Origin of the sequence: Bacillus sp. EAC (assembly GCF_002156875.1) — a bacterium.
Lineage (GTDB): Bacteria > Bacillota > Bacilli > Bacillales > Bacillaceae_G > Gottfriedia.
The window spans coordinates 346030-576715 of the sequence record NZ_NCSY01000002.1; the positions used below are offsets into that span (position 1 = coordinate 346030).

The 230686-nt window shown below is 33.1% G+C and carries 240 protein-coding genes, 3 tRNA genes, 1 pseudogene and 1 other annotated feature (2 of these 245 running past the window's edge); of the genes and pseudogenes, 43 read left to right on the forward strand and 201 right to left on the reverse strand.

Annotated features, from left to right (window positions below; translation table 11 throughout):
* Positions 1–1697, reverse strand: partial view of a S8 family serine peptidase gene (locus tag B7R65_RS21885; RefSeq protein ID WP_088041598.1) — the 5' portion only. It extends 2401 nt beyond the left edge of the window; 1697 of the gene's 4098 nt are visible here — the first part of the coding sequence; it begins with the start codon at positions 1695–1697; its stop codon lies beyond the left edge, outside the window.
* An 866-nt stretch (positions 1698–2563) separates the two neighbouring features.
* On the opposite strand from B7R65_RS21885, the gene B7R65_RS21230 reads away from it, so the two are divergent.
* The 3 genes from B7R65_RS21230 to B7R65_RS04740 all read left to right on the forward strand — a co-directional run bounded on the left by B7R65_RS21230 (position 2564) and on the right by B7R65_RS04740 (position 5885).
* Positions 2564–2701, forward strand: a complete 138-nt coding sequence (locus B7R65_RS21230) for a hypothetical protein (RefSeq protein WP_179194771.1) — start codon at positions 2564–2566, stop codon at positions 2699–2701.
* A gap of 329 nt (positions 2702–3030) precedes the next feature.
* Positions 3031–5259 carry a right-handed parallel beta-helix repeat-containing protein gene (locus B7R65_RS04735; protein WP_256941186.1) on the forward strand — a complete coding sequence of 743 codons (2229 nt, stop codon included), beginning with the start codon at positions 3031–3033 and terminating at the stop codon, positions 5257–5259.
* Positions 5260–5564: 305 nt separating this feature from the next.
* The gene (locus tag B7R65_RS04740; protein WP_088041600.1) at positions 5565–5885 is read left to right on the forward strand and encodes a helix-turn-helix domain-containing protein; all 321 of its coding nucleotides are present in this window, start codon (positions 5565–5567) and stop codon (positions 5883–5885) included.
* Between the two features lie 123 nt (positions 5886–6008).
* On the opposite strand, the gene B7R65_RS04745 is transcribed toward B7R65_RS04740, so the two are convergent.
* The 29 genes from B7R65_RS04745 to B7R65_RS04880 all read right to left on the reverse strand — a co-directional run bounded on the left by B7R65_RS04745 (position 6009) and on the right by B7R65_RS04880 (position 35176).
* The gene (locus B7R65_RS04745; protein WP_256941156.1) at positions 6009–6920 is read right to left on the reverse strand and encodes an LCP family glycopolymer transferase; all 912 of its coding nucleotides are present in this window, start codon (positions 6918–6920) and stop codon (positions 6009–6011) included.
* A 122-nt stretch (positions 6921–7042) separates the two neighbouring features.
* A complete protein-coding gene (locus tag B7R65_RS04750) occupies positions 7043–7696 on the reverse strand; it encodes an HAD hydrolase-like protein (RefSeq protein ID WP_088041601.1) in 654 nt (217 codons plus the stop codon).
* 25 nt (positions 7697–7721) lie between these two features.
* Positions 7722–9341, reverse strand: a complete 1620-nt coding sequence (locus B7R65_RS04755; RefSeq protein ID WP_179194772.1) for an aldolase catalytic domain-containing protein — start codon at positions 9339–9341, stop codon at positions 7722–7724.
* Positions 9342–9343: 2 nt separating this feature from the next.
* Positions 9344–10084 (reverse strand): 3-deoxy-manno-octulosonate cytidylyltransferase, encoded by a 741-nt coding sequence (locus B7R65_RS04760; RefSeq protein WP_088041603.1) that lies wholly within the window; start codon positions 10082–10084, stop codon positions 9344–9346.
* A 276-nt stretch (positions 10085–10360) separates the two neighbouring features.
* Positions 10361–11227, reverse strand: coding sequence for a 6-hydroxymethylpterin diphosphokinase MptE-like protein (locus B7R65_RS04765; protein WP_088041604.1), 867 nt, complete (start codon positions 11225–11227; stop codon positions 10361–10363).
* 53 nt (positions 11228–11280) lie between these two features.
* Complete coding sequence (locus B7R65_RS04770) at positions 11281–12462, reverse strand: polysaccharide deacetylase family protein (protein ID WP_256941157.1); 1182 nt, start codon at positions 12460–12462, stop codon at positions 11281–11283.
* Between the two features lie 32 nt (positions 12463–12494).
* Positions 12495–14267: an ABC transporter ATP-binding protein gene (locus tag B7R65_RS04775; RefSeq protein WP_088041605.1), complete on the reverse strand. Its 1773-nt coding sequence runs from the start codon at positions 14265–14267 to the stop codon at positions 12495–12497.
* A gap of 48 nt (positions 14268–14315) precedes the next feature.
* The gene (locus B7R65_RS04780; RefSeq protein WP_088041606.1) at positions 14316–14678 is read right to left on the reverse strand and encodes a helix-turn-helix domain-containing protein; all 363 of its coding nucleotides are present in this window, start codon (positions 14676–14678) and stop codon (positions 14316–14318) included.
* 23 nt (positions 14679–14701) lie between these two features.
* Complete coding sequence (locus tag B7R65_RS04785; RefSeq protein WP_088041893.1) at positions 14702–15835, reverse strand: DegT/DnrJ/EryC1/StrS family aminotransferase; 1134 nt, start codon at positions 15833–15835, stop codon at positions 14702–14704.
* Positions 15836–15889: 54 nt separating this feature from the next.
* On the reverse strand, positions 15890–16534 hold the full coding sequence (locus B7R65_RS04790; protein ID WP_088041607.1) for an acetyltransferase: 645 nt from the start codon (positions 16532–16534) through the stop codon (positions 15890–15892).
* A 1-nt stretch (position 16535) separates the two neighbouring features.
* Positions 16536–17135: a sugar transferase gene (locus B7R65_RS04795; protein ID WP_088041608.1), complete on the reverse strand. Its 600-nt coding sequence runs from the start codon at positions 17133–17135 to the stop codon at positions 16536–16538.
* Between the two features lie 24 nt (positions 17136–17159).
* Entirely contained in the window at positions 17160–17318 is a 159-nt protein-coding gene (locus tag B7R65_RS21235; RefSeq protein ID WP_179194773.1) for a YwzD family small protein, read from the reverse strand.
* Positions 17319–17341: 23 nt separating this feature from the next.
* Complete coding sequence (gene galE, locus B7R65_RS04800) at positions 17342–18412, reverse strand: UDP-glucose 4-epimerase GalE (RefSeq protein WP_088041609.1); 1071 nt, start codon at positions 18410–18412, stop codon at positions 17342–17344.
* A 161-nt stretch (positions 18413–18573) separates the two neighbouring features.
* Positions 18574–19155, reverse strand: a complete 582-nt coding sequence (gene rfbC, locus B7R65_RS04805) for a dTDP-4-dehydrorhamnose 3,5-epimerase (RefSeq protein WP_088041610.1) — start codon at positions 19153–19155, stop codon at positions 18574–18576.
* A gap of 4 nt (positions 19156–19159) precedes the next feature.
* Positions 19160–20092, reverse strand: coding sequence for an NAD-dependent epimerase/dehydratase family protein (locus B7R65_RS04810; protein ID WP_088041611.1), 933 nt, complete (start codon positions 20090–20092; stop codon positions 19160–19162).
* A 5-nt stretch (positions 20093–20097) separates the two neighbouring features.
* Positions 20098–21177, reverse strand: coding sequence for a CDP-glucose 4,6-dehydratase (rfbG, locus tag B7R65_RS04815; protein ID WP_218780395.1), 1080 nt, complete (start codon positions 21175–21177; stop codon positions 20098–20100).
* Entirely contained in the window at positions 21155–21955 is an 801-nt protein-coding gene (rfbF, locus tag B7R65_RS04820) for a glucose-1-phosphate cytidylyltransferase (RefSeq protein WP_088041612.1), read from the reverse strand. Before rfbF ends, rfbG begins: the two co-directional genes overlap by 23 nt.
* Before the next feature lie 87 nt (positions 21956–22042).
* On the reverse strand, positions 22043–23074 hold the full coding sequence (locus B7R65_RS04825) for a glycosyltransferase family 2 protein (protein ID WP_088041613.1): 1032 nt from the start codon (positions 23072–23074) through the stop codon (positions 22043–22045).
* Entirely contained in the window at positions 23067–24098 is a 1032-nt protein-coding gene (locus tag B7R65_RS04830; RefSeq protein WP_088041614.1) for a glycosyltransferase family 2 protein, read from the reverse strand. The genes B7R65_RS04825 and B7R65_RS04830 overlap by 8 nt, the downstream gene beginning before the upstream one ends.
* Complete coding sequence (locus tag B7R65_RS04835; RefSeq protein WP_088041615.1) at positions 24098–25105, reverse strand: glycosyltransferase family 2 protein; 1008 nt, start codon at positions 25103–25105, stop codon at positions 24098–24100. Before B7R65_RS04835 ends, B7R65_RS04830 begins: the two co-directional genes overlap by 1 nt.
* 37 nt (positions 25106–25142) lie before the next feature.
* The gene (locus tag B7R65_RS04840) at positions 25143–26252 is read right to left on the reverse strand and encodes a glycosyltransferase (RefSeq protein WP_088041616.1); all 1110 of its coding nucleotides are present in this window, start codon (positions 26250–26252) and stop codon (positions 25143–25145) included.
* A complete protein-coding gene (locus B7R65_RS04845; protein WP_088041617.1) occupies positions 26252–27253 on the reverse strand; it encodes a glycosyltransferase in 1002 nt (333 codons plus the stop codon). The genes B7R65_RS04840 and B7R65_RS04845 overlap by 1 nt, the downstream gene beginning before the upstream one ends.
* The gene (locus tag B7R65_RS04850) at positions 27250–28263 is read right to left on the reverse strand and encodes a glycosyltransferase family 2 protein (RefSeq protein WP_088041618.1); all 1014 of its coding nucleotides are present in this window, start codon (positions 28261–28263) and stop codon (positions 27250–27252) included. Before B7R65_RS04850 ends, B7R65_RS04845 begins: the two co-directional genes overlap by 4 nt.
* A 47-nt stretch (positions 28264–28310) precedes the next feature.
* Positions 28311–29513, reverse strand: coding sequence for an O-antigen ligase family protein (locus tag B7R65_RS04855; protein WP_218780396.1), 1203 nt, complete (start codon positions 29511–29513; stop codon positions 28311–28313).
* Between the two features lie 19 nt (positions 29514–29532).
* Positions 29533–30639, reverse strand: coding sequence for a glycosyltransferase family 4 protein (locus B7R65_RS04860; protein ID WP_088041620.1), 1107 nt, complete (start codon positions 30637–30639; stop codon positions 29533–29535).
* A 24-nt stretch (positions 30640–30663) separates the two neighbouring features.
* The gene (gene galU, locus B7R65_RS04865) at positions 30664–31548 is read right to left on the reverse strand and encodes a UTP--glucose-1-phosphate uridylyltransferase GalU (RefSeq protein ID WP_088041621.1); all 885 of its coding nucleotides are present in this window, start codon (positions 31546–31548) and stop codon (positions 30664–30666) included.
* A 20-nt stretch (positions 31549–31568) separates the two neighbouring features.
* Complete coding sequence (locus tag B7R65_RS04870) at positions 31569–33395, reverse strand: polysaccharide biosynthesis protein (RefSeq protein ID WP_088041622.1); 1827 nt, start codon at positions 33393–33395, stop codon at positions 31569–31571.
* Between the two features lie 424 nt (positions 33396–33819).
* Positions 33820–34479 carry a CpsD/CapB family tyrosine-protein kinase gene (locus B7R65_RS04875; RefSeq protein WP_088041623.1) on the reverse strand — a complete coding sequence of 220 codons (660 nt, stop codon included), beginning with the start codon at positions 34477–34479 and terminating at the stop codon, positions 33820–33822.
* On the reverse strand, positions 34442–35176 hold the full coding sequence (locus B7R65_RS04880) for a YveK family protein (protein WP_306298440.1): 735 nt from the start codon (positions 35174–35176) through the stop codon (positions 34442–34444). The genes B7R65_RS04875 and B7R65_RS04880 overlap by 38 nt, the downstream gene beginning before the upstream one ends.
* A gap of 384 nt (positions 35177–35560) precedes the next feature.
* Between B7R65_RS04880 and B7R65_RS04885 the strand changes: the two genes are divergently transcribed.
* On the forward strand, positions 35561–36739 hold the full coding sequence (locus B7R65_RS04885) for an acyltransferase family protein (RefSeq protein WP_179194775.1): 1179 nt from the start codon (positions 35561–35563) through the stop codon (positions 36737–36739).
* Positions 36740–36927: 188 nt separating this feature from the next.
* Here B7R65_RS04885 and B7R65_RS04890 read toward each other — a convergent pair whose 3' ends face one another.
* From B7R65_RS04890 to B7R65_RS04905, 4 genes are all read right to left on the reverse strand, one after another.
* The gene (locus B7R65_RS04890; protein ID WP_088041626.1) at positions 36928–37440 is read right to left on the reverse strand and encodes a signal peptidase I; all 513 of its coding nucleotides are present in this window, start codon (positions 37438–37440) and stop codon (positions 36928–36930) included.
* A gap of 187 nt (positions 37441–37627) precedes the next feature.
* On the reverse strand, positions 37628–38200 hold the full coding sequence (locus tag B7R65_RS04895; protein WP_088041627.1) for a hypothetical protein: 573 nt from the start codon (positions 38198–38200) through the stop codon (positions 37628–37630).
* Between the two features lie 157 nt (positions 38201–38357).
* Positions 38358–39443 carry a hypothetical protein gene (locus tag B7R65_RS04900; protein ID WP_088041628.1) on the reverse strand — a complete coding sequence of 362 codons (1086 nt, stop codon included), beginning with the start codon at positions 39441–39443 and terminating at the stop codon, positions 38358–38360.
* A gap of 318 nt (positions 39444–39761) precedes the next feature.
* Entirely contained in the window at positions 39762–46013 is a 6252-nt protein-coding gene (locus B7R65_RS04905) for an Ig-like domain-containing protein (RefSeq protein WP_088041629.1), read from the reverse strand.
* Between the two features lie 287 nt (positions 46014–46300).
* Here B7R65_RS04905 and B7R65_RS04910 point away from each other — a divergent pair, with 287 nt between their 5' ends.
* Complete coding sequence (locus tag B7R65_RS04910) at positions 46301–47509, forward strand: HupE/UreJ family protein (protein ID WP_256941160.1); 1209 nt, start codon at positions 46301–46303, stop codon at positions 47507–47509.
* Between the two features lie 141 nt (positions 47510–47650).
* On the opposite strand, the gene B7R65_RS04915 is transcribed toward B7R65_RS04910, so the two are convergent.
* Complete coding sequence (locus B7R65_RS04915; protein ID WP_088041630.1) at positions 47651–48601, reverse strand: alpha/beta hydrolase family protein; 951 nt, start codon at positions 48599–48601, stop codon at positions 47651–47653.
* Positions 48602–48789: 188 nt separating this feature from the next.
* On the opposite strand from B7R65_RS04915, the gene B7R65_RS04920 reads away from it, so the two are divergent.
* Positions 48790–49278, forward strand: coding sequence for a CarD family transcriptional regulator (locus B7R65_RS04920; RefSeq protein WP_373419547.1), 489 nt, complete (start codon positions 48790–48792; stop codon positions 49276–49278).
* 155 nt (positions 49279–49433) lie between these two features.
* Here the strand turns inward: B7R65_RS04920 and cspD are convergent, their stop codons facing one another.
* The 3 genes from cspD to B7R65_RS04940 form a co-directional block, all read right to left on the reverse strand.
* Entirely contained in the window at positions 49434–49634 is a 201-nt protein-coding gene (gene cspD, locus B7R65_RS04925; RefSeq protein ID WP_025568675.1) for a cold-shock protein CspD, read from the reverse strand.
* 229 nt (positions 49635–49863) lie between these two features.
* Entirely contained in the window at positions 49864–51483 is a 1620-nt protein-coding gene (locus B7R65_RS04930) for a M14 family metallopeptidase (RefSeq protein ID WP_088041631.1), read from the reverse strand.
* A 416-nt stretch (positions 51484–51899) separates the two neighbouring features.
* Positions 51900–52352, reverse strand: a complete 453-nt coding sequence (locus tag B7R65_RS04940) for a C40 family peptidase (RefSeq protein WP_088041633.1) — start codon at positions 52350–52352, stop codon at positions 51900–51902.
* Positions 52353–52682: 330 nt separating this feature from the next.
* Here B7R65_RS04940 and B7R65_RS04945 point away from each other — a divergent pair, with 330 nt between their 5' ends.
* The 3 genes from B7R65_RS04945 (at position 52683) to B7R65_RS04955 (ending at position 57680) form a co-directional block, all read left to right on the forward strand.
* On the forward strand, positions 52683–54314 hold the full coding sequence (locus B7R65_RS04945; protein WP_088041634.1) for an SWIM zinc finger family protein: 1632 nt from the start codon (positions 52683–52685) through the stop codon (positions 54312–54314).
* Positions 54292–57048, forward strand: a complete 2757-nt coding sequence (locus B7R65_RS04950; protein WP_088041635.1) for a DEAD/DEAH box helicase — start codon at positions 54292–54294, stop codon at positions 57046–57048. The genes B7R65_RS04945 and B7R65_RS04950 overlap by 23 nt, the downstream gene beginning before the upstream one ends.
* Before the next feature lie 92 nt (positions 57049–57140).
* The gene (locus tag B7R65_RS04955; RefSeq protein WP_088041636.1) at positions 57141–57680 is read left to right on the forward strand and encodes a GrpB family protein; all 540 of its coding nucleotides are present in this window, start codon (positions 57141–57143) and stop codon (positions 57678–57680) included.
* 63 nt (positions 57681–57743) lie between these two features.
* Here the strand turns inward: B7R65_RS04955 and B7R65_RS04960 are convergent, their stop codons facing one another.
* The 5 genes from B7R65_RS04960 to B7R65_RS04980 form a co-directional block, all read right to left on the reverse strand.
* Positions 57744–58133, reverse strand: a complete 390-nt coding sequence (locus B7R65_RS04960; protein WP_088041637.1) for a hypothetical protein — start codon at positions 58131–58133, stop codon at positions 57744–57746.
* A 186-nt stretch (positions 58134–58319) separates the two neighbouring features.
* Positions 58320–58742 carry a 3-hydroxyacyl-ACP dehydratase FabZ gene (gene fabZ / locus B7R65_RS04965; protein ID WP_088041638.1) on the reverse strand — a complete coding sequence of 141 codons (423 nt, stop codon included), beginning with the start codon at positions 58740–58742 and terminating at the stop codon, positions 58320–58322.
* A gap of 113 nt (positions 58743–58855) precedes the next feature.
* The gene (locus B7R65_RS04970; RefSeq protein ID WP_088041639.1) at positions 58856–59677 is read right to left on the reverse strand and encodes a flagellar hook-basal body protein; all 822 of its coding nucleotides are present in this window, start codon (positions 59675–59677) and stop codon (positions 58856–58858) included.
* A 42-nt stretch (positions 59678–59719) separates the two neighbouring features.
* The gene (locus B7R65_RS04975) at positions 59720–60553 is read right to left on the reverse strand and encodes a flagellar hook-basal body protein (protein WP_088041640.1); all 834 of its coding nucleotides are present in this window, start codon (positions 60551–60553) and stop codon (positions 59720–59722) included.
* A gap of 361 nt (positions 60554–60914) precedes the next feature.
* Positions 60915–62186, reverse strand: coding sequence for an MFS transporter (locus tag B7R65_RS04980; protein WP_088041641.1), 1272 nt, complete (start codon positions 62184–62186; stop codon positions 60915–60917).
* A 157-nt stretch (positions 62187–62343) separates the two neighbouring features.
* On the opposite strand from B7R65_RS04980, the gene B7R65_RS04985 reads away from it, so the two are divergent.
* Positions 62344–62610 carry a YczF family membrane protein gene (locus B7R65_RS04985; protein ID WP_088041642.1) on the forward strand — a complete coding sequence of 89 codons (267 nt, stop codon included), beginning with the start codon at positions 62344–62346 and terminating at the stop codon, positions 62608–62610.
* A gap of 31 nt (positions 62611–62641) precedes the next feature.
* On the opposite strand, the gene B7R65_RS04990 is transcribed toward B7R65_RS04985, so the two are convergent.
* The 8 genes from B7R65_RS04990 to spoIIQ form a co-directional block, all read right to left on the reverse strand.
* Positions 62642–63754, reverse strand: a complete 1113-nt coding sequence (locus B7R65_RS04990) for a GerAB/ArcD/ProY family transporter (protein WP_088041643.1) — start codon at positions 63752–63754, stop codon at positions 62642–62644.
* Positions 63755–63770: 16 nt separating this feature from the next.
* Entirely contained in the window at positions 63771–64955 is a 1185-nt protein-coding gene (locus B7R65_RS04995) for a Ger(x)C family spore germination protein (protein WP_179194776.1), read from the reverse strand.
* 3 nt (positions 64956–64958) lie between these two features.
* Positions 64959–66482: a spore germination protein gene (locus tag B7R65_RS05000; RefSeq protein WP_256941165.1), complete on the reverse strand. Its 1524-nt coding sequence runs from the start codon at positions 66480–66482 to the stop codon at positions 64959–64961.
* Positions 66483–66756: 274 nt separating this feature from the next.
* Positions 66757–68085: a UDP-glucose dehydrogenase family protein gene (locus B7R65_RS05005; RefSeq protein ID WP_088041645.1), complete on the reverse strand. Its 1329-nt coding sequence runs from the start codon at positions 68083–68085 to the stop codon at positions 66757–66759.
* A 20-nt stretch (positions 68086–68105) separates the two neighbouring features.
* Positions 68106–69005, reverse strand: a complete 900-nt coding sequence (gene galU / locus B7R65_RS05010; protein WP_088041646.1) for a UTP--glucose-1-phosphate uridylyltransferase GalU — start codon at positions 69003–69005, stop codon at positions 68106–68108.
* A gap of 294 nt (positions 69006–69299) precedes the next feature.
* Entirely contained in the window at positions 69300–70301 is a 1002-nt protein-coding gene (gene mreB / locus B7R65_RS05015; protein WP_088041647.1) for a rod shape-determining protein, read from the reverse strand.
* Positions 70302–70457: 156 nt separating this feature from the next.
* A complete protein-coding gene (gene spoIIID / locus B7R65_RS05020; RefSeq protein ID WP_088041648.1) occupies positions 70458–70727 on the reverse strand; it encodes a sporulation transcriptional regulator SpoIIID in 270 nt (89 codons plus the stop codon).
* Positions 70728–71006: 279 nt separating this feature from the next.
* On the reverse strand, positions 71007–71816 hold the full coding sequence (gene spoIIQ / locus B7R65_RS05025; RefSeq protein ID WP_179194777.1) for a stage II sporulation protein SpoIIQ: 810 nt from the start codon (positions 71814–71816) through the stop codon (positions 71007–71009).
* 357 nt (positions 71817–72173) lie between these two features.
* Positions 72174–72469, forward strand: a binding site (T-box leader).
* Positions 72470–72515: 46 nt separating this feature from the next.
* Between spoIIQ and B7R65_RS05030 the strand changes: the two genes are divergently transcribed.
* On the forward strand, positions 72516–74138 hold the full coding sequence (locus tag B7R65_RS05030) for a peptide ABC transporter substrate-binding protein (RefSeq protein WP_088041650.1): 1623 nt from the start codon (positions 72516–72518) through the stop codon (positions 74136–74138).
* A 61-nt stretch (positions 74139–74199) separates the two neighbouring features.
* Here the strand turns inward: B7R65_RS05030 and spoIID are convergent, their stop codons facing one another.
* From spoIID to B7R65_RS05115, 17 genes are all read right to left on the reverse strand, one after another.
* Complete coding sequence (gene spoIID / locus B7R65_RS05035; RefSeq protein ID WP_088041651.1) at positions 74200–75216, reverse strand: stage II sporulation protein D; 1017 nt, start codon at positions 75214–75216, stop codon at positions 74200–74202.
* Between the two features lie 581 nt (positions 75217–75797).
* Positions 75798–77102 carry a UDP-N-acetylglucosamine 1-carboxyvinyltransferase gene (murA, locus tag B7R65_RS05040; protein ID WP_088041652.1) on the reverse strand — a complete coding sequence of 435 codons (1305 nt, stop codon included), beginning with the start codon at positions 77100–77102 and terminating at the stop codon, positions 75798–75800.
* A gap of 32 nt (positions 77103–77134) precedes the next feature.
* The gene (locus tag B7R65_RS05045; protein WP_088041653.1) at positions 77135–77854 is read right to left on the reverse strand and encodes a YwmB family TATA-box binding protein; all 720 of its coding nucleotides are present in this window, start codon (positions 77852–77854) and stop codon (positions 77135–77137) included.
* 81 nt (positions 77855–77935) lie between these two features.
* The gene (locus B7R65_RS05050) at positions 77936–78172 is read right to left on the reverse strand and encodes a DUF1146 family protein (protein ID WP_088041654.1); all 237 of its coding nucleotides are present in this window, start codon (positions 78170–78172) and stop codon (positions 77936–77938) included.
* A gap of 76 nt (positions 78173–78248) precedes the next feature.
* A complete protein-coding gene (nuoN, locus tag B7R65_RS05055) occupies positions 78249–79745 on the reverse strand; it encodes an NADH-quinone oxidoreductase subunit NuoN (protein ID WP_088041655.1) in 1497 nt (498 codons plus the stop codon).
* 3 nt (positions 79746–79748) lie between these two features.
* A complete protein-coding gene (locus B7R65_RS05060; RefSeq protein ID WP_088041898.1) occupies positions 79749–81254 on the reverse strand; it encodes a complex I subunit 4 family protein in 1506 nt (501 codons plus the stop codon).
* Positions 81254–83110: an NADH-quinone oxidoreductase subunit L gene (gene nuoL / locus B7R65_RS05065; protein WP_088041656.1), complete on the reverse strand. Its 1857-nt coding sequence runs from the start codon at positions 83108–83110 to the stop codon at positions 81254–81256. The genes B7R65_RS05060 and nuoL overlap by 1 nt, the downstream gene beginning before the upstream one ends.
* Positions 83111–83127: 17 nt before the next feature.
* Positions 83128–83442 carry an NADH-quinone oxidoreductase subunit NuoK gene (gene nuoK, locus B7R65_RS05070; protein ID WP_088041657.1) on the reverse strand — a complete coding sequence of 105 codons (315 nt, stop codon included), beginning with the start codon at positions 83440–83442 and terminating at the stop codon, positions 83128–83130.
* The gene (locus B7R65_RS05075) at positions 83439–83957 is read right to left on the reverse strand and encodes an NADH-quinone oxidoreductase subunit J (RefSeq protein WP_088041658.1); all 519 of its coding nucleotides are present in this window, start codon (positions 83955–83957) and stop codon (positions 83439–83441) included. Before B7R65_RS05075 ends, nuoK begins: the two co-directional genes overlap by 4 nt.
* Positions 83954–84373: an NADH-quinone oxidoreductase subunit NuoI gene (nuoI, locus tag B7R65_RS05080; protein WP_025568978.1), complete on the reverse strand. Its 420-nt coding sequence runs from the start codon at positions 84371–84373 to the stop codon at positions 83954–83956. Before nuoI ends, B7R65_RS05075 begins: the two co-directional genes overlap by 4 nt.
* A gap of 31 nt (positions 84374–84404) precedes the next feature.
* Positions 84405–85406, reverse strand: coding sequence for an NADH-quinone oxidoreductase subunit NuoH (gene nuoH / locus B7R65_RS05085; protein WP_088041659.1), 1002 nt, complete (start codon positions 85404–85406; stop codon positions 84405–84407).
* Positions 85406–86506, reverse strand: coding sequence for an NADH-quinone oxidoreductase subunit D (locus tag B7R65_RS05090; protein WP_088041660.1), 1101 nt, complete (start codon positions 86504–86506; stop codon positions 85406–85408). Before B7R65_RS05090 ends, nuoH begins: the two co-directional genes overlap by 1 nt.
* 8 nt (positions 86507–86514) lie before the next feature.
* A complete protein-coding gene (locus B7R65_RS05095) occupies positions 86515–87876 on the reverse strand; it encodes an NADH-quinone oxidoreductase subunit C (protein WP_088041661.1) in 1362 nt (453 codons plus the stop codon).
* On the reverse strand, positions 87873–88391 hold the full coding sequence (locus B7R65_RS05100) for a NuoB/complex I 20 kDa subunit family protein (RefSeq protein WP_088041662.1): 519 nt from the start codon (positions 88389–88391) through the stop codon (positions 87873–87875). The genes B7R65_RS05095 and B7R65_RS05100 overlap by 4 nt, the downstream gene beginning before the upstream one ends.
* Positions 88382–88750: an NADH-quinone oxidoreductase subunit A gene (locus tag B7R65_RS05105; RefSeq protein ID WP_088001374.1), complete on the reverse strand. Its 369-nt coding sequence runs from the start codon at positions 88748–88750 to the stop codon at positions 88382–88384. The genes B7R65_RS05100 and B7R65_RS05105 overlap by 10 nt, the downstream gene beginning before the upstream one ends.
* Before the next feature lie 382 nt (positions 88751–89132).
* Positions 89133–90908, reverse strand: coding sequence for a DHA2 family efflux MFS transporter permease subunit (locus B7R65_RS05110; RefSeq protein ID WP_088041663.1), 1776 nt, complete (start codon positions 90906–90908; stop codon positions 89133–89135).
* A 12-nt stretch (positions 90909–90920) separates the two neighbouring features.
* Positions 90921–91583, reverse strand: coding sequence for an HlyD family secretion protein (locus B7R65_RS05115; protein ID WP_088041664.1), 663 nt, complete (start codon positions 91581–91583; stop codon positions 90921–90923).
* Positions 91584–91792: 209 nt separating this feature from the next.
* Between B7R65_RS05115 and B7R65_RS05120 the strand changes: the two genes are divergently transcribed.
* Positions 91793–92407, forward strand: coding sequence for a TetR/AcrR family transcriptional regulator (locus B7R65_RS05120; RefSeq protein ID WP_088041665.1), 615 nt, complete (start codon positions 91793–91795; stop codon positions 92405–92407).
* A 50-nt stretch (positions 92408–92457) separates the two neighbouring features.
* On the opposite strand, the gene B7R65_RS05125 is transcribed toward B7R65_RS05120, so the two are convergent.
* From B7R65_RS05125 to B7R65_RS05285, 33 genes and pseudogenes are all read right to left on the reverse strand, one after another.
* Complete coding sequence (locus B7R65_RS05125; protein WP_088041666.1) at positions 92458–92859, reverse strand: F0F1 ATP synthase subunit epsilon; 402 nt, start codon at positions 92857–92859, stop codon at positions 92458–92460.
* Positions 92860–92943: 84 nt separating this feature from the next.
* Positions 92944–94356: a F0F1 ATP synthase subunit beta gene (gene atpD, locus B7R65_RS05130; protein ID WP_088041667.1), complete on the reverse strand. Its 1413-nt coding sequence runs from the start codon at positions 94354–94356 to the stop codon at positions 92944–92946.
* Positions 94357–94419: 63 nt separating this feature from the next.
* Positions 94420–95274 carry a F0F1 ATP synthase subunit gamma gene (locus B7R65_RS05135; protein ID WP_088041668.1) on the reverse strand — a complete coding sequence of 285 codons (855 nt, stop codon included), beginning with the start codon at positions 95272–95274 and terminating at the stop codon, positions 94420–94422.
* Positions 95275–95360: 86 nt separating this feature from the next.
* Positions 95361–96869 (reverse strand): F0F1 ATP synthase subunit alpha, encoded by a 1509-nt coding sequence (gene atpA, locus B7R65_RS05140; RefSeq protein WP_088041669.1) that lies wholly within the window; start codon positions 96867–96869, stop codon positions 95361–95363.
* 22 nt (positions 96870–96891) lie between these two features.
* Positions 96892–97431, reverse strand: a complete 540-nt coding sequence (locus B7R65_RS05145; RefSeq protein WP_088041670.1) for a F0F1 ATP synthase subunit delta — start codon at positions 97429–97431, stop codon at positions 96892–96894.
* The gene (gene atpF, locus B7R65_RS05150; protein ID WP_088041671.1) at positions 97428–97952 is read right to left on the reverse strand and encodes a F0F1 ATP synthase subunit B; all 525 of its coding nucleotides are present in this window, start codon (positions 97950–97952) and stop codon (positions 97428–97430) included. Before atpF ends, B7R65_RS05145 begins: the two co-directional genes overlap by 4 nt.
* 175 nt (positions 97953–98127) lie before the next feature.
* Positions 98128–98343, reverse strand: a complete 216-nt coding sequence (atpE, locus tag B7R65_RS05155) for a F0F1 ATP synthase subunit C (protein ID WP_025568599.1) — start codon at positions 98341–98343, stop codon at positions 98128–98130.
* Between the two features lie 78 nt (positions 98344–98421).
* Entirely contained in the window at positions 98422–99156 is a 735-nt protein-coding gene (gene atpB / locus B7R65_RS05160; protein WP_088041672.1) for a F0F1 ATP synthase subunit A, read from the reverse strand.
* Between the two features lies 1 nt (position 99157).
* Positions 99158–99538, reverse strand: coding sequence for an ATP synthase subunit I (locus B7R65_RS05165; protein ID WP_088041673.1), 381 nt, complete (start codon positions 99536–99538; stop codon positions 99158–99160).
* Between the two features lie 2 nt (positions 99539–99540).
* Positions 99541–99765: an AtpZ/AtpI family protein gene (locus tag B7R65_RS05170; RefSeq protein ID WP_088041674.1), complete on the reverse strand. Its 225-nt coding sequence runs from the start codon at positions 99763–99765 to the stop codon at positions 99541–99543.
* Between the two features lie 262 nt (positions 99766–100027).
* Positions 100028–102229 (reverse strand): S8 family serine peptidase, encoded by a 2202-nt coding sequence (locus B7R65_RS05175; RefSeq protein ID WP_088041675.1) that lies wholly within the window; start codon positions 102227–102229, stop codon positions 100028–100030.
* Positions 102230–102399: 170 nt separating this feature from the next.
* Positions 102400–103032, reverse strand: a complete 633-nt coding sequence (locus B7R65_RS05180) for an AmiS/UreI family transporter (protein ID WP_088041676.1) — start codon at positions 103030–103032, stop codon at positions 102400–102402.
* Positions 103033–103166: 134 nt separating this feature from the next.
* The gene (locus B7R65_RS05185; RefSeq protein ID WP_088041677.1) at positions 103167–104348 is read right to left on the reverse strand and encodes a NupC/NupG family nucleoside CNT transporter; all 1182 of its coding nucleotides are present in this window, start codon (positions 104346–104348) and stop codon (positions 103167–103169) included.
* A gap of 119 nt (positions 104349–104467) precedes the next feature.
* Positions 104468–104872 carry a cytidine deaminase gene (locus B7R65_RS05190; protein WP_088041678.1) on the reverse strand — a complete coding sequence of 135 codons (405 nt, stop codon included), beginning with the start codon at positions 104870–104872 and terminating at the stop codon, positions 104468–104470.
* Positions 104873–105010: 138 nt separating this feature from the next.
* Positions 105011–105676, reverse strand: a complete 666-nt coding sequence (gene deoC / locus B7R65_RS05195) for a deoxyribose-phosphate aldolase (RefSeq protein ID WP_088041679.1) — start codon at positions 105674–105676, stop codon at positions 105011–105013.
* Between the two features lie 224 nt (positions 105677–105900).
* Positions 105901–106854 carry a DNA-binding transcriptional repressor DeoR gene (locus B7R65_RS05200; protein WP_088041680.1) on the reverse strand — a complete coding sequence of 318 codons (954 nt, stop codon included), beginning with the start codon at positions 106852–106854 and terminating at the stop codon, positions 105901–105903.
* Between the two features lie 120 nt (positions 106855–106974).
* Positions 106975–107604, reverse strand: a complete 630-nt coding sequence (upp, locus tag B7R65_RS05205; protein WP_088041681.1) for a uracil phosphoribosyltransferase — start codon at positions 107602–107604, stop codon at positions 106975–106977.
* A gap of 525 nt (positions 107605–108129) precedes the next feature.
* A complete protein-coding gene (locus B7R65_RS05210) occupies positions 108130–108648 on the reverse strand; it encodes a DoxX family protein (protein WP_088041682.1) in 519 nt (172 codons plus the stop codon).
* Between the two features lie 180 nt (positions 108649–108828).
* Positions 108829–109377 (reverse strand): annotated as a pseudogene (locus tag B7R65_RS05215) (IS3 family transposase); the annotation flags it as partial.
* 250 nt (positions 109378–109627) lie between these two features.
* Complete coding sequence (locus tag B7R65_RS05220) at positions 109628–110185, reverse strand: SpoIIIAH-like family protein (protein ID WP_088041683.1); 558 nt, start codon at positions 110183–110185, stop codon at positions 109628–109630.
* Positions 110186–110206: 21 nt separating this feature from the next.
* Complete coding sequence (gene spoIIIAG / locus B7R65_RS05225) at positions 110207–110896, reverse strand: stage III sporulation protein AG (protein ID WP_088041684.1); 690 nt, start codon at positions 110894–110896, stop codon at positions 110207–110209.
* Between the two features lie 6 nt (positions 110897–110902).
* Positions 110903–111520 (reverse strand): stage III sporulation protein AF, encoded by a 618-nt coding sequence (gene spoIIIAF / locus B7R65_RS05230; RefSeq protein WP_088041685.1) that lies wholly within the window; start codon positions 111518–111520, stop codon positions 110903–110905.
* Between the two features lie 8 nt (positions 111521–111528).
* Positions 111529–112698, reverse strand: a complete 1170-nt coding sequence (spoIIIAE, locus tag B7R65_RS05235) for a stage III sporulation protein AE (protein ID WP_088041686.1) — start codon at positions 112696–112698, stop codon at positions 111529–111531.
* Between the two features lie 21 nt (positions 112699–112719).
* Positions 112720–113118: a stage III sporulation protein AD gene (gene spoIIIAD, locus B7R65_RS05240; protein WP_179194778.1), complete on the reverse strand. Its 399-nt coding sequence runs from the start codon at positions 113116–113118 to the stop codon at positions 112720–112722.
* An 18-nt stretch (positions 113119–113136) separates the two neighbouring features.
* A complete protein-coding gene (gene spoIIIAC, locus B7R65_RS05245; protein WP_088041687.1) occupies positions 113137–113340 on the reverse strand; it encodes a stage III sporulation protein AC in 204 nt (67 codons plus the stop codon).
* A gap of 11 nt (positions 113341–113351) precedes the next feature.
* Positions 113352–113864: a stage III sporulation protein SpoIIIAB gene (spoIIIAB, locus tag B7R65_RS05250; protein WP_088041688.1), complete on the reverse strand. Its 513-nt coding sequence runs from the start codon at positions 113862–113864 to the stop codon at positions 113352–113354.
* Entirely contained in the window at positions 113864–114787 is a 924-nt protein-coding gene (gene spoIIIAA / locus B7R65_RS05255; protein WP_088041689.1) for a stage III sporulation protein AA, read from the reverse strand. Before spoIIIAA ends, spoIIIAB begins: the two co-directional genes overlap by 1 nt.
* Positions 114788–114803: 16 nt before the next feature.
* Positions 114804–115085 carry a YqhV family protein gene (locus B7R65_RS05260; protein ID WP_256941167.1) on the reverse strand — a complete coding sequence of 94 codons (282 nt, stop codon included), beginning with the start codon at positions 115083–115085 and terminating at the stop codon, positions 114804–114806.
* 151 nt (positions 115086–115236) lie between these two features.
* Positions 115237–115725, reverse strand: a complete 489-nt coding sequence (locus B7R65_RS05265) for a DUF456 domain-containing protein (protein WP_088041690.1) — start codon at positions 115723–115725, stop codon at positions 115237–115239.
* Positions 115726–115819: 94 nt separating this feature from the next.
* Entirely contained in the window at positions 115820–116383 is a 564-nt protein-coding gene (efp, locus tag B7R65_RS05270) for an elongation factor P (RefSeq protein WP_088041691.1), read from the reverse strand.
* Positions 116384–116646: 263 nt separating this feature from the next.
* The gene (locus B7R65_RS05275) at positions 116647–117708 is read right to left on the reverse strand and encodes a M24 family metallopeptidase (RefSeq protein ID WP_088041692.1); all 1062 of its coding nucleotides are present in this window, start codon (positions 117706–117708) and stop codon (positions 116647–116649) included.
* Positions 117695–118153, reverse strand: coding sequence for a type II 3-dehydroquinate dehydratase (aroQ, locus tag B7R65_RS05280; RefSeq protein WP_088041693.1), 459 nt, complete (start codon positions 118151–118153; stop codon positions 117695–117697). Before aroQ ends, B7R65_RS05275 begins: the two co-directional genes overlap by 14 nt.
* Before the next feature lie 87 nt (positions 118154–118240).
* A complete protein-coding gene (locus B7R65_RS05285; RefSeq protein WP_088041694.1) occupies positions 118241–118801 on the reverse strand; it encodes a YqhR family membrane protein in 561 nt (186 codons plus the stop codon).
* Positions 118802–119013: 212 nt separating this feature from the next.
* On the opposite strand from B7R65_RS05285, the gene B7R65_RS05290 reads away from it, so the two are divergent.
* Complete coding sequence (locus B7R65_RS05290; RefSeq protein WP_088041695.1) at positions 119014–119943, forward strand: DUF1385 domain-containing protein; 930 nt, start codon at positions 119014–119016, stop codon at positions 119941–119943.
* A 113-nt stretch (positions 119944–120056) separates the two neighbouring features.
* Positions 120057–120452, forward strand: a complete 396-nt coding sequence (locus B7R65_RS05295) for an SA1362 family protein (protein WP_088041696.1) — start codon at positions 120057–120059, stop codon at positions 120450–120452.
* Positions 120453–120462: 10 nt separating this feature from the next.
* On the opposite strand, the gene mntR is transcribed toward B7R65_RS05295, so the two are convergent.
* From mntR to B7R65_RS05310, 3 genes are all read right to left on the reverse strand, one after another.
* Positions 120463–120894, reverse strand: coding sequence for a transcriptional regulator MntR (mntR, locus tag B7R65_RS05300; RefSeq protein WP_088041697.1), 432 nt, complete (start codon positions 120892–120894; stop codon positions 120463–120465).
* Between the two features lie 215 nt (positions 120895–121109).
* A complete protein-coding gene (gene splB / locus B7R65_RS05305) occupies positions 121110–122135 on the reverse strand; it encodes a spore photoproduct lyase (RefSeq protein WP_088041698.1) in 1026 nt (341 codons plus the stop codon).
* A 173-nt stretch (positions 122136–122308) separates the two neighbouring features.
* Positions 122309–123142 (reverse strand): lipoate--protein ligase family protein, encoded by an 834-nt coding sequence (locus B7R65_RS05310; RefSeq protein WP_088041699.1) that lies wholly within the window; start codon positions 123140–123142, stop codon positions 122309–122311.
* Between the two features lie 175 nt (positions 123143–123317).
* Here B7R65_RS05310 and B7R65_RS05315 point away from each other — a divergent pair, with 175 nt between their 5' ends.
* Positions 123318–123641, forward strand: a complete 324-nt coding sequence (locus B7R65_RS05315; protein ID WP_088041901.1) for a rhodanese-like domain-containing protein — start codon at positions 123318–123320, stop codon at positions 123639–123641.
* A 124-nt stretch (positions 123642–123765) separates the two neighbouring features.
* On the opposite strand, the gene B7R65_RS05320 is transcribed toward B7R65_RS05315, so the two are convergent.
* The 3 genes from B7R65_RS05320 to B7R65_RS05330 all read right to left on the reverse strand — a co-directional run bounded on the left by B7R65_RS05320 (position 123766) and on the right by B7R65_RS05330 (position 127376).
* Positions 123766–124407: a peptidylprolyl isomerase gene (locus B7R65_RS05320; protein WP_088041700.1), complete on the reverse strand. Its 642-nt coding sequence runs from the start codon at positions 124405–124407 to the stop codon at positions 123766–123768.
* A 165-nt stretch (positions 124408–124572) separates the two neighbouring features.
* Entirely contained in the window at positions 124573–126804 is a 2232-nt protein-coding gene (locus B7R65_RS05325; RefSeq protein ID WP_088041701.1) for an MMPL family transporter, read from the reverse strand.
* Between the two features lie 137 nt (positions 126805–126941).
* On the reverse strand, positions 126942–127376 hold the full coding sequence (locus B7R65_RS05330; protein WP_088041702.1) for a divergent PAP2 family protein: 435 nt from the start codon (positions 127374–127376) through the stop codon (positions 126942–126944).
* Between the two features lie 203 nt (positions 127377–127579).
* Here B7R65_RS05330 and B7R65_RS05335 point away from each other — a divergent pair, with 203 nt between their 5' ends.
* The 9 genes from B7R65_RS05335 to B7R65_RS05375 all read left to right on the forward strand — a co-directional run bounded on the left by B7R65_RS05335 (position 127580) and on the right by B7R65_RS05375 (position 134984).
* Positions 127580–128506 carry an alpha/beta hydrolase gene (locus B7R65_RS05335; RefSeq protein ID WP_088041703.1) on the forward strand — a complete coding sequence of 309 codons (927 nt, stop codon included), beginning with the start codon at positions 127580–127582 and terminating at the stop codon, positions 128504–128506.
* Positions 128507–128667: 161 nt separating this feature from the next.
* On the forward strand, positions 128668–128811 hold the full coding sequence (locus B7R65_RS05340; RefSeq protein ID WP_088041704.1) for a YezD family protein: 144 nt from the start codon (positions 128668–128670) through the stop codon (positions 128809–128811).
* Between the two features lie 205 nt (positions 128812–129016).
* Positions 129017–129718 carry a phosphoadenylyl-sulfate reductase gene (locus tag B7R65_RS05345; protein WP_088041705.1) on the forward strand — a complete coding sequence of 234 codons (702 nt, stop codon included), beginning with the start codon at positions 129017–129019 and terminating at the stop codon, positions 129716–129718.
* Positions 129719–129789: 71 nt separating this feature from the next.
* Positions 129790–130932 (forward strand): sulfate adenylyltransferase, encoded by a 1143-nt coding sequence (gene sat, locus B7R65_RS05350; protein ID WP_088041706.1) that lies wholly within the window; start codon positions 129790–129792, stop codon positions 130930–130932.
* Between the two features lie 21 nt (positions 130933–130953).
* Positions 130954–131550, forward strand: coding sequence for an adenylyl-sulfate kinase (gene cysC, locus B7R65_RS05355; RefSeq protein WP_088041707.1), 597 nt, complete (start codon positions 130954–130956; stop codon positions 131548–131550).
* 11 nt (positions 131551–131561) lie between these two features.
* Positions 131562–133184, forward strand: a complete 1623-nt coding sequence (locus B7R65_RS05360; protein WP_088041708.1) for a nitrite/sulfite reductase — start codon at positions 131562–131564, stop codon at positions 133182–133184.
* 16 nt (positions 133185–133200) lie between these two features.
* Positions 133201–133419, forward strand: a complete 219-nt coding sequence (locus tag B7R65_RS05365; RefSeq protein ID WP_088041709.1) for a DUF3906 family protein — start codon at positions 133201–133203, stop codon at positions 133417–133419.
* Positions 133420–133432: 13 nt separating this feature from the next.
* On the forward strand, positions 133433–134218 hold the full coding sequence (gene cobA / locus B7R65_RS05370) for a uroporphyrinogen-III C-methyltransferase (RefSeq protein WP_179194779.1): 786 nt from the start codon (positions 133433–133435) through the stop codon (positions 134216–134218).
* Positions 134219–134234: 16 nt separating this feature from the next.
* Entirely contained in the window at positions 134235–134984 is a 750-nt protein-coding gene (locus B7R65_RS05375) for a sirohydrochlorin chelatase (protein ID WP_088041710.1), read from the forward strand.
* 69 nt (positions 134985–135053) lie between these two features.
* Here the strand turns inward: B7R65_RS05375 and B7R65_RS05380 are convergent, their stop codons facing one another.
* The 3 genes from B7R65_RS05380 to B7R65_RS05390 all read right to left on the reverse strand — a co-directional run bounded on the left by B7R65_RS05380 (position 135054) and on the right by B7R65_RS05390 (position 138191).
* Positions 135054–136256: an aminotransferase gene (locus B7R65_RS05380; RefSeq protein ID WP_088041711.1), complete on the reverse strand. Its 1203-nt coding sequence runs from the start codon at positions 136254–136256 to the stop codon at positions 135054–135056.
* The gene (locus B7R65_RS05385; protein WP_088041712.1) at positions 136253–136747 is read right to left on the reverse strand and encodes an Lrp/AsnC family transcriptional regulator; all 495 of its coding nucleotides are present in this window, start codon (positions 136745–136747) and stop codon (positions 136253–136255) included. Before B7R65_RS05385 ends, B7R65_RS05380 begins: the two co-directional genes overlap by 4 nt.
* Before the next feature lie 79 nt (positions 136748–136826).
* Positions 136827–138191 (reverse strand): aspartate kinase, encoded by a 1365-nt coding sequence (locus B7R65_RS05390; RefSeq protein ID WP_088041713.1) that lies wholly within the window; start codon positions 138189–138191, stop codon positions 136827–136829.
* 267 nt (positions 138192–138458) lie between these two features.
* On the opposite strand from B7R65_RS05390, the gene B7R65_RS05395 reads away from it, so the two are divergent.
* Entirely contained in the window at positions 138459–138944 is a 486-nt protein-coding gene (locus tag B7R65_RS05395) for an immunoglobulin-like domain-containing protein (protein WP_088041714.1), read from the forward strand.
* Positions 138945–138979: 35 nt separating this feature from the next.
* On the opposite strand, the gene gcvPB is transcribed toward B7R65_RS05395, so the two are convergent.
* Genes gcvPB through gcvT form a run of 3 tightly spaced genes read right to left on the reverse strand, consistent with a single transcriptional unit; the run spans position 138980 to position 142924 of the window.
* Complete coding sequence (gene gcvPB / locus B7R65_RS05400; RefSeq protein ID WP_088041715.1) at positions 138980–140437, reverse strand: aminomethyl-transferring glycine dehydrogenase subunit GcvPB; 1458 nt, start codon at positions 140435–140437, stop codon at positions 138980–138982.
* The gene (gcvPA, locus tag B7R65_RS05405) at positions 140409–141794 is read right to left on the reverse strand and encodes an aminomethyl-transferring glycine dehydrogenase subunit GcvPA (protein ID WP_256941168.1); all 1386 of its coding nucleotides are present in this window, start codon (positions 141792–141794) and stop codon (positions 140409–140411) included. Before gcvPA ends, gcvPB begins: the two co-directional genes overlap by 29 nt.
* A gap of 26 nt (positions 141795–141820) precedes the next feature.
* Positions 141821–142924, reverse strand: a complete 1104-nt coding sequence (gcvT, locus tag B7R65_RS05410) for a glycine cleavage system aminomethyltransferase GcvT (protein WP_088041716.1) — start codon at positions 142922–142924, stop codon at positions 141821–141823.
* 357 nt (positions 142925–143281) lie between these two features.
* On the opposite strand from gcvT, the gene B7R65_RS05415 reads away from it, so the two are divergent.
* Positions 143282–144967 (forward strand): DEAD/DEAH box helicase, encoded by a 1686-nt coding sequence (locus B7R65_RS05415; RefSeq protein ID WP_088041717.1) that lies wholly within the window; start codon positions 143282–143284, stop codon positions 144965–144967.
* Positions 144954–145760, forward strand: coding sequence for a YqhG family protein (locus B7R65_RS05420; RefSeq protein ID WP_088041718.1), 807 nt, complete (start codon positions 144954–144956; stop codon positions 145758–145760). The genes B7R65_RS05415 and B7R65_RS05420 overlap by 14 nt, the downstream gene beginning before the upstream one ends.
* A gap of 41 nt (positions 145761–145801) precedes the next feature.
* Here B7R65_RS05420 and B7R65_RS05425 read toward each other — a convergent pair whose 3' ends face one another.
* Genes B7R65_RS05425 through comGA form a run of 9 tightly spaced genes read right to left on the reverse strand, consistent with a single transcriptional unit; the run spans position 145802 to position 150522 of the window.
* A complete protein-coding gene (locus B7R65_RS05425; protein ID WP_088041719.1) occupies positions 145802–146005 on the reverse strand; it encodes a YqzE family protein in 204 nt (67 codons plus the stop codon).
* 16 nt (positions 146006–146021) lie between these two features.
* The gene (locus B7R65_RS05430) at positions 146022–146549 is read right to left on the reverse strand and encodes a shikimate kinase (RefSeq protein ID WP_088041720.1); all 528 of its coding nucleotides are present in this window, start codon (positions 146547–146549) and stop codon (positions 146022–146024) included.
* Positions 146550–146567: 18 nt separating this feature from the next.
* Positions 146568–146972, reverse strand: coding sequence for a hypothetical protein (locus B7R65_RS05435; RefSeq protein WP_088041721.1), 405 nt, complete (start codon positions 146970–146972; stop codon positions 146568–146570).
* Positions 146935–147375 (reverse strand): competence type IV pilus minor pilin ComGF, encoded by a 441-nt coding sequence (gene comGF / locus B7R65_RS05440; protein WP_179194780.1) that lies wholly within the window; start codon positions 147373–147375, stop codon positions 146935–146937. The genes B7R65_RS05435 and comGF overlap by 38 nt, the downstream gene beginning before the upstream one ends.
* The gene (locus B7R65_RS05445; RefSeq protein WP_088041723.1) at positions 147356–147688 is read right to left on the reverse strand and encodes a hypothetical protein; all 333 of its coding nucleotides are present in this window, start codon (positions 147686–147688) and stop codon (positions 147356–147358) included. The genes comGF and B7R65_RS05445 overlap by 20 nt, the downstream gene beginning before the upstream one ends.
* Entirely contained in the window at positions 147675–148148 is a 474-nt protein-coding gene (gene comGD, locus B7R65_RS05450) for a competence type IV pilus minor pilin ComGD (RefSeq protein ID WP_088041724.1), read from the reverse strand. The genes B7R65_RS05445 and comGD overlap by 14 nt, the downstream gene beginning before the upstream one ends.
* Positions 148114–148410 (reverse strand): competence type IV pilus major pilin ComGC, encoded by a 297-nt coding sequence (gene comGC / locus B7R65_RS05455; RefSeq protein WP_088041725.1) that lies wholly within the window; start codon positions 148408–148410, stop codon positions 148114–148116. Before comGC ends, comGD begins: the two co-directional genes overlap by 35 nt.
* Before the next feature lie 11 nt (positions 148411–148421).
* Positions 148422–149465, reverse strand: a complete 1044-nt coding sequence (comGB, locus tag B7R65_RS05460; protein WP_179194781.1) for a competence type IV pilus assembly protein ComGB — start codon at positions 149463–149465, stop codon at positions 148422–148424.
* Entirely contained in the window at positions 149458–150522 is a 1065-nt protein-coding gene (gene comGA / locus B7R65_RS05465; RefSeq protein ID WP_088041727.1) for a competence type IV pilus ATPase ComGA, read from the reverse strand. The genes comGB and comGA overlap by 8 nt, the downstream gene beginning before the upstream one ends.
* A gap of 354 nt (positions 150523–150876) precedes the next feature.
* Here comGA and B7R65_RS05470 point away from each other — a divergent pair, with 354 nt between their 5' ends.
* Positions 150877–151119 carry a DUF2626 domain-containing protein gene (locus B7R65_RS05470; RefSeq protein ID WP_088041728.1) on the forward strand — a complete coding sequence of 81 codons (243 nt, stop codon included), beginning with the start codon at positions 150877–150879 and terminating at the stop codon, positions 151117–151119.
* A gap of 28 nt (positions 151120–151147) precedes the next feature.
* Here the strand turns inward: B7R65_RS05470 and B7R65_RS05475 are convergent, their stop codons facing one another.
* Positions 151148–152278, reverse strand: coding sequence for an SAM-dependent methyltransferase (locus B7R65_RS05475; RefSeq protein ID WP_088041729.1), 1131 nt, complete (start codon positions 152276–152278; stop codon positions 151148–151150).
* A gap of 10 nt (positions 152279–152288) precedes the next feature.
* Positions 152289–152915 carry an MBL fold metallo-hydrolase gene (locus B7R65_RS05480; RefSeq protein ID WP_088041730.1) on the reverse strand — a complete coding sequence of 209 codons (627 nt, stop codon included), beginning with the start codon at positions 152913–152915 and terminating at the stop codon, positions 152289–152291.
* Positions 152916–153074: 159 nt separating this feature from the next.
* Between B7R65_RS05480 and B7R65_RS05485 the strand changes: the two genes are divergently transcribed.
* Complete coding sequence (locus B7R65_RS05485) at positions 153075–153251, forward strand: DUF2759 domain-containing protein (RefSeq protein WP_088041731.1); 177 nt, start codon at positions 153075–153077, stop codon at positions 153249–153251.
* Between the two features lie 93 nt (positions 153252–153344).
* Here B7R65_RS05485 and B7R65_RS05490 read toward each other — a convergent pair whose 3' ends face one another.
* From B7R65_RS05490 to B7R65_RS05570, 17 genes are all read right to left on the reverse strand, one after another.
* Positions 153345–154280, reverse strand: coding sequence for a M14 family metallopeptidase (locus B7R65_RS05490; protein WP_256941169.1), 936 nt, complete (start codon positions 154278–154280; stop codon positions 153345–153347).
* 84 nt (positions 154281–154364) lie between these two features.
* Positions 154365–156257, reverse strand: coding sequence for an LTA synthase family protein (locus B7R65_RS05495; protein ID WP_088041732.1), 1893 nt, complete (start codon positions 156255–156257; stop codon positions 154365–154367).
* Between the two features lie 282 nt (positions 156258–156539).
* Positions 156540–157511: an ROK family glucokinase gene (locus B7R65_RS05500; protein ID WP_088041733.1), complete on the reverse strand. Its 972-nt coding sequence runs from the start codon at positions 157509–157511 to the stop codon at positions 156540–156542.
* Between the two features lie 73 nt (positions 157512–157584).
* Complete coding sequence (locus B7R65_RS05505) at positions 157585–157779, reverse strand: YqgQ family protein (protein ID WP_088041734.1); 195 nt, start codon at positions 157777–157779, stop codon at positions 157585–157587.
* A 113-nt stretch (positions 157780–157892) separates the two neighbouring features.
* The gene (locus B7R65_RS05510; RefSeq protein ID WP_256941170.1) at positions 157893–158579 is read right to left on the reverse strand and encodes a M15 family metallopeptidase; all 687 of its coding nucleotides are present in this window, start codon (positions 158577–158579) and stop codon (positions 157893–157895) included.
* Between the two features lie 207 nt (positions 158580–158786).
* Complete coding sequence (locus B7R65_RS05515) at positions 158787–159734, reverse strand: L-lactate dehydrogenase (protein WP_088041735.1); 948 nt, start codon at positions 159732–159734, stop codon at positions 158787–158789.
* 154 nt (positions 159735–159888) lie between these two features.
* The gene (locus tag B7R65_RS05520; protein WP_179194782.1) at positions 159889–160464 is read right to left on the reverse strand and encodes a 5-formyltetrahydrofolate cyclo-ligase; all 576 of its coding nucleotides are present in this window, start codon (positions 160462–160464) and stop codon (positions 159889–159891) included.
* Positions 160465–160530: 66 nt separating this feature from the next.
* Positions 160531–160680: a 50S ribosomal protein L33 gene (gene rpmG / locus B7R65_RS05525; protein WP_056475024.1), complete on the reverse strand. Its 150-nt coding sequence runs from the start codon at positions 160678–160680 to the stop codon at positions 160531–160533.
* A gap of 85 nt (positions 160681–160765) precedes the next feature.
* Entirely contained in the window at positions 160766–161752 is a 987-nt protein-coding gene (locus B7R65_RS05530) for a nucleotidyltransferase family protein (RefSeq protein WP_088041737.1), read from the reverse strand.
* A gap of 105 nt (positions 161753–161857) precedes the next feature.
* A complete protein-coding gene (gene phoU, locus B7R65_RS05535; RefSeq protein ID WP_142288204.1) occupies positions 161858–162514 on the reverse strand; it encodes a phosphate signaling complex protein PhoU in 657 nt (218 codons plus the stop codon).
* A 21-nt stretch (positions 162515–162535) separates the two neighbouring features.
* Positions 162536–163297: a phosphate ABC transporter ATP-binding protein PstB gene (gene pstB, locus B7R65_RS05540; RefSeq protein WP_218780400.1), complete on the reverse strand. Its 762-nt coding sequence runs from the start codon at positions 163295–163297 to the stop codon at positions 162536–162538.
* Positions 163298–163739: 442 nt separating this feature from the next.
* On the reverse strand, positions 163740–165857 hold the full coding sequence (locus B7R65_RS05545) for a peptidoglycan D,D-transpeptidase FtsI family protein (protein WP_088041740.1): 2118 nt from the start codon (positions 165855–165857) through the stop codon (positions 163740–163742).
* Between the two features lie 102 nt (positions 165858–165959).
* The gene (locus tag B7R65_RS05550; protein ID WP_088041741.1) at positions 165960–167177 is read right to left on the reverse strand and encodes an MFS transporter; all 1218 of its coding nucleotides are present in this window, start codon (positions 167175–167177) and stop codon (positions 165960–165962) included.
* A gap of 114 nt (positions 167178–167291) precedes the next feature.
* A complete protein-coding gene (locus tag B7R65_RS05555; protein ID WP_088041742.1) occupies positions 167292–167900 on the reverse strand; it encodes a superoxide dismutase in 609 nt (202 codons plus the stop codon).
* Between the two features lie 249 nt (positions 167901–168149).
* Positions 168150–168239 (reverse strand) — tRNA-Ser (locus tag B7R65_RS05560).
* A gap of 12 nt (positions 168240–168251) precedes the next feature.
* A tRNA-Met gene (locus tag B7R65_RS05565) sits at positions 168252–168328 on the reverse strand.
* A 16-nt stretch (positions 168329–168344) separates the two neighbouring features.
* Positions 168345–168419, reverse strand: a tRNA-Asn gene (locus B7R65_RS05570).
* Positions 168420–168808: 389 nt separating this feature from the next.
* Between B7R65_RS05570 and B7R65_RS05575 the strand changes: the two genes are divergently transcribed.
* The 3 genes from B7R65_RS05575 (at position 168809) to ispG (ending at position 171252) form a co-directional block, all read left to right on the forward strand.
* Complete coding sequence (locus B7R65_RS05575) at positions 168809–169564, forward strand: DUF1189 domain-containing protein (RefSeq protein WP_088041743.1); 756 nt, start codon at positions 168809–168811, stop codon at positions 169562–169564.
* Between the two features lie 138 nt (positions 169565–169702).
* Positions 169703–170038 (forward strand): hypothetical protein, encoded by a 336-nt coding sequence (locus B7R65_RS05580; RefSeq protein ID WP_088041744.1) that lies wholly within the window; start codon positions 169703–169705, stop codon positions 170036–170038.
* 116 nt (positions 170039–170154) lie between these two features.
* On the forward strand, positions 170155–171252 hold the full coding sequence (gene ispG, locus B7R65_RS05585; RefSeq protein ID WP_088041745.1) for a flavodoxin-dependent (E)-4-hydroxy-3-methylbut-2-enyl-diphosphate synthase: 1098 nt from the start codon (positions 170155–170157) through the stop codon (positions 171250–171252).
* A gap of 75 nt (positions 171253–171327) precedes the next feature.
* Here the strand turns inward: ispG and B7R65_RS05590 are convergent, their stop codons facing one another.
* From B7R65_RS05590 to B7R65_RS05605, 4 genes are all read right to left on the reverse strand, one after another.
* Positions 171328–172401, reverse strand: coding sequence for a sulfate/molybdate ABC transporter ATP-binding protein (locus tag B7R65_RS05590; RefSeq protein ID WP_088041746.1), 1074 nt, complete (start codon positions 172399–172401; stop codon positions 171328–171330).
* Positions 172402–172415: 14 nt separating this feature from the next.
* Entirely contained in the window at positions 172416–173276 is an 861-nt protein-coding gene (gene cysW / locus B7R65_RS05595) for a sulfate ABC transporter permease subunit CysW (RefSeq protein ID WP_142288205.1), read from the reverse strand.
* A 13-nt stretch (positions 173277–173289) separates the two neighbouring features.
* Positions 173290–174129 carry a sulfate ABC transporter permease subunit CysT gene (gene cysT / locus B7R65_RS05600; RefSeq protein WP_256941171.1) on the reverse strand — a complete coding sequence of 280 codons (840 nt, stop codon included), beginning with the start codon at positions 174127–174129 and terminating at the stop codon, positions 173290–173292.
* A gap of 142 nt (positions 174130–174271) precedes the next feature.
* Positions 174272–175264 carry a sulfate ABC transporter substrate-binding protein gene (locus B7R65_RS05605; RefSeq protein WP_256941189.1) on the reverse strand — a complete coding sequence of 331 codons (993 nt, stop codon included), beginning with the start codon at positions 175262–175264 and terminating at the stop codon, positions 174272–174274.
* Positions 175265–175636: 372 nt separating this feature from the next.
* On the opposite strand from B7R65_RS05605, the gene B7R65_RS05610 reads away from it, so the two are divergent.
* Complete coding sequence (locus B7R65_RS05610; protein WP_179194783.1) at positions 175637–176401, forward strand: arylamine N-acetyltransferase family protein; 765 nt, start codon at positions 175637–175639, stop codon at positions 176399–176401.
* A gap of 240 nt (positions 176402–176641) precedes the next feature.
* The gene (locus B7R65_RS21660; RefSeq protein WP_256941172.1) at positions 176642–176773 is read left to right on the forward strand and encodes a hypothetical protein; all 132 of its coding nucleotides are present in this window, start codon (positions 176642–176644) and stop codon (positions 176771–176773) included.
* 49 nt (positions 176774–176822) lie between these two features.
* Here B7R65_RS21660 and B7R65_RS05615 read toward each other — a convergent pair whose 3' ends face one another.
* Both B7R65_RS05615 and B7R65_RS05620 read right to left on the reverse strand, forming a co-directional pair.
* A complete protein-coding gene (locus tag B7R65_RS05615; RefSeq protein WP_088041751.1) occupies positions 176823–178430 on the reverse strand; it encodes a M20/M25/M40 family metallo-hydrolase in 1608 nt (535 codons plus the stop codon).
* Positions 178431–178711: 281 nt separating this feature from the next.
* Positions 178712–180121: a SpoVR family protein gene (locus B7R65_RS05620; RefSeq protein WP_088041752.1), complete on the reverse strand. Its 1410-nt coding sequence runs from the start codon at positions 180119–180121 to the stop codon at positions 178712–178714.
* Between the two features lie 168 nt (positions 180122–180289).
* Here B7R65_RS05620 and B7R65_RS05625 point away from each other — a divergent pair, with 168 nt between their 5' ends.
* Complete coding sequence (locus B7R65_RS05625; RefSeq protein WP_088041753.1) at positions 180290–180502, forward strand: hypothetical protein; 213 nt, start codon at positions 180290–180292, stop codon at positions 180500–180502.
* 95 nt (positions 180503–180597) lie between these two features.
* Here B7R65_RS05625 and B7R65_RS05630 read toward each other — a convergent pair whose 3' ends face one another.
* From B7R65_RS05630 to B7R65_RS05640, 3 genes are all read right to left on the reverse strand, one after another.
* On the reverse strand, positions 180598–180981 hold the full coding sequence (locus tag B7R65_RS05630; RefSeq protein ID WP_088041754.1) for a hypothetical protein: 384 nt from the start codon (positions 180979–180981) through the stop codon (positions 180598–180600).
* A 263-nt stretch (positions 180982–181244) separates the two neighbouring features.
* Positions 181245–181712, reverse strand: a complete 468-nt coding sequence (locus B7R65_RS05635) for a CarD family transcriptional regulator (protein WP_088041755.1) — start codon at positions 181710–181712, stop codon at positions 181245–181247.
* Positions 181713–182083: 371 nt separating this feature from the next.
* The gene (locus tag B7R65_RS05640) at positions 182084–182542 is read right to left on the reverse strand and encodes a hypothetical protein (RefSeq protein ID WP_088041756.1); all 459 of its coding nucleotides are present in this window, start codon (positions 182540–182542) and stop codon (positions 182084–182086) included.
* A gap of 293 nt (positions 182543–182835) precedes the next feature.
* On the opposite strand from B7R65_RS05640, the gene B7R65_RS05645 reads away from it, so the two are divergent.
* Positions 182836–183261, forward strand: a complete 426-nt coding sequence (locus B7R65_RS05645) for a VOC family protein (protein ID WP_088041757.1) — start codon at positions 182836–182838, stop codon at positions 183259–183261.
* A gap of 175 nt (positions 183262–183436) precedes the next feature.
* Here the strand turns inward: B7R65_RS05645 and B7R65_RS05650 are convergent, their stop codons facing one another.
* From B7R65_RS05650 to B7R65_RS05665, 6 genes are all read right to left on the reverse strand, one after another.
* A complete protein-coding gene (locus B7R65_RS05650; protein ID WP_088041758.1) occupies positions 183437–184219 on the reverse strand; it encodes an SDR family NAD(P)-dependent oxidoreductase in 783 nt (260 codons plus the stop codon).
* Between the two features lie 357 nt (positions 184220–184576).
* Entirely contained in the window at positions 184577–184744 is a 168-nt protein-coding gene (locus B7R65_RS21240; RefSeq protein ID WP_179194784.1) for a hypothetical protein, read from the reverse strand.
* 18 nt (positions 184745–184762) lie between these two features.
* Positions 184763–184897 (reverse strand): hypothetical protein, encoded by a 135-nt coding sequence (locus B7R65_RS21665; RefSeq protein WP_256941173.1) that lies wholly within the window; start codon positions 184895–184897, stop codon positions 184763–184765.
* A gap of 180 nt (positions 184898–185077) precedes the next feature.
* Positions 185078–185488, reverse strand: a complete 411-nt coding sequence (locus B7R65_RS05655) for a Fur family transcriptional regulator (protein ID WP_088041759.1) — start codon at positions 185486–185488, stop codon at positions 185078–185080.
* A 13-nt stretch (positions 185489–185501) separates the two neighbouring features.
* Entirely contained in the window at positions 185502–186332 is an 831-nt protein-coding gene (locus tag B7R65_RS05660) for a metal ABC transporter permease (RefSeq protein ID WP_088041760.1), read from the reverse strand.
* Positions 186329–187111, reverse strand: coding sequence for a metal ABC transporter ATP-binding protein (locus B7R65_RS05665; RefSeq protein ID WP_088041761.1), 783 nt, complete (start codon positions 187109–187111; stop codon positions 186329–186331). Before B7R65_RS05665 ends, B7R65_RS05660 begins: the two co-directional genes overlap by 4 nt.
* A 310-nt stretch (positions 187112–187421) precedes the next feature.
* Between B7R65_RS05665 and B7R65_RS05670 the strand changes: the two genes are divergently transcribed.
* The 3 genes from B7R65_RS05670 to B7R65_RS05680 all read left to right on the forward strand — a co-directional run bounded on the left by B7R65_RS05670 (position 187422) and on the right by B7R65_RS05680 (position 189570).
* A complete protein-coding gene (locus B7R65_RS05670; RefSeq protein WP_256941174.1) occupies positions 187422–188291 on the forward strand; it encodes a YitT family protein in 870 nt (289 codons plus the stop codon).
* A gap of 605 nt (positions 188292–188896) precedes the next feature.
* A complete protein-coding gene (locus tag B7R65_RS05675; RefSeq protein ID WP_088041762.1) occupies positions 188897–189148 on the forward strand; it encodes a DUF2624 family protein in 252 nt (83 codons plus the stop codon).
* Positions 189149–189270: 122 nt separating this feature from the next.
* Positions 189271–189570, forward strand: coding sequence for a hypothetical protein (locus B7R65_RS05680; RefSeq protein ID WP_088041763.1), 300 nt, complete (start codon positions 189271–189273; stop codon positions 189568–189570).
* 67 nt (positions 189571–189637) lie between these two features.
* Here the strand turns inward: B7R65_RS05680 and B7R65_RS05685 are convergent, their stop codons facing one another.
* Both B7R65_RS05685 and B7R65_RS05695 read right to left on the reverse strand, forming a co-directional pair.
* Positions 189638–190531: a deoxyribonuclease IV gene (locus B7R65_RS05685; RefSeq protein WP_088041764.1), complete on the reverse strand. Its 894-nt coding sequence runs from the start codon at positions 190529–190531 to the stop codon at positions 189638–189640.
* Positions 190532–190754: 223 nt separating this feature from the next.
* Positions 190755–192062: a DEAD/DEAH box helicase gene (locus B7R65_RS05695; RefSeq protein WP_088041766.1), complete on the reverse strand. Its 1308-nt coding sequence runs from the start codon at positions 192060–192062 to the stop codon at positions 190755–190757.
* A 230-nt stretch (positions 192063–192292) separates the two neighbouring features.
* On the opposite strand from B7R65_RS05695, the gene vrrA reads away from it, so the two are divergent.
* On the forward strand, positions 192293–193057 hold the full coding sequence (vrrA, locus tag B7R65_RS05700; protein ID WP_088041767.1) for a VrrA/YqfQ family protein: 765 nt from the start codon (positions 192293–192295) through the stop codon (positions 193055–193057).
* A gap of 81 nt (positions 193058–193138) precedes the next feature.
* Positions 193139–194083 carry a 4-hydroxy-3-methylbut-2-enyl diphosphate reductase gene (locus B7R65_RS05705; RefSeq protein ID WP_088041768.1) on the forward strand — a complete coding sequence of 315 codons (945 nt, stop codon included), beginning with the start codon at positions 193139–193141 and terminating at the stop codon, positions 194081–194083.
* 145 nt (positions 194084–194228) lie between these two features.
* Here B7R65_RS05705 and B7R65_RS05710 read toward each other — a convergent pair whose 3' ends face one another.
* The 23 genes from B7R65_RS05710 to B7R65_RS05825 all read right to left on the reverse strand — a co-directional run bounded on the left by B7R65_RS05710 (position 194229) and on the right by B7R65_RS05825 (position 214819).
* Complete coding sequence (locus tag B7R65_RS05710; protein WP_088041769.1) at positions 194229–195347, reverse strand: Nif3-like dinuclear metal center hexameric protein; 1119 nt, start codon at positions 195345–195347, stop codon at positions 194229–194231.
* Positions 195344–196051: a tRNA (adenine(22)-N(1))-methyltransferase gene (locus tag B7R65_RS05715; protein ID WP_088041770.1), complete on the reverse strand. Its 708-nt coding sequence runs from the start codon at positions 196049–196051 to the stop codon at positions 195344–195346. Before B7R65_RS05715 ends, B7R65_RS05710 begins: the two co-directional genes overlap by 4 nt.
* Positions 196052–196167: 116 nt before the next feature.
* On the reverse strand, positions 196168–196524 hold the full coding sequence (gene cccA, locus B7R65_RS05720) for a cytochrome c550 (protein WP_088041771.1): 357 nt from the start codon (positions 196522–196524) through the stop codon (positions 196168–196170).
* A 156-nt stretch (positions 196525–196680) separates the two neighbouring features.
* Positions 196681–197217 (reverse strand): hypothetical protein, encoded by a 537-nt coding sequence (locus B7R65_RS05725; RefSeq protein ID WP_088041772.1) that lies wholly within the window; start codon positions 197215–197217, stop codon positions 196681–196683.
* Between the two features lie 203 nt (positions 197218–197420).
* On the reverse strand, positions 197421–198539 hold the full coding sequence (rpoD, locus tag B7R65_RS05730) for an RNA polymerase sigma factor RpoD (RefSeq protein WP_088041773.1): 1119 nt from the start codon (positions 198537–198539) through the stop codon (positions 197421–197423).
* A 29-nt stretch (positions 198540–198568) separates the two neighbouring features.
* Entirely contained in the window at positions 198569–200377 is a 1809-nt protein-coding gene (dnaG, locus tag B7R65_RS05735; protein ID WP_088041907.1) for a DNA primase, read from the reverse strand.
* Positions 200378–200861: 484 nt separating this feature from the next.
* The gene (locus B7R65_RS05740) at positions 200862–201674 is read right to left on the reverse strand and encodes a pyruvate, water dikinase regulatory protein (protein WP_088041774.1); all 813 of its coding nucleotides are present in this window, start codon (positions 201672–201674) and stop codon (positions 200862–200864) included.
* A gap of 20 nt (positions 201675–201694) precedes the next feature.
* Entirely contained in the window at positions 201695–202324 is a 630-nt protein-coding gene (gene ccpN, locus B7R65_RS05745; RefSeq protein ID WP_088041775.1) for a transcriptional regulator CcpN, read from the reverse strand.
* 108 nt (positions 202325–202432) lie between these two features.
* A complete protein-coding gene (gene recO, locus B7R65_RS05750; protein ID WP_088041776.1) occupies positions 202433–203218 on the reverse strand; it encodes a DNA repair protein RecO in 786 nt (261 codons plus the stop codon).
* A 28-nt stretch (positions 203219–203246) separates the two neighbouring features.
* Positions 203247–203390: a YqzL family protein gene (locus B7R65_RS05755; protein ID WP_088041777.1), complete on the reverse strand. Its 144-nt coding sequence runs from the start codon at positions 203388–203390 to the stop codon at positions 203247–203249.
* Between the two features lie 316 nt (positions 203391–203706).
* Positions 203707–204615 (reverse strand): GTPase Era, encoded by a 909-nt coding sequence (gene era, locus B7R65_RS05760; RefSeq protein WP_088041778.1) that lies wholly within the window; start codon positions 204613–204615, stop codon positions 203707–203709.
* Entirely contained in the window at positions 204608–205006 is a 399-nt protein-coding gene (locus tag B7R65_RS05765; protein ID WP_088041779.1) for a cytidine deaminase, read from the reverse strand. The genes era and B7R65_RS05765 overlap by 8 nt, the downstream gene beginning before the upstream one ends.
* Positions 205007–205052: 46 nt before the next feature.
* Positions 205053–205430: a diacylglycerol kinase family protein gene (locus tag B7R65_RS05770; RefSeq protein ID WP_088041780.1), complete on the reverse strand. Its 378-nt coding sequence runs from the start codon at positions 205428–205430 to the stop codon at positions 205053–205055.
* Positions 205411–205884: an rRNA maturation RNase YbeY gene (ybeY, locus tag B7R65_RS05775; RefSeq protein ID WP_088041908.1), complete on the reverse strand. Its 474-nt coding sequence runs from the start codon at positions 205882–205884 to the stop codon at positions 205411–205413. Before ybeY ends, B7R65_RS05770 begins: the two co-directional genes overlap by 20 nt.
* 12 nt (positions 205885–205896) lie before the next feature.
* Positions 205897–208002: an HD family phosphohydrolase gene (locus B7R65_RS05780; RefSeq protein ID WP_088041781.1), complete on the reverse strand. Its 2106-nt coding sequence runs from the start codon at positions 208000–208002 to the stop codon at positions 205897–205899.
* Between the two features lie 78 nt (positions 208003–208080).
* Entirely contained in the window at positions 208081–209043 is a 963-nt protein-coding gene (locus B7R65_RS05785) for a PhoH family protein (protein ID WP_088041782.1), read from the reverse strand.
* Positions 209044–209046: 3 nt separating this feature from the next.
* A complete protein-coding gene (gene yqfD / locus B7R65_RS05790) occupies positions 209047–210234 on the reverse strand; it encodes a sporulation protein YqfD (protein ID WP_088041783.1) in 1188 nt (395 codons plus the stop codon).
* Between the two features lie 49 nt (positions 210235–210283).
* Positions 210284–210565: a sporulation protein YqfC gene (gene yqfC / locus B7R65_RS05795; RefSeq protein ID WP_179194785.1), complete on the reverse strand. Its 282-nt coding sequence runs from the start codon at positions 210563–210565 to the stop codon at positions 210284–210286.
* Positions 210566–210840: 275 nt separating this feature from the next.
* Complete coding sequence (locus B7R65_RS05800; protein WP_088041785.1) at positions 210841–211290, reverse strand: GatB/YqeY domain-containing protein; 450 nt, start codon at positions 211288–211290, stop codon at positions 210841–210843.
* 14 nt (positions 211291–211304) lie between these two features.
* Entirely contained in the window at positions 211305–211478 is a 174-nt protein-coding gene (gene rpsU, locus B7R65_RS05805; protein ID WP_003152957.1) for a 30S ribosomal protein S21, read from the reverse strand.
* Positions 211479–211641: 163 nt separating this feature from the next.
* Positions 211642–212313 (reverse strand): deoxyribose-phosphate aldolase, encoded by a 672-nt coding sequence (gene deoC, locus B7R65_RS05810; protein ID WP_088041786.1) that lies wholly within the window; start codon positions 212311–212313, stop codon positions 211642–211644.
* A gap of 180 nt (positions 212314–212493) precedes the next feature.
* Complete coding sequence (locus B7R65_RS05815; protein ID WP_256941175.1) at positions 212494–213747, reverse strand: SLC45 family MFS transporter; 1254 nt, start codon at positions 213745–213747, stop codon at positions 212494–212496.
* 460 nt (positions 213748–214207) lie between these two features.
* On the reverse strand, positions 214208–214819 hold the full coding sequence (locus B7R65_RS05825; RefSeq protein WP_088041789.1) for a sterol desaturase family protein: 612 nt from the start codon (positions 214817–214819) through the stop codon (positions 214208–214210).
* A gap of 191 nt (positions 214820–215010) precedes the next feature.
* Here B7R65_RS05825 and B7R65_RS05830 point away from each other — a divergent pair, with 191 nt between their 5' ends.
* On the forward strand, positions 215011–215322 hold the full coding sequence (locus tag B7R65_RS05830; protein WP_088041790.1) for a hypothetical protein: 312 nt from the start codon (positions 215011–215013) through the stop codon (positions 215320–215322).
* 68 nt (positions 215323–215390) lie between these two features.
* Here the strand turns inward: B7R65_RS05830 and B7R65_RS05835 are convergent, their stop codons facing one another.
* From B7R65_RS05835 to B7R65_RS05910, 16 genes are all read right to left on the reverse strand, one after another.
* Complete coding sequence (locus B7R65_RS05835; RefSeq protein ID WP_088041791.1) at positions 215391–215852, reverse strand: RDD family protein; 462 nt, start codon at positions 215850–215852, stop codon at positions 215391–215393.
* Positions 215853–216268: 416 nt separating this feature from the next.
* Positions 216269–217099 carry an energy-coupling factor transporter transmembrane component T family protein gene (locus tag B7R65_RS05840; protein WP_088041792.1) on the reverse strand — a complete coding sequence of 277 codons (831 nt, stop codon included), beginning with the start codon at positions 217097–217099 and terminating at the stop codon, positions 216269–216271.
* On the reverse strand, positions 217099–218802 hold the full coding sequence (locus B7R65_RS05845; RefSeq protein WP_218780401.1) for an ABC transporter ATP-binding protein: 1704 nt from the start codon (positions 218800–218802) through the stop codon (positions 217099–217101). The genes B7R65_RS05840 and B7R65_RS05845 overlap by 1 nt, the downstream gene beginning before the upstream one ends.
* 82 nt (positions 218803–218884) lie before the next feature.
* A complete protein-coding gene (locus B7R65_RS05850; protein WP_088041794.1) occupies positions 218885–219442 on the reverse strand; it encodes an ECF-type riboflavin transporter substrate-binding protein in 558 nt (185 codons plus the stop codon).
* Positions 219443–219470: 28 nt separating this feature from the next.
* Positions 219471–220322, reverse strand: coding sequence for an SAM hydrolase/SAM-dependent halogenase family protein (locus B7R65_RS05855; protein ID WP_088041795.1), 852 nt, complete (start codon positions 220320–220322; stop codon positions 219471–219473).
* Between the two features lie 204 nt (positions 220323–220526).
* Complete coding sequence (locus B7R65_RS05860) at positions 220527–220706, reverse strand: hypothetical protein (RefSeq protein ID WP_088041796.1); 180 nt, start codon at positions 220704–220706, stop codon at positions 220527–220529.
* A gap of 5 nt (positions 220707–220711) precedes the next feature.
* The gene (locus B7R65_RS05865; RefSeq protein ID WP_088041797.1) at positions 220712–221005 is read right to left on the reverse strand and encodes a ferredoxin family protein; all 294 of its coding nucleotides are present in this window, start codon (positions 221003–221005) and stop codon (positions 220712–220714) included.
* Positions 221006–222301 (reverse strand): FAD-dependent oxidoreductase, encoded by a 1296-nt coding sequence (locus B7R65_RS05870; RefSeq protein ID WP_088041798.1) that lies wholly within the window; start codon positions 222299–222301, stop codon positions 221006–221008.
* Positions 222285–223325 carry an electron transfer flavoprotein subunit alpha/FixB family protein gene (locus tag B7R65_RS05875; protein ID WP_088041799.1) on the reverse strand — a complete coding sequence of 347 codons (1041 nt, stop codon included), beginning with the start codon at positions 223323–223325 and terminating at the stop codon, positions 222285–222287. The genes B7R65_RS05870 and B7R65_RS05875 overlap by 17 nt, the downstream gene beginning before the upstream one ends.
* Positions 223326–224153, reverse strand: a complete 828-nt coding sequence (locus tag B7R65_RS05880; RefSeq protein ID WP_088041800.1) for an electron transfer flavoprotein subunit beta/FixA family protein — start codon at positions 224151–224153, stop codon at positions 223326–223328. It lies immediately after the preceding gene.
* A 315-nt stretch (positions 224154–224468) separates the two neighbouring features.
* Complete coding sequence (locus B7R65_RS05885) at positions 224469–225323, reverse strand: VOC family protein (protein WP_088041801.1); 855 nt, start codon at positions 225321–225323, stop codon at positions 224469–224471.
* Positions 225320–225679, reverse strand: coding sequence for a DoxX family protein (locus tag B7R65_RS05890; protein WP_088041802.1), 360 nt, complete (start codon positions 225677–225679; stop codon positions 225320–225322). The genes B7R65_RS05885 and B7R65_RS05890 overlap by 4 nt, the downstream gene beginning before the upstream one ends.
* A 335-nt stretch (positions 225680–226014) precedes the next feature.
* Entirely contained in the window at positions 226015–226473 is a 459-nt protein-coding gene (locus B7R65_RS05895; protein ID WP_088041803.1) for an RrF2 family transcriptional regulator, read from the reverse strand.
* A gap of 323 nt (positions 226474–226796) precedes the next feature.
* Positions 226797–227069: a hypothetical protein gene (locus B7R65_RS05900; protein WP_088041804.1), complete on the reverse strand. Its 273-nt coding sequence runs from the start codon at positions 227067–227069 to the stop codon at positions 226797–226799.
* 229 nt (positions 227070–227298) lie between these two features.
* On the reverse strand, positions 227299–227502 hold the full coding sequence (locus B7R65_RS05905; RefSeq protein ID WP_306298450.1) for an alpha/beta-type small acid-soluble spore protein: 204 nt from the start codon (positions 227500–227502) through the stop codon (positions 227299–227301).
* A gap of 277 nt (positions 227503–227779) precedes the next feature.
* Positions 227780–227983: an alpha/beta-type small acid-soluble spore protein gene (locus tag B7R65_RS05910; protein ID WP_088041806.1), complete on the reverse strand. Its 204-nt coding sequence runs from the start codon at positions 227981–227983 to the stop codon at positions 227780–227782.
* A 421-nt stretch (positions 227984–228404) separates the two neighbouring features.
* Between B7R65_RS05910 and B7R65_RS05915 the strand changes: the two genes are divergently transcribed.
* Entirely contained in the window at positions 228405–229442 is a 1038-nt protein-coding gene (locus B7R65_RS05915; RefSeq protein WP_088041807.1) for an LLM class flavin-dependent oxidoreductase, read from the forward strand.
* 46 nt (positions 229443–229488) lie between these two features.
* Here B7R65_RS05915 and B7R65_RS05920 read toward each other — a convergent pair whose 3' ends face one another.
* The 4 genes from B7R65_RS05920 to B7R65_RS05930 form a co-directional block, all read right to left on the reverse strand.
* Positions 229489–229941: an SRPBCC family protein gene (locus B7R65_RS05920; RefSeq protein ID WP_088041808.1), complete on the reverse strand. Its 453-nt coding sequence runs from the start codon at positions 229939–229941 to the stop codon at positions 229489–229491.
* Entirely contained in the window at positions 229938–230222 is a 285-nt protein-coding gene (locus B7R65_RS05925) for a MerR family transcriptional regulator (protein WP_256941176.1), read from the reverse strand. The genes B7R65_RS05920 and B7R65_RS05925 overlap by 4 nt, the downstream gene beginning before the upstream one ends.
* Complete coding sequence (locus B7R65_RS21955; protein ID WP_373419552.1) at positions 230200–230283, reverse strand: MerR family DNA-binding transcriptional regulator; 84 nt, start codon at positions 230281–230283, stop codon at positions 230200–230202. Before B7R65_RS21955 ends, B7R65_RS05925 begins: the two co-directional genes overlap by 23 nt.
* Before the next feature lie 261 nt (positions 230284–230544).
* Positions 230545–230686 carry the 3' portion of a DUF4395 domain-containing protein gene (locus tag B7R65_RS05930; protein ID WP_088041809.1) on the reverse strand. The gene runs 287 nt beyond the window's last position, so the window shows 142 of its 429 coding nt (coding positions 288–429); its start codon lies beyond the right edge, outside the window; its stop codon occupies positions 230545–230547.

The window sequence follows — 230686 nt, forward strand, 5'->3', positions numbered from 1 at the left end:
CGAGACGGACCTCGAGAACTAAAATCTGTAATTGTATTACCTTTTGTTTCTTTAACAGCTAAACCACTTAGCGTAACTTGTGTGCTTCCTGCATCTAATTTTGCTTTCATTGCCATACCGTTTTCGTATGAAGTTGTAAACGTTGGAAGGAAATCAATCCCCTCACCTACAGAAAGGTTAATATCGCCTTTACCTGCATTTGCAGCACTATTATGAATCAAAACAACTGCAGCACCAGCATCATAAGCATTTTTAATTTTATCTACGAATGCATATACTCCGCGTGAAATTAAAACGGCTTTCCCTTTTACATCTTTTCCAACAAAATCTCCAGGTGCTCCTAAGCCTGCATAAACTACCTCATAAGACTTACCTTCTAAGTCCGTTAGATTATCCTTAATTCCTTTTGCCATTTGTGACCAGCCATTAAGGGTATAAGGATCACCGTTACCTTCTAATTTTGTATTAATACTATATCGAGTAGATGGAAGAGAAGACGCACCAACCGTTAATGCAAGTGCAGCTGTACCAGGTGAACCTAGCGTATACATATTTGGTCCACTATTACCAGCAGATACAACAGCCGTAACACCAGCTAATACTGCATTGTTAATGGCGATACTCTCAGGAATTAATGGATCATTTACAGCTGATCCTAATGAAAGGTTCATAACGTCCATACCTTCTTGTACAGCACGATCGATACCTGCAATTACATTTTCAGACGATCCACTACCATATGGTCCAAGAACACGGTAAACATAAATGTCTGCATCAGGAGCCATACCAACTGTGCGATAAGCACTATCATTTTTTCCACGACCCGCAATGATACCTGACACGTGTGATCCATGTTCAGTATAATAAGCACTTCCTCTTTCATTTAATTCAGGCTCACCTGAATTCTTCCAATCTTCATATGTAGTTTCCATTGGGTCACTATCATTATCTACAAAATCGTATCCGCCTTTATATGCATCTCTTAAATCTGGGTGATTATAATCAATACCAGTATCGATTACAGCTACTTTAATTCCTTTTCCTGTAATCTTTTCTTCATGTAGCTTATCAATGTTGATTGATGGAATTTGATTACTAGTCGATTGATTTGCTCCAGCCATCTCTTTAATATCTTGCTTATCCTGCTTAATTACAGGCTCACCGTATACCTTAACACTGCTATAAATTGCTTTAACAGCTTTTGATTTTAATAAAGTCTCAATTTGATTTGCTGGTAGTTTCATAGAAACACCATTTAAAGCATTTTTATACGTATTATTAATTTGGTAATTTACTTTATTACTTAATAATGACTGTACATCCTTTTTAAACTCTTGATGACTTGCGTCAACCTTTGCTTGTGCCTCATTTAGAGACAAATTACCACCTTCAAGCTTTGACTCGAGTTGTGCAACAACAGCTGGCTTCTGATTAAACTCAACAATAATTGAAGTTTGAGCAGAACTATTTAAATTAACATCAGGTGATAACTGAAGACCAGATACATCTGATGCTTGTAATGTTTTTAATGCTGTACGTTGTGCAGAAGTTAAAGATGCTAAATAATCTTCTACTTTGCTATAACTCTTTCCCGTTGCAGCGTATGTTGCTTGATTAAATGATGGCAATAGCATTGTAGTTGACATAGCTACTGCGATCGTCCCCCTTAATAACTGCTTTTTCTTTTTCTTATTCATGTTTCTCCTCCTAAAAATAATTAAACTGTTTGATGTACATACAAAGACGTACAAACTCAATTCTATGTAAGAATTCTTTTTAAAGGACAATATTCCTATTAGAACTATCCGACAGAAAATTTACAAATCTAAAAATAATAAGGAATTTTGCAAAAAAGAAACAAATTAGTTTCTAATTTGTTTTCTTTGACACCTTATAAATACTCGATTTATGGCTGTTTAAACCTCATTTTAAGCTTTATTTATACTAGTAGTTTACTAGGGTATATTGTCGAACGAATGTTCATTATTGAGAACTTATTTTCAATTAAAGAAAAAATTATTTAAAATTCAAACAATAAAACAAAGCATTTATTATCTTAATTCTTGAGTTGTAGAAATATAATTCTTATCTCAACATTTAAGAGTAAGACACAAACTGAAGATCATTATTATTTCTTACGCTAGATTAATAATCTACTCTTTGTCGAAAGATTGATCCTACTAAAATATACTAAAAAAACACAAAGTGTATAATTCCCGTTAGCCTATCACCTTTTTGGGCTTTTTTATTATGTTACAATAGTTGAAAAAAATTTATAAATTACAATTTATAACAATACTTTCTTAAGTGAATATGTATAATGTGAAATACAATAAAGTAATTTAAAAATAAATTTTTAAACTAGTAAATAAACTGAATAACGTCATCCTATCTTTCTCACAAATTATGGACAATAATTTTACTTGATACTACATTTTTTAAGCATAAAATGAAATAATTTATCGTAATTTTAAATAAGGTATATTCTTGTACCATTTCATTACTTTAGTAGTACCGTGCAAAATACCTAGTCTTATAACCGGATTTTAGGAGGGAATTATTCATGCAAGAAAGTTTATTGGACAACATTAAGGAATTAAGTTGGTTGGATCTTCTATTAGAATGTATTGAAGTTGGAATGTCGCCATCTGAAGTCCAACAATTCATAAAAGAATCAGCATCTAGAGCAAAACAGGTCTAGGTTTCTATTTCCAATAAAACTTGACGAACTTGCTAGCATTGCATAATCCTATATTAGTACAATAGAACAACTACAACAAAGTAATCTATTTAAGTCCATGATAAAATTGATAGTATAAAAAATAATTAATTTGTTAAGAATAATAAAACTTTAAATAAAAACCCTATCAACTGTTTCCTTTAAAGGAAACAGTTGATAGGGTTTTTATACTTTTATTACCTCTATATTTAATTTTGTAAATTTCCACTAATCTACTATCACGGCGATAGATTAGCTCCATACTATAATATATAAATAAATAAATTGGAGATGTTAACTATTTGAAAAAAATGCTTCTACTTTTCATAAGCGCCTTATTACTATTAGCTATTGTAGTAGTACAAGTTGTCGCAATTAAAAACCCACAAAGTTACTCACCTGGAATCTCTAAATTAGCCATAACTAAAGGGAATACAGTAAAATCTCTCTCACTAAATTTACCCACCTATTCTTTCACCAATATCAACCAAACTGCCCAAGTAAAAGTTACAGCTACTTATACTAATCTGACAAAAAAAGATGTCACAAATACTGCAAAATATTCTATCTTGAACCAAACAATTGCAACGATTAGTAATACTGGTCTCATTACATCAAAAAGTAATGGATCAACCACATTAACTGTTAGTTTAGATGGTGTGAAAACAACTAGTACTATTAAGGTAAACAGCACTTTACCCGTCAAAACACTCGTTTCCTTAAGTGTTGTTCCTAATTCTCTTGATTTAACTATCAATGAATCCAAAACACTTGCTGTTCAAGCAAATTATTCCGATCAATCAGTAGCAAATGTAACTTCTCAAAGCCAATTTTCTTCCTCTAATCCAAGCGTTGCAACAATTAATTCTATAGGAGCTGTTACAGCTATCAATCCTGGTACTACTACGCTCTCTGTTACTTACGGAAATATAACACAATCAGTAGTGGTAACAGTATCAGCTTCGGTAAATCAAGTAAATGTTAAAAATTATGGTGCGATTGGTAATGGTACAAAAGATGATACGGCTGCCTTTCAATCCGCAATCGATTATTTAGGATCCAGAGGCGGTGGTAATGTATATATTCCTGCGGGAACCTACAGTTTGAATCCAATTTTTCTTAAACCATTTGTCAATTTAGTCGGTGAAAATCGTGATACAGTTACTTTAAAATTATCTGACACTAGTGGATCTGGTTATTACCGTGTTATTACTATGGCAAATGATACAAAAATACAAAACATCACATGTGATGGGAATGCTCAAAAACATCCAGATGGGATCGAGCACATGCATTGTATCTTTGCATACGATGCGGATCGTATTGTTATTGACAACAATCTTTTAAAAAATGCAGTAGCAGATGGTATCTCAATTTCGGGTTCAACAGATGCTAGCAATAATGTCATTATTTCAAACAATATTTTAGAAAATAATGGACGCTCTAATATTGTCATTGAGCAAGTGAATCATTTAAAAATCTTCAATAATATTAGTACAAATACGTTAGGACGCCCGGCTTTACACTTCGAACCATGGGAAGAAATGAATTTTGATGATGCGAAAATATACAATAATACCTTTACTTCAAATGCATCTAACGGAGATTACTGTATTCAACTTGAAGGTGGAAAAAGTGATAATAATTATTTTAACCACGTCGAGTTCAATAACAATACAGTTAACTGTCCAAATGGTGGGTTCCTAGTGATGGAGACAAATGGAGCGAAAATTTTTGATAATACTCTAAACGTTAATCAAATTTTCGTTTGGATAAAAAATAAAGATCTTGAAATCTACCATAATACTATCAACTCTGTAGCGGGTTTTAAAATCGAGGGTACTTGGGGAATAAATTCAATTAATACTCAAATTTACGATAACATTGTAACGACAAAAGACGATGCGGTTTCTATTATTGCCGGATCAGAAGATACAAAATTCTCGAGAAACACTTTCACCGGTAATGGTCAGGGTGCTGCCGTTTATACTTTCGCTACTGTAACAGACATCAAAAATACGTCATTCATTGATAATACCTTTACAAATTTTGATGTTGGAATCATTACAGATTATAACTATTATGACGTTTTAAAAATAGATGGTTTACTAGTTCGGGGCAATACGTTTAAGAATTTTAATTATTTTGCTCTTTATGTCAAAGGAACGACGAAAAATGTAACAGTTGATCAAAACACCTTCACTAATGCTTCCGCTGTTTCAATTACAGTTCAAGATGGGCCAATGACAAACATCTCAATTACAAATAATACAATTTCAGGGGGCTTCAATGGAATTGTTCAAAGTCAAAATGGGAAAACAGGCTCCTTAGACGGTTTCTTGATTTCGGGAAATCGCATTTCAAACACAACTGATCCAGGTGACGCATGGCATACTGGTGCAGCGATTGAATTAATCAAAGGAGCAAAAACTCCAACAAATGTGTCTATAATAAATAATACGTTAACTGGAAATGCCGTGAATAAAATTACTGTACCAACTGCATTGCTTCCTTATGTTAAAAATAATATTTTTAATTAAGGAACATTTTAGACAAGCCTATCATCTTCACTTTATATAAATGAACAAGCGAATCCTATATGGAATCGCTTGTTTACTTTATATTTAGTTCATGATGTATTAAGGTAAAGATTTTCTCTTTAAGAATCCTATTATTCAAATTGGTTGGAAACTTAATTGATTGACTGAAATTTGAATGTCACTTCCACTTATTGATTCTATGAATTACTTTCCAATTGTACAAAAGATTCATTTCTAAACTAGGAGAACACTAAACTAATATGATATACTTTTTAAAATAGTCAAAAAGATGTGGGGTAACATGTATGATCGGAGAACGCATTAAAAAACTACGTTTACAACATGGAATATCTTTAACGGAGCTTGCCGAACGTGCAGGTGTTGCAAAATCTTATATTAGTTCAATTGAACGCCAACTTCAAAGCAATCCTTCTATTCAGGTACTAGATAAAATAGCAGATGTCTTTAATACAACAGCTGAATATCTACTTAAGGAAGATAATGACGTAACGAATCAAATAGATTCTGAGTGGATGAAAATATTACAGGAAGCTATAGAATCAGGAATTCCAAAAGAGGAATTAATTAAATTTATTGAATTCAACAAGTTTAAAAAAGGTATATGATAAATTAAATTAAGTTTTTAGTATTAAAATAGTCCATAAAAAACCTACTATCCGTTTATAGTAGGCTTTTTATGGACTATTTAGTTTAAGAAGTTTTTAAACTTTAAAATATTATTTGTATTACTATTTTGATTCTAATTGAAGTTGATTACGTAACTCATTTGAAAGTGATAAACGGTTTTTTTCTGGAACAAGATAATAATAAATTCCTTTGATTAGCTCTCCACTTCCTTGCAATTGTTCTTGTTCAATATTTCCGCTTGCTTCACGATATTCCTTTTGAATATTATAGATTTCTTGTATTGTAAAGTTTGTTACTAAATTTTTCTTAATCGATTTTAATATATCACCATAACCTATTAAATTTTCGATTTTGGATCCTTGATTAATTACGGCTTCAATGATTTGTCGTTGCCTTGCTTCTCTTCCAAAGTCACCATTCGGATCATCGTGGCGCATACGCGTAAAACTAAGTGCATCGCTACCGTTAAGAAAGAGAGTTCCTTTTTTAAAATGAACATCGTCATTTGTAAAATCTAACGTATTATTAACCTTTACACCGCCAATTGCATCAACAACATCTTTAAATCCTTCCATATTAACTTCCATATAGTAATCTATAGGTATATTTAGAAATTTTTCAACTGTATTAACAGTCATTTGTACTCCACCAAACGCATACGCGTGATTAATTTTATCTATACGATTTTTACCAACGATTAACGTTCTAGTATCACGTGGAATACTAATTATCTTAGTGGTGTTATTATTTGGATTGACCGTTAATAACATTAAAGAATCAGAGCGTCCTCTATCTCCTTCTCGTTTATCAACCCCTAAAAGTAATACAGAAAATGGATCCTTTTCAACTACATTTATGGGTTCAATTCGTCTATCTGACTTCTTAATTGGCTGGTAAACTACTTTTGATGTACTCACAACTTCATGATATACAAATAGACCAACTACCCCAACCAATAATGCTAAGCTTATTAAAACTATAGCTGCTTTTAACATGATCTTTTTCCACTTCACGATCACATTCCCCTTTGTCACTTAAAATTAAATGAAAATAACCACTTTACTATTTTAGAAGTGGCATTGTCATTAAAACATATTCTTTATTAAGAACCTTAGTATAAGAGACTTCTTTTTGCTTATAGATTTAAGTATTTTATAATCTCTTCAACGCTATCTGCGATAAAAACATTATTAGTTGTATTGACCTCTTCTTTATTTTTAAACCCATATCCATACGTTACAGCAATGAAGTCAATTCCAACTTGTTCAGCACCTAGGGCATCATGAACACTATCACCTATTAAGACTACTTTTGATAGATCCTTTTCTTGCAAATCATTTAGACACATTAAGATAATGTCAGATTTGCTAAGTGTATCCATCTCATCAATTCCATTTATTGAGTCAAAGTACAACGATAATTCGAAATTCCCTAGAATTTCTTTCGCCAAATCATCTCTTTTTAGAGTTGCTACTGCCGTCTTATATTCTTTTTCCTTTAAGGAACCTAATAAATCTTGTATAAACTCATAATGTTTCGCCTCATAGAGACCTTTTTCTTTATAACGTTGTCTATAAATTTCAACTGCTTCCCTTGCCTTACTTTCTGTAAAACCACATTCCCTCATAAAAGAGTGATATGGTGATGGACCGATAAAACTCTTTTGTTGTTCACTTGTTAGTTCTGGTACACCCATTTTACTTGCCGTATAATTAGCACCTACCATAATGCCCTCGGATGTATCTAATAATGTTCCATCTAAATCAAAAATCACAGTGGAATATTTCATTTTGCCTCCAATTTTTTATTAAAAATTAAGTTCTACTAACTAAATCCAAGTCATTATAAATCGTTGTCGTTACGAAATGTATTTTCATGGATTTTTCAACGTAAGCTAAATGCTTTCTTATATCTTCATTTTTCTTCACAAGTTCATCCATTTCAATATTATTAATCAATTCAGTTGAAAAATAATTTACATTTTTATCTAAACTAAAACCATCAAAGCCTGCAAGATAAACCTTACTTATTGATAATCGGTTCAATAGATTTAATAACATTAAGCCAGCATTATCAGATATTGTTGGATTGTTTAGAAGTAAATCAGAATAGTTTACAACTAAAGAATTATATTCAATTGATTTAGTAATATTTGAGGTTGTTATCAGTGTTGTATTATTTGTAATTTCACTAATGACGTCCGACATATTATCAAATCTTTTTAAATTACTAATAAATACAGCATCACTCTTATAAGTTTCTGGGATAAAATTCACACAAAAAACAAAAGGATCGTATTCATTTATAAAATTTTTAATTCTCTCTACTTGTGTTTCAATAGATTTGCCAGGTGCAATTATAAGTACTTTTTTATGACTAATTAGATGCTTTAACGCTTCAAGTTCATCTGAATCATCAACTAAATGGATTTGGTGATTGATATATAAATCTTCAATATATAACTCATCATAAATATCCCTTTTCTTCACTGGAAGCTGCTTTAAAATTGTATTAATGGATTTTACCGATATCGTTTGTTTATTCATTAAAAATGAGGCATAATTCGGATGGCAGTTATTTATTGCTGCAATATAATACGGAACTGAATATCCCCATTGCGCGTCAGATGAAAATTTACTTAAATGCTCATCAACGATTTCTAATAATGGCACTACATTATATTTTTCTTCTATATTTTCATTGATATATTGAGTTACAAGTTCTGTACATAGATTGCCTGCTCCTCTTCCCATTCCAAATACGGAAGAATCGATAATAATATTCCTCTTAGTATGTAGCCTTAATAATTCCTGAGCATTTGAAAAAGATAATTGGAGATTATTATGTGAATGAAATCCTATACAAATTGCATCATCGAGGTTATGGTCGATTAGATGATACATTCTTAAAAGATCATTTTTATACATGATTCCAAGTGTATCAACTAGATAAAAAGCGTATGGCTTTAGTTTGTTAACTTTATTAATAAGTGCAAGGAGGCTTGCATCCGAATAGCTTGCAGTCCCGACAGGTTGAATAAAAACTTTGTACCCTTTTTCCATTAATATTTTGCCATAAGCTAACGCTTCTTCAATTTCTTTTTCATTTTCATGAAACGTTAGGCGAAATCCATCAATTGAAGAACCATCATAATCTTTTATTCTATCAATTGAAATATATGGTTGATCGATCATACCAACATAAGTAATATTTCTATTCTTTGGGTTAATAAATCCCTTAATTTTCTCTACGTCATTAAAAATCGACTGATTGTTATTAAACTCAACATCTCGAACAAATCCACATTCAATAATATCAATATTCGAAATAGCTAACTTTTCAACAATTTTTTTAATGCTTCTTTGTCCAAAATTCCAATTATTTATATAACCACCATCACGTAAAGTACAATCGAGCAATCTAATATTATTCATGCTTACACCACGCATTCAAGTCGATTTTTTATGATCATTTTAACTTTTTCAAGATCTTTTGGAGTATCAACAGATAAGGTAGTAACGTTAGTTTCAATAAATTTAATTTTTTGACCGTTCTCCAGAAATCTAAATTCATCGATATCTTCTGCTTCCTCAATCGGACCCCTTTTCGCACTATGGCAAAAATCTAGTGCACTTTTAGTAAAGCATTGCACACCAACAAATTTTTTGTAGGTAAATTCATAAGTGCCCTTTGGATAAGGTATTGGACTTCTAGCCATATATAATCCATATCCATTTACATCAGTCGTAATTTTTATCTTTGAATAATCTACTGCTTCTAACGGATTCTTTAACTCTGTCATAAGATTCGATATATAGATGGAATTTGGATCAACGTCTTTTGGTAATATTTTTAAAATTGCTTCGGATTCAATTAATGGTTCATCTCCATTAACGTTTACATAAAAGTCTGCATTTACCTTTGTAGAAACCTCATATAGTCGATCCAAATGTGTCTTATGACTATCAAGTGTCATTATCGTTTTAATTCCATATTCTTCACAGACATTTTTAATTCTGAAATCATCTGTTGCTACATAAACCTCAGAAAGCTCATTAACCAGTTTCAATTGTTGATGCACCCACCAGACCATAGGTTTTCCACATATATCTGCTAACGGTTTCCCTTTAAATCTAGAAGAATTAAACCTAGCTGGAATAACTCCAACAATTTTCATAACTTCTCCTCCTACTTTACTGAATATTTGTTTCTTATAACGAACAGAAACATAAAAAAAACAGGCTTTTATTCATTCTTAACACTAATATCAATCACTATTTCAAGAGTATAATTATCCGAAAACTAATCTCTTTTGTTCGCAATAAAGAACATTTGTAAAATAAAATTAACACTTATTTAAGAGCATGTCAATTAAATAAGTTTGAATTTTCTAACTTTATTTTCTACTACTATTAATAGTTCTGCCTCAGTTGAACATATTTGAAAAGATTCACTAAATCGTTTTTTTACTTGCTAGATCTAATCCTTTACTCTCATCACATAATACGTCATCTAGATTTATTCGTTCAAATACTTCAAGCATGCCACCTCTTGTTGCATTATAGATTTTGATTTGATTACGATCTGCAAATTTCTTTGCCTCAGTATAAGCACTAGTCATTCTTTTGACAGCTAACGATGACTTTTCTATGAATCCGTAATCTTTAAAATGTTGTGCACTATTAGTTGAATAATTACAGTCAACACCTACTAAATAAATTTCAGTAAATCCCATATAAACTGCTAATTGAATCATTGAATAAGTAATTGAATATCCATCGTAAACTACCTTAAATGCATCATCACTAAATTTCGTTCCATATTTTTCATGAAAAACCATATGGTTCAGTAGATTTAATGGAAAAACTAGATAGCCTTCTGATATATCATTTTGTTTTGAAATTGAACTACTTATGAACTTATATTGCATATCAGAACTTTCGATCGATTGTTGTAGCAGATTAAAAACGCCTACGTCTTGAACACCGTAATATGTAGGTCTCCAGTCAGTTTCATCAAATGCTAAACAAATCGAATTCATACTTAATGTTACTTCGTTTTTTAATTTTTCCAGGTCTTCATTCGTTAAACTTGGACCAGTGGCTACAATAAAGCATCTCTCGCCTTTATGTTTATTTTTAAGTAATTTCAATTTTTCATATGGGCTTTTTTTATCTAAGCGTATTACTCGAGCCAATTTTTTTAAGTTAAAATTAATTCTAGGTATTACATGATCAAGGATATTAGTTTTCGTTTTACTTATATGATAAATAAAAAAATATGTAACCTTATTTTGGATTAAAGTAGTTTTAAGCGTCATTATTAATCACCTCTTTTTTTTAGTCATTCTTTTAATCTAGTTAAACCCAATTATCATTCGGCAATTTTTTTCGAATAATATTCGTTATCTTTATGTGCGTTATTTCTACAATCTACATTACTTAATTTTGTTAGTTTATCTAATAGTCTAAAGTCTGAGATATTATTATCACTAAGATTAAGTTTTTCTAGATTCAAAAAATATTGTATGCCATCTAAATTAGAAATGTTTTTTCCACTTAAATCTAGTTCTGTTATCTTGCTTAATTCTACGATAGAAATCCATTGTTCAAATGGATCTGATATTAATTCTCTTATTGCTCTTTCCATGTTTGGATCTATAAAGGTAGCTACCCCAGCGATTTCAGATGTAGTATAAAATTCTAAATCCATTTTTTTTGCTTCCTCAATAATCGATTGCATTGTTTTTGGTGAAACTCTCCATTTACCACTTTCCTCAGACTGTTTTTCCCAACCAAAATCATTCCAATCTATTTCATCAGGTAATATCGAATGACACATAAAAATTACATTCTTGCCTGATTCTTTTACAATTTTTAAGATCTCTTTTACGAATTTAGGATCATCTAATTTAACTTTATCTATACAAATAGAAGGTGCGAATCCTGAATGATCAAATGACACTAGATTATTGTTAGTTAATTCTCCTCTCACAGTCTTAAAATATTTAGGAGCTATTTCTGAAACAAGACTGTCAGTATAACCTGTGTATGGAAAAGCAAATGTTACTGGTTTTTTTAATTTTTCACCCGTTTTAGAGTGAATTTGATTATCTATCCAGCTAAATAAAGGTTTTATTTCATTTTCTATCCACGGATTTACCCCATATTCATTAGTATAATTCGCAGCATTTTCGTGGTTGTAGCCGTGGTGTGCCATTTCATGTCCATTTGACTGTAGCTCAATCAACATATCAATTTCTTCTTGCGTATGTTCTCTTTGCCCTTCGTAATGATGAAAAGTATTAATATTAAAAGTAGCCTTTACATCATAATATCCAAACAAATCTTTTCCGTATTTGTACCAATCATTTATTCTAAAGCTATCATCGAATGAGAATGCTATACCTGGTTTATTAATAAATGGAATGGATTGATCTCCATTTTGTATTTTAGGGTTTTTAATTTTAATATCTTTAATTAATCTTTTCCAAAACTTTCTTTTGTAATATTTTGATATAAGTTCACTTAGATTTTGTACAATTATTTTTCTCATTTGATACCCCACTTTTCTCTTTATTTAACTCCCTAAATTGCCGGCATCCCTAACTTATTCTCAACTGATACTAATCTACCTTTATTAATTTTAAAAACCATATCGCAATTTTTAATTGTACTTAATCTGTGCGCTATAATAATTAAGGTCTTCTCTCCTTTTAACCCATCAATTGCTCTCATTATGTCCTTTTCAGTCTCATTATCTAAGGCCGAAGTTGCCTCATCCATAAAAATAATTTCGGGATTATGATATAAAGCTCTAGCAATCCCAATTCGTTGACGTTGTCCTCCGGAAAGTCTGATTCCACGTTCTCCAACAGTTGTATCTAGTAGATTTGGTTGGCCCTCAATAAAGTCTTTCAACTGAGCTTGCTCTAATGCTCTCCACACTGCATGATCATCAATTTGATCACTAGGAACTCCAAATGCAACGTTCTCTCGAATAGAATCATCTGTTAAAAAAATAGATTGCGGGATATAACCTATCTTCTGCTGCCATAGAGATTTAAGATTAAATATATTTTCATTGTCTATTAAAATGCTACCTTTTTCTGGTTGAAATAATCCAAGAATCATATCAACTAGTGTCGTCTTACCAGCACCCGACTCACCAATAAATGCTACTGAATTACCAATTGGAATCGTTAACGAAATATCTTTTAATGAATATTCGTGTTGATTTGGATAGCGAAATGATACTTCATTTAATTTAATGGAATCAGTAAATTGTCTAATATTATGACTATTTGTGCCTGATTCGATGGTCATTTCAGTTGAATTCGTCTCATTATTTGTAAATAAATCCTCATAAACAACTGTTAAAGCTGGTTTACTAAAACGAATGGCTGTTATTGCATTCATTACACGATTAATAGATGGCATTAAGCGAAATGCGGCCATTCCAAACAAAGCCATCGTAGAAACTATATTAGATGTATTTTTCCCTTGGAAAATTATGATAAGTACCATTATGAGTACAATCATAACCAGAATTGTCTCAATAAAGAGCCTAGGAGATTGTTCTAACATCATTCGATATCGTTTAATATTTGAGTTTATTTGACTTTTACTTGTATAGGCATTTACAAAATAACTTTCTTTACCTGATACCTTTACTTCCTTACTTGCACCAAGGCCTTGGTTGACCCATTTAATCATCATTCCATCAACTACCTGCTGCTGTTTTGCTAGTTCTCCCATTTTTTTTCTGAAAATCTTAAAAAATAGGTAAACACTTCCCCCTAATAGTACTGAAGCAACAATTGTTGAAATAGCTGTAGTGTATAACAGCAAACTCATTATGCAAGTAATGACTAATACTTCTGTTAATAGCATAAATGCTGACATAACCATTCCTTGAAACAAATTAGGTACTTCTATATTTACATTTCTAAGTAAATCTGCAGTGTTTCTTTGTAAATGGAAAGTGTATGGTTTAGATAAATATGCTTCAAATAATCTTTTAGATAGCTTGACTTGTTGATTTAGAATGATTCTATTTTGTGAATATAGAAAGAGGAGAATATATAAATTTTTTAATAAAAAAATTAACAGTAACGCGATTACAGAGAATATCATAAAAGCTGTGGTAGATTGAAAATTGAACAATTTATATAAAAAATAAATGCTAGGTTGATCCTTAATCATGGATGGATTTGTTACAATTCCTACAAAAGGTACAATTACCCCAATACCAAAAGTTTCGAAAAGCGCTGAGATGATCATCATAAAAAATAATAATATTAATTTTTTCTTTTCGCCTTTATTGAATAACAAAAGTAACTTTTTTGTATTATCAATCACTTTATTCACCTTTTCCTTCTTAAATCGAGATATAAAATTTTATTTCTACTAATTATCAGCCTCTTTTTTCATATCACTACTAAATAAATTATTTTGCCATTTGACGAATTCAAATACTGATCTGTATTCATGCAATTTTTCAATTTCAATTCCTGATTCTTTTAGTACTTTTACTAATTCAACCCATTCACTTTCGGGAAGTATTGGGTTTTCAGGTTTTGTAGCTAAGAGGTTTTTTAAATCTACCCCTAACACTGTCGAAATTTTTTCCATTACATGTATCGAAGGATTATCGTTAATTTCACGTTCAATATTACTTAAATAAGATTTAGAAATATTCGCTTGTTCAGCTAACTGAGTCAAAGTAAGTCCTTTTTTCTTACGAATTTTAAGTATATTTTTTCCGATCATTAATCAAAACCTCATTCTTTCCGTCATTTAACGTCTTGTTTAAGCATACTTTGATAGATTGTATTTTTAAGACAACTAATGACTTTATTTTGTTCGTTCTCCGAAAGACTAGAACCGGAAGGAAGACACATTCCCGTTTCAAATAACTTCTCAGCAATATGCTCGTTTTCAGTATGGGAATAATATCGAGTATTTTGGAAGATAGGTTGAAGGTGAAGTGGTTTCCACACATGACGGGCTTCAATATTGTTTTCGTTTAATATTTCTAACAGTCTTTTTGATGATATTCCTGTTTTCTTTTCGTTAATAGTCAAAGTTGACAGCCAACGATTGCTTCTAGTGTCCTTTAATTCAGGCATAAATGTAATACCTGGTATGTTTGCTAATTCTTGAAAATAACGCTCAAAAATTTGTCTTCTTGCTACAACACGTTCCTCTAAAACTTGTAATTGAGCCCTTCCAACACCTGCTAATATATTGCTCATTCGGTAATTAAAACCAGTAACACTATGTTGATAATGTGGAGCTGGATCCCTAGCTTGGGTTGCTAAAAACCTCGCTCTTTTTATGGCCTCGGCATTCTCAGATATAAGTGCTCCTCCACCTGATGTAGTAATAATTTTATTACCATTAAAAGAGAAGATACCAAATTGTCCAAAAGTACCGCTTGGTCTGCCTTTGTAAGTGGAACCCATCGATTCCGCTGCATCCTCAATCATTGGCACTCCATATTCAGTACATAAGGTTAAAATTTCATCCATCTTTGCCACTTGACCATATAGATTCACTACAATAACTGCTTTCGGTAATTCATTCTCTAAAAATGCATCACGTAAAGCTCTTTCAAGTGCTTGTGGAGACATATTCCATGTCTCTGGTTCTGAGTCTATGAAAACAGGCTCTGCTCCTTGATAGATAATTGGATTTGCACTTGCTACAAACGTAAGACTTGAGCAAAATACTTTATCACCTTTCGAGATTCCTAATAAAGAAAGAGCCAAATGAATAGCTGCCGTTCCTGAACTCACGGCTATTGCTTCACTGGCTCCTAAATATGCAACTATTTCTTTTTCAAATTCATCAACATTAGGTCCCAATGGAGCAACCCAATTTGTATCGAATGCTTCTTTAATATATTTTTGTTCGTTACCACTCATATGTGGTGGAGATAAATAAATTCTAGATAATGACACTTTAAAATAACCACCTTTTTAGGAAATTTCTACGCCTAAATCTACTTTCTTAATAATTCTTGCTGGACTCCCAACCGCAGTACTAAATGAGGGAATATGGTGAATGACTGTCGATCCTGCACCCACTATCGACCAATTTCCAACTTTAATCCCAGGAATGATTGTTGCTGAAGCACCAATATGGGCTCCTTCTTCTATTAAAACGTTCCCAGTTAATGTCGTGTTTGGTGAGAGGTGAGTATAATGACCGATCATATTGTCATGTTCTATAATTGCACCTGTATTAATAATACAGTGTTCGCCGATTGTTGCATCTGCGTTTATTATTGCCTTTGGCATAACAACTGTTCCATTTCCAATTTTAGATGACGAACTAATAACCGCCGAAGGGTGAACAACTGTCACATATTTTTCATTGTTTAAATTTATCGTATAAACAATTTGTTTTCGAATCGAATTGTCCCCGACAGCAATTACAACTTTGACATCATCAACTAAAAATTTTTGCAAATAAGAAATTGGAGCATAGAATATTCCATTTTCTTGTTTTTCCTCTAAATACTTCTCATCTAAAATCGCAATAATTTCGTGATTTTTTAAAGAAGAAATCATATCTTGGATAACTTTGCTATGACCACCATTACCTAAAATAATTATTTTCATATTACATCACTTCATTTGATCCAGTGAATTTTTCCATCGTTACTTGGCCTTGCTGTGAAATTCCTTCTTTCTTTAAAACTTTATGAGCAGTCATCGTTAGGATTTTTAAATCTAAAAGTAGATTATGATTTTCTGCATACCATATATCCATTTCAAATTTCTCCTCCCATGTAAGTGTATTTCGACCATTTACTTGAGCCCAACCCGTAATACCCGGTTTCACGTTATGACGTGCCATTTGTTCTTTCGTATATAGTGGTAAATATTCCATTAAAAATGGTCTAGGACCTACTAAACTCATCTCGCCTTTTACAACATTAATCAGTTGAGGAAATTCATCCAAGCTATATTTTCTTAAAAATTTTCCAAAAGCTGTTAGTCGCATTTCATCTGAAAGAAGATTGCCATGTTTATCTTGTAAATCATGCATCGTGCGAAATTTGTATAGATAAAATGACTTTCCATGTAATCCAGGTCGTTGTTGAGTAAAAAGTATTGGTGCCCCCATTTTGAATCTCACCATTAATGAAACAGCCAATATAATCGGAGAAAACAATATTAAAAGCGTCAGAGAAGTGACTAAATCTATTGATCGTTTCATATAATCTTTACTCCTACTTATAGTCTATTTTGTATTTACCGCGTTAGTAGTAATAGTTTGTATGTATTGGATCATCTCTTTTAAAAAATCCTTTGTTTTCATTCCATTCTCTTCATTACCTTTTTTATAAAAGTTCTCGAGTATTTCTTGTAACTCTTTTTGAGTCAAATTAATTGATCCCAAGGTTATCCCTCACTTAAGTAAACCTAAAAATCCGCTGCCTTAGTTAGCACCGGTTGTTTATTATTACGCTGAATTTCCTTCACTTCACTATATCCATTAGGATTATTCTTCTGCCATCTCCAGGTATCTTCACACATTGCGTCAATACCCCTAATTGCTTTCCAGCCAAGTTGAATTCTCGCTTTAGTAGCATCAGCAAAGCAAATAGCCACATCTCCTGGACGTCGATCCATAATTAGATAAGGAATTATTTCACCCGTAGCTTTCTCAAAAGCTTTCACCATCTCTAGTACGCTATAACCTTTACCCGTTCCAAGATTATATGCTTCTATCCCATGATTACTCTGCACTTTTTCTAAAGCTTTAAGATGACCTATTGCTAAGTCAACAACATGTATATAATCTCTTATTCCTGTTCCATCTACCGTAGGATAATCATTACCATATACACTTAAATTCGGCAGTTTACCGACTGCCACCTGTGAAATATATGGCATAAGATTATTTGGAATTCCTTTTGGATCTTCACCTATCAGGCCACTTTCATGAGCGCCAGTGGGATTGAAATATCGTAATAAAGCAATACTCCAAGATGAATCAGAGCGAAATAAATCTCTTAATATCTCTTCAATCATTTGTTTTGTACGACCATACGGATTTACTGCTCCTAATAGAGTTTCTTCAGAGATTGGAACTTGATTTGTTGATCCATATACCGTAGCTGATGAGCTAAATACAAGGTTCTTTACCCCATATTTATTCATTATTTCGCAGAGATTAATAGTACCAGTTACATTATTTTGATAATACATGAGAGGGAAAGCATTCGATTCACCTACTGCTTTAAGTCCCGCGAAATGAATGACTGTACTAATATTATTTTCAGCAAAAATAACCTCTATAGCATCCTTATTTAATAAATCTGCTTCATAATATTTAAAATCTTTACCTGTAATTTCACAAATTCGATTTAAAGACTCTATGTTACTATTTAAAAAATTATCTACCACTATGATTTCATAGCCTGCATTTAACAATTCTACACAAGTATGACTACCAATATAGCCTGAACCACCTGTTATCAAGATTTTCATAACTTTCATCCCTTCAAGGTTTCAGCAATTTCTTATTTTACAACAATCAAGATATAATCGATCATATATAAAAATGCATCTCAGTTAGATGACTAATTAAGATGCATTTTTATAAATAATATTTTTTTACTAGTCGGTAAAATTTTTAAAAAAAATAAATGTTAGGAGTTTATAGAATATGTAGTAATTTTCTCATTAAACTCTGTGAAACTCTGGAGATTCTTATCCTTTTCAGAAAGATTAATTTTATAGTCCACTAATTCTAATGGCCAATTAATTTTCAAGTTTGGATCATTCCACATTATTCCATCGTCAAAATCCCCATAAAATTTTTCGGAACATTTATAAGAAACGATAGATGGCTCAATCACCAAGTATCCGTGTCCGAAATTTTCGGGAACATATAACGATTCTTTCGTTTCACCTGAAAGATAAAAACCTCTCCACTTTCCAAAAGTTGGTGAGGTTTTTCTTAAATCAACAATTACATCAAATATTTTCCCAGTTAAACAACGAACCAGTTTAGCCTGTTCTTTTACTCTTTGAAAATGTATTGCTCTAATAACCCCCTTTTCGGAGCTAGTATAAAATACTTCTTTTAAATCATGGTCAAGTCCATTCTCCTTAAATACTTCTTCTGAATAATCTTTAATGAAATTCCCTCTTTCATCTTGTGCTACAAATGGCTTAATCAAATAGGCTCCTTTTAAATCTAACTCCTCAAATGAAAACTTTTGGATCATTCGATTAAACTCCTTTCGCACTTGCACTCATTTGTACTTTCCGCAGACCTAAAATTGTTTCCTGGATATTCTGTTCAAACGTATTTTTCGCCGTAAACCCAGTATCCCTTTCTAAATCAGTTGTATCGAACCAATCTAAATCGTACTTCAAACCATCCTCAGGCTTCTCTCCCAGACCAACTTCAGCATTATTACCATAAATGTCTTTTATAGATAAAAGATAATCTTTCAGAATTCGTGGGGATCCGCTCCCAATAAAATAACAGGCTTCTTTTGTATCGTCTTTGCCTATAAGGTATAACGCATTCGCTGCATCATTAATGTACATTAAATCATATGGTTGCTCAGCTTTGGAAAAGGAAGGCTTCTGACCTTGTTGTAATTCTTTTAGAGTATAGCTAATAATATTACCTGTTAAGTTATTGCCTCCATAGATGTTTGACAATCTGGCCCAAACGAATGGTAATTCCAGGTTTTTACATAAAATCTCTAATAGACAATGTGTAGTATGTTTAGCTATACCGTAAATTGTATTCACTGCATTTACATCTATATTTAAGATGTTTTCAGCTATTTTTTCTGTAATTGTTCCTGTACAGATGAATTTTTTACAATTTAATTTTTTTGCTACAATTGCACTATCACAAGCATACTGAATGTTTAACAACTGTAACTTGTAATTGGCCCTATCATTTCCACTAGTTCCATCCCAAGCTAAATGATAAAAAACATCAATATCTTTATCTGGCACCAAATCTATTAAAGAAGAAATAGAATTTTGTTCAACATGTAAAATTTTTAAGTTTTCTGGTAGATTATTAATCTTTGAGTCTTTGTTCCTTACAACCGCAATAACCTCTACATTGTTTTTTAGTAATTCTTTAATAAGTGCACTCCCAATATATCCATTTGCCCCAGTAACTATAGCTTTTTTCATTCACATCACCTACTCGCAATTTTCAGATATTTTTGTTTATCAGTTGTCATAAACTCTACGATTTGCTCTTCCATAATATGAGCTATATTTCCCTCATTTGAATATACTTTTGCCCACTCAATTGTTTTCTCTATTGCTTTTTCTATATCCCATCTCGGTTCCCAGTTAAATGTATTTCTCATCTTCGAGCAATCCAACTTTAAAAAATTTGCTTCATGTGGTCCTTCATCAGACTGATTGATCCAAATTAAACCATCACCCCATATTTCACAAAACAAATTTGTTAATTTTTCTGTTGATACGCAATCACTATCATTTGGTCCTACATTATAATAGCCTTCGTAATTTTTGTTTTGAAACTGTTTTTTACAAATTAATAAATATGCGTTAAGTGGTTCTAAAACATGTTGATATGGTCTGATAGATGCGGGATTCCTTACAATAATACTTTTTTTGTTCATTGCTGCTCGTATACAATCTGGAATAATACGTGCATTCGCAAAATCTCCTCCTCCTATCACATTTCCTGCTCTTGCAGTCGATATTGATATTTCTATATTAGAAAAGAAGGAGTTTTTATAACATTGAGTTATAATTTCTGAACAGGATTTACTATTAGAATAAGGATCATACCCATTTAGAGTATCAACCTCTCTATATCCCCAATCCCACTCATTGTTTTGATACACTTTATCTGTCGTCACATTTAATACAGATTTTACAGTTTTACTTTCTCTTACACATTCAAGAAAGTTAACCGTCCCCATAACATTTGTCTCGTAAGTTAAATGAGGATTGCTATAAGAGTCCCTTACAATAGGCTGTGCAGCAAGATGAATAGCAATTTCCGGATCAGCTTTGTGGAAAGTTTGCTTAAGCAATTTTAAATCTCTTATATCACCAATAACTGAATTCATTTGGCATTCTATGCCACTAAGTGTAAATAAATTCGGTTCAGTTGGTGGCTGTAAAGCATATCCTGTTACCTTTGCTCCTGCATTAATGAGCATTTTACATAACCATGTCCCCTTAAAACCTGTATGTCCAGTAACAAATACATTCTTATCCTTGTAAAAATCCAGCATACATATCCCACACTTTCCACGGTGCATTTCCATTTTCCCATAAACTTTCTAATAGCTCTTTATCTCGCAATGTATCCATACACTGCCAAAATCCATAATGTCTATAAGCCTTTAATTCTCCTATATTAGCTAAAGTCTCTAATGGATCGTTTTCGAAAACTGTCGAATCACCAGCAATGTAATCAATCACCTCTGGATCTAACACCATAAATCCTCCGTTTATCCAACCACCATCTTCTTTGGATTTTTCTTTAAATTTATTTATCTGTTCTTCATTGTCAATATCGAGCATCCCGAAGCGCCCACCCGGTTGTATTGCAGTAATTGTAGCCATTTTTCCACTCGTTTTATGAAACTGGACTAACCCTCGGATATCAACATTTGCTACTCCATCTCCATAAGTAAGCATAAATGGCTCATTTCCAATGTACTCTTTAACTCTTTTAATACGTCCACCTGTCATTGTATTAATACCCGTATCCACTAAAGTAACTTTCCATGGTTCTGTATTATTATTATGAATAATCATTTTGTTTTCTGCGGTAAAATCAAATGTAACATCCGACATATGCAAGTAATAGTCAGCAAAAAACTCTTTTATTACATACTGTTTATAACCACAGCAAACAATAAAATCATTATAGCCAAAAGAAGCATAGTATTTCATAATATGCCAAAGAATTGGCTTTCCTCCTATTTCAATCATTGGTTTTGGTCTTAGGTGACTCTCTTCACTGATTCTAGTTCCAAGTCCACCTGCTAAAATTACAACTTTCATTTTATTTCCTCCATTCTTAACTTTGTATAAGATGTAGAACAATTGGTTAGCTGCAGTTAGTTTATAAATTCGATAAAAAAAGAAAGGTTAGTCAACTAGCTTTCCTTTCTTTAAAAAAAAATAGACTCTAAAAATAGAATCTGTTGTGTTTATTGATTTATATAGTTTGTACTTTATTAATTTAGTTAAAAAACCACTATAGGAGAAATATCGCAATGCTTTTTGTGTCCAGCGATCATCTAATATACTTTTTATATAATCTAATCTTACTTTTTTCGGTACTTCCACACTAGTAATATAAGCTTGAGCAACTAGGGAAAACATTGTAACTGCATATTGGTGTTCTAAATACATCTCGTTACTATGGTATACTCCCTGTTCATTTAAGTAATCACGTATTCGATCATAAGTCATATTTTGAATTGCTACATCTTTTATTTGAAAACTCTTAGTTATTGAATTAACATTCGAACGGTTATAAACATAGAACGGTTCTTTTATAAAGCTAAAACTTTCCGCACATTTTATATATTCTAAATTGAAAAGAATATCCTCACTTCTTGTAATCGATTCATCAAACCAAATGCCATTATTTTTTATAATTTCAGCTCGATAAAGTTTATTCCATACAAAATAAAGAATAAAATTTTGACAATATTTTGCGCAAACTGATAAAAATTCTGATTTGCTATAGGTTTGATCATCAACAACGCATTTAACAAAGTACTCTTCATTGTTTTCATTTAAATACATTTTTCGATATCCACATGTGATTAAATCTGAATTACTTTGAATGCAAGAATCGTACATTTTTTGTAACATTTCAGAATCTATCCAGTCATCAGAGTCTATAAATTGAATAAACTCTCCCGTAGCAAAACTTAAACCGAAGTTGCGCCCAGATGAAATCGAACCATAATTTTTTTTGACAAATTTAATCCTAGCATCTTTTTTCTTGTATTTATCGCAAATCTCAGTTGAACCATCAGTAGATCCATTATCAACCAAGATTAATTCAAAATCTTTAAAAGTTTGATTAAGAATTGACTGGATACAACGCTCTAGATACTTTTCAACTTGATAGATTGTGACAATAATACTAACCTTAGGACTATTCATATAACCAGCCTTTCATTAAGTATCTAAGTTTGAATACCGTATAATATATAATTGGCCATTGATACTTTAAACAGTAAAAAGCCAATCGATTAAATTTATATCTATTTTTGCTACTTAAAACCGTACGAACTTCCTTATCACTAATATACTTTTTTAATTCCATAATTTTTTGTTTTAAACTCAGTTTATTTTCCTTCTTTGCTATTTCAAACATAGCTCTTAAAACACCGCTTAAATAAGATTCTTCCACAAAATTACGCGACGAGGCATCGTGTATGTTTAAATCTTTTAATAGCTTTAAGGACTCTTCATAAACCGTTTTGGCAATTTCAAATCGATTATAAAACACTCTAGAGGTCAAGCTATTCTCATATTGCACATAATTATAATAGGGAAAATTAAATAAAATCCCTGATTGGGACTCACGATAAAAATGTAAATTAAATAAATAATCCTCTGCGATGTAAAAGTTATTATTAAAACTTAACTCGTTTTTTTGAACAATTGTAAGTTTGAACCACTTATTCCCACAACTACCAAACAAGGGTTCACCCAACCAAATTCCTCTCAAAAAATCTTCTTTTTTTTCATTCCTTAAAAACGATTTTTCTTTATAATGATGAAGTTGAATTGCTTCTTGATTTTTATTTACAATAGTAAAGGGTACTACGATTAAGTCGTAATCATGAATTATAACTTTGTTTGCAGTTTCTGAGAAATAGTCGTTTATATAGTCATCAGCATCAATGAATGTTATATATTTCCCTACCGCATGAATCATACCGTGGTTTCGTGCATGTGAAGGACCTCCGTTTTTCAAATGATAAACTTGAACACGTTCATCTTGTTTACTGTAAAAGTCACAAATCTCATCACTACCATCTGTCGATCCATCATTTACAAGAATTAATTCCAAGTCTTTGAAACTCTGGTTTAAAACAGAATCTACACAACGTTTAAGGTACCTCTCAGCATTATACACAGGAATAATTATCGATATTAGGGGTTTATTTATAAACGCCATTATAAATATCTCCTTCTGAATGTTCTTAAAAACATATCCATTATTGTTACACTTTTAATTCGAACTAGCATTCTAATCATTTTTTGTAAATTACTTCGGGTATTACGCATTTTATAAATTTCTTGTACTGTGTCATCTTGTATCATTGTATTTATCATTTTTTTTCTTTCAGAAGAGTTCATAGGGCAGTCTGGTAAGTAGTAATTGATGAAGACAAATGTAAATTCATATTGATAATAAAGATACATGCTTTCATTTGAATTGATACTTGTTACTTCCTTAACGAGCTTTTTCAAGTTTTCATAAAGTATAGTTTGTATTTCAAATTTATTATGCAAATAGCTTCGAATAAGGCTACCATCATTTTGGTGGTATTCATAAAAAACACTATCCTCAAATGAAAAGCTTTTTGATTGCTTAATATATGAAATGTTAAATATTGCATCTTCTCCTAATTTAAAGTTCGTGCCGAATTGAATATTGTTATTTTGAATAATTTCGTTTCGATATAATTTGTTACACGGTGAATAAGCTAGCCCTTTTTCTAGCAAACTAACAAATAACTCAATAATTGGCTTTTTATGAATGTTCATTTCTTCCTGAACTGTAAGTATATCTACTTTATTATTATTTTTTAAATTTTTAATACCGCAAATGACCAAATCAGATTTTTCGTCTTCAATCCTTTGGACCATTGCTTCTAAATAATTAACTGGTAACGTATCATCGCTGTCTGTATACTGAATATATTTCCCTTTTGCGTTTTGCAAACCAATGTTTCGAGCATATCCAGGTCCATGATTTTCAATATTTATTACTTTTAATCTTTCATCCTGAGAAGCATATGCATTACAAATTTCATCACTGTTATCTGTTGAACCATCATTTATAAGAATTACCTCAAATGAAGTGAGTGATTGGTTAAGAATACTTTCAATACATCTTGATATGTAATTCTCCGCATTGTAAATCGGTATGATTACAGATACTAAAATATTATATTTCATGTCTTTCTTCCCTTAATAATATTTTTATATTGTGATTCTATACTTCTTCAATTAATCTATAAATCTGTTCCATCATGACATTCATTCCAAAATCATTAGCTCGTAATTTTGATGTTTTATTATACTCAAGGAACTTTTCATGATCTATTGCAATACTTCTTAATGTCTCATTTAAACCTTCTTGGGAATTTTCAATTAGTAACCCATATTTTCCATTTCCCAGAATTTCCTCAGGTCCACCACTTTTAGTCGCTACGACTGGAAGTCCCATATATAATGCTTCAAGTAAGACAATGCCGAAAGCTTCACTTCTGGCAGAGTGAATATAAATGCTTGCTTCTCTCAAATAAACATATGGATTAAATTGTTTGCCTAGAAGATATACAGCTTCATTTAAGTTGAGCTCTTGTACCATTTTCTTAAGTTCATCTTCCTCAGGGCCATTACCGATTATATGCAATCGGAGCATATTATTAATTTTGTACCCTTCAGAAAACGCTCTAATTAATCGATCGATTCCTTTATCTTTATGTAGTCGAGCGATTGTAATTAGATTTACCATATTTTTATCCATCGTTATATTCTTATCTTCATCCAATTTCCTTACTATTTTTTCAGGCTTAATGGCGTTGTAGATTTTTTCGACATTTGTTTCTGTTTTCGTTACATTTTGAAATGCTGTTTTACATTTTTCCGACACAGTAATTATTCGATCGAATTTGTTATAACAATCCGTTTGCCTTTTTTTAGTTCTATGGCTTTCTAATCCAAAATTTTGATAATCCATATCACCATGAATCCATGCAATCTTCTTTGACTGAGAATTTCGGGACGCGGCTACAATTTTTTCAGGCATTCCCGTTTTAAATGATATTTCAATGTCATATTCCTCACTAATCAATTTTTTATAGATTATGCGGGGACTAATAAATCGTAAAACCCTATAAATTCCTTTATATTGTTTTGCAAATAAAAAAACATGTTTTACCGTCTTAGGTAACTCATGTTTAAGCTCTCCACCGTCAAATAAAGTCATAACGGTTATATTGTATTTTTTGGAATCAAGACTATTTAATATGTCGAGTAATAGTACTTCAACTCCACCCATTACCATCCGATCAAGTACAAATAATACCTTTTTTTTCATTACTTTAATCCTACCCTTCTTTCTATTAAGTTTTTAATAGGATAAAAACTCATGGTCAGTTGAACTAACCAATACCCAGGTAGAGATAACATAATTATAAATTTACTCAGCAATGAAATTCTTTGATTCAGTAGATTATGATTTGACTTCTTTAGAATACTTTTAGCAAGGGCTTTTGCTGTTTCTTTATGAAGTGTTGTTTTATTAATTGCATTTCCAGCGCTAATGTCAAATAACATCCTACATTTTACATTTAAAAGCCTTGCTTCTAAAGCTTCATTGTACATTGTTATTTGCCTTTCTCCAAGAAATCCTTTAATCTCTTCTAATGCATCAATTTGATCAAACTGTTTTTCACTAAATCCTTTTCTTAAAATACTTCCATCACGCTGAATGTAATAGTATAAAGGTTCATCAAGATAGACAACTCTATTGGCCTTAAAAAATAATTTATAAGTAGTAAATACATCTTCATACATTTTACCAATAGGGTATCTAATGTCTTCAAATAACTCTGTTTTATAGAGTTTATTCCATGCATAGTCATGTAATTTTTTACTTGAGATCAGTTCCTCTAATGCCCCTTGAGTTGAATAATGAATTATTTCCTTAGAGTTTGATAAAACTTCCCTATTAGAATATTTTCTAATATATCCACAAACTGCTATATCACATTGGTTATCATTGCTGATTTCATATAATTTTTCATACATTTCCTCTTTTATATAATCATCACCATCAACAAATCCAATGTAATCGCCGGTTACTATTTCTAATCCTGCATTCCTTGCAGAACTTAGTCCACCGTTTGGTTTATCAATCACAACAATTCGATTATTATTTTTCGAGAAATTTTTGATTAAGTTAAGAGTATTATCAGTAGACCCATCATTGACAACTATTATTTCTAAATCTTTATACGTCTGTGAAATAATAGATTCCAAACATTTTTCTATATATTTTTCAACATTATATGCTGCTATTATTACACTTATTTTCATCTAAACCCTCTTTTCAAGCTTAATATTCTTGCAAATAATAATATTATTACACTATTTTTTGTCCTCATTATTGCTTTCAAAATATAGGTCATTGGATCAGAAGCACTGCATTTCTTTAATTTTTTATCTTCCTTTATCAAAACGTTTTTAATGAATAATATTTTTTCTTTATTTGATAACTTACAAGTTTTTTTATATAAATCAATAAAACTTGCCATAAAATCTCTTACAAACAATCGATCTAGCATAGATTGGTTTTCAGATAGTACTCCCCAATAATCTAGCGTTTCCTTTATTTGATTCAACAGGGAGATACGTATTTCTAATCTATTAGGTCTAAACCTGGATACGAGACCTTCTCCTTTTTTTACCGTGTAATTTACTAAAGCTTGATTACACACCTTAACAAAACTTATTGACTTAACAACTAATAAATTAAAGCTTAAATCCTCACCTATATCTATCTCTGTTGGAAATTTTATTTTGTTATTCTTTATATAACTTGTTAAGTAAACTTTATTCCAAGGAGCATTAATCATTTCATTACCGATAAGAGATACTGCAGTATTTCTAAATTCATATTCATTACTAAAATTTGCACTCTCATTAAGAGGAATTCTACTAGCTTTAAAAACTCCATCACGAACTATGTTATAGCCAAATATAAGTAACTGCGTATCCTTTTCAATTTCAGAAGTTATTACGTTAAAGAAATTAACACTATAATAATCATCTGCATCAAGGAAGGTAATATATTTTCCTTTTGCTTGTTCAATACCTAAGTTTCTAGCGCAGCTCACTCCAGAATTCTCAATATTATAAAGTTTTATCCTTTGATCATCTAAGGATATTTTGTTGCATATTTCAAAGCTTTGATCAGTTGAACCGTCATTAACAATAATAATTTCAAAATTTTTTATGTTTTGAGATGTAATACTTTTGATTGCTCGGCTAATTGTGTGTTCAGCATTATATACTGGTATTACAATTGAAAGAAATGGAGTTTGCATTCAGTTTTCTCCTTTATAAGGGTATTACTATCGATATTAACCTTGAATTAACCACTTTTATCTTCTTCACTCTTCAGGCTCAGATAATAGAATAAGATATAGTAAAACCACAGAACCGTTCTTCGTAAATCATTTATTCCAAATCCGTATACTACTAAAGCAATTACAGCGCATAAAATATAAACATTTATAGAAGTAGCTTTCGTTAATTTTGAGATTAAAAGTATATATGCAATACCTCCCAAAATTCCTCCTTGAGTTAGTATTTGAAGAAACGTATTATGAGCTTCATAGCCAAAAAATACTTTAGTTCCACTAAAAGAACCCGGACCTAACCCAACAATTGGTGAATGTTCCCAAGCTTTTATAGCATTACTCCAAATTACAAGCCTATTTTCGCCGTTTGAATCACCCTTAAAAAAATCATTTACTAAAACCAATAAACTCTCATAATTGAAAATAAGGATTAAAACAATCAGACAAAAGAAAAATAAGATTATACTTTTAGGTCTATTTAATTTTTTTAATACTTCCAAAACCTTTAATATACAAAATATAAAAGTTGAAAGTGCCCACGCCGAAACTAACGTAGATGAGGTTGTAGCTAACCCGATCGTTATGCATAACAAAATACCAAAGAGTGATAAAACTTTAATCATTATTCCTTTTTCTTTCGCTACTATATATAGCCCAATAAATGGTAAAGGTGCAACAAAGTAGGCAAACTGATGATAATCATTAGCAAATGGAGAAAATATATCCGCTCCTCCATAGGTTAAAGAAAAGCCGGAAAAACTTCTCAGTCCAACTAAATAAAGGAAGTACAGAAACCCTATGCTAATTAATCCTCCAAAATAAATAAAACGGATTAACCTATATAAATAAGAAAAGCTGCTTCTTTTAAAAGCTAGTTCAAATGTAAAACATAAAAACAAGATTACGGTATAAGCCATAAGATCAAAATGGATCAATTGGGGCTTAATCTCTAAAAATGTATTAACTGTATAACCAATCATAATTATACTTATATAGTAGAGCCAAAATATTGTGAACATATGCTTTTTAAATGATAATAGAACAGTTTCTTGACCGTTTATTTGAGTAACACAAAAAAACAGTAAGATAACTTCACCTATTCCAAACATACCAAATCTCAGTGATGTAAAACCAAAGAACAATAACATTCCCAAGATTAATATATTTTGAAAATTAATTGTGATATCCTTCTGTTGTATTAATTTATTATCCATATATAGGTCATATTTTAATTTATACATAAACTTCTACTAGTCTTTCTATTACATTATCTACATCATAATCTTTACTGATTTTATAGGCATTAACTCCCATAGACTCTAATAACTCTCTGTTATTAAAAAGGATTTCTATTTTTTTAGCAGTTTCAATTGAATCATTAACATTTACTAAATACCCATTAACATTATCTTTTATTAGATCCTTTATACCTCGTATATCCGTACCTATAACTGGCTTCTCACAAGCCATTAATTCCATTATATTTCTTGGTAGTCCTTCTCTAAATGACAATAATATACCAACGTCACAAGCTATAATAAGTTCATTAATGTCACTTCTATTTCCCAAGAACTGTATGTTTCCACTTAACTCTCTATCTAAAATATCTTTCTTTAGTTCCTCAAGTAATGGCCCATCACCAGCACAAATCACCTTAACATTTATTCCTCTCTTTTTAAGAATATCGAGAGCATTAATCATTTGCTTATGATTTTTATTTTGATTAACTTCAGCAATCATCAGAATAACAAAATCATCAATTGCCAAATTCAACTTTTTTCTTGTCGCACTTTTATCAAATAAACTAAGATTATATGAGTTTAAATTTACACCCACACCATTGACCTTATGTGTTTTCTTAACTTTAAACTTTCTAGCTCTTTCATAATCCTCAGAGTTCATTGTTATAATTGTATCAGTAAAAATAGCCATTATCCTTTCAATAGGATAATAGATACTCCAGTTTACAATCGGTGCTCCCTTATAAAAGTGAAATCCATGTACAGTATAGATCGTTTTTAGTTTAGGAAATTTAACTTTTAAAAGTCTGCCGTACAAGGAAGCTATAGGTGTATGAACATGAACAATATCATAATGATTTTCAGACTGTATTTTTATAAGATCTTGAAAAGCTTTAATATTCTTAGGATGTAGCGGGTTCCTAGTAAACGGAATGTCAAAAATTTTTACACCTTTATCTAAAAGTGTTCTATCGACACTTATATCAACTGAACAAGCGCAGTCAACGATGTTTCCCTCTTCAATAAGCTTTTCTATATGTGGAACTAAAAAGGCATTTATTGTTCTGCTTAAGGTCGTTATATATAGTATTTTTTTCATAATATTCACCAACTTTGCTAAATATTAGTTTGTGTATACTTTGTTTTTTTCTACCAAGTCAGATAAATATTTCAATAATTCATCCTTTAGTTCATCACGTTGTAGTGCAAACTCTGTCATTGTTTTGATAAATCCTATTTTTTCTCCTACATCATAACGAACACCTTCAAAATCATATGCATAAACGTCTTCGTACTGATTTAGGCCTTTAATAGCATCTGTAAGCTGAATTTCTCCTCCTGCTCCAGGCTCCTGGCTATTTAGTATTTCAAAAATTCTTGGATTAAGAATATAACGCCCCATAATGGCAAGATTTGATGGCGCATCTTCTTTATTTGGTTTTTCTACTAAATTACTAATCTTATATAAATCATTACTAATTAAAACTCCATCCACTATTCCGTATCTCGAGACATCTTCATTAGGTACCGTTTTGACCCCTATAATAGATGCTTGATGTGCATCGTATTTTTCGATCATTTGCTTTAAACAAGGTTTTTCAGCTTGAACTATATCGTCACCTAATAAAACCGCAAATGGCTCATTACCAATAAACTTGCGAGCGCACCATATTGCATGGCCCAATCCTTTAGGTTCTTTCTGTCGGATATAATGAATATCCACCATTTGAGATGACTTTTGAACCTCGGTTAATAAGTCAAATTTTCCCTTGTCAAACAGATTCTGCTCTAACTCAAATGAATGGTCAAAATGATCTTCAATAGCCCTTTTTCCCTTTCCAGTCACAATTATAATATCCTCTATCCCTGATTCAATTGCTTCTTCAATAATGTATTGAATTGTAGGTTTGTCCACAATTGGTAACATTTCCTTTGGCATAGCCTTTGTTGCCGGAAGAAATCTTGTTCCTAATCCAGCTGCTGGTATAATGGCTTTTTTTACTTTCATGAATAATACGCCCCTTTGTATTAACTAGAAATTGAGATTAGCTTTCGAGACTGCACTCGATTATTTGCAATATCTAGTAACTTATTCTTAAGAACTTCTTTATCTTCTTTGGCATACGTTAAAATTAATTCATTGATTTCTTCAATTAATAGGTTTGCTGTTTTACCAATATAAATTTTTGGATAAACTTGCTTGTCATATATTTCTTCCTCATTTAAAAGTTCTTCAAAAAGCTTTTCTCCAGGTCGAATTCCAGTAAATTCAATTCCAACTTCTTCAACTGAATTGCCAGAAAGCTTTATTAAATTTTTGGCAAGATCTACAATTTTGACAGGCTCACCCATGTCTAAAATAAAGATTTCTCCACCTTTGGCTAGTGCACCAGCCTGGATAACTAATTTTGATGCCTCTGGAATTGTCATAAAGTATCTGACCATATCGGGATGTGTTACAGTAACTGGACCACCTTTTTCAATTTGTTTTATAAAAAGTGGAATCACGCTACCACGGCTTCCTAATACGTTTCCAAAGCGAACAGCAACAAACTTTGTCTTGCTGTTTTTATTCATATTTTGGATCATCATTTCCGCAAGCCTTTTTGTTGCTCCCATAACACTTGTTGGATTAACTGCTTTATCAGTCGAGATCATCACAAATGTTTCGACACCAGATAATTCAGCTGCAGTTGCAACATTTACGGTTCCAATTAGGTTATTTTTAACAGCTTCTTCTGGATTTCGTTCCATTAATGGTACGTGTTTATGAGCAGCTGTATGATAGATTACATTTGGATGATATTTCTCCATAACCGATTTCATTTTTATCTCATCTTGTAAGTCAGCAATTTCTGTAACAAATTTAATCGCACTATTTCCAAAGTGTTCTTTTAATTCCATTTCAATCGTATAAATGCTATTTTCACCATGACCCAATAACACTAAAGTTTTTGGATTAAATTTTGAAACTTGGCGACATATCTCCGATCCAATTGATCCACCTGCACCAGTAACTAAAACAACTTTGTTTGTAATTGAATCTGAAATCTTTTCAATATCCAATTCGATAGCTTCACGACCTAATAAATCATCAACTTGCACCTCTCGGAATTGATTTACAGAAACCTTTCCCGTGACAAGGTCCTCTAACATTGGAAGAATCTTTGTTTGAGCCTTTGTTTTCGTACACTCTTGAAAAATCATATTTAATCCCTTTTTGCGAAGAGATGGTATTGCAATAATGATGTTCTCAATATGATATTTTTTTACAGCAGCTTCTATTCGATCAACTCCACCTACAACCGGAATTCCCAGAATATGAAGATTTTGTTTTTTTACATTGTCGTCAATAAATGCGACAGGGAGTAACTCTGAATCAATATTATTTAATAATTGTCTGGCAACCATTGTTCCAGCAGCACCTGCACCAATAATAAGTGTTCGCTTTTTATTCACAACGTTATTATGAGATGCGTCCCTATATACCCTCCAGCATAGACGTGCTCCACCGATTAACAAAATATGTATAAACCACGTTACTGTAAGAATACGGATATACGTTTCAGAAATAAAAAGTTCCTGTACAACAGCAGTACACAATATTGAATAAGTAATAGACTTTAAAATAATAATTAACTCTCCGATACTTGCGTACTCCCATGCCTTCTTATATAACTTAAATAAAAAAGAAAATAAATGATGGCTTAATAATAATGCGATCGAGCTAATGACTATCGGAGCAGTAAAAATATCGATAGTTGCATTTACTAGAAATCGACTAAAGAAAATGGAGGTTAATACAATAAAAGAATCAATAAAAATAATAAAAGAAACTCTCTGCTTGAATGTCATAAAACTCCTGCCTTTCCACTGGTCTCAACTTTGGTAACTAATTTGACTAGCTTTTCAATTTAAGTTTTCCTTAAGGACTATTTAGACTAATAAAGCTCACCACTTTTTATAGATTTCAGAAATCTGTAAACTTCAAATATTAATTACTTAAGATCATTAAGATTTAAAGTCCTTAACTATCCTGTCTTATAAAAAACAATATAGTTAAAGAATTTAAATATAAAATAGGCATCTAACCTGCCCTCACACCACACTATCGACGACTTGCGTCTAAGGTTTTTCAACCCACAGCATGACCGAGTGCCTTCATTGATAACGGTAAGAAGGCATCACCTGCGACTTATTAATGAAATGAATAACCTTATTGTTCTTAATCAAGAACGATAAGGTTATATTAAACCTTTTATTTTTTCATGAAGCATTTCTACTTTCTATCGTTTAAAATTACACCCATTAATTTAGTACTATCAGATAATATTTTTTGTGCATGGATTACATCATTACTTTTTGTTTTTCCCCATTGAATGACTAATATTACTCCATCACAATGATTAGCTATGATTTTTGTATCTGTAAACTCTAAAGCTGGAGGAGAATCAATCAAAACCAAGTCATATTTTTCTGTCGCGGTCTCAATTAATGTCTTCATCAAATGTGATCCCAACAGGTCAGCCGGATTAAACGGGTCAGGACCACTTGTTAATAAATCTAACCCTATTATTTCTGATTCGATTATAGATTCCTCTAGTATTGTTCTACCTAACAGCACGCTACTCAAGCCAACATAATTACTTTTTTTAAATGAAAAATGAAGTGTTGAGTTTCTTAGATTCGCATCGATTAGAAGTACTTTTTTCCCTAATTGCGCTAATGAAATTGCAAAGTTTGCAGCCGTAGTCGATTTCCCTTCTCCATAATTTGGAGAAGTTACTATTAATGCTTTGCTTTCTTGATCCTTTATTGACGAGAGAAAATTTGTACGAATTGAACGATATTCTTCTGAAATTTTACAACCTTTATTATTTGCAGTTACTAAATTTACTTTATTAGTTGAGTGAGATGATTTTCTGTTCATTATTCGCATAAGTATCCTCCTTAGCCTGAATTCTTAACATTTCACTCTTTTTAAGTACTGTATTTTTTTTATTCATTTTTGAAATGACACCAAAAACCGGAGTTCCTAATAAAACCTCAACATCATTTTCGGATCTTACAGTGTCATCAAGAAAGTTTAATAGAAAAACGAAACCCACACCTGCAATTACACCTGCTAATAATCCAAGAAGTATTTTCTTCGTATAATCTGCGTTTATAGGACTATTATTAATCTGCGCATCTGATAATAGTCTTGTATCTTTAAATCCTAAAATTTTTGGTATTTGATTTACAAAGACGTTAGCTGTGGTATCTGCAATTTCCGCTGCTAACTTAGGGTCCGAATAAACAACCGATATTCTTACAATTGATGAACCTCCTATACTTTCAGGATAAATTTGTTTACTTAAGTCTTCTGAAGATATATTTAGATTCAAATCATTAACAACATTTTGTAGTAATGAAGGTTCTTTAATCATGACCAAAAGTGTATTCATCATTTCAGGTGAGGTTGCATTAACTATCAGTTTAGAAGATGTTTCATATAGCTTTTTTGTTAAAAATACGCTATAAACTCCACCAAGTGTTGAAAAGAAGATAGAAAAGGCAAAAATTATCCAAATCCGTTTCTTCATAAGTACCATAATTTTTTTTATACTTAATTCGTTCTCCACATTTCCCACCACTTTTTTTTTATTTTGTTCTTTTTAACGAACGTACGATTAAAAAAAATTTGCTTTGCTTAAAAAAGAATAAAGACTGGGTATGTCTACATAATAATTCTTTATAACGAACAAGTCAACTGTGATTTACTATTTTTTCTGATAATTCAGAACGTTTCCGGAGTCTTAAATAGAATAATTTTTTTTGCTTATTTTGTGAACAATTCTATATATATTAAATTGTATTTTAACAAATTCCTTTTTTATTTCTAAAACTATTTATTTAGTAATTCCAATCTAATTTACCATTCAATTTAACAATGTAAAATTTATCCTATTATGAAAGAGGTATTTTGTTCTTAATAAAGAATAAATTATATTATCAATTGAATACTAGGAGAGAATATGATGAAAAATCGAATCGAACAATTAGACTCTTTTCGTGGTTTAGGGGCCCTGAGTGTATTAATAAGTCATGCAATTCCATTATTAGCGATACCTATTGCCGCTGACAAACTGTTAAAAGCAACCGGAGTACTGAATGGACATGGTTTTCTAATGTTATTTTTCGTATTAAGTGGCTTTGTTTTATCCCTTCCATTTTTAAAGAAAGATCAAATTAATTACACTTCATACATAATCCGAAGATTATGTAGAATCTATGTTCCTTACATAATTGCCATAACATTTGCCATTATTTTATCTCAAATATTCCTATCTTATAAAATAGGTAGTGTAAGTGGCTATATTGATAGCCAATGGAAAACAATTCTGAGTGGCAAACTGCTATTGGAACATATCTATTTTATTGGAAATATTCACGCCGATTCATTTAATGGTGTAATTTGGACATTAATACACGAACTAAGGATCGCACTCATTTTTCCTTTTGTAGTTCTAATTATAAAACGTTTAGACTGGAAAATAAGTGTGCTAATTTGTATTGCTTTAACTAGCGTAAAAGCACTAGATATTGTATTCCATTTAGAAAAATCAAACGGATTTCATATTTCTTATATTGATACTTTATCTTACCTTTCACTATTTATTATGGGCGTACTTTTGGCAAAGCATAGAACTGAAGCCATTGGTTTTTTTCAAAATCTAAAGCGAATAAATAAAATAATATTTTTGCTAATATCCATCTTACTTTTTAACTTCTCTGGTTTAGCAATTTTTGATCTTTATGAATTAACGAGAATTAGTGCATTTACAAAATTCGGATTAATTATGCAGGAATATGGAATGGGCTTAGGTGCTATTGGCTTCTTTATTATAGCGATTGGATCGTCAAAAGCTGAGAATGTATTAATGTTTAAACCTATCAACTTCGTTGGAAAAATTTCATTCAGCCTATACTTATATCACCCATTAGTTCTTTTAAGCTGTATTCATCTTTTTTATTATACTCTGCCATTCTGGAGCATTTTCTTAATTACTATCGTACTTTCGATATTGGTAGCATATATTACTTGGAAGTTTATTGAGGTCCCAAGTATGCGATTAGGAAAAACAATTGCGAATCGAGTTAGTACGATTCAAGGTAGTAAGATAAAGCCTCAGCAAATGATGACAAAAAATCAATAAACTAATTCAGGTCTTATATTGAGACATGTTCAAGCATAAAAAAAATCACTTCATTTAAATGAAGTGGTTTTTTTATACTTTTATACTAATTAACTCTCAATATGTTTATATCTTATTAAAAAAATTTAAACTTCTTGAAAATGCCCATCACTTGCTGTCCAATTTGAATTGTTATTTTCTTTACTCATTTAATTTTTTCTAAACAATCTAATCCCATATGTTATAAGAATTATCCCTAAAATAATGAGTAAAACATAAATACTAAAACTACTATGAATTTCTTTGAAAAAATAACCTACAAACGGAATCGTTACTCCACTATATATGGATACAATACTGTTTTTATCAATTATCCAAGGATCCTGTACTTTGTTTGCATCACCTTTAGTACGATAGTATACTTGTCCATCATTTTTAACAATTTCATTTATTCTATGTGTTACAAGAATTTGGTTATTATACGGCATTCTGAAAGTAATAATATCACCAGTTGTAAGTTTTGCCTGATCTGTTCGTTTTTTTACAAGTATTATAGATCCAGTTTTGAGTGTAGGTTCCATTGAGCCTGATTGTACATAATATACTTGATGTTTAAATAGAGTCGGAAGCTGTCCTTTAATCTTTGTTTCTACTACGACATATGACATTACAAGTAAAATAACAACCAATAGGATATTAATTATCTTACCTAATACTTTCATCTATCCTCTACCTTCTAGTAGCGCCACCGCACTTTATTGCAGCAACCATACTTAATCTAATTCCTGTTCTATTATCGTATGCAGGTTATTCTATCATGTTCATCTTTTTGCAAAAATTAGACGATATAGAATCTAGCATTTTCAAAACAAAAAAGAGTCTAGCACAACTGCTAAACTCCTACATAAATTAATCTACAGTATAGGTTAAATCCATTAATATTCTGGATTCTTTATTGTCACTATTAAATGGAGGTAAACCTTTTTCGTATACTCCTTTAATAACAAATTTGCGCTCTTGGTTTTTTATTAAACTTCCTAATGGAAACTCATTCATTGTAAATTCATATAGTGAAATTTTATCATCACGGTTTTGATCGAAGCCTAGGTATTTCATATATTTTGGTGTATATAGCTGGTCTCCAAATTGAATGCTTTGAATGTAAATATATTGGGCTTCATTTTGATTGTTTTTTTGTAAGAGAAGACCTTCCAATGTAATGTGACTAATATCATGTTTTCCAGTGTTTTTTAAGATGTGCTGTATTTCATACTTCGTACCGTTTTTTTCTTTTTCTTTTAAATAAATTAAGTCTGTTGTTTTGGTTATTTCCTTATTTGATAAATCTAGCTGTATGGTTGTGTAAGGGCTCGTACTAACTGTTGAGGAAAACTTATAGTAAGCTAATGAACTAACTAATAAGACTAGTAGTCCTGTCGTAATTAAAAAGAATCCTAGTTGGCTTTGTTTTTTTGGTCCCATCTATTCACACCCTACCGCTAATATATTCTTTCTACTATTAATGTATTAGCAATACTCGAGAATATGACTAGGATAAAATAGAAAATAGTAACTTGGTAGTATAATTAAAAAAAGCTAAAGGAATTCGTTTCCTTTAGCTTCTCCATGTCTTTATTTATTATTTTAAAAGGTATTTATACTCTGCACCTTGTACAGGTGTATCATTTGCATTATGGTCTACTAACTCTGCTTTAATTTCATAGTTTCCAGCAGATGGAAGTGTAATTGTAAACGGTACTTTATAGCCCTCTGGCATTTTTAATAAAGTTAGTGATAAATCACTTACTTCTTCCTTCTCTGGAACATACGCTACACCTTGAGCGTTTGTCGTTGAATTTATTCCACCTAAGTAAACAAATGTTAAGTTTTTAACAGGTACACCATCTTTTGTAATAAGTACTTTGAATCGAAGCTGTGATCCAGCTGGTCTTGTAAATGTTTCAGGCAGTTTTGCATTTACAAAGAAATTTTGTTCTGCAGTAAATGCGAAGTTTTCTCCACCTAAGTTAACTACAATGAAACCAGTTGTAGTTGCAACCGATTTAATAGATTTAACCGATTTACCTGAAGACTTTACTTCACCAACAAATGATACTGCTGGTTTTGCACTAAGATCATTTGTGTCTTTTTCTTCAAGTGTAAGCGTTGTCACTACACCCCTAGTTGAAGCATTTGTTACCGTATATCCTGCTACCGCGAAATCAGCTTTATCAACTTCAGTAACTGCTCTTGAAAAAGTAACAGCAATTGAGTCTAATTTCCCATTTTTATCTGTATCAAGAGTTTGAACCTTTGTGAATGCTACTGATTTTACAGCGATTGTAAAGGCAACATTTGTTTTATATTTACTCATGACTTTGCCTTTATTATCTTTAACATTTGAAACTGTTAATCCCGCTTTAAATGAAGCAGTCTTAATATCAGCACCTTTAACTGTTAAAATCGCTTTATTTCCTGATAAAGTAACCTTCGTTACCGTTACGCCAGAACCTTTAGCGAATACATAGTTGCTAGCTTTTGAAGCAGATGTCTTATTAACAGCCTTATTAAACTCTACTAATACCGTTTTTGTGTTTACAACGGTTACTTTTTTAACTGATAGTTTAACTGTTGCTGCACTGATTACAGCTGGTGATACAGCAGTCGCTACTAACGCTGCTGACAATGATGTCATTAGTACATTACGTTTTGATAATTTTTTCATGATACTAATCACTCCTATTTTATAGTTGTTTGCTAGATTATTCCAACTAAGTAGATTGTATAGTATAAGGAAATATCAGTCTAGTAGTTTTTTAACTATTTAGAATATTCATGATTCTAGAATAGTTTTAGTGGTTATCTCCTTTCATAAATCTCCACAAACGTAATAGGAAAACCCTTAAGTTTTAAAGGTCATTCATTTTTTATCGCGGGACTATTATAATAATTAATTTAAAAATGAATAACGATTTTTTAAGCAATTTGTTTTGGTCTTTCTACGAAAAAATACCCCTAAGTATATACTTAGGGGTACTTTCTTTTATTTTTCAACAATTACTTTTGTAGGAGTACTTTCATTTCCTTCATCATCAATTGCTATGACATATAATACTGTTCCTATATTCTGTCTTGCAATATCTAATGTAAACTTACCTTTAGAATCCGCAGTATCTGAACCGATGATTGTATTGCCACTTTTTACAATGACAAATGAATTCGCTTCTGCTGTTCCCATTATTTTTTTATCATTGTCTTTAATCTTGCCCTTTACAACCGGCGAGTCAGGAGGAGTTGTGTCTTTTACAGTCACACTTGTCACAGAACTTTTGTTTCCTGCATTATCCACCGCAACAATTGAAAGAACCGTTCCTATTTTTTGTTTTGTACTTAATAAAATTGAGAAATTACCGTCTTGGTTTACTGTGCCTTTACCAAGTATCGTACTTCCTGCAGAAACCGTTATTGTAGCTCCAACTTCTGCTTTACCAATTACAGTTCCATAATCTTTAATTTCAGTTACAACAGGTGCTGCTGGTGCAGTTGCATCAACAACAGTAATTTGAGTTTGAGCACTTCTGTTGCCCGCTTGGTCAATTGATTGTACAGAAACGATTGTACCCGCTTTTTGCTTAGAGTTTAACGTAATATTGAATCTACCTTCTTGGTTAGCTACTCCTTGACCAAGTAGAACATTTTCAGCAGTCACAATAATAACCGATCCAGCTTCTGCTGTTCCAGTAACATTTGTATCATAATCTTTTACTTCGTTTATAACAGGTGCTACTGGTGCAGTAGCGTCAATTACAATTACTTCTGTTATTTCACTAGCATTACCACTCTCATCAACTACATTTACTGTAACTATTGTACCAGCTGCTAGTTTTGAAATGTTGATTTCATATTTACCAGTTTGATCAGCTGTCGCTTGACCAATTATTTTCCCATCAACTTTTGCAATCACTTTTGCTCCAGCTTCTGCTGTACCACTAATTGTTTCATCTTTATCAGTTAAAGAACTGACAATAGGCGCATCCGGACTAGATGTATCCGATCCTACTAATTCCTTTGTATCACGAACTCGTATTCGGTTACCTTCAGTAAATTTGCCTGATAATCCTACTGCTTCAAGTGTGTCTCCAACCTTGAGAACTGGGACTGGTCCACTTTGGTTAACGATATAACCATCCGTAAATACTAGTGTTTTTCCTGAACCATCATCAATTACATATGAATTTTCATCATATTTTGAAACGACTTTACCTTTTACTTTTACTAGAAGCCCTTGGTTTTCATCCGCTGTCGCTTTACCAGTCTCTACTTCTTTTGGGGTAATCGGTGTTGTTTCTCCAATTTTGATTACGTCTTTATCAAAACTATCAAATTCGAACTCTTTATTATTCTCGAATGTTTTTACATGTCCATATACACGAACTTTATCGCCTAATTTTAAAGAGCCTTCAGGAGCTTCTTTAAATGCCATAATTCCGCCTGTTGCATCTTGAATATAAAACGCATCGAAGAATACACCTGCTGCTGTCGTTACTGTTCCTTCAATGACAGCTTCTTTATCATCTTCTAAATTACGTACATCAGCTATATTCGAAACCTTTGTTTCTCGATGAGCTAGCCAATTTACTGCATTAAGTGAAAACTCATTATTCCCTTTCGGTTCAAATGATTCATCCATTTGTTTGTCATTAAAGATGTTCATTCCTGATACAATAATACGTCCTTTATCACCGATTTCCTCTGATGCAATTAATGGAATAGCTGATCCACCAGTTTCATCTGATACTGAATCATACGTATATCCACCTTTTATATTTCCTTCATATGTGGTTTCATTTCCTTTGCCTAGGATAACAACCTTTCCACTTTGTACAAGAGGCTGATTATTTTCTCCTACAAGACTTACACCACTGTAATAATCAATGAATGGTACTCTGTCAGTAATATAATTTGAAACTAATCCTGGATGAATTCTTACCGCATATGGTGATAATTTTGGATCACCCCAGAAGTTTCCTGTTTTACTGTCATCAAATACCCCATCATTATTAATTCGAATTGCTGTACCAATGTCACCTAATAACGGATTACTGATTGTTGGATCTGAACTATTATTACTCTTACTTGTTAGTAATAACGATCCACCGTTCTTCACAAATTTTGCTACCGCTGCTCTTTCATCTGCAGATAATGCCGTTTTAGGTGCTGTGATCATTAACACTTGAACATCGCTTAGCACTGCATCTGTAATAACTTGTTTATTTTCTACTACTTTATATCCTTCTTTTTGAAGCTGAAGTGTGTAAGATTTTAAGTTATCTTTGTAAGTACCACCATCACCACTAGTATTTTCATTCCCGTGATAAGCATCGATTAATACTTTGATACCTAATGGTTCTTTTATTGTTACTGGTAAGGAATACTTAACATCTCCAATATCTAGTCCATCATTGGATGTGACAACAGCAATAATCTGATGGTCTCCTTTAATTGGACTATTCCATGTTGCAGATGCGGAAGCTGAGTTCTTTGATAGGATTGATGAAATATTATTTGTTCCAATAAAATGTGTTTGGTCAACGCTATCATAATAGAAATCTACTTTTAAGTTATTGATTGTTTGAGTTCCATTATTTGCAACTGTTGCTTTTAATGTTGCTGGATTATCACCTACGATCACATCTCCAACTACATCGATTCCATTTACTTTTACGTCAACTGATTCTTCTTTTGACCAGATTGGAGAAGAATAAATTTTTTCGCCATCCATTTGAGTTACTTTAACAACAAACCACTGTTGTCCACTATTAACCGTATATGAAGGTTTCCAAGTAAAATCTTTTGTCATTGGTTCGTACGAATCAACTACTTTTCCACCATTTGATATTAATTCTACTTTTGCAATTCGATCATCTGATTTATAGCTAGCTGGTAAGTAACTATAGTCACTATCATTATGATTTTCAGCTACTAAATCACTTCCTGAGATATCAAAATTAAGTGTTTTGCTATCAACAGTTGATCCCATATAATATCCATTTGCTAGTACATCTAATGTAAAGTTTGGATCTTCTTCCATATAAACGCGCATATTTTTCATCGAATGCATTAATGAATCTTGAGAAAGATCATCCGCTACGATTACAGTACGTGCATTTGTTTGTCCCCATGTACCTTCATGATTGTCTTCACCATATGTCGGAGCAACATGCCAACCTAAATCTAGTGCTGAATAAAACTTTTTATCAGCATTTGCATATCCATAGTGACCAGAACCGTTACCTACCTCTAACATCGTAAACAATTTATCTAAGTTTTTATCATATGGCTTGAAGTTATTAAACGCATTTGCTGACATATCTGGATGGTTAAATTGACCAACGATATCATCATACGTTAAAACCCAAGCGTAATATTTGTTTAAATCTTGATATTGCTTCCCATTAATATTTCGATCAATGAAGTTTTCTGTTCCAAATATATTTGAATGTCCCCAAGTTGTTGAAGTCATTTCAAATGCAGGAAATACAACATAGTCTCCATTTTTTGTATATTGCTTTGCTAAGTCCTTCGTTAATTGCCATTGATCTCCACCAGTACGCTCAGGCATACCTTTATGATCAACTGTATCTTGTCCTAACTTTGTAGGGTCAATATCATGTGAGTGATCAGAGAATGCAAACCAATCATAATTATGTGATTTACCAGCTTTTAAAGCTTCTTCCGGAGTACCAGAAGCATCGTGTGAAATATTCGTATGGTTATGAGTTGTACCACGGTAGTGATTTCCACCTTTAAAACGAGGTACTACTTCAAAAGTCCATTGTTTTTCACTACTATTCCCCTTCATGTCCACTGCTTTTACTTTTACAGTATGAAGTCCAAGGTCGATATCCCCAGCCGAAGTGTATTTAACTTGGCTTTTACTGATGACAGCTTCAGAAGCATTGATTTCTTTATTATCAAACCATAATTGAACAGAGTTTACATTTACTCCGCTAGGATCATTCATTAAAACAGAAATTTCTGGATGAGAACTTTCAACTTTTGTTTTATCTTGAGGTGTTTCACCGCTGAAAATCGGTCCCTCTTGATCTTCAATTAAAGTTACAGAATAAGGAGTTGTACTTGTACCAGAGCTTTGTACTTTTGCACCTGCTTTTGCTTCAATATAATACTCAAATCCATTTGCAGGTACTTTACTTGCATCAAGTATTGTTGTATAACGTCCTTCACTACCTTTAGCCATTGGTATTTCTGTATAATCTGTTGTGCCTTTTGCTCTATAAAAAACTTTTACAGATTCTGCTCCATCTGCAATTGCTTCAAATTCAATATTTGTATCCTTATATTCCTGTGAAAGAGGAACATGGGTAATGCTTAAAATTGGTGCAATATCTTTCACATTACGAGGATAAACTTGATATCCGCTTGTTGCTGAAGCATTTGTTGTATATTGACCTAATACCCCAGTAACTGTATAACTCTTTCCAACTACTAGATCTGTATCTGGTATAATTCCTGTTTTATCCATGATTCTTAGTGTCGTTGCTTTATTATTTTCATCAACAAAAGTCACATTGTAATTCGGAGGTGTACTTGCAGTTGCTGAAACTTTTCCAGTTACTGTAACAAGACTACCTTCAAGAGGCTCTGCAACAGTGAACGTTGTTAAATCAAGAATCGTTAAATCTTTTGCAACTGGTACTACGTTTCCTTCACTGATTTTTACAATCGATGTCGGTTCGAATTCAGTTAATCCATTGTAATAAATTACTTTACCAGTAACGCGTAGCTTGTCTCCTTTAACGACTGTGAAACCTGAATCAAATGAAGTATGGAATACATTGATTCCTCCAGTTTCGTCTTGAAGATAGAAGTTTTGTTTTTGTGTTCCTAAAACTCCATTATCTACCGTTGCTACCCCTTCAACTGTAAAAAACTTGTTAAGGTTTACAGGTTGACCTTTTGCATCAGAAGCACGAACTTCATTTAGTTTAGTGATTGCTTCTGTTGAAGTTTTCGTAACTGATACTGGAACACTTTCAAGTTTTATTCCTTTGTTGGTGATTGATTGTTGTGTAACGTAAACTGTTGTAGGCGCATTGTTAAAAGTTGTAGAAAATGCACCTGTAGCGCTTACTTTAACTTCCTGAGTTAATAATCTTTCAGTTTTTGTCGCAGTAGAATTAGGATATACATTGATGATTGAGCCGGATACTCCAGCACCTGCATTCCCAATTAACGTACCTACATTATTACTGTCAATCATATAACTTAATTTCGTATCATTAAGAGAAGCGCTTTCAATTGCAGCTTGGATTTCAACTGCGTCACTTTCTTCTCTACCAATTTCTGTGGCAGTTACATATACAGAAGCAAGCGTTTGCCCTGCGCTGAAGCTTAGATCAAAGCTACCATTTGAAGATGCATTGCCTGTCATTAACTTAGTACCTTTAGATGAACTGTCATATACATTTATAATTGCATTACTTGATACAGTTCCAGTGTTACCTGTTAAATTACCCGTAGAATCTTTTAATGTAAACTGAATATTGTTTCCAACAGGTTGTAAACTTTTGTTCGAAACCATTGGAATTTCTGTTGGGCTAGCACTGTTTTTTGGAACAGGCAGTGCTGCAACAAAGTCATTTAAATTGTCATTCGTATCCCATGCATTTCCTTTGCCAGCAGCAGGTGCCACATTTGCATAAGGTCTACGTTGTGCACTTAACGTACTAGTAAGTGATGGACTCGTTGGGCCCGTCCCTTCAAACGCATTTGTACCACTTCCATAACCTACAAAATCAACAATACTACCACTACTTGGGTTTGTACCTGTAAGTAAAGTAGAAGTATTTACTAATGCTATTTTTGCCGCACCAGCAGCCATCGTTATAGCTCCTGTTTTATCTGGAGTTGGTAATGGTTTATCTGTTACTGAAGTACCAGCTGCCTCTTGAATTAAATAAAAACCGTGAGCTTTTATAGCTCCGTTTAATGGTGTTGAAGTCCAACCACTTCCTGTCGAGCTAGCGTACTGAACTGACCAGCCATCTAAGACAACATCGCTATCAGTTGGGTTATAAAGCTCAATAAAATCATTTGTAAATGTAGCACCAGAGTTACCTCCGCCGCCATAAACCTGACTAATCACTACATGATCAGCAATTGCTGCTTGAGCTCTATTGGTTAAACCACTAGGCAAAAACGTTCCCACTAATAAAAGGGACGTCATAAATATGCTTGTCCAACGCCTATACTTCCTCTTTTGCAACTTCATTTCATCAACATCCTTTAAATAAATTTAGAGAAAAATTAATTACTAAAAAACAGGAGCCCTTACCTCTCACTTTCTATTCAATTATCGTGCCTCTATAATTATATGAAACTTTCAAATTTAAAGAAATAGCAATATCTTTAAATTAATTTACATTTTCTGTAAATATACGTAAGCCACTATACAAATTTAATATATATATGTTTAGATAATAGATGGCTTTAGTTTTTCTAGCTTTAATTTAGTAGATATCGAAAAAGATACTTATATAAAATCAGGGGGAAATACATGTGCTTGATTACACTTTCCGATTTAAATCTATTCTTTCTTCAATAAAAACAAAAAAATTTTTCTTTAGTCTTCTATCGTTCGGTTTGATTTTATTATTAACTCTTCCATCAGTTGCATCCGCACATAACTATAGTGCTAGTTTTACAACTTTGAAAATAGAGAAAGACCAAACAGAACTAAAATTTTCAATCGATACGACCTCACTTATTGAACTACTAAGTGGTCTAGATACTAATAAAGACTTTGAACTTAATAAATCAGAAATTAAGAAAGCACACCACCATATAGAGGAGCTCATTACTGAGACATTGTCACTAGATAAAAACAATCATGAGCAAACTCCGAGAGTCAAAAAAATGAAGCTTGTCAAAAAAGAGAGTAAAAGTTTCCTAGAGTGTACAATCATTTACCCTGCATTTTCACCTGGAGATACGATCAGCCTAAGTGATGGCTTTTATGCTGGTGATTCAGGAACAACTAATTATGTAAATTTAATGAGTGCAACATACGGAGCTGAAACTAGCCAAGCTGCACTTCAAGGAGATAGCCGGACATGGACCATGTTACTTACAGAAGTTCAACAGGATCAGCAATCGGCGAGTGAGAATCAAGCAGTTCAAGATCATAAACAATCGGACTTACCTAAAGAAAGCTCAACAAATACATCATCATGGTTTTCATTTTTTAAATTAGGAATTTTTCATATCTTAACTGGCTACGATCATTTATTATTTTTATTTGCATTAATCATTAGTAGACAAAAAATTAAACAGTATATTGGTACGGTTACTGCCTTTACAATTGCTCATAGTATTACAATTTCTCTATCAGTTTTAGGTGTTGTTAGTTTACCTTCTAAAATAGTGGAATCAATTATTGCTTTAAGTATTTGTTATGTTGCTGTCGAAAATATATTTAAAGACAAAGTTAAAAATAGATGGATAATTACATTTTTATTTGGATTAATTCATGGAATGGGATTTGCTAGTATATTAAAGGAAATGGAGATACCAAAGTCGAATCTGGCAATTGCATTGTTAAATTTCAATCTTGGTATTGAATTTATTCAGTTACTAATTTTACTGTTACTTATTCCGATTTTGTTAAAATTACAGAAATTATCAACGTATCGGAATTACGTAAAGTATGGTTCCATTGCCATATTTGTACTAGGATTAATCTGGTTAATCCAACGTTTATTCGCTTAAATAATAACGGGGCTATCGAAAATCAATTGAGTGATTTTTTGATAGCCCCTATTTAGATTATTTCTTTTGCTGTTTTGTAAACTTTGTTGCCGCCTAACAATGGATTTGTTGATTTCCGATCCAGGATACTCGCTTTATTATTCATCCCCAAAATCCAACTTCAAATTCTGTTAAATCATGATATGGATACAGGGGCTTAAGTTGTTTAGCTTTTGCCCATAAATCCTTTGTTTTCTCTAATGCTTGTAGTGATGATTTGTAGTTTTCATCGACTGTAATGTAGTTTACATTCCCAAGATGTTTTAGTGAATAACCTGTAATTTCTTCGAAGAAAGTCTTACTTGCGTAGTCTAGTGGGTCACCTTTCACTATATAATTTGTGAATAAAGGCTTGTAAGATTGTTGAATTTTTTCAGTTTTTGCATGAAGCGTTTTTGACCCGTTTTCTAAAAGTATTCCTAACGAATTAAACGTAACCCCTTGAACAAATTGGTGATCTTTCATTTTCTCGTCTTTATTTAGTTGATAGCCAACATATTGCGCTAAATACCCACCAAATGAATGACCTGTTACGTATACACTTGATCCAGCGTTTTCTTTTCGATTCAGGATCGATTTAACCCACTTATATGCTCCCTGTGCTTGTGTATCTACCACAACCGGCGATCCATTTTCAGGAGATTCAAAACCAAGTAACCTCTGATAAATATCTTGTAAATTAATTTTCCTTAGTCCGCTAAAGGCAAATAATAAACTATTATCTTTGTTACTTTTCAATGCAATTGCAGAAAAGCCAATTTCTCCAGATGTTAACGAAACAAGCTGATAATCACTTAGTTTTTCATGCATTTCTGTATATAGTGGTTCAGCAACACCTTGGTGTTCTGTTAAACTTTTTCCGATTTCCTGTTTTCGAAATGGTTCATACGATAGTTCTGCAGCAGCTAACAGTACTCCATCCGGCAACTTTTCCAGCTCTCTTTGTTCACTATTTCCAACTGTTGTATCTAGCTCTCTATGCTCACCAGTTCCGGCTGTCGAAGTAAAAAAAGTAAGTACTGCTACACAAAAAAATACTACACGATAATTCATAAGCATCCTCCTTTCGACATTCTCTCCTTCCATTTTATGTCCCTATATATATGACATGTTCATCTTTTTCCCAAAAAAGGCTAAAAATATACATCGAAATTATTGACAGTATTATTTTTAAGATGATATTATAGAAATTTTGATATTTGAATAAATAATGTTATACTTAGATTAAAGAATTTTCGGAGGTGGGTACATTGTTCAAAATTGGCGATCAAATAATATATCCGATGCAAGGTGCTGCGGTAATTGATTCCATAGAAGAAAAGGTTATACAGGGTGTAACTCAGCAATACTATATTATCAATATGCCAGCTAGTAATATGAAATTGATGATCCCTCAAGGGAATGTCTCAAACACGAAAATTCGATTAGTTGAAGATCATGAACACCTAGAAAGTGTTCTAGATGATTTTTCTAATGGTCTTCCAGATGGTACGTTATCATGGAAACAAAAATATGATGTAAATATGAAAAAACTGAAGTCAGGTGAATTACTCGCTGGTGCTCAAGTAGTGCGAGATTTAACTCTTCAAAGCAAAGAAAAACCTTTAAATCCAAGTGAAAAAGAAATGTTAGATACTGCAAAACGAATGTTTGTAGGAGAGCTTAGTCTAATTAAAGGAATTTCACAACTTGAAGCAATCGAATTAATTGACTCTGCATTGATAAAATAAATAGTAAAAGAGCTGACATCAGCTCTTTTTTTTGTGTTAAAAAATGATTCTGAAAATAGGTGGATAAGATTGCTGTGGTTACTATTTCACCACTTTAGACAAACAAAAAAGACTGTTAGCAAAATGCTAACAGTCTTGTTCACTTAAGCGTGAAATTATAATTTAACTACGTTTTCAGCTTGAGCGCCACGGTTACCTTGAGTGATCTCAAAGCTTACTTTTTGGCCTTCTTCAAGAGATTTGAAACCGTCGCCTTGGATTGCTGAGAAATGTACGAATACATCGTCTCCACCTTCAACAGCGATGAATCCGAAACCTTTTTCTGCGTTAAACCATTTTACTGTACCTGTGTTCATAATACGAACCTCCATATAATCCTGTTTTTTTTACACTTAATGAGTACTGTTAAGAAAAAATACACACATTATAACAGGATGAAAATTCGTCCCTTTTAACACATGAGTTGAATTAACCAATTCTTATTAAGTATATGGATATTGTAACACAGATTTTTACGAAAAACAAATTGTGCACTATTAATAAAATAAATTGATTAATTCTTTTAATAAAAAACCCTTATTTTCTCTACTGAATTGCCATTATTAATCCAATATTTACGTTTTTTTTCATAATACTATTAAAATAACTATTCGGGACAGGTCGGTTACCTACATAAGGAGAAATTTCAATTGTATATCCTGGTCGTTTTTTAGCTGCCACATACCAATCCTTATAACCGCCTCCCCCGCCTTTCGCAGGCGCAACTAGACTATATCCTGTTTGCTTAGATAATTTTGTAGCAATTTTTTTATCTCGAGTCATTTGACTACCTTTTTGATTATAGTGCCAAAAAATAATATTTCCAGACGAATGATACGCTACTGTATTTTTAAACGAATGTTTATTTGTAAAATCATATAAAGCTTTTACTTCTGGCTCACTTAAAGGCTTTTTCCCTTTATGATTATCAGGTCCTGGCTTCACTTTATTATTTTTTAAACTTGACCATCCAGTTGGATACTGTCGATTTAAATCCACACCACGTATATTTGCTTTCCAAGCAGTAAAATTCTTACTACCTCTATTCAGTTTGATCACTTGGTTTGGATATTTTGCGCTTTTTGCACCTTCTTGAACTAGCATAACACCATCTGGGTTAACCATTGGTACAAAATAAATCGATGTCTTTGTTAAAATCTTTTTCACATCGTATCCATTTATCTTCGTATTTTTCTCATATGCATTTGCATACTGATCAAGCATTTCCATCAATACATTTGTTGTCATATGCTCTCTAGCGTGATGTGAAGCATTTAAACTGATTTCTTCTTTTCCGACTCCGAGCTTGATTGCATAAATATTTCTACCGTCTACTGACTTCCCTATTGTTTCTATTTTTGTAAACATAGGATACCATGCATTTAATTCTTGTAAATCTGCTGTTAGTTCTTCATAAGAGTAATTTCCAGATGGATCAACGTAATTATCTGTCTTTAGCCAAACGTCAGACTTTGAAATGAGTCCTGTAGCTCCACCGATACTTACGACAAGGTCGTTTCCATATTCTGTTTTAATATCAAACTTTTGTCGTGAAGAAATCTCTGTAATTACTACTGTTTTATCATTTGGATTCATGATTTTAGTGAGTCGTTTAGTCATTCCGAATTTTATTTTTGTAGGTTTACTTGGGATATTTGTAACCGGGATGCTTTCGTCTGGTAATGGAATCGTATTATTTTTATCAATATAAGCTGTCTGATTAAAGAACTGTATAGTTACATAATTGTCTTTCTCACCTGTTTTCTCATATAAAGTATTTGTTTTCACGATTCCTTTATTTACTAGATTTCCGTTTTCATTTACATAAATGATTGTATCCTTTATTACTTTAAATACTTTAGTTGTCGGATAGATTTCCCATAATGTTGCATCTCGGACTTTATCTCTTTGCACTATTCCTTTATTTCCGTTATAGATGGCATTAAATGTACTTACCTCTTCATTCTCAATCTTCAACAGTTGATTTACAGGAATTTTAATAATGGTCTCTTCACCAGATTCAGAATTTTTCATTGTAAAATCTGTTTCCTCGAGTGTAACTACCCATTTTTCATGGGTAATTTGATTCGTGCTCTCCGCAAAAATAGTTTTGAATGGTCCAATTGTAAGTACAAAAACGATAAAACTGATTAAAATCTTCTTCAAATGAATTCACCTCTCTGGCTAGTTAAGTTCTGGTTGTAATTGAATTAGTAAATAGATCATTTATAAAAATGAGTGGTACTTTTCTAAAAGATTCTTTTTTTTACAAGGTTTATTAAAAGCATAAATTTGAAAAGAAGTTGATTGGATTGGATATGCGAGACTCCTGTGTGAATAGCGGGACAGGCGAGACTCACGCAAGGCGTCAAAAAGGAAGGCATGCTAATACCACGACGTCCTGTCGCAACGCATGCATGACCCACATCGTGTGGGCCCAGGCTCACCGCACGCCCCACAGAAAGCGAGCATCCTGGAGTGGAAATCAACTAAGATTCTTCTTAAACGGCAACAAATTCTACAAAAACAGCCAAATGAAAAGCCCCCAAAATGGGAGCTATTAATTATCTTCTATTATTCTATTATTTTAGTACTCTTTTAGCTCCAGTAAACTTAGATCCCCAATATCCACCACTTAACGTATCAATTTTAACACCTTGGCTACTTGAAGCACTGATGAATTTATTGCTTCCTACGTAAATTCCAGCATGAGAGATACCTGATTTATATGTCCCGCTAAAGAATACTAGGTCGCCTGGTTCTAAATTACTTTTTGATACTGATTTACCAACATCATATTGATCTGAAGAAGAACGTGGTAAGCTAATACCAGCTTGTTTATATACGTAACGAACGAACCCTGAGCAGTCAAAACCACTTGGAGTTGTTCCTCCAAAAACATAGTCGACACCTATATGTTGTTTTGCTTCACTTACAATATCATTACCATCCATAGTTGCAGCTGATGTTTTACTTAGAGGTTGTCCAACTAGGAATAGGAAAATTATAGAAAGTAGTAAAAAACCTTTTTTCATTATTTTCACTCCTAGAAATATATGTTTCTACGTTTTTTATCAATTTATCTGATAATTCGATAATATCATGTTTTTTTCTCTCTAATGTTACAGAAAGATTACAAGTTCTTTACCGTTTATTTAAATCCTTTCATATAATTACAAAAAACGCAGCATCAATAGTCATATTTCTATTGAAAACTACGTTTATAGGTCATTTATTACCGTCCATATTTCGACCTTTTTCTTTGAATCTTTATCAACTTTCACTTTTTCCCGTTTCAACTATGTGTAACTGTTGCGTTTAGGGTATAATTACCATTAAGAACGTTACGAGTTAGGAGGCAGAGAATGCTTCAGCGTGATTTAAGTAAGGATATTATTAATGAACTTTCATACTCACTATTTTCAAAGCTTTCTCCGCAAAATACGAGGGATTCAGAGCTTGTCGAAACTGGATTACAACTTTATCGACAAGGTCAAGTTTACAATGTCTCCGTTCGAGAGGGTCGACTTGTAGGTGTAGTAGAAGAATCTGAGCAAATTCATTTGCCAATCTTACATATAGATAATCATGATCAAAATGGTTGCGATTGTTATGAAGTCCCTCCTTGTCAGCATCAAATCGCACTTTTATTTTATGCTGCTGCATCATTTGCTTTAGTTGGGGACATTATGCGCAAATTCAAACAAGCTTCCTTGAAAAGCATCCCTACGATCATGACGGGTCGTCAATTACTTGACCAAATGACAATGCTAGAGCAGGACAAACCAAAAGATACAGTTCAACTATTTGAAAAAAAATATAAAGAGTATATTGAACAGCAAAAAACATCATTTTATCAAGATGTTTATTTTGTTTACCCACTGTATGAACGGTTCTACCATGGTCTATTAAATCAACAGCCTCGACAAGAAAAAGAAAAGCTGCAATATCAACTTTTAGCAGCCATCTTTACAATGAACAAAATGGTCGGACAAATTGAAATTCAAAGTACGATCTATGACAATGCTCATTTACCAAGAGAAATGACGATGCTTGAAAATCAAATTGAAGCAGTAAGCAGGCAATTACATAACCTTACTGGCGGGGCTGTTTCCATGCAATATGAAGAAGTCCTGCGCGAGTTAGTAAAATCATTGCTATTAGAACGTAAATTATGTCTTATACCACGATATAATTCATTTCGACATGTATATAAAGGATTACTAAATAATTCAAGAATATTAAATCAAGATTTAGAGATCTATTCGAAGCTTGAAGAAGATTATTATGCCGATTTAGGGAAAGCACATTTACACTTTTTATTAAAAGATGATGAATCGGTGATTACCTTATTGAAAAAACATAGTGATAATGAACGAACGCTATATTCTTATACATACTGGATCGAAAATTTAAGAAAGAATAATGAGACGCAACGTCTATCAGAATATTTACCTTTATATTACGAAATGGTTTTACACTTTTTACAACATGGGGATGATGAATATGCGAAGAGTACATTTGCAAAACACTTCTTGTCTCATTATGAATACAATAGCTTTTATACAAAACAAACTGCTGGATTGGAAGTTGTCTATCAGGCACTTCTACCTTATAGCGAAATGCAATATACGGATTATTTAATGCATCATCAAGAATACAAACGTTGGTCAGAATTACAAATGTATTTATATTCGTTTCTACCTGAGCAAATTGATAAACATGATCTACAGGAAGTACATAAACATGATCCAGAATCAGTATTACCTCTATACCACCATATGGTGATCTATTATATCGAACTAAAAGGTCGATCCAACTATAAGTTAGCTGTTCGATATTTAAAGAAGTTAAAAACAAATTATAAAAAATTAAAACGTAATGAAGAGTGGAATGATTACATTCAATATATCGAATCTCAATTTATTCGCTTGCGTGCACTTCAAGAGGAATTAAGGAAAGGAAAATTAGTCAATGAAGCGACTAGCAAATCTTAGTATTGCTGTAAAATGGGTACCGAATAAAGGATTACTCATTTATGGGATGCAAAGTCACGGTGGAATTCTACCGGTAAGCGTTTGGAAGCATCTAGTGTTTCAATGGCACGGACCTTCATATTATGGGTCATTATTACAATCAACTCGTATACAACAAATTGAAGGTATCCTTTTAACTCCTATTGAGGCATTATCTTTTTTTAAAGAACATAGCGAAAATTCTCTAGTCGAGATCACTTATCTAGATGAAGCAGCAGATTATCATCAGACAATCTCTAAACTCTATCCGTCATTTCAAGAAGGTCAAGTCTCTCCCAGCTTTGCACATTATCAAGCAGGTGAAGAAATATGGTGTATTGATGGGGCAGAACCATTAGAACCCACGTTGCAAGAACTAGTTTCGGCTGCAATTAAACAGCAGTTTGAAATTGGCAAGGTTCAATCAAAGCGTTGGGATATTTCAAGAAGCCTATATCATAATCCAACTTATTTAAAGCAGCAGTTATCCCATAGTATTGACGAAGACGACTGGCATGTAAAAATCGGTCTTCGCGATGATGATGTACCATTTTCAATTCGATTAGTACTTGAAGAGCCGATGAGCGAACATGATGATTGGCATCTTCGTACATACTTGATCGATGAGCGCAAATCCATTAAGCCTTATGAATATTCAGGTCATGGTTCGTTACAAAGTAAACACTCTTCTTATGCTGAATACTTGGATCGAACGTTTCAAGGAGTTGGCTTACTTGTACCATCTTTAATTGAAAATGATAAACCAAAGGAGATTTTATCTGAACAAGAGGCTTGGACGTTTTTAACAGAGGACAGCGAAAAAATTCTTTCAGCAAATATTCAAGTCCTTTTACCAAGCTGGTGGCAGGCTTTAAAACAAAATAAAATCTCCTTAAAGGCTAGTGTCAAAGGTAAACCCGCTGGTAATTCATTTTTTAATATGGAAACATTAGTTGATTTCAATTGGAGAATCTCAACAAATGGCATGGAGCTCTCTGAACAACAATTCCAACAATTCGTCGAAAATCAAAGACGTTTAATTCAATTTAACGGTCAATGGATTGCACTTGATCCAGCATTTATCGCACGAATGAAAAAAATGATGGCAAAAGCCGAAAAACAAGGTCTTCGTTTTCATGAAGTTCTCCAACATGAATTACTTCAAGGTTCTGAAAAAATCGAGGACGAAAATTCTCCTTTTGCAGAAGTTGAAATTGAAGTAGATGAGGTTTTCCGTGAAATAACAAAACGATTAACGTCTATCTCTGAAGTACCTGAGTTAATTGTACCTCAAGGTTTGCAAGCAGACTTACGAGCTTATCAACAAAAAGGCTTTGAATGGCTAGTTCATCTCAAGAATATGGGTTTTGGCGCATTACTTGCAGATGATATGGGGCTGGGAAAAACAATTCAATCGATCGCCTATTTAGCTTATCGAAAAGAGCACGAAGAAAAACGTGGTGCTTCCTTAATCGTTTGTCCAACATCTGTAATTAATAACTGGAAACGAGAAATCGAAACGTTCTATCCAAATTTATCAATCCACGTTCATTATGGTGGTAATAGATTGAAAGGTTCTGATTTAATTTCAATCGCTAGAGATGTTGACGTTGTGATCACCTCTTATGCTTTAAGCGTGCTAGATTATGACGATCTTAAACAATATGTTTGGAAAAGTGTTATTTTAGACGAGGCACAAAATATTAAAAATGCAGCTACCAAACAATCAAGAGCTGTTCGTGGCTTAAAAGCAGAGCACCGTATTGCCTTAACTGGTACACCTATGGAAAATCGCTTAACTGAGCTTTGGACAATTTTTGATTTTATAAATCGTGGATATCTTGGAACACTTAATCGTTTTGTTGGTCATTACGTAAATCCAATAGAGAAAGATCGAAGTGAGGAAAAAATTAATGCCGTTCATCGATTAATCTCTCCCTTCTTACTAAGACGAACGAAGCAAGATGAAGATGTCGCATTAAATCTTCCACCGAAACAAGAGCAAAAAATGCTTTGTCCACTATCCGTAGAACAGGCTGCTTTATATGAACAAGTAGTTCAAGATAGCCTGAAACAGATTGATTCATTGACTGGCATCGAACGACGTGGAAGAATCCTATGGATGTTAAATAAGCTTAAACAAATATGCGATCATCCTTCTTTATTCTTAAAAGAAACACAGCTTGTCGATTTCGAAGATCGATCAAGTAAGGTTGAAAGACTATTTGAATTAATTGATCCAATTCTAGAACAAAAAGAAAGTTGTTTAATTTTTACTCAATATGTGCGAATGGGAGATATGTTAAAAGAAGCCATTCAAACTAAATTTGGTGAAGAAGTATTATTCTTAAACGGTAGCGTTCCAAAAACAAGCCGTGATAGTATGATTTCACGATTCCAAGACGGTGAAGTAAAAATATTTATTCTATCACTTAAAGCTGGTGGAACAGGATTAAATTTAACCGCAGCAAATCATGTTATGCACTTTGACCGTTGGTGGAATCCGGCTGTAGAAAACCAAGCAACAGATAGAGCTTACCGTATCGGGCAAACCAAGTTTGTACAAGTCCATAAATTCGTAACGATCGGTACACTTGAAGAAAAAATAGACGAAATGCTACAGCGTAAACAATCACTTAACGATACAATCATTACAAGTGAGCAGTGGATTACCGAACTATCAATGGAAGAACTTGCAGATTTACTTGGTGTTTAGTCGGACTATAAAGACGGGATTATTGAATAGAATAATCCCGTTTTTTAATGTGGATTTAAATTTTTGAAAACTATAATAACCGGAGGTATCTCATGAGTTCAAGCCGTGAAGTAAATGTAGTTGTTACTAACTATGATGAAAATTGGGTGAAGCTTTTTACTATTGAAGCAAAGAAAATTCGTGAGGTTTTAGGAAATGAAATAATAGATATCCATCATATTGGCAGTACATCCGTACCTAATTTGAAAGCGAAGCCAATCATTGATCTAATGCCAATCGTTAAAAATATTAATCAAGTGGATCATTTCAATTCAAAGATGGCTGAGATTGGATATGAAGGCTTAGGAGAGTTTGGCCTTGAAGGTCGTAGGTATTTCCGAAAAGGTGGCGTAAATCGTACGCATCACGTTCATATCTATCAATATGACAATGAAGAACAGATTAACCGTCATTTAGCATTTCGTAACTACTTAAGATCACATAGCGATGTTGCTTTTGCGTATGGTGAACTAAAGGAGAGACTTGCAAGAGAATTTCCGAAAGATATAGAAGGTTATATGGATGGTAAGGACTCGTTTGTAAAAAATGTAGAACACAAAGCAATCGAATGGAAAAAATTAAGAGGCGAGTAAGAATCGAAACTCCCACTATTTAGGCAAAACAAAAAGCAGACCTCTATACAGGTCTGCTTTTAATTATACCGTTTGCATAAGTTGTAATCGTTCAATGTGGTATTTTGCTTCTAGTTTACAAGAATAAGATGGGTCCTCCACATTTAACTGTTTTACTAGTTGCTCAATTTGTTGAATTTGATCTTCTGTTGGATCATCATTCAGCATTTTCGTAATATCTTCGTTCATTTTTATTGCTAATTCTTGATGAAACTGTTCGCTATTCAAAATAGACTCTTCAACAGTTGATTGCCACGAAGCGTTTAGCTCATTGTAGCTTTTCCACTCAGCTAAGAAACCATCCCAGCTGTACGCCTCTAAATCCCACTCTAAGTTTCTCATATATAATTCAAAAGCAGTTTTGATAGAGTTGGTAATACTAATTTTCGTACCACGTGGTAAATTCTTGAGCATGATGTACATACCCCCGTTTTTAAATTTTTGTAATTACTCTTAGATGTCAGATTTCGATAACATTGTTATAATACCATAAAAAAACCATTTACGACAAAATAATTTAAATTATTCTACAATTTGCGCCTGAACGCAAAAAAAAATTCCTATTTTGTAAAAAACAGGAATTTTTGTTACTACCGTAACTTATTTTAGTGCAAACGTTAGTTCAGCTTCACAAGCAATTTGTCCATCAACAGTTGCTACAGCTTTACCTTTACCGATAGGACCACGCATTTTCACAAGCTCAACTTCAAGTCTGAGTGTGTCGCCAGGAACTACTTGTTTCTTAAATCGACAGTTATCAATTCCAGCAAAAAGTGCTAATTTCCCTTTGTTTTGCTCTAAGCTTAGAGCTGCAACTCCACCAACTTGTGCAAGAGCCTCTACAATTAATACCCCTGGCATAACTGGATAATCAGGGAAGTGCCCGTTAAAAAATTCTTCGTTTGCTGTTACATTTTTTAACCCTATTGCACGTTTACCTTCTTCTAACTCAATGATTCGATCAACTAATAAAAACGGGTAACGATGAGGAAGGATTTCTTTAATCGCTTTAATATCTAACATTTTATGTATTCCTCCTAAATCAATTCGATTTTTTCGTAAGTTAGTATAAAAAAGAAGCAAGTCTTAGGACCAGCTTCTATCGTCATAAATATTATACTATCTCATTTCATTCGTTAACGCAATCCATTAATCAAACCGCTCATTTCGTCGGCCATTGTGATTGCACGAGAACTAAACTGATAAGCTTTCTGAGTGATCGTTAAGTCTGTCATTGATGTTGCTAGGTCCACATTTGATTGTTCTAAAGCTCCACCCATTGTACTTACTTGATTTGCATTTAAGGGACGCACAGTTTGTCCAACAGTGGCTGCTTTAGAGATACGGAATAGATTGCTACCAGCACTCTCAAAGTTCTGTGGTTTAAGAACATTTACAACTGCAAGCTGATAATTTGTTCTTGTTCCATTTTGGTTTGTTATTGTTAGGCCACCTGTTTCATTAAATGAAAAATCTTTAGCGTTCCCATCTACAATAATTGGTCCATTTGTTCCTAATACTGGATTACCTTCGCTAGTTGAAAGCTGTAGCTTTGATCCGTCACCGTTGATCGGTAATAATTGGAATGAGCCATCTCTTGTATATCTTGTTTCTGTTCGACCATTTTCAGTCACATTTACTTGGAAAAACTGACTTTTCTCCATTAATGCAACGTCAAGCTTTCTTTCTGTTCGTTGGATTGCTCCAGCATCTAGCTGAAGTGTCGTATGCGCTAATTTTGCACCTACCCCATATCGTACGCCATAAGGTGTTTTGCGACCTACCTCTTGATCTGTACGCGTTTGGTTATCAAATTGTTGAAAAAGTAATTCACCAAAATTTGTATCACGTCTTTTATAACCTACTGTATTTACATTCGCAATATTATTACTGATAACATCTAATTGATTTTGTAATTGCCCCATTGTATTTGAAGCGATTGATAACATACGATTCATCTGTTTCCCTCCTCATCGAATCTATTTCTTGTACTCGTTTAATTATCTTAACCTACCGATTTCATTTGCGGCTTTATCCATGCTACGGTCGTACGCCTGTAGAACTTTCTGATTTGCTTCGAATGTACGATAAGCAGACATTAATTCTGTATATGTTTGAGTAACGTCAACATTCGAACGCTCAATAAAGCCTTGATTAACAGAAAATGCTACACGATTATTATTAGCAGCTGTAGGTAATGCTCGGCCGTTTACCGTTTTGAATAGTCCCTCTCCTTCTTTAACTAAAGAGTTTGGATTATCAGAGAATGCTACCTTTAACTTGCCTTTTGCTCGTCCATTTTCAGTAATTGTCCCGTCCTCAAGCATTTTAAAATCCGAAGATTGAAGTTGGATACGTTGATTATTTTCACCTAATACGTAAAATCCGTTATTTGTAGTTAAATAACCTTGTTGGTCTAATGTGAAATTCCCATTTCTTGTATATCGAACTGAGCCATCTGGATTTTGAAGTTCAAAAAACAGAGCTCCCTTTGTTTTAGCTGTTGTATTATATGGAATGACTTGCTCTTGAATAGCAATGTCAGTCGTCTTATTTGTTTGTTGTAGATCACCTTGTGTAAACTTTGGCATTGTTTCTTGCATATAAACACCCGTGTTCATTCCACCTAAAAATGCGCCATTTTGAGAAATATTTTTTGCCGGAATATTTTCAGTTCCCATTCGTTGCATTAATAATTCTGGAAATGAACGTAAAGAAGCTTGTTCTCCTTTATATCCTGGTGTATTTGCATTCGCTAAATTATTCGTTAAATATTCTGTTACTCTTTGTTGTGCAATCATACCAGACGCTGCTGCATAAAAACCCCTTAGCATTTTGCTACTCCTCTCAATCGATTAAGGTCTATTTTTATAGCGACTCTAAACGATTTTCCATCAATAATGTTTTTATTTAATAGCATATAAATGTATTTTTTCGCACTTATTTATCTAATTGAATTGTTTTATATGGTAGTTTTACGATTCATAATGTACGCAAAATTTGATAAATTTCATCAAATCTATTATATACTTTCTACAATTTATTTGTATGGTACAAATAGCTTATGTCGAAAAATGTTTTCTCTTGTAAAATAGTAGCTTTGAATCATATAAAGAGAGTTATATTCTAAACAAAGAAAAACAGACAAAAAGGTAGCTAACCTCTTTATCTGTCTCACAAAATGACACTTATCTATTACTGTGATACTGACTTTTCAACTTCGATAGTCGCAGTAGAAGATGCAGTAAAAAACTTCGGTAAAATGATTAAAAAATAGATTCCAACAATCGCAAGACTTGCTCCTACTATCGCATGAAGCCATTCAATTTTTAGAATGGTAGGATAGAAAACTGTGATTAATCCTAATGTAATGCTTTGAGAAAGTAGGATTATTGGTTGAATCCAGCCTTGTACCCTTCCCATCATTCGTTTCTCAACTATTTTTGGGAACCAACCGCCAATCCCTATATTCACAATCGGAAGTGTAAAACCTATGATCCATTGCCAAATGATATAGGCAGTTGCATTTGAAGAAAAACCACCGACAATCACACATAGTCCTGAAATGATAAGACCTATAACAATCATATAAGGCAATTGAATTTTCTTAGCTAACATCGAACCAAAAATACTTCCAGCTAACACGCCCGTACCAAATGCTACCCCTACATAGATTAATAATTCCTCATACGAATCTGGCGCTAGTTTATATTTTAAAATGAAGGATGGCATTACGGAAAAGCCACCATTAATTACGCCAAATAAGAAAAATCCAGATAATAGTGATCTAAGTAATGAATGATTTACTATGTATACAATTCCTTCTTTAAAATCTTTTATGACCATTTTTACATTTAAATCCTTAATCGAGTGGTGACCATTTGGATTTGTGATCTCTTTTCCTACTTTAGCTAGTTGAATCAAAATCCCTGACAGTATAAAAGATGCAGTATCAATTAGAATAGCCGCTTCTACTCCGAGTTTCCAAAATACAACTGTTCCAATCGCTCCACCGAATAACATAAATAAACTACTAACAAGCTGATTTAACCCCGCAGATGTTGCATACTGATCTTCCGTTAAGATTCCTTGTAATAAAGAAGACTGTGCAGGTTGAAAAAATTTTGACACACCACTTCTTATAAAGAGAACTCCAAACGAAATAACAATCCAATCTTGCATAATAGTAAATAATAAAACCATCGATAAAAATGCGCTTATAAAATCACAGTACATTGCTATTTTCTTACGGTCCAATCGGTCTGCGACCACTCCGACTAAAAAGAAAACAAAAATCATCGGCAATGTATACATAAGTTCAGTAATTGTTGCGTAATACGGTTGAGTTGAGAATTTTCTTAATAGATATAGCATAAATGCCGTCATACCAACAACTGAACCAAGTTGAGAAGTAAAATTGGCTAAAAATAACCATGCGAAATTTCGGTTTTTAAAAATTTGAAACAATTTAAGCCCCCCTTATTGATTCCCCCATTCATTATACTCCAAATTTTCAGAATAAAACTCACAATTCTCGTCGAATATTCATTAATTTTCCGCATAATTACTTCCATAAAAAACCAAAATAATACGAAATCCATTAAATTAAGAATAGGTGAGGACCATGAGGGTATTTTTAGTATTTCTACTATTATTTGTATTAACGGTGGGATTGATCATAGGTATTGACTATTTAGAAGGTGCAAGTTCGCAAGAAATCATCGGTAACTTTCTCGGCAGTAAAACTGAATTAGTTGGTGAAGATTATGTGTTAATCTTCCTTTTCACCGTACCATTTGGAGTAGCAAAATTCGTTTTAAACTATTTAGAAAACATAAAGAAGAAAAGAAACCAACAACAAGATCAAGGTCAAAATATAGCGGAGCAATAATCTTTTAAATGAAAAAAGCAGCTTAGATTGTCTAAGCCGCTTTTTCTTTTCCACTCACTTTTTTCTGAATGATCGCAATAATTAACAGTGCTATCGGGATAATCATTTGTAGTGGAATGTGCAAATAAAATGGCACAAAATCTAACCCTTCTTTATAATGCTCTAAATAGTTAGGAGCCATCCACACAGAAATAAGTACAATAATAACTCCTATTGGATAGGTTAGTGTATCACTTTTCTTTATACCAAATAAATCACCCGCTCCATGTACTGCACAAAAGAAAAAGACAGAAATTTTAATAAATCCACCTAATACCATTACGATTACAATAAGCGAATCAAGTCGTTGAATAAAATTGGCAATATTAATATAACTAACTGCTGTTAAAATGGGGTAACTTGCTCTCTCTAATACATCTACCCCTAATATTGATATGTTGACGACTGTTAGTGTTGTTAGTGTTAACCCTGCAAATATCATAGCTGGAAGTCCCACTTTCATGGCATATTCCTTCTTTTTTAAATGAGGCATTAACATTGCTAATGTGATAATCTCTCCAAAAGGAAATGTAACCGTTAAAGGAAATGCCGCTTTAAATACAGGCAACCATCCACTTTCTAAAGTGGGCCTTAAATTGTCTATTTTAATGAGCTTCGCTATAACTTCAAATCCAATAACAGTAATAATGATAAACATAATCATATAAAATGAGAATTCATTTACCCTTGCAAATACTTCGAATCCTTTGTATATCGCATACATCACTAAAAATATCATTAAAATTCCAATTGAAATGAGCGAAGTTGAATTATAAAGTGAAATCACTAATAATTCCTCGAAGTCGCGTAAGACACGTCCGCCGATATAAATAAAGTAGAGTATGTATACAACTGCCATTATTTTCCCAACATATTTCCCTAGAATTTTTTGAACATACTTCGTTAATGGTAAATCAGGAAACATTTCAAATAATTTTATGTATACATAGAATAATAAGCATCCACATACTATTGCGACTAATAGACTTAACCATGCATCTTGACGAGAGGCTGTAGCAAGTGCAATTAATGATGAGCTCCCAATTTCAAATAAATAGATGATACAAAAAAATTGAAAGCCACTTATAGTTAATTTTCGATTCATATTATTACCTTCTCTTCTAATATGGATAGGCTTTCTTTCTCATACCTACATTACTAATTTGAATATCCACGTCTACTTTAACTTTAGCTTTTCTAAATACTTCTCCCCAATTTTTTTGATATTTTTTAAATGCTTTCGGATCTGATAGATGTAATTTCTCTCCAAATCCAAAGCTATCCCCAGCTACTTTTTGAACTTCGGCTATTCCTTGTTCCATAAATTGTTTTACTACTTTCTCACTTCCTTTTTCATATTTATTTAATGTTTTTGCTTTATCAAAATTGTCGTTACAAAGCACTTCATCAATATGTCCAATTGATTTTATTTTAATATGAATCATCGGTATGCCTTTTTTCATTTTTACTTCTGTTTTCGTTTTGACACGAGTTAACTCCATCGAATCATACGTTCCTTTTTTACATTGTACTTGAACATTTGTTTCCTTTATTAAATTATCAATGAATTGCACTGACCTCGACGGTGGTCCATCTAACCATCCGACTAGCTTTCCTTTATCAAAAAGACCAAGTCCGTTTATTACGTTATACGTTGATTTTACTTCATCAAAATTAGCAAGGGATTCTGATGTCGCTGATTCTCTCGCAAGAGTAACTCCATTTATTACTGGTTCTCTTCCTTTACTAGAAAGTGCAGCAATTACTTCACGCATTTGCGTTTCATGATTCTCTCCTAAAAGATTTGAAGTGTTTTGAATTTTACCAACGATCGATTTTGCTGGAAGTTTATCAAGTGGTGGTAAGTTATTCATTACACGATAGACACTATCTTCCCTTGCGATAATAACTGGAATATTTACACGTATTTTTGAATCACGTTCAAATACATCAAAAATATAGTTTAATGATTTTTCTTTTGCTAATTTTTCTCCAATTACAACTAATGCCACATGAGAGTAAATATTTGGTCGTGAAATTCTTTTAGTAACAAGTCTAGCTGCCTCTGATATTGTTCTCCCTTTTTCAACCAGTGCAATAATAGGGATTCCTTGTGCACCTCCCATTTGTGTTGCTATTGCACTTGGATTGATCAGTTGAACGATCATCTCATACTTTTTTTCCTTTGGTAAGTAATCGATCCCCATCGCAACGACTATAGACAATCCATTTAACTCTCTATAATTCGAACAGCCACTTACTAATAAGCACATGATAAACATAGAAACAATAAGTTTTCTTTTCATCATTTATTCACCACTGCTCTGTTCTTCGACAGTTTTCGTATTGCCTTGAGTAGGAACAACTAGAATAGCGTCTTTTTGACTTTTTATGCGAAATGGTGCGAATGGTGCAAAGTATGGTTCACCGAAAGAACGAAGACTACACATATGGATTAAAATAATCATCCCACCAATCAATATGCCAAATAAACCAATATATGCTCCAGCTAATAATAGAATAAATCGTAATATCCTAGCTGCAATGGACATGTTGTAATATGGAATTGTGAAACTAGCGATCGCTGTAATCGATACGATAATTACCATCGATGCAGACACAAAACCCGCCTGTACGGCTGCTTGCCCAAGTATCAAAGCTCCAACAATTGAAAGTGCTTGCCCGACTGCTCTTGGCATTCGAATACCAGCTTCTCGTAATACTTCAAAGACGAGTTCCATACCCATTGCTTCGACGATTGCCGGCAACGGAACACCTTCACGTTGTGCAGCTAGACTTACTAATAGTACAGTTGGAATAACCGCTTGATGAAATGAAGTAATTGCAATAAATATAGCCGGGGCAAATAAAGCAACCCAAAAAGACAAATAACGTAGCATTCTTAAAAAGGTTCCAATGTACGAATTCTGATAATAGTCCTCTGGAGACTGAAAAAACTGAGTAAATGTAGCCGGTAAAATTAAAACGAAGGGAGTTCCTGCCGTAAATATAGCAACTCTTCCCTCTAGTAAATTTCCAACAACTGCATCTGGCCGTTCTGTATGTACTATCGTTGGGAAAATAGTTTTTTGATCATTTTGGATATAATTTTCGATATAGCTTGATTCTAAAATTCCATCTACATTAATTGCATCTAATCGGTGCTTTACTTCTTGTAATAAATTCTCATCTACAACACCTTTAATATACATAATTTCAATATCAGTTCTTGTTATTTCTCCAATTTTCATGGATTCGATACGTAATGCAGGGTGCTGAATTCGATTTCGAATGAGAGAGGTATTTGTACGCAAACTCTCTGTGAAGCTATCTTTTGGTCCCCTGATCACTGTCTGAGTCGAAGGTTCCGAGATACTTCTAGACTGGACCATTTTTGTACAAGCTACTAAAAAGTTCGTATCTTGATCTAGAAGAATTACCGTATCACCTAGGAGTAATCCCGATAAAAGATTGGTATAGCTTGATTGAGATTTTAAACTAGAAACAGAGATAATACCTTTTAATCCATTTTCTAAATCTGTTAAAGATAAGGTAGTATCCTTTTCAAAATTAATCCCAACAATCTTTTCAATAATCCCTTCATTTACCAATTTTTCATCTGAAATGCCATCAATATGGATAACTGCAAAAGAATGCTGTAGCCCTTCACCTAGTGCTTCATGCCGGATGATTAGATCAGAGCTATCTCCAAAATCATCTTTAATTCGTTTTATATTTTCTAATATATCCTTACTTAAAGAACGAGAAATATCATTTTGAAAAGGAATTTTCCTATTTGTTACAGCACTATTCGTTTCTTTATAATTAAACACTTCCTACCACCGCCCGATTTTCATGGCTTACTATTATTATACTTTTACCAAATTCTCTCATTTAATGTATTGTTTTCTTAAAAAGGTGCGATAAATGCGGATAACAATACAAAAAAACTCTGTAACAGTTGTTAAGCTGCAACAGAGTTTTTTATTGGTTTAGTTCTTTTCAAAAAGGCTTATCGCCCGCCCTACGGAAAGCGAGCATCCTGTAGCGGAACCCACTAAGCCTTTATTAATTAGAAACAATGTTTCCGAATATAGCTTTTTATTTTTAATGTGATAATTGTAAAATAGGATTAATTGTTTTCCTACCGATGGAGTAGTAATGAATAGAGGTCTGACAGATTCGGTCTAGACTATAACAATTTCGTCCATCAAATACGATTGGCCTTTTCATATATTGTTCATATATAGCAACATTAGCATGAACAATTTCATCCCATTCGGTCAGTATTAATGCAGCATCCTTCTCATTTATCGCATCTTTTAAATTAGTTGTGTAATTGATTAAATTACCAAACTCATTAAATAACTCAGGTAAGGCAATTGGGTCATATGCTGTTATGTTTACGCCTTCCTTTAATAATTGCTGAATCAAAAGTATAGAAGGCGCATGGCGCAGATCGTTTGTATTCGGTTTAAAACTTGCTCCTAAAATCGCTATCTTTTTATCTTTCAGTTGTCCTATATTATTTGTGACTAAATCAAATAGTTTCATCTGTTGTTTCTCGTTTATCTCTATTACTGATTTTAGTAACTTTAGTTCAAGTCCCCGCAATTCTGATTCTTTTACTAAGGCAGTTGTATCTTTTGGAAAACAAGATCCTCCGAACCCAATACCAGCTTTTAGAAATTGAGAACCAATCCGATGGTCAAGTCCCATTCCTAAAGCTACTTGCTCAATATCAGCATCAACCTTTTCACAGATCATCGATATCTCATTTATAAAGCTAATTTTGGTTGCTAGGAAAGCGTTAGAAGCATATTTGACCATTTCTGCACTACGCACATTTGTTATAAAGATTGGGATATTAAATGGTTTGTATAAGTCTTGAAGTAATAGTGTTGCGTTTAGACTATCTGACCCGATTACGATTCGATCGCCATTAAAAATATCATATAATGCGGAGCCTTCTCTTAAAAATTCCGGATTCGAAACAACTTCAATACAAATATGTGGCTTTGCGTATTCTACCATCATTTGTTTAATCATTTCATTTGTTCCAACCGGAACGGTACTTTTAATAACGACGACAATATCACTTTCAATACAAATAGCTATATCCCTTGCAACTTCCTTTAAATAAATTAAATTTGCTGTTCCATCCTGCATCTCAGGCGTACCAACTGCAATAAAAATTAAATCAGCGTTTCGATATGCTTCTTCATAATCTGTTGTAAAATCAATTCGCCCTAAATTAATATTTTCTAAGAGAGATTCTTGTAATCCTGGTTCGTATATTGGACTGATACCTTTTTGAAGTAAACTTATTTTTTCTTTATCAATATCAACACACGTAACTTTATGACCGATTGTTGCAAATGAAATGCCTGTAGAAAGACCAACAAACCCAGTACCAGCAACAACAATTCGCTTCATATCCATCCCATCCTAAACAATTAATCCGCTCGGAGATTATTCTCATGTTTCTCATATTGAATAATCTCTTCAAGATATTGCATTAAATTAAATCGAATATCCTCTTTTTCAATAGCAAACTTGATTGATGCCTTTAACCATCCCAATGGATCGCCAACATCATATCGATTCCCTTCAAACTTATAAGCATATAAATTTCTCTTATTATTTAATTCTGCCAATGCATCAGTAAGCTGTAATTCACCGTTTATACCGAATGGTGTCACTTCAAGCAAATCAAATATATCTGGTGTTAATATATACCTGCCCATAATCGCTAAATTAGATATTACTGAGCCCTTTGGTGGTTTCTCAATTAATTTTTTAATTTCACTCAAATCATCTAATTCGTTTACACATTCTATTATTCCATACCTACTTACATCTTCATTTGGAACATGCATTACACCGATGACAGGTGATAAAACCTTTTCATATTGCTGAATTAGTTGATAAGTACACGGAACATTTCCAGTTGTCACATCATCCCCAAGTAAAACTGCAAATGGTTCATCTCCAATAAACTTTTTAGCACAAAGTATGGCATGACCTAAGCCTTTTGGTTCTTTTTGTCGTAAATAATGTAAATCGGCAATCGAAGAAGTTTGGACAACTTGTTCAAGTAAATCGTATTTTTTATTCTCAAGTAGACGATGCTCAAGTTCATATGCATAATCAAAATGATCCTCAATTGCGCGTTTGCCTTTTCCAGTAATGATTAAAATCTCTTCAATCCCTGAATTGACTGCTTCTTCAACTATGTACTGAATTGTTGGTTTGTTGACAATTGGTAACATTTCCTTTGGCATTGCCTTTGTTGCAGGTAAAAAGCGTGTACCTAGTCCAGCAGCTGGTATAATGGCCTTTCTTACCTTCATCAGCAGATCGCTCCTCTTTAAAAAATAGATTTACTCCTCTTTCGTGAACTAATATTTCGTAAGTACTTTAACATATGAACATGCTTTCTTCATCATCCCTCATTTACAATTCATTTAGGGAAACTTTACAAATGTAATTCTCAAAAGAATGACTTATGTTCTCCTTCTCTATCGTTTCATTGACTACCTTCAAGTTCATTTTAATTTTACAAAACCCAAACATGTTCAATACAAATCCCTCGTCTTTATTAAAAAAAATTTACAAAAAAAAATCTCAAGCAATCGCTTGAGATTTTTTTATTTTAAATATCGGCTTGGAATTTTATCAATATTTTCTAACATGATACCAGTACCAATTGCTACACATTGCATTGGATCTTCTGCAATGAATACAGGAACTTTAAGTTCTTCAGCTAGTAAAGTGTCAATTCCGTGTAAAAGTGCTCCGCCACCTGTTAAGATAACTCCACGATCAATAATATCAGCTGATAATTCAGGTGGAGTACGTTCTAATACAGTTTTTGCAGCTTGTACAATTAAGTAAACTGGTTCACTTAATGCTCTTTGAATTTCATCAGAATATACAGTTATCGTACGAGGTAATCCCGTTACCATGTCACGACCGCGAATATCGATAGATTCATTTCTAGCTCCTGGGAATACAGTACCTACTTCAATTTTAATTTGCTCCGCTGTACGCTCACCAATTAATAATTTGTACTCACGTTTGATATAGTTTAAGATCTCCATATCAAACTTGTCCCCTGCCATTTTAATTGATGAGGCGGTGACGATATCACCCATAGATAATACAGCAATATCAGTTGTTCCACCGCCAATATCAATTACCATGTTACCACTTGGTTGGAAAATATCCATTCCAGCTCCAATTGCAGCAACCTTTGGTTCTTCTTCTAAATAAACTTGCTTACCACCGCTTTTTTCAGCAGCTTCACGAATTGCTTTTTGTTCAACAGACGTAATGTTTGTTGGACAACAGATTAGTATACGCGGCTTTGACATAAAACCTTTAACATCTAATTTATTAATAAAATAACGCAGCATTGCTTCAGTAATATCAAAATCTGCAATAACCCCGTCTTTTAATGGGCGAATTGCTACGATATTACCAGGTGTACGACCTACCATTCGACTTGCTTCTTCACCTACAGCTAATACTTTACCGCTATTACGTTCAATTGCTACTACAGAAGGTTCGTTTAAAACGATTCCCTTACCTTTTACATGTATTAAGACATTGGCAGTACCAAGATCTATTCCGATATCCTTAGAAAACATTTCTTTTGGCTCCTCCTTATTCACTATACTCATGAGCAGTTCCGAATACGTGTTATACCAAAATATAATTTTACCATAAATGACTGCTTTTAGTAATTAAATTATTGTGAACAGGAGGTTAAATATTTCTAATTTTGTTTTCAAGGCTCAGAATCCCTATTTTATTACCTTTTCAATGTCTTCTTTTTGATACTTTTGTTTTGTTGCTTCTCCACCGCGTAAGTGACGAATTGACTTGTGATAATCCAAAATTTCCTTTACTTCATTTGCTAAATCCGGATTAATTTCCGGTAGTCGTTCTGTTAAATCCTTGTGTACAGTACTTTTTGACACTCCAAATTCTTTCGCAATTACTCGAACTGTTTTCTTCGTCTCCACGATATATTTCCCAATCTTGATCGTTCTCTCTTTGATGTAATCGTGCACACTACTCTCCTCCTCGAATTGGATGTGAGAAGCGTGAAATGAGACTCGTTTTGACTGACTTAGCTGCTCTTTTTCCTGCTCTGACTGACCTGCTGAGGTACATTTATTTTGACTAGGTAGAAAATCCACGATCCCTCACCTCAAACACCTCTTTGATGGGTTTATAACATTGTATTAGCAAAACCTAATAACTATGCACAATATTCAGAAAAAAACAAGTGCCCAACACATACGGCATATGAATCACCGTGTATTGGGCACTTTGTGAATTACTATTTATTATTCTTGAGTTTTATTCATATCTGATTCTTGACCATTTGAATCTGTATTACTACCATTAGATTCGCTGTCAGATAAGTTACCAGATGTGTTCATTGTATTTGAATCTTTTGTTTCGCTTTTGTTATTTTCAGCATTGATAATTGCTGATACATCTTGTCCTTGGTATTTCTCAGGATTTACTGCTACACCATCTTTACGTAATTCGAAATGTACATGTACTCCATTTTCTTTACCGATTAATGCAGTTCCAGCAACACCTAATGCTTGTCCTTGCGTAACTTTTGATCCAACTTCAACACTTACAGATTTTAAGCTTTGGTAATATGAAACTAACCCATTTCCATTATCGACTTCAATAATGTATCCTAATTGAGCATCTTTTTGAGCTTTCGTAACAGTACCACTTAGTGCTGCTGTAACTCCAAACTCTTTACCATTCTTATCAACTAGATCCATACCAGTATTAATTGAGTAAGTTGTATCGTCCATTTGAATTAAAGATTGTTGTTGCTCTTCTTTAGACGCTGAATCATCATAGAAATGACTCTTAACTTGAACTGTTGTGTCCTTAGCTACTGGATAAGTTAATTTTTCCTCAGTTTTTGAAACTGGTACAGCATCTGGCTCTTGATTTCGATCAACTACTGTTCCTGTTTGATTAGTTGTAGGAGCATTACTATATTGATACCATAACGCACCTGTTAAAATTACTGCTGCACTTACTAAATAAATTGCTGGTACTACCCAACGCTTTCTTAACATCTTAACGACTTTTTGAGAAGTTTTTTTGTTTTGTTCCTCTCTCATCCTTATCACCTCTGCAATCATTTTCAACAGATTCGTGAAATTATATACGCAATTTAGAAAATTTTAGTTCGACAAAATTCTTATTTTTCCACACAATTTATCAACTAATCCACAATTCATTAGCTAAATACTAACAATTGTTACCAACTTATACACAGTTTCATACAACTTATACACAATATTTGTGGATAAGTGCCATATCTAACTACTTTTATGTAAATATAAAAATGCTAATATATTTTTCTTGCATTTTTTATTCATACAAAATATAATCATTTCTACAAGCTTGTTAGATAAAAAAAACAATTAAGGCCAAAAAAATATTAACTTTAAAATTTAATTTCTGTTTAAATAAATTTCTTTGCGATGATGAAGAAGAGTAGATTATATGAAAGTTTCAGAGAGCTGACGGTTGGTGCGAGTCAGTACGGACATATTTTTGAATGGGCTTCTGAGCAACTAGACCGAACCATTACAGGTGCAGTAGGCTCTGGCGGATGTCTCACCGATAAAAGAGACAGGTATTCAAACTTTTGTTTCGATACTGCTTTTTGTCACAAAGTAGTTCAATTCATTTGTTTTGATACTGTAAAGTGAGTCTAAATCGGTTTTAGACTAATTAAGGTGGCACCACGGGAGTCCTCGTCCTTTTTATAAGGCGGGGATTCTTTTTTTGTGCCCAAAAAGGAGATATTACACATGTTATTTAATAAAAAGAGTTTTTTATCAATCATATTATTACTTTCACTTTCTTTAACTGCTTGTAGTAAACAAGCTACTCAAGGTCAAAATGTATCCGGAAGTCACACGTTACAATTAATGGATACTTCCGATATAGTAAGTCTTGATAGTTCACTTGCTTTAGATGGTCCTTCTTTAAATGCATTAAATAGTGTAATGGAAGGTCTTTATATGCCAAATGAAAAAGGTGAATACGTACCTGCAGCAGCACTTTCTCATAAAGTCAGCAAGGATGGTAAAGTCTATACATTCACCTTAAGAGACGCTAACTACTCAAACGGGGATAAAGTTACAGCAAAAGATTTTGTTTTTGCTATGAGAAGAGCAATTGATCCAAAAACAAAAGCACAATTTGCATATGATTTATATGATATTAAAAATGCAAAGGCAATTAACGAAGGAAAGTTATCTGTGGATAAGCTTGGGGTAACTGCATTAGATGATAAAACATTAGAAATAAAATTAGAACGTGCTATTCCTTACTTTATTCAATTAACAAGTTTACCAATGTATTTCCCATTAAACGAAAAGTTTGTAAAGGAACAAGGAAATAAATATGGTTTAGAGGCAGACACGACTTTATACAACGGCCCATATGTTGTAAGTAAATGGGAACATGAAACTGGATTTACAATGAAAAAGAATCCTCAGTATTACGATAAAAACAATGTTGATATAAATGAGATTGATGTAAAGCTCATGAAAGAAACGTCTACAGCAGTCAACCTTTATGAAACTGGACAACTTGATCAAGCTATTATTGATTCAAGTGTCATTGATCGCTACAAGGACAATAAAGAACTACACAAACTAGCTATGCCAATTGTTTCATATATTAGCTTTAATCAAAAAAATTCATTTTTAGCTAATGAAAAAGCTCGTAAAGCAATTGCAAATGGATTCAATAAAGAAGATATTAGTAAAGTTATCTTAAATGATGGATCGATTCCTACTGATCGAATTATCCCTAAAGGACTTGTAAAAGATTCAAAGGGTACTGATTTTGTTGAATCAACAACTCACTCATCGACAATTAAATTAGACGCTGCAAAGACACTATTTAAAGAAGCTTTATCTGAGACTGGAAAATCTTCAGTTACAATTTCATTATTAGTAAGCGATAGTAATACTTCACGTAAAATCGGTGAGTACATCAAATCTCAATTAGAAACAAACTTAAAAGGATTAACTGTCGACATCACTGTTCAGCCTGCTCAGCAAAAGTTCGAATTAAGAACGCAAGGTGATTACGATCTATCTCTTGATACTTGGGGAGCTGACTATCCTGACCCTACAACCTATTTAGAGTTATTTACATCTACATCAGCATTAAATGTGTTAAGTTTTAAAAATAAGCAATATGATGACTTCTTACACAATGCAAATACTGTAAGCATTCAAAATGAAAAAGAACGAAATCAAATGCTGCACAATGCTGAAGATCTTTTATTAAATGATTCAATTATCGCCCCTGTTTATCAGGCAGGATACGTATATTTACAAAAGTCTAATGTAAGTGGCATTGAAGTCCGACCTTTTGTTGGCTATTTTTACTACAAATATGCTGGAAAACAAAACTAAAAGCAGATATCGGATAACATTAATCAAGTAAAAAAAACAGACCCATTCCAGGTCTGTTTTTTTAATTATTTTTCACTAGTCCTTGAATGTCTTTTTTACTTAACTTTGTGATCTCTATCCCGTTGTAGTAGTACTTTACGATATCATCGAATAGCTTTCCTTGTTTTGCAAGTGCATTAGCTCCATATTGACTCATTCCTACACCGTGACCGTTTCCAATTGTAGTAATAATAATTTCATCTGCATTTCTTTCCCACGTAAAATCTGTTGATCTCAACTCTAATTTTTCTCTAATTTCTCTACCTGTAATAATTTTTCCTCCGAAGTCTACTTGATCCACCCGATTACTTTCTGTTCTAGAAATTACCTTTCCTACTCCAGTTTTCGAATTAATTTTCACACCTAGTCTCTCTTCAAAGTCTTTAATTGTAAAAGATTTTTTTGCTATATAATTTGGGGCAACAGAATCCCATGGACTAGCGACACTTTTTAAATAAGGCAGGTCATTTTTCCAATAGTCTTCAGAGTTCTCTGTATAACCATTACTTGATGAGAAGAAAGATGCCGTTATAGGTTGTCCATTGTATGTTAAAATTTGACCAGTTGTAGCTTTCACGGCTTCTTCAATCTTTTTTATTTTTTGATTGTATTTTGCACCATATCTTTTCTTTAAATCGTCCCGATCCTGAAAAACTTGGAACTGAACTGTATCATTTACCATCGCACCATCATCCAATAGAGATCCCTCTTTTAAGCGTTTGACAATAAATGTTCTTGCACTTAGGCTTTGTGCCTTTAAAGCTTCTGGTTCGAATGATGCAGGCATCTCAGAGGCGACAACTCCCAAAACATATTCTTCAATTGGTAGTTTTTCGATTTTTTCTGTTTTTGTACGAAAAACTGAGATTTGTACTGCATCATTATTTGATGCTTCAACTTGGTTCGCTTTATTCTGTAATTGGTCAACTAATCTACCGTCCGTTTGGCTATGAAACGGAAGAACAAGTAATGTTGGTAAAATAATTACGACTGAGCATGTAGTGAGTCCTGCAGTAATCAATGTTTTAATTGATTTCATCGTTTTCCTCCTATCCATATCCATAAACATTAAAATTCGGCAATATTCTACTAATTGCCGTTCTAATGCTAATTTATGAATATGGACAAGCAATTAGAACATATTTCAATTTATCTTTAGTCTGTTTTCAGAAACTTTGTTGCTATTTAAGGATGTAGTTATGTAAGATTTCCATTCTAGGATGCTCGCTTTCTAGTGGGGCGTACGTTGAACCTCCTCCTGGGCCACACGATGTGGGTCATGCATTCGTTACGGCAGTAAGTCGTGTGGTATTAGAATGTATACCTTTTTTGAACACTGAGGGGTCTCATCTTCCCGCTATTCCCACAGGAGCCTTCCACCTTTCGCACCAATCATTTTCCTTACTACAGTTTTCTGTAAGGAAACCTATATAAAAAAAACTAAAATCATAAAGAATAATCATTGATATAAATTAAAAGTATTATTTTTTGTTATTTTTAGAATATTTATTATGTTTTATGCCTATAACTGTATAGTAGAAAGTGCTTCAATTAAATGCAAAAATGCCCGACTCATTGTGGGGTAACACAAAGAATCAGGCATTTGATGGTTTTTTAAGTTTACGCTTGTAAGTCTTTAAGTGTTTCTTCTTGAATTGCTGTGCTTGGTTCGTTTACACGTTCAATGTCAGCTCCAAGTGCAGCAAGTTTTTCATGGAAGTTTACATATCCACGATCTAAATGTTTTAATTCAGTCACGCGGGTATAGCCATCAACAACAAGACCAGCAAGAATTAATGATGCAGCAGCACGTAAATCCGTAGCAGCTACTTCTGCTCCTTGAAGATTGTTAGGACCTTGAATAATTGTTGAACGACCTTCAATTTTAATATTAGCGTTCATGCGGCGGAATTCTTCAACGTGCATGAAACGATTTTCAAATACTGTTTCAGTAATCATGCCTGTTCCATTAGCTTTTAACAGAAGTGCCATCATTTGTGATTGCATGTCTGTTGGGAAGCCTGGATGAGGCATAGTTTTGATGTCTACAGGTTTTAAATTGTCCGTTCCAATTACGCGAAGACCTTCTTCCTCCTCGATAACTGTAACGCCCATTTCTCGCATTTTAGCGACAACCGAACTTAAATGTTCAGGAACCGCATTTTCAATTAAAACATTTCCATTTGTGATCGCTGCAGCAACCATAAATGTTCCTGCTTCAACACGGTCTGGAATAATATGATGAGTTGTACCAAATAATGTTGGTACACCTTCAATTCGAATAGTACCAGTACCAGCACCACGAACTTTTCCACCCATTGAATTAATAAAGTTTGCTAAGTCAACGATTTCTGGTTCTTTAGCAGCATTTTCAAGTACTGTAGTTCCTTCAGCAAGAGCTGCAGCAGACATAATGTTTTCTGTTGCACCAACGCTTGGGAAATCTAAATAGATTTTTGCTCCTTTTAAACGGCCATTTGATTTTGCCTCAACAAAACCATTTCCAACCGTAATTTGAGCTCCCATTGCTTCAAATCCTTTTAAGTGCTGTTCAATTGGTCTAGATCCAATTGCACATCCACCTGGTAATGCTACACGAGCATGACCGTTTCTCGCCAACAGAGGTCCCATTACAAGAATAGATGCTCGCATTTTACGAACATACTCAAATGGTGCTTCAACATGTAAGTCTTTAGAAGCATCAACTGTTACTGTATTATTTTTAAACTCAACCTCTGTATTTAAATTACGAAGAACTTCGTTAATCGTGTAAACATCAGATAGAGTTGGTACGTCGTGAATTATATTTTTTCCTTCACTAGCTAGTAGCGCTGCAGCAAGAACTGGTAAGACAGCATTTTTAGCACCTTCTACACGTACTGTGCCTTGAAGCTGTTTCCCGCCACGGACAATGATTTTATCCAAGCTTTTCCCCTCCGTGTCCTAAAATAGATCTATCAATATTCTACTGTTATAATCGGTGTTCCAATAATAATTGTTTTCGATTCATCAACCTTGTTTTCACGTATTGCAATTTGTAAATTAATTTTTTTGCCATTTGCAACTAGAGCGTCATTCCACTGTTCAGTATATGCTGAGACAGAGACGAATGCCCCTTCTTTTATTTCTTCAATTTTTTTAGCTTTAAATGTCTCCAAAAAATCATTTTTTATACCCTGCAAAACACCTTCAAGTTTACCACCCATTGTCCCTTTAATACAAGTAAAAAAAGTAGGTTCTTTACTAAAAATATTTTCCAATGAATTCTTTAAGATCATTTTTGTTTCATTTTCTGTTTGCTGGTCCCATTTCGTCCCGTTTAGTTCATAAATTACATAGCTACTATTGTCACTAGTAGATGTTACAACTACTCTTTCCGTGACAAAAGTATGTTGTTTCAGACCAATTATTTTTGATTGTTCTTTGTTTACAGTCCATTTGAAATCTTTCAAATTATTCTTATATTTTCCAACAACTTTAGCCACCGAAGTATCTATTTTAGCCTCTCTAGCGTATAAATTCCAACTTGTAATTGAAATGTCTTTTTTATTTAATACATTTGCAAAACGGTTTAATTGACCAACTCCCGAATCCGCCAATCCAACCTTATTCGAGTAAAAAAACAAAGCAGATGCAAAACAAATTGTAATTAGAAATAAATAGACTATTTTTTTCATAAAAAATCCCCTCTCCTACTTCCATTTTTCACAGGTAGCGAGGGGTTTATACTGTATAATCGTAACACACTTTTTGACAAATTATTTAAAAAGATAAGTAATGTTTTTCGCATATTGTAAATAATCTAAGAAAAAACTGCTTACAGCAGAAGAAATCGTAATGGTTAACAACACCATAAAAAGTCTAATTTGGGCAATATGACCTTTTTTCATAATACTTTCCCATTTAATTGCTGTTAATGCCCACCAAGTTAAAATAATGAAAAGTAAATGAACAATTATTGCTAATACTGACTCTGTCCCGACCAATGTTGCCATCACTTTTCCCCCTTCTCAAATAATCTAAAAGAAAAGGTGTAGGAATGCTCCTACACCTTTTCCAATACTATTTATTTTACGCCATAAAGAAGTCTTTCACAATGTCTAACTTATGAAATAGATCATAAGCTAAAGATGGTTTTACACCTAATAAAATTGTCATTACTGCACAAACTAAAATCACTATAACATGAGTTTTCGGAAGAGTGATTTTACGCTCCTCACCACTTCTAAAGAAAATATTTTGTAGGATGCCAAAGTAATAAAAATACGATATAACAGTTGTTAATAATAAGATACCACCTAGTACATAAAATCCTTTTACAGGTACAAATGCGCCTAAAAAGATATTTAATTTCCCAATGAAACCGGCAGTAAGTGGTATACCTGCAAGTGATAAGACAAAAATTGTCATTGCAACTGCTAAATATGGGTTACTTTTCACAAGGCCAGCAAATGATGATAATGAATCAGTCCCTCTTTGCTGTTGAACATTATAGACAATTGTTAAAATACCGATTGTCATAAATGTGTAGGATAGTAAGTAAAACCAAATACTTTCAAACATAAATGGCGAAATACTTAGGAACGCTACAAGAATATAACCACCATGTGCGATACCTGAATATGCCAACATACGTTTTAAGTTATTTTGTTTTAAAGCAATTGTATTCCCTACAATCATTGATAATGCGGCCAATACGCCAACAACAGGCTGCATTACTTCAAATACAGATTTTTGTTGTTCCATCAATAGTGCTCCTGCAAACACTGATAAGAATATGCGAAGAACGATGATAAATCCACCAGTTTTTGAAACCGTAGCTAAGAATGCTGTAACCGGCGTAGGTGCTCCTTCATAAACATCTGGTGCCCACATATGGAACGGTACTGAAGCAAGTTTAAATGAAAGTCCTACGAAGACTAATACAAACGATAGGATCAGTAGAAATTCATTACTACTCGCCACGCCTTGAGATAGCGCTAAATTCATTTCTGTGATATTTGTTGTACCCGTTAAGCCAAAAGTGTAGCTTAGACCAAATAATGTAATAGCGGTAGAAATACCACCATTTATTACATATTTAAGCGCCGCTTCTGAAGAACCCTCTCTTCTCTTTTGTATTCCAACTAAAATGTAAGAAGAAATAGAAAGTAGCTCTAAACCAACAAATAGCGTAATTAAATCACTGCTTGATGCCATGTACATCGTACCAATTAAAGCAGTAATAAATAGCGTATAGTATTCCGAACGATCAGAGATTGATTTATCTCCAATTGCAAGTAATAAGATTAAGATCGCTCCAATTAGTAAAATGGATTTAAATACTAATGAAAACGAATCAAGTTTAAATGTGCCAAATAATAAATTGACAGGCTCATGTGAGAATAAAGTAATAAGCCAAATAAATGAAGCTACAACACTAATTAATCCAACCCAACCGATTACTTTACGGTCGATTTTTTTAGGTAAAACGAGTTCAAGGGTTAATAGAAGAAGTGCAGCAACGACTAGAACTATTTCAGGACCCATTGTTCCCCATTGAAATTCAGATAATGCTTTCCATGTCATCTTCTATACACCTCGAATCCCTTGAATGATAAAGTCCACCGATGATAAAATCATATCATTTACGAATGCTGGATAAACTCCAAGTAGTACAATTGCGACTACTAAAAGAATTGAAGCCACTGCTTCGCTCTTTGATAAATCAGTGAATGAAGAAACAAATTCACTAGTTTTTCCAAAGCTAAGTGATAAGATTGCTTTTAAAATATAGGCTGCAGTTAAAATAATTCCTAACGTACCTACTGTTGCAATAATTTTATGACTTTGGAAAAGGCCAACAAATGATAACCATTCTCCAACGAAACCAGATAAACCTGGTAAACCTAGAGAAGCCATACCACCAAACAATAGTAATCCTGCTATTCTAGGTGTCGATTTTGCTAAACCACTAATGCGATCAAAACTTGTTGAATCACCACGGTTTTCTAACATGCCTACAAGTAAGAAAAGTAATGCTGCAATTAAACCATGTGATACAGATTGCAAAATTGCCCCTTGAATTCCAGCAGTATTCATTGCTGCTAGTCCAATGATTACAATCCCCATATGTGAGAAACTAGAATATGCCAATACAGATCGTAGTTCTTTTTGGATTAATGCGATATACGCGCCATAAAGTAAATTTACTACTCCTATAATCGCAAGTGCTACAGACATTTTTTCGAATTGATCCGGGAATATTCCTAGAGCAAAACGAATTAAACCATAAGTTCCGATTTTTAATAGGATACCAGCGTGAATGATTACAACTGCAGGATTTGCTTGTGTATGAACATTCACCATCCAACGATGAAATGGAAATAACGGTAATTTAATTGCAAATGCAATTAATAGACAGATTAATAACGTCATTTTTAGATTCTCTGAAATAGGACTAATTGTATCGTATCCCATTGGAATGATATTCGCCAAAGCAGAGTAATTTGTAGTACCAGTACGAGCAAACAGTACAGCAATTACAAATAATAAAAATGCTGATCCTAATCCGTTGTAAATCAGGAATTGATAACCCGCTCTTTCACTATCAAAACGTCCCCATTTTCCAATTAAGAAGAACATTGGTACAAGCGTTAATTCAAAGAATAAGAAGAATAATACTAAGTTTTGAGAAGCAAATACACCATACATACCTATTTGTAGGATAAATAATAGTTGGTAGAAGCCTCTTGAACCTTTATTAATTGAAAATGCTGCTATGACTGCTATTAATGAGATAATACCTGTTAGTAACAGCATTACTAAAGCTAATCCATCAACACCTAGCTCAAACTTCACTTCAAATAATCTAGTTGAATTAGCAAAGAATTTACCAAATGAGAACCAGTTATAAGCGATATTCCAATCTTGTAAATTATGATTTTGACCTGCAATATAAGCAAGTCCTGTTAGAACGAATGATAATACTGATGTTACTAATGCCCAAAGTTTATATGATGTCTTCGGAGCAAATGATACAAGTAACAGTCCTAAAAGAGGTGAAAAAACAACCCATAATAGAAATTGAGAATTCATCATAAGTTGTACCCTCCTTTCACAACTAATACTAATAAAATTAACGCTAGGCCTAATAAAGTAATAAAGCCGTATGTTTGAACTTGACCACTTTGAAGTCTTGAACCTATACCACCAATACTACTCACAATTCCTTTAACTAGAAGCGCTATACCTTCGATAATAAATCGTTCAATTGCGTACATCACATGACCAATCGCAAACATTCCTTTTACAATCGTTAAGTCATATAACTCGTCCACGAAATATTTATTAAGAAGGATTTCATAAAATAATCCGTTATCTTCTTGTTCCGTACTCTTCACTTTTCGTCCATACATATTATAAGCAAGTGTAATTCCGGCAAGTGATACTAAAGTTGCGACAATCATAATCCAAACTGGTTCATGACTATGCTCAGTAATTGTAAATGGGACACCATCCAATAAAAATTCATTTAAGTGGCGACCAAAGAATGGTGTATTAATATACCCTGCAAATATTGCAAGAATACCTAATAATGCCATAGGGATAACCATTGATTTTGGTGACTCGTGAGCACCTTTTGTTTTTTCTTCGCCTGTGAAAACTAGGAAAAATAAACGGAACATATAAAACGATGTAAAAAATGCTGCTGTTAACGCAATAAAGAATAAAACATAATGTCCATTTGACCAAGCTGCAGCTAAAATTTCATCTTTACTAAAGAATCCTGATAATAAAGGAACACCCGTAATCGCTAGTGTACCGATTAAGAATAGGGTAGACGTCCATTTCATTTTATGACGTAACCCACCCATCTTAAAGATGTCTTGTGTATGAACTGCATGAATGACACTACCCGCTGCTAAGAATAATAAGGCTTTAAAGAAAGCATGAGTTGTTAAATGGAAAATACTAGCCGTATATCCGCCTACACCTAACGCAAGCATCATATAACCTAACTGGCTAACTGTAGAATAAGCTAATACACGCTTAATATCTCTTTGTACTAATCCAATACTTGCTGCAAAAATCGCAGTAAATCCACCAACAACTGCAACAACAGTTAATGCAGTTCCACTAGCAATAAAGATTGGATAAGTTGTTGCAACTAAGTAAACCCCAGCTGCTACCATTGTAGCTGCGTGGATCAAAGCTGAAACTGGCGTAGGACCTTCCATTGCGTCTGGAAGCCAAGTATGCAGTGGGAACTGACCTGATTTACCCATTGCCCCAATAAAAATTAGAATACCAATAAGAGTTAACATGCCAGTACTTACTTGTCCACCTTGGATCACATTGAATATTTGATCGAAATCAAAACTCTTTGTTTTCCAAAATAAAAGTACCATTCCAATGAATAAACCAACGTCCCCAATTCTTGTCATAATGAACGCTTTTTTTGCTGCTGCTTTCGCTTCTTCTTTATAGAAATAGAAACCAACTAGTAAAAATGAACCTAAACCAACTAATTCCCAGAATATATAAAGTTGTAGAATGCTAGGTGATATGACTAACGCAAGCATCGCAAATGTAAATAAACCAAGGTAAGCGAAGAACACCGTAATACGGTCATCCTCTTTCATATATGCCGTAGAATAAATATGTACCAATGTACTAACAAATGTAACGATGACTAACATCAACGCGTTTAGTGCATTTACTACATATCCTACATGAACATCAACATTTCCTATCGTTAACCAAGTATAAATTTGTTGCACTGTTTCCCCTTGTAGACGGTCAAATAAGACGAACAAGGAGATGATGAATGAGATTCCTGTTAAAGCCGCTCCTAAAATCCCACTACTTTTCTTACCTTTTGTACCTGCTAATATTAATATTAGAAAGGAAATTAGCGGAAGTACCGGAACAAGCCAAGCATACTGCATCATCAAATTCCACCTCCTAGTTATCTTTTCAATGAATCTGCTTCATCGATATTGACTGTCTGACGATGACGATACCATGCAATTAAGATTGCAACGCCTACAGCCGCCTCTGCAGCTGCTACTGATATTGTAAATAATGAAAATATTTGTCCTGTTAATGATGGAGTAACACCTAATTTACTAAATGCTACTAGATTTATATTTGCTGCATTTAACATTAACTCAATACAAATCAATACGATGACTGTATTACGTTTCGTTAATGCTCCATATAGACCGATACAGAATAAGATAAGCGCTAAAAGAAGATAAGCATTTATTGGAACTGAATTCATTCCTTCGTACCCTCCTCTTTTGAATCATCAGACTTTGCTAAAATAATTGCTCCGACTAATGCAATTAATAATAAAACAGACATTACTTCAAAAGGCACTACATAATTAGAGAATATTTGTAATCCAATATTCTTTGTATTATTCGTAGCTAAATCCACCTCAGTAGATTCGATCGATAGTCCATTAACTCCTAGAAACGTAACAATCCCAAATGCAACAACACCGATTAATGCACCGATATTGCGCCAGTTTCTTTTTGGTTTTTCACTCTCGATATCATGTTTCGTTAACATGATTCCAAAAATCATTAAGATTGTAACCGCTCCAGAATAGATCAGAATTTGTACAACAGCAACAAATTCTGCTGATAATAGTACATAAATACCAGCAATACTAATGAACGTTAATACAAGCGAAAGCATCATATGCATAACTTTCGATGAATTTAACATCATGACTCCACCTAAAATTGCTGAAAGTGAAAGAAGAAAGAAAGCAACTACAAAACCATTCATGCTTTATTCTCCTTTCGAATGTTTTGATCATTTTCATCAAGCCATTGTAAATCTTTAAACAATTCATCACGTGAATATTCAGCTAGTTCAAAGTTATTTGTCATAATAATTGCTTCAGTAGGACAAACCTCTGTACATAAATCACATAGAATACAAATCTCAAAATTGATATCATATGTGTCAATAATTTTTCCTTTTTTCGTTGGATCCGGATGTTTTTTTCCTGTTAAAGTAATGCAGTCTGTAGGACAAATTGCTGAGCATTGATTACAAACGATACATTTCTCAGGATAAAACTTTTGAATGCCACGAAAACGATCTGGTAACGGAATCGGTTGATTCGGATAATCATACGTTACTTTTTCGCGTGTTAAATTTTGAAGCGTATATTTTAATCCTTTTACTAACCCAATCATGACTCACACCCCTTTAGATTGGTCTTCTAGTTTAGTAGAATAAGCTTTTTACTAAAGCTGTTATCATAATATTTGCTAAAGAAACTGGTAATAGTACTTTCCATCCAAACTCCATTAATTGGTCTGCACGTAAACGTGGGAACGTCACACGAAACCAAATTAATAGATATAACACTGCACTAAATTTTAATGAGAACCAAACAGCACCTGGAATAAAATCTAAGAACACGATTGGCTTCCAGCCGCCTAAAAATAGAATCGTAATTAATGAACACATTGCAAAGAAGTAAACATACTCCGAAAGCATGAAGAATGCCCAACGGAAACCTGAAAACTCCGTATGATAACCTGCTACTAATTCTGATTCTGCTTCTGGTAAGTCAAATGGTGTACGATTTAATTCTGCAACTGCTGCTATTAAGAAAATAATAAAAGCAATCGGTTGAGTCACAATAAACCATACATTTTCTTGTGCATTGACAATATCATTTAAATTTAAGCTTCCTGTTAATAAAATAACGCCAAGAACACTCATTACTAATGGAATTTCATAAGAAATCATTTGGGCAGCTGCACGCATACCACCAATAAGTGAATATTTATTATTTGATGCCCAACCCGCTGTCACGACTCCAACTGTTGTTAAGCCTGATACAGCAATGTAGTAAAGTAAACCAACACCAATATCAGCAAATTGTAAGTGCTCTGTAAATGGAAGTGTTGCTAAAACCATAAATGCAGGTGCAAATGCAATAACTGGAGCCAGAATAAATAGTGGCTTATCCGCTGCTTTAGGAATTGTATCTTCTTTTAATAAAAGTTTTAATACATCGGCTACAGTTTGTAGTAATCCGTAGCGTCCCCCTACTTGGTTAGGACCAATACGTCCTTGCATAAAACCCATTACTTTACGTTCGGAAAGAATCCCAAAAGTAACAAATCCCAGAACAACAAAAAGAAAAATAACGCCTAATCCTAAATAAATCAGAAAATTAATCCAAGTCGGTGTGCTTTGTAGTAGATTTTCAATCATTAACCGTCTACCTCCCCAAGTACGATATCAATACCACCTAATATCGTAATTAAGTTTGCAATGTTTTCACCTTGTAATAACTTCGGAAGTATTTGTAAGTTATAAAAAGATGGACGTCTAAACTTCAAACGATAAGGTTCTTTCTTGCCATCACTTGCAATATAGCAACCGATTTCTCCACGAGGAGACTCAATTCTTACATAGCCTTCTCCTTTAGGAGCTTTAATGATCTTAGGAACTTTTGCCAAGATATCACCTTCTGCAGGGAATTGTTCGACAGCTTGTTCTAAAATCTTTAACGATTCTTCTATTTCTAGCATTCTACACATATAGCGATCCCATGCATCGCCAACAGTTCCTACTGGTACACTAAATTCAAAACGATCGTAAATTGAATAAGGTGCATCTTTACGTAAGTCATAGTTAACACCTGTACAACGAAGGTTAGCACCACTTAACGAATAATTGATTGCTTCTTCTGCCGTATATGCTCCTACTCCTTTTACACGGTTAATAAAGATTTCATTTCCAGAAACTAGTTCATGGTATCCTTTTAACTGCTCTCTCATATAAGGAATAAACTCTTCTACTTTTTCAATCCATCCATCTGGCGCATCCCACTTAACTCCACCAACACGCATATAGTTAAATGTTAGACGTGCACCACAAAGTTCATTTAAGAGATTTATGATCATTTCACGCTCACGGAATGCATAAAGGAATGGACTTACTGCTCCAATATCTAGTAAGTTTGTTCCCCACCAAACTAAATGACTAGCAATACGACCTAATTCCATTGCGATAACACGTAAATACTCAGCGCGATCTGGAACTTTAATATCCATCATCGTTTCTACTGCATGACAGATTACATAGTTATTTGTCATTGCTGATAAATAATCCATACGGTCTGTGTATGGAATAATTTGAGTATATTGTAGGTTTTCTGCGATTTTTTCTGTTCCTCGGTGTAGATAACCGATGACTGGTGTAGCTTCTTTAATGATTTCTCCATCAATCTTTAACACAAGACGAAACACACCGTGTGTACTAGGATGCTGCGGTCCGACATTTAATAGCATTTCTTCCGTACGAATCATGGCTTATCCTACACCCCCTCGTCAAATTGTACATAGTCTTTTCGTAGTGGATAACCCACCCAAGTTTCTGGTAATAGTATACGTTCTAATTTCGGATGCCCTATAAACTGAATTCCAAGTAAATCGTATGTCTCACGTTCAGGCCAGTTTGCACCTTCCCAAATTGTCGCAATACTATCTACCACAGGGTTGTCTCGATCAGCTTTTACCTTTAACGCGATTCCATGCTTACGTTTATATGAATAGATGTAAGAATAAACTTCCATATAATCAACAAAATCAGTACCATGTAATCCCGATAAGTATGTAAATTCAAGCTGTTCATTGTTTTTTAAGAACTCTGCTACTTTAAAATAAGCATCTCTTTTAATTGTAAATGTCGGATCATGCTTAGAAAGGGTATTGATTGTTGCTTCCTCAATAACCTCTGATCCAAATTCTTTTTCAATTATTGCTTTCACTTCATCTAATAAAGGTTGGTTATGAGATGGTTGTGCTTCCTCTGCTGAAACTACTGCATCGCCATCTGTTTTCCCTTTAGCTTTTGCTGCAGCAGCCGCTTTTGCTTTTGCAATCGCTATAGCCTTCGCTTTTGCTTTTGCCGCTTCATCATCTGAACCATCTGTTGAAGATTCCTCTCCACCTTCTGATGCTTTTTGTTTTGCCAATGCTGCTGCCTTCGCCTTTGCCGCTGCTACTGCTTTTGCTTTCGCTGCTGCAATTGCTTTTGCCTTTTCATCATCCGCACCTGCTTCAGAAGATACTTCTCCACCTTCTGATGCTTTTTGTTTTGCCAACGCTGCTGCCTTCGCTTTTGCCGCTGCTACTGCTTTTGCTTTCGCTGCTGCTAGTGCCTTTGCTTTATCATCATCTGAAGCATCTTCTGAAGTTTCAGCTTCGCCTTCTAATGCTTTTTGTTTTGCCAACGCTGCTGCCTTTGCTTTTGCCGCCGCTACTGCTTTTGCTTTCGCTGCTGCTAACGCTTTGGCTTTGTCATCATCTGAAGCATTAACTGTAGCTTCCACTTCACTTGATGCTTGGACCTCATCATTACTAGTTTCATTTGATTCAGCTGTTTCTGAAGCTTTTTGCTTAGCAATTGCTGCTGCCTTCGCTTTTGCTGCCGCCACTGCTTTTGCCTTTGCAAGTGCAAGTGCTTTCGCTTTTTCATCTTCTGAATCTTCTTGCTTTGCTTCAACTATCGGTTCAACAACTGATTCTTCGGTTTGAACCGGTTCTTCGTTCGTCGCTTCTTTACTTCCTGAAGCTTCTTTTTCTGCATTTAATTGTTCCATTTTACGACGAGCAGCCTCTTTCGCACGTTCTGCTGCTTCTTTTTTTAATTGTTCTTTTGATTTTTCTTCGCTCATTTATTCGTCACCTGCTTCCCAGTTTTAGCTTCGTAACGAATTTTCTCTTTTAATTTATTAATTCCATAAATGAGAGCAGCTGGATTTGGAGGACAACCCGGTATATAAACATCTACTGGGATGATTTGGTCAACACCTTTTACGACTGCATATGAGTTAACATAAGGTCCACCGGCCGTTGCACATGAACCCATAGCAATTACCCATTTAGGTTCAGGCATTTGATCATAAAGTCTTTTTACGATTGGCGCCATTTTTTTCGTTACTGTTCCAGAAACAATCATACAATCCGATTGACGTGGAGAAGTACGGAAAAACGAACCAAATCGGTCTAAGTCATAATGAGATGAGCCAACGCCCATCATTTCAATTGCACAACAAGCCAACCCGAATGTTAATGGCCATAACGAGTTACTTCTTGCCCAAGCTTTCACTTCTTCAAGTGTTGTGAAAAAAATATTTTTTTGGAGCTCTTCCATTTCTGCTACGGAGATCCCATCTAGCTTCATAACCATTTCAACACCTTCTTCTTCCAAGCATAAATAAGTCCAAGTAGGAGCATTAGAATAAAGATTATCATTTCAACAAAGGCAAAAAACCCGAGTTGATCAAATGCAACCGCCCAAGGATATAAGAAAACAGTTTCAACATCAAAAATTACGAATAATAGCGCAAAAATGTAATAACCAGCATGAAAGCGAACTTTTGCATCATGAAATGGTTCTATACCACTTTCATAAGTTGTTTTTTTCGCCTCAGTTGGTGCATGTGGTCTTAAAATCTTCCCAATAATTGAAAGTGCAACAACTGGAAGTGCAATTCCTATAATTAGAAACACAGCAACGATCACATAGTTATTTAAATAAGCATTCACGAAACTTGTCCCTCCCCTAACTACAGAGCCCTACATTATATGTTTATTATAAATATAATGTATTTTTCATTAATTTTTATTTTTCAGTTTTGTAATCGTATCCATTATAACAAATGTGGCAAAAACGTGTCGATATTTATTGCTATTAATCCTAAAATTGAATAGTATCTTTCGAAAATATTTTCTACAGTATTTTAAATAGACATTTTTTATTTTTCACTTATAAAATCCTACCTCTTATATAATCTTATGTAATTATTAATATTTTATATCAGAATAGAAGTTATCCACAAATCCACAGAAAGTTATTCACATTTCCACAATATTGCAAAAAGGTTTAATTGTCGAAAAAAAAAACCAGCTCTATCATGAGCTGGCTATTTTATGATGCAATCGTTTCTGATGACTGTTTCTGATGATTTTTAGCTTGTGGTTTCGCAAACTTTTTACTTTTCGTACTTCCCATAAAGAATGAAAGTACTAATGCTAAACAAGATAATACTGTCGCAAAGATGAATGCGTCATTTATTCCGTTAATAGCGGCCAATTTAGAAGCTTGACTGTATAGCATTGTAATTGCCAAAGAACCGCCTTGGCTCGGAGCTAATCCACTTGAACTAGCTATTTGCGTTCCTGCATGCTGTACCCAATCAGTTATGAATGGGTTAGTTCTTGTTATTTCATTCGAATAATCAGCTAAGTGATTAGTCGTTTGAGTTGTCATTATTGTAACTAAGATCGCTGTTCCAACTGACCCAGCAACTTGTCTTAATGTATTCTGAGTTGCGGTACCATGTGAAATTAATTTAACAGGTAATTTGTTTAAGCCAGCAGTCATAATTGGCATCATAATAAAGGACATACCAAATGAACGAACAGTATAGTAAAACATAATCTTTAAATACGGTGTATCAATCGATAGTTTTGTAAACTCGTAGGTTGTATATGTCATGATTAATAGACCAAAAATTGCTAAAGGTCGTATACCATATTTATCAAATAATTTACCAGTAACTGGTCCAAGTGCCCCCATAATTAGAGAGCCTGGAAGTAATAATAATCCCGCTTCAATTGGTGTAAATCCGCGGATATTTTGTAAATATAGAGGTAATAGAATCATACCTCCAAATAATGCAGTAGTTACGATTAAGTTAATTAATAAAGTATAAGAAAAGCTAAAGTTCTTAAATACTCTTAAATTTATCAGTGGTTGTTTCGCAGTTAATTCTCTCCATACAAATAAACTTAAGCTTATAAAGGCTGTAATTAATGAAATAACAACTTCTGCACTTTCCCAGCCTTTATTACCTGCTTCACTAAAGCCATATAATAAAGTCCCAAAACCAATCGATGAACTTACAATCCCCCATATATCTAAGCTTGGAAACGTACGATTTCGACTAATTTTAAACCATGATAATGCTAACATTATTGTAATTACACCAATAATAGCCATAGCATAAAACAGAATGTGCCAAGTATAGTTTTGAACAACATATCCAGTTACAGTAGGGCCAATTGCTGGTGCAAGAATCATCGCAATACCCATTAATCCCATTGCTGCGCCTCGTTTTTCTGGCGGGAATAATGTCATGAATATATTCATACCAAGAGGCATTAATATACCTGCACCAACCGCCTGAACGACACGACCAACCATCATTATTGGGAAGTTACCTGAAAGCGCACAAATGACAGACCCGATCGTAAAGAAGACCATCGAAAAGATAAATAATTTTCGGTAAGTAAATGTATCAACTAAATAAGCACTAATTGGTATTAAAATACCATTAACCAACATAAATCCAGTAGACAACCACTGTGCTGTTGAAGTCGTTACATTAAAATCTGCCATTAGAGCTGGCAACGCTACATTAATTAACGTTTGATTTAAGATTGATACAAACATTCCAAGTAATAATACAGTTAATACTTTTCCAATACTAAAACTTAATTGTTCACTTGATTGAGATTGAGCAGGTTTAGCCTCTTTGTCTCGTTCAGATCTCTCATTTATATTACTCTCGTCTGCTTGACGTATTTGATTATTCTTTTGTACCTTTGTCTCATCGTTTTTAGTCTTTAACATGAATCGATTAACGATATAAAAAACGATTACGCTAAACCCTCCATATGCTAGTAAGATTCCTGTAGACATAGTAATTCCTCCTTACTTATGAATACGAACAGAAGCATTCATCCCTGGAACAATGTCAAATGACTTATTATGATCTAAAGAAATTCTTACAGGTACCACCTGTTCTACTTTCGTATAATTTGCGTTCGCATTTCCAGATGGTAATAAGCTAAATGTATTAGCAGTTGTTAGTCCAACAAATTCTACTGTTCCTGTTAAAGTTGTGTCAGGATATGCATCAACATAAATATCTACTTCTTGACCTTTTTTTACATCCTCTACTTCAGTCTCTTTAATGTTTGCAGTTACCCAAAGGTTATTTAAGTTATAAGCATAACCAAGTGTAGATCCAGTCCCTACTAATTGATCTTTAATTGCATTTGTTTGAACGATCGTTGCAGATGTTGGAACAGATACTGAAACTTCATGAGCTTTGTCGTTTACATTCTGAGGTGCAGCTAAGATTTTACCAATCGATTCGTTTGGTGAAAATGTTTTACCGAACGATCCATTCCATGACTCTAGCTTTCCTGCAACAGGTGATGAAATAACGATTTGTTGACCATCAATTTTTGCATTTTCTGTTTTTACATAATTCGTCGATTGATCATAATAATAATAACCACCAATTCCTCCAGCCACTAAAACGACTAAAGTGATTATATTAATTAATACTAATTTCTTCATGTTCCCCATAAATAAAATTCCTCCTAAATCTATTCATTCTCTCATTATTTCTTTACTAGGAGCTAAACAACACGTTGTTGTTTTACTTCTCATAGTTTTTAATTATAATTGATTTAGGAACGTACTCAACCGTTAAAAAACTCATTTTTGTTGCTTAAACAACATATTTTTTATCTACTGTTAGTTTAGGCTAAGTTAAACGACAAAGGAGATTTGAAATGTCGATTAAAAATAAATTAGACCCACGTGTATTACGAACTAGACAACTTTTACAGGACGCATTAATTTCATTATTGGCTGAAGGTAATTTTGAGGAGATTACTGTACAAGATATTTCAAAGAAAGCAAATGTAAATCGTGCGACTTTTTACAGTCATTATGAGGATAAGTATCATATGATTCGTCAAATTGTTGGCGAAAAATTAATTGAGTTAGATCAAAGTATAAAAGATGTGGAAACGACTACCGATGGAACTTCAGAACAATTAGACGAAATAGCATTCCAATCATATCTCCATCTATTTGAACATCTTGAAAAGAATTTCCATTTCTATAAGGTTTTATTAAAAAAACAAGGACCAAATATTTTTAGACGCAAATTATATTCAGTCTTAGAAAAAACATTCGAAACTGGATTAGCTTATATTCAACCTAAACAAAAGAACTTGTTAGTCCCTGGTGACCTTTTAATTAGTTATATTTCAGGAGCAACACTAAGTGTCATTTCATTCTGGTTAGAAAAAGACATGCCTTATTCACCTAAATATATGGCAGAACATCTGTTGATTATTTCCCGTAATGGAATTATTTCAACTCAAATGGATGAGAATTAACTTAATTTATGCAAATAAAAAAGAGCCCATTAAGGGCTCTTTTTAACTAATTACTTATATTGTGCTACGTTAATACGGTTCATTGCTTTGTGTAAAGCAAGTTCCGCACGTTTAAGATCAGTGTCAGGACGTTTTTCATTTAAACGTTGTTCTGCACGTTTTTTTGCTTCTACTGCACGTTCAACATTAATTACATTTGAAACTTCAGCAGATTGAGCCAATATTGTAACGGCTTCAGGTCGAATTTCAATGAATCCGCCACTAACTGCAACAAAATCTGTCCCAGTTGGTGTTTTAATTTTAACAGGTGCTGTTGCTAACGGTGCCACAGTTGAAATGTGTCCAGGTAAAATACCAAGCTCACCGCTAGTTGCTTTCGTGCTAACGAATTCTGTTTCGCCTTCATAAGCCGGTCCATTAGGAGTGACGATACTGACTTTCATTGTCTTCATAGTGAACTCCTCCTGTCTAGCTTCGTGAGCTAATCAAGTTCATTCTGGATAGAATGATGAACAAGCTTTTCGATTAGACAATTATTATACTAGTGTTTTTGCTTTTTCTACTACTTCTTCAATGCGTCCAACTAAACGGAATGCATCTTCAGGAAGTGTATCATATTTACCTTCTAAGATCTCTTTGAATCCACTAACAGTTTCTTTAACTGGTACGTAAGAACCTTTTTGTCCAGTGAATTGTTCCGCAACGTGGAAGTTTTGAGATAAGAAGAATTGAATACGACGAGCACGAGCTACGACTAATTTATCTTCTTCTGATAACTCATCCATACCTAAGATTGCGATGATATCTTGAAGTTCTCTATAACGTTGTAAAGTTGATTGAACTTGACGAGCTACTTCATAGTGCTCAGCTCCAACGATTTCTGGGTTTAACGCACGAGATGTAGATGCTAATGGATCTACCGCTGGGTAAATACCCATCTCAGATAAACGACGCTCTAAGTTAGTTGTTGCATCTAAGTGAGCGAACGCTGTAGCTGGTGCTGGATCCGTATAGTCATCGGCAGGAACGTAAATCGCTTGAATCGAAGTTACAGAACCTTTGTTTGTTGAAGTGATACGCTCTTGTAATTGACCCATTTCAGTTGCAAGAGTTGGTTGGTAACCTACCGCAGAAGGCATACGACCTAAAAGGGCAGAAACCTCAGAACCTGCTTGTGTGAAACGGAAGATGTTATCGATAAAGAATAACACGTCTTGTCCTTGCTCATCACGGAAATATTCAGCCATTGTTAAACCAGTTAATGCAACACGTTGACGTGCTCCAGGTGGTTCATTCATTTGTCCGAATACCATCGCAGTTTTCTTGATAACGCCAGAGTCTTTCATTTCGTGGTATAAGTCGTTACCTTCACGAGTACGCTCACCTACACCAGCGAATACTGAAATACCGCCGTGCTCTTGTGCGATGTTGTTGATTAATTCTTGAATTAATACAGTTTTACCTACACCTGCACCACCGAATAGACCGATTTTACCACCTTTGATATAAGGAGCTAATAAGTCTACTACTTTGATACCAGTTTCAAGGATTTCTACTTTTGTAGTTAATTCTTCAAATTTAGGTGCTTGACGGTGAATTGGGTCACGACGAACGTCTTCGCCTAATTCTTCGTCTAAGTCAATGTTGTCACCTAACACATTGAATACGCGTCCTAATGTAGCGTCTCCAACTGGAACCGAAATTGGTCTTTCTGTGTTAACTGCTACCATTCCACGTACTAATCCATCAGTTGAAGCCATTGCAACTGTACGAACAGTATCGTCACCTAAGTGAAGAGCAACTTCTAATGTTAAATCAATGTTTACTTCATTAGCGCTTCCTGCCTCTTGACGGACACGTAACGCATGATAAATTTGTGGTAATTGGCCGTTTTCGAACTTAACGTCTACTACTGGTCCTAATACCTGAGTAATAATACCATTGCTCATCGCTTTTCCTCCTAGCATTGTTTCCTTAAAAGCCGATCGATTTATATAGCCGTTGAAAGCATATTAGCCAAGGGCTGCTGCTCCGCCGACAATCTCAGTAATTTCTTGTGTAATTGCTGCTTGACGCGCACGGTTATAGTGAAGAGTAAGCTTGCTAATAACTTCTTTCGCATTATCAGTTGCACTTTTCATCGCTGTCATACGAGATGCGTGTTCACTAGCTTTACTATCTAATAATGCACCATAGATTAAGCTTTCTGCGTATTGTGGCAGTAAAACTTCTAAGATTTCATCATCAGATGGTTCAAATTCGTAATTAGTAGTTGCTTTACCTGTGTCGATATCTGTTAAAGGTAAAAGCTTTTTCTCAGTAACTTCTTGAGAAATCTTACTTACGAAATGATTATAAGATAAGTATAGCTCATCAAAAATGCCATCAGAGTACATTTGAACTGTACGATTAGCAAACTTTTGAATGTCATCGAATTGAGGTTGATCAGGAATACCTAAAACCTCTTCAACAATCGGATAACCTAAACGCTTAAAGTAATCACGTCCAACACGACCTATTACAATAATAGCAAACTCATCATTTGATTGATGACGCTCTTTAATTGTATTTGCTACAGCACGTAATACATTACTATTAAATGCACCCGCTAAACCACGGTCTGAAGTGATAACTATATAACCAGTCTTTTTAACAGGACGAGTTACTAGCATCGAATGTCTACTGTTTACACCTTTCGCAATGCTTCCAACTACTTCTTGCATTTTTTCCATATAAGGAACAAATTGCTTAGCATTTTGGTCAGCACGGTTTAATTTAGCAGCAGAAACCATCTCCATCGCTTTTGTGATTTGGCTAGTCTTTTTTGTTGAATTAATTTTCGTTTTTATATCGCGTAATGATGCCACAGGTTTTCACCACCTTTTGGTAAACAGTTAAAGGAAGGACGAGCAAAAAGCCCGATCCTTCAATTTCAATTATTTAAATTGCATTCTTATTTAGAAGCAATAAAGTTCTTTTTAAAGCTTGTGATTGCAGCGTCAAGGTCAGCTTCGTTTGGTAATTTACCAGTTGTACGGATAGCATCTAAAAGACCTTTAGCGTTGCTGTCCATCCAAGCTAACATTTCTTCTTCAAAACGAGTAATGTCTTCAACTGCTACGCTGTCTAAGTGACCACGTGTTAATGCATAAAGACTAGTTACTTGCTTTTCTACTTTTAAAGGTTTGTGTAAACCTTGTTTAAGTATTTCAACTGTACGAGCACCACGGTTAAGTTTAGCTTGAGTTGCTTTATCTAAGTCAGAACCGAACGCAGCAAATGCTTCAAGTTCACGGAATGACGCTAAGTCAAGACGAAGCGTACCTGCTACTGATTTCATCGCTTTAGTTTGCGCTGAACCACCAACACGTGATACAGAAAGACCTGCGTTAATCGCTGGACGTACGCCAGAGAAGAATAAGTCAGACTGTAAGAAGATTTGTCCGTCAGTAATCGAGATTACGTTTGTTGGAATATAAGCTGAGATATCACCAGCTTGTGTTTCGATGAATGGTAATGCAGTTAAAGAACCGCCACCTAACTCATCATTTAACTTAGCTGCACGCTCTAATAAGCGAGAGTGTAAGTAGAATACATCCCCTGGATAAGCTTCACGACCTGGAGGACGTTTTAATAGTAATGAAAGTTCACGGTAAGCTACCGCTTGTTTTGATAAATCATCATATACTACTAATACGTGTTTACCATTGTACATAAACTCTTCACCCATAGTTACACCAGCAAAAGGAGCTAAGTATAACATTGGAGCTGGAGATGAAGCAGGTGCAGTTACAACGATTGTGTAATCTAACGCGCCATGCTTACGTAAAGTTTCAACAAGTCCACGAACTGTTGATTCCTTTTGACCGATTGCAACATAGATACAGATCATATCTTGGTCAGCTTGGTTAAGAATTGTATCGATTGCTACAGCTGTTTTACCAGTTTGACGGTCACCGATGATTAACTCACGTTGTCCACGTCCGATTGGTACAAGAGCGTCGATCGCTTTAATACCAGTTTGTAATGGCTCATGTACTGATTTACGTGCCATTACGCCTGGTGCTGCGTTTTCGATTGGACGAGTTTTAGTTGTTTCAATTGGGCCTAAACCATCAACTGGCTGACCTAATGAGTTTACTACACGACCAACTAGAGCTTCACCAACTGGAACTTGCATGATGCGTCCAGTACGACGAACTTCGTCGCCTTCTTTAATACCTGTGTAAGGTCCTAAGATGATAATACCTACGTTGTTTTCTTCTAAATTTTGTGCTAGTCCCATAACGCCGTTAGAGAATTCTACAAGTTCTCCAGACATACATTGGTCAAGACCATGAGCACGAGCGATACCGTCACCAACTTGGATAACTGTACCAACATCACTAACTTCTATTTCAGTTTGGTAATTTTCGATTTGCTTTTTAATCAGCGCACTGATTTCTTCAGCTTTGATGCTCATGCATTTCACCCCTATCTACAAACTATTTTGCGATTAATTCACGTTCAATACGAACAAGCTTATTTTTTAAGCTGCCGTCAAAAATACGATTTCCAACACGAACTTTATAGCCACCAATTAATGATGAGTCTACTTCGTTTGTAACTCGTAAAGAATTTTTACCTAATTTTGAAGCGAATAAAGCTCCAATTTTTTCTAGTTCTTCAGAAGACATTGCCGTCACTGAGTAAACTGTTGCATCTGCAATATTACGAGTTTCATTCGCAATTTTCACATATGAAGTTACTAAGCTTGGAATGATGCTTATACGCCCACGATCAACTAATAAGCAAACTAGGTTTAATACCGTTTCAGAGATTGAAGCAAAAGTCTCGTTTAATACAGACTTTTTACTTTCTTTAGTGATACCAGGATGTTGTAGAAACTTATGTAACTCATTGTTTTCTACATATTCCTTTTTCACAACTTGTAGGTCATGTTCAACAGTTTCTACTAGATTTTGTTCTGATGCTAATTCAAAAAGAGCATTTGCGTAGCGTTTTGCAACTAATTCGTTACTCATTTCGCTTCGCCTACTTCTTTAAGATATTGATCAAAAATAGCAGATTGGTCTTCAGACTTCACTTCTTTTTCAAGAACTTTAGAAGCAATTAATACAGATAATGAAGCCACTTGTTGTTGAACAGATTGTACTGCAAGCTCTTTTTCACGAGTAATTTCACGTTTAGCGCTTTCTTTCATGTTTTCAGCTTCTGCTCTCGCTGCTGCAACGATTTCTTCACGTTGTACATCAGCTTGTTTTCTAGCTTTCTCAAGAAGCTCACGAGCTTCTGTACGAGCAGCAACTAACTCTTGCTTTTGCTCTTCAACTAGTTTCATTGCTTCAGCATTGTTTTTCTCAGCAGAATCAATTTGATTTGCAATGTGATTTTCACGTTGTTTCATAATTCCCATTACTGGTCCTAATGCATACTTACCTAAAAGTGCAAGTAAGATTACGAAGATTACTAATTGATACACGACATCGCCCCAAGCAATACCATGCCCTGCTTCAGCTAATACGAATAGTGATCCGTTTAACACAAGCCTTCACTCCCTTCAAGGGTTTCATTTAATAATTTTTCTTTTATAACATAGCCCAAGTCTAGAACTGACCTAAGCTTTACTTTCAAAAGGAATCTTTATGCCATTTAGTCATAAAGGAAAGGCGAAGTAAATGTGAACACAAACTTCGCCATTTTTAACTGATTGTATAATCTTACGCTTTACCGAATGCCATGAAAGCGATAACTACTGCGATGATTGGAAGTGCCTCAACTAATGCAACCCCGATGAACATTAAAGTTTGAAGAGTTGAACGTAATTCTGGTTGACGAGCAACACCTTCTACTGTACGTGATACAATTAAACCGTTACCAATACCTGCACCTAGTGCACCTAAACCAATTGCGATTGCCGCTGCGATTAAAGCCATTTTAAATTTCCTCCTTCTTATAACTAAGAAATAATATTTTTATTATAATTTGAACTAACTACTAAATTAATGAGCAGATTAATGCTCGTCCGCCACTTTATGTGACAGGTAAACCATTGTTAACATTACGAAGATAAAAGCTTGGATTGAACCAACGAAAACAGAGAAACCTTGCCATACTAGCATTGGTATAGCTGCTGCGATTGTCCAAAGAATACCTTCTCCTGCACTTGTTGCATAAGCGTGTGTTCCCATTGTTGCAAGTAATCCTAGTAAGATTTCCCCTGCAAAAATGTTTCCATAAAGTCGAAGACCTAGTGTTAAAGTGTTTGCTAATTCCTCGATAATCTTTAATGGAAATAAGAATCCCATCGGCTGGAAAAATCCTTTTCCGTAAGCCTTAAAGCCTCTCATTTTAATACCATAATAATGCGATAAACCAACAATGAAAATTGCTAATGATAATGTAATAACTGGGTCAGATGTAGGTGATTTCCAAACTGACTTTCCATCGACTGAAATATCGAATGGAAGTCCTAACATATTTGAAACAAATATGTACATAAGTAGTGTCACACCTAATGTAAGGAAGCGACCACCAGTTTCCCAATCCATTGTACTGTTGATTATGTTTTTAACGAAGTCAACAACCCATTCTAAAAAGTTTTGCTTGCCTGATGGGCGAAGTTGTAGTCTTCTTGAACATGCAATTGCAATGATAAAAACGATAATTGCAGCAATGGTAGTCATCAGAACATTCGATAACGTAAAATCTAAACCAAGAAAATTAAAACCATAAGTGCCGTGTTCCAATTTATTCACCTCTCTTCCTTGCAAAAGACGTTTGCTGTAATGCAAAATTTATCATAATGACAAGATGTCCTGTCATTAGTCCCGCTGTTAATGCCGGTATGTTCACATAGTTTTCATACCGAAGCGCGATGACCATAGCTAGAGCCACCGCTGAAAGACAAATTACAGTACCTAAAGAACGAACTTTTTGTTGCGCTAATACTCGATCAAAAAAGGTATTTATCTTTCTGTGTAGAATCCATATACAGTAAAAGCTAGTTACGATTCCGAGAATATAACCTGTAAAGATTGTTTTATAGTCGGTCAATGCCCAACCTAAAACAGCAAGAGCAGTGATGTATAACATATCTCGTGTAAAACGTCTAAAATGTTCTTTTTGCATAACTAGTCCCCTGGCGTAAATTGCTTAATTAGCTTAAGTGTGCCGTATATACCAGTAAAAAGTCCTAAAAGTAAGAAAATTATCATGAATACTGGAACAGGCCAATCAAAATATGAGTCGATCCATCTTCCTAAGAAGATGCCTATTAGAATAGATCCGACAAGCTGAGCTAGAATGGAAGACATGAGTGTCATTGCTTTAAGAGGATGTTGATTGTTGTTTTTCATCAAAAATCCCTCCATGTCATTTTTCATTCCCAAAAAATTGCCAAAAATCTTATCATGGTTTATTCTACAACAAATATTTATTAAAATCTCTACTATAAAGCTAACGTTCACAAAATGTTCACATAACGTTCAAAATATTTTGTTAAGAAAGGGTTTACACATAATGAAAACCCTTTTAAACATTCATGTTAAGCATACAATATGTTACAAAAATGTGTCAATTACCTAAATTAAAAAACTATTAAAAAACACTTACCAATTTTTAGTCTTCTACATAAATTTTTGCCACATTAACGTAAGATTCGGTCGCACTTTCATATTGTTTACGTTTATAAAAGATAACAAACTTATATATTCCACTTTTTGGAAATTTTTTCAATATAAGTTCCTTTTTCACAATTCCTCGTTTACTATTCTTTTTTTCATCAATTATATCCAATAATCGAAAAGTTTCTGATTCAAAGACAGCAATTTTATACTCCTCAACTTCACTTGGTAAATATAGTTCATATTTATAACGATCTTTCCCTTTTACTTTTCCGAAATGAAATCCCATAACTGATGGGAAGTTCGGTTCACCATGTAACAATAAATATGGCATACGTAATGTTTCTTTAGTGGTACTAAACGTAATGGCTCCATCATAGAATCCATCTTTCAAAAATCTCGTTTGAACAATTGCACTTACATTAATGTTTTTAGTGGCATTTGCAGGTATTGTAATCGGCTTCGGTAATACCCATTGTATTCCTTCCACCCTCTGATTATTTGTAGCAATTACTTGTTTTGGCTTATTAGATTTATTAGAGATTTTAACAGTAAAGTCTTTTTTAATTTGTTTATCATTATCTCTCGTTACACCTAAAGATAATGAAGTTGGAAATAGGGTTGTTTCAGTTTCTAAAGCTTTATTAATATTTAATCTTCCTGCACCTTGTTCGTAAACATGATACATCGATTTATTATTCTTATATAATGGTGTGGCAGTATTTACAAGTACACTTTTTAAATCATCTATACTCCAATTGGGATGTAATTGCTTAATTAAAGCGGCTGCCCCAGCAACATGTGGACTAGCCATACTCGTTCCCTGAAGTGCTAAATATCCACCTGGAATTGTACTTTTAATTTGTACCCCTGGAGCCAATAAATCAGGTTTCATTTGCCATGTACCTGTAACAGGCCCTCTTGAACTAAAGTCTGCAAGAATATCAACCTTTTTCTCTTGTCCTGTTTTGACAATTGTTTTTTCTTTTTCTAACTCCCTTTTTATCCTTAATCCTTCTTTTCTAGATATAGTAGCAGCTGGAATTTTAAATTTCCCTTTAACTTGGCCAACAAACTCACCATCAACATTATTAAATACAATTACTGCTTTTGCGCCTGCTGCTTGTGCATTTTTGACCTTATCAGTAAATGTAATTTTTCCTCTTTCTATTAAAACAAACTTATTACGAACTCTTTTAATATCTCCCTTTTCCCCGTACTTCTTAAATACAATCCTACCCTTTAAATCATTCTTCCATTTAGCTGAACCAATCATTGGTGTTATAATATTTTCTTTACCATCTACATGAATGGACGGAAAAAGTACAGGGGGATAACTAGCACCTACTGATAAAGCTTTTGCCGCTGTTGCTGGTGATCCAACAGTCCATAATCCTGGCCCTGAATTTCCGGCTGCAGTAATTGCAAGTACACCTTTTTCCACAGCCTTATTTAAGGCAATACTTGTTGGCCAATCTGGTCCATTCACATCATTACCTAAAGATAAATTAATAATATCCACTTTATCTTTCACTGCTCGTTCAATTGCTGCCAATACCGTCTCAGAAGTTCCTACACCACCTGGCCCTAGCGCTCTATAAGCAAAAATAGTAGCCTTCGGTGCTACTCCCTTTCTCTTTCCATTTGCAGCAATAACCCCTGCAACATGTGTCCCATGGAAAGTGCTTTTCTCTTCAAGCTTTGTTTCCATTGGATCTTTATCTTGATCAATCGTATCGTATCCTCCACCATAATTTGATTTTAAATCAGGATGCCTATAGTCTACTCCAGTATCAATTACTCCAACTTTAATTCCTTCTCCTGTAATGATTCTACCCTTTTGATCTTTATAGTTTTCTGCTTCATCCGCACCAATAAAAGGTATGCTATCCTCTACATGAGCACGATAAGTCGTCACAAAATGTATATCGTTTACTAGAGGTAATTTAGCCAGTTGCGATAACTCTTCAAGAGAACCAGATACAGAAATTCCATAATAAGTTTCAGTATACTTTTCTCTAATTTTAATATTAGGAAAGTGTTTTCCAATTGATTTTAAAGCTTGAGTAATCATTCCATCTTTTATTGAAATTAGAGCAATTTGTTTTTGTTGTACTTGTGCATTTACATCGATTACATTTAGTGAACTAAGCAAAAAAACGAGACAGATAATTATTTTAAGATAATGTTTTTTCATTCAATGTAGGTTCTCCTTTTACATCTGTTTTCCTATATCATCTCTCACTAATCATTCAATCATGTATAAAAAGGTAATTTTCTCTAACATCTACATTTATTTCTAGTATGAAACAAAAAAAGCTAGTAATAAGTTGGGGTGCAACTTACTACTAGCTTTTTTATACAGTATTAATTTTTTAATTTAGGCTGATGTACTAAATGGAATCTTCTATTTTTAGCAAAAGCTTTTACTTCATGACTGATAAAGTAAATAATAGCTGAGCCTAAAATAACGCACCATGCGTTTTTAATCATTTCATCTTGCCATACACCTAAGATCATTAAGAATGCAGGTAGTGTAATCGTAGTCCAAGATTGAATCATCGCTACGACTCCAGTATATCGTTCTATTTTTTTACCTAAAACTAAACCTGCAAAGAATAAGTACCATAAATACGCCCACATCACCCATAATAAACCACTAACAACATCATGCACTTGAATAAAGTTTACTAAAGCATATAGTACTGACATAATTACAACCCAAAGTGAAAACCAACCTAAACCCGTTCCATGAAGACCTTTTAGATTCGTAAATCCAACATATAAGTAAGTAAGTCCAAAAAAGAAAATACTTGAAGTATTAAATAATTCCCATTTACCATCACCCATGTTCATTAACAAATAAAATGGAATGATAACTTGTAGAGCCCCTACTAATAAGTTCAAAATTGCTGCGCTCTTTGCATCAGCTTTATTTAGTAAAACTAGACTATTTAAAAATAAAGTAGCGCCAGATAATAATAATCCTACAGTTGCCATAGTGATTTGTTTAAAAGATAATACTTAAAATATTATCCAAATAAACTCAACCCTCCTTATAAGTTTTAAAAGATATCCAATGAAAATAATTCAAGCGCTTGATCATGAATCAAACGCTTGAATTTATTTAATTATTATAAAACGATACCTACGATAATCGCTGTTAATACACTTACTAAAGTTGCTCCAAATAATAATTTAAGTCCGAAACGAGCAACAACATTACCTTGTTTTTCATGTAATCCTTTAACAGCACCAGCGATAATTCCGATTGATGAGAAGTTAGCAAACGATACTAAGAATACAGAAACAATACCTAATGTACGTGTAGAGAAATGTTTAGCTTCTTTCCCTAAATCCATCATTGCTACAAACTCATTTGAAACAAGCTTAGTTGCCATGATACTACCCGCATCTACTGCTTCTTTAAATGGCACACCCATAATGAATGCGAATGGAGCAAATACATAACCTAAGATTCCTTGGAATGAGATTCCAAAAACCATATCGAAAATATTATTGATTCCACCGATTAATGCTACGAAACCAATTAACATTGCAGCAACGATAATCGCTACTTTGAATCCGTCTAAAATATATTCACCAAGCATTTCGAAAAACGTTTGTTTTTCTTCTTCTTGAACAACTAAAATATCTTCTTCTGCAGTTACAGTATATGGATTAATAATTGAAGAAATAATAAATCCACCAAATAGGTTTAACACGATTGCAGTTACTACATATTTTGGCTCAATCATCGTCATATATGCACCAACGATTGACATCGATACAGTTGACATTGCTGAAGCACAAAGTGTGTATAAACGATTTTTAGGTAGAAGGCCAAGTTGTTTTTTTACAGAAATGAATACTTCTGATTGACCTAAAATTGCTGAAGCTACAGCATTGTATGACTCTAATTTACCCATTCCATTGATTTTACTTAAGACTACTCCAATGTATTTTATGATAAATGGTAGAATCTTTGTAAACTGTAAAATACCAATTAATGCAGAGATAAAAACGATTGGTAATAATACATTTGTGAAGAAAGGAAACGCTCCATCATTAGCAAGCCCACCAAATACAAAATTAACACCTTCTGCAGCGTATTCTAATAGCTTACCGAAGCCATTTGAAATTCCTTTAATTAAAAATAGACCAATACCAGTATTTAATAATAAGAAAGCTAAAATAACTTGAAGAACTACCATGATTAATATTGGACGATATTTGATTTTCTTACGATCGCTACTAGCAATGAACGCTAAGCCAAATACAACTAATAATCCTATAATTGCAATAATGTATTTCATATTACTCCCCCGAAAATCTTAAAAATTTTTATCTTTATATATAAGCGCTTTCAAAACGGACACAATTATAATCTTGTTGGATGTCTGACATCATTTACACGTTAGATGTCAGACAAGTTTTATGTCTGCATATCTTTTGAACTAAATAATCCTGGTAATAATTCATTTATAGATGTTTCTGCAATGTCGCCTTTTAAGTTTGTTAAAAACACTTTTGTATTTTCATCACTAAATTCTGAGATTACTTGTCTACATGCTCCACAAGGTGAAATTGGCCCCTCTGTGTCACCTACGATAGCAATAGCTACAATTTTAGATGAAGCTTTTCCATCAGCTACGGCACTAAAAATTGCTGTTCGCTCAGCACAATTAGTTAGTCCATAAGAAGCGTTTTCAACATTACATCCAGTATAAACTGTTTGATCACTCATTAAGATTGCTGCGCCTACCTGAAATTTTGAATAAGGAGCATATGCATTTTCACGAGCTTTTATTGCTTCATTTATTAATGATTGTGTATTCATACTTTCCACCTCTAATGAATAATTTTCAATTCATTTATAAAAGTGTGTGAGTTTTGTCTTCGCTTTAACATATTAACAACGAAATAGCAAAAGAGCAATAACCCACACACTTTTTTATATATTAAAATTATTTAGATATTAATAAGCTGTGTTTGCTTCTTCGCCTTGAACAATCTTAACGCCTGAGCTAGTTCCAATGCGAGTTGCTCCTACAGATACTACGTTTTCTAAGTCTTTTAAATTACGAACTCCACCAGAAGCTTTCACACCAACATTTTCGCCAACAGTTTTACGCATTAAAGCTACGTCTTCTACTGTTGCTCCACCAGTAGAGAATCCAGTAGATGTTTTTACGAAATCTGCTCCTGCTTTTACTGATAATTCACAAGCTCTAACTTTTTCTTCATCAGTTAAAAGACAAGTTTCAATAATTACTTTAACTAAAGCTTTACCTTTAGCTGCTTCAACTACCGCACGTACGTCTCTTTCAACTAATTCATCATTGTTATCTTTTAAAGCTGCAATATTGATTACCATATCAACTTCCCCGGCACCATTTTCAATTGCATTTTTTGTTTCAAATGCTTTTACTTCGGGAGTGTTAGCACCTAAAGGAAAACCGATAACAGTACAAACTTTTACAGATGAATCTTTTAATAATTCACTTGCATAAGAAACCCATGTAGGATTAATACAAACAGAGGCAAAGTTAAATTCTTTTGCTTCCTCAACTAATTTTGCGATTTCTTCTTTTTTTGCATCAGCACGTAATAATGTGTGGTCTACTAAATTTGCGTAACTCATGTATAGTCACTCCTTAAAATAATTATATTTTTCAACTAAGAATAGTAAATACATTCTTGATTTTTGACTTTTTATTTGATCTTTTAAAAAGATACTTCGAATATGTCTATACTATATCACTAGCTTGAAATTTTGTAAAATACTATTTGAACTTATGTTCATGGATAGTTTTACCTATTAATAAAAAAGCTTATCAAGGATTATTAAACCCTTGATAAGCTTTTTTAATTAGATAAAACCGTTTGTTCTAATAGTCTCTTTGCAGTGAATTGGTCAGTTATTAATATGTTAGCATATTTGCCTACTAAAGCTCCGTGAATTGAGTCCGTTTTCTTCTCTCCACCCGCTACTAAAATTGATTTTTCTTTACTTCTTAACTCATCCAATTCTAGCCCTATCGTACGACTATTAAGCAATTTCGAATAAATCTGCCCCTCTTTAGTAAAGAAACGGGAGCAAATATCACCAACAGCATGAGTTTGTAAATCCTCTTCTTCTTTTCCATTCAAGTAGCCAACTCTAAATAAAAGGGCATCTTTTTTAACAGTACCAACTGTAAAAATTGCTACATTTGATCTTTTACCTAACTCAATTAGCCTTCCAATATGGCGGTCCGATTCTACCATTTGTTTAACTTGAGGATTATCAAATATTATTGGCAAAGGTAAGTATCTAGGCACTGTATTAAATGCTTCTGCGAATAAGTGGACGGTTTCTGATGCATAAGTATTTGTTTTTGAATAACTAATACCCCCGTTTAGCTGAATCACTTCAACACCTTTTACAGATTTTTTATTTAATTTTGTTGCAATATGGTACATAGTCGTCCCCCAGGTAACTCCTACAATATCACCATCATGAACTATGTCTACCAATACATCTGCCGCTTTCTTTGTGATGATTTGAGTTACTTCATTGTAGTCATCTATTGGAGAAAAACATACTTCCACAGTTTGCAAATTATATTTTTTCTTTAATTTACGTGCTAATTCCTGATTATCTTCAAGAGGATCTATTATTTCGATTCGAACATAGCCAAGTTCTTTTGCTTGTTGGAGCAATCTGGACACCGTTGGACGCGATATCCCCAATTGTGTCGCGATTTCTTGTTGGCTAAAATCTGAATCGTAATATAATCTCGCCGCGTCAATAATTAACCTTTGTTTCTCTTGTGACATCTTTCGTAATCCCCTTTACCCCAATTCAAACCTAATAATATCCGATACAATTTTTTATCTATTATAACCTTTTTAAATAAAAAAAGCCCTCCTAGTTAGGAAAGCCTAATTTATATCTTCTTATTTCGTACCAAATAAACGATCTCCAGCATCTCCTAAACCAGGAACAATATAACCATGATCGTTTAATTTTTCATCTAATGCAGCAATATAGATATCTACATCAGGATGAGCTTTTTGTAAGATTTCAACGCCCTCTGGAGCTGCAATTAAACACATAAATTTAATATTTTTAGCGCCACGAGTTTTTAAAGAATTGATGGCCTCTACTGCTGAACCACCTGTTGCAAGCATTGGATCGATTACAATAAAGTCACGTTCTTCTACATCCGTAGGAAGCTTAACATAGTATTCTACTGGTTTTAATGTTTCTGGATCACGGTATAATCCTACATGTCCAACCTTAGCAGCAGGAACTAATTGAAGAAATCCATCTACCATGCCTAAACCTGCACGTAAAATCGGTACAATCCCTAATTTCTTACCTGCGATTACTTTTGCTTTCGCTGTCGATACTGGTGTTTGAATTTCTACTTCTTGTAAAGGAAGGTCACGCGTAATTTCGAATGCCATCAAACCTGCAACCTCATCAACTAATGCACGAAATTCTTTCGTTCCTGTATCTTTACTACGAATTAATGAAACTTTATGCTGAATTAACGGATGATCAAAAACGTATACTTTACTCACTTATATCGCTCCTTGCAAAGACTTATTATTTATTATTCTTAAAAAGAATACCGAAAGCGGTTAAATAATTCAAGTCACAACTTAGAATCTGTTGGAATTTCATCATTTCTTTTGAATAAATTCATTTACTTTTTAATTTTTGATTTCTTATATAGGAAAACTTAATTTATAAATTCTTTTTTCTATTTGTTATTCTTCCTTTAAAATCGCCTCTTAACCCTTTAGTTTATGCTCTGTATTCTTAAAGGTTGTTACTTTTTAAGAAAGGTCTTAGTTGATTTCCACTCCAGGATTCTTCCTTTCATCTGTCCCGCACTTTTCGTTCCAATCATCTTCTTTATTTAAAAACAACATTCTATTAGAAAAGAGCCGTTTGAAATAGCCTGATTAAAAAATTGATTACGTATCCAATTTACTTATAAAGAGGCTGATCAATGTTAACAGAATTGGTAACCATTCAAACTATAATTCAAAAAAGAGAGAACTTCGTTAATAAGTCCTCTCTTTTATCAAACTAACTTTACATTAAGCAGCCCTGTTCAATGTGTTGTTAGATAGTTTATTCAAATTTGGAAATCGCTCTGTGATATATTTACTTACAAAATAGTCAAGTCCAATTCGACCCGCATTTGCGCCAGCAACAATGATGAAAATTCCTAACAGGACCATTTGTGGATTTGTACTTGTTGTACCACTAAACATAAATGAAAAATTCATAGCTAGACCGAAGAACATTGCAGTTTTTGTAAAACATCCAAGAATAAGTCCAAGACCAATAGCAAACTCTCCAACCGGTACTAAAAAGTTAAATAAATCTACATTTGGAATTGCAAAGTTTGTTAAGAAGTCTGCCCACCAGCTTTGTACTGCCGGATGTTCCCCAGTTGCATTTTTCACTGCAAATCCAAGAAAACCTGAAGCATCAAATCCTTCACCAGTTAGTTTTTCCCAACCATGAGTTAACCAAGAATATCCTAAATACAAACGAAGTACTGTTATAATTCCAGCAGCAATTTTATTAGTTCTTAAAAAATGAATAAACATATAATTACCTCCATCAAATTGCTTAATATTTGATTACAGGTTTATTTTACTTCATTTCTAGCATTAATTGTGAATGTTTTCACATGTTTTTATGAACTTATTGTGTCATCCATATTCTTCGTTTTTACCAATAAAAAAGTAGCCATTATGAAGTGAACCCAAAAAGTTAGACAAATAGTTTTATGCAACTAAAGAGGATTGGACTCTGTATTGAACAGGGGACAATCCTTTTAGTTTTATCTTAATACGCTCATGATTGTAATAGTGAATATATTCATGCAATTTCTCTATAAACTGATCCATACTGCTAAATTCTTCATTATATAGTAATTCAGATTTTAATAAGCCAAAGAAGTTTTCGATAACTGCGTTATCTAAACAATTCCCTTTACGGGACATACTTTGTGTAATGTTATTTTGTTTTAGTATCTCTCGGTACTGTCTCATTTGATAATGCCAGCCTTGATCCGAATGAAGAATTGGCTTCTCTCCATCATTTAAGCAGCTCAAACCCCGTTTTAACATTTTGTAAACTAATTGAAAAACAGGACGCTTGTTAATGCTATAAGCTATAATTTCTCCGTTATAAAGGTCTAATATCGGAGATAGATATAGCTTTTCCCCGTACATTTGGAATTCTGTAATATCAGTTACCCACTTCTCATTTGGCTTTGAAGCAGTAAAATTTCTTTCAAGAATATTAGGTGCAACCTTTCCTACTTTTCCTTCTGTCTAGTTCCAGGCGTTAGCTGCTCGAGGTCATAAGTCAATGACCATAAAAGGTTAAAAAGACAACCTTTTACAGTCCTTGCCTTATTCTTGTCGCAGCTGAACAAACGCCTTCCGCTTTTCCTACTGTCTAGTTCCAGGCGTTAGCTGCTCGAGGTCATAAGTCAATGACCATAAAAGGTTAAAAAGACAACCTTTTACAGTCCCTGCCTTATGCTTGTCGCAGCTGAACAAACGCCTTCCACTTTTCTTATTTCGTCATGAAGCTTACTACTACTAGTTTTTCTCCAAGTACACTTCTAGTCATTTGGATAATGTCGTTTGCTTCTTTTTTGCTATGTTTTGTTGATTTAACCGCTACATTTACTTCATTTTCGTTTGAACGTACTAATACATCTTTGTATCCAGCTTCTTTAATCATTGTTTCTACATCAGATTCTAATGCAGTTAGTTTTTCAAGTTCTTTCATATTTGTAAATGCTTGACTTCTTTCTTCTGCAGATGCAGTTGCAGAGTCCACAGTTGTTTTATATTCTTCGATTAATTGACTTCTTTGATCTTCTTGCTCCATACGTTGTTTTAAGAATACTTCACTTGTTGAATCTTCAGTAGTAGCTGTTTCTTTTCCATTATCATTTTTACTAGTTTTATTTGTATCTTTTGGCGTCGAATCTAATGAATTCGCTTGGTTATTTGGCATATTCATAAAACTAGCTGTCTTCATTTTATCAGGTGTCGTCACATAATATACCGACAGTACCACTACTAAACTTAACATCGTTAATAACCAAATTGTTTGTCTTTTCATTAAAATTTTACCTTCTTCCTATTATTTTTTTGGTAGTACAGATACACGATGACTTGGTACATCAAGTAAACGTGTTACAGCTTCTCGAATCAATTGCTTCACTTCAATCTTATTTGCGCCTTTTGCAATAACAAGAACTCCTCGAATAGCTGGTTTTTGTGTTTGAACGATAACTGGCACTTCTTTTTCACCATCGTTAATAATGACAACTTGTTCTTCTACTGAATTATCGTCAATATTTCGTTTCCCACCTTGCTTGTCTGTTTCTTCAGTTTGCTGAGAGCGATTTGTTCTATTTGTCTGATAAATATTTTTTTCACTGCCATCAACATTAACTTCTACTGTTACGTTACTTACACCAACCATGTCATTTAAAATATCAGTCAATTGTTTTTCGTAATCCTTTTCATACCCTTGAATTATATTAAGTGATTTCCCACCACTTCCAGAAGCCGGAACAGATGGTTCTTCAGTTTTAGGGCTGCCACTGGTTTCTGTGGAGATTGGAGAAAGCATTGAATTAGTATTATTTGCTGAATTTGTAAAAAGGCTACTTGCGATCATCCAGCAGACCCCAAGACCAAGGAGTGCTAGTACATATTTTCTCGTCAGTTTAAATGGACTTTGATCTTTGTCAGAAGAGGTTTTTTTTTCATCATTATTTCCTTTTAAAAAATCTGCAAAATTAATTGAAGTTATTTTTTTTTTCATTTATCTCTACTCCCCTCCTTCCATTTTAACTTCGATTTGCTTGTCCTCAAGTTGCCATCTATCTGCTAAAAAGTTCTGAATCTCTAGTTGTGTAATATTCCCGCTGTCTGTCATCGTCGGTCCATCTGTATTGACTGTTACTTCCTGAACAGGATCTACATTGCTTGTCTCATCTTTTTTGGCGCTTACATAAACAATTACCTTAGATAAATCTTGTGCAGTTTTTACAGACTCAACGCCATCCTTCACTTCTAACTCTACATTTGTAACGACCTGTTCAAAGTCTTGTGAAATGCTTTTTTCTACCTCTTTTTTCATTTGGACAGCCATTTGTTTTAATATATATGCACGTTCTGTTGCTTGTATTTCATTTTTCTTATTATTTATTTCATTTTTTATTTGATTATTAGCTTCATATGTTGTTGACTGGTATCCAGCAAGCACTTCTTTTATATTTACTTTGAATAATTGGAAGATAGGTTGTAGCATCATTACTATTAACAATAAACTTGCTACAAACCTTACATATTTCGCTAATCCTGTATTTGGAATTAACATCATAATGATTGTTGCGACTAATATGTAGACAATAATATTGGAAACCCACTGCATAAAGAAGTCCATCTCTTCACCTACCTAAACATAACGACAAGATTTCCTGCCGCTATGATCAATGTCATACTTAAGAAAAACATTAATGAAACGATAGCCAAACAAACGAATAAGTAAATGACACTTTTTCCAATCACATCGATCGTGCTAATAATTGATTTGCTACCAACAGGTTGAAGGATAGCTGCTGAAAATTTATAAATGAAAGCTAAAACTAATATTTTTATAGCTGGGAAAACGATTATTCCAAGTAAGGTAACAAGACCTACAATCCCTACAGTATTCTTTAGTAGAAGTGAAGCACTTATGACCGTATCCGTTACGTCAGCAAAAACTTTACCGACAACGGGAATAAAATTACTTGTAACGAATTTTGCCGTTTTAACTGCAACACCATCTGTTACTGCGGTTGTCATACCTTGTACACTCAACACCCCTAGGAAAATTGTTAAGAACGTACCAAGAGCCCCGACGGCTATATTTCTGATCAAAGCTGCTAATTTCGTTACTTGTAATTCATCATTAATGATGCTAACTATGCTTAAGATCGTTGATACTAAAATGAGCGGTAAAACGAAGTACGTTACAAGTAAGCCACTTGTGTGCATTAAAAAAATTAAAATAGGATGAAAGAATCCAACTGATATAACTCCTCCAGAAGTAGCAATTAAAGCAAGTAATATTGGTATTAGGGCTCTTAAAAAGTCGATCATAACTGTTATCGCTTCTTGAGTTGCTTGGGTTGCTACATAAAAACTATTAAGTGCAAAGACAACAAGAACTAAAAAGACCACATTATCCGCAATTTTACTAATCGTACTTTTTTCAAATGCATTTTGTAATGATTGAAGTAATGAGCTAAAAATAACAAGCATTATCAATATCCCAAGTATTTTCCCATTACTAAATAATTCAAAAAATATATATTTTCCAAAAGCGATAAACCATTCTTGGATTGAGAATTTCTTTTCACCTTTTATAAATTGAATAAAATCCCCTTTTTGACTCTCAGGTAAGAATCCACCGTATTTTGTAACAACATCATCCCAATATTGTTGAACTTCATCGATACCAAGTTTTTGGATTTGTTCGTTGACAATCTCAGCTGGTGGAGGAGCAGCTTGTACATTTACCGGGATTAGAAAAAGGAGAAAAAAGGAAAGTAGAAATAATTGAATCTTTTTTTTCATAATGTCCTCCTTCCAATTTCATTAAGATACTTTTGGCAGAAAGCTTAAGATCGTTTCGATTAATGCTGTTAAGATCGGAACGGCTAGTACTAAGATGAGTATTTTTCCACCAAGTTCAATTTTAGAAGCAATTGCACCTTGCCCAGCATCCTTTGTAATTTGAGAACCAAATTCTGCGATATAAGCTATTCCAATGATCTTTAATAACGTTTCAACATACACATTTTTTATATTTGCCTGATTCGCTAGTTTTTGAATCTCATCTAGTAGATACTGGACTTTATCTAATAAGAATAGAAAAAGTACACAGCTGATAAAAACTGTAATGGCTAAATTAAATTTGTCCATTTTAAATTGATTCAGTAATAAAATTAAAAACGTTGCACATAATCCAATTCCGACAATCTGGATGATTTCCATTACAAGCTCACTCCTAATCTAATGAAATAGAAATACATCCTTTACTTTATTAAATAAGTCACCAGCCTTTGTAATGACTTGTAAAAATACAATGATAAAAGCAGTGATTATAGTCCATGTAGCAAATTCCTCTTGTCCAGCTTTTTTTAAGATTGCGTGAATGATAGCGGCAATTACACCAATCCCAGCTATTTGAAACATTAATGCATAATTTGTGATCAACTTAATCCCTCCTAAACTAGAATAATGACAATTAATATACCGCTTAATATCCCTAACATTTTTGACATACGCTCATAGCTCGATTGCGATTCAAGCGCTTCTTGTTCTTCTCTTTCCAAATGCTTCAAAGCTAATATAATTTGTTTTTGTTGAGAAAATTTATCATGCATTCCAATCGTCTCACCAAACTGCATTAACACTTGAGCATCCGATTCTTTTATGGAAACTTTTTTTGTATATTCATCTAAAGCATTTTTCCATGCTTCTTTTGCCGAATGAGCACTTGTTTCTAGTAAACTGGCAAAGTTCAATAAAAAGGACTTTATTTGGCCATTCAATTGACTTGCAATTCGTCTACATGCCTCTTGTAGTGGTAATTGACTATACATCACTTCTGCTTCTAGTGATTGTAATGCCAACTTCCAAGCACGTAACTCCTTTGTACGTTCGGATAATCTTCCAGCAAAGTAATATCCAAGCCATGTAGTTGAAAAAATAATAAAGATTGCTCCAATCCACCTCATTAGCGACGCACCACCCTTGATGTTAAAAGACTTGTGCTATCTCGATTTTTGATATCTGTCACTGTACCAGGATGAGGATGATTTGAAATTTCAATAAAACAATCAAAGCCCCCATGCTGAAACAATGGCTGAAGCGATGGTCTTTTCTTTATTTCAGACAAGGAATAGCCATGAACTGTTACGATTAATTGAACACCTGCAAATATCGCCTCTAAGATTGCATCTACATCTTCTTTTTTTCCAATTTCATCAACAAGAATGACATGTGGGCTCATCGATCGAACTAGCATCATCATTCCCTCAGCCTTTGGACATGCATCTAGGACATCAATTCGTTCACCAAAGGTATATTGAGGAACCCCTTTTACACTACCTGCAATTTCAGAGCGTTCATCAACTACGCCGACTTTTTGAGGCTTTATTCCCCTACCTCTATCGCCTTGACTGACTACTCTTGCGAAATCTCGAAGTAAAGTTGTCTTCCCAGCCTGAGGCGGACCTATTAACATTGTGTTTTTCCATCTATCCTCATAAACATACTTTATAAACGGACTCGCTATTCCTACTTTTTCTTTTGCGATTCGGAAGTTATATGAGCTAATATCCCTTATCATTTTTACATTTCCATTCTCAGTCACTACTCGACCTGCTAGTCCTACTCGATGTCCACCTTTTATCGTGATATATCCCTTTTTTAACTCTTCTTCAATTGTATAAATTGAAAATTGGCTAAGTTTCCCAAGAATTTGTTCTCCGTCCTCTTCAGTTAAAATATACGGTAAGAAAATTGAATGATTATCTGAAATTACTTCCACGGGCCTTCCAATTCTTAATCGTAATTCTTCAACGTGATTAAAGTCTGTGAAATTAATCATTAATTTATCTTTTATTAAACTTGGTAAAACATTGAAAACCTCTTCCATAGAAGTTCACATCCTATCATTTAAAAACTGCTAATAAAATTAAAAACACACCACAAACAACTAGTACTAACCGAATCGGATCTAATTTTGAAGCTACGCCAATTATTCCTATTGCCATTGTCGAAATTAGTATGATTGGACCGACTGTCGCCAAGATACTATTGACTGCCAACGCTTTTTTTATGTCATTTAAATAGAGAATCGTTAGGGCAGCAATCAATTCAACACTTCCACCAAATACTCTGAGAAGACCCATACTAAGTACAGCTTTATCCATGGATTCAATCCAATCTCTCATTGCCAACTCACCTTTTTTCAAGTCTTTTTATTACTAATATGCAGAACATGTCCATTTCAGAAGATAATTCAGTAACAGATTTACTTGAATTGAAGAATCGAACTAAAAATAAAAAAAGAGAGAAACCATGAGGCTTCTCTCTTTTTTTAGATCAATTAATTACATAGACAAAAAATATGATTACCATTATAACTTGCAAGACAGCTTTTGCTAATGAACTACTAATAAATGAAATAACAGTTGCCCAGGCAGATTTTAATGATTCTTTTGTCTTTTTCCCTTGTAGTTTTTCAGCCACAAATACAGATATAAAAGGTACAATGATTAATCCAAACGGCGGAAAGATAAACGAACCAACAATAACCGCTAAACAACCTACCCTTTCACCTGTTTTAGTGCTGCCATATTTTTTAAGGAAATAATTATTTGCTATAAAATCTGCTATAAAAATAACTGCTGTAAATATCCCCATGATGATCCAAAAGGACAATGTTAAATCATGTTTATTTATTCCGAAATGATAAATTAAATATCCAATCCATAAAACAGGAACACCCGGAATAATCGGTTTTATTAATGCTATAAAAGAAAAAGCAAAACAAATGATGATAAGTGTCCAAAGTACGATAGTTGTTACCATTAAGACCATCCATTCTTATAAATTGATATTACATAAGAAAAAGAGACACTTAAATAAGTGCCTCAAGATTTCTATTTACTCCCAAATGGGATTATTAGCTTTTTGCACGTGAAACATAGCTTGCTTCTGTCGTGTTAATAATTAATACTTCACCTTCATTAATGAAAATAGGTACTTGAACGATTAAGCCAGTTTCCATTGTAGCAGGTTTAGTAACGTTTGAAGCTGTATCACCTTTAATACCAGGTTCAGTTTCAATTACTTTTAATTCTACTGTATTTGGTAATTCAACTCCAAGAATTTCAGCATCAAAAGTCATGATATAAACTTCCATATTTTCTTTTAAGAACTTTAATTCACGCTCAATGTTTTTTTCTGGCAATTCAATTTGCTCATACGATTCATTATCCATGAATATATGTTGATCACCACTTGCATATAAGTATTGCATTTTACGATTTTGGATATGTGCTTTTGCAACTTTTTCACCAGCACGGAATGTTTTTTCTTGAACTGCTCCTGAACGAAGGTTACGAAGTTTTGAACGTACAAATGCAGCTCCTTTTCCTGGTTTAACATGTTGGAAGTCAATTACTTGCCAAATGCCTCCGTCAGTCTCAATTGTTAAACCTGTACGAAAATCGTTTACTGAAATCATTAAATATCCTCCTAAAAAATGAAATGGATCTGAATCAATATGTATGACTTTAGGTAGACCATTTCTCTTGCCTGAATTTCTTTACATTTTTTAATGTCTTGCTTCGGCACCTATCCCCATCAAGATCATACGTCTAAGAACAAAAAGGATAATATCTACCCTAAATTGTTTTTGGTCATATGTTTGACGGGACTGACAAGAGCGCCTACACATTTATTTATCATAAAGTAATTTACTTCGTTTGTGTAGTTCTTTTTCTTTTCTTATAAAATGATTAAGTTTTTAGGTGAAGACATTAAGTTCTCATTCCCACCATTTTTAACAATTAAATCATCTTCTATACGAACTCCACCAAGATTAGGAATATAAATACCTGGTTCACAAGTTACGATCATGTTTGGTTGTAAAACTAAATCTGAACGGAATGATAATCCAGGACCTTCGTGTACTTCTAGTCCAATACCGTGTCCAGTTGAGTGACCATAGTATTCACCATAACCTTTTTCAGTAATATAATCACGTGTTAAATCATCTGCTTGTTTACCAGTGATTCCAGCTTGAATGCCGTTTACACCGCGTAATTGTGCTTCAAGTACGATATCGTAAATTTTCTTTAATTCTGGGTTTGGTTCACCAACTGATACTGTTCTAGTCATATCAGATACATAACCTTTATAGTATGCACCAAAATCTAACGTTACAAAATCACCTGTTTCAATCACTTTATCCGATGCTACACCGTGTGGTAGAGCAGAACGCGCACCAGATGCAACGATAATATCAAATGATGAAGATGTAGCACCTAATTTACGCATATGGAATTCTAGTTCATTCGATACTTCTAATTCTGTTAAACCTGGACGAATGAAGCCTAAAATATGATCAAATGCTGCTTCCGCGATTTTAGAAGCTTCTTTAATAACTGAAATTTCTGCATCAGTTTTAATTAAACGAAGATTTTCAATTAATCCAGTTACCGGTACAAGATCAGCTTTTACAACAGTACGGTAAGTTCCATACTCAGAAAAAGTCATATGATCTTGTTCAAATCCAAGTTTTGCAACGCCATTTTTTTCAACTTGGCTTGCAACTTCACTTGAAATTAAACCTTCATGCTTAACAATTTCAAACCCTTCACATTGACTTGTAGCTTGCTCAATATAACGGAAATCAGTAATAAATAATGCTTTTTCTTTTGTGATTAAAGCAACACCTGAAGAACCAGTAAAGTTTGTCATATAACGACGGTTATATGTACTTGTTATTAATAATGCATCTAAACCTTTTTCAATTAGAGCTTCTCTTAACTTATTAATTTTTTCCATTTCTACTCTCTCCCCTACTAATCTGTTGTAATGCAAGTAAAGCTAGGTCATAGCCGTACACACCTAATCCAACAATTTGTCCGACAGTTACAGCTGCTAAAACTGAAGTATGACGAAACTCTTCTCTTTTATGTATATTTGAAATGTGTACTTCAACGGTTGGGACTGTAATACTTGCTATCGCATCTCGAATCGCATAACTATAATGAGTAAACGCTCCTGGATTAAAAAGGATTCCATCGTAAACTTGATTTGCTGCATGGAGTTTATCAATTAATTCTCCTTCGTGATTTGATTGAAAGCAATCAATCTCATCACCACAATTACCTGCAAGTGCAGTAAGATGGTCCTCTATATCCTTTAGAGTAGTTGCCCCATAGATAGATACCTCTCTTTGACCGAGCATGTTTAAATTAGGTCCATTTAATAATAAAAACTTAGCCAATTTTAAAGTCTCCACCTATCATTTAAGCATATTTATTCCTTTTAAGCTTGATTGGAATACCTAAAACTTATTTTATCATAGGCCAGACTATTTTGAATAGCCACGCAAATATGGTTCTTGCTCTTGAAATGCAAAAGAAACAGAATATGTAATAAATGTTCCGTATAAAATGAATAAGCAAATACTTGTTACAATCGTATCAGAAGAATATTCCTTTACAGGTCTAAAATCAAACGCAATTTTTCCAATTACTAAAAATAAAATGATCCATATTATTAAACCAATAAAAACACCAGGTAATACACCAGTAAATTTTCTACAAACAAAATAACAAACGAATGCAACAATAATTGAGGCGATTCCTATAGAAACGATTGATATTAATGCTTCAATATATCCATTTGCCCATTTTCCAAGTGGAATTCTTTCTAAGACAAAAGTTGGTCCAATCTGTGTAAAATCAAAGAAGCTTAGAACTAATAAAACTGTTGACCAAAAAACTCCACCAAAAAAACCGATACTTGCAATCTTGTTAAAGTTCATATTGCCCTGTGATTTTTCCTGATCTTGATCTTGATACTGCTCTTTCTCCTGATCTTGTCCTTGACTCTGTTCAAAATCTTGAGTTGGTTTATTATCTTCAGACATTTATCATAACCCTTTCCATTCATTGCTAATTTTCTTAAAGTAGTATATCCAAGTAATAAACTTTCATGTGAATCGGAAATTTTGTTAGAATATTAAAAATTTTTAGATTGTATTTAGTTATTTCCTATTTCTTATACTTGCACCAGCATTGTCCTACACTTACAATAGATTTAAATAGATAGAAAATTAAATCGAAATTAGGTTGGTGCAACATGAAAGAGAAAAAGAGAGCAATTTACGGGGGGCAAGCTATCGTAGAAGGTGTTATGTTTGGGGGAAGAACTCAATCCGTATCCGCAATTCGAAGATCGGATAACTCGATACATTACTTTGAAGAACCAATTCAAACAAATTCAACGATGCAAAAATTAAAGAAAATACCTTTTATACGTGGTGTGGTAGCGATTATTCAAGCAAGTATAAATGGTTCAAAGCATTTAAATTTTTCAACTGAAAGATATGGAATCGATCCAATTGATGATGAGAAAATAGCCAAAGAACGGGAAAATCAAAAAAGTACAATTTCTACATATATAGGATTATCTTTATTAGCAGTTCTATCATTTTTAGTTGGAAAAGTTATTTTTACATTAGTTCCTGTATTACTGGCAACTACTTTGAGACCATTTTTTGAAACCGATTTTCAACAAGTAGTCGTTGAAAGCGTGATTAAATTACTCTTTCTACTAATTTATATTTATATTGTTTCATTAACTCCATTTATAAAACGTGTGTTTCAATATCATGGTGCTGAACATAAAGTAATCAACGCATTTGAAAACAATATTCCATTAACTATTGAAGGTGTTCAATCACAATCACGTCTCCATTATCGTTGTGGAAGTAGTTTCATCCTATTTACTGTCATCGTTGGAATGTTCATTTACTTTTTAGTTCCGACAAGCCCACTATGGCTAAGAATAGTAGACAGACTTTTATTAATTCCTGTTGTTTTAGGTATTTCTTTTGAAGTACTTCAATTAACAAATAAAGTCCGATCAATTCCTGTCCTAAAATGGGTTGGATATCCTGGATTGTGGTTACAATTATTAACAACAAAAGAGCCGTCCGATGATCAAGTAGAGGTTTCAATTGCCTCATTTAACAGACTTTTGGAAATAGAAAAAAATACCAAAATATAATTGACAGAATTTTATAAAAAATATCAACTTATTGGATAAAATGTAATAAACTAAAAGAAACCTTTCTTTTTTTATCCGATTTAAAATTGAATCTTAACATAGGAGGTGCTTAAGTGAATCAAAAAGTGTACACGTCAATATTTTATGGAATTATCGCATTAGCACTTTTTGGCTTAATTGCTGAGTTAATTACTAATCCAGCAAAATTATTACAAAAGTTTTTATTTATTGGATTAATCCTTTTAATTTTATATTTTATTTATAGAGTATTTACTTCATCAAGCGGCCAAAGAAACCAGCAAGACTCCTATCGTAAAGCTGCCAAACAAACAGTAAAGAAATATAATACACAAAAAACTAGTTCATTAAAAAAATCAAATAATAAATCAAAGCCCACTTCAAGAAAAAGTACCTCCAGTCCATTATTAAAAAAACGAAATAAAGATTCCAGTCACCTAACTGTCATTGAAGGTGAAAAGGGTAAAAAGAAAGACCGTGCTTCCTATTAGCACGGTCTTTCTATTCGTTTGATTGATCTTCATTTGATTTTTGAATTACTTTTAATGCTTCTATGCGATTTTTATCTTCTTCAAAGAACTGTACTAAATCTCCAATACGATCGATTGCTTCCCAACTCATATGGTGTTCCATTCCTTCGACATCTTGGTAAATCAAATTCTCATCTACACCAATAATTCGTAAAAACTGCTCAAGTAGAACATGACGATATACTAGTCTTTTCCCCATTTTCTTACCTTTTTGAGTTAAAATAAGACCTCTATACTTTTCATAAATTAAATATTCGTCTTTATCAAGCTTCTGTACCATTTTAGTAACTGACGATGGGTGTACAGATAAAGCTTCTGCAATATCAGATACACGAGCATACCCTTTATCTTCAATTAAAAGGTAAATTTGTTCAATATAATCTTCCATACTAGGTGTGGGCATGTTTTTCCTCCAGTAAAGTAATACAGATTTAAATCCGGTGCAATAGCATCAAATAAAATGATACAACACAAATATCAAAAGTGCAATTAACATGAACTATTGATAAACCAGGATATATCTGCTTCTATGTCAGACTATGTCAAAATAAAAATGAGTGTACCTTTAAATAGGTACACATTTTTACATAAGTGACTCAAAATATCATTCCTCATATTCTATGTAAAATATTGTATTTCGCCATTGGGAAAATACTTTTGGATATAGCCAGAAATTGTTTCTTCAATGGATTTTGCTTCATTTGTCTGATAAACATATTTACCGATTCCATATCTCCCCCACTTATACTTTCGTTTTTCTTCATCCATTTCCAATTTTGTATTAGGGTATCTTTGAAGAATTACTTTTTTTGCTGGTTTTGTAAATCGATGTTGTATCAATTCAAATGACATCTTTTTATTTGCTAATTCACCTAATGCATCTTTTAAGCGAATAAATAGCTCTTCGTAGCCTTCTTCCCAATCATCATGCATATAAATAGGTGCAACGATAAACCCAAAATGATAACCTGCATTCGCAACTTTTTTTGCAGCTTCTATTCTCTCATCAAACGATCCTGTTCCTGGTTCAAAATTCTTAATGACATATCTTGAATTAATACTGAATCTGAACGTAGTTTTTCCGTTATGTTTCGCGTCAAGTAAGTGATCAACATGTGGAAATTTCGTTACAAATCGTAATCGACCATATTCAGTCTGACCAATAAATTCAATCGTCTTTTTTAATGAATGTGTTAAATAATCAATACCTACAATATCCGATGTACAAGCAGCCTCAAATCTTGTAATCTCTGGCTCCCTTTCTTTCATATATTCTTCCGCTTTCGCAAAAATTTCTTCTAAGTTTACATATACTCTAATATAAGGCTTTGATCCTAATGTCGTTTGTAAATAACAATAATGGCAGTGTCCCATGCATCCAGTCGCAAGAGGAATAGCATATTCAGCAGATGGTTTTGACGTTTCAAATTTTAAAGTTTTACGTAGTCCAACGACTAAAGTAGACTTGGCAATTCTGTATTTTTCAATCTCATTTTCACCTGGTAAATTTCTAATTTGATTATGTGAAGTTGTTTCTCTTATATCAAAACCCATCTTCTCAAACTTTTCTCTTAACTCTTTACCTAAAGGGTATTCTAGTGCTTGCGGTTCAAAATAAACAAGTTTTGGTAAAAATGGTTTCATATTCTCCTCACTCCCTCACTATTCCATTACTCTTAGTATTTACGTAGTCAAAAAAACAAATAACCCAAGTAATGGAAATCCAAGCCTCAAGGATCCTTTATGATACATATCAACACTAATTTCTCTATATAACAAAAAAAGAGAAAGCAGCTTTTATCTGCTTTCTCTTTTGATTATTTACGTAGGTTCCAATCCTCTTTACCATATTTTGTTGCTGCTAATTCTTGTACTTCTTTTTCTTGAGCCTCTGACAATTCAAAAGGAATTAATTCAATATTTAATCCGATTTCAAAACCTTCTTTAAATGCAATATACAATTCATCCATCGACTTAGGAGAATCACTTTCTGCATTTATCCAAGTCGCACGTTCTAAAAACCTTTTTTTCATTCTATTTTTAACTTCTTCAGAAGGAAAAATATATAAATCATAAAGCATATTCACATCAATATTTAATGGAATGGATCCATGTTGCAGTATTGATCCTTTTTGTCTTGTTTGAGCACTACCAGCTATTTTTTTATCATTAACGACAACTTCATACCATGAAGGAGCGTCAAAACAAACTGCACTTGAAGGTTTTTTTAATTCATCTTTTTCTTTTTCAGTTTTTGGAATAGAAAATGAAGAATCTAATCCCAATAATTTAAAGCCTTCTAATATCCCCATCGAAATTACTTTATAGGCTTCTGTAACTGTTTCAGGCATATTTGGATAACTTTCTGGAACGATTACGCTATACGTTAGTTCTTCATGATGTAATACACTTCTTCCACCTGTTTGTCTTCTAACGAAATCACCATTGTATTTTTTTAGTGCTTCTAAGCTTATCTCTTGATTTTTTTGAAAATATCCAATCGTTACAGTAGGACGTTCCCATTCATAAAAACGTAATGTTGGAAGAAAACCTTCTTCATTTTGCCATTTAATTAAGCATTCATCCAATGCCATATTATAGCTTCCAGGTTGTTTTCCACTATTAATAAAATACCATTTAGACTTTGACATGTTGAAATCTCCTCATACTTCAATTGAAATTTAACTTTTTTTCTTAAAGTTTCTTGCAGAATCTTATTTGAGAATTATAATAAGATAAGTAGGTAATTGAAAGGTGTTGAATAAATTGAATAGTTTTTTACCGGTAATTTTTGTCGTACTAGGTATCATTGTATACTCAACGGTTATGTATTTCTACCAAAAACGTCTGATTAAAACATTAAACGAGGAAGAATTCCGTTCTGGATACCGTAAAGCGCAACTAATTGATTTACGAGATCAAGAAGATTTTAAAAATGGACATATTTTAGGTGCTCGTAATATTCCATTTGCTCAATTGAAAATGCGTTCAAAAGAAATTCGTAAAGATCAGGCGGTTTATTTATATGATCAAATGGGTGTTCGACCTGGACAAGCTGCTCGAATTTTACGTAAACAAGGTGTTACGAATCTTTACCAACTTAAAGGTGGATTTAAGCTTTGGTCTGGTAAAGTAAAAAAAGGATTATAATTTTTAGTAACATTAAATAATCAATCAAACTACTACAATTTATGTGGTAGTTTTTTATAGAAATGAATTAATCGTAAAAATCCCTCAAGTAGTATTGAGGGATTTTTTATGTATTTTCGAACAACTATTCTTTAATCGTTTTTGGTTTTGGATATTTTTTTCCCATTGTATCAACTTTTATTGATTCAATAGTAACTGGGGTCATTGGTTTTTCCTCAGCATTAACATCAACCGCTTCAATTTTCTTCACGACGTCCATCCCTTTGATTACTTTACCAAACGAAGCATATTGTCCATCAAGACTTGGTGTATCATTTGTCATAATGAAAAATTGGCTTCCTGCACTATTTGGATCATTTGCACGGGCCATTGATAACACACCAGCAGTATGTTTTAGATTGTTTTCAAATCCATTAGAAGAAAATTCACCATTTATCGAATATCCTGGACCACCTGCCCCAGTTCCAAGTGGGTCGCCACCTTGAATGACAAAGTTTTTTACAATACGATGAAAATTTAATCCATCATAAAATCCTTTGTTAGCGAGTGAAATGAAATTATAAACAGTATTTGGTGCAATATGCGGATATAATTCAGCTTCAATTACTCCATAATCTTTTACCGTAATTGTTGCAATTGGCAACTTATCAGGCTTTTCAGGTTTTTCAACTTTGGATGATTGCTCATTTTTTCCACATGCTGCTAGTAAACAAAAAGTTAAAACGACGCAACTTATTAATATTGCTCTAAATGACTTTTTAAACATTAATCCTACTCCCTCCTATTTCTATTATTAGTTTACCAAATTCACTCTATAATTTACTATTTTTTCCGTAATAATCCTGATATAAAACAAAAACAAGTGTAACTAAAAATGAATAATAAAAAAACTGATACTCATTTAAAATTGAGTATCAGTTTTCTCAGATTATTACCCAACTTTTTCAGTTGATTCCTGGACACTCTTTTTAGCAAACGGGAACCACCAATTCCATTTGCCAAACAATTGCATTAAGCTAGGTACTAAAACAAGTCGAACAATTGTAGCATCTAAGAATATTGCAATCGCAATCCCGATTCCCATTTGTTTTACAGGAATCATATCAGTAAAAGCAAATGCACCTGTAATAACGATCATAATCGAAGCCGCTGATGTAATAATTCGACTTGTAGATACAAGTCCCTCTCTAGTCGAATATGAATTATCACCTGTAGCCAAGTATAGTTCTTGCATACGCGACATTAAAAAAACTTCATAGTCCATACTTAATCCAAATACTAAACCAAAAACAAATACAGGTAATATAAGCATAATATCAGACTGTGGTAAACCAAAGTTTCCACCTTGGAATAGCCATGTAATAATTCCGAATGTTGCGCTTAACGAAAGTACATTCATTAAAATCGCCTTAATCGGAATAATGATTGAACGGAATGCAATCATTAAAATAATAAATGTACTTACCATAATGACCGTAAGTCCATAAGCGATATTATCTGTTATTTCATCAAATAACTCTTGCTCAAATTTAACTTGGCCTCCAAATATAAAGTTAAACCCTTCAATTTTACCTTTATATTTCGCTTCAAAATCACGTACCCACTGTTTACCTTTTTCTGACTTTGGATCAGAATTTAAGAACACTTGAATGAATGTTTTTTTATCATGTGTATAGGCATTAATTGCAGGTTGTAATTTTGGCGCATTCACCGATTTTAATGCTGGTAGTAACTGATCTGCATTCATATCTACAGCACTGAAAACACTTTTTACTTTATAAACATTTGGATCATTTTCTAGTGTCTTCTGAACTTGTTCTAAAGAACTTAAATTTGCTTTAGTTACGATGTCATCTTTTGAATGCAATACCATCACTACTGTACCGTGTTTTTGTGCATCAGGAAGAAAAGCTTTTTGATATTTTTCATAATAGATTCTAGAAGATTCATGTTTTGGTAATGCATCAATCGTCGGAATGTTTAAATGTACATCTCGAATTGGAATCACAAATATTCCTAAAATAATTAAAGAAGAAATCGCCATTATGACGGGTCTCTTCATCACAAAATTTGCAAAACGTCTCCAAACTGCTTGCTGCTGCACTTGGCTACGATTTGCTAGCCATTTTAATGTTCCTTTATTTATGTTTTTCCCAAGTGCTGATAAAACCGCTGGTAATAGTGTAAGTGACAAAAATAAACTCACTAAAACGACCACAGCCCCACTAATTGCAACACTTCTAAATAGATCAATATTAATAAAATACAACGCAGATAAACCAATAAACACACAAATACCTGAGAATATAATAGCTCTACCTGCTGTTGCAAAAGTGATACTTATTGCTTCCTTTACGGATGATTGCTCGGAAAGTTCGGTTTTATATCGACTAACAAATAATAAAGCAAAGTCAATCGATAACGCTAATCCAATCATTGGCGCTACGTTTAATACAAATATTGATAAATCAACATATTTCCCAATAAATGCAAGTATACCAAATGTTGCTAATATGCTGATTATGCCAATTAAAATCGGAATCGCAGACGCAACTAAACTACCGAATGCAAAGAATAATACAATAAATGCAATCGGCACACCGATCATTTCCGCCTTTTTTAAATCTTCTTGACTCGTCTTATTCATTACATCATTTATGATTGTAAACCCTGTCGTACCAATTTTAACTGTATCACTAGAATATGATTCGACTTTTTTGGCGAAAGCGTTATTCATGTCAACCAATTTATCGTAATCTTTTTCATCATATAAAAATGTTAAATAAGCAATTTTATCTTTTTTCATACTAGGGTTATTGAGAGGATTTAAAAATTGTTTTATATTTTTTTCTTTATCAATTTTTTTGACGACACGTTCAATATCAGACTGAAACGCTTGAGCAGATGCTTCTTTTTTACGTTCAAGCAAGATAATAACTGAATTTGGTGATTGTTCAAAATCGTTTTCTAAAATATTTTTTGCTTTTTCATAATCCCCTGGAGTTCTAAATCCATCTCCTTCTAAAATTCCAGGTAAATGTTTCGAATAAATTCCAAGAAAAATTGAAAATACGGCTAATACGGCTATTAATAAATATCGAAATTGATAAATGCCCCTACCGACCTTTTTCCAAGTACTATTCTCGTTTACTGTACTTTTCATTATTTCACTCCTTAATTACAAATCCTACAAACATCTTATCAAATAGAATCGACTATCGACTATCTTTTTACATCATCATTTATGAAAAAACGCCCATCAAATAAATCATCTCGATTTAAAGGTGAGCGTCAAAAATATTATGAAACTAAAACTGCCACAATAATTCCTATTAAAGCTCCCACTACTACTTCATAAGAAGTATGTCCAACTAGTTCATTTAATGCTTTATAATCTTTAATTCTCCCATGAAAAAAATCATTTAAAAGCTTTGCATGTTTACTTACGGCAAGCCTAACACCTGATGCATCATACATGATTATGATGGCAAAAATAACTGCTATTGCAAAGACTACACTCTCAAATCCATTTCTTAACCCAACACTTAGTGCAAGTCCGGTAACCGTGGAAGAATGGGAACTTGGCATACCACCAGAAGCAAAAAATTTAGATAAATCAAATTCTCTTTCTTTAATTAAATGGATTACTACCTTTGCAAACTGTGCGATAAACCAGGCAATTAAGGCTGACATTAATGGTCCGTTATGAAAAATTGTCAAGACGAACCCCCTCATTTTATTAGTATTGTTTCTTTTTTATATTATCTTCTTTCAACAATTGTATATTCACAATCTTTTTATTGAATGGGATTTTCTTAAAAAAAACTCCGATACATAACTGTTTTCAAGATTACTATTTACCTCTGAAAAGAATTCATGTCATAATATGAAAGTAAAAAATAGTAGCAATTTTTATTGGGAGGTTTCGGCTCATTCGTATGCTCATTCGATTAAGTATTCTTTTAGCAATTTTATTATTGATATCATGTGGAACTGGATATTATTTCTCAGATGTTATTTTACTTGAAAATAATGCAAAAAATTATGGCAAAAATCCAGAAAAACAAAAAGCAATTGAAGCGTTTAGTTCGTTAAGAAAAGAAATAAAAAACGAACGTATTCAGATAAAATCTCCATTAGGCTATAACTTAATTGGTTATTATCTTCCTGCAGAAAAACCAACTAACAAGACCATTATTACTTTACATGGATATATGGGCTCAAAAGACGATCAAGCTAAGTATGCTAAAATGTTTCATTCAATTGGATATAATGTCATAGCATATGATCAACGAAATCACGGAGAATCAAGTGGTACATACACGACATATGGCATATTGGAAAGTAAAGATTTACAAGCTGTTGTCCAATATGCAAAAAAGCGATCACATAATGGTCAAATAGGAATTCATGGCGTTTCAATGGGGGCAGCAACTACTTTGATTTACGCTGGGAATGTTAAAAACGGAGCAGATTTTTTCATAGCAGATTGCCCATACAGTAATTTCTTAGAAGAATCAAAATTCCGCCTTAAAAATGACTACACATATATTCCATCCATTTTACAAGGTCCAATTGTATTTTTAGGAGATGCATTCTTGAAACTTCGAAAAGATTATTCGATTAAAGATGCCTCACCAATTGATTCAATTCAAAATATTAAAGCACCTGTTTTATTCATTAATACGAAAACGGATGATTATATCCCTCCACAAATGACGCAAGACCTTTATGATAAGAAAAAAGGTCCAAAGTCTATCTATTGGACGAACTCTGGTAAACATGGAGCAGCATTTGATGAAGACTCCAGCTCTTATAAAGAACAAGTAATAAAATTCCTAGAACAAAATAAACTCTTACAATAAATCTTATAAACGAAAACGAGCTTATGAAGAAATTCGATAAGCTCGTTTTTATTTATTATAAATTACAATATTCTGTTTTTTTAAATAAATAGCATTTTTAAAATTGACAATTCATACAATTCTGATAAACTTAGTTGTAATTAAATTCTAGGAGGAAACTCATGAGCCAAACCAACGACTTGAAACCAATCATTGAGGTCGTGGAATCGTTACTTAATGGTTTAAAGTTTGGAACGATTACATTAGTCGTTCAGGATGGAAAAATTATTCAAGTTGAAAAACAAGAAAAAATACGATTAAAGTAAATGAGATCCTGCTGACTAGAAAAACTAGAGGCGGTCCAATTCTATGTACAATTTATGTATATAGATTTGGGCTGCCTTTTTCTTATTCTGCAAGTTTATAAGTTTTGAAAAAAAATATTTAGAAAGTATATATCCATCAGGCATGAAAATTATGCCAAAGATTATGCCTTCGAATAAACTTTCTTTATTTATTGGAGGAAAGCAAATGAGATTTGAAATTTGGAATGAGGAAAACATACCTAATTTTTCAATTGATAATGAAACAAAAGGTGCACTGGAAGTTCTTAATTGGGCATATTCAACATACGACGATGATTTAATTTACGCATGTAGCTTTGGTGTTGAAGGTATTTTACTAATCGATTTAATCTCAAAAGTAAAACCTGATGCCAAAATTGTATTCTTAGAAACAGGACTTCATTTTAAAGAAACGTATGAATTGATTGACCGAGTACAGGCAAAGTATCCACATTTAAAGATTGAAAAAAAGCTCCCAAATCTTACTTTAGATGAACAAGCTACAGTTCATGGTGATGAGCTATGGAAGCGTGAACCCAATAACTGCTGCCATATTCGTAAGATACTACCACTACGAGATGCTTTAAAAGATGCTCCCGCATGGATTTCGGGTTTAAGAAGAGAACAGTCTGCTTCACGTCAAAAAACAAATTTTTTAAATTTAGATAATAAGTTTAATTCCGTGAAAGTTTGCCCATTAATCCATTGGACTTGGAAAGAAGTTTGGCGATACGTGTATTACAAGAATCTACCATATAACCCACTTCATGATATTGGTTACCCAAGTATTGGCTGTGAAGTTTGCACAGTTGCAGCTTCAAATTCTTCAAATGATCGATCTGGTCGATGGTCTGGGACAAATAAAACAGAATGCGGATTACATGATTAATCATTTACTTCATTTAATCTAAACATTTTTCTTAAACAAAAACGATAGGAAAATATAAGGAGTTGTCTAGTATGAGTTTATCTCCACATGGTGGCGTGTTAATTAATCGCTTTGATTCTTCAATTATTCTAAATGAAAATCTCCAGGAGGTTCCATTAGACTTAATTAGTTTAAGCGATTTGGAGTTAATTGGGAACGGGGCATACAGCCCTCTAACAGGTTTTTTAAGAAAAGATGATTATGAACAAGTAGTGAATTCAATGAGATTAAAAAATGGAACAGTTTGGAGTATCCCTATTACATTACCGGTTTCAAAACAAGTTGCTAGTAAGTTGAAAATCGGTGAAGAAGTAAAACTTACTTGGGAAAATGAAGTATATGGAAAACTTGTAATTAGCGATATTTATTCACCTAATAAATTAGCAGAAGCGCAATTTGTATATGGAACAACTGATAATGAACATCCTGGTGTAGCCAAATTATATTCTCGAGGGGACACATACTTAGGTGGAGAAATTACGGTCATTAAACAAGTACATCGCTCACAATTCTCTGAACATTATTTGACTCCTAAGGAAACAAGAGAAAAATTTTCTACACTTAATTGGAAAAGGATTGTTGGCTTTCAAACACGAAATCCAGTCCATCGAGCTCACGAGTATATTCAAAAAAGTGCATTAGAAATTGTAGATGGATTATTCCTAAATCCATTAGTAGGAGAAACAAAATCCGATGATATCCCTGCTGACGTACGAATGAGGAGCTATAAAGTATTACTAGAAAACTTTTATCCTACGAATCGAGTATTCCTTGCTGTCTTTCCTGCTGCTATGCGCTATGCAGGACCACGAGAAGCAGTATTTCATGCCATTGTAAGGAAAAATTACGGCTGTACACATTTTATTGTTGGGCGTGATCATGCTGGAGTTGGTAATTATTATGGAACCTATGATGCTCAAAAGATTTTTCAGCAGTTCACACAAGAAGATTTAGGAATCTCTCTCCTATTCTTTGAAAATAGTTTTTATTGTACAAAATGTGAAAATATGGCATCAACAAAAACTTGTCCTCATGGAAGTGATCAACATTTAACGCTATCTGGAACAAAAGTACGTGAGATGTTAAAAAATGGTGATATCCCACCAACAGCATTTAGTCGAAAAGAAGTAGTTGAAATTTTAATAGAAGGTATGCGTCAACCTCAATCGACTTAAATAGAATAGGAGAATCGTTTCATGTCTAATCATATCGTTTGGCACCAATCAAGTATTTTAAAACAAGACCGACGAAAACATAATCAACATCACAGTTGTATCCTTTGGTTTACAGGTCTATCCGCTGCCGGAAAATCTACAATTGCAAATGAAGTTGCGAAAAGCTTATTTCAGTTAAATGTACAGCAAACTGTTTTAGATGGTGATAATATTCGTCACGGCTTAAATAAAGATTTAGGATTCTCAGATGATGATCGCACAGAAAACATTCGTCGAATTGGTGAAGTTGCAAAGCTTTTTGTTGAAAATGGGCAAATTGTGTTAACTGCCTTCATCTCCCCTTTTCAGGCGGATCGAAATCTTGTTCGAACATTAGTAGAAGAAGATGAATTTATTGAGGTATATGTCCAATGCTCTGTAGAAACTTGTGAAAGTAGAGATCCAAAAGGTCTTTATAAAAAAGCGAAAAATGGAGAAATAAAAAATTTCACAGGGATCAGTTCACCTTATGAAGCTCCTTTACATCCAGAAATTATTTTGGATACTGATAAATTATCAATTAACGAATGTGTTGAATCCGTTCTTCAATACTTGAGAAATAAAAATTATATCGGGTAAGGTGATGTGAGATGGCGGCTGAAAAAATTTGGAAAGACAACCCTAAATTAAATGAAGCAGAAAAGAAGAAATTAGTTAAAGATGGACTTAAAATTTATGATGACATCCCCTACTATGCCAAAAATGGATTTGAATCGATTCCAAAAGATCAATGGGACTTATTCAAGTGGGCAGGTTGCTACTTACAAAAACCAAAAGAAGCTGGCTACTTCATGATGCGAGTTAATGTTCCATCTGGTATCTTAACTCATAATCAACTGGTCACATTAGCTGAAATTGCTCGAGATTATGGTCGTGATGTGTATGATATCACTACTCGTCAAGCCATTCAGTTCCACTGGTTAACTATCGAACAAATACCAGATATTTTAACGCGTCTAGAGAGAGCTGACTTATCCAGTGCTGGAGCATGTGGAGATATTACTCGTAATATCGTTGGGAATCCACTTGCAGGTATTGATCCAAATGAGTTATTTGATACTTCACCAATCGTAAAAGAAGTTTACGAATTCTTCCAATTTAATGAGGAATTCTCGAATCTACCTAGAAAGTATAAAATGTCAATCAGCTCTAATAAAAACAATGCGTCCAATGCGGAGATTAACTGTATTTCCTTTGTACCTGCTATCAAGGAAGTTGAAGGAGTCGAAACTGTTGGATTTCACTTAAAAGTTGGCGGTGGCTTATCTTCTGCTCCGCATTTAGCTCAAACACTTGATGTTTTTGTTTTACCTCATCAAGTAAAAGAAGTTGCAATTGCTGTTACAACTATTTTTAGAGATTTCGGCTACAGGGAAAAACGTCATCACTCTAGACTCAAATTTTTAGTAGCTGATTGGGGAGTAGAAAAGTTCAAAGATGTATTACTAGAGTATACTGGCGATTTATTAACAAAAGGGACCGGTTTTGAGCAAACATGGAATGCTGGCTACTTCTATGGCGTTCAACCTCAAAAACAAGAAGGTTTGCATTATGTTGGCTTAAATGTTCCTGTTGGAAGATTACATTCAGAAGAAGTCTTCGAGTTAGCTAGACTAGTTAAAAAATATGGAAATGGTGAGATTCGTAATTGTAATTCACAGAATCTTATTCTACCTAATATCGCTACTGCTAATATTGAAGCTTTACTTCAAGAGCCATTACTTCAAAAGTTTACGCCTACTCCACCAAAGTTTATTGGCTATTCTGTGGCTTGTACTGGAAATGAATATTGTAATCTTGCATTAGTCGAAACAAAAGCACGCATGAAGGATACTGCTTCCTATCTTGATGAAAAAATCTCTCTTGATGTGCCAATCAGGATTCATATGGTAGGTTGCCCAAATTCATGCGGTCAAAGACAAATTGCTGATATTGGCTTACAAGGTATAAAAACTCGAAATGAGAAAAAAGAAATGATTGAAGCCTTTGAATTCTATGTCGGCGGTACATTGCAAGATGGTGGGAAATTTAATGAAAAATTAAAAGGAAAAGTTGATTCCCCCTCCCTTCATCTCGTATTAGAAAAATTTTTACAACACTTTCAAGAAAATAAACTGCCATCTGAGCCATATTTAGATTATGTAGCGAGAGTTGGAATTGAAGAATTACAAAGTCATTTAACATCCATAATCGAAAAAGTAAAAGCATCATAATGAAAGTCGGTGACCTATGTATTTATATCGATTTGAAGCTTTAATTGAGGATCGTACAGTCCCAATTGTCATTTTAGCAAGTGATGATGAAAAAGCATTTAGGCTTGTTGACACCGAACTACAAAAGTTTTATGTTAAAAAACCTGATGTTAAAGAGCTTTTTATGTATGAAAAAAAGAAAATTAGCCAAAGTGGTGGCTATGTTTTAGATGTTGAAGTTTTAAGTAAACGATGACGAGGTGTGCGGAATGATTGGAAAAGTTTATTTAGTTGGTGCTGGACCCGGTGATGCTGATTTAATAACAGTAAAAGGTTTAAAATGCATCCAAAACGCAGATGTCATTTTATATGATCGTTTAGTTAACAAAGAACTTCTAGTTTACGCCAAAGATTCAGTAGAATTAATTTACGCTGGTAAACTACCAAACTACCATGCATTAAAACAGGAAACGATTAATGCCTTCTTAGTGAAATATGCAAAAAAAGGGAAAAATGTCGTTCGCTTAAAAGGTGGAGACCCTTTTATATTCGGTCGTGGTGGTGAGGAAGCATCCTATTTAGTAGAGCGTGGGATACCTTTTGAAATAGTCCCTGGTATCACTTCTGGTATTGCTGCCCCTGCATATGCAGGTATTCCCGTCACCCACCGGGATTTTAGTAGCTCATTTGCTTTTGTAACGGGGCACTGTAAAGAAGAAGATACAGTTAAATGGGAATCTCTAGCTAAAGGTATTGACACACTCGCAATTTATATGGGAGTGAGTAATCTACCATATATTCGTCATCAACTTTTATTGAATGGAAAACATCAAGATACACCTGTTGCACTTATTCACTACGGTACAACTGAACAACAAAAGACAGTCATTTGCACCTTAAAGGATGTATTAACGATTGTTGAAAAAGAAAATATTCTAAATCCAAGCATGATCATTGTCGGTGAAGTTGTAAAATTGCATCAACAATTGCAATGGTTTGAATCGAAACATGATTCGTTAACATCTACAAATAAGATAAGTTATTCAAGTTTATAAAAATAGGAGTGATAGAATGGATGCAATCCTTTATGTTTGTCATGGCAGTAGAGTAAAGTCGGCAGTCCATTCTGCCATTCACTTCGTAATGAATGTGCAAGAGCAAATCGATTGTCAAATACAAGAAATTGCTTTTGTTGAATTAGCTGAACCTTCAATTTATAAAGGATTAGAGACTTGTTTAAATCGAGGAGCTAAAACGATCTCAGTACTACCTGTATTACTCCTATCTGCAAATCATGCAAAAGTTGATATTCCAAATGAAATTGCTCTTTTTCAAGAGATGCATCCAACGATTAAAATAAAAATAGCCAATCCAATCGGTGTACATGAAAATATGATCGAATTAGTAATGAAACGAATCTTTGAACAGGTTAAAAATATTCACAGTGATTCAACTATTGTATTAGTTGGGCGTGGCAGTAGTGATCGCCTAACTCAATTAGACTTCCTAAATATTGTTAAATTACTAAAGTCCAAAATAAATCGTCATGTTTTGCCTGCATATATGGCTGTTTCAAAACCTTCGATTCACGATGTATGGGAAAGTTTAGCAATAATAAACAGTAAACAAATAATTATAGTACCTTACTTATTTTTTTCAGGTACACTCATGAATGAATTAACACAAAAAATAACTGCACTACCTCCAGAACTGCAAAAAGATTGGATCCTATGCGAGACGCTTGGATATGACCATTTGATTACCTCTATTTTCAAACAAAGATTACTAGAAGTTAGGTCAAATAAATTAGTTGTGATTTAAAATAAGGCAAAATAAAAAAACTCTTGTTCCCTTATATAGGAAAACAAGAGCTTTTTAAATTAATACCAATTATTTGTTTACTACCTTAACAAGATTTGCTCGATGGAAATTTGGTAAAGTTTGTAAAAAACGATCTATACTTTTTGTTGCTTCGATTAATTGGTCAAGAGAAGTAGCATAAGAACAACGTATAAAACCTTCTCCACATTCGCCAAAAACATTTCCCGGGACGACAGCTACTCTTTCTTTAACTAATAATTGCTCTGCAAATTCTTCAGAAGTAAGACCTGTATTTTGAATCGAAGGAAACACGTAAAAAGCTCCTCCAGGTAAATGGCATGATAACCCTATTTCCTGAAGAGATTTAACAAGGAAATTTCGACGTTGCATATAGCTCCTTCTCATTGCTTCAACATCATGTTCTCCATTTCGTAATGCTTCAACAGCTGCATGCTGTGACATTGTAGGCGCACACATAATTGCATACTGATGGACCTTTAACATATGTGAAATGATGTCTGATGGTGCAGCTACAATACCTAAGCGCCAGCCAGTCATCGCAAAAGTTTTTGAAAATCCAGAAATTAAGATTGTATGCTCTCTCATTCCATCAATTTTTGCAAAGCTAGTATATTCGCCGTCATATACAAGTTCTGCATATATTTCATCTGAAATAACGATTAAATTATGCTTCTTAACAAACACCGCTAAATCCTCTAGCAATTCTTTTTCTAATAGTGTCCCTGTCGGATTATTCGGATTGCATAATAGAATAGCCTTCGTTTTAGGCGTAATTTTTTTCTTCAACGCTTGAAGATTAATCTTGAATTCCTCTTCACCCGTAGTAGCAAGGTGAACAGGTATGCCACCTGCTAATGAAACTAGCGGAGCATATGAAACAAAGCAAGGATCGATTACGATCACTTCATCCCCTGGATTTAAAATCGTTCTTAAAGCAATATCAATGCCTTGGCTTGCTCCAACCGTGATAATAAGTTCATCATCTGGGTTATAATGTACATCAAACTTTTTCGCAAAATATCGACTAACCTCATCGCGCAATTCAAATAAACCTGCATTTGAAGTATATGCAGTATGACCTGTTTCAAGTGAATAGATACTTGCTTCGCGTACGTTCCAAGGAGTTACAAAATCTGGTTCACCCACCCCTAAAGAAATGACATTGTCCATACTTGCAGCTAAATCAAAAAATTTACGAATCCCAGAAGGCTGAAGTGTAGTTACTGTATTAGATAATATAAATTTACTCATGGCGTAATCACCATACGCTTATCACCTTGTTTTTGCCCGTAGACAATACTATCATGCTTATAACGCTTTAAAATAAAATGGGTAGTTGTAGATAAGATAGATTCCAAAGTTGATAGCTTTTGAGAGACAAACGAAGCAATTGATGTCATTGTTTTCCCTTCTACGACAACTGATAAATCATATGTACCCGACATTAAATATACTGATTTCACTTCTGGATATAAATAAATTTTTTCAGCAATCTCATCAAAGCCCACCCCTCTTTTTGGAGCTACTTTCACATCAATCATTGCTGTAATACTTTCCTGAACTGGAACTTTACCCCAATCAATTAAAGTAATATATTGCAGAATTACACGGTCGTTTTCAAATTTTTTCATAATAGAAACGACCTCTTCTTCTGTTAATCCAATAATTTTTGCTAAAACGTCATTACTTAAGCGTCCATTTTGCTCTATACATTGAAGTAACTGTATTTCTTTTTCTGTCATATCATTATGCTCCTTATGCATTCCATTTCTAAATTGGAATAACTTAGATGTTTATTCTCTTCATCTATATTTAAATATTTTACTTAGATGACACTTTTGAAAAGAATTCTTCATAAATCACTTTTACTGCTTTTTTCTCGTCACTAGCTTTTACGCCAAACATCATACTGACTTCTGATGAACCTTGGTTAATCATTTCAATATTAATAGACGCATCAGCAAGTGCTTTGCTTGCTCTTGCAGTTGTTCCAACATTATGACGCATGCCCTCTCCTACTAACATAATTAAGGCTAGGTTTCTTTCAATGACAACATGATCTGGATTTAACTCATTTTTAATTCGCTCAATAATTTGAACTTCAAGTTCATTTGAAAGTTGATTTTGTCTAATAATAACCGAAATATCATCAATACCGCTCGGCTGATGTTCATAAGAAATTTTAAAATCCTCTAATATTTGTAAAAGCTTGCGTCCAAATCCAATTTCTCGATTCATTAAATACTTACTTATATAAATGCTACAAAATCCGTTATCACTTGCGATACCAATTAATGGTCCATTTAATAGTTTTCTTTCTTTCACTATTCGAGTACCTGGTGCTGATGGATTATTTGTATTTTTTATATTTACAGGGATTCCAGCTTCAAATGCAGGGATAAGCGCTTCATCATGAAAAACGTTAAATCCTGCATAAGATAACTCTCTCATTTCTCGATAAGTTAATTCTTTAATTTCTTTTGGATTTTGGATAATTGTTGGATTAACAGAATAAACAGCATCAACATCTGTGAAATTCTCATATAAATTGGCCTTCACTCCATTCGCAACAACAGATCCAGTTATATCTGATCCACTACGTGAAAATGTAACGATATCCCCTTCTTCTGAATAACCAAAAAATCCAGGGAAAACTAAAATTCCCGATTTTTTTCTTAATTCATATATTAGGGGATAGCTTTTCGGTAATACTTGCGCTTGACCTGGTTCATTCGTAACGTACAGCCCAGCTTCTCCTGGATTAATATAATGAGCATTTATCTCTTTAAGTTGAAAATAATTGGCTACTAATCTAGCACAATTATCCTCTCCACAAGCCATTACAGCATCCATAAATCTAGTTTGATTGGCATGATCTCTTGTAAGAGTAAGTTCGATATTTAGTGATATTTCGTCAATTAAACTCGATGAAAGTCCTAATCCATTTGCAATTTCAGAATATCTTTTAATAACCTGATGGAATGCGTCTGAATAATCCTCTCCTCTTATAGCTTTTTGTCCACATACAATTAGGAGATCAGTAATCTTAATATCATCTGGGAATCTCTTTCCAGGTGCAGAAACCACAATTATCTTACGTTCACTATCTGAAACAACTATCTGAAATACCTTCTCAATCTGTTCCCAAGTGGCTACTGAAGACCCACCAAACTTCGCGATTTTCATTTTAACTTCTCCTAATTATGTTAATTTTCAGTTAAATAATGTTACAATTATCTCTCTAAAAAGAGAAAAAATCAACAGTAATTTGGAAGATTTTAGTATTTTACAAAAGAAATTTGGTAGCAGGAAAATGTATACATTAGAGATCTGGAAAGTGATTAATTACTTTTCTTTTTATACAATTTTAACATTAGGTCAAAATACATTCGAAATATTCAGACACTTATACTAAACTATTAAGTAATACAGCTTACGAAAGGTAAAATGATGATGAAAAAAGGAATAACTTTACTGTTACTAATCGTTCTATTTATTTCGGCTTGTGGGAATGAAGTTAAGAATAATTATAAAACCCTTAAAACTTTTAATCATTCCAAACATAATAATATCCCCTCAAGTTTTAAAGAAGGAAATGTTGATGTAGAAATGCAATTAAAAAAGGTATTTTACGATGTTAAAACTAAAAAAATAGAATTACTACTAAAAAATAATGGGGAACAGGTTGAATTTGGAACTCCATATGAAATTGAAACGTTTCAAGATGGTTCCTGGAGAAAAGTTCCATTTAAAGAGAATATTGGATTTACAGCGATCGGCATTATGCTAAAAAAAGGAAAATCTTATCCATTTTCAGCTAGCTTAGAGAAAGATATCCTCAAATATAAAATAAAACCTGGTTTTTACCGAGTCATTAAGGAAATTTATATAACTAAAGATAAAAAAATTAAGTTAGCATCAATTTTTCAAATACAGTAAAAAAGCGTTCCCTATTAAAAGGGAACGCTTTTTAATTAATCTTTTTTATAACGTAAAACTGGTTTACGTGCTGCTAAAGTTTCGTCTAGACGGCTTATAACTGTTGTATGTGGAGCCATTTGTACGATTTCTGGATTTTCCTCTACTTCTTTAGCAATTGCAATCATTGTATCAACAAATGAATCTAATGTTTCTTTCGATTCAGTTTCAGTCGGTTCAATCATGATACATTCTTCCACGTTTAATGGGAAGTAAATTGTTGGTGGGTGGTAACCAAAGTCTAATAAGCGTTTTGCGATATCTAATGTACGTACGCCTAATTTCTTTTGACGTTTTCCACTTAGTACAAATTCATGCTTACAATGACGATCGAATGGTAGATCAAAATGTGGTTCTAATCGACGCATCATATAGTTAGCATTTAATACAGCATCTTCAGTTACTTGTTTTAAACCTTCAGGTCCCATTGAACGAATATAAGTATATGCTCTTACATTAATTCCAAAGTTACCATAGAAAGGTTTTACACGTCCAATTGTTTCAGGGCAATCAGAGTTTAATACATACTCATCTCCAATTTTTTCAACGATTGGTGCTGGTAAGTAAGGAATTAAGTCCGCTTTAACTCCAACAGGGCCAGAACCAGGTCCACCACCACCATGAGGGCCAGTGAAAGTTTTATGAAGATTTAAATGAACTACGTCAAATCCCATATCTCCTGGGCGTGCTTTACTTAATACAGCGTTTAAATTAGCTCCATCATAGTAAACCTTACCACCTGCTTCATGGATAATCTCAGCAATTTCATAAATGTCTTCTTCAAAAAGACCTAATGTATTTGGATTTGTTAGCATTAATGCTGCAACATTTTCATCAACTACACGACGTAAGTCTTCTAAATCAACTAAACCTTTTTCATTCGATTTAACTGTAATTGTTTCAAATCCTGCAACAGTTGCTGAAGCTGGATTCGTTCCGTGAGCTGAGTCAGGTACGATTACTTTTGTACGATTGAAATCACCACGACTTTCGTGATAAGCACGAATAATCATTAGTCCAGTCCACTCACCGTGCGCACCAGCTGCAGGTTGTAGTGTAACTTCATCCATACCTGTAATTTCTTTTAATTCCTGTTGTAACTCATGCATTAATTCAAGTGCACCTTGAACTGTGTATTCATCTTGTAATGGATGAATATGAGCGAAACCAGGAAAGCGGGCTACTGCTTCATTAATTTTTGGATTGTATTTCATCGTACAAGATCCAAGTGGATAGAATCCAGAGTCCAATCCATGATTACGTTTAGATAACGCTGTATAGTGACGCATTAAATCTAATTCAGATACTTCAGGTAAATTTGCTTTTTCTTTTCGAACATAAGTAGCTGGAATAACTTCTTGAATATCAAAATCTTCAACATCCATTGTTGGTAGACTATATGCAATACGACCTTCTTTACTCATCTCAAAAACTAACGGTTGATCCTTCAGCATGTTGCATCCCCTTTCCGTTTACTAATAATGTTAGTTCATTTACAAATGTATCGATATGTTGTTTTGAACGTAACTCAGTAACAGCGATTAACATATGATTTTCCATAGCGGGTTCAACTTTTGCTAAGTCATAACCACCGATAATTTTTTTCGTAAATAATTCTTTATTTATTAGTGATACATTGTGTTTTACATCAATAACTAGTTCATTAAATGCAGCGCCATCGAAAACTACTGAAATTCCGTTTTCGGCTAATTTCTTTTTCATATATTGAGTTCTTTGAATGTTTTGAGTTGCCATTTCAACAGCACCATTTTTACCAAGTGCAGTCATTGCTACCGAAGCAGCTAAGGCATTTAAAGCTTGGTTAGAACAAATATTAGATGTCGCTTTATCACGACGGATGTGTTGCTCACGAGCTTGAAGTGTTAATACAAAACCACGACGTCCTTCGCCATCAACAGTTTGACCTACTAATCGGCCTGGCATTTTACGCATTAATTTAGTTGTTGCTGCAAAGTATCCACAGTGTGGTCCACCAAATTGTGTTGGAATACCAAATGTTTGAGCATCACCAGCAACGATATCAGCTCCAAATTCACCTGGAGGAGTTAAAGCAGCTAATGCCAATGGATTACTAGAAACTACGAATAAGCTTTTTCCAGTATGAGCGATTGGTTCAATTTCATCTAAAGCTTCAATTTGACCATAGAAATTAGGGTATTGAACAACAACACACGCAACATCATCATTCATTTCACTTTGAAGCTCAGCTAAATCAGTTTTACCATCTTTAAGGCCGATTTCTACTACTTGTAAATGTTGACCTTTTGCATAAGATAAAATAACTTCGCGAGATTGTGGATGAACAGCTTTTGAAACTAAAATTCGTTTTTTACCAGTATGTCCAGCAGCCAAAGTAGTTGCTTCTGCAAGAGAAGTACCACCATCATACATCGATGAGTTTGCAACATCCATACCAGTTAATTCACAAATCATTGTTTGAAATTCAAAGATTGCTTGAAGTTCACCTTGAGAAATTTCTGGTTGGTACGGTGTATAAGCTGTATAGAATTCAGAACGTGAGATAACATGATCAACTACTGTTGGCAGATAATGATCATATACACCAGCACCTAAGAATGAAACATATTCTCTTAAGTTTGCATTCTTATTAGCTAATCCACTTAATTCTTGTAATAAATCAGATTCAGATTTTGCTTTTTTAATATTTAATAAGCCATTGAAACGAACTTTTTCAGGAATATCACTAAATAACTCATCAACTGAAGAAATACCCACAGTCTTTAACATCTCTTGACGATCTTGCTCTGTCATTGGTAAATAACGATGCATAAAAGTAATCCCCTTTCTCCCCCTAGTTATTTCTTATCTCTTTTATAAAATGGTGTTGCAACAACTACTGCTTTTAATTTTTTATTTCGAATTTCAACCTCTAGTTCAGTACCTAAAGCTGAAAATTCAGTTTTAATTAATGCAAGTCCAATATTTCTCTTTAAAGTTGGAGATTGCGTTCCACTCGTAACTTCACCAATTAACTCATCATTTAAATAAACCGGATAGTGACTTCTCGGAATTCCTTTATCGATCATTTCGATTCCAACAAGCTTACGAGGTATACCATTTTCTTTTTGTTGTTTTAGAACTTCTTTACCAAAGAAGTTTTCTTCTTTATTTAATTTCACTGCAAAGCCAATTCCAGCTTCAAGTGGCGTAATATCTTTAGTTAATTCTTGACCATATAATGCAAGCGTTGCTTCAAAACGAAGCGTATCACGTGCACCTAACCCACAAGGTTTAAGTCCATCGGCTTTTCCTGCTTCAAGTAGTACATTCCAAATTTTTGCAACATCTTCTGCTGCACAATAAATTTCGAATCCATCTTCACCTGTGTATCCTGTTCTAGAAACAAGTGCGGTCGTTTCAGCAATTTGAACTTCATTTTTAAAAGTAAAATACTTAATTTCAGTTACATCTAAAGCAGTTAAACGTTGTAAAATTTCTACTGCTTTTGGACCTTGAAGTGCCAATTGTGCCATTTCATTACTTTTATTTTCTACTTTTACATCACCTTCAACATGTGAAAGTAACCATTCAAAATCCTTTTCAATGTTAGACGCATTTACGACTAATAAATAATGATCATCACTAAATTTGTAAATTAGTAAATCATCAACTGTTCCAGCATTTTCATAGCACATTGCACTATATAATGCGCCTTCATTTTTCAGCTTCGAAACATCATTTGTCATCATTTTTTGTAAATATTTAAGACTATCTTTACCAGTTACTTCGATTTCACCCATATGTGAAACATCAAATAAACCAGCCGCTGTACGAACAGCTTCATGTTCTTCTTTAATGCTCGAAAATTGCACTGGTAGCTCCCAGCCACCAAAATCAATTGTTTTACCACCTAACACTTTGTATTCATCAAACAAAGGCGTACGTAATAAAGTCGTCATGTAGCTTTCTCCCCCTAATCTACATGCTAGCGTGATGGAAAACTAACTTAATAGTTCGTCCAGCTAACCATTAAATATTTTACATAATTTGTCTTTTTTCGGAAAAACTAGTAGAAAACAAGAAAATATTATTAAACGAAATTAGTTTATTGTTTTTTCTTAACAATCAAACTTTTTAGTTTAAAAAAATAATAAGCAATTTTTCTTTTTTTCTATACTATTATCCTAACATTAAACGACAGTTTTCATCAATAACGAAGTGAAATTTTAAAAAAATAAAATCACGAACGTTATACGCATTATTTTACTATAACGTTCACTATTATCCAATAAAAAAATGAAATGGGTGAGATTAACATGTCAATAGAGATTAAATTCCATACAGAATGGCAGGATGAGTTTTTAGAAAAGCTTGAACATGATGGACCATGGTCTAATTGGGAAAATTATAAACTCGCCTATCAAACTTCTACCAAATTAGCAATTCCTTCTTTTTCGGGAATGATTGCACCAAGTCATTTACCAAATTTAACGCCTTTACCGCACCAATTAGACGTTGCAACGACCGTTATTGAAAAAATGAACGGAAAAGCAATACTTGCAGATGAAGTAGGTTTAGGTAAAACGGTTGAAGCAGGATTAATTTTAAAAGAATACATGATTAGAGGTTTAGTTAATAAAGTACTTATACTTGTTCCTGCTTCACTCGTATCCCAATGGACATTTGAATTAAATACAAAATTTCATATTCCAGCAATCGCTCAACAAAAGAAAAGTTATGTATGGGATAGTTGTGATGTTGTTGTTTCATCAATAGACACAGCAAAAAGAGCGCCTCACAGAGATAAGATACTAGATATTAACTATGATTTAATCATTATCGATGAAGCTCATAAACTAAAAAATAATAAAACAAAAAACTATGAGTTTGTACAATTATTGAAAAAAAAATACTGTTTACTTTTAACTGCTACTCCTGTTCAAAATCGGATTGAAGAAATATTCCATTTAGTATCTTTATTAAAACCAGGACATCTTGGAAATAAAACTAGTTTTGAAGAATATTTTTCAGCTAAAAATCGTTCGTTAGAACATGAAGATTTACTCAGAGAACTAATTGGAAAAGTGATGGTACGTAATCGAAGACAGGATACAGGAATAGAATGGACAAAACGAAAAGTTGAAACTGTTCTGATCAATTTTAGTGAAGATGAACAAAAATTATATGATCTTCTTGAAGAATGGCAAAAATCTCAATATACCGGAGTCACTTCTGCATTTTCATTTCTTACTTTTAAAAGAGAAGCATGCAGTAGTAGAGAAGCTGTTTATGTCTCGATGAAAAAAATGCTACAAAGATTTGAAAAAGAGAATATAGATATTAATGATCCATATATTGATAAAATTTTCCATCAAATTAATCAAATTACTTCAAACTCGAAAGCTAATAAAGTAATTGAATTAATAAAGAAAATAAATGATAAAGTCATCATCTTTACTGAATATCGTGCAACTCAACTTTATTTACAATGGTTTCTAAAACAAAATGGCATTACCTCTGTTCCATTTCGAGGTGGATTTAAACGGGGTAAAAAGGATTGGATGAAAGAGCTCTTTAAAAATAGAGTACAAGTACTAATCGCCACTGAGGCTGGTGGAGAAGGTATTAATCTACAATTTTGTTCAAATATGATTAATTATGATTTACCTTGGAATCCAATGAGATTAGAACAAAGAATTGGACGTATTCACCGACTTGGGCAAACTGAAGACGTAAGTATTTATAATTTTGCCACAGTAGGTTCGATCGAAGAGCATATATTACGCTTACTTTACGAAAAAATCCATTTATTTGAACGTGTAATAGGTGAACTAGATGATATTCTTACACGAATTCCTTATAAGGATTTTGAAGCTCACATGAACGAAATATTCATAAATTCAAAAACTGAGGGCGAAATGAAGATTAAAATGGAGAATTTAACTTCTATTATCCAATTACAGCAACATAAACAAGTAGGTGACAGTTATGCAGCAACGTGAAATTCATGATTATATTGAATATTTTTTTAAAAACAATGAATGTGAAATCGTAAAAAATACTCCAACTTATTTAGAAATTCAGTTAACCATTGATATGGATAAAAAATTAATGAACCGACCTTTCTATTGGCATTATTTAGAGAAAACAGGCGGAATTCCAAATCCTATGAAATTAACAATGATAACTGACAATGATAATGTACCAGAAGATATTAAAGGAGAACAAATCCATTTTGGTTCTCCCAGACTTCATCAAATTTTTTCAATTGTAAATGAACTAGGTCAATCAATTAGATTATATGAAGATATTCATCCTCCAATGGGACAACAAGTTGCTCTCCATCCATGGTTAGCAGTCAACTATCAAGTATCATTTACATGCGACCATAAAAAAGACTTTCTATACTCATATGGAATCCATTTAATTTCGGGTACGATTATTGAAAATTTTCATACAAAGCTCGAAAAAATTAAATTTAATTCGAAGATTCCAGACTTTTGCTATTCGATGTCTCCTATAATCAAACCAATTAGTGGTTTAAATCGAATGGAGCAACTTCTAAGAAGTAAAATTCAGGAAGAGGATGAAGTATGGGCTGAAGAAGCACGTAAACGATGGAAGCATGATCTTGATTTATTGAATCAATTTTATAAAGATGATGATGAAAAACCAGAAAACTATCATGTAGAATATAATGCACTTAAAGAGCTTTATGAACCTGTCATACATGTAGATTGTATTAATGGCGGATTATTTTATCTTTCGCCCTTTACGATGAGTAAACTAGGTTAATAAAAAGACTGATTTCGAAATTGAGAAATCAGTCTTCTTTATTACATACTTTTCTTATTTTTTCTGCTTTGGATTTTTTTCATATATAGCGCAATACTTAATGGGAGCATTCCAAACATATTCGTAGAAAAAGATTCTTTAGTCTCCTCTTTTTCATGCTTAATGATTTCACGTTTCTCTTTCGGTTGATCTATATAGTTCATAAATTGTTGTGTCATATATTTTACATAATCGTTCGTTTTCAAACTAATCACCTAGCTTTCAATTCTTATTTCTACTATCTCCTCCTTTAATAGAATTTAAACAGTTAATGATTTCCAGAGCTACTTCTAAAGGTGAAAGTGTATTAGATAAAATTGAAAAATCGGCTTTTTCATACGCAGATTTTCTGTTTGCAAATAAAGCCTGCATATCATCAAGCGATCGATTCTTTGCATTTGGGCGATTATGGTCAAAACAAATGCGTTCATATAAAATCTCGATGGATGTTTCAAGATAAAATAATATACCATTCTTTTTCATAAAATTGATATTCTCTTCACGAGTAATGATTCCACCACCAGTTGAAATCACCGCATCATTAGACGTAACTTTTTTTAAAACTTCAGATTCAATGTCTCTAAATCCGTTTTCTCCATATTCCTCAAAAATTGTGGGAATCGTTTTTGATGTATGTAATATAATTTCTTCATCAATATCAACAAATTGAATATTTAACTGCTCGGATAAGATGTTCCCTACAGTCGTTTTACCACATCCCATAAATCCTACTAAATATATAGGCTTCATTTTTTATATTTCCCCCGTTTAATCTGTCCAATTAGTAATTAGGTTTTCGCCCTTTAAATAATTAAATTGAACGATATGATTTTTTATTTTTGAATTACTACTTGTCAACGTTACCTTATATTCATCTTTTGAAGTTTCATTAAAAGTCCATATAATTTTTGTATTATTATAATACTTAATTAAATTTGATTGAAGTGGAATATCACCTTTTTTTAAATCGTACACTGCCTGAGAATGAGCTCTCTCTAATCTATTTTGAATGGAACTATAATTTGAAAACGAATGGATTGAATGAATTATATCGATTTGTATAATAAAAAATACAAAAAGTATGTTTAAAACTAGCATTGTGTAAGGTAAAAATATTCCTTCTTCAGATAACATTTTAATTTTGATCAGTAAATAATCGAACATTCTTTTCATAACTGACACCATTTTGATCAACTACTTTAACTAAAATTTTCTGTTTGCCATTCCTTTTAAAAATTAAACTACTAACATTCTGAAGAACAATTTCATGACCTGTATTTAACTTTTGGCGACGAATAATTGTCGCATATTTCCGATAACTAATTTGAACGTGGTATATATCTTCGAAAACAAGCATTTCACTATAAATTGTATGACCTATGCTTTTATTCGCTTCTTTTTGTACTTCTTTTATGAAATTATCCCATTCTAATCGATTTAAGGATTCATATTGGTGATTCCTATGAACAAATCCACTTAAACTTGATGTTGAAATCGAAACAATTATTAAGAAAATAACGAATGAAAAAAGCGTCTCTAATAATGTAAACCCATTTTCATTTTGTAATTTTTTCACAAATTTCACTTTCCTTTGTTCTGTAGATCCACTTCACACAAATTTGTGTATATTCTTTCATCATATCATTTTGATAAATTGTAAATATTTGACCATTTAGAAAACGATCTCCTTCTGAAAAATCAACACGATTTAAATAATAAGTATGTACCGAGTCCGTTAAAATATCGTCTGCTATATTTATTAATTGTAATGACTCTTTGTTTTGCAATAATAATGTCATTGAAGGGACGATCACGACACAAAAAAGTATCATTATATTTAGTGAAAGAATTGATTCAAAAAACGTAAAACCTCTCTCATTTTTTATCATATTTAAATCGACCACTCCCTAGATAAAAAGTAATAATATATTCACTATTTTTATAACGAATAGAAATAGTCCCTGAATTTGAAATTGTGCCGTCTGCGGTATATCGCAATGGAGGTTTAAGTGAAAGGTAAGTAATTAGGATATCTGGATCATATTTACGATTTACTATGGGAGGGTTTAATAAATTATCTTGGATCTCATAATTCCCTTTAAAGAAAATGATTCTTGTAGGAATTTGTTTAATCGCTGCATTTCTTTGAGTAAGGAATAGGTCATTTTGAAACATTTGCAAGAAAAGCACTAGCTTTTGATTTTCTTCAATTTTCTTCATTTGAGTAATAGGTAGAATAAGTAACAACATGATTAACGAAAGGACCATTAACATCTCCACTAGCGTAAAACCGTCTTGACTTTTAGCTTCTTGTTTATGGAATCGAAACAGTGCCAGTAATCTTGTCATATGATAGCTCGGTTTTATTTTTACATTTATATGTTGCGATATAGCCCTGCTCTTTCAAGATTTCTAAATTATCTGGAAGATGTTCATTTTCTAAACGAAATGATTCAACACTTGACTGCACCATTTTTTGTAAGGCTAAACAGCCCTTTGCCTGAATTGAATTTTGCTGTTTCCCTATATTCGGTATAACTAATAATAAAAGTATTGAAATGACTAAAAGAACGACTAGCATTTCAATTAAAGTAAATCCTTTCTCATTCAATGAAAACCCTCCTAAAAATTGTTCATCAATTGAAACATTGGAAAAAGTATTGCTATATAAAGTGATAAAATACTTGTTGAAATAACAATTAAAATAATGGGCTGGATCAATTTTATTGAACGAAGAAAATATTCCTCTAAACTTCTTTTTAAGAATTCGGCGTAATCATGTAATTCTTCGGAAAGTGTACTGTTGTTCATTCCATGATCGATTATAAAAATCAAATCACGATTAAAGGTCGAATCATTCTCCAATGTTTGTTGTAATGAATTTCCATTACGAATAAGATTAAACATTATTTTTGATTTTTCTTTTATAAAGGTTCTACTATCATTGTTTTGCATCGTCTTCAAAGCTTCAATTATAGGAAAGCCAGCATGTAACAAAATACTTAATTGCATAGAAAATTCATAAGTATTCATTGTTATTAGGAACGATTTTAAAAGTGGAATTTGAATTAACTTATTCATTTGCTCAATTGGAGTTAGTTTCTTAATAAAGTGAAAGGAACTAATGATTATAATTGAGCAAATAAATAAAAATAGGAGGATGATGGACGGCATGCGTTTGATTAATTGTAAATAGGCAAATGCGAAAGAGTGTTGATTTGACTGAAAAGTAGTAAAAAGCATTTCAAATTGAGGAATAATAAAGTTACGAAATACAATGAGGATTAAAACCAAAAATATGATTAAGCAAATCGGATACGCAATTACTTTTCGAAAGTATGCGCGATGTTGAATTTTCTTATGTAACATAAAACTACCTTCTTTAAGCGCAAATGATAAATCGCCATGTACTTCAGAATAATACAAGTACACGATAACGTCTGCATGTAAATTCAGATTAGTTCCAAACTCAACAAAAGAATTCCCTGTAATTAATTTTTGTTTAGCATCTTCAAATAGATCTTTATATTTGTTTGGTAGTTGAATTGTTAAGAATTCAATGGCTTGAATCAATGGGTAACCTTTTTGTAAAAGTTCGCCTAATATTTTTAAAAGCCTTGCCTGTTCGTACAAAGGAAGTTTTTGGCTACGTATTTTATTAACCATAAAGCATGCTTCTATCAAGAGATTTATAATCGATGTAACCAAGTGCATATCCTTTAATAATTTCATGATTAATCGTTTGTAATTGCAATTCTTCTTTAACTCCTTCCCTTAACTCGTTAAAAATTAAATCTAAAGCTTTTCCATATAATAATTCATAAACACCTAATCGCCTATTTTTTCGCTGAGCTAAACAATTTGGATCACACTCTCCATCACAATAAGGACACTTTACTTTGACAAGTCGCTGCGATACGATTGCTACCAATGATTGAAAGAGTTCTTCCTTTGGTATCCCGAATTCTAACATTCTAAATAAAGCACCCTTAGTATTTTTGGAGTGCAGTGTCGTTAATACTAAATGTCCCGTTAAGGCCGCTCTAACGGCAATTCTAGCAGTTTCCTCGTCCCTAATTTCTCCTACCATTACTATATCTGGATCTGCTCTTAAAATTGCCTTCAGACCAGTCACATAACTCAATCCTGCCTTTTCATTAACCTGCATTTGGAAATACTCATCCGATTTCCTTTCTATCGGGTCCTCTAACGTAATAATATTTCGAGTAAAATCTTTTTTTGCTGCTTGTAAAAGTGAATAAAGTGTTGTCGTTTTACCACTCCCTGTCGGACCAGTAAAAAGCATGAGTCCATGAGAATGATGAAGTAACGAAAGTAATTTTCGGGTCGTTGATGGAAATAATGAGAGTTTTTCAATTGGGGTAATGACTTGCTGAGGATGAATTCTTATAACCATTGATTCTTCAATAATTGAGGGTAATGTAGCTATCCGAAGTGATAAAAGTGAATCATTAATATTCACAACTAATATTCCAGTTTGTGGTTTGCGTTTTTCGCCAATATCCATACTACCTAGAAATTTCAGATGCATAATCATCTGTTTAGCTTCATGCTTACTAATACGTTGTATTACCTTAATATCCCCATCAACTCTAAAGCGAATTTCAACGCTATTCTCTTTAGGCAATAGATGAATATCTGAAGCTCCAAAATGGCAAGCTTTCTTAAAGAGTTCTTCTACTATTTTTTCAACTGACTTCATATAATCACTCCTTTCAATTGGTGCAATTATATTATCACGTATAAAAACATTCAATTTATTAAAATGACGTAATTGATTGTATAAATGATTTTTGAAATAAGTATTTTAACGAACTAACGTTAATATGATGAAAAAATAATGTCTAAATTCAATTTTATATAAAAATAAAAAAATTTTCATAAAGAAAAAGCATCACTCGCGTACATTCGATGTATAGAAATCAGCAAAATAACGAAAATAATATAGAGTAGAATACTTCTAATAACTTTAATTGTATTAATACATTGTTTACAATTGTAACTTTCTTATTTTATAATAATGAATGGGTAGAAATTATTTATGGGGGGATTTAGAATGGATCGTATGTTTCGCGTTCTAGGATTCTGGACAGCTATTTTTACGGTAATGTTCTATGTTGGTCATATGACTGGTGCTGCTCTACTATTTGCAGTACAAACAGCATTTTTCGTAGTATTAGGCTATCTGAAGCTTTCTGAGCGTATGTACATCTATATCTTTGGCGCATACTTAACTGTGTTCTTTGTAGGATTTACATATTATAGTACTTTCTTATTAGTACCTAGCTTTGGTGAGTAAATAAAAACCAGTCATTTGACTGGTTTTTTTATTTGTATTCATTTAATGAAATTAATTCATTTATTTCTTGTTTTAAATCGTCAGCTATTCCTTTGGTTTGAATAAGTAATTGAAATGAATCACTTATCCCTCCTGGCATAATTAATGATTGGACTGCCCGATTTTGCTTATACTCCTCTGAAAATGGATTTACTTGGGCGTGTTGAATTAACCAGTTTAAGATTCCAAAATCAAGAAGTGCATTTCTTTGTGTTGAGAAATAAACTTGATCAATTTCCTTTTGTAAGCCAATATGTTTCAATTCGTCCCAATGTATATGAGTTGTTAAATCCATTTCACCAATTAAATCTAATACATTCGTTTTCATCTCATGTTGATGATAGCCTCTTAGGCTTCCCTTTAATCGATGAGGCGCATCCCATTCTTCTCTATTAAAACCATAATCAACCGTGATGATCATCCCATTAATTAGTTTAGATTGCATGTTATTAAAAACTCTTTCCATAACTAGTGGTATTTCAAGTCGTTGTCCTTTTTTACCATGAAATTGATGTCTATCAAGAAATTCATTTATTTTTATATCATCGATCTCAATATAACGCTCGACTAACTTATCATCCTCGTTGTAAGTTAAAACAACTTCGTGCCATCTCTCATTTTGAAATTCTACAACACGAACAGGTAATGCATCAAATAGTTCATTTGAGAATATTACCCCTTCAACCACTTGTTGCATCTCAGTCAATCCAGAATAAAATTTCACATTTGAATGCTCGATTAACATTTCTTTCTGTAATAATTGGTGGAAGTTACTTTCGTCAACAAGGATATAGTTTAATTTTGAATAAACTGTTGGTTCATTTTTTTTACAATAAGTAAGAAATGAATTCGCAAAACGACCATTGCCTCCACCTACTTCTACAAATGTTAATCCAACTAGATTATTCTTCACAAAAGAACAGAAAACAGATGCGATTACTTCTCCATATACAGTTCCAACTGAGCTAGAAGTATAGAAATCACCTTTTTGTCCGATTTTCTGATTTTCCTTTTGATAATATCCCTTTTCGGGATCATATAAAGCAATATTCATAAACTCTTCATATGTAATCTGGTGATTTTGTTTTTTATTCATCGCTTCTTTAAGTATTTTATTCATCCAATTATCCTTAAAAAAATGGGTTATGTTTTTTCTCTTCCCCAATTGTCGTTGTAGGACCGTGTCCGCTACATACAACTACATCGTCAGGAAGTGATAAAAGCTTTCCTTTTATACTTTTAATTAATTGATCGTGGTCACCACCAGGCAAATCTGTACGTCCTATACTACGTTGGAATAACGCGTCACCAGAAAAAACGGTTTTAATTTCTTTGCAATAAAACGAAACACTTCCTGGTGAATGGCCAGGCGTTTCAAAAATCGAGAATAAAAATTTACCAATTTCCATCTTGCCTTCTTTTTCAATAAGATGATCTGCTTCTCTTGCAAAGATTGCTTGATTTCTCATAAATAATTCAGAACCATTTTTTTGACCATCTGTTAACCAATCAGCTTCATATTTATGAATATAAACGGGTATATTATATTCATCACGAACTTCGTCAACTGCTCCTATATGATCAAAATGGGCATGCGTAAGAAGAATCGCTATTGGTTTTAAATTATTTTCTTCTATAACATTAAAAATAACATCAGCCTCTTCACCCGGATCAAAAATTACGGCTTCATTTACATCATTACTTACGACGTAACAATTAGTTTGTAATGGACCTAATGGTAGTTGGAAAACATTCATGCTTTTACCCTGCTTTCTATTTTATATACCTAATACTATATCATAATTTTATTTAAGCGCTTAATTTCAAATAGACAATTGTTCATAAAAGTTTTACAATAATAATGATGTAGAAAGCAAACAGGGGTTTTGCTAAAAGAAATTTATAGGGGGTTTACAATGGGTACAGTTATTATCTTTATATTAGTAGCTATTTTATGTGTTCCAGCATTATTATCTTCATTAAAGAAGAAAAACTTATTAGCTATATTCTTTTCTGGTGCTACTTTAGTATTATTTGCTTGGTTTGCCGTTATGACAATTATACATAGTGGTTATCCACCAGCACATTTATAAAATACACTTTGTTTTCTATTTTTGGAAAACATGATACTTATTTTAAAAAGGCTGACACTTATGTCAGCCTTTTTATTTTCATTAAATAATTAACTATCGGGATTTTAAGTTTCCGCCTTCTAGGTTAAAGAGTGAATAAAGTAAAATTGGAAAGGTCTCAGAAAAGATCGAATCAAACATTGAGAGTGGTAATGGATTGATTCCTTTCCCTAACTCGAGTGTAAAACCTGGCTTTCGAAATTCTTGGATGAACCAATCTTTGTAACCTGCATGACTATCAATTGTTTTTACGGCTTTATACGGACTTACTTCTGAAAAATATTTTGCATATACAGCTGAGATGCTAGGTTCTAAATGATCATAACCCCAGTAAAATTCTCTTCCTTGAGTATGTAATGCTACGACTAAATCAAAATTTCGTTCGTTTGCTAAATTATACATTGCAATCGATTCTGGTTCACTTAATGGAAAATCTCCAGGATAATCCCGTGGTGCAAATGTCTTTGGTTTTTTGCGCTTTTTTTCTATCTCCCAGTTTGCAGGAAATTGATTATTTAAATCGACACCGCGAATATTTGCTTTCCAACCTGTAAAATCATCATATTCTTCATTTATCTTCGTGACAAAATTCATATACTCTTCATTCTCTATTTCCTGATTTACAACTAAATTAACGCCATCTGGATTAACCATCGGGACAATCGACAATGTAATTTGATTATATAACTCCAACATTTCTTTATGGTAAGGCAGATTTTCATTTGAAACGGTTTGTGCTAACCACTCAGTCATTTTCATAAGAACACAAGAGGTTATCCACTCATTAGCATGAAAAGCACCATTCCAGTGGATTTTACGCTCTCCACATCCAAAGACAATTTCATATATTGGTTTATTTAAAACAGTACTCCCTATGCAATTTAAATTTAGAAATGGATACTGACTTAGTAGAAAATTCAAATCCTTCTCTAGTTCTATAAAATCATACTTTCGAGGAACAAATGTATTGATTAGATCATTTTGATTCAAACTATTCACCTCATATACATTTTTGTACTTTATTGTATGAAAAGAAATAAAAGAAAAGCACTTCCAGTAAGGAAGTGCTTCGTCTTATTCGAACTTTGTTTCACCGCGTTTATATTTAATTTCATAGAAACGAAGTAAGTCTTTATAAATTATTGAATTTGAATATTCAAGTGATTTCTTAGCTTTTGCTAAATCTTCTTTAGGTGGTTTTTGATTTTCTAAAACCTCACCAGTTACTGCATCATACATTTTTTCATTTGTGTAAATATATTTGTCAGTAACAATTGTTCCATCACGGAAAACAACAAAGTCTTTATGTTTCGGTGAGAATAAATCATTACCAAAGTTAATTGATGTTTTATTTGCATCAACGCCTAATAAGTTTAAAATAGTAGGCTTAACGTCAATTTGACCAGCCACTTCATGCATAGTTTGTCCTTTAGTTTGACCAGGTACATGGATAAATAAAGGTACTTTTTGTAATTTAACATGCTCTGCTGGAGTAATATCTTTACCTAATACTTCACTCATTGCACGATTATGGTTTTCAGAAATACCATAGTGGTCACCATACATAACGATAATTGTATCATCGTAAAGACCAGATGCTTTCATTTCTTCAATAAAGTTTTTAATTGATTCATCTAAATAACGTACTGTCGTTACATAATTATCAACTGTTGCATCGCCTGTTTTTAATTTATCAATCATTTGATCCTTTGCATCCAATTCAAATGGATAGTGATTCGTTAAAGAAATCATACGATTATAGAAAGGTTTAGGCATGTCTTTCATTTTTTCAACAGATTGTTCGAAGAAGTACTTATCCTTCAGTCCCCAACCAATTGATGTATCTGCTGTTACTTTGTAATCATCTTCATTATAATAGCGATCATAACCTAGACTCGGATACATCATATCACGGTTCCAGAACGATTTATTATTAGAATGCATTACAGAAGTATAGTAATTTTGGTTTGCTTTTAAAATAGCTGGTGTAGCAGTGAAAGTATTTCCACCATTTGTGAAATATACTGCCCCACGGTCTAATGGATATAAGCTGTTATCGATAAGGAATTCCGCATCAGATGTTTTACCTTGCCCAGTTTGGTGGTAAAAATTATCAAAGTAATAACTTTCTTTTAAATACTTATTTAAGAAAGGTGTAATTTCTTGTCCATTAATTTCACGACCGATCACAAAATTTTGTAATGATTCTAATGAAATTACAACTACGTTTTTACCTTTGTACTTCCCATGAAGCTGTGCATTTACACCTGTATCATTTGCACGTATAAAGTTCTCAATACCTGCTAATTCACTATCATCTGCCATTGCTTTTTGAGCAGTAGTCTTAGATTGTTGAACCATATCATAAATATGGTAATTGTATAATCCTAAAAATTTTACGATATATTCTCTATCAAATGAACGCGTTAATAATTGAGGACGTTCTGTCTCAGCCAAACCAAGGTTTACTAAAAATACAGCTACTGCTACTAAATAATAAGCTGTTCTTGACTTACCTTTAATGTTTGCTGTCGTAAAGAATTTTTTACCCCATAAAATATTAACAAGTATTAAGATAATAATATCAGAGAAAGCTAAAATTGTTTTAAAGCTAATCATCGCCTTAACACTTGAACCTAAATCAGCAAAGTTTTGTGTCATGAATAATACAGGAATTGTTACGAAATCATCAAAGAATGAATAGTAAGCAGTGTCACCAATTAATATTAAGGACATTATCAAACTGATCCAAATGACCGCTCTATTTCGTTTATGCCCTTTCGCAAATAAACTAATACCAATAAAAATTAATAATGAAGAAATTGGACTAATAATTAATATAAATTGTTGCATTGTGTTTTCAATTTCTAAGTCAAAGTAGTACATACTTAATAAGGTTGCTTTTATCCATAAAAGGAATACTGCAAGTAAAGGAAATCCGAAGTTTTTAGTAAACTTTTTCCACATAATCTGTTCCTCCTCTTTCAAAACTAATAATCTATCTTTTTAATGTTTATAAATTAATATTTCATGTTTATCAATTCACATATTTATTTAATTGGCATACAAGCCAAGAATTTTCAAAATTATCGTCTTCACTTCACATTATTATGTTCTATTAATCTCATTTTTTCTGACGTCATTCAATTTATCACATATATGCTTCACACGTCAAATAACTAATTTTTTTATCAATTCAATCTAATAAACATAATAAGGTACTTCAATTAGAAGTACCTTAAGGAATAATTAAATTTCGTTAGTAATGAATTTTTTTACTAAATATGCTGCTCCAATTGCTCCTGCATCGTTTCCTAACTTAGCGATAGAAAGCTTTGTAGATTCACGAACAGTTGTAAAAGCAAACTGATCAAAATAATTTTTTAGTGGTTTGATTAGTAAATCACCTGCATTCGAAACGCCACCACCAATAATAATATTTTCTGGATTCAATGTATTTCCAACTCCTGCTAAGACAAGAGCTAAATATTTCATAACATGATTAACAATCTCTTCAGCTACCCCATCACCTTGTGAGTATGCATCAAACACATCTTTTGTCGTTAATTCTCTTTGAGATGAAATTTCTTTTAATACAGTCTCTTTTGATGTTGATTGAACTTTTTCATTTGCAATTCGTGCGATTCCAGTTGCAGAAGAAATCGTTTCTAAGCATCCTACTTTACCACAATTACACAATACACCATTCTCAAGTTGGACAGTAGTATGCCCAATTTCTCCTGCAGCACCACTTATACCATGCGCTACAAGCCCATTAACGATTACTCCACCGCCAACACCTGTTCCTAATGTAACCATTACTACATCCCTAGCACCGGCACCTGCGCCTTTCCACATTTCGCCAACAGCTGCAATATTCGCGTCATTGTCGACAATTACTGGAATACCTGATTCCTCTTCTAAAATTGCTTTAAGAGGGAAATTTTCCCACCCTAGATTTACCGCTGCAAAGATTAATCCATCTTCCAGTCGGACTGAACCTGGAGCACCAATACCAATTCCTGCTACATCATTTTTCGTTTTGTTCAATTCCTTTAGCTTTGTATCAATGGCGTTAGATATTGTTTTGGGAATATGCTTTCCACTTTCTGATTTATCAGTTGGTACTTCCCATTTCTCGATAAAATCACCGTCATTGGTTAATAAAGCTAATTTAATACTTGTACCACCTAAATCAACACCTACGATCATCTTTTCCATTTATTACTCTCTCCCTCTCAAGTGAAACCGCTTGCATCTCTATCTAAATAAAAAACGATTTAGTTAAATCGTTTTATTTTCGGATTTCACTTAGCTCTTTTTTTAATATTAAAGTTGCAATTTGTAAGTCTTTTCTTTCTAAAATATTCGCTAGAAATAATTCCTTTAATTCATCTTGCATTAACATTAAGTCCGCTTGTCGATCACCTGTGTAAATAAACGTTCCATAGTTCTTTAAAAATTGTTGGATATCATATACTGATTTCATTGTTGACTCCCACTTTTGTATGTTACTAATTATGTCTTAAGTATAAAGTCGTTTAGTATGTTCGTCAATGAAATGCTGATCCTCCATATTAGCGAGTGAATTAATCAAATTTTTTACTTATTTGGCGCCATTACTTCTTCTAATACTAAATCCTTTTCAAATAAATAAGTTGCGTATTCTTTCCCAACATATCTTATATGCCAAGGTTCATAATGATACCCCGTAACCTCTACCTTATCTTCTGGGTAACGAATTACAAATCCAAATTCATGTGCATGATCGGATAGCCATACCCCTTCTTTTGTTTCTCCAAACTCTGCTTCAAGTTTATTCCCAAAATTCGGTGAAGAAACATCTATCGATAGTCCAGTTTGATGTTCACTAGTACCTGGGACAGCACTGTATGCTTGAGTCCACTCTTCACCTTGTGTTTGTAAATAAAAATTATACAAACTAAGTTGTCTATCATATGATCGATAAGCTGAAACTGGAGTTAGAATAATCCCATTCGCTTCAGCAGTTTGAAATAAATTCTCCAAAGCGTGAGCTGCTTCTTTCCTCATTAACGTTTTATCCTTACTCGCACCATGTAATGGTACGATTGGGTACGTTAAATCTGTTGGCTCATACCCATCTGGTAATTTGCGATTTTTATTAACCAATACTAAATCAGACGCTGGGTTTGTAACTTCCAACATTCCATTCTCCGATTCAATTGCAGTATCATTATAACCTGGAAATACAGGTGATTTTTCTTTTTCTGGTTTTGTCATTTCAGATTTTTCAGTGGAATTGAACATTATTAAATCTTTTCGCATAAAAAAAGCTAGTCCAATTGCAAAAATTAAAAAAATAATAATCCAGGGAAAGTATTTAAATTTCTTCTTTTTTGATCTTCGCACAATAATCTTCCTTCTATTAAAATCGTTAGTTATAACATTATACAATGATTTTTGAATAATCAAGTACGAAGAAGACCTCTTCAGCTTTGTAAGAGGTCTCAATAGTTATAAAATAGGCTCCATCGTTTTGCGTAATGTATTAACAGATGCTTTAAATTGTTTTGTTTCTAGCTCATTTAAATCCAATTCTACTATTTCTCTAATACCACCACGGTTAATAACTGCCGGAACGCCAATATAAAGATCATTTTCACCATATTGGCCATCTAGATAAGCCGATACAGTTATGATACTATTTTCATTTTTTAAAATCGCTTTAGTTAATCTAACTAATCCCATGCCAATACCGTAATATGTAGCACCTTTTCGCTTTATTATGTGATATGCTGCATCGCGTGTATTAAAAAAGATTTCGTCCAATTCAGATTGTTTAAATTGCGGATTCTTTTTTATTACTTGAAGAATGGGTTGCGTTCCTACTGTAGTCTGAGACCAGACAGGAAGTTCACTATCACCATGTTCTCCTATTATATAACCGTGTATATTGCGTGAGTCCACATTGAAATAATCTCCAAGTAAATATCGAAATCGAGCTGTGTCTAAGCTTGTACCTGAACCAATTACTCTTTCCTTTGGCAATCCTGAGAATTTCCAAGTTACGTATGTAAGTATATCGACTGGGTTAGTTGCAATTAAAAAGATACCATTAAATCCTGCGCTCATTATCTCGCTAATTATTCCTTTAAAAATCGCTGTATTTTTGGCAACTAAATCCAAACGAGTTTCACCAGGTTTTTGAGCTGCACCAGCTGTAATTACGACTAATGCTGCATCTTTGCAATCACTATAATCTCCTGCCCATATTCTAGTTCTTGAACTCACAAAAGGTAAACAGTGACTCAAGTCCATTGCGTCGCCTTCTGCTTTTTCTTTATTTAAATCAATCATTACTAATTCTTCGGCTAAACCCTTATTTAACATCCCAAACGCGTAACTAGCTCCAACAGCACCTGTACCGATTAGTGCGACACGATTTATCTCTTTTCGTAACATGTTGTTCCACCCTTCAAATCTCGTTAGTAGAGACTGATTTAATTATGTCCATTAGTTAACAACAGAATTGTGAAATAACTCTCAAAATTGTTACAGTTTTTTACTGGCTTCTGAATCAGACTTATTTATTTTCAAGCAAACCGTGTTTTCTTATTCAATTATTATCTGGGCTAGTCTTAATCGTGCTTGTTTCAGTTATGATTATTGGAATCGAACAATCATGTTTTTCTGTTGGGATTGTTTCAATAATTTGAATTTCGTAAGCTAATGAAACTAAATCTCCATTATAATTTTCTAAATATCGATCATAAAAGCCTCCACCATAACCTAAACGATCTCCCTTTATAGTATAAGCAACACCTGGAACAACGATTAAATCAATATTTTCTTTACTTATTTTTTCGCAACTATCCTCAATTGGCTCTTGTATTCCAAAATACCCTACTTGTAAATCAGAAAAACTTTTTATTTTAAAAAACTGCATTTCTCTTGTCTTATGGTTACACTTTGGAACAACGACGGTTTTATTCTGCATCCAGCATGATTGAATCAAGTAATTTGTATTAATTTCATGCTCCATAGGCATTGTAGTCGCAACGATATCTGCATTTTTCCAAACATCTATTTCCATTAATTGATCAATAATTTGTTTGGAACGTTTATCTCGATCTAATTTAGATAGTTCTTTAATATTCTTAATCATTGAAGTTCTAATATGTTTCTTTTCCATAATATCCTCCATTTCTTCGGGAAATGCTCTATAAATACAAAAAAACAGTAGGAAAATTCCTACTGCTTACTTTGTTTCGCGATGAACTGTAACTTTTTTAAGTCTTGGGCAATATTTTTTAAGCTCAAGACGGTCTGGGTTATTACGTTTATTTTTAGTAGTGATATAGTTACGATCTCCGCATTCTGTACATGCTAATGTAATATTTACGCGCATTTTATTTTCCCTCCTGACATAGTGACATAATCAGACTTGTATATAATAACATTCTTTCGGAATAATTTCCATAGTTTTTCTGCATTCAATGCATTTCTTTTGATAATTTTTTTATTGAATTATGTACAAATTTATTTTCATTATTCAGAGTATACTTTTGAAAAATTGCTTGATGATGCAGAACACTTCCTTGATCAATTCTAATATTGGAACTTATTGATACATAAGGTCCAATAACACAGTCCTCCTCTATTGTAACATCATTCCCAATAATGACCGGAGATACAATTTTAACATTATTATTTATTATCACATGTTCGCCTAAAAAAATTCTCGGCAAGATCTGTACTGCAGGAATAGGTAAGTTTAACTTTTCCTCAATCCAATCAAAATTCAGTTTCGCAAAGCGCCTTGGCGTTCCATAGTCAATCCAGTATCCATCCAAGTGAAAAGCATGTAAACGTACTTTTTCAATTAATAATAAAGGAATTAAATCATTACTAATATCAAAATAGCGATTTTCTGGGATATACTTTAATAATTTTGGATCCATAATATAGATACCTGTATTCACTAACTTACTTATTTCTTTTCCACTTATTGGCTTTTCGATAAAATCGATTATTTGTCCATCTTTTACTCTAACATTCCCATATGAAGCGCACTTTTCAACTTGTTTCACAAACATCGAAAACATATTTCCATTAAGTAAATGCTGTGAAATTGCTTCCTTTATATCTCCATCAAATAATATATCTCCATTAATTAATAAAAATGGCTCCGTTAGAGAATGTTTCGAAAGACTTAAGCAACCTGCAGATCCTAAGCTTTTTTCTTCGATAATAAAGTCAACAGCTATATTTTTTAGTTTCATCGCGTTTATCGTTTCAATTATAGCTTGCGACATATAATGAAGTTGAATGATTAAATCAGTAAATCCCATTCTCGTTAAATGTAGTAATAAATGCTCAATAGCTGCTCGATTAGCAATTGGTAAGAGTGGCTTAGGAATATTGTTAGTTATTGGTAAAAGCCTTTGTCCATATCCTCCAGCTAGAATAACAACCTTCATCAGTACCACCCCAAAATTTTATATTCGTTTAACAAGTATGCGAAATATTACATTTTTATGACAAAAGGGTGTTCAAACTATAAGTAGTTTGAACACCCTTTTGATTTATTGATTTAATAAATAATGTTTACCTTTAACTAAATAATAGATATTCTCTGCAATATTTGTCGCGTAATCTGCGATTCTCTCCAAATATCTGCAAATGAACGCCATTTGCATGATATTTGCTACATGTTCAGGAGAATCTGCAATGCTTGACATTAAAGTTTGAACAGTCGTTCCATATAGTTCGTCTACTTTATCATCAATCTCTCCAATTTCTTTAGCTGCTTGTAAATCTTCTGTTCTGTAAGCGCCAGTAGCTTTTGTTAACATTTCAAGTCCAAGTAAATGCATTTTTTCAATATTCTCTAATGGTAAGTTATCTTGACGACCGCGAATACGAATCGTTGACTTTGCTATATTAACTGCATAATCTGCAACGCGTTCTAAATCATGTGCAATTTTGATAGCTGTTAAATTTCTTCTTAAATCAACCGCTACTGGTTGTTGTCTTGTGATAATAACAAGAATTAATTCATTTATTTCTTTTTCAAGCTTATTAATACGATCATCTTCATCGATTACTTCTAAAGCTAACTCTATATTTTCATTACGAAAAGCGTCCATACTCTTAATTACAGCTTTTTTAGTTTTTTCCGCTAACTCGATAATCATTTCTTGTAACGATCTTAAATCTGCTTCAAATTGTTGTCTCATCACTTTTGACCCCTCATCCTTTTATTAACCAAATCGACCAGTTATATAATCTTCAGTACGCTTGTCTTTTGGAGTAGAGAATAGTTTATTTGTATCTGTATATTCAACAACTTCACCACTTAAGAAAAATGCTGTTTTATCAGATACACGTGCAGCTTGTTGCATATTATGAGTAACGATAATAATACTAAATTCCTTTTTTAACTCATGAATCAACTCTTCAACTTTTAAAGTAGAGATTGGGTCTAATGCAGAAGTTGGTTCATCCATTAAAATTACATCTGGTTCAATTGCTAAACAACGAGCGATACATAAACGTTGTTGCTGACCTCCAGATAGTCCATATGCGTTCTCATGTAAACGATCTTTTACTTCATCCCAAATCGCTGCACCTTTTAAACTCTTTTCAACAATTTGATTTAATGTAGCTTTATCTTTAATTCCATGAATTTTAGGTCCGTAAGCAACATTTTCCCAAATAGACTTAGGAAACACGTTTGGTTTTTGGAACACCATTCCAACATGCGTTCTTAATTCTTCTACAGGATAACTCTTATCAAAAATATTTTGTTCACGATAAAGGATCTTACCTTCAGTTCTAACTGTTGGAACTAATTCAACCATTCGATTTAATGTTTTTAAATAAGTTGATTTACCGCATCCACTTGGTCCAATAATCGCAGTTACTTCATTTTCATATATACTTAAATTTATATCTTTTAGCGCTTTATCTTGTCCATACCAAAGATTTAAATTCTGTGTATCATAAACAATTGACTTGTTCATCTTCACAGACTCCTCTTCCTTTATTTCACTCTTCACATGTGTCTCTCTAACTAAAGTTGTTGTCATCTCTTTTTATCCCCTCTCATCCTAAAGGTCTTTCTACTAATCAAAACAAAATTTTAATATACATAACAATAACTTCTTTTATTGATAATTTATAATCTTAAATGCTACATCACTAATCATAAATCCAAACTATTAAAACCGTTTTAACCAAATGTAAATTTTGTGTAAATTAGAAAGAAAGAAGCACCTAACTCAGTCCTGACTACTGTTTAGAAAAATAGCAAGTAAGATTGTTTTTTTAATTTACAAGACATTGTCTTTTGATCTAGAGGCTATGGGCTAGCACTCCGAATTGTCTCAATAAGAAAGTTCCTTGTTCAAAAAACACTTGAGGCAAATTGGATACAAAAAAGAGAAGGGTTTTCCCCTTCTCCTTTTAGCTTTTCTTATTTTGAGTATCTTGCGTTTCTCCAGAAGATTTTCCTTCTTTTTTCATTTTAAAGTATTCATCCATAATACCACGGCCAATGTATTTGTTAACAGGAGCTTGGTCACTTTGCATCCAAGGTACGACAACTGAAAAGGCAATTTCAGGATTGTCATATGGTGCATATCCAATCAGTGTTAAATTATAAGTTTTTTGTGGTCCATTATATTTTTTTCGGTCTGGTCCATCATAAACTGATTGTGCTGTACCTGTTTTACCAGCTATTTTATAGTCCACCCCTAAGAAATACGGACGAGCAGTACCACCTAGTTCATTATAAACTTTATAAAAACCTTCTTTTACTCGATTAACATAAGAATCCTTCATATCAATTCGATTTAAGATTTTTGGTTGAATTTCTTGTCTTACAACACCTTGATCATCGCCAATTGAAGGTTGCCTTAATTCTTTTGCAACATGCGGTTTAATTCTGTAGCCTCCGTTTGCAATTGTAGATACATATTGTGCTAATTGAAGTGGTGTGTAAGTATCGTACTGTCCAATCGCCATATCAAGTAGGAAACCTGGACTTCGATCTACGCCTTTGAATCCAATTGCTTCATTCGGTAAATCAACTCCGGTTTTAACTCCAAGCCCAAATTGACTAAAGCTGTTACGGAATACTTCGAACGCATTAGTGTCTATATCTAAAGGCTGATTCTCAACATAATGAGCTTTACCAATCGCCATTGCTGTTCGGAACATGTATACGTTTGAAGATCTTTTTAATGCTTCTAAATCTGTTACCCAACCCATGTTTTTATAGGATGCTTTCGCTGGTGTACCTGCAATTTTAATTGGTGTATCAAATTGTTTCTGTCCAGGATAAATTGCTTTTGTTTGATAACCAGTTAAAACTGTCGCACCTTTTACAGTTGAACCCATTTCATATGATGTAGTCAGATTTCCTGTTGCAAAATCTTGGACTTCGTTTTTACCAGTTTTTTTATTTCTAACAATCTGTTTACCTGACATCGCTAAAATTTCACCTGTTTTAGGGTTCATCATTGTAACGAATGCTCGGTCCATATATTTACCATTTGAAGTTGCTTTTGCTTTTAAAAGTTCTCTCGTTACAATTTCATCAACTTTACGTTGAAGGTCAATATCAAGTGAAAGTACTAAGTCACTACCTGGTTCACCTTCAGTAATTACTTTTGTATCGATAACATTACCTTGTGAATCAACTACATTTTGAGCCTTACCTTTTGTACCACGAAGGACATCTTCATATTGTTGTTCAATATAACTTTTACCTACTCTATCGTTACGATCATATCCACGTGCTAAATAATAATCTACATTTTCTGCTGGTAATCCTTCTTTTTCAGAAGTAATATTTCCAAGGATTGTTCTAAATGTATCCTTAAAAACATAATCCCTTTTCCAATCAGTCGTAATATCGACACCTGGAAGATCTTCTAAATGTTCACTTACTTGCGCATATTCCTTTTCAGTTACTCCTACACTTTTAATAGTTTGAGGAGTTAGAGCATAACCAACACTCATTTGCTTATAAATCGCAAGTATTTGCAAGTCATCTTTACTTAGTGAATTAATTTCTTTTTCTGTAATCGCTTCTAATTGGAGTGCGTAATATTCTTTATTATACGTTGCATCATCGTCTTTATATTTAGCTTTTAGCTTTTTGTCTTCCTTTTTTGGAACTAGTAGTTTTGCTTCTTCTGGATGTGTAAGTAACCAGTAATCTTTTCGATCTCGTTCCATTATTTTATCAACCGGCATTTTTATATACTGAGTTAATTTTGTGGCCATATTCAATAACTCACCTGTTGACGTACCCTTTTTTCTCGTATACGTAATCGTTCGTAACGGGGTATTATCTACAACAACTTTCCCGTTTCTATCTAAGATTTTCCCCCTTGGGACTGACTGATCGACTGTCATATTCTCTGTTCGCTCTAATTCTAATTTATAGTCTTCACCCTTAACGATCTGTACAACACCTAATCTTAGAATTAAAAAAGAAAATAGTACAAACACAAGAAAAAATAGTGTATTCAGCCTTGTAGGTAATGCAATTTTATTTTTCTTTGGTTTATTCATCTCTTCTCCTCATTTACTACTTCTACTTATTTAATATTTTAATTTTAAGGGAATGGTCTTTCTGCAAAACAAATACAAAATATTGTAACAGATCGAACATCATTATGTATGCTCTAGCTTTAATTTTCTCATAACAAAATAGACCAAAAAATGTCCCATACCAAAGATACACATTAACAGTGGTATAACTTGTTTTGGCGAAAAAAAAGCAGTACACACAATAAAAGTTGCAATAGAAAACATTCTACCGCCATTTAAATACACTTCTCTAATAACGATATACTCAACTCTGTATTCCCTAGCCTTATAAGATTTTCCTATTATATCATAAGTTAATGATAAATAAGGTACTAAAATGATTGGATAAGCCAAAGAAATAATTACCCCATAAACAATAAGTAATGTAAAAGATACTTTAAAAACAATAACAAAAACTGCCGCAAATAACATAAAACCACCTAGGAATATCGCTTTTAAATTAAAACTTGGTTTTATGGTACGAGTAACAATATAATATGTAATAAAACTGATTAACGAAGTAATTAATCCATATTTACCTAAGGCAAATTCACTGCCAGTTGATAGAAAAATATAAATAGATATAACAAATAGGAAGATTCCTTCCCGTAGCCCTTGAAAAAAATTAGCATATGTAACTTTTCTCCAATTACCATTTAATGTTCTTTCCAATATGACTCTTTTAATGTTAAATTCGCTATCAAGCTCTCTTCTAACTAAGAAACAACTTATAATCACAGCAAATACAAATAATATGACTGCGGCAATAAATACAAAATTATAACCTTTGTCTCCCACCATCGAAGAAATGATTGCTCCCGCAATAAAGGGTCCAAGCATACCAGAAAACGAACTCAGCAGACCTAAAAATCCATTGAAAAATTGCCTAGTTTCAGGTTCTGTTACTTCAAATGTAAGTAAATTAAATGAAAGATAATAACAGCCATTTCCTATTCCTAAAATCGCTCCAATTAGAATTGTTGAAAGTAATGTTTTCGTTTCGAATAATAAGACTACAATGTAGAAAATTGCTAAAAACGAAATACCGATCCTCAATATAACAACTCGATCGATATTTTTTGCCAATCTACCTGCGATAATAAATGTAAGTGCTTGAAAAAAGGCAATTGAAAATTGGTATGAAGCGATTGGTAAATAGTCGTTTGATTGCTTCCATAAATATACATTCACAAAAGTGTTAGATAATGCTGTAGCTAATGAAAATAAACCACCTACAGTTAATAATAAAACCAGGTCTCTATTAACAACAACATCACCTATTAAAAATTTCCACCTACTCATATATACTCTCCTTTGTCCTATGTACTAGTCTTCCGAGTAAATGAAAAATTATCCTTAAAATAGACAATAAAAAAACACTACTAAGGATTTCTTAGTAGTGTTTGATTTTATAAATTATTTTGCAGCTTGGTATAACTCTTCTACTTTTTCCCAGTTTACTACGTTCCAGAAAGCACCTACATAATCAGGACGTTTGTTTTGGAAGTTTAAGTAGTATGCATGCTCCCATACATCTAAACCTAAGATTGGAGTTTTACCTTCCATTAATGGAGAATCTTGATTTGGTGTGCTTGTAACTTCTAACTGACCATTATTTACTACTAACCAAGCCCAACCTGAACCGAATCGAGTTAATGCAGCTTGAGTGAAAGCAGCTTTTAACTCATCTAAGCTACCAAATTTAGCATTGATTGCCTCAGCAACTTCACCAACTGGAGTACCAGTACCTTCTGGAGTTAATAAAGTCCAGAATAAGCTATGGTTAGCATGGCCACCACCGTTATTACGTACAGCTGTACGAATAGCTTCAGGAAGTGCATCTAAGTTAGAGATTAATTCTTCAATTGTTGTTGCTGCTACTTCTTTACCTTCTAAAGCAGCATTTAAGTTTGTAATGTATGTATTGTGATGACGAGTATGGTGAATATTCATCGTTTCTTTATCAAAGTGTGGTTCTAAAGCATCGTAAGCATATGGTAATTGCGGTAATTCAAATTTAGACATTTTTAATTCCTCCCAAGAATATTGTGAATTTCAATTTAAAGTTATCAAATTAACAGAAAGATTTCAATAGAAATGCTCATTATTGAAAAAGATTATTATTATTTGACTAAATTAACTAAGTATTATCTGTCTATTTTAGTCTACTTGGTTGCTTTTCAAGCAGGAGATTACTACATCTACTTATAGCTCTAGAAACAACAAAAATCCCCAACGAAATTTAATCCGTTGGGGACTTTTGCAATTTAAGTAAGGAGTAAGAGGGATTCGAACCCCCGCGGGCTGTTACACCCCTGTCGGTTTTCAAGACCGATCCCTTCAGCCGGACTTGGGTATTACTCCATAATAAAATATTGGTAGCGGCGGAGGGAGTCGAACCCACGACCTCACGGGTATGAACCGTACGCTCTAGCCAGCTGAGCTACACCGCCAAACTAATTATAAAAATGGCTCCGCAGGTAGGATTCGAACCTACGACCACTCGGTTAACAGCCGAGTGCTCTACCACTGAGCTACTGCGGAAAAATTTCAACGTCCTTAAGACAATATTTAATTTATCACGTTTTAAAAAGCACGTCAATGCTTTTCCAAAAGTTTTTTTACTTTTTCAAAAAAAGTCTGCAAACTCTAAATTCCCCAGTGATTTCGCTAATTATTTATTGTAGTTCATATCCGATCTAGTAAGCTCGCTTTCAAAGGTACTGGCGAAGGGGTCTCACATGTCCATTTCTCGTGGCATATCCCCCTCGCCTATTCACTTCTTTTACGAAAATTTGCTATTTCAATACTTTTTTAACTCAGCATTCTTTTACGATCTAAAATTAGAAATCATTTATAATATACAAAATAACCAAAAAGATACATAATAATGAAATAAAAAGAAATAACATTATATAAGGAAGGATGAGTTTATGAATCTACTCAAACAATTTTGGTTTAGTCTATACTCCCCAAAAACAATTTCGAGATTTAGGCTCCAAAAAATCGGAAAAACAATCTTCTTTTTATTCCTTTTAGCAATTTTATATACTCTTCCAGGTTTTTTTTCGTTTGAAAAAGAAGTAAAGCTTCAAGTGAATAACGCCTCAGATTTGTTAAAAGAAAACATTCAAACAATCTCATTAAACAAAGGAAACTTAACAATAAATGATAATACGCCTTTTGAGCGTAAAATTGGACATTATAAATATGCGCTTTATCCGAATAGTACTGTTGTACCTTCCTCAGTCAATAAAGAACAGTTTGCGATTATTGCATTAAAAAATAGAATTATTATTAAAACAGATAAAGGCGAACAAGATTATCCTTACCCATCATTAAAAAAAGAAATTAATAAAACTAGTGTCTCAAAATTTATTAGCAATATCGAAAATGCATTACCATTCTTGTTAGTTGCATTGTTTTTCCTATTTTATTTAGGGTCTTGTTTTTTCATTTTCATATTAGCGACAATCATAGCTTTTATTACTGGACTGTTTAAAACCGGAAAGAAACTTTCTTTTAAACAACGCTTTGCAATGGTTTCTTATAGCTTGACTTTACCGACTGTACTTTACTTTGTACTTGGTATATTTCAAATTGAGCTTCCATACCAAACATTCTTTTTTATTCTAATAACATCATTAATGTATACTTTAACGATTAGACAATTACCCGTAAAAAAATAATTTTGAAGGAAGTGTTCTCAAAAAACACTTCTTTTTTATGACTTCTAATATTATTTCTAAATTAATAAATGGTTTTTGTATTAATAGAAGGAATAATTAAAGTGGACAAGCATATAGTCTACAAAAGGAGTGATACCATTGAAAAAAGTAGCCTTCATTTTCGGAAGTTTATTACTTATTTACATTATATTTTTTGATATTAAAGTAGGTACAATACCTACTAAACATATAGCCTCAGTAGCTTCTGTTTCGAAATCTGATAAAGCATCAAAAAACTCTCTTCCAAACTTTGAAGAAATTCAAGTGAAAGCTGGTGATACAGTTTTAGGTATTATTGAAGAACTTAATCCTGACTATAATCAACCAATCAGCCAAATTACGAAAGATTTCAGTAAATTAAATAATGGTCTTTCAGCAACGAAAATTCAAAGTGGAAAATCATATAAATTTCCAATTTACTCTTCACAAAAATAAAAATTGTGATATATTTCTTTAGAACCAGTTGTTAAAATGAGTAATCATGAAGAAAATATGATAATGTAGAGATACAATTAAAATGAAATTAGTTATTTTGAAGGAGCGAGTTACTCGTGAGCGAAATTACACATAGAAGTAAAACACGTGCAGTGAAAGTAGGAAATGTAGTTGTCGGTGGTGCGAATGAAATTTCAATTCAAAGTATGACAACAACTAAAACACATGATGTTGAAGCAACGGTTGCTGAAATTAAGCGATTAGAAGAAGCAGGTTGTCAAATTGTCCGTGTTGCTGTACCTGATGAAAGAGCTGCAAATGCAATTGCTGACATTAAAAAACAAATAAATATACCACTAGTTGCTGATATCCACTTTGATTATAAATTGGCTTTAAAAGCAATCGAAGGTGGAGTAGATAAAATAAGAATTAATCCAGGTAATATAGGTCGTAAAGAAAAAGTTGAGGCAGTAGTAAACGCTGCTAAAGCAAAAGGTATTCCAATTCGTATCGGTGTTAATGCTGGTTCATTAGAAAAACGTATTTTAGAAAAATACGGCTACCCTACTGCTGATGGTATGGTTGAAAGTGCGTTGCATCATATTAAAATTCTTGAAGACTTAGATTTCCATGATATTATCGTTTCAATGAAAGCTTCAGATGTAAACTTAGCAATTGAAGCTTACGAAAAAGCTTCCAAAGCATTTAATTACCCACTACATTTAGGGATCACTGAGTCTGGTACATTATTTGCTGGTACAGTTAAAAGCGCCGCTGGTTTAGGAGCAATCATTAGTAAAGGCATTGGTAACACAATGCGTATTTCATTAAGTGCAGACCCTGTTGAAGAAATAAAAGTTGCTCGAGAATTATTAAAATCATTTGGATTATCTTCAAATGCCGCAACATTAATTTCTTGCCCAACATGTGGACGAATTGAAATTGACTTAATCAGTATCGCAAACGATATTGAAGAGTATATTTCAACTTTAAAAGTACCAATTAAAGTTGCTGTTCTTGGATGTGCAGTTAACGGTCCTGGTGAAGCTCGTGAAGCGGATATCGGTATCGCAGGTGCTCGTGGTGAGGGGTTACTTTTCCGTCATGGAGAAATCGTTCGTAAAGTACCTGAGGAAACAATGGTTGAAGAATTAAAACGTGAAATTGACATTATTGCAAAAGAAAAACTTGCTGAGTTAGAAGCAGCTAAATAAAATCTAAGAATAAAAAACATACAAAACTTTTAATTGTTTTGTATGTTTTTTTATTTTTATAACTATTATTTCATATTAAATTGAAAAATCCTGAGGAATAAATACTTTCAACTCATTAGGGCGAACAAATACTCTTTCACCTAATTGAATCTTCAACTCTAAAAACAATTCATTCATTAATTCAACTTCAACATATTCATTCGTATCTTCTCTTAATGCTTCGACATAAACAATTGGACCTACAGCATGAATATGAGTAACAAGTGCGCTTATTGATGTTTGTTTCGACTCAAATTTTTCAATTGTCATTTGATGAGGACGAACATATCCTGTTACTTCTTGATGATCCCCTTCCTCTATTTCAGGTAATGGAATTTCTAACCCACCGCTAATTAAGCTTCCTTTATTTATGCGACCATGAAAGAGATTTACTTTCCCTAAGAAATCATAAACAAATGGACTTGCTGGTGAATGGTACACCTCTTCTGGTGTTCCAATCTGTTCTATCTTCCCATTGTTCATAATTACAACACGATCTGCTACTTCTAGCGCTTCTTCTTGGTCATGTGTCACAAATATACTTGTTATTTGAATTTCATCATGAAGCTTTCTTAACCATCTTCTTAAATCTTTTCGAACTTTAGCGTCCAGAGCTCCGAATGGCTCATCCAACAGTAATACACTAGGCTCAACAGCAAGTGCTCTCGCTAATGCAACCCGCTGTCTTTGTCCACCTGATAATTGTGAAGGATATCGATTAGCAAAATTCTCAAGTTTCACTAATTCTAATAGTTCTAATACCTTCTCTTTTATTTTACTTTTAATCGGACGTGTTGATCTTGGTCTTACTCTCAAACCGAATGCGATATTTTCAAAAACGGTCATGTGTTGAAAAAGTGCATAATGTTGGAATACAAAACCTACATTTCTTTCCTTTACTTCCAAACGGCCAACATCTTGATTTTCAAACAATATATTTCCTTCATCAGGAATCTCTAGCCCTGCAATAATTCGAAGTAAAGTTGTTTTTCCAGATCCTGAAGGTCCTAGTAATGCAACTAACTCCCCTTTTTTAACTTCTAAATCTATTTTTTGGAGTGCAATTTCTGATTGATAACTCTTAATCACGTTTGAAACTTTAATCGACATAAGACCCTCTCCTACTATTTAGCTTCCTTTTGTGTTTTCCATTCAATAATATTTTTTATTAGCAAAGTTAAAATAGCAAAAATAGACATTAAAGATGCTACTGTATACGCTTCTGGAAAATGGTACTCATTATATAAATTTTCAATATGAAGGGGCAGAGTAATCGTTTCACCACGAATATGTCCAGAAACGACAGATACTGCACCAAACTCACCTACTGCCCTTGCATTACAAAGGATAACTCCGTACAATAGACCCCATTTGATTTTTGGGAGAGTCACTTTCCAAAAAATTTGCCAACCATTTGCTCCTAACGTTAAAGCAGCTTCTTCTTCTGAGCTTCCTGTTGCTTGCATGATCGCGATTAGTTCTTTTGCGACGAACGGTAAAGTAACAAAGATGGTTGCTAATACAATCCCTGGTGTAGAAAAAATAATTTTTAAATTGTGCTCTTTTAACCACTCCCCAAAAACACCATGGTTTGGGCTAAAAAGCAAAACGAATAATAAACCTGCAACGACAGGCGATACGGCAAAAGGTAACTCGATTAAAGTTAGTAGTATATTTTTCCCTCTAAAATGGAATTTGGTAGTGGCCCAAGCGATTGAAATACCAAATAGAGCATTTAAAGGTACAGAAATAATTGCAACAATAAATGTTAATTTTATGGCCGCAATTGTCTCCTCGTTCACAATCGCATCCTTATAAACTCCGAATCCATCTTGTAATGCTTTAATAAAAATAGAAATTAATGGTAGAAATAAAAATAATAATAAAAATAATATAACAATAGTTATTAACACGATTTGCAATAAATTCGTTCTCGCAGGAGGCTTTTTCTCTTTTTTCACTCCAGTGTTTTTGTCAATTTCCAAATTACTTTCCACCTTAATTCTTACCTCCTTCTAAATCAAATGCTCGATTAGCATATCGTTGAAATACACTAATGATTAACAATAGAAGGAATGAAATTATTAACAACACTACTGCCAAAGCGGTAGCGCCTGCATAATCATATTGTTCTAATTTTGTCATGATTAACAATGGAGTAATCTCTGTCTTCATCGGCATATTTCCAGAAATGAATACGACCGATCCATATTCACCTAATGATCTAGCAAATGCTAATGAAAAACCGGTTAATAAAGCTGGAAGTATACCTGGGAAAATGACTTTCCAAAAAATTTGAAACCGATTTGCTCCTAAACTCGCCGCTGCTTCTTCTACTTCTGTTTGAAAATTTTCTAATACTGGCTGAACCATTCGAACAACAAATGGTAGTCCGATAAAAGTTAGGGCAATAATAATTCCTAGTGGAGTATAAGCAATTTTAAATGTAAAAAACTTTCCAACCCAACCTTCTTGTGAATACAAAGTTGTTAGAGTAATTCCTGCAACTGCTGTAGGTAATGCAAAGGGCAAATCAATAAATGCGTCTACAATTCGCTTTCCTGGGAATTTATAACGGACAAGTACCCATGCAATCAATAAACCGAAAACAGCATTAATGATTGCAGCCATAAATGCAGTACCAAAACTTATTTTGTAAGACATCATGACACGCGGATCAGTCACGATTTTAAAAAACTTCGTCCATCCAATATCAAATGTATTTAAAAATAACATTGAGATTGGTAGAAAGATAAAAAAGCTTATATAAAGAATAGAAAATCCAAAGGTTAAACCGAAACCTGGAAGAACTCTTCTTTTTTTATTAATTTTTTTCAATTGAAGTCGTGCCTCCTTAAATGAAAATGAAATAAAGAAGACTAGGATATGGTATAACTTCCTGGCCATATCAGATTCATAGTCCTCTTTATTATCATTTTAAAATTTCAACTATTATTCTATTAATTCATGATTCAAAAAATCATTGATAAATTTGGTCGAATACTCCTCCATCATTAAAATGTTTTGATTGAGCTTTTTTCCATCCCCCAAAGTCCTTATCAATCGTTAATAAAGGTAAGTTCGGATATTGTTTTTTATATTTAGAAAGAATTTCTTTATTTCTTGGTCTATAATAATTGTCTGCAATTATTTGTTGTCCTTCTTTACTATAAAGATAGGATAAGTAGGCATGAGCAACCTTCTTTGTATCCTTATCCTTTACATTTTTATCAACGATTGCGACAGGTGGTTCCGCTAAAATACTAATAGAAGGGTAAACAATCTTATATTTACCTCCCCCTAATTCTTTTACTGAAAGTAACGCTTCATTTTCCCATGCAATCAGAACATCACCTATGCCTTTTTCTACAAATGTAGTCGTCGAACCACGTGCACCTGTATCTAAAACCGGTACATTTTTATATAGTTTTTTGATAAATTCTTTCACTTTCTTCTCATCGCCATTATACTTTTTCTCTGCGAAACCCCATGCTGCTAAGTAGTTCCATCTAGCACCACCTGAAGTTTTCGGATTTGGTGTAATGACTTCTACACCTTTTTTCGTAAGATCATCCCAATCCTTAATCTGTTTCGGATTTCCTTTTCTTACTAAGAAAACAATTGTTGATGTATATGGGGTTGAATTGTCTGGAAATTCCTTCTGCCAATTTGGTGAAATTAATTGTGCTTTTTCATTGATTGAATCAATATCATATCCGAGAGCCAATGTAACTACATCTGCATCTAACCCATCAATAACAGCTCTCGCCTGTTTACCTGAACCGCCATGCGACTGTTTAATTGTGACGGATTGCTTTGTTTTCTTTTTCCAATACTTACTGAATGCTTTATTATAGTCTTCATATAACTCACGAGTAGGATCATATGATACGTTTAACAATTCTACTTTTTTTGTTGCAGCACTTGCTTTCTTCGCAGTGACATTATCATCTTTTAATGTTGCGTATAAAATACCTGAGACACCTAATACTGCAACTACTGAACTTATTACCCATTTTTTTAAGCTCACTTATCTTTTCCCCTCTCTAACATTCAATTTTTCAAATTTTTAATTTGTACCTTTATTGATTTTTTCAACACATCTTTATCTCCCCTTTAAGGCACAAATACAAATAGACCCTTAACTATGAATAGATAGTTAAGGGCCTTTGGTCTTCCAATCAGCCATATTGGTTTATATAATAGCTTAATAATAAACACACTATTCCTATGTGTCAACTATGAATTTAGAAAATTTGAAATTATTTATTATTTTCCATTTACAAGTCATTGCAAACTCTATATTATTTACTATTAAAAAGTATTGTTCCTTAAGGAGGAAATGATGAAGTCAGAGATATATTTCAAACACATCGGAATTAAGAAACCAGATATAGCCTCAATTGAAACTTTAAAAGAAATTCATAAACATCACCTATTAGCAATTCCATTTGAAAATCTTGATATAATCGCTGGGACACCACTTAGTATGGATCCATCTCAAATAATGAAAAAAATAATTGATCGTAAGCGTGGAGGAATATGTTTTGAGACTAATACTTTACTTTACGCAGTGTTAATTGAACTTGGCTTCAATGTAAGATATATTTCTGCTAAATTTTGGAATGATGAAAAACAAACTTGGAATCCTGAGTTTTCGCATTTAGCGTTAATCGTTTCATTTGAAGAAGAAAACTATTTGGCAGATGTAGGTGTTGGAGGAGGATTTTTAGAACCCATTTTACTAAGAAATGGCTTTGAATATTCGGATTCAAATGGATCTTATCGAGTAATTGAAAATAGCGATTCAATTTTCACTCTCCAAAAATTCGATGAAACTTGGAAAGATTTACTTTTAATCTCTACAGAAACTACTGAGCTTCATTTATTCGAGGATCAGTTTTTATATTATCAAACTAGCAAAGATACAATCTTTACTCAAAATAAAATTGTTAATCTTTTAACAGAAGATGGGCGAATTTCCTTATCGGACCATCAATTAAAAATTACAAAAAATCATACTATTTCAGTAACAGCAATTGAGTCACCAGAAGACTGGCAAACGACTTACAATGAAATTTTCAAAGTGCGGCCTAATATAGGTTTTTAATACAAAAAATAATCTGCAAGACTCTTATGAGTTCTACGGAAGAGTTGCTGCAGCGTATGGGTGTTTGCTCTAAAGGAGTCACACTGTCCTAACACGGAAAGCGAACATACTGTAACGCGCATCGTTAAGTGGTAAACAGCTTTTTTCAATTGAATATAACAGATAGTGTAGAAAAAATATGATTAAATCCTTCTAATCAGTACATATTAAATTAGAACTTGTAAGAAGGAGGTTTAGATCGTGAAAAAAACTGAAAAGCAAAGTAACTTGATAAATGATAGAAGAGAAGATGAAATAACGAATGTCAAAGAGAACACTAAATACAATCAACCTCTACCACAACCAAAGGATATAGAAGAAATAGAATATTAATTCACACGTAAAAAACCTTCTATTTACATAATAGAAGGTTTTTACGCGATTACTTTCCGCTTAACATATGAATTAATTCTTCAACTATAAGAGGTACTTCTTCAAACGCATTTCTCATGTGTAACCGCTCTGTTCGTTTATGTGCATCTTTTCCGAACGGACCAATATTTAAAACCGGAGCATTTAATCTTTTCATTAAATTAAACGGTAAACTATAACTATCACCCCATACTGGTGTATTTCGTTCAAATGATGCCCACCCTTCTGACGAATCCGTATAATTCACATAACTCAAATCACATATACCATTAAAATAGTGAATTCTTCTTACAGGTAATTTAAATTGATCATTTGCCCTTTTTGTCACAAAATTAACGCACTCCTCGACTAGCTCATTCCCTGTAGAATTGACTGCAGGATAATATGGTGGCGCAAACAGAATGATAACTGCTGGTGCTAGTTCTTGACATTGAATCATCAATTTATCTGCAAGTCTAAAAGACTTTTCACGATCATCCCATTCTTTATTAACAAGAATTTGTTTTTTTAGGTCTTCGATATATTCCATACCAAACTTCTCAATTGCATAACGCAGTATCTCTTCATATTTTATAACTTTTACTTTTCCAATCGGTTCTACATTATGTTTTTCACACAAATTCGAGTAGACAAGATTGCATTCTTCAACAGCTTCATTTGCAACTTTTTCAAATAAGTTAAACATTTCCTTTGCATTTCGTTTCATTAAAAATACATTATATAGAGCTGCAGATCGATAAGGCGTTTGGGTAGAGTATTCTGACCTTAAATCCTTTTGCTGTAGTGTTACTGGTAAAGGTGTCTGTTCACCATAAACTGTTTCTTGAAATTCATCATTCCATTCCATTTTTTTGGTTAAGAATGAGGTAATAAAAGGAGATGACATTCCACTAAGTGGTTCACCTGCATGCGTTTCTTTTCCATAAAAAAGTGCGGCTGGCATTATTTTCCCAATTGTGCCTGAGTATATGTAGTATTTAGGATCACCAGGTTCTTGTGTAAATACAGGTTCTCCGTTCAAAAATAATTTATAAATTAAATCGTACTTCGCCTGAATTTCAATCAGTGTTGAAACAGCATCCCTCATACCAGATGAATTCACCTCTTCATCTGGTACTGTTAATAAGAGCAAATTAATCGGCCATTTTTCAATGCTAGCCTTTTCAACTAAACTCATATGCATTGCCAGTCCCATTTTCATATCCATCGTTCCACGCCCAAATAAATAGTCTCCAGATTTCAAATCTTTTTGAACATCATCTGAAAATTCTTCTAGCATTTTGGAAAATGTTTTCGTTAATTCCTCTGGCTGCGTTGCTAAATATTCTAAGTCACCATATTCTTCTGTGTTTACTGTATCAAAATGACTGATCAAACAAATTGTATCCGTTGCTTCGGGATGCTTATAAAAGGCAGTTAAAAACTTCCTTCCAATGTCTGAGTCATGTAATGTGAGTTGTTCTGGAAGTTCCTGAAAGTAAATAAGTTCTGACAACTTTGCATGTAATTTAACTGGAAATTGACGTTCACCTTCACTCAACGTCATGCTTTTCCAACTAACAAGCTCTGAAAGCAGCGATTTTAAATTCTCTGGAGTACCCCAATTAAAGTTGCTCATTTCCCTTCCCCCTAGTGCTAAAAATTGTACAAATAATTTCAAAATACAAAAGTATCGATTTCTACAAAGTCTGATTAATTTTATAATGAAATTCTTTACCTAAAACTAAAAAACAACAAAATAATTCAATAATCGTTTCGTTTTTTCTCCTACCTCTCCTCCTATTCTAGAAAATTAGTTTAAAACCTTCTAATAATCTTTTTTATTCAATATCAAAATTTAATACTTCTTTAATTGAAAAATTAATTAGACATAAAAAAAAACACCTATCACTAGGCGAATTACAAATTTTTCCGATACATATTTTTCCCGTCATAACTAAATAAAACTGCTTTGTCATCCATTTTCGTTTCAATATGAGTTGGCCTACCCCATAATTGATAAATGTAAGGTAGCACTTTTTCAAGATATTTAACATCCAATTCAATCTCTTCAAATGAATGGTTTAAGTACAATTCTCCATTTTTAAGATAATCTCCATCATTCACTGTAATGTAAGGGAATCCACCATTTGTACGCATATTTACTAATTGATCGCGTACACCTTCCCAGCTTTTATCTTTGATCTTGTATTCTTTTCCTTGTCTTTGAAATAAGTACATATCTTCTCTCATAACAAATTCTTTTGAGATATAATTTCGAATAAAACTAGTGTCTGACTCTAGTTCACGGACTTCGAATATTTTTTCAGTCCCGGAACCAACTTTCACACCGTTCTGTTTCATTTCTACTGATGGATTGTTATATCTTTCTTCAATGTCTTCAAACATTTTTAATCCTAAATAATATGGATTGATACTTGTCTTCGAAGGTTGTATAACGCTAGCATTCAGTTTTGCAAATTCAATAGCTTCTCCTGATGTTAAATCCAACTCTCTAAGAATACGTTGGTGCCAAAGACTTGCCCATCCCTCATTCATAATCTTCGTTTCAAGTTGAGCCCAAAAATAAACCATTTCGTCACGTAACATGGTCAAAATGTCTCTTTGCCATTCTTCTAATTCTCGACTAAAATGCTGTATAAATAATAATAAATCTTTTTCAGGAATTGGTGGGAATTTCTTTTTAATAGCTTTAATAGGAGTTATGTTTTCAGTATTACGTTCTAGATTCCATAAGTCATCGTATGGTCCTCTTCGTCTGGGAGGGAGTTCTGCTTCCTCTTCTAATTGCCATGATAATTGATTACGAACTATTGAAGGGTCAATATGTTCTTGGATTGCAATTACAGCATCTAAAAATTCCTCAACTTGTCTTTTTCCGTATTTATGTTCATACTGATTAATTCGTTCAGCAGTTGCAGCCATACTCTCGACCATATCTCGTTTAGTATTTTTAAAGCGAACATTATTTTTAAAGAAATCACTATGAGCAAGTACATGAGCAACGATTAGTTTATTTTGAATGAGGCTATTTGTATCAAGCAAAAAAGCATAACATGGATTAGAGTTGATTACTAATTCATAAATTTTGCTTAATCCAAAATCATACTGTAGCTTCATCTTATAAAATTTTTTACCAAAGCTCCAATGTGTGTATCTTGTCGGCATTCCGTATGCACCAAAGGTGTAAATGATATCGGCAGGACATAGTTCGTACCTCATCGGAAAATAATCAAGACCAAATCCTTTGGCAATTTCAGTAATTTCATCAATTGCATATTCGAGTGCACGAAAATTACTTGGTTTCATAGTTATTCCTCCTACCATGTGTATTGACAATGTATGAGAATTTTTGCCAATATATGCTATTCATGGCCTAAAATAAGAACTAATATATAAATCTTCAAATTGTAAGAATATTAACAGGACAAATCCTACTTTATGTCGAATAAATCTATTTAGAAGGGAGATGGGGAAATGAGTAAAGAGAGTCTATTGAAAAACCTTCGAAATGCTACTAGAGGAAATTTTTTTACAATCAATATTGATAAGTCTTTGAAGGATGATAAAAATATGATTGAAGAATTTGCTAAAGAATTAGAGCGAGATGGAAAAATTAAATTAAAAGAGTGTACACAGCTAGAACATTCGGTTTTATTAAGTGGAATTCTTAAGTATGCATCCAATTAATTTGGATGCTTTTGTCTGAAATTACATACGAAATAGTCAAAAAAAAAAAGCCTTCCTTTCTTTTACAAAAGTAAAGCTCTTCACACGAAATCTATTTAATCTACTTCAGTAATACGATATATATGTTGTCCTGCATTAAACGCAAACTCTTCTATCAAAAAAGTCTTTTCATGTAGTCTTTTTTCCACTAGATCTTCATATATAAAAGTTTGTTGTACTCCGTCGGTTTCCACCGATTCATCTTCTTCTATTTTACCTAAATGCTCCTGGTTTGCAGTTGGATTTTCCCCACCAGCAAGAAGTATCCATGAATCGTTTTCCTTCAGATTTTGATAGACAATATGCTCTTTATAATGTTTATAATTTAATCCAAATGCTTTAAATAATTTCTTATGACAGTCTATCGAAAGACGCAAATTTTCATTTTTATCTTTAATAAAAAGACTACCATAATTATGAATGTAAACTTGTATATTCAATAGATGTTCCACCTCCATATAATATGATATTTTCATGCTAAATACTGAAAAACACACTTAACAATACAAAATAAGTATTGTCTATTTAATGGGATCGATTTTGTTACAATTCAATATTTCTTTATAACGGAATTTTTAATGAGGTTAAAAATGCTTTGAGTGTTCGGAGAAGTCTTAATTACTAAACTTAAATTGTTTGAATTAAGACACATGTTGAAAAGATGATGTGTTCTATTTAATTAAAAAAGTTAAAAAATATTCTATTAACCGTACAATAATTCTTTTGCTTCGTTTTCATTAATGCCTTTAATTAACCCAAGTTCACTGATCAATATTTTGCTTGCATTACCTAACATTTGTTTTTCACTTGAATTTAAAGCTTTTTCTTTATCTATACGCATTAAATCACGAACAACTTCTGCGCCTTCTTCTATATTACCTGTTTTCATTTTTTCCATATTCACTTTAAATCTTTCTTTATAAGGTAGTATACGATCTGATTCTCCGTTATGAAAATTATTTAAAACATTTTCAAGTGTTTTTGAATCAACAACTAATCTAATTCTCGAATTATCCATTTTTGATATCGGAATCATTACTTCCATCTTTTTTATAAGTAATCTTATGACAAAATACTGTTGGGTCTCACCTTGTACTTCTTTTTCTTGAATCGACTCAATTACTCCTGCACCTTGCATTGGGTAAACTATATTATCACCAATTTCAAACATATATCCACCTCCATGAATAAATAACTTACTTAAGCATAACACTTTAAAGTTTTTTGTCAAATTAAATATTTTATCACCAACAAATATATCGTGTCAACATTTTTTGTGTTAATTTTTAAAATTACAATATTTTAGTTATTTATCTCGTAAAAAAAGTTTATTAAAACTATTTGAGTATGGAAATTAAACGGGTATTCCGTGGAGAAACTTACTTCAAAAGACCCAATTGGGAGTTATGGTGGTTTTATCAATTGAATAGCTTCAACGTAGTTAAAGAAAACGAGACCCTTAACCAAAAAAAATACCCCATCTAAATGAGATAAACGTTTTAAAAAACTCTATTAGTAAAGAAAGTCCTAACCACTTTCTCATTAGTTAAATTGACTACCATTGATATTCCATAGAATAAAGGAAAACATAATGATTAGTGCAAATAGTAACATTAAAATAAAACCCGATAATTTCGCTAAACCCTTTTCTTCTTTCACGATTGCAATGACACCTGTAATAAGGCTTGAAAATAATCCCACGTAATAAATGATGAAAGATAACTCTTTAATAAGATCTATAGTGTGTATGACAAATGCAAAAATCGCACCAATTAAGCTACATAACACAAAAAAATAAGCTAACTTACCTATTTTTTGACTAAACTTTAATACACCACTTGTTATAATTACAAGACAAACTACTAGTGATAGCCAAAATATCACCTGTATAATTTTTTGATTAATAAAAGGCACTGGTCCAGCGAATTGCATTATATATGAAATGAAAATTACACATAATAATAATACGACATTTCTTCGGTATCTTTTGAGCTCCTCCAAACTATTCAGCCTCCTAGGCCATTTAAAGATAATAAACTTATCGCCCTAATGCATATTATTCAACAATTAATGAATATTTCCTCTTACTCTTCTGTAGTCAACTTTCAACAAAAAGGAACAAAAGTTCTGTTATTATGTCATAAAATAAAAAAATATGCACTATTGCAAACGTATGTTCTTTATTTTATAATTTAACTGTGCAGATTTAAGCGGTAAGTATTGGTCAAAATAGATGTCACTGAAATATCACGACTATGTACTAAACAAAAAAACATATTAAAGGAGCTGTTTTCATGACAATAAGATTAATCCCTTACTTAATTATGGATGGCAATGCAAAAGAAGCAATTGAATTTTACGAGAAGAACCTTGATGCTGTAGTTCAATTTAGTCAGTCTTACGGTGATTTTCATAATAATCCTGATGATAAAATAACTGCTGAAGCAAAGGATTATATTATGCATGCTACAATTCAAATTGGTGAATCAGTGTTAATGTTATCAGATGCTTATCCTGGTTACCCTCATCAAATTGGTAATCAAGTTACAATCTGCATAACAACAGATGATATCGGAAAATCAAGACAAATTTTTGAGAATTTATCAGAAGGTGGCCAAATTGAATTGCCGCTTCAAGATACAGGATTTAGTCCTGCTTATGGTAAAGTAGTCGATAAATTTGGCGTATTATTCCAAGTCTTTACAGATGGAGCACGTTAAATCTAATTATCCTTTCTTCTGTCTCACTAATTAAAGAGTCATCTATTTACGTATCAATAATGAATTACGCTTTCTTTCGGCACACATTTCCAAACACTTTCAACTAATACATAATTAATCATTTAAAATAGCTCTGTCACAGTGACAGAGCTACTTTAATCAATCTGATACAAGATTAAATTCTTCTTTGCATAAATCTAACAACTTTTGTGACTATTTTTCGTGGCATGAAACGGACAGAATTTGCTAACAATTTATTTGTAAACCCTGGAATAACTAGTGTTTTTCCCTTTTTGAAGCCTTCATATGAAGCATTAGCTACTTCAATTACACTTCCAACACCACTTTGAAACAGTTTTGATTCATGCATATTTGCACGATTACCAAAGTTTGTATCAGTCGCTCCTGGACAAACTGCTGTAATTTTTACATTCTTATCCTTCATTTCATTCGAAAGTGCTTCTGAAAAGGAAAGTACATAAGCTTTCGTTGCATAATAAACAGCCATTAATGGGCCAGGTTGAAAAGCTGCAGTAGAAGCTATATTAATAACTCCCCCTTTATTCCGTTCAACCATGCCAGGTAAAAACATTTTAGTAAGATGTGTTACTGTTCGAACATTTAAATCCACCATATTTAACTCTTCTTCTAGATTTGTATTTATAAACTCCCCATAAAGCCCAAACCCCGCATTATTAACTAAATAGTCTATTTGTTTGTTTTGACTATTCAACTCTTTTTGAAGGGAAATAATATCATCTTCTTTTGAAAGATCCTTTGGAAAAATATTTATAGTAACATCAGTTTTTGATTCAATTTCATGTTTTACGTTTGTTAAATTTTCCTCAGATCTTGCTACTAAAACAAGATTTACAGCATCATTTGCAAACAGTTTTGCTAACTCTTTACCGATTCCACTTGAAGCTCCAGTAATTAATACCGTTTCGTTTTTTTTCATAACTTTCTCCTTCATATAACATGTGTAATTTATGATTTATTCACTTTTCTTTTAAGACAATACGTTTAAACATTTAAACATATCATACTTACCATTCATTACTTTGTCAAAAGAAAAATGGATTTTCAATATTATTATCATAAAACACTTTCCTTGTTTACATAACTTTTTTATTTAGTATAAAAAGCTTATTTCCGTAAATTCCAAGTCACTACATTATAAGGAATTTGATGCAACAAATCCTTTTTTAAGAAAATATTTTTCTAGAGATGAGCATAAAAAAGATCTTCGTGATGAAGATCTTAAAAATTTACGTATATAGCAGAATTAACATTCATTCAAAAAAGGCTATTGAAATTATTCCTTGTTCTTTAATTTTCCATGTAACGCATCTATTTTTGCTTCTAATCGGTTCATTTTTTCTTTAGTATTTCTAGTATGTACGAAAAACCAAATGATAAGTGCAATAAAGATTAAAGGTTTTATATAGACAAATAGTAGAAATAGCCAGTCCCCAGTATACATTTATATTCCTCCAAAATTTTATTTGAACGGATCACGTAATTTCTTAATTTCTTCTGTTTGCTCAATAATATTATTATTAATTCGTCTGAGCGCATCAAATACTGCAAAAACTCCCGCAAATATTAATATGACAAACAATAAAATTAAACCCATCGTTTACCTTCTTTCTGTTACTTAATACTATCTATTATAAAGTTAATTTTAATAATTTGTAATATTTTACCAATTATTATTTAAAATCAGTTTTCACGACTAAAATTCCGTACTGATCATTATTAGAAAAATAAAAAAAGAGTACATTACTGTACTCTTTAATTGATTATATCTATTTTATTAGTTACATTCTGGACATAAACCATAAATTTCAAATTTATGACTTTGGACTGTATAACCCGGTAAATCAACGGGACTATTTTCCATTGGACATACATAGATACTTTTTGTATTACCACAATCTAAACAAATAAAGTGATGATGATGCTCTGAAGAAGAACATTTAGATCTAAACCGCTTTTCTCCGTCCAGTTCAGTTACCTCAACAACATCCACATCAATAAAAGTTGATAGATTGCGATAGATTGTATCAAAGCTAAGTCCTTTATATTTATCCTTCAATGCTTGCTGGATATCTCTTGCTGTAACGTATTTGTTTTGCCTAAAAATATATTCGAGCATGTCATATCTTTTAGGTGTATTTTTAAAACCTTGATCTTTTAATAGTTTTGTTGCATCAGCTAATTTCATTTAATCACTACCTTTATCTCGTTCTTAATTTCTTCCAAGCTAAAGTTAATATAAGAATCATGATTTGCAGGATAACAATTGTTCCACCAGGTGCTAAATTCAATTGATAAGAAAGTAAAATACCTGCTACAACCGAAAGCTCGCCAAATACAATTGAATAGACGATTGTTTGTTTAAAACCTTTTGCAATTCGAATACTTGCAGCAACTGGCAATGTCATTAATGAAGATACTAATAAGACACCTACAACTCTCATTGAAACAGATACAACCAATGCAACTAATAAAATGAATAAATAGTGGATCCACTTTGCATTAATTCCAGATGCAACAGCATATTCTTCATCAAAAGATAATAAAAACAATTCTTTGTAAAGTACTATAATTGATATTACTACGAAGATAGCTATAATTATGACAGTTAATAAATCTTGCCCGGAAACTGCACTTACACTACCAAATAAAAAACTAAAAAGATCTGTGTTAAAACCATTGGCTAAAGAGATTAAGATAACCCCTAAGCCCATCCCACCTGATAGTATTATTGGAATTGCTAGTTCTTGATAATGTCTATATACACTTCTCAATTTTTCAATTAAAAATGCTCCTGCTACTGAAAATGTCATTCCCATGAATAAAGGGCTGATAAAACCACTTGGAAAGAAAAACTTTTCAAGTAGTAAACTCGCAGCAACACCTGATAATGTGACATGACTTAATGCATCAGATATTAGGGATAATCTTCTAAACACTACGAATACTCCTAATAATGGAGCCATAACTCCTATAATCATGCCCGTTAATAATGTATTTCTTAAAAAATCGTAATGAAGAAAATCCATCATATACTTTTCCCTCCATGCTCATGTTCATGATTGTGGGATAGTACATGTACTGAATGACCATATAGTAGTGACAAGTCATTCTCGGTAGCATCTTTAAACTTTTCTGTACTTCCATGGAAATGAAGTTTTTTATTTAAACATGCAACATGTGAGACTTTATCAGTAATAATGCCTATATCATGTGAAACTAATAATAATGTGATCCCTAGCTTATTATTTAAATCGCTTAATAGTTGATAAAAACTTTCAACGTTTTCTGCATCAACACCAACTGTTGGTTCATCTAAAATAAGTAATTCAGGATTACTTACTAAAGCACGAGCTATAAATACACGTTGTTGCTGACCTCCAGAAAGTTCTCCAATATTACGATTAGCAAAATCATTCATACCAACTGATAGTAAAGCATCAGTAACCTTTTTCTTATCTGATTTTTTAAAACCATTAAATAACCCAATTTTTGAAACTAGACCGAGTGAAACCACTTCGAATACTGAAGCCGGAAAGCCTGAATTAAAGCTATTTGCTTTTTGAGAAACATAACCTATTTTATCCCAGCTTTTCATTTTACGAATATCCGTTCCAAATAACTCAATGCTACCTTGATCTGGTTGCTGGATTCCTAATATACATTTTAATAAAGTTGACTTACCGCTACCATTAGGACCAACTAAACCTAAAAAATCTCCCTTTTTAACTAGAAGATTGATGTCTTTTAAAACTTTTTGCCGTTCATAGCTATATGACAAATCATCTATCTTAATTATATTTTGACTCATTTATACACCTTCATCTATTTAGGAATAATTACGTTTTGACTCAATTTATTTAGTATAAGAGAATCCAACTTATTTGTAAACAAAGAATACTTGGCTATTCGTAATCGATTTTACTATCGTAGAAATTGTTATCCATTTTTATTTCATAGACAACACATCTCTTTTTTATTTATCGATTTTCAATTCATAAAATGACACTTTTCTGATGTTTTTTTCTAATCTTTTTTTAATATTTCAAGGCTTTTCACTATGTGACAAAAAATACAATATGTTACAATTAATCTATAAATATAGATAAAGAGGTGGTTTTTTGAACGCAATTACACATCGAAGGCTTTCAAATTTCAAAATTTTTAAACGGGGGTTTTTTATAACTTTAGGTGCTGCAATTATGGCATTATGCTTAAAAGCATTCTTTATTCCAACTGATATCATTGATGGTGGAATTGTAGGTATCTCTTTGATCCTCTCTCATATTACTTCGATTAATCTCGGTATTTTTCTATTCATATTAAATTTACCATTTGTTTTAGTAGGATATAAACAAATCGGTAAAACATTTGCTATTTCAACTTTATTTGGAATTAGTTTATTATCAGTCTTTACAACTCTTTTTAAAGACATTCCACACTTAACTTCGGACCCGTTATTAGCAGCATTATTTGGTGGCCTTGGCTTAGGAATTGGTGTAGGATTAGTAATCCGTTATGGTGGTTCACTTGACGGAACCGAAATTATCGGTATTTTATTAACAAAAACAACACCATTTTCAATCGGTGAAGTTGTTATGACATTTAATGTATTTATTCTTGGAAGTGCGGGCTTCGTATTTGGATGGGACAATGCTATGTATTCATTAATTGCCTATTATGTAGCATTCAAAACAATTGACCTAACAATTGAAGGATTCCAAGATACAAAGTCTGTGTGGATCATTAGTGATAACGACAAAGAAATTGGTGATGCCTTAAACGCGCGCTTGGGTCGAGGCGTTACATACTTTCATGGTGAAGGTGGATTTATGGGTGAGGATAAAAAGATTATCTTCACTGTCATCTCTCGACTTGAAGAAGCTAAGCTAAAATCAATTGTTGAAGATTTTGATGAAAATGCATTTGTCGCTATTGGTAATATTGCAGATGTTAAAGGTGGAAAGTTTAAGAAAAAAGCAATCCATTAATCAAAAATCTTATAAAACAGAAAAATTTAAAAAGATAAAAGCATGAAGTCTTAACTGATTTCAAGCTTTTATCTTTTTTTATACACTTTTTTTAAAAACGCTGAACATGTTGATTAGAGCGAAAGGTGCTTGACTCCTGTGGAAGATACGGAATAGGTGAGACTCACACAAGGCGTTTTACGCCGAGGAGGCTCATCGCTCGTCCCACGGAAAGCAAGCATCCTGAAGTGGAAATCAACTAAGATCACTCTTATTATAGTTTCAAAGTTAAGGATACAGCTTATTTTGTGACTAGTTTTAATTAGATTAATGTTTATAAAATCAAACAGTAGTTGATGAACATGTTAATTGGAGCGAAAGGTGCTTGACTCCTGTGGGAGATACGGGAAAGATGAGACTCACGCAAGGTGTAATACGCCGAGGAGGCTCATCGCCCGTCCCACGGAAAGCGAGCATCCTGAAGCGGAAATCAACTAAGAATACTCAAAAAATTATTCACTCTATTTTCATAGTTTTTATTATCTTTATAATCAAAGTTCATGAAATAACAATACTCTTCATAAAATGAATAGATGAATATATCGACATCCTAGAGGAGGAATGACATGAACATCATTCAAACTATCATTAATAAAAAAGTCAACGGCATTACACCTAAAGAATTATTAAAACTAAGTCAACAATACCAAGTAACTATTACTCCTGATCAAGCTAATAAAATAGCTGTATTGATGAATGGCAAAAACATTAATATTTATGATCTTACACAAAGAAAACAATTACTAACTCAAATTGCAAATGTTACTTCCACAGGAACAGCACAACAGATTGACACGATTTTTCAAAAATTAGGTTAACTTAAGCTTGGTTAAAAAGTTGATTAAAAACTGTTAATTAACTACTCTACTCATTTCAAACGTCATATAATTCTCATACACCGAAATTGCACCAATTCCAAAACGAAATGAGAGGGATTAGTATGGATTTACATGAGCTACATTATGAAATTATTTATCTTGATAAAGAAACCCAGGATGAAGTAAAGTTTAAACACGTCTTTCATATGGATGACTTAAGTCACAGCTTAGCTCTAAATATCGCAAGTAGTTTAATTGAACGTGATAAGGCCCATGTGGTCTATATTAAATTATTATTTTTGGATGACCATAACGAGGAACATATTAATCATGTTGTTACTGTTAAACGAATAAAAGATGGCAAGATTATCGCTTCGTATATGGATAGTAAACTTAAGAAAATTGTTGAAACTGAATTATAATAAAATCCCCCAACTTTTATAAGTTGGGGGTTCTTAATTTCATTCTTAACTCAATCGGAGATTAATACTAAGAATTTAATAATTGTTGAATCAAATTTTCGTTAAATTCTTGGTTACGGAACATTTCGATTTCAAGTTTATATGGTGCTACTTTATTATTTTTATCTTCTCCAACATATGGAGTTTCAAGTATTTTTGGTATATCTATCAATTGAGGATGATGAACGATATAATTCAGTGCTTTAAATCCAATAGAACCGAAACCAATATTTTCGTGACGGTCTTTACGACTACCTGCTGGATTTTTACTATCATTAATATGAAGGACTTTTATTTTATCAATTCCTACTAGTTGATCAAATTGTTGTAGAACCCCATCAAAGTCATTTACGATATCATAACCTGCATCATTTATATGGCAAGTATCGAAACAAACGGATAATTTATCGTTGAAATGAACACCTTCCATAATTCTTGCGATTTCTTCAAACGATTTTCCACATTCAGAACCTTTTCCAGCCATTGTTTCGAGTGCAATCTGAACTGGAGTATCAGCTGTTAATACTTCATTCAAACCTTTAATTATTTGAGCAATACCTGCATCTTCTCCTGCACCAACATGAGCACCTGGATGTAAGACGATTTGTTTAGCACCTAATGCAGCTGTTCGATCAATTTCTTTTTGTAAAAATTCAACGCCTAATTCATATGTCGCAGGATTTGTTGTGTTACCAATATTGATTATATATGGTGCATGGACAACAATATCAGCAATTCCATTTTCAGCCATATGCTTTAATCCAGCTTCAATATTTAAATCTTCAATCGCTTTTCGACGTGTATTTTGAGGTGCACCTGTATATACCATAAAAGTATTTGCACCATAGCTTGCCGCTTCTTCACTTGCTGCTAAAAACATCTTTTTTCCGCTCATTGAAACATGTGATCCAATTCGTAACATAACAGTCAACTCCTAGCTTAATTATCATAATCTCCATTGTACCACGCCGTACACAAAATGAAAAAAAGAGAGACTTAAATAGTCTCTCTTTTCCATATTCAAATTTCTAGTTTTAGGAGTTAGCCCCTCGAGGTCATAACCCAAACCCAATAAAGGTGAAAAACAACCTTTATTAGGTTTGGGCTTATGCTTGTCAGGGTTGAACAAACTCCTACCACTTTTCTTATCTACTAGTTTTTTTCTTTACACGCTGTTTAAATGATTCACGTTGCTCATTTAATTTACGTTTATAGCCCGGTTTTACTTTTGATGGCTTTTTAATTGCTTTTGTAGCAGTAAGGTCTAGCGTATGATCCGTTTTCTTACGAAGTTTACGTTTTGCACGAGGACCTAATTCAACCCATTCGCCATTCTTTAGTTCACGATGCTCAAACATTATGCCACGATCTTGAAGTCTATCTAATGCTTGATTATCTTCTTGATCATAAATTGTAATTGCTACTCCTGAGAAGTTTGCACGACCAGTACGACCAACACGGTGAACATAAAAATCTAAGTCATCAGGCAACTCAATATTAATAACATGACTAACACCTTCAATATCGATTCCACGAGAAGCTAAATCTGTAGCTACAATATATTGGAATTCTAAATCTTGGATTTGCTTCATCATTTTTTTACGTTCACGAGGACTTAAGTCACCATGAATCTGGCCAACTTTAAGACCATATGATGATAACTGAGTTGCAACTTCTTCAGCTTTTTTCTTTGTATTCGTAAAGATGATCGCCAAATAAGGTTGGCAGCTTAACAAAATATCCTTCGCCATTCTCACTTTGTCTTTATGACGGCTAGGAACAATTATATGCTCGATTTGCTGTGCTGATAATTGTTTTGGGTTTATATGGATATGTTCTGGATTATCCATATATTTCTTCATAAACGGCTTAAGTTTTTCTGGAATTGTCGCAGAGAATACTAGCATTTGTAAATGCTTTGGCATTTTTGATGCAACTTGGTCCACGTCATGAATGAATCCCATATCAAGCATTAAATCCGCTTCATCTACAACTAAATATTTTGTTGTATGAACTAATAAAACATTATCATTCACTAAGTCTTTAATACGACCTGTAGTACCGATAACAATATGAGGTTGTTTTTTTAATTTCTCAACCGTACGTTTGTAATCTGTTCCACCAACGAAATTTTTTGCAGTTAGCTGTTGATCTTCAGGGCAACATTCAATGATTGCTTGAACATCCTTATAGATCTGTGTTGCTAGTTCACGTGTAGGAGCAGTAATAACTAATTGGACTTGATCAACTGATGCATCCAGCGTGTTAATCGTTGGAAGTAAATATGCATGTGTTTTTCCAGACCCAGTTTGAGATTGTCCAATTACACTTCTACCAGTCTTCACTTGTGGAATGATTTTTTGTTGAATTTCTGTCGGTTCCGCAAAGTGTTTTTTCTCTATCGCTTCCAAAATAAATGGCTTTAAATTATAACTTTTAAATGATATTGACATAAATTTCACCTTCTTAATTTGAACTTTCTATATAATGGAGGAAACAATTTCCTCAAACGAAATAGCTACAATTATCTATTATACAATAGTTGCATAGATAAAAGCTACCTAATGTTACGGCCTTTCCTTTTATCTTATCATTTTAATTTTTTGACTGTCCTATACTAACCATTTCAAAGTTAGTGCATAGCCTAAGTAATAAAGAGTATTTTGAAAGGAGGTTTGTTAGAATGGGGTTACTTGATAAATTTAAGAAAAAGAAACAACCTCAATTTAATCAAATGTACGGACCTAATCCTTATTTGGGATATCAACAGCACAATCCTAATCTACAAAATCCATATGATATGAGACCGCAATTTCAACAACGTCCACCATACCCTTTACCACAACCTAGTCAATATCCATACCAACAGAACTACTTTCCGCCTTCACAACAACCACTAGCACCTCAACAAGTTTATTATCAACATCCTGTAGCACAACAGCCACAGTTACAATATAACCAAAATAAATTATTACAACCCGTTCCTTTTCAAAATCAACCCGTCATTCAGTCTCATCAAAGTAATGGATATCAACAACAATCAGCTGTGCAAAGTCAATATCCAATGACAGGGCAACCACCTGAAAAAAAAGAAAGCGAAAGTCCTGGTTTCTTTTCCCGTATGTTAGGTGGAGATACTTCAATTACAGGTATTATTGGTGGTATGCAACGTGCTGTTCAAACTGCGCAACAAGTTACGCCAATGATTCAACAGTATGGGCCAGCTGTTAAAAACCTACCGTCTTTATATAAAATTTTTAAAGCAGTTAATACTGATGATCCAGGTGAAACAAAAAAAAGCGATAAAAACAAAGAAACAAATAGTAAATCTTCATCACCTGAAATGAAAAAAAAACGAAAAATCATAAAAGATATTGAGCTTGAATCAATTGATGTTCCTGAAAAAAAAGAAGATAGTATGAATCCTAAACCAAAATTGTTTATGTAAAAAATCATTTTCCTTTGTATACTACCATCTCCCTCCTTTATAATAAAAATGAACATAATATTATAAAGGAGGGGCTACTCCATGAAAGTTATTAAAGTTACCCCACGAGGCTATTGCTACGGAGTTGTAGATGCAATGGTTATTGCTAGAAATGCTGCAAAGGATCCATCACTACCAAGACCAATCTATATACTTGGAATGATTGTTCACAATAAACATGTTACAGATGCATTTGAAGAGGAAGGTATCATTACTTTAGATGGTCCGAGCCGTTTAGATATACTTGACAAAATCGATAAAGGTACTGTCATTTTTACAGCACATGGTGTTTCGCCAGAAGTTAAATCACGAGCAATAAAAAAAGGTCTTACTACAATTGACGCAACTTGTCCTGACGTGACCAAAACACATGATTTAATTAAGGATCGAATGGCTGAAGGATACCACTTTATTTATATTGGTAAAAAAGGGCATCCTGAACCTGAGGGAGCAGTAGGAATTGCACCAGATATCGTACATTTAATTCAAAATAAATCTGATATCGATGAGTTAAATATTCCGACAGATAAGATTATCATTACGAACCAAACGACGATGAGTCAATGGGATGTAGTAGACTTAATCCAATATGCAATTAAAAAGTATCCAACTGCACATGTTCACAAAGAAATTTGTATGGCGACACAAGTACGTCAAGAAGCAATAGCTGAACAAGCTGTTCAAGCGGATTTGACAATCGTTGTTGGAGATCCAATGAGTAATAACTCAAATCGTCTAGCTCAAGTATCACATGAAATAGCAGGCACGAAAGCGTATCGAATTTCCGATATTTCTGAGCTTCAACTAAAATGGCTTGAAGGTGTTGAAACAGTTGCAGTGACATCAGGAGCTTCTACACCTACTCCAATCACTCGCGAAGTAGTTACTTTCTTAGAAAATTTTGATCCAAAAGATGATAGTACTTGGAACTTGAAATCAAATGTTGAATTGAGCCGCATACTTCCAAAAGTTCGAATTAAAGACTAAAAATCGCCCTTTAAGGGCGATTTTTTATTATAACAAATAATAGTTCTATATCTCAGTAATAGAAAGGAAGTCCCTTTTTACATTCTGAGTCGACTCTGTCTAGTCCACATTTCTAAATAGGAAATTAATATAACTAGACAATAAATTAAATAAATACAAATGGATCAGTATGAATAGCTGAGGCGATTATCTCACAAGACAACTTATTTTCCTTAAGTTTTTTGTCTAATAGTCCTTTTACACCTAGTTTCATAACTTTTTCGATATTGTGACCAGCGTCAACGATATTTAAATTAAGCATTTTCCAATCTTGTGCAACATGGTAATATATATCACCACTTAAATAAACATCTGCACCATGTCGTTTAGCATGGTAAGCAAATTTATTGCCATCTCCACCAACAATGGCAACCTTTTTTATTTTATCATCTAAATTACCAACTACACGGACACCTTTTAAATCTAATCGCTCTTTTACATAGTGTGCAAATTCTTCAAGAGTAAACTCTTCTTTTAATGTACCTATTCTACCTACTCCGTACGTTTTACCTTCATTTTCTAAAACATATGTATCATAAGCTACTTCTTCATACGGATGCGCCTTAATCATTGATTTTAAAACAGTTTTCAACTTGGACTCAGGAACAATTGTTTCAATCTTTATTTCAACAACTTGTTCAATCTGTCCAGTTTGTCCGATGAATGGTTGAGTTCCTTCTAACGGTAAAAATGTACCTTTACCTTCTGAGTTAAATGTACAGTGGCTATAATTCCCTATGGCACCTGCTCCGGCTTCACAAAGTGCTTTTCTCACGTCTTCTTCATGAGTTTTTGGAACAAATACAACTAGTTTAATTATTTTTTCTACATAAGTAGGTGCTAACACACTAGTATTTTCTAACTGTAATGCTTCTGCTAAAAAATCACTTACACCGGTTTCTGCAATATCGACATTTGTGTGCGCTGCAAATACTGAAATATCATGTTTAATACATAATTCTACAATTTTACCCGCTTCTGTATCAGTTGCTATTTTTTTAAGAGGTCTATAAATAATTGGATGATGAGCTATAATAAAATTTGCACCGATTGATATAGCTTCTTCCACAACTTCTTTCGTTACATCTAGTGCAATTAATACTTTATTCACCTGGATGGACAAAGTACCGATTTGAAGTCCATTCGGGTCTCCTTCTTCTGCCAAATGTTTTGGAAATAGTTCTTCAAACTGTTGAACTAGTTGATGACCGTTAATAGATTTCATGAAAGCACCTCTTTTATCCATTCAATCTTTTGCGCTATTTCTTTTATTTTCTGAACAGATTCATCTGTTTGTTTTGCAGATTCTAGCTGTGAAAGAATTCTTTCAAAGTTGTTCTTTTCATGTTCCCACTTTTTACGAAAAGCTTCATTTTGATTTTTTATTAAAAACGGTCCAATAAACAATTCCATATCCTTATTATCAGAATATGCATTAACGGGATTTGATTTTGAACCTACTAATATTTCGTAGATCTTTCCGTCTTCTTCTACTATATCTTCATCTACAAGAGAATATCCTTCTTTATCTAACCAGTTACGAATTTGATAAGCTCCGATATTTGGTTGAAGAACTAATGTTTCAACACCTACAAGTTTATCTTTTCCATTTTCTAAAATACTTGCGATTAGGGAGCCACCCATTCCTGCGATTGTAATGACATCGACTTCATTTGGCGTTAACACTTCTAATCCATCACCCATTCTAGCTTCAACAATACCTTCTAAACCACTTTGACGAATTGTTGAACGAGCAGAATTAAACGGCCCCTCTGTTATTTCACCTACGATTGCGGATACACTTCTTTTATTTAAAACTGCATAACAAGGTAAGTAAGCATGATCAGAGCCAATATCAGCTAATTTCGTGCCTTCTGGAATATAATCGTACACTCTCTTTAAACGCATTGATAAATTTACTTCATTCATAACAAAATCACCATTTCATATTATTTTCATTACAATATTTTACACTAAAAAAGAAAAGAAACCTAATATAGAAAATAAAAATGACCTTTCCAATTTGAAAAGGTCATTTACTATGCTTATTTTTTCTCAGATAACCATTTAGCTACTGCATCTAATTGTGCTCCAGATACTAAGCCTGCTGGCATTCCGCCTTCTTTACCATTTTTTAAGATGTCTTTGATTTCATCTTCAGAGTATTTTGCACCAACTTTAGTTAAGTTAGGTCCAACTACCCCTTGTAATTGATCACCGTGACAGCTAACACATGTTTGCGCATATATTTGATCTGGCTTAGTGGCAACTGCTGCTTTGTCTGGCTTTCCGCCTTTTGCTATTTCGTCTGCTTGTTTTGCCCCTTTTAATGAAATTAGAAGCATTACTACGATTCCTAGTGCTGCAATTAGAGCAAAAGGAATTAATGGATTTCGTTTCATTATGATCCCCCTTATGTAACCCCTTAAAAAAATAGTTAATTACTATAACATTATTATTGTATACGATTAAAAACAATAAAAAAAGTATTATATTGGATAAATTTAAAAATAGTTAAACGATTACACAAATTCCTGCTCCATTACTATTAACAAGCGTTACATTGTAAATAGTAAAAAGATAATATAAAAAATAATTAAGCTCACCCCTGAATAAATAAAATAAGTAAGTTTTTTTAGGAAACCAATTACGATCCATATAAGACAATTAGCGAATAATATACACCCTAATATGATTGGTGAAAGATTCGTAATCGATCCTACCCATTCTACTATCAATTCCAAGCAAATAATTGCAATGACAACATAGGAAAAATGTCTCCAAATTAACTTTTTATAAGTCAAAAGCACTGAACTTATGATTAATAAAAGAAAAATAATTGGAAAAATGAGTATTTGCAAATTTAAAGACAATTCTGTAAAATAAAGTAAATAGGTTACTAATGGAATGATAAAGAGTGGAATAACTCCTAGAAGTGCCCATAATTTATGATAACCAAATTTATTTGAATTATCCTTAGATTCTCCTTCCGAATAGATACTTAATAAATAATTGCAGTATTGTTCAGGAAGCATACGATTTTCTTTCCAAAAATTTATTTCTTTTAAAATAATTTGTTTTCTTTGTGCATCCATATAGCATCCTCCAAGGATTAGCTTTAAAAATTTCTGAAAAATCACACTTTGTTATCAGCATAGCATTTCCTAAGGATTTTGTGTATGGACATTCGATTTGTTTTGACAAAAAATTTAACATGTCAAATTTACTATTTAAACTGTTTTCATGTTTACTCATACAAGAAAAAAAGTTTACCCATATGGATAAACTTTTATCTATTTTATTCTAAGAAGTCTTTAAGACGTTTACTGCGGCTTGGGTGACGTAATTTACGAAGTGCCTTTGCTTCGATTTGACGAATACGTTCTCTAGTTACACCAAAAACTTTACCAACTTCTTCTAAAGTACGAGTACGTCCATCATCTAAACCAAATCGTAAACGTAATACATTTTCTTCACGATCAGTAAGTGTATCAAGAACATCTTCAAGCTGTTCTTTTAACATTTCATAAGCAGCATGTTCTGCTGGAGAAGTAGCTTCTGAGTCTTCAATGAAATCACCTAAGTGTGAATCATCTTCTTCACCAATAGGAGTTTCAAGTGATACTGGCTCTTGAGCAATTTTTAAAATCTCTCTTACCTTTTCTGGTGGTAAATCCATTTCTTCACCAATTTCTTCAGGAGATGGCTCACGACCTAAATCTTGAAGTAATTGACGTTGAACACGAATTAATTTATTAATTGTTTCAACCATATGAACTGGAATACGAATCGTTCTTGCTTGGTCAGCAATTGCACGTGTAATTGCTTGACGAATCCACCAAGTAGCATATGTACTAAATTTGTAGCCTTTTCGGTAATCAAATTTTTCTACAGCTTTGATTAATCCCATATTACCTTCTTGAATAAGATCAAGGAATAACATTCCACGCCCAACATAACGTTTTGCAATACTTACAACTAAACGTAAATTTGCTTCAGCTAGACGGCGTTTCGCTTCTTCATCGCCTTCTTCAATACGCTTTGCTAAATTTATTTCGTCTTGTCCAGAAAGTAAGTCTACACGACCTATTTCTTTTAAGTACATACGTACTGGATCATTAATTTTCACACCAGGAGGAACACTTAAATCATTTAAATCAAATTCCTCTTCTTTTTCTAATTGAGTACCTCTAGGCTCATCTTCAGCATCACCTACAATATCAATGCCTTGTTCACCTAATTGCTCATAGAATTCTTCTAGCTGATCTGAATCAATTTCAAATCCATTTAAGCGATCTGCAATTTCTTCATAAGTAATTACACCACGTTTTTTACTATTTTCAATTAATTGTGCTTTTACCTGATCAAGTGTTACTTCTGTTTCAGTATCTTTAGAACGAGCCGATTTATCAGCCATCTGTTCCCCTCCTTCGAAAAGTTCGCGAATCATTTAACATATTTCATACTAGACCTTAAATGCGTAATTTGTTGGAGTATAGTTGCAGCTTTTACAAAATCTCCTTCACGTTCAGCCTTTTTTAAGTCTATTTCTTTTTCACGGATACGTTGTTGCTTATCATAGTTGTTTAATGCTTCTAAATAATCCTTTAACTCTCGCTCAGTTAGTTCAGGTGCTATCTGTAAATTGACAATTTTTGAAACTACTTCAAGTAACCTTTTTGAAGGAAGGTAATTCATAAATTTACTAATATTAGACTCATTGCCCTCTTCATAATAAGCATAAAGATGGATTATAATCTCGGAATAATCATTATTGTAGAATAGACCCTGATATTGCTGCCTTACCTTTTCAGTCACTTCCATACTATTTAACATATGTGCTAATAATATTTGCTCAGCACGAACGTGTGCAGGTAATAGTGTCTTAGTAGTAATATCGCGTTTGATATCAGTTTTTACTTCTGTTACATTTGATATACGATTTGCCTGATTACTATATTGTCCAAATTCCTTCTTAAGTACTTCAATTGAGATAGAAAACTCTTTTGAGAGTTGATTTAAGTAATAATCTTGTTCAATGAGTTGACTTAGTTTAGCAATTTCCTGTAGCATCTCTTTAATATACTGAAATTTTACAGTTTCATCTAAAAGATTTTTTCCTTTTCGATGATATTGCATTTTAAAACTCATTAATGATACACTAGCTTCAATAATAGAGGTATTAAATTTTTCAGCACCAAATTGTTTTATGTATTCGTCTGGATCTAACCCATCTGGCATTTGCGCAACCTTAATTGTGAATCCTTCTTTTTGAAGAATATTTGCAGCCTTTTCAGTTGCATGTATACCCGCCTGATCGGAGTCATAACAAATGATAATTTTATCAACTGATGTCTTTAAAACTTTCGCTTGATCCTCTGTTAAAGAAGTTCCCATGGTAGCAACCGCATCATGTACACCAGCAGTAAATGCTGAGATAACATCTGCAAAACCTTCCATCAAGATTGCTCGGTTTTGCTTTCGCATGACGCTTTTAGCTTGATAGTAGTGATATAATAATTTACCTTTATGGAAGATTGTAGATTCCGGACTATTTAAATATTTTGGTGAACCTTCACCCATTATTCTTCCGCTAAATGCAACAATCTTACCTTGATGATTATGGATTGGAAAAATTATTCGATTACGAAATCGATCATAATAATTCCCATCACGCTCATTTCTCACAACCAGTCCAGCTTTTTCCATGATTGGCATGGAATAACCACGTTTTTCTAATACCTTTGTTACAGCATCCCATGAGTCTAGAGCAACGCCTAACTCAAAATGTTTAATTTCATCTTTTGTTATGCCTCTATTGATTAGGTATTCTAACGCCTGTTTACCTTCTGCTGTGTTTAATAGCAAGTGATGATAATACTTTTTGACAAACTCATGAGCTTCATGCATTATTGCCTGCTCAGTAGATTGCGGATTTTTCACAGTGTCAATCGTATCTGAAGGTAGAGTGATATTTACTTTCTGTGCGAGCTGCTGAACAGATTCTTGAAAATTCAAACCTTCAAGCTGCATGATAAAGGAAATAGAGTTTCCACCAGCACCACAACCAAAACAATGGAAAATTTGTTTCTCAGGAGATACCGAAAAAGACGGTGTGCTTTCTCCATGAAATGGACATAGTCCAAAATAGTTTCTTCCTTGTTTCTTCAAAGGAACATATTCACTCACTACATCAACTATGTCTATTGACTGACGAACCTGTTCAACAAGTTCATCGGGAATTCTGTTTCCCATACTGACAGCTCCATATACTATTTTATTCGATAAAACTCGCTGTATTCCTTCAAGTTTCGACAACTATTTTCTCTTAGTTTTATTCTCTCATCGAATTTACTCTTATCGAGCTTTAAAAGTAGTAATAATTATCTAACAAAAATTCTACAGTAGTTCATAAGCATTGCATTTAACTGCTAGTTTCGGTTTATTCCAAACCCATTTATTTATTGCTTATGATTAATTTCTACATGTCTTTTGTAATTCCTTCAAAACATGTATCGATTTATGTAGTTTTATTTCCTACTTGAAAAAACTTGAATTATCTAGGAAGCACATATTCATAGTTTATTCGTAAGTATAAAAAGTTAAACCTATTATTAACTCTTTTCATACAATTTTTTATTATAATCTATTTCATTATGGAAATCTAGCAATAAGCTTAAACAAATTATTATTTAAGTATTACGTTAATTGTTCTAAAAAATATGAAAACACATTAGAATTATCTAATGTGCTTGTTTTGATAATAATGGCTTAATATAACATTTGCTGATTCTTCAACCGCTTTACTAGAAACATCAACGATTTGACAACCAATTTTATTAACAACTGTATTAAAATGCTTTAATTCATCTTCAATTCGTGCAATATTAGCATAACTCGCACCATCATGAAGTCCCAAAGAAATTAGTCGTTCTTTTCGAATATGATTTAATTTTTCTGGAGAAATCATTAATCCGAAACAACGCTCTTTCGGAACTTTGTACAACTGCTCTGGTGGGTCCACCTCTGGAACTAAAGGTACGTTAGCTACTTTGTAACCTTTATGTGCTAAATACTGTGATAGAGGTGTTTTAGAAGTCCTAGACACACCTATTAAAACGATATCAGCTTTTTCAATCCCTCTTGGATCTCTACCATCGTCATATTTAACTGCAAATTCAATTGCTTCAATTCGTTGGAAATAATCTTCATCGAGCTTTCGAACAACACCAGGTTCGTTCCTTGGCTCTAGCTTATTAATCGATGCAAGTGTATCAATTAGTGGCCCGATTAAATCATAAGCGATGATACCTGCCGTTTGAGCTTCTTTAAGAATTGCTTCTCTCATATCTGGTTTTACTAAAGTAAATACAATAATTCCATTATTCTCTTTTGCTACTTGAACGATTTCAATAAGTGTTGCTACATCTTCTACATAAGGTACCCGTCTAATTTCTAACTTTTGATGAAATTGACTTATCGCAGCCTTAACCACATGTTCTGCAGTTTCTCCAACAGAATCAGATACAACATAAACGATTGAATTGCCCATATGTTCACCTCTTAACTTTACTAAAACATATCATTGTTCATTATGTCTACTATCGCGCGAGTAAAATTTGTTTTTGTAAATCGGCCAATGACCTCAAGTCCATGTTCACTCTCACGTACTACAGGGACCGCGTCAATTTGTTTTTCAATTAAACTCTTTGCTACACTATGAATTGTATCATCTTTATAGCAAATTGTAATGTTTGGCATTCTAGTCATGATAATATCTACTGGTAAGGTATGCAGATCCTTATTACCAATACTTGCTCTCAGTAAATCTTTTCTAGATAAAACCCCTGTTAAGACAGAGTTTTGATCAACTACAAACAGTGTTCCTACGTCCTCAAGGAACATTGTAACGATCGCATCATAAACTGAAGAACTCCGATCAACAACTACTGGTATAGCCTGAAAATCTTTAACTGTAAGTTTTTTGATTTTCTCAATGATTTGTGCCCCGCTCGTTCTTCCTGTGTAATAATAACCTACTCGAGGTCTAGCCTCTAAAAATCCAGTCATTGTAAGAATAGCTAAATCTGGGCGAAGTGTAGCTCGAGTTAATGCTAATTTATCTGCTATATGTTCTCCGGTTATTGGTCCATTTGATTTAACAATTTCAAGAATTTGAGTTTGTCTTTTTGTCAGTTCTATTTTTCCTCACCCCTAACGATCCAATATGTTATACTCTCTAATTAAATATTATATACTATTTTTACAATTTACAAAACAAAGAAGGAAATAGTTAGCCTATTTCCTTCTTTAGGTTTCTGAATTTTTATCTGATTTCAAAAAATTATCCATAACTTTTAACTGATCTAAAAATTTACGAGCTTTTAAATAAATACCACTGTACTCATCGTAATAAGAAAATAATATTTGTTGTAAGTTTTTTTTCGTTTGGTCACTAACTTCTATTTTACCAAGTCGATTTACATCAAAATGATAAAACAATCTCATTAGTTTTACCGACTTCTCACTTACAGGGTATGCATAAGGATCAGTATGTTTACATCGTTGACATAAAAACCCACCTTCTTTGACTGAAAAGGCAACAAATACATTTTCATTTGCACTACATCGACAATTAATACAATTATCAAAGAATGGAGGATAACCAAGAACAGGTATCATTTTTGTCATAAATAAGTAAGCTAAGACCTCTGCGTCTGCTCCTTCATTCATATGCTGAAGAAGTTGTAAAACTAGCTCGAATAAATAAGGATTATTCTTTTTTTCATCAATGGCTTTGTCAGTAAGTTCAACAATAATAGAGGCATAAGAAGTTGCGAATAAATCGCCCCTTACATCTCGAAAAGAGTCAATTAGTTCGCCCTGACTTAACGTCCCTAACCCAGAACCCTTTTGAATTAAAAATGAACCATATGTAAAGAGTTGTGTAACAGAAGCAAGTCGACTATTAGTCTTCTTCGCTCCTCTTGCCACAACTCCAATCTTGCCTAATTCTCTTGTTAAGAGAGTTATGATTACATTTGATTCACCATAAGGATTTGCACGTAAAACAATTCCTTCTACACGTTGCAACAATACAACTCACCATCCGTTTGGATGAAGGTCAAGTATGTAGGGAATCAATATCAGCTATTTCTTCTTCAATGTAACTTTTCTGATCCACATGTTCCTGTTCAAGCTTCTTAAACAATAAATATGTCTCAACATTTCCAGTTTTAGAAAAGACATCCCAGGTAAAATTCAACATTGAGAAACCACCTTTCAAGAATAGCTACAACTCATTGCTCATTACCTATAGCCAATTACATTACTTTCCCTGCTTACTTATAATGTGACCTTCTCTCCCCTTTTTCATGTGTATAAAATTTAATAAAAAAATAAATAAAAAGCTTGCAAATCTCCAATAAATATGAAAATAATTCTTTGATAGCGCAAGTATATACTGAGTACTAGTTACTTATTTCTATCAGAGTCTTCCTACTCTTAAGTGCTTGTCCAACTTTGAATCAAATAAGGAGTCTATTTCACTCTTTATTATCCCCGAATAGATTAAAACAGCTGATTTAATATTCGTCCTCGCGGAACCCCATGTCTCGTAATTGAGATAATCGATTACGCCAATCTTTTTGAACCTTAACCCACAATTCTAAAAATACTTTCGTATCTAGTAAGTTTTGTATATCTAATCTAGCACGTTTTCCAACCTCTTTTAACATACTACCTTGTTTACCGATAATAATACCCTTTTGAGAAGTACGTTCAACAACAATTGTAGCATTAACATAGATCGCATTTCCTTCTGGTCTTCTTTCAATTTGCTCTATTATAACAGCAATTGAGTGCGGAACTTCTTCTCTTGTTAGATGTAATACTTTTTCACGAATTAATTCAGAAATAATAAATCGTTCTGGATGATCAGTTACTTGATTCGCAGGATAATATTGTGGCCCTTCAGGTAAATACGTTTTTATTACTTGCAGTAATCGATCGACGTTATTTCCTTGAAGCGCTGATATAGGTACAATTTCAGCAAACTCAAATAGATCCTTATATTTTGTAATTAAGTTAAATAGTTCATCAGGGTGAATCGTATCTATTTTATTAATTACTAAAATTACTGGACTACGTGTACCTTGCAGCTTCTCAATAATAAATTCATCTCCACGACCTAAGCCTTCATTGGCATTTATCATAAATAATGTAGCATCAACATCCTTAATCGAATCTTGTGCCACTTTTACCATGAAATCACCAAGTTTATGCTTGGGCTTATGAATTCCAGGTGTATCAATGAAAACAATTTGTGCATCATCTTCAGTGAAAACACCTTGAATTTTATTACGAGTTGTTTGAGGCTTGTCGCTCATTATAGCGATTTTTTGACCAACCACTCGATTAAGGAATGTACTTTTCCCTACATTTGGTCTTCCGATAATTGAGACAAAGCCTGATTTATAACTTTCTTTATTCATTTAAATCCTCCGGTGTAAATGCTCCTGGCAATAATTCTTTTACTGTAGTTTCATGGATAACTCCATGTAAGTTTGATAAATAAACAACTGTATTCGGGTCACATAATTCAAATAAGACTTGGCGACAAGCTCCACATGGTGGAATTGGCCCCTTTGTATCTGCGACAACCGCTACAGCTGTAAATTCTGTAATTCCATCTGAATATGCTTTAAATAATGCAGTACGTTCAGCACAGTTTGTGAGCCCGTACGATGCATTTTCCACATTACAACCATGAATGATTTGACCATCCTTTGTTAGTAATGCGGCTCCTACTTGAAACTTTGAATATGGTACATATGCTTTTTCTCTAGCTTTTATCGCTTCATTTATTAGTTGTTGTTTATCCATGTTATATAACCTCCTAATATCGCCCAATTACGAAAGTGGGGTCTTATTAACGTAGTATAGTAAAATATGGAAAAAATAGCAAAACACCAATAATTAGAGACACAATGGCTGCGACTAACACTGCCCCTGCTGCTACATCTTTTGCTTTTTTAGCTAATGGATGTATCTCTGGGGAAGCCAAATCTACAACTGCTTCGATTGAAGAATTTATAAGTTCAAGAGAAATAACAAGAGCTATGATTAGTAGAAGAACTAACCAATCTGTGCGACTAATATTTAAATAAATGGCTAAGGAAATAGCAATTATAGTCGCAAATAAGTGAATTTTAATATTTCTTTCATATCTTATAACAGTCCAAATACCACTGAATGCAAATCCAAAAGACTTAAGTAATGAGGCCCCTTTAAAGTCTTTCAAGTCCATATTTTTCTAAAATTTCCTTTTGTTTTGTAAACATTATTTTTTCATCAGCTTCATTCATATGGTCATATCCAAGTAAGTGTAGGCAGCCATGAACTGCTAAAAATCCTAACTCACGACGGAACGAATGCCCATATTCCTCCGCCTGACTTTTTGTTGTTGGAATCGAAATGACAATATCCCCTAAAGTTCTAGGTAAATCCACTCCAATAATTTCGATTTCACCTTCACCTAGTTCTTCCAACGGGAAAGATATTACATCAGTAGCACGATCTTTTTCACGATACTGTTTATTTATTTCATGAATTTTCTCATCATCAACAAATGAGATTGAAATCTCAACTTCCCCAGTTACACCTTCATACTCAAGTGCACATTCAATTAAACCTTGCAAATCAGATTGTTGTTCTTCTGATACCTCGTTTGTTTCATCAATAAAATCGATTTCTAGTTGAATCATTTTCTCACCTTATCTTTCATCAGGATACTGTATTCTTGAATGAAATGTCCCTTGAAGCGTTTCACATAATGATTTTTCAATTATATGTAATTCTTTTAAATTTAAGTCACACATACCAAACTGTCCATCATTTAGCCTGTCATTCATAATTGATGAAACTAGTTCTTCAATTTTTTCCATATCTGGATCTTTTAACGAACGAACGGCTGCTTCTACACTATCTGCAATACCAACAATTGCCGATTCTTTTGTATGAGCTTTAGGTCCTGGGTAACGGAAATCAATTTCCTTTACTTCTGGATTTGATTCTTTTTCCTTGTAATAAAAAAACTTCAATAAAGTTGTACCATGATGTTCAGCAGCGATATCAATTATATCTTTTGGTAAATTATATTTTTTTAGTATTTTCACACCATCACTTACATGCTTTAAAATAATATTTTTACTTTGGATCGGTTTAATTCTGTCATGCGGATTGTGGCCACCCATTTGATTTTCAATAAAAAATCCTGGATTATTTGTTTTACCTATATCATGGTAATAAGCCCCAACTCTTGCTAATAAACCATTTGCACCAATTGCTTCACAAGCACCTTCAGCTAAGTTCGCGACCATAATGCTATGATGATAAGTTCCTGGTGCTTCTAATAAAATTTTTCGTAATAACGGATGATTAGGACTACCGAGTTCCATTAATTTAAAAGAAGATACCATACCAAATGAATCCTCGACAAAAGGCAATATCCCCATTGTAATAACACTCGAAAGCACACCAGATGTAAGTCCCATTAATAAATAAATACCAATTTCAACAGGAGAGTACTGTCCGTTCCGAATAAGAATTAAAGCTGACAATGTTACTATATTTACTAACGAAATTAAGACACCTGCTTGAATGATCATCGATCTTTTGTTTCGTTCTTCACCTAAAAATAATACTGCGATCGAACTAAATAAAATATAGATTCCTGTTGTGTAATTAATGGCACCATTTACCTCAGCATTAAACATAATACTTCCGCTAATCGAAAAAATAATCGCAGTTACCATTAAATAGCGATTCCCTAACAAAAACTTAATTAATAATGTACCAATCGCTACTGGTGCTACATAGACTAGCCCCGAAAATTCGATTTTCTGGAACAAACTTACTATTTTTAAAATTAAAAGAGTAAAAATTACAATACCATAATAAGCAACAATATAATTATTATCTTTTTCTTTTAACGATTCAGTTTGTTTCAAAACAAAGTATAAAAGTACTCCGATTAACAAAATTAATCCAATATAAGGCTGCATGGATTGATTACTCTTAAGTAATCCAACTAGCTTTAATTGATCATATTTTTCTTTTGTTATTGTCTCTCCTACTTTTACAAGTACTTGCCCTTGTAAAATATAGACACTATCTACACTTTCACTCTCAATACGCTTTCGTTCTTTTGTATCTTGTGCATCAAAAAAGTAGTTTGGCACAATCGAAAACTCACCGATTTTTATCATCGCATCTCTTAGAGCTGGATTCACACTCACATAAGAGAGTTCTGTTCTTAATCTTCCTCGTGCTTCTTCAATTTGATTCGTTGTAATTTCATCGGACATTACATTATTGATGGCTGTATTTAAAGAAGCTTTCGTGATATTAAGCTGTTCAAGTGAAGATTTAACTAAAGCACTTAAGACATTATCTTCAAAGTTTTTACGAATATCTTCAGGAAGTCGGTCTTTAACCTCACTAATCTCTTTATTAATTAATGCTTGTCCATTTACTGTTGCACCTTTTTTTTCGTTTTCACTTTTAACTTCAGTCACTATATCAAAGATTGAATTTACGATATCTATTCTGTTTTGAGTAAAGTTTTCCTCATATTTATAAACATCTTCCACTCTTGCTGCAGCTTCTTGTCTTTTCTTATATGTAGCAGCCTTGTCCTCAATCGTTATCGGAGAATAGATTGTCTGATCAGCAATTGATAAAAGTTGAATATCGTATTTTACAGGTCTAACATGACTAATTAAAAGAAGAAAACTTGTTAAGCCCAATGTAATGATACAAAATAAAATGACAAGTGATTGACTCTTAAATCTTTGTAGTAATGCTTGCAATTTATTCATTGTTTCCCCCTTACTAGTAATGCACCTAGCGATAAAATACGAAATGACCCTATCAAATTAAAGTAGGGTCACTACGAATCATTCGTTAGCTAAATCGTATGCTTGGATTATTTTTTGAACGAGTGGGTGACGAACTACATCAGTTTGTTCTAGAATAGTCATCCCTATTCCTTCGACACCTTTTAGCGTATATTGCGCTGATACTAGTCCAGACTTTACACCCTTAGGTAAATCAATTTGTGAAGGATCTCCTGTAATAACCATCTTTGAACCAAAGCCTAATCGTGTTAAGAACATTTTCATTTGAGCCATCGTTGTATTTTGTGCTTCATCTAAAATCACGAACGCATCTTCTAAAGTCCGTCCCCTCATATATGCAAGTGGTGCAATTTCAATTGTACCTCTTTCTATCAGTCGTACTGTATGCTCTTGCCCTAGTACGTCGTGAAGAGCATCATATAAAGGTCTTAAATACGGATCTACTTTTTCTTTTAAATCGCCAGGTAAGAATCCTAAACTTTCACCAGCTTCTACAGCAGGTCGAGTTAGTATGATCTTACTTACTTTATTATTTTTCAGCGCTTGAACAGCCATTACAACAGCAAGATATGTTTTACCTGTACCAGCAGGACCTATTCCGAATACTAAATCATTTGATTGGATTGCACGAAGATAATGTCTTTGACCAAAGGTTTTAACGCGAATTGCTTTTCCTTTAGAATTCTTAATAATTTCTTCGTCATACAACCTAGAAAAAGATGATAGCTTCCCTTGTTTAGCCATTTGAATCGAATAAGTTACATCTCTTGATGTAATACTCACTCCATTTCGAATAACCTCTAAAAGTGCTTGAATAATGTCCTCAACAGTTTTTACACCCTCAGGCGAACCAGATACTTGTACAGATTGACCACGAGAGATAATTTTCACATCAAGTAAATTTTCAATAATTTCAAGGTGTTTATCGTTTGTACCAAATAAGGCAATTGCTTCGTTTGGATCCTCTAGTTGTTGATTAATCGTTAGTAGTTGTTCTGGCATTATTCAGTCCCCTTGAACAATAGTTTTCGTTTTAGTAATATCTTCTAAAACTTTATAATATATCCTTAAATTAACTTTACCATTGTCTAAAGACTCGTGCAAAACTTTTTCTTGTAAAATCTTGGCATCATCACTTAACTTTTTCATTAAATCACTTCTACCAGTTTGCTTCCCTACTTCAACCGCCTCTTCTTTCGAATAGGTTCTAACGATTTCATCACTTTCAAAAATAGATTCTTTTGTGAAGAAAAGAGGCAATTTCCATTTTAAAAATTTAAACTGATATGCATTCCTTTCTTTTTCAAAGGAAGTAAACTTATTTTTATCAAAACCCCAGTATTTTATTTTATGCTGACTTGTTCCGATATAATATCTATTCTTCTTCTCTCCAGTCAAAACAGTAAATGACGTATTCAATGGAATACTGACGAGTTCTTCTCTCCATACTTCACCAATAACTTTTCCAACTGCAGAGACGATTTGAGGATGGTCTTCCGTTCCGATTATACCTGAAACTAAAACTTGACCTTTATGAACATAATCATTCGCAGTAACTAAAGGTTTCCCTTTTTCTACGAACATACTTGAGATGACAGCTTCTTCTTTCGCAATAATATGCCTTGGTCTTAACGCTTGTTCAGGTTTTGGTAAATGCTTTTCCACTACTTCAAAATGGAAGGTAGTCCCATTTAATTGCACACCAATCCATGTAATCGACGGATTATCATCCTGAAGCTTTTTTTGAATCGATTGTAGTGTTGGTAATGTAAATTGAGATGCACCCGTTTTTACCCCTAATTCATTTAACTCTTTACGTAATTTATATTCAATTTCAGGAGATGCTCCTTTTACGTCAATTCTCCAAACCATATTAGAAAGTAAAAATAGTACAGCAAGAAAACCAACAATACCAAGCACGAAACCAAAATACTTCCATGCTCGTCTAATTTCAAAAGGTAGACCAATTCGTCCAATAAAATATACTTTATACTCTTTCTTTCTAGGTATATTTTTGATCCTTTTATAATCTTTTAACTCAATCGTAAATGTTATTGAATTCGTACCACTCTTTTTCACATTTTTTAACGGAATTCCTTTTCGCATACATTCATTTAAAAAACGTTCAGGCCCAAGCCCCAAAACTTTCACTTGAACCATCCCTGTAAGATTTGATACCCATTGATTTTTCATGATTATCCCCCATGTTCATTTGTACTGATCATGGTGTGTATTCTAGTTGTTATTCATTGATAAAATAAACGTGTTCAATTACACCTTCTAGCAAAATTTCCTCTGGCAGCATCGTTTTAAGGACGAAATCCTTCCCTTTAATCAAAAGCTGACCTTGTTTCATTAATAAACGCAATTCTTTATCCGAATAAACTAATAAACCTCTATGGTTTTCAATATAAATATGTAATTGACCTAACATGGTAATACGAGGTAATTCAAGGAGTACATCTGGCGGTAAGTCCATCTTACTCGACATCCAAGTTTTTAAACTTTGTGCTAACCTTTTCAAGATAGACTCCTCCCCCTTTCATATCATATTTATGATTAAATTTCAGAACGTATGATATAAAAAGAAGTTCGTAAGTGAATTTATAGTTGTGGGGTAATTTAAACGATTAACAATGGATTGTTTAAAAGCTAAATTTCGAGGTTTTTTTATAAAGTTGTTTTGAGTTGAATTTGAGTCTTAAATTTTCTTTTTTGAGAATCTTTTCAAACTTTCTTTACTGAGAAGTGGATTTAATTTATTGGGGGGCAAAAAAAATAAACGTCTAAAATAGACGTTTATTTTAACAGACTTGCTACAGCTTTATTCACAGAAGAGCCGTCAGCTTGTCCTTTTACTTTAGGCATAACTGCACTCATTACTTTCCCCATGTCAGCCTTTGATGTAGCACCAACTTCTGAAATTGCAACACGTACGATTTCAAGAAGTTCGTCTTCAGATAATTGTTGAGGCAAGTATTCTTCTAAAATGAGTAATTCTTGCTTTAATTTATCCACAAGGTCATCACGACCAGCTTTTTCGAATTCCAGGAGGGAGTCTTTACGTTGTTTCACTTCACGAGTTAAAATCGTTAACTCTTGATCAGCTGACAATGTCACATTATTCCCTAAGTTAATCACTTCATTTTGCAATGAGGCTTTTACCATACGGATAACGGATAATTTGTCTTTATTTTTTTCCTTCATCGCTTGTTTCATATCTGAATTCAAACGTTCGAGAAGACTCATAGTAACACCCTCTCTTAGAATTTACGTTTTCTTGCTGCCTCTGATTTTTTCTTACGTTTTACACTTGGCTTTTCATAAAATTCGCGTTTTCTTGCTTCTTGAAGCGTACCAGTTTTAGAAACTGAACGTTTAAAACGACGAAGAGCATCTTCTAAAGATTCGTTTTTACGAACGACTGTTTTAGACATCTTACTTTTCCCTCCCTCCAAGCTACCACTTACAATCAATAAAACACTGCAAAAAAGTACACTTTTCTACATGTCTTTTACGATTATAATACATAAAGCATTGATAGGTCAACAGGTAAATGTCAAGTTTGGACCTTAACACACCTTACCTAAAACGGAATATTTAGTACCCTTCCGTTGCAACATTTCCTTGGACGATTGTAATACCATTACTTGTACCAATTCGGGTCGCGCCAGCTTTTACCATTTCGTTTACACTTGCAATATCTCGAACGCCTCCGGAAGCTTTAACACCAATATCTGGTCCTACTGTTTTTCTCATTAATGCTACATCTTCTACAGTTGCTCCACCTGTTGAAAATCCGGTAGATGTTTTAACATAATCTGCTCCAGCTTTTACAGATAATTTAGAAGCTATTACTTTTTCTTCGTTAGTTAAAAGACTAGTTTCGATAATTACCTTTACAAGTGCTTTCCCTTTAGCTGCATTGACAACTGAAGCAATATCCTGTTCTACAGTTTCAACATCGCCGTCTTTTAAAGCACCAATATTGATAACCATATCAACTTCCTGCGCTCCATTTTCAATTGCGTTTGAAGTCTCAAATCCCTTTACTTCCTTTGTATTTGCTCCTAAAGGGAACCCGATGACTGTACAAACTAAAACATCAGTTCCTTGTAATAGTGTTGAACAAAGCTTCACCCAAGTTGGATTGACACAAACTGATGCAAAATTATGCTCTTTAGCTTCTTGGCATAGTTTTTCGATTTGAGCTTTAGTCGTATCTGCTTTTAATACTGTATGATCAATCAATTTAGAAAAATTAGATGTCATTATAAGAAAACTCCTAACTGGAATAAGATAAAAACGTTGTCTATATAACATTACTGTGTAATAAATTAAAATATTTCATTTTATTTCGAGGGTATCGAGAATAGCATAAATTAGTATTAGCAATAGAAGTTATAAATATGTGATGCTTAAGTTCACTAAAAAAAGAAATTCAAAGCATCCTCAAGCTGACGCATTTGAATTTCTTTCAATTGTTGTATTGTCCCTTACTTTTAAAATCATAAATAAACTGACGATGATAAAAAACGTTCCATATAGGAACATATATTTGAAACCGATGAAATCCAATATCGCACCTAATAATGGTGGTGAAACAATATTCGCAATTGATGCAAATAAGTAATATAAACCTGTATAGGTTCCTATAAATCCAACAGGCGCCATTTCTGCCAAAAATGGATAAGAATTAATATTAACAAGTGCCCAAAAACATCCCATGAGTAGGAATACAAAACGAATGAAGAGAATATCTTTCAAAAAGAATAAAACGATAAAACCAAAGATTATGCCAATTATTCCAATAACAATACTTCGCTTTTTACCAATTTTTGTTCCGATAAATCCAGCTGGTATTGCAAAGATTAGAAAAGCAAGTGATATAAAGGCGAATGAAAAAGATGCCGCACTAACTTTAATATTTAAATATTCCTCACCATATCGAGTAAAAAAAGTCTCTATCCCATTAAATCCGATGAACCAACTAAGTATAGCCAATAAAAGAAATAAAGCATTTTTATTTTTGATCGCAGAGCGTAAACCTACTTTAAAATCGATTTTTTCTTCTGATACTTCGTAATTAATTACATCTCTTTTTTCTTTAATAAAATGAAAAAGAATCACAAAGCTAATTAATATTAAAAAACCTGCTAAATAAAAAGGAAATCCTTCATTATAATCCCACAAAATCGAACCAATAAAAAATGCAATGAGTGCTCCAATCCCACCCATAAAATTTATCACACTGTTCGCCTTACTACGATGTTCAGTTCGAGTCAAGTCTGGCATAAGTGCAATGACAGGCGAACGGAAAACACTCATACTTAAATTCATACAAACGATAAAAAAGATTAGAATTATTAACGATTGATGAAAAGGTATTAAAAATGTAAATAACGCAGCAAGAGGCATACCAATCATAATAAAAGGCATCCTTCTTCCAAATCGTGAATTCAATCGGTCACTATACATTCCTACGGCTGGTTGTAGGAATAACGCAAAATAGTTATCAAACGTCATAATAAATCCAATTAGTGCTGATGAACCAATATAGTCACTTAATATCTTCGGCATAAATGCATTATAAACTGACCATGTTAAGCTAATTGCAAAAAAGCCAAAACCCAGGAGCAGAACTTTCCGAAAATTAAATCCACTATCCATTAAAATCTCCCTTTTCTGCAACCCCTTCACATTCATACATTAGCTGGATACGAATCAATGACACATCAATCCCTCCTTACTAAATGTATAGTGGGTAAAACGTCCAATTATTTATCTTTTTTTAATTTTAATAAAATATTAACTTTAGGAAATCGATTGGTAGCGTTTACTAAAATATGAAGGATTAATTCGCGAAAAGCATAATAGTATAGTATAAAATTATTTATCCAGGGGGGTAGAACATGGAGAACTTTGACTTTTATATAAATATGTATAGGAATATATTTGTGACTTTTTTTCAAAATGCTTTTTGGGTGGTTGCTTTTTTTTATTTATTAAATAAAACATATCAACATAACACTCTTATAAAAGTCTCAAAATTCGTTACATTCATTGTCTTAGTGGTTTTGATTATTCATTCTTTTAACATAAATAGGTAACCTAAAAAATGCTCAGTGATTTGATCACTGAGCATTTTTTATATTCATCTCAAATATTACATTCTTTCTTCTAATGCTTTTGCAGTCTGACTTGTTACAACTTCTTTCTCATCTTTAAGTGTGCCAAATAAACCATCAAATATTGGTGTTGAAACACCGTACCAAAAGTTTTCATTTTTAAAATGATGTAAGATATGAAGTTTTTTAATGTGACGACCCATTTTCGTTTTAGGTTTAATCGGTCGATGAGCAACATAATGTTTCCATTCGTAACCTAGAAGCATTAATACTAATCCTGCACCGAACGAAGATGTTAAAACAAAATCTTGAAATATCAAATAAAAAATAACACTTAACGCTCCAAGATTTGGAATGCTATACCATATTGGTAAAAATAACAATTTCAAATCGTCTGGATAGGTATGATGATCATAATGTATACGCTTCATAAACTTTAGAAACAATTTGTTTTTTGGTGCTTTTATATGGAAGAAAAATCTATGCGTCACATATTCGCTAAACATAAAGAAAATTAATCCTACAACAAACACTAATAAAACTATCCAAGAAAAATTAAAAATAACGCTATAAACAAATCCTATTCCAAAAATGATTGCCATAACCAGTACATCAAAATGCAGAAAAAAGTCTCGATATAATCCCTTCATAAAAATCCCCCTTTCCCTTTACATTAATTAAACTAGTATCAAATTTATATTTCAATATTATTTATGAAATTCCTTTACTGGTAGAACATTTATTTATTTTTTTATGATTTATTGATGACCTGAATAAAGAGACATTCTGAGAAGATAATAAAAGAGATGAATGAACGAGAATAAATAAAAGGGAGTTACTTATGGAAAAAAGGAGATATTACGTTTCAGTACAGGCTAAAACTATTGTACCTCATCAAGGCGATGCACCTTACGAACTAGAAATTGATGCAACAATAGATGAAAAAGAAAGACTTGAAAAAATTTTTCATGAAATCGACAACTATGACGAAGCTACAGGTATACAAGCAGCATTTCTTCCACCAATCACTAATTGGAGTCAAAAAAACAATGATGGGTACGACTACTTTTTAAAGCAGTCATATCAAATGATATATGATTTGGGATCCGAAGAAACAAAAGCACATATACGTCAAATGAAAATCTTATATTAAAAAAGAAAGCTCTAGGAGCTTTCTTTTTTGGGTTTTAATTAGAGCTTTGGGATAAAACCAAATTTTTATTAAACATCAATTACTTTCGTTTTAGCTAACATATCGTGTAGCGTACGTCTTTTTTCATTGAAAATAAAAAACGGATCTATGAATGCAATAATTCCAATGATACTAGATAATACAGGGATCTTAATTTGGCCTAACAAAGTAAAAATTGATCGAACGGTCATTGTCTTCCAATTTACCTTTTCGCCATCCTGAGTCACAACCGCAATTTTCACCCAACGTTTACCAATTGTTTGTCCATTCCAAACAAATGACGGAATGATAATATTATAAATAATTCCTACAATAAACGAAGATAATAAAAAGCTTAAACTGGAATCTTTCTCTAAAACCCCAGTAAAACTTGTCGATTTTGCAATACTTGTTATGATCACAATAACAACAAATAAAACAACAAGAATTATAAAATCTATCAATACTGCCAAAAACCTACTTGATCTACTAGCTAAATCGTTCGTCTCCATATTTCCCCCTATAATGTTCTTTTTCTTACATACTATGCTATGTAAATTCTACCTATTACAAAGATAATCTACTTCTCGTTTTAATGAAACAAAAAAAATGAAGTAAGCTAAAGGTCAAGTTACTTCATTTTACGTTAGTTATACATTTCGCATTAAAACTAACCAAGATGTTAATTTAGTATTTTTTATCTTACTTTCTATTAAGCTCTTATCTAAAAAAATGTTGTACTTATAAGACTTTTTTATAAGTATATCATTAATTTTGAGGTTGATTGGAACGTAAGGTGCTCGACTCCTGTGGGAGATGCGGGACAGTTGAGACCCCACAGGCGTAACACGCAGACGAGGCTCAGCGCACGCCCCACAGAAAGCGAGCATCCTGGAGTGGAAATCAACTAATCTCCAACTTATACTTTTTATTTAAAAGGATTATAAAATCTATTTCCATCGTAGAAAGTAATGACTAATGAAATCAAAAATAACAGACTAATAAATACAAATACGATATAATCATTCTTTTTAAAACTTCGAGCATTATACCATGTTCGATATTGTTTACTTCCAAATCCTCTTAATTCCATTGCAGAACTTATTACTTCAATACGATTTAAACTCGAAAAAATTAATGGCATTAGGATTGAGATCGAATTGATCATACGTTTCCATAAACTTTGTTTCTTAGATAGTTCTAGTCCTCTTGCTTGTTGAGCAAATGTTATATCTTGATAGTCACGTTGAACATCAGGAATGTAACGCAAGGCTATCGCTACTGAATAAGCAATTTTGTAGTTTACTCCAATTTTATTTAATGACGCAGCAAACTCGCTCGGATTCGTAGTAACGATAAACAGAATTCCAATTGGGATAACCGTACAATACTTTAAAATAATATTGAACTGATAAAAAATTTGTTCCGCCGTAAAATATATGTTCCCAAACAAATGAAATAAATTATGTCTTGTATCATAAATCTCCACACCTTGAAAAGGGGAAAACACAAATGTTAGTAAACTATTAAATAACATAAAAAACAGAATAAAATATAAAACAAATGAAACTTGTTTAAACTCAATTTGCGAAACTTTAAATGCAATAATACCAAGTATAAACATGACAATAAGAATTCGTGTATCGTATGTAACCATTGCTGTCGTAGACCAAATAAGAAAAAAGATTAGTTTAGTTGCTCCTGTAAGTTGATGAACCAATGATTCTTTTTGAATGTAAGAAAGCATAGGATTGTTCATTAAACTCGAACCCTCCGATCAAACTCAATGAATTTACGAACAAATTCATCAGCGTTAACAATATTTGCTTTATTTGCTAGTTTTTGTAGCGATGTCTCTTTTAAATTCGCTTGTTTAATAATCTCTCTATTTGTTAATATTGATGCCGCAGTATCATCAGCAATAACCGCTCCTTCAGAGAAGACGATTGCTCTTTTTGTATATTCCAACATTAGATGCATATCATGTGTAATTAAAATAATCGTAATTCCCTTTGACTGAAGTTGCTTCAAAAATTCCATCATTTCATTATAATGTTTATAATCTTGTCCAGCTGTTGGTTCATCTAAAATTAGAATTTCTGGGTTCAATACTAGAACACTTGCAATCGTTACTCTCTTCTTTTGGCCAAAACTTAAAGCAGAAATTGGCCAATTTCTGAACTCGTATAAACCACAAATTTTCAACGTATTTAATACTCGTACTTTCATTTCTTCTTGAGGGATACCTCTATATTTCAAACCCAACCCTACTTCATCAAAAATAGAAGTTTGAGAAATCATTTGATTTGGATTTTGAAGAACAATTCCAATAAATTCAGCACGTTCTTTAATTGATAAAGACCGTATATCTTTACCTTTTAGAAGTATTTGCCCGTTCGTCGGTTGATAAAATCCACAAATCAATTTTGAAATTGTTGATTTTCCAGCTCCGTTTTTACCAACAATACTAACCATTTCACCTTTTTGAACTTTAAATGAAACATGATTAATGATTTTTTTAGATTTATCATAACTAAAATCAAGATTTTTTATCTCTAATACAGTGTCTTCATCCTCAGTTCCCACTTGATCATTCTCACGATTAAACCAATTTGTTAATCTATCAATATATGAATCTAAATTGATCGTATCGACCTTTTTAGGGTTTGAAGATTGATCTATATTACACCCTGCATACTTTAAAGCAGTGATATACAAAGGTTCCCTTATACCAACAGATTGTAATATATTCGAGGAGAGTAATTCATTCGTACTAACATCTGCTATTATTCGTCCTTCATTCATTACAATAATTCGATCAATGTCTATTTGAAGTACTTCCTCAAGTCGATGTTCAATAATGATGATCGTGCTATTCGTTTTTTGATGAATATCATCAATTAAATCCATTGCGATTTTGCCAGTTGCAGGATCTAAATTCGCTAATGGTTCATCAAACAATAAAATATTTGCTTGATCCACCATTACGCCTCCTAAAGTAACTCGTTGTTTTTGTCCACCTGATAATTGATGTGGGGCAGCGTTTAAGTGTTTTTCAATTCCAACAAGTTGAGATACCTTTTTTACTGTTTCGATCATTTCTTGCTGATGTACACCTGTATTTTCTAATTTGAACCCAATATCTTCGGCTACGGTTAATCCAATAAATTGTGCATCTGGATCTTGTAAAACTGTTCCAACATGAAATGATAAATCAAATATCGATTGCTCCCTTGTTTCTTCCCCTTTAATTTTTAGGCTACCTGTCATTTCTCCATCATAAAAATATGGAATTAACCCATTTAAGCAATGTGAAATTGTACTTTTCCCAGAACCTGATGGACCTACGATTAAAACTTTTTCCCCTTCATATATTGATAAATCAATAGTATGTAATGTAGGCTTTGACTGAGCTTTATATTGAAATGAAAAATTACTAAATTCAATCATTGCGTCTTTCAACTTCATCTTCCTTTAACAATTAATTTTATAAAGTATTTCTTTGTTAATAAAAAGTAAAAAAGGTCGGTGAAATTTCCACCGACTACATATCCTTCGTTAAGCTTCCTTGTTTTGTTCTTGTTTTAGCGTACATTTTTAATAAAATTGTTCCTAATACCGCCACTGTTACAATATTTGAAACTCCAGCAACAGCACCTTGAACAAAAACTTTATTTACGGGTTCTGAATAAATTAAAATATCTAAAACTGGTGCAATGACAAACCAAGCGATTGCATTGGCAAGTATTTGAACTAAGTTAAAACTTATCATTTCTTTGCGACCAAATTCTCCGTTTTGAACATTGATTTTTTTAGCAACGAGACCAATAACTAAACCTACAACTGCAGAAGCAATTACCCAGCTAAACCACGGGGAACCATAAAAAATCGAGTCCTTTAATGTATGACCTATTAATCCAATTAATAATCCTGCAACTGGACCGTATAAAACTGCCATAAGTGCTAAAAACGCATAAGAAGTTTCAATATTTGTATTAGGTACTCCTGATGGAATTGATCCAAATCTTCCTAAAATAATAAACACTGCTGCGCCAATTCCGATTGCAACAATTGTTTTGATTGATAAATTGCTATTTTTCACTTTACTCTCCCCTTTTTACTTACTTTCTTTATATGTTTTTATTTAAAACCTTAATTGAAATCTCCCAATCAATACCTGTGAGAATTCCATATTCATTTGTGAATGATCCTTGATTTACTGCAACAGCCATTTGGTCTAGGCTATTTACATATAGAATTGGATCACCAATTTTTACATCGGCAAAAGACCTTCCATATTTAACTATTTCTTTAAATACTTTTTTCCCCTCATGCTCAATTGTGACTTCAATTAAATCACCATACGTTGCTCCTTGATTAGTGAACTCTGTACGACTAATATTTGACCATATACTTCCGTATCGAACATCAAGAATATCAATTGTTCCTTTAACCGTATGATTTTCAATCGTACATTCCTTAATCGGCAAATTTATGTAAGAACTCGGGTCAACTTCAGGTCCTATGTTTTCAAAATCAATCACACCCGAGGCTAATCTTGCACCTGTAAAAGCAAAAATATCTCTCCCATGAAAAGTATATGACTCACTTGAATTTGGTAATCTATTAATTTCTTCATCAATTACCCTTAATTGACTAATACCATAGATTTTTCCAATATGTGTCAGTGTTCCGTTATCGGGAGTAATGATAAAATGATTCGAATTTGTACGAGCAACAATACTTCTACGATCTGAACCAACACCTGGATCAACAACAGATACAAACACAGTGCCAACAGGCCAATAATTCATCGTTTGAACTAATCGATAGGATGCTTCCCATATATTGAATTGAGGTATATCGTGTGTGATATCGTAAATATTTAACTCATGATTTACACTACAGGCAACGCCATACATCGCACTAACCGCTCCATCTTGTAATCCAAAATCTGACTGAAACACTAAAGCGTTACTCATTCATACACCCCTAATCGCAAGAATATTTAAAATTAAATATAAATTCAATCTATTCAATAGTCAATCAAAATATTATCCGAAAAAACCAGATTAAAAACGATCTTACAAAGTTCTATTAATTTTAAGTAAAAAAAAAGATATAGTATGTAGATACTATATCTTTTAATAGACATTCTATTTTTATTCGTTTTTTCATTAATTGATTTATTTGGGTGTAAAAAGTTGAATTAACTCAGCACAGCTAATCTTCTTAAGTAACTCAATATTTGCCCAACTGACGACACGGTCTTCCCAAGCGACTAAGCATTGATTGTCTCTAGTTTCCATAACAGTACCTACTGCACCATCTAAACTAAACATCACATAATTGCCAATAGAGAACATTGCAATCACCCCAGTCTAAAGATAATTCCGTGACCACCTTTCGGGTATTCCCATTTTATATTTTGATGAGGACAGCCAATTCGGCAGCTTCCACATTCGTGACAGCCTTCATATCCTACATGCATTCGAATATTTTCCCATTTGTATACTTCAGCTGGACAGAATATTGTACATATTTTATCTGGACAACTTTTCATACAAATATCTGAATCTAGAACTGTTAGGTGCGATTTTGTATCAGCATTAAAACGAACGAGATACTGTTTTTCCTCAATTGTATGTTCTTTCTTCTCACTCATTTATTTCATCACCTTCCATGCTTTATATACATCCTTCGCAAGCTTGAACTTTGACTTAGCACCTCCAAGATCACTCATAATTTTCTTTTGTTTCTCCCATTTTGATTTACCATCAACAGTAAACATTTGACTTGCAGATTTATTTAATAGAGGGATATATTTCTCGAAATATTGAGGGAATTTTTCAAAATGATGTGTAGCATCTTTATATTTTTTCAAATCCTGACCTACGAAACTAGCTAGTAGTTTATCAGCGTATGACTTTAATACATTCTCTGAATAATGTCCGAGTTCTTTTGCTTCTATGATTGTTTCTGCTGCTAGGCGACCAGATGTCATTGCCATATTTGATCCTTCACGATGAATCGCGTTTACTAGTTGAGCAGCATCACCAATCACCATTACACCATTTCCGACTAATCTAGGAACTGAATGGTATCCACCTTCTGGAATTAAATGAGCAAGATATTCTTGTGGCTCACTACCTTGAATGTATGGACGGATCATTGGGTGATTCTTTACGTATTCTAATAAATCATACGGCTTAATTTTATGTTCAATCATACCTGAAAGTAATGTACCTACTCCAATACTGAGCGTATCTTTATTTGTGTATAAAAATCCTGTTCCAACAATCCCTTTAGTTGCATCTCCAAATAACTCAATCGCACATCCTTGGTTTCCTTCTAATCCAAAGCGATCTTCAATAATTTTACTATCAAGCTTTAAGATTTCCATCGTTGCTAAGGCTACTTCATCCGGTCTCCATTCTTTATGGAAACCTAGTGATTTTCCTAAAAGAGAGTTAACTCCATCTGCTAAAACAACAACATCTGCATATAAATCCCCATCTGGTCGGTCAGTTCTTACTCCAACTACTTTTTCATTTTCAACAATGCATTCTAAAACGACAGTTTCATTTATCAATAGTGCACCTTGTTCGACTGCTTTTTGCGCAAACCATTGATCGAATTTTGAACGAAGAACCGTAAAATTGTTATATGGTTCTTCAGCGAATTCTAACCCCTTATATCCGAAAGTTGTAGCTGATTGCTTATCGAGCATCATCACACGTTGCTCTACAATCACACGTTCAATTGGAGCTTCCTTCCAAAATTCAGGTATGACATCCTCCATCATTTTCCGATAAAGGACACCTCCCATTACATTTTTTGATCCTGGATATTCACCACGTTCAATCAGAACTACATTCAATCCTTTTTTGGCTACTTCATATGCGCATGAGATTCCTGCTGGGCCTGCTCCTACGACAATTACATCAAATTTTTCCGGCATGATCCCGATCTTCCTCCTTTAAAGTAACACTATCTTGGAAATGATGAATCAACATTGGTACAATCTCAAACGCGTCACCTACAATTCCATAGTGACAAGATTGAAAAATTGCTGCATTAGGATCCTTATTAATCGCAATGATTAACCCGGAATTTTGCATGCCTACAATATGTTGAATAGCCCCGGAAATTCCAATGGCAAAATAAATTTTTGGTGTTACCGTCAAACCTGTTTGCCCTACTTGATGGTGATGTTCAACCCAACCTGCTTCTACTACATCACGACTTGCCCCTACAGCCGCTCCAATTGATTCAGCAAACTGTTTAACAAGCTCAAAGCCTTCTTTACTACCTAGACCTTTTCCGCCTGCAACGATAATATCAGCTTCATCAATTCGAACTTTTTTAGTCGTAGCCCGAACGATTTCTAATACTTTTGTACGAATATCTTCTTCCTTTAGATCGATTTCTTCTTCGATGACAATGCCTTCTCTACCTGATTCAGGTGCTAACGCTTTCATAACCTTCGGACGAACTGTTGCCATTTGAGGTCGATATTTCTTACATAAAATAGTCGCCATGATATTTCCACCAAACGCAGGTCGACTTGCTAATAAAAGACCAGTATCTTCCTCAACATCTAATACGGTTGTATCAGCCGTTAATCCAGTCGGTAAATCAGTTGCAACCGCGCTTGCTAAATCCTTCCCTTTTGAGGTTGCACCATATAATAAGATTTCTGGCTTGTATTTGTTACTGCATTCTAATACTGCTCTCATAAACGATTCTGTTCGGTAATCTTTAAAAATTGGTTGATCGTAAATATAAACTATGTCTGCTCCATATTCAAAAAGTGTAGGGGCCAAAGATTTTACGTTATCTCCTATTAAAATACCAGCTAACTCACAACCCCGTTTTTCAGCTAATTGTTTTCCAGCTCCAAGTAATTCAAGTGATACAGGCGCAATGACTTTATCATTTTCTTCTATAAACACCCATATGCCTTTATATTCCGAGAAATCCATTTATACCCCTCCTTTCACTTCAAACAACTCTTTCTTCTCATTTAATATATTCATTAATTCAGCTACTTTTTCAGCTGAAGTTCCTTCGAAAATCGTTCCACCTTTTGCTTTAGGAGGAGCCCATACTTTTGATACAATTGTCGGCGACCCTTTTAAACCTAATTGTTTGATATCGACATCTTCTAAATCTTTTACTGCCCAAATTGTTGGTTGATATCTAGCTGCTCTAATTAAATTTGGTAATGGTGAATACGGTACTTCGTTAATTTCTTTCTCAACTGCAAATAGGCAAGGTAAAGTAGTTTTAATCACTTCATGTCCATCCTCAATTTTCCGATGAACGATTGCATATCCTTCTTCCTTATTAATCTCTTGAACTTTTTTGACAGATGTTAACGGTGGAATATCTAATCTACGTGCGATACCTGGTCCAACTTGTCCAGTATCACCGTCAATTGTCATCTTTCCACAAACAATTAAATCAATCGGTTGAATTTGTCCAATTTTCTCAATCGCCTTCGTTAATGCATAGCTTGTCGCTAATGTATCCGCTCCTGCAAAGGCTCTATCTGAAATCATATAACCTTCATCTGCTCCAATTTCGATACATTTTCGAATCGCTTTAACAGCAGGTGGTGGTCCCATTGTAATAACTGAAACTGTCCCACCATATCGACTTTTTAATCGAACTGCTTCTTCAACAGCATGCGCATCATAAGGATTCAATATTGCTGGTGCACTCGCACGATCCATGGTATTCGTTTTAGGATTCATTTTGATGATTTTCGTATCAGGTACTTGTTTAATACAAACTACGATATGTAGCACTTATTTCACTCCCCTTTTTCTTCCCCTCACCCTTAGCTAGTAAATGTACATGTTGTTCAAATATATTAATTTTTATTAAAAAATATGATAGAAGAAAGTAGATAGTTTGAATAATTTGATTAATACATATTGAAAAACAGAAAGGAAAGGCAGTTTCCATAAACTTTGTAGCTATTTAAGAAGGAGCTTAGTTGATTTCATGCCTTATAATAAAACTTTTAAAAACAACAATCTTTTAGAATAGAGCAAAAAAAAAGACATCTACAAACGGTTATCCGTTGTAAATGTCTCTTTTATAAAAACCATTAACATCAATTACGCAACTAATAGTTTAATTTTATTTCCTGATGGATCTTTTGTGAATGTTTCACCATTTAGTTCATTAACAGAAGCACCAATTTTACTTAATCGATCGATAGCTTTTGCTTTTTCTTCCTCAGTTGGAAATAATAATGTGTATTGCTTTAATCCTGCGCTGCTCTCTGATGGAGCTGCGCCACCAGCACTATGCCATGTATTAAATCCTATATGATGATGGTAACGTCCAGTCGATACGAATAAGGCTTGGCTACCATATTTCGTTACAACTTCAAACCCTAAACCTTCACAATAAAATTTTTCAGTGCTTGCTAAATCTGAAACTTGCAAATGGATATGTCCCATAATCGTCTCTTTTGGTAACCCTTTAAACTCTTCCTCTTCAGCTAACGCTAATAAACCATCAACATCTAGTCGTCTACTATCCATCGATACGTGTTCATTATTCCAGCTCCATGTTTCAGAAGGTCGGTCAGAATAGATTTCAATTCCATTCATATCTGGATCTGCCAAATATAAAGCTTCACTTACTAAATGATCGGAGCCACCTTGTAACGGATTTCTAGTTTCAATGAAATGTTTTAAGACAATCCCTAAATCCTTACGAGTAGGTAATAATAATGCCAAGTGATATAACCCTGTATTAGAATCATTTTTTGGCGTTACATCTACAGGTTGCTCAAGTTTAATTAATGGATTCAAACCATCTGCCGTTAGGCTAGCCTTTGTATTTGTTTGGTCTAATACTTTCAGACCAATTACGTCTTGATAAAATGCTAATGATCGTTCTAAATTCGATACTTTTAATTCAATTGTTGGAGCATAGACTAGTGGTTTTTGATGAAAACTCATTTTAATTTCCCCCCTCTAGATAGTACAATAATTAATGTTAACACTAACAGAATAAATGGAGTCATTGCAACACCAAAGCCTTGACCTGCGTGTAAATGTGTATAAACAGCCCCGACCATAATAATAGCTAGTCCAGTAGATGCTAACTTAGTAACTTTATTCTTCCAAAATCCTACGAATAAACCAATCGCTCCTAAAACTTCAAATGTTCCAATTGTATACATTAGTCCTTTTGAATAACCATATACTTCTATAAAATCATGTAGCATCTGAGCATTTCCACTTAACTTTATAATTCCTGACAGTAGGAATGCTAAAAATAATATTGCCTGAATGATACGTAAAATCCACTTCATTTTATCTCTCCCTTTTTTGTTTTTTTTTACTGAACTTGAATTAAGAACAGTTTATTAAATAAGTCAAAGCAGACTTTATATTAACTTGATTTTTCACGATCAAGTATGAAAATTAGTCATTATTTCTAATTTTAATTTAAGTGCACTTGATTTAAGAACAGTATAGTCGATAACTGTTCTCAATACAAGCACAATATACTTAATTATAAAAAGTTCTGTTCTTAATCATTGTACGTTACTTTACCGGGGATTATGAAATTCCCGCTCAAAGCATTCATTTAGAAAAGAGCCCTAACAAATTAAAAAATATCGTACATTTAGTCGTACGATATTTTTTAAAGCATCTCTATTGTTTTATGATTCGCACGTTTAACGAAATCTGCTAACGTATAATTACATAAAAAACCTAATAAATTACTTTCGGCTTCAAGGGCAAATTCAGTAAATACATTATTCATCACACGTCCGCTTGTACAATCAGAAGTTGACTCAATCAATGCAGTAGATAATGGCTCGGTCATTTGCAAAGCTAAATAAACTTCTTTTAGAGTTATATCTTCTGGGGATCTAGCAAGTAAATACCCACCATCTCTTCCTTCTCTAGCTTCTACTATATTTTCTTTTACAAGAGGAGCCATAATTCTTCTCATAAATGAAACACCAGATCGAATATGTCTAGCAATTGCCTTACTTGGTGTAACACCCTCAGTTGTAGAAAGTAAAACAAGTGCTTGTATAGCAAATCCGAACCACTTCGGAGTAACTGAACTTCTACAATTTGACAAATTAATCACCTACCAGTGACAATATTATCTCCCGTTTCATTGTTCCATGCAAGTAGTTAGTCATTTTGACTAATTTTTACGATTGATATGCGATTTGTGGAGATGAATTTTGCTGTTTTTCAAATTTTCAGAATTATAAATTGTAGATATTATATCATAGATTAATGTAGTGAAAAAGTTTACATCAATAGTTTGTAACTATTAAATTAACTAATATTATATTTACAGCACATAAAATGCATTCAAGGTACACTTACTTGGTCAAGCATTTTTTCGATTAAATAAAAAAGCTCGAGGATATCTCTCAGCTTTTTGCCAATATTTTCTACAAATTAAAAGATAACTAAGTAGTTGTGAATTAGTAATTCTGCAAAAATTATTAATCCTAGTATTAAAATGGCTACAAATAGATAAAACGTTTTTTGAAACCAATACGGGAAGAAATTTAATACATTTAAGAAGAATGCTCCTGATTGTTCACCAGAACCTAAACTAAAATTTTGCATTTCTTCATATCTTTTTTTATTAAACCTAATTGCGAAAACAAACATTACTAAATCTATTAAGCCAAAAAATACTAAAAGACTTATTTCATTGCCAGACATTTAATCATCTACATCCTTTTACATTTAATACAACTATATTATTTTATTGATAAAATTAATACAATGGTAATTCCTGAAAAAGATAGCTCATATTTTTGTTAGTGACCTTAGAATATCAACTATAAAAAGCTGCCAATGGTATACTATTTTGCTCTATATAAAAGCGTTTCTGTTTAATAAATGATTGAAAAGAAAAAGGATAGAAGGTTATCCCTTCTACCCTAATAATTTATCGAGCATACCCACCAAGGCTTTGTTCTGCCATTTGTACTAATCGTTTTGTAATTTCTCCACCCACTGAACCATTTGCACGAGCTGTTGAGTCTGGACCTAAATGAACTCCAAATTCAGTTGCGATCTCAAACTTCATTTGGTCTATTGCAGATGAAGCATTTTGTGAAACGTATTGATTTGAAGAGTTTTTTGCCATAATAATAAGCTCCTTTGTCCATAGATTGTCTGATATAAGATTATCAGATTGGAGTTAGTATGACTCATATTTAAATATCTATACAAAAAACAATAAATAAAAATACATTGAACTTGACTAGATAAAATACTCAATAAATTCAAGTCTTTTTATATACCTATTTAACACTTTGGACTATATTAATCTAAACAAGAATTGATAGTAGACTAAAAAAATATTTGTATAGTTCAAAACCAAAATAAAAAAGGATAGAAAGTTTCCTCTCTATCCTAATTTATATTTATCGAGCATATCCGCCTAAACTTTGTTCAGCCATTTGAACTAAACGCTTTGTAATTTCGCCACCAACTGAACCATTAGCACGAGATGTTGTATCAGGTCCTAAATGCACTCCAAATTCAGAAGCTATTTCGAACTTCATTTGCTCAATTGCTGATACTGCATTTGGTGAAGCATATTGATTTGAAGATCTTCTGTTTGCCATGTTGTCGACTCCTTTGTTTTTTGGATGCTCTGATGTTGTTTATCAGATTAAAGATAGTATGATTCCGATATTTTATTCTATACATAAATTTACAATTTTTTTTCTTTTTCCAAATTTACTTTTTATTTCCAATAATAAGTTAAGGCTTTCATAAATTTTGTTGCTAGTAAACATGGAGAGTTGTAGATTTCTTTAACAGACTATATTAGGAGATACCTCCTAGAAAAAAACTAAAATAATTTTAATTGGACAGTTTGTTTCTAATTGAAGTTCAATTACTTGTACAAACTAAAATTATTCCATATAATCTTAAAATACTGTATACAATTACATTACAGTTTACATTAATTCAATACTTACCAAAAAAGAAAACAATCTGTTTATAAATGTTCTTAATTGATTCATTTAGGAGGAAAATGATATGGCGAACAATCGATTTGAAGATAAAGTAGCGAAACAACTACATGAAATTCCGTTATCAGTTTTAGATTTGGCTCCAGTTGTAGAAGGCAGTACACCAGCTCAAGCTTTTAAGAATAGTTTAGACTTAGCACAGCACGCTGAAAAATTAGGATACAATCGATATTGGTTTGCCGAACATCATAATATGCCTGCAGTTGCGAGTTCAGCAACATCCGTTGTAATTGGCCACATCGCAAGTGGTACTTCAACAATTCGAGTTGGATCAGGTGGCATTATGTTACCAAATCATGCCCCACTAGTGATTGCTGAACAATTTGGTACTCTTGAGTCACTTCACCCAGGAAGAATTGATTTAGGTCTAGGAAGAGCACCTGGAAGTGATATGTTAACTACACGGGCTTTACGTAGAGATTTAAGAAGTGGTGAGCATTTCCCTGAGCAACTTGAAGAATTACGAACTTATTTTGATCCATCTATCGCAAATGGTAAAGCTCATGTCCAGGCCGTTCCAGGTGAAGGATTAGATGTACCGATTTGGTTATTAGGTTCAAGTGGTTTTAGTGCACAATTAGCTGCAGAGCTTGGTCTTCCTTTTGCATTCGCGGCACACTTCGCTCCTGACTATACAGTTCAAGCGATGCAAATCTACCATAATAACTTCAAACCATCCAATGTATTATCTGAACCTTATTCTATGATTGGTCTAAATGTTGTTGTTGCTGATACTGATCAAGAAGCAAAAAGACTTTTCACAACACAAGAACAATCTTTCTTAAATCTTGTTCGAGGTGGTAAACCAACATTACTAAAGCCACCTGTAGATGATATGGATAAAATTTGGAACCCTTATGAAAAACAAACATTACAAAATCAAATGAGATTATCTGCAATAGGTAATATCGACACTGTAAAAGAAAAGCTCCAAGCCGTCTTAAATATTACGAAGGCAGATGAAATCATGGTGAATGGTTCGGTATTTGATCATTCTGCTCGTTTATATTCATATGAACTATTAAGCATTGCTGCAAAGAAATAAAAATAAAAAATGGAGAGCTTTGACCTAAAGTCTACTCTCCATTTCATTATAAATTTAAAGCTTCTTGCTCAACTCTATTTAAAAAGTCTTCAACAACTTTCTTAGCACCTTTTTTGTTACCAAGCTTAAGCATTGCTCTCCCAACAAAATTAACTCCTTTATTCGTGCCTTCATAAATGAATTTCGTATGTGTTTCATCAATTTTTATAAGTTGAAAAATAAGATTCGTTTCAAATGCGTTTGCTAAAACAAAGCTTATTTGTTTCTTCTTATTATTCTCTTTATCTTCATAAGCCAACGTGTCAACTATATATGATTCTACTCTATTACCTTCTCTATATGATTGACTATGCTTTGCCCCTACTTCATTTTCATTTTTCTCAATCAATATGTGCTCTTCAACCTTAGGCATGATTTTCTTTATATTTTTATCAGAAAATAAACTCCACACCTTTTCAATATTTCTTTCAATCAGTATTTCTTCTTTCCATTGGATCACTCTTTTTCCTCCTTACCTGACTCAATAAAATGATCAATCTCTTCAACTTGAAGATGTAGGTCTTCAAGTTGCGTAAGTATATTTTTTCTTTTTTGTATTAACAAATCTTCTAGGTGTGTGAATGATTCATCTTCCATAACAGAAATCATTTCTTGTATTGCAAATCCAAATCTACGCAACTTTCCTAAAAGTATCGCAAGAAAATAGATCCCATCATCGTAATATCGATAATGATTTGCTGGATCAATATAAGCTGGTTCAAGCAATTTCACTTTTCGCATAATATCTCAGTGTTTCTTTACTTAATCCAGTCAATTCTGCAAAATCACTTATTTTATACATGATCGTCCTCCCACTTTATCTTAAACTGTGGGGTACACCACATGGTCAATATCTTTTTATTAAAGTATAACGAATAGAACGATGAATACAAAGCTTATCCTTATTTTTTAGCGGTTCTCGTAAACATTTTTTCTTTGGTTAGTTTCCGCTACATGTCGCTCGCTTTACGTGGGGATCGTCGAGCCTCTCATTTGAAAAGAGCATAAAAAAAAGAATTTCCACCTCATTTGCCAGCAGAAATTCCAAATTGTTTTAATTGCCCTATCTTTGACTTCTACGATATTTATATTGATTCCATTGGAAGTGAATAAAGCATCCAATACAAAAACCATTTATCGCTATGAAAGCAGCTAATGCAACCATAATTGAAAAGACTAAAAATAAAATTGTCCAACCTACTAAC

Coding starts and splice junctions, on each gene's coding strand:
- B7R65_RS05505 (WP_088041734.1), bottom strand. CDS start 157,779: ATGAAATCAGTATATGATATCCAACAATTTTTAAAGAACTATGGAACG.
- B7R65_RS05345 (WP_088041705.1), top strand. CDS start 129,017: ATGAGATTTGAAATTTGGAATGAGGAAAACATACCTAATTTTTCAATT.
- B7R65_RS05395 (WP_088041714.1), top strand. CDS start 138,459: ATGAAAAAAGGAATAACTTTACTGTTACTAATCGTTCTATTTATTTCG.
- B7R65_RS05610 (WP_179194783.1), top strand. CDS start 175,637: ATGAAGTCAGAGATATATTTCAAACACATCGGAATTAAGAAACCAGAT.
- B7R65_RS05200 (WP_088041680.1), bottom strand. CDS start 106,854: ATGTCACAAGAGAAACAAAGGTTAATTATTGACGCGGCGAGATTATAT.
- B7R65_RS21665 (WP_256941173.1), bottom strand. CDS start 184,897: ATGGGTTTAATTTTATTGTTTGTCATATTAATATTTGCGGGAGTTTTT.
- B7R65_RS04765 (WP_088041604.1), bottom strand. CDS start 11,227: ATGACGCTTAAAACTACTTTAATCCAAAATAAGGTTACATATTTTTTT.
- nuoN (WP_088041655.1), bottom strand. CDS start 79,745: ATGACATGGAAAGCATTATCTGAATTTCAATGGGGAACAATGGGTCCT.
- B7R65_RS05420 (WP_088041718.1), top strand. CDS start 144,954: ATGCAGCAACGTGAAATTCATGATTATATTGAATATTTTTTTAAAAAC.
- B7R65_RS05415 (WP_088041717.1), top strand. CDS start 143,282: ATGTCAATAGAGATTAAATTCCATACAGAATGGCAGGATGAGTTTTTA.
- B7R65_RS05655 (WP_088041759.1), bottom strand. CDS start 185,488: ATGAAATTAGCTGATGCAACAAAACTATTAAAAGATCAAGGTTTTAAA.
- B7R65_RS05765 (WP_088041779.1), bottom strand. CDS start 205,006: ATGGATAAACAACAACTAATAAATGAAGCGATAAAAGCTAGAGAAAAA.
- B7R65_RS05320 (WP_088041700.1), bottom strand. CDS start 124,407: ATGTTTAAAAAGTCATTTAGAGCAATATTAATAAGTTGCGTCGTTTTA.
- B7R65_RS05740 (WP_088041774.1), bottom strand. CDS start 201,674: ATGGGCAATTCAATCGTTTATGTTGTATCTGATTCTGTTGGAGAAACT.
- B7R65_RS05445 (WP_088041723.1), bottom strand. CDS start 147,688: ATGATAAAAAATGAGAGAGGTTTTACGTTTTTTGAATCAATTCTTTCA.
- B7R65_RS04900 (WP_088041628.1), bottom strand. CDS start 39,443: ATGAAAAAATTATCAAAACGTAATGTACTAATGACATCATTGTCAGCA.
- B7R65_RS05330 (WP_088041702.1), bottom strand. CDS start 127,376: ATGAGGGGGTTCGTCTTGACAATTTTTCATAACGGACCATTAATGTCA.
- B7R65_RS05705 (WP_088041768.1), top strand. CDS start 193,139: ATGAAAGTTATTAAAGTTACCCCACGAGGCTATTGCTACGGAGTTGTA.
- B7R65_RS05550 (WP_088041741.1), bottom strand. CDS start 167,177: ATGAGTAGGTGGAAATTTTTAATAGGTGATGTTGTTGTTAATAGAGAC.
- B7R65_RS05110 (WP_088041663.1), bottom strand. CDS start 90,908: ATGTCTACAGGAATCTTACTAGCATATGGAGGGTTTAGCGTAATCGTT.
- galU (WP_088041621.1), bottom strand. CDS start 31,548: ATGAAAGTAAAAAAAGCCATTATACCAGCAGCTGGATTAGGAACAAGA.
- pstB (WP_218780400.1), bottom strand. CDS start 163,297: ATGAACAAGTCAATTGTTTATGATACACAGAATTTAAATCTTTGGTAT.
- B7R65_RS05485 (WP_088041731.1), top strand. CDS start 153,075: ATGGGTACAGTTATTATCTTTATATTAGTAGCTATTTTATGTGTTCCA.
- B7R65_RS05860 (WP_088041796.1), bottom strand. CDS start 220,706: ATGTTCTCTATTGGCAATTATGTGATGTTTAGTTTAGATGGTGCAGTA.
- fabZ (WP_088041638.1), bottom strand. CDS start 58,742: ATGTTAGATATTAAAGCGATTAAAGAAATCCTTCCTCATCGTTACCCG.
- cccA (WP_088041771.1), bottom strand. CDS start 196,524: ATGAAACGAAATCCATTAATTCCTTTTGCTCTAATTGCAGCACTAGGA.
- rpoD (WP_088041773.1), bottom strand. CDS start 198,539: ATGGCTGATAAATCGGCTCGTTCTAAAGATACTGAAACAGAAGTAACA.
- B7R65_RS05115 (WP_088041664.1), bottom strand. CDS start 91,583: ATGGGGAACATGAAGAAATTAGTATTAATTAATATAATCACTTTAGTC.
- comGA (WP_088041727.1), bottom strand. CDS start 150,522: ATGAAGTCAGTTGAAAAAATAGTAGAAGAACTCTTTAAGAAAGCTTGC.
- B7R65_RS05500 (WP_088041733.1), bottom strand. CDS start 157,511: ATGGAAAAGATGATCGTAGGTGTTGATTTAGGTGGTACAAGTATTAAA.
- B7R65_RS05310 (WP_088041699.1), bottom strand. CDS start 123,142: ATGTCAAAGTCTAAATGGTATTTTATTAATAGTGGAAAACAACCTGGA.
- B7R65_RS04960 (WP_088041637.1), bottom strand. CDS start 58,133: ATGCTCAAGAATTTACCACGTGGTACGAAAATTAGTATTACCAACTCT.
- spoIIIAA (WP_088041689.1), bottom strand. CDS start 114,787: ATGGAAGAGGTTTTCAATGTTTTACCAAGTTTAATAAAAGATAAATTA.
- B7R65_RS05620 (WP_088041752.1), bottom strand. CDS start 180,121: ATGAAACCAAGTAATTTTCGTGCACTCGAATATGCAATTGATGAAATT.
- B7R65_RS05285 (WP_088041694.1), bottom strand. CDS start 118,801: ATGTCTGAAGATAATAAACCAACTCAAGATTTTGAACAGAGTCAAGGA.
- B7R65_RS05545 (WP_088041740.1), bottom strand. CDS start 165,857: ATGAATAAACCAAAGAAAAATAAAATTGCATTACCTACAAGGCTGAAT.
- B7R65_RS05900 (WP_088041804.1), bottom strand. CDS start 227,069: ATGTCTGGCAATGAAATAAGTCTTTTAGTATTTTTTGGCTTAATAGAT.
- B7R65_RS05660 (WP_088041760.1), bottom strand. CDS start 186,332: ATGATGGATTTTCTTCATTACGATTTTTTAAGAAATACATTATTAACG.
- B7R65_RS05825 (WP_088041789.1), bottom strand. CDS start 214,819: ATGAAGGGATTATATCGAGACTTTTTTCTGCATTTTGATGTACTGGTT.
- gcvPA (WP_256941168.1), bottom strand. CDS start 141,794: ATGCATCGTTATTTACCAATGACAGAGCAAGATCGTCAAGAGATGTTA.
- B7R65_RS05910 (WP_088041806.1), bottom strand. CDS start 227,983: ATGGCAAACAGAAGATCTTCAAATCAATATGCTTCACCAAATGCAGTA.
- B7R65_RS05390 (WP_088041713.1), bottom strand. CDS start 138,191: ATGAAAATCGCGAAGTTTGGTGGGTCTTCAGTAGCCACTTGGGAACAG.
- B7R65_RS04795 (WP_088041608.1), bottom strand. CDS start 17,135: ATGAAACGATCAATAGATTTAGTCACTTCTCTGACGCTTTTAATATTG.
- B7R65_RS05430 (WP_088041720.1), bottom strand. CDS start 146,549: ATGAAGCCTATATATTTAGTAGGATTTATGGGATGTGGTAAAACGACT.
- B7R65_RS05695 (WP_088041766.1), bottom strand. CDS start 192,062: ATGTCAATATCATTTAAAAGTTATAATTTAAAGCCATTTATTTTGGAA.
- B7R65_RS05120 (WP_088041665.1), top strand. CDS start 91,793: ATGTCGATTAAAAATAAATTAGACCCACGTGTATTACGAACTAGACAA.
- B7R65_RS05515 (WP_088041735.1), bottom strand. CDS start 159,734: ATGTTACGAAAAGAGATAAATCGTGTCGCACTAATCGGTACAGGTGCT.
- B7R65_RS05145 (WP_088041670.1), bottom strand. CDS start 97,431: ATGAGTAACGAATTAGTTGCAAAACGCTACGCAAATGCTCTTTTTGAA.
- vrrA (WP_088041767.1), top strand. CDS start 192,293: ATGGGGTTACTTGATAAATTTAAGAAAAAGAAACAACCTCAATTTAAT.
- B7R65_RS05260 (WP_256941167.1), bottom strand. CDS start 115,085: ATGAGAGATTGGATTGAATCCATGGATAAAGCTGTACTTAGTATGGGT.
- B7R65_RS05050 (WP_088041654.1), bottom strand. CDS start 78,172: ATGGCAACATTGGTCGGGACAGAGTCAGTATTAGCAATAATTGTTCAT.
- B7R65_RS05090 (WP_088041660.1), bottom strand. CDS start 86,506: ATGATTCGTACGGAAGAAATGCTATTAAATGTCGGACCGCAGCATCCT.
- B7R65_RS05005 (WP_088041645.1), bottom strand. CDS start 68,085: ATGAAGCGAATTGTTGTTGCTGGTACTGGGTTTGTTGGTCTTTCTACA.
- B7R65_RS05335 (WP_088041703.1), top strand. CDS start 127,580: ATGCTCATTCGATTAAGTATTCTTTTAGCAATTTTATTATTGATATCA.
- spoIID (WP_088041651.1), bottom strand. CDS start 75,216: ATGAAATCAATTAAAACATTGATTACTGCAGGACTCACTACATGCTCA.
- B7R65_RS05315 (WP_088041901.1), top strand. CDS start 123,318: ATGTATTTCTACCAAAAACGTCTGATTAAAACATTAAACGAGGAAGAA.
- B7R65_RS05645 (WP_088041757.1), top strand. CDS start 182,836: ATGACAATAAGATTAATCCCTTACTTAATTATGGATGGCAATGCAAAA.
- B7R65_RS04870 (WP_088041622.1), bottom strand. CDS start 33,395: ATGACATTCAAGCAGAGAGTTTCTTTTATTATTTTTATTGATTCTTTT.
- B7R65_RS04855 (WP_218780396.1), bottom strand. CDS start 29,513: ATGGATAATAAATTAATACAACAGAAGGATATCACAATTAATTTTCAA.
- deoC (WP_088041786.1), bottom strand. CDS start 212,313: ATGACATCTAATTTTTCTAAATTGATTGATCATACAGTATTAAAAGCA.
- B7R65_RS21955 (WP_373419552.1), bottom strand. CDS start 230,283: ATGTATAAAATAAGTGATTTTGCAGAATTGACTGGATTAAGTAAAGAA.
- rpmG (WP_056475024.1), bottom strand. CDS start 160,680: ATGCGCGTAAATATTACATTAGCATGTACAGAATGCGGAGATCGTAAC.
- B7R65_RS04830 (WP_088041614.1), bottom strand. CDS start 24,098: ATGGCGTTTATAAATAAACCCCTAATATCGATAATTATTCCTGTGTAT.
- B7R65_RS04905 (WP_088041629.1), bottom strand. CDS start 46,013: ATGAAGTTGCAAAAGAGGAAGTATAGGCGTTGGACAAGCATATTTATG.
- B7R65_RS05045 (WP_088041653.1), bottom strand. CDS start 77,854: ATGAAAAAAATAGTCTATTTATTTCTAATTACAATTTGTTTTGCATCT.
- B7R65_RS04735 (WP_256941186.1), top strand. CDS start 3,031: ATGCTTCTACTTTTCATAAGCGCCTTATTACTATTAGCTATTGTAGTA.
- B7R65_RS04885 (WP_179194775.1), top strand. CDS start 35,561: ATGAAAAATCGAATCGAACAATTAGACTCTTTTCGTGGTTTAGGGGCC.
- B7R65_RS04955 (WP_088041636.1), top strand. CDS start 57,141: ATGAGTTCAAGCCGTGAAGTAAATGTAGTTGTTACTAACTATGATGAA.
- gcvPB (WP_088041715.1), bottom strand. CDS start 140,437: ATGCTGAAGGATCAACCGTTAGTTTTTGAGATGAGTAAAGAAGGTCGT.
- splB (WP_088041698.1), bottom strand. CDS start 122,135: ATGAAACCATTTTTACCAAAACTTGTTTATTTTGAACCGCAAGCACTA.
- B7R65_RS05095 (WP_088041661.1), bottom strand. CDS start 87,876: ATGAGCGAAGAAAAATCAAAAGAACAATTAAAAAAAGAAGCAGCAGAA.
- B7R65_RS05175 (WP_088041675.1), bottom strand. CDS start 102,229: ATGAAAAAACATTATCTTAAAATAATTATCTGTCTCGTTTTTTTGCTT.
- B7R65_RS04740 (WP_088041600.1), top strand. CDS start 5,565: ATGATCGGAGAACGCATTAAAAAACTACGTTTACAACATGGAATATCT.
- atpD (WP_088041667.1), bottom strand. CDS start 94,356: ATGAGCAATGGTATTATTACTCAGGTATTAGGACCAGTAGTAGACGTT.
- rfbC (WP_088041610.1), bottom strand. CDS start 19,155: ATGATCCAAAAGTTTTCATTTGAGGAGTTAGATTTAAAAGGAGCCTAT.
- B7R65_RS21230 (WP_179194771.1), top strand. CDS start 2,564: ATGCAAGAAAGTTTATTGGACAACATTAAGGAATTAAGTTGGTTGGAT.
- comGD (WP_088041724.1), bottom strand. CDS start 148,148: ATGACAAGATTACTGGCACTGTTTCGATTCCATAAACAAGAAGCTAAA.
- B7R65_RS05075 (WP_088041658.1), bottom strand. CDS start 83,957: ATGAATGGTTTTGTAGTTGCTTTCTTTCTTCTTTCACTTTCAGCAATT.
- B7R65_RS04990 (WP_088041643.1), bottom strand. CDS start 63,754: ATGAATCGAAAATTAACTATAAGTGGCTTTCAATTTTTTTGTATCATC.
- B7R65_RS05870 (WP_088041798.1), bottom strand. CDS start 222,301: ATGCCGGAAAAATTTGATGTAATTGTCGTAGGAGCAGGCCCAGCAGGA.
- B7R65_RS05685 (WP_088041764.1), bottom strand. CDS start 190,531: ATGTTACGAATTGGATCACATGTTTCAATGAGCGGAAAAAAGATGTTT.
- B7R65_RS21240 (WP_179194784.1), bottom strand. CDS start 184,744: ATGTATACTGGGGACTGGCTATTTCTACTATTTGTCTATATAAAACCT.
- B7R65_RS05835 (WP_088041791.1), bottom strand. CDS start 215,852: ATGGAGACGAACGATTTAGCTAGTAGATCAAGTAGGTTTTTGGCAGTA.
- B7R65_RS04850 (WP_088041618.1), bottom strand. CDS start 28,263: ATGCAAACTCCATTTCTTTCAATTGTAATACCAGTATATAATGCTGAA.
- dnaG (WP_088041907.1), bottom strand. CDS start 200,377: ATGGGAAACAGAATTCCCGATGAACTTGTTGAACAGGTTCGTCAGTCA.
- deoC (WP_088041679.1), bottom strand. CDS start 105,676: ATGAGTTACGCAAATTTAGTAGACCACACATTATTACGTGCTGATGCA.
- B7R65_RS05510 (WP_256941170.1), bottom strand. CDS start 158,579: ATGTTCAATTCCACTGAAAAATCTGAAATGACAAAACCAGAAAAAGAA.
- B7R65_RS05375 (WP_088041710.1), top strand. CDS start 134,235: ATGGATGCAATCCTTTATGTTTGTCATGGCAGTAGAGTAAAGTCGGCA.
- B7R65_RS04895 (WP_088041627.1), bottom strand. CDS start 38,200: ATGGGACCAAAAAAACAAAGCCAACTAGGATTCTTTTTAATTACGACA.
- rfbG (WP_218780395.1), bottom strand. CDS start 21,177: ATGCTGGATTTTTACAAGGATAAGAATGTATTTGTTACTGGACATACA.
- atpA (WP_088041669.1), bottom strand. CDS start 96,869: ATGAGCATCAAAGCTGAAGAAATCAGTGCGCTGATTAAAAAGCAAATC.
- B7R65_RS04995 (WP_179194776.1), bottom strand. CDS start 64,955: ATGAAAAGAAAACTTATTGTTTCTATGTTTATCATGTGCTTATTAGTA.
- B7R65_RS04750 (WP_088041601.1), bottom strand. CDS start 7,696: ATGAAATATTCCACTGTGATTTTTGATTTAGATGGAACATTATTAGAT.
- cspD (WP_025568675.1), bottom strand. CDS start 49,634: ATGAACACAGGTACAGTAAAATGGTTTAACGCAGAAAAAGGTTTCGGA.
- B7R65_RS05180 (WP_088041676.1), bottom strand. CDS start 103,032: ATGGCAACTGTAGGATTATTATTATCTGGCGCTACTTTATTTTTAAAT.
- B7R65_RS05555 (WP_088041742.1), bottom strand. CDS start 167,900: ATGTCTAAATTTGAATTACCGCAATTACCATATGCTTACGATGCTTTA.
- nuoH (WP_088041659.1), bottom strand. CDS start 85,406: ATGATTGAAAATCTACTACAAAGCACACCGACTTGGATTAATTTTCTG.
- B7R65_RS04835 (WP_088041615.1), bottom strand. CDS start 25,105: ATGAAATATAATATTTTAGTATCTGTAATCATACCGATTTACAATGCG.
- B7R65_RS05830 (WP_088041790.1), top strand. CDS start 215,011: ATGGAAAAAAGGAGATATTACGTTTCAGTACAGGCTAAAACTATTGTA.
- B7R65_RS05800 (WP_088041785.1), bottom strand. CDS start 211,290: ATGAGTCTTCTCGAACGTTTGAATTCAGATATGAAACAAGCGATGAAG.
- B7R65_RS05210 (WP_088041682.1), bottom strand. CDS start 108,648: ATGTTTATTCATTTTTTAAGAACTAATAAAATTGCTGCTGGAATTATA.
- atpE (WP_025568599.1), bottom strand. CDS start 98,343: ATGGCTTTAATCGCAGCGGCAATCGCAATTGGTTTAGGTGCACTAGGT.
- B7R65_RS04840 (WP_088041616.1), bottom strand. CDS start 26,252: ATGAAAAAAAAGGTATTATTTGTACTTGATCGGATGGTAATGGGTGGA.
- B7R65_RS05470 (WP_088041728.1), top strand. CDS start 150,877: ATGGATCGTATGTTTCGCGTTCTAGGATTCTGGACAGCTATTTTTACG.
- B7R65_RS05060 (WP_088041898.1), bottom strand. CDS start 81,254: ATGAATTCTCAATTTCTATTATGGGTTGTTTTTTCACCTCTTTTAGGA.
- B7R65_RS05675 (WP_088041762.1), top strand. CDS start 188,897: ATGAACATCATTCAAACTATCATTAATAAAAAAGTCAACGGCATTACA.
- B7R65_RS05530 (WP_088041737.1), bottom strand. CDS start 161,752: ATGAAGGTTGTTATTCTAGCTGGAGGATATGGACAAAGGCTTTTACCA.
- B7R65_RS05780 (WP_088041781.1), bottom strand. CDS start 208,002: ATGAATAAATTGCAAGCATTACTACAAAGATTTAAGAGTCAATCACTT.
- spoIIIAB (WP_088041688.1), bottom strand. CDS start 113,864: ATGAGGTGGATTGGAGCAATCTTTATTATTTTTTCAACTACATGGCTT.
- spoIIIAE (WP_088041686.1), bottom strand. CDS start 112,698: ATGAAAAAAAAGATTCAATTATTTCTACTTTCCTTTTTTCTCCTTTTT.
- B7R65_RS04970 (WP_088041639.1), bottom strand. CDS start 59,677: ATGAATCGTATGTTATCAATCGCTTCAAATACAATGGGGCAATTACAA.
- B7R65_RS05755 (WP_088041777.1), bottom strand. CDS start 203,390: ATGTTGAATTTTACCTGGGATGTCTTTTCTAAAACTGGAAATGTTGAG.
- mntR (WP_088041697.1), bottom strand. CDS start 120,894: ATGCCCACACCTAGTATGGAAGATTATATTGAACAAATTTACCTTTTA.
- galE (WP_088041609.1), bottom strand. CDS start 18,412: ATGAAAATCTTGATAACAGGTGGTTCAGGCTATATTGGTAGTCATACT.
- B7R65_RS05725 (WP_088041772.1), bottom strand. CDS start 197,217: ATGGATGCACAAAGAAAACAAATTATTTTAAAAGAAATAAATTTTTGG.
- B7R65_RS05925 (WP_256941176.1), bottom strand. CDS start 230,222: ATGCGAAAAGTGAAATTGCTTGAACCAGCTTATATTGATCCAGCAAAT.
- B7R65_RS05625 (WP_088041753.1), top strand. CDS start 180,290: ATGAGTAAAGAGAGTCTATTGAAAAACCTTCGAAATGCTACTAGAGGA.
- B7R65_RS04975 (WP_088041640.1), bottom strand. CDS start 60,553: ATGCTAAGGGGTTTTTATGCAGCAGCGTCTGGTATGATTGCACAACAA.
- spoIIIAG (WP_088041684.1), bottom strand. CDS start 110,896: ATGAAAAAAAAAATAACTTCAATTAATTTTGCAGATTTTTTAAAAGGA.
- B7R65_RS04915 (WP_088041630.1), bottom strand. CDS start 48,601: ATGAATTATCGTGTAGTATTTTTTTGTGTAGCAGTACTTACTTTTTTT.
- mreB (WP_088041647.1), bottom strand. CDS start 70,301: ATGTTTTCTAAGGATATCGGAATAGATCTTGGTACTGCCAATGTCTTA.
- nuoL (WP_088041656.1), bottom strand. CDS start 83,110: ATGATGCAGTATGCTTGGCTTGTTCCGGTACTTCCGCTAATTTCCTTT.
- B7R65_RS05650 (WP_088041758.1), bottom strand. CDS start 184,219: ATGAAAAAAAACGAAACGGTATTAATTACTGGAGCTTCAAGTGGAATC.
- B7R65_RS04845 (WP_088041617.1), bottom strand. CDS start 27,253: ATGAAAATAAGTGTAATAATAGCAGCATATAATGTTGAAAAATATATA.
- B7R65_RS05715 (WP_088041770.1), bottom strand. CDS start 196,051: ATGAATGAAGTAAATTTATCAATGCGTTTAAAGAGAGTGTACGATTAT.
- B7R65_RS05125 (WP_088041666.1), bottom strand. CDS start 92,859: ATGAAGACAATGAAAGTCAGTATCGTCACTCCTAATGGACCGGCTTAT.
- B7R65_RS05815 (WP_256941175.1), bottom strand. CDS start 213,747: ATGAATGTGAAGGGGTTGCAGAAAAGGGAGATTTTAATGGATAGTGGA.
- B7R65_RS05615 (WP_088041751.1), bottom strand. CDS start 178,430: ATGAGCAACTTTAATTGGGGTACTCCAGAGAATTTAAAATCGCTGCTT.
- rfbF (WP_088041612.1), bottom strand. CDS start 21,955: ATGAAAGTTGTAATTTTAGCAGGTGGACTTGGAACTAGAATCAGTGAA.
- B7R65_RS05365 (WP_088041709.1), top strand. CDS start 133,201: ATGTATTTATATCGATTTGAAGCTTTAATTGAGGATCGTACAGTCCCA.
- spoIIIAF (WP_088041685.1), bottom strand. CDS start 111,520: ATGGACTTCTTTATGCAGTGGGTTTCCAATATTATTGTCTACATATTA.
- B7R65_RS04945 (WP_088041634.1), top strand. CDS start 52,683: ATGCTTCAGCGTGATTTAAGTAAGGATATTATTAATGAACTTTCATAC.
- B7R65_RS05710 (WP_088041769.1), bottom strand. CDS start 195,347: ATGAAATCTATTAACGGTCATCAACTAGTTCAACAGTTTGAAGAACTA.
- B7R65_RS04940 (WP_088041633.1), bottom strand. CDS start 52,352: ATGAAAAAAGGTTTTTTACTACTTTCTATAATTTTCCTATTCCTAGTT.
- nuoK (WP_088041657.1), bottom strand. CDS start 83,442: ATGAATTCAGTTCCAATAAATGCTTATCTTCTTTTAGCGCTTATCTTA.
- B7R65_RS05785 (WP_088041782.1), bottom strand. CDS start 209,043: ATGCCAGAACAACTACTAACGATTAATCAACAACTAGAGGATCCAAAC.
- B7R65_RS05665 (WP_088041761.1), bottom strand. CDS start 187,111: ATGAGTCAAAATATAATTAAGATAGATGATTTGTCATATAGCTATGAA.
- B7R65_RS04825 (WP_088041613.1), bottom strand. CDS start 23,074: ATGAATAGTCCTAAGGTTAGTATTATTGTCACAATCTATCAAGTTGAA.
- B7R65_RS04950 (WP_088041635.1), top strand. CDS start 54,292: ATGAAGCGACTAGCAAATCTTAGTATTGCTGTAAAATGGGTACCGAAT.
- B7R65_RS04890 (WP_088041626.1), bottom strand. CDS start 37,440: ATGAAAGTATTAGGTAAGATAATTAATATCCTATTGGTTGTTATTTTA.
- B7R65_RS05495 (WP_088041732.1), bottom strand. CDS start 156,257: ATGTGGAAAAAGTTTACTAAAAACTTCGGATTTCCTTTACTTGCAGTA.
- cysC (WP_088041707.1), top strand. CDS start 130,954: ATGTCTAATCATATCGTTTGGCACCAATCAAGTATTTTAAAACAAGAC.
- B7R65_RS05840 (WP_088041792.1), bottom strand. CDS start 217,099: ATGAACAATCCTATGCTTTCTTACATTCAAAAAGAATCATTGGTTCAT.
- B7R65_RS05875 (WP_088041799.1), bottom strand. CDS start 223,325: ATGGATTTCTCGGAATATAAAGGCATATGGGTGTTTATAGAAGAAAAT.
- B7R65_RS05190 (WP_088041678.1), bottom strand. CDS start 104,872: ATGAATACACAATCATTAATAAATGAAGCAATAAAAGCTCGTGAAAAT.
- efp (WP_088041691.1), bottom strand. CDS start 116,383: ATGATTTCAGTAAACGATTTTCGTACAGGTTTAACAATTGAGACTGAC.
- B7R65_RS05635 (WP_088041755.1), bottom strand. CDS start 181,712: ATGTTTGAAATTGGTGATAATATAGTTTACCCAATGCAAGGTGCAGGA.
- comGB (WP_179194781.1), bottom strand. CDS start 149,465: ATGGTTAATAAAATACGTAGCCAAAAACTTCCTTTGTACGAACAGGCA.
- B7R65_RS05290 (WP_088041695.1), top strand. CDS start 119,014: ATGAAAGAGAAAAAGAGAGCAATTTACGGGGGGCAAGCTATCGTAGAA.
- B7R65_RS04875 (WP_088041623.1), bottom strand. CDS start 34,479: ATGCGAATAATGAACAGAAAATCATCTCACTCAACTAATAAAGTAAAT.
- B7R65_RS05340 (WP_088041704.1), top strand. CDS start 128,668: ATGAGCCAAACCAACGACTTGAAACCAATCATTGAGGTCGTGGAATCG.
- B7R65_RS05275 (WP_088041692.1), bottom strand. CDS start 117,708: ATGGAAAAAATTAATAAGTTAAGAGAAGCTCTAATTGAAAAAGGTTTA.
- spoIIQ (WP_179194777.1), bottom strand. CDS start 71,816: ATGAGAGAGGAACAAAACAAAAAAACTTCTCAAAAAGTCGTTAAGATG.
- era (WP_088041778.1), bottom strand. CDS start 204,615: ATGAATAAAGAAAGTTATAAATCAGGCTTTGTCTCAATTATCGGAAGA.
- B7R65_RS05325 (WP_088041701.1), bottom strand. CDS start 126,804: ATGAAAAGTACAGTAAACGAGAATAGTACTTGGAAAAAGGTCGGTAGG.
- B7R65_RS05385 (WP_088041712.1), bottom strand. CDS start 136,747: ATGACAGAAAAAGAAATACAGTTACTTCAATGTATAGAGCAAAATGGA.
- B7R65_RS04780 (WP_088041606.1), bottom strand. CDS start 14,678: ATGATCGGAAAAAATATACTTAAAATTCGTAAGAAAAAAGGACTTACT.
- B7R65_RS04755 (WP_179194772.1), bottom strand. CDS start 9,341: ATGAATAATATTAGATTGCTCGATTGTACTTTACGTGATGGTGGTTAT.
- B7R65_RS05865 (WP_088041797.1), bottom strand. CDS start 221,005: ATGAGTGAGAAGAAAGAACATACAATTGAGGAAAAACAGTATCTCGTT.
- B7R65_RS04985 (WP_088041642.1), top strand. CDS start 62,344: ATGAGGGTATTTTTAGTATTTCTACTATTATTTGTATTAACGGTGGGA.
- B7R65_RS05915 (WP_088041807.1), top strand. CDS start 228,405: ATGGCGAACAATCGATTTGAAGATAAAGTAGCGAAACAACTACATGAA.
- B7R65_RS04770 (WP_256941157.1), bottom strand. CDS start 12,462: ATGAGAAAAATAATTGTACAAAATCTAAGTGAACTTATATCAAAATAT.
- B7R65_RS05165 (WP_088041673.1), bottom strand. CDS start 99,538: ATGCAAAAAGAACATTTTAGACGTTTTACACGAGATATGTTATACATC.
- sat (WP_088041706.1), top strand. CDS start 129,790: ATGAGTTTATCTCCACATGGTGGCGTGTTAATTAATCGCTTTGATTCT.
- B7R65_RS05480 (WP_088041730.1), bottom strand. CDS start 152,915: ATGAATGTTTTCCAACTACCATTAGGTCCATTACAAACTAATTGTTAC.
- gcvT (WP_088041716.1), bottom strand. CDS start 142,924: ATGACGACTTTATTACGTACGCCTTTGTTTGATGAATACAAAGTGTTA.
- B7R65_RS05680 (WP_088041763.1), top strand. CDS start 189,271: ATGGATTTACATGAGCTACATTATGAAATTATTTATCTTGATAAAGAA.
- B7R65_RS05575 (WP_088041743.1), top strand. CDS start 168,809: ATGAATCTACTCAAACAATTTTGGTTTAGTCTATACTCCCCAAAAACA.
- B7R65_RS05360 (WP_088041708.1), top strand. CDS start 131,562: ATGGCGGCTGAAAAAATTTGGAAAGACAACCCTAAATTAAATGAAGCA.
- B7R65_RS05220 (WP_088041683.1), bottom strand. CDS start 110,185: ATGAAAAGACAAACAATTTGGTTATTAACGATGTTAAGTTTAGTAGTG.
- B7R65_RS05435 (WP_088041721.1), bottom strand. CDS start 146,972: ATGAAAAGAATGTTCGATTATTTACTGATCAAAATTAAAATGTTATCT.
- B7R65_RS05030 (WP_088041650.1), top strand. CDS start 72,516: ATGTTATTTAATAAAAAGAGTTTTTTATCAATCATATTATTACTTTCA.
- B7R65_RS05770 (WP_088041780.1), bottom strand. CDS start 205,430: ATGGACTTGAAAGACTTTAAAGGGGCCTCATTACTTAAGTCTTTTGGA.
- B7R65_RS04790 (WP_088041607.1), bottom strand. CDS start 16,534: ATGAAAATAATTATTTTAGGTAATGGTGGTCATAGCAAAGTTATCCAA.
- B7R65_RS05380 (WP_088041711.1), bottom strand. CDS start 136,256: ATGAGTAAATTTATATTATCTAATACAGTAACTACACTTCAGCCTTCT.
- B7R65_RS05475 (WP_088041729.1), bottom strand. CDS start 152,278: ATGAATAAAATACTTAAAGAAGCGATGAATAAAAAACAAAATCACCAG.
- spoIIIAD (WP_179194778.1), bottom strand. CDS start 113,118: ATGGAAATCATCCAGATTGTCGGAATTGGATTATGTGCAACGTTTTTA.
- B7R65_RS05890 (WP_088041802.1), bottom strand. CDS start 225,679: ATGAAGTGGATTTTACGTATCATTCAGGCAATATTATTTTTAGCATTC.
- yqfD (WP_088041783.1), bottom strand. CDS start 210,234: ATGAAAAATCAATGGGTATCAAATCTTACAGGGATGGTTCAAGTGAAA.
- B7R65_RS05855 (WP_088041795.1), bottom strand. CDS start 220,322: ATGAGTAACGCTTTAGTGTTTCAGTCAGATTTTGGATTACAAGATGGA.
- B7R65_RS04760 (WP_088041603.1), bottom strand. CDS start 10,084: ATGAAAATTGTTGGAGTTATTCCAGCTAGGTTTAATTCTTCTAGATTT.
- B7R65_RS05185 (WP_088041677.1), bottom strand. CDS start 104,348: ATGAAATACATTATTGCAATTATAGGATTATTAGTTGTATTTGGCTTA.
- B7R65_RS05520 (WP_179194782.1), bottom strand. CDS start 160,464: ATGGAAAAGAAACATATTAGAACTTCAATGATTAAGAATATTAAAGAA.
- rpsU (WP_003152957.1), bottom strand. CDS start 211,478: ATGTCTAAAACAGTCGTTCGTAAAAACGAATCTTTAGAAGATGCTCTT.
- B7R65_RS04860 (WP_088041620.1), bottom strand. CDS start 30,639: ATGAAAAAAATACTATATATAACGACCTTAAGCAGAACAATAAATGCC.
- B7R65_RS04785 (WP_088041893.1), bottom strand. CDS start 15,835: ATGAGTGGTAACGAACAAAAATATATTAAAGAAGCATTCGATACAAAT.
- cobA (WP_179194779.1), top strand. CDS start 133,433: ATGATTGGAAAAGTTTATTTAGTTGGTGCTGGACCCGGTGATGCTGAT.
- B7R65_RS05885 (WP_088041801.1), bottom strand. CDS start 225,323: ATGAGTTTTCATCAAAAACCACTAGTCTATGCTCCAACAATTGAATTA.
- B7R65_RS05170 (WP_088041674.1), bottom strand. CDS start 99,765: ATGAAAAACAACAATCAACATCCTCTTAAAGCAATGACACTCATGTCT.
- B7R65_RS05100 (WP_088041662.1), bottom strand. CDS start 88,391: ATGGTTATGAAGCTAGATGGGATCTCCGTAGCAGAAATGGAAGAGCTC.
- B7R65_RS05265 (WP_088041690.1), bottom strand. CDS start 115,725: ATGGTAACAACTATCGTACTTTGGACACTTATCATCATTTGTTTTGCT.
- B7R65_RS04810 (WP_088041611.1), bottom strand. CDS start 20,092: ATGAAAAAAGCTATAGTTACTGGGGCAAATGGATATATTGGGAGTGCA.
- nuoI (WP_025568978.1), bottom strand. CDS start 84,373: ATGATTGGGTTAGTAAAAGGATTAAAATATACGCTTCAAAATTTAACA.
- B7R65_RS05590 (WP_088041746.1), bottom strand. CDS start 172,401: ATGTCGATTAAAGTTTCAAACGTGATTAAGAGTTATCAATCAGAAATT.